This window comes from Parafrankia irregularis, assembly GCF_001536285.1.
GTDB lineage: Bacteria > Actinomycetota > Actinomycetes > Frankiales > Frankiaceae > Parafrankia > Parafrankia irregularis.
On the sequence record NZ_FAOZ01000011.1, the window covers coordinates 57,672 to 227,129 of the forward strand.

The 169,458-nt window shown below is 71.1% G+C and carries 131 protein-coding genes, 1 tRNA gene and 2 pseudogenes (1 of these 134 cut by a window edge); 77 read left to right on the top strand and 57 right to left on the bottom strand.

Features of this window, described 5'->3' with window-relative positions; genetic code table 11:
* Positions 1-396 carry the beginning of a cryptochrome/photolyase family protein gene (locus AWX74_RS18570; protein ID WP_207550367.1) on the bottom strand. The gene continues 1,035 nt to the left of window position 1, outside the view, so only the first 396 of its 1,431 coding nucleotides appear in the window; the start codon lies at positions 394-396; its stop codon lies off the left edge, out of view.
* 140 nt (positions 397-536) lie between these two features.
* On the opposite strand from AWX74_RS18570, the gene AWX74_RS18575 reads away from it, so the two are divergent.
* The 3 genes from AWX74_RS18575 to AWX74_RS18585 all read left to right on the top strand — a co-directional run bounded on the left by AWX74_RS18575 (position 537) and on the right by AWX74_RS18585 (position 3,779).
* A complete protein-coding gene (locus tag AWX74_RS18575; protein WP_242666306.1) occupies positions 537-1,682 on the top strand; it encodes a mechanosensitive ion channel family protein in 1,146 nt (381 codons plus the stop codon).
* A 230-nt stretch (positions 1,683-1,912) separates the two neighbouring features.
* Positions 1,913-2,569 (top strand): hypothetical protein, encoded by a 657-nt coding sequence (locus AWX74_RS18580; protein WP_242666307.1) that lies wholly within the window; start codon positions 1,913-1,915, stop codon positions 2,567-2,569.
* Positions 2,570-2,606: 37 nt separating this feature from the next.
* Complete coding sequence (locus tag AWX74_RS18585) at positions 2,607-3,779, top strand: CE1 family esterase (protein ID WP_091278327.1); 1,173 nt, start codon at positions 2,607-2,609, stop codon at positions 3,777-3,779.
* Positions 3,780-4,041: 262 nt separating this feature from the next.
* Here the strand turns inward: AWX74_RS18585 and AWX74_RS18590 are convergent, their stop codons facing one another.
* Complete coding sequence (locus AWX74_RS18590) at positions 4,042-5,433, bottom strand: hypothetical protein (RefSeq protein ID WP_091278329.1); 1,392 nt, start codon at positions 5,431-5,433, stop codon at positions 4,042-4,044.
* 1,375 nt (positions 5,434-6,808) lie between these two features.
* Here AWX74_RS18590 and AWX74_RS18600 point away from each other — a divergent pair.
* Both AWX74_RS18600 and AWX74_RS18605 read left to right on the top strand, forming a co-directional pair.
* Positions 6,809-8,548, top strand: coding sequence for a trypsin-like peptidase domain-containing protein (locus tag AWX74_RS18600; protein ID WP_226931154.1), 1,740 nt, complete (start codon positions 6,809-6,811; stop codon positions 8,546-8,548).
* 338 nt (positions 8,549-8,886) lie between these two features.
* The gene (locus tag AWX74_RS18605) at positions 8,887-10,341 is read left to right on the top strand and encodes an RNA polymerase sigma factor (RefSeq protein WP_091278606.1); all 1,455 of its coding nucleotides are present in this window, start codon (positions 8,887-8,889) and stop codon (positions 10,339-10,341) included.
* 460 nt (positions 10,342-10,801) lie between these two features.
* Here AWX74_RS18605 and AWX74_RS18610 read toward each other — a convergent pair whose 3' ends face one another.
* The 3 genes from AWX74_RS18610 to AWX74_RS18620 all read right to left on the bottom strand — a co-directional run bounded on the left by AWX74_RS18610 (position 10,802) and on the right by AWX74_RS18620 (position 14,688).
* Positions 10,802-12,883 (bottom strand): copper resistance CopC/CopD family protein, encoded by a 2,082-nt coding sequence (locus AWX74_RS18610; RefSeq protein WP_091278335.1) that lies wholly within the window; start codon positions 12,881-12,883, stop codon positions 10,802-10,804.
* An 85-nt stretch (positions 12,884-12,968) separates the two neighbouring features.
* A complete protein-coding gene (locus tag AWX74_RS18615) occupies positions 12,969-13,739 on the bottom strand; it encodes a YcnI family copper-binding membrane protein (RefSeq protein ID WP_091278337.1) in 771 nt (256 codons plus the stop codon).
* A gap of 181 nt (positions 13,740-13,920) precedes the next feature.
* The gene (locus tag AWX74_RS18620) at positions 13,921-14,688 is read right to left on the bottom strand and encodes a hypothetical protein (protein ID WP_091278339.1); all 768 of its coding nucleotides are present in this window, start codon (positions 14,686-14,688) and stop codon (positions 13,921-13,923) included.
* Between the two features lie 281 nt (positions 14,689-14,969).
* On the opposite strand from AWX74_RS18620, the gene AWX74_RS18625 reads away from it, so the two are divergent.
* From AWX74_RS18625 to AWX74_RS18640, 4 genes are all read left to right on the top strand, one after another.
* Positions 14,970-15,854 (top strand): MOSC domain-containing protein, encoded by an 885-nt coding sequence (locus tag AWX74_RS18625; protein WP_091278345.1) that lies wholly within the window; start codon positions 14,970-14,972, stop codon positions 15,852-15,854.
* Entirely contained in the window at positions 15,842-16,489 is a 648-nt protein-coding gene (locus AWX74_RS18630; protein WP_006541849.1) for a response regulator, read from the top strand. The genes AWX74_RS18625 and AWX74_RS18630 overlap by 13 nt, the downstream gene beginning before the upstream one ends.
* 25 nt (positions 16,490-16,514) lie before the next feature.
* Positions 16,515-18,680, top strand: a complete 2,166-nt coding sequence (locus tag AWX74_RS18635; protein WP_091278609.1) for a primary-amine oxidase — start codon at positions 16,515-16,517, stop codon at positions 18,678-18,680.
* Positions 18,681-18,778: 98 nt separating this feature from the next.
* Positions 18,779-19,135: a hypothetical protein gene (locus AWX74_RS18640; protein WP_091278347.1), complete on the top strand. Its 357-nt coding sequence runs from the start codon at positions 18,779-18,781 to the stop codon at positions 19,133-19,135.
* Positions 19,136-19,229: 94 nt separating this feature from the next.
* On the opposite strand, the gene AWX74_RS18645 is transcribed toward AWX74_RS18640, so the two are convergent.
* On the bottom strand, positions 19,230-19,556 hold the full coding sequence (locus AWX74_RS18645) for a type II toxin-antitoxin system VapB family antitoxin (protein WP_006541846.1): 327 nt from the start codon (positions 19,554-19,556) through the stop codon (positions 19,230-19,232).
* 222 nt (positions 19,557-19,778) lie between these two features.
* On the opposite strand from AWX74_RS18645, the gene AWX74_RS18650 reads away from it, so the two are divergent.
* From AWX74_RS18650 to AWX74_RS18695, 10 genes are all read left to right on the top strand, one after another.
* Positions 19,779-20,756, top strand: coding sequence for a DUF2470 domain-containing protein (locus AWX74_RS18650; RefSeq protein WP_091278349.1), 978 nt, complete (start codon positions 19,779-19,781; stop codon positions 20,754-20,756).
* A 456-nt stretch (positions 20,757-21,212) separates the two neighbouring features.
* On the top strand, positions 21,213-21,884 hold the full coding sequence (locus AWX74_RS18655) for a hypothetical protein (RefSeq protein ID WP_091278351.1): 672 nt from the start codon (positions 21,213-21,215) through the stop codon (positions 21,882-21,884).
* Positions 21,865-22,500, top strand: a complete 636-nt coding sequence (locus tag AWX74_RS18660) for an OmpA family protein (RefSeq protein ID WP_091278353.1) — start codon at positions 21,865-21,867, stop codon at positions 22,498-22,500. The genes AWX74_RS18655 and AWX74_RS18660 overlap by 20 nt, the downstream gene beginning before the upstream one ends.
* A 295-nt stretch (positions 22,501-22,795) precedes the next feature.
* Positions 22,796-23,830, top strand: coding sequence for a metal ABC transporter substrate-binding protein (locus AWX74_RS18665; RefSeq protein ID WP_091278355.1), 1,035 nt, complete (start codon positions 22,796-22,798; stop codon positions 23,828-23,830).
* On the top strand, positions 23,827-24,738 hold the full coding sequence (locus tag AWX74_RS18670) for a metal ABC transporter ATP-binding protein (RefSeq protein WP_091278357.1): 912 nt from the start codon (positions 23,827-23,829) through the stop codon (positions 24,736-24,738). The genes AWX74_RS18665 and AWX74_RS18670 overlap by 4 nt, the downstream gene beginning before the upstream one ends.
* Before the next feature lie 16 nt (positions 24,739-24,754).
* Positions 24,755-25,729 (top strand): metal ABC transporter permease, encoded by a 975-nt coding sequence (locus AWX74_RS18675; RefSeq protein WP_091278359.1) that lies wholly within the window; start codon positions 24,755-24,757, stop codon positions 25,727-25,729.
* Positions 25,729-26,712: a metal ABC transporter permease gene (locus AWX74_RS18680; protein ID WP_091278365.1), complete on the top strand. Its 984-nt coding sequence runs from the start codon at positions 25,729-25,731 to the stop codon at positions 26,710-26,712. Before AWX74_RS18675 ends, AWX74_RS18680 begins: the two co-directional genes overlap by 1 nt.
* Before the next feature lie 33 nt (positions 26,713-26,745).
* On the top strand, positions 26,746-27,960 hold the full coding sequence (locus tag AWX74_RS18685; RefSeq protein ID WP_091278367.1) for a pyridoxal phosphate-dependent aminotransferase: 1,215 nt from the start codon (positions 26,746-26,748) through the stop codon (positions 27,958-27,960).
* A 322-nt stretch (positions 27,961-28,282) separates the two neighbouring features.
* Positions 28,283-29,971 (top strand): glycosyltransferase family 39 protein, encoded by a 1,689-nt coding sequence (locus AWX74_RS18690; protein ID WP_242666308.1) that lies wholly within the window; start codon positions 28,283-28,285, stop codon positions 29,969-29,971.
* Positions 29,972-30,001: 30 nt separating this feature from the next.
* Positions 30,002-30,649 carry a dihydrofolate reductase family protein gene (locus tag AWX74_RS18695; protein ID WP_091278369.1) on the top strand — a complete coding sequence of 216 codons (648 nt, stop codon included), beginning with the start codon at positions 30,002-30,004 and terminating at the stop codon, positions 30,647-30,649.
* Here AWX74_RS18695 and AWX74_RS18700 read toward each other — a convergent pair.
* Both AWX74_RS18700 and AWX74_RS18705 read right to left on the bottom strand, forming a co-directional pair.
* Positions 30,646-31,278, bottom strand: a complete 633-nt coding sequence (locus tag AWX74_RS18700) for a hypothetical protein (RefSeq protein ID WP_091278371.1) — start codon at positions 31,276-31,278, stop codon at positions 30,646-30,648. The genes AWX74_RS18695 and AWX74_RS18700 overlap by 4 nt on opposite strands.
* Before the next feature lie 162 nt (positions 31,279-31,440).
* Positions 31,441-31,875, bottom strand: a complete 435-nt coding sequence (locus AWX74_RS18705) for an SCO5389 family protein (RefSeq protein WP_054568774.1) — start codon at positions 31,873-31,875, stop codon at positions 31,441-31,443.
* Between the two features lie 86 nt (positions 31,876-31,961).
* Between AWX74_RS18705 and AWX74_RS42075 the strand changes: the two genes are divergently transcribed.
* A complete protein-coding gene (locus tag AWX74_RS42075) occupies positions 31,962-32,675 on the top strand; it encodes a Fur family transcriptional regulator (RefSeq protein WP_226932568.1) in 714 nt (237 codons plus the stop codon).
* Positions 32,676-32,711: 36 nt separating this feature from the next.
* On the opposite strand, the gene AWX74_RS18715 is transcribed toward AWX74_RS42075, so the two are convergent.
* From AWX74_RS18715 to AWX74_RS18725, 3 genes are all read right to left on the bottom strand, one after another.
* Entirely contained in the window at positions 32,712-33,686 is a 975-nt protein-coding gene (locus AWX74_RS18715; protein ID WP_091278373.1) for a hypothetical protein, read from the bottom strand.
* Between the two features lie 232 nt (positions 33,687-33,918).
* Positions 33,919-35,079: a CapA family protein gene (locus tag AWX74_RS18720; protein WP_242666309.1), complete on the bottom strand. Its 1,161-nt coding sequence runs from the start codon at positions 35,077-35,079 to the stop codon at positions 33,919-33,921.
* A gap of 145 nt (positions 35,080-35,224) precedes the next feature.
* The gene (locus tag AWX74_RS18725; RefSeq protein ID WP_091278619.1) at positions 35,225-36,139 is read right to left on the bottom strand and encodes an LLM class F420-dependent oxidoreductase; all 915 of its coding nucleotides are present in this window, start codon (positions 36,137-36,139) and stop codon (positions 35,225-35,227) included.
* A 246-nt stretch (positions 36,140-36,385) separates the two neighbouring features.
* On the opposite strand from AWX74_RS18725, the gene AWX74_RS18730 reads away from it, so the two are divergent.
* The 5 genes from AWX74_RS18730 to AWX74_RS18750 all read left to right on the top strand — a co-directional run bounded on the left by AWX74_RS18730 (position 36,386) and on the right by AWX74_RS18750 (position 41,746).
* The gene (locus AWX74_RS18730) at positions 36,386-37,528 is read left to right on the top strand and encodes an RNA-guided endonuclease InsQ/TnpB family protein (RefSeq protein ID WP_091278377.1); all 1,143 of its coding nucleotides are present in this window, start codon (positions 36,386-36,388) and stop codon (positions 37,526-37,528) included.
* A gap of 91 nt (positions 37,529-37,619) precedes the next feature.
* On the top strand, positions 37,620-38,687 hold the full coding sequence (locus tag AWX74_RS18735; protein WP_193209933.1) for a thiamine pyrophosphate-dependent dehydrogenase E1 component subunit alpha: 1,068 nt from the start codon (positions 37,620-37,622) through the stop codon (positions 38,685-38,687).
* A gap of 14 nt (positions 38,688-38,701) precedes the next feature.
* Positions 38,702-39,790, top strand: a complete 1,089-nt coding sequence (locus AWX74_RS18740) for an alpha-ketoacid dehydrogenase subunit beta (RefSeq protein WP_479724498.1) — start codon at positions 38,702-38,704, stop codon at positions 39,788-39,790.
* Positions 39,791-39,802: 12 nt separating this feature from the next.
* On the top strand, positions 39,803-41,362 hold the full coding sequence (locus AWX74_RS18745) for a dihydrolipoamide acetyltransferase family protein (RefSeq protein ID WP_091278381.1): 1,560 nt from the start codon (positions 39,803-39,805) through the stop codon (positions 41,360-41,362).
* 147 nt (positions 41,363-41,509) lie between these two features.
* Positions 41,510-41,746 (top strand): hypothetical protein, encoded by a 237-nt coding sequence (locus AWX74_RS18750; protein WP_006541825.1) that lies wholly within the window; start codon positions 41,510-41,512, stop codon positions 41,744-41,746.
* A gap of 29 nt (positions 41,747-41,775) precedes the next feature.
* Here the strand turns inward: AWX74_RS18750 and AWX74_RS18755 are convergent, their stop codons facing one another.
* Together AWX74_RS18755 and AWX74_RS18760 are read right to left on the bottom strand one after the other, a co-directional pair.
* A complete protein-coding gene (locus AWX74_RS18755) occupies positions 41,776-42,135 on the bottom strand; it encodes a hypothetical protein (RefSeq protein ID WP_091278383.1) in 360 nt (119 codons plus the stop codon).
* Between the two features lie 299 nt (positions 42,136-42,434).
* Positions 42,435-44,264: an acyl-CoA dehydrogenase gene (locus tag AWX74_RS18760; RefSeq protein ID WP_091278385.1), complete on the bottom strand. Its 1,830-nt coding sequence runs from the start codon at positions 44,262-44,264 to the stop codon at positions 42,435-42,437.
* 204 nt (positions 44,265-44,468) lie between these two features.
* Between AWX74_RS18760 and AWX74_RS18765 the strand changes: the two genes are divergently transcribed.
* The gene (locus AWX74_RS18765; protein WP_091278387.1) at positions 44,469-47,636 is read left to right on the top strand and encodes a patatin-like protein; all 3,168 of its coding nucleotides are present in this window, start codon (positions 44,469-44,471) and stop codon (positions 47,634-47,636) included.
* Positions 47,637-47,663: 27 nt separating this feature from the next.
* On the opposite strand, the gene AWX74_RS18770 is transcribed toward AWX74_RS18765, so the two are convergent.
* Positions 47,664-48,287, bottom strand: a complete 624-nt coding sequence (locus AWX74_RS18770; RefSeq protein WP_091278389.1) for a hypothetical protein — start codon at positions 48,285-48,287, stop codon at positions 47,664-47,666.
* A 287-nt stretch (positions 48,288-48,574) separates the two neighbouring features.
* Positions 48,575-49,201 (bottom strand): nitroreductase family protein, encoded by a 627-nt coding sequence (locus AWX74_RS18775; RefSeq protein WP_091278391.1) that lies wholly within the window; start codon positions 49,199-49,201, stop codon positions 48,575-48,577.
* Positions 49,202-49,368: 167 nt separating this feature from the next.
* Between AWX74_RS18775 and AWX74_RS18780 the strand changes: the two genes are divergently transcribed.
* The 4 genes from AWX74_RS18780 (at position 49,369) to AWX74_RS18795 (ending at position 54,842) form a co-directional block, all read left to right on the top strand.
* The gene (locus AWX74_RS18780) at positions 49,369-49,824 is read left to right on the top strand and encodes a MarR family winged helix-turn-helix transcriptional regulator (RefSeq protein WP_091278392.1); all 456 of its coding nucleotides are present in this window, start codon (positions 49,369-49,371) and stop codon (positions 49,822-49,824) included.
* A 52-nt stretch (positions 49,825-49,876) separates the two neighbouring features.
* A complete protein-coding gene (locus tag AWX74_RS18785) occupies positions 49,877-50,812 on the top strand; it encodes an ABC transporter ATP-binding protein (RefSeq protein WP_091278394.1) in 936 nt (311 codons plus the stop codon).
* Complete coding sequence (locus AWX74_RS18790; protein ID WP_091278396.1) at positions 50,809-51,534, top strand: ABC transporter permease; 726 nt, start codon at positions 50,809-50,811, stop codon at positions 51,532-51,534. The genes AWX74_RS18785 and AWX74_RS18790 overlap by 4 nt, the downstream gene beginning before the upstream one ends.
* A gap of 104 nt (positions 51,535-51,638) precedes the next feature.
* Positions 51,639-54,842: an adenylate/guanylate cyclase domain-containing protein gene (locus AWX74_RS18795; protein ID WP_091278397.1), complete on the top strand. Its 3,204-nt coding sequence runs from the start codon at positions 51,639-51,641 to the stop codon at positions 54,840-54,842.
* A gap of 35 nt (positions 54,843-54,877) precedes the next feature.
* Here the strand turns inward: AWX74_RS18795 and AWX74_RS18800 are convergent, their stop codons facing one another.
* Together AWX74_RS18800 and AWX74_RS18805 are read right to left on the bottom strand one after the other, a co-directional pair.
* Complete coding sequence (locus AWX74_RS18800; RefSeq protein ID WP_091278399.1) at positions 54,878-55,822, bottom strand: polysaccharide lyase; 945 nt, start codon at positions 55,820-55,822, stop codon at positions 54,878-54,880.
* Complete coding sequence (locus tag AWX74_RS18805) at positions 55,819-57,231, bottom strand: UDP-glucose dehydrogenase family protein (RefSeq protein WP_091278402.1); 1,413 nt, start codon at positions 57,229-57,231, stop codon at positions 55,819-55,821. The genes AWX74_RS18800 and AWX74_RS18805 overlap by 4 nt, the downstream gene beginning before the upstream one ends.
* Before the next feature lie 382 nt (positions 57,232-57,613).
* Between AWX74_RS18805 and AWX74_RS18810 the strand changes: the two genes are divergently transcribed.
* From AWX74_RS18810 to AWX74_RS18820, 3 genes are read left to right on the top strand one after another with little or no spacing between them, the layout of a single operon-like run.
* Positions 57,614-58,888 carry a glycosyltransferase family 2 protein gene (locus AWX74_RS18810; protein ID WP_091278406.1) on the top strand — a complete coding sequence of 425 codons (1,275 nt, stop codon included), beginning with the start codon at positions 57,614-57,616 and terminating at the stop codon, positions 58,886-58,888.
* On the top strand, positions 58,885-60,735 hold the full coding sequence (locus tag AWX74_RS18815) for a right-handed parallel beta-helix repeat-containing protein (protein WP_091278409.1): 1,851 nt from the start codon (positions 58,885-58,887) through the stop codon (positions 60,733-60,735). The genes AWX74_RS18810 and AWX74_RS18815 overlap by 4 nt, the downstream gene beginning before the upstream one ends.
* A 47-nt stretch (positions 60,736-60,782) precedes the next feature.
* Positions 60,783-61,898 (top strand): right-handed parallel beta-helix repeat-containing protein, encoded by a 1,116-nt coding sequence (locus AWX74_RS18820; protein WP_226931157.1) that lies wholly within the window; start codon positions 60,783-60,785, stop codon positions 61,896-61,898.
* A 47-nt stretch (positions 61,899-61,945) separates the two neighbouring features.
* Here AWX74_RS18820 and AWX74_RS18825 read toward each other — a convergent pair whose 3' ends face one another.
* The 3 genes from AWX74_RS18825 to pgi form a co-directional block, all read right to left on the bottom strand.
* On the bottom strand, positions 61,946-62,188 hold the full coding sequence (locus AWX74_RS18825) for a hypothetical protein (RefSeq protein ID WP_091278416.1): 243 nt from the start codon (positions 62,186-62,188) through the stop codon (positions 61,946-61,948).
* A gap of 615 nt (positions 62,189-62,803) precedes the next feature.
* Positions 62,804-63,151, bottom strand: coding sequence for an STAS domain-containing protein (locus AWX74_RS18830; RefSeq protein WP_006542867.1), 348 nt, complete (start codon positions 63,149-63,151; stop codon positions 62,804-62,806).
* A gap of 162 nt (positions 63,152-63,313) precedes the next feature.
* Positions 63,314-64,966, bottom strand: a complete 1,653-nt coding sequence (pgi, locus tag AWX74_RS18835) for a glucose-6-phosphate isomerase (RefSeq protein ID WP_091278419.1) — start codon at positions 64,964-64,966, stop codon at positions 63,314-63,316.
* 384 nt (positions 64,967-65,350) lie between these two features.
* Here pgi and AWX74_RS18840 point away from each other — a divergent pair, with 384 nt between their 5' ends.
* The 4 genes from AWX74_RS18840 to AWX74_RS40070 all read left to right on the top strand — a co-directional run bounded on the left by AWX74_RS18840 (position 65,351) and on the right by AWX74_RS40070 (position 72,894).
* Positions 65,351-68,005 carry a serine/threonine-protein kinase gene (locus AWX74_RS18840; protein WP_091278423.1) on the top strand — a complete coding sequence of 885 codons (2,655 nt, stop codon included), beginning with the start codon at positions 65,351-65,353 and terminating at the stop codon, positions 68,003-68,005.
* A gap of 57 nt (positions 68,006-68,062) precedes the next feature.
* Positions 68,063-70,459 (top strand): serine/threonine-protein kinase, encoded by a 2,397-nt coding sequence (locus AWX74_RS18845; RefSeq protein ID WP_091278427.1) that lies wholly within the window; start codon positions 68,063-68,065, stop codon positions 70,457-70,459.
* Positions 70,460-70,490: 31 nt separating this feature from the next.
* Positions 70,491-72,248, top strand: a complete 1,758-nt coding sequence (locus tag AWX74_RS18850; protein WP_091278430.1) for an FAD-binding oxidoreductase — start codon at positions 70,491-70,493, stop codon at positions 72,246-72,248.
* A 487-nt stretch (positions 72,249-72,735) separates the two neighbouring features.
* Positions 72,736-72,894, top strand: a complete 159-nt coding sequence (locus tag AWX74_RS40070; RefSeq protein ID WP_165615683.1) for a hypothetical protein — start codon at positions 72,736-72,738, stop codon at positions 72,892-72,894.
* Positions 72,895-72,947: 53 nt separating this feature from the next.
* On the opposite strand, the gene AWX74_RS18855 is transcribed toward AWX74_RS40070, so the two are convergent.
* The 4 genes from AWX74_RS18855 to AWX74_RS40780 all read right to left on the bottom strand — a co-directional run bounded on the left by AWX74_RS18855 (position 72,948) and on the right by AWX74_RS40780 (position 75,476).
* Entirely contained in the window at positions 72,948-73,946 is a 999-nt protein-coding gene (locus tag AWX74_RS18855) for a C40 family peptidase (protein WP_091278434.1), read from the bottom strand.
* 32 nt (positions 73,947-73,978) lie between these two features.
* A complete protein-coding gene (locus tag AWX74_RS18860) occupies positions 73,979-74,422 on the bottom strand; it encodes a hypothetical protein (RefSeq protein WP_226931159.1) in 444 nt (147 codons plus the stop codon).
* Positions 74,423-74,685: 263 nt separating this feature from the next.
* A complete protein-coding gene (locus AWX74_RS18865; protein ID WP_006542858.1) occupies positions 74,686-74,880 on the bottom strand; it encodes a helix-turn-helix domain-containing protein in 195 nt (64 codons plus the stop codon).
* 434 nt (positions 74,881-75,314) lie between these two features.
* On the bottom strand, positions 75,315-75,476 hold the full coding sequence (locus AWX74_RS40780) for a hypothetical protein (RefSeq protein WP_193209785.1): 162 nt from the start codon (positions 75,474-75,476) through the stop codon (positions 75,315-75,317).
* Between the two features lie 72 nt (positions 75,477-75,548).
* Between AWX74_RS40780 and AWX74_RS40075 the strand changes: the two genes are divergently transcribed.
* The 6 genes from AWX74_RS40075 to AWX74_RS18900 all read left to right on the top strand — a co-directional run bounded on the left by AWX74_RS40075 (position 75,549) and on the right by AWX74_RS18900 (position 84,698).
* Positions 75,549-78,590, top strand: a complete 3,042-nt coding sequence (locus AWX74_RS40075; protein ID WP_193209786.1) for a hypothetical protein — start codon at positions 75,549-75,551, stop codon at positions 78,588-78,590.
* The gene (locus tag AWX74_RS18880; protein ID WP_091278450.1) at positions 78,587-79,024 is read left to right on the top strand and encodes a DUF6112 family protein; all 438 of its coding nucleotides are present in this window, start codon (positions 78,587-78,589) and stop codon (positions 79,022-79,024) included. Before AWX74_RS40075 ends, AWX74_RS18880 begins: the two co-directional genes overlap by 4 nt.
* A gap of 72 nt (positions 79,025-79,096) precedes the next feature.
* Positions 79,097-79,873 carry a DUF8175 domain-containg protein gene (locus AWX74_RS18885; RefSeq protein WP_242666310.1) on the top strand — a complete coding sequence of 259 codons (777 nt, stop codon included), beginning with the start codon at positions 79,097-79,099 and terminating at the stop codon, positions 79,871-79,873.
* A complete protein-coding gene (locus tag AWX74_RS18890; protein WP_242666311.1) occupies positions 79,870-81,288 on the top strand; it encodes a hypothetical protein in 1,419 nt (472 codons plus the stop codon). The genes AWX74_RS18885 and AWX74_RS18890 overlap by 4 nt, the downstream gene beginning before the upstream one ends.
* Before the next feature lie 3 nt (positions 81,289-81,291).
* Positions 81,292-82,794 (top strand): PrgI family protein, encoded by a 1,503-nt coding sequence (locus AWX74_RS18895; protein WP_091278460.1) that lies wholly within the window; start codon positions 81,292-81,294, stop codon positions 82,792-82,794.
* Positions 82,791-84,698 carry a conjugal transfer protein TraC gene (locus AWX74_RS18900; RefSeq protein ID WP_091278463.1) on the top strand — a complete coding sequence of 636 codons (1,908 nt, stop codon included), beginning with the start codon at positions 82,791-82,793 and terminating at the stop codon, positions 84,696-84,698. The genes AWX74_RS18895 and AWX74_RS18900 overlap by 4 nt, the downstream gene beginning before the upstream one ends.
* Positions 84,699-84,939: 241 nt before the next feature.
* On the opposite strand, the gene AWX74_RS18905 is transcribed toward AWX74_RS18900, so the two are convergent.
* Positions 84,940-85,728 carry a nuclease-related domain-containing protein gene (locus AWX74_RS18905; RefSeq protein ID WP_091278467.1) on the bottom strand — a complete coding sequence of 263 codons (789 nt, stop codon included), beginning with the start codon at positions 85,726-85,728 and terminating at the stop codon, positions 84,940-84,942.
* Between the two features lie 423 nt (positions 85,729-86,151).
* Between AWX74_RS18905 and egtA the strand changes: the two genes are divergently transcribed.
* Genes egtA through egtD form a run of 4 tightly spaced genes read left to right on the top strand, consistent with a single transcriptional unit; the run spans position 86,152 to position 91,287 of the window.
* A complete protein-coding gene (gene egtA, locus AWX74_RS18910; RefSeq protein WP_091278470.1) occupies positions 86,152-87,807 on the top strand; it encodes an ergothioneine biosynthesis glutamate--cysteine ligase EgtA in 1,656 nt (551 codons plus the stop codon).
* Positions 87,789-89,246, top strand: a complete 1,458-nt coding sequence (gene egtB / locus AWX74_RS18915) for an ergothioneine biosynthesis protein EgtB (protein WP_091278474.1) — start codon at positions 87,789-87,791, stop codon at positions 89,244-89,246. The genes egtA and egtB overlap by 19 nt, the downstream gene beginning before the upstream one ends.
* A 14-nt stretch (positions 89,247-89,260) precedes the next feature.
* Positions 89,261-90,088: an ergothioneine biosynthesis protein EgtC gene (gene egtC / locus AWX74_RS18920; RefSeq protein ID WP_091278477.1), complete on the top strand. Its 828-nt coding sequence runs from the start codon at positions 89,261-89,263 to the stop codon at positions 90,086-90,088.
* A 41-nt stretch (positions 90,089-90,129) separates the two neighbouring features.
* Positions 90,130-91,287 carry an L-histidine N(alpha)-methyltransferase gene (egtD, locus tag AWX74_RS18925; protein WP_091278480.1) on the top strand — a complete coding sequence of 386 codons (1,158 nt, stop codon included), beginning with the start codon at positions 90,130-90,132 and terminating at the stop codon, positions 91,285-91,287.
* Between the two features lie 43 nt (positions 91,288-91,330).
* Here egtD and ilvD read toward each other — a convergent pair whose 3' ends face one another.
* From ilvD to AWX74_RS18990, 13 genes are all read right to left on the bottom strand, one after another.
* Entirely contained in the window at positions 91,331-93,184 is a 1,854-nt protein-coding gene (ilvD, locus tag AWX74_RS18930) for a dihydroxy-acid dehydratase (protein WP_091278483.1), read from the bottom strand.
* Positions 93,185-93,422: 238 nt separating this feature from the next.
* Positions 93,423-94,661, bottom strand: coding sequence for a hypothetical protein (locus tag AWX74_RS40080; RefSeq protein WP_091278486.1), 1,239 nt, complete (start codon positions 94,659-94,661; stop codon positions 93,423-93,425).
* Positions 94,662-94,685: 24 nt separating this feature from the next.
* The gene (locus AWX74_RS18940; protein ID WP_054569145.1) at positions 94,686-95,045 is read right to left on the bottom strand and encodes an antibiotic biosynthesis monooxygenase family protein; all 360 of its coding nucleotides are present in this window, start codon (positions 95,043-95,045) and stop codon (positions 94,686-94,688) included.
* Positions 95,046-95,153: 108 nt separating this feature from the next.
* Positions 95,154-96,512, bottom strand: coding sequence for a replicative DNA helicase (gene dnaB, locus AWX74_RS18945; RefSeq protein WP_054568815.1), 1,359 nt, complete (start codon positions 96,510-96,512; stop codon positions 95,154-95,156).
* Between the two features lie 757 nt (positions 96,513-97,269).
* On the bottom strand, positions 97,270-97,716 hold the full coding sequence (gene rplI, locus AWX74_RS18950) for a 50S ribosomal protein L9 (RefSeq protein WP_006543270.1): 447 nt from the start codon (positions 97,714-97,716) through the stop codon (positions 97,270-97,272).
* A 10-nt stretch (positions 97,717-97,726) separates the two neighbouring features.
* Positions 97,727-97,963, bottom strand: a complete 237-nt coding sequence (gene rpsR / locus AWX74_RS40785; protein WP_006543269.1) for a 30S ribosomal protein S18 — start codon at positions 97,961-97,963, stop codon at positions 97,727-97,729.
* Positions 97,964-98,026: 63 nt separating this feature from the next.
* Positions 98,027-98,635 carry a single-stranded DNA-binding protein gene (locus AWX74_RS18960; protein ID WP_091278628.1) on the bottom strand — a complete coding sequence of 203 codons (609 nt, stop codon included), beginning with the start codon at positions 98,633-98,635 and terminating at the stop codon, positions 98,027-98,029.
* Positions 98,636-98,698: 63 nt separating this feature from the next.
* Positions 98,699-99,025 (bottom strand): 30S ribosomal protein S6, encoded by a 327-nt coding sequence (gene rpsF / locus AWX74_RS18965; RefSeq protein ID WP_255354775.1) that lies wholly within the window; start codon positions 99,023-99,025, stop codon positions 98,699-98,701.
* A gap of 129 nt (positions 99,026-99,154) precedes the next feature.
* Positions 99,155-99,427 (bottom strand): hypothetical protein, encoded by a 273-nt coding sequence (locus tag AWX74_RS18970; RefSeq protein WP_091278490.1) that lies wholly within the window; start codon positions 99,425-99,427, stop codon positions 99,155-99,157.
* A gap of 135 nt (positions 99,428-99,562) precedes the next feature.
* Positions 99,563-100,765, bottom strand: coding sequence for a hypothetical protein (locus tag AWX74_RS18975; protein WP_091278494.1), 1,203 nt, complete (start codon positions 100,763-100,765; stop codon positions 99,563-99,565).
* Positions 100,762-102,813 (bottom strand): glycosyltransferase family 87 protein, encoded by a 2,052-nt coding sequence (locus AWX74_RS18980; RefSeq protein ID WP_091278497.1) that lies wholly within the window; start codon positions 102,811-102,813, stop codon positions 100,762-100,764. The genes AWX74_RS18975 and AWX74_RS18980 overlap by 4 nt, the downstream gene beginning before the upstream one ends.
* A 137-nt stretch (positions 102,814-102,950) precedes the next feature.
* The gene (locus AWX74_RS18985; RefSeq protein WP_165615685.1) at positions 102,951-106,343 is read right to left on the bottom strand and encodes a transglycosylase domain-containing protein; all 3,393 of its coding nucleotides are present in this window, start codon (positions 106,341-106,343) and stop codon (positions 102,951-102,953) included.
* Positions 106,344-106,574: 231 nt separating this feature from the next.
* Positions 106,575-106,982 carry a DUF5318 family protein gene (locus tag AWX74_RS18990; RefSeq protein WP_054569146.1) on the bottom strand — a complete coding sequence of 136 codons (408 nt, stop codon included), beginning with the start codon at positions 106,980-106,982 and terminating at the stop codon, positions 106,575-106,577.
* Positions 106,983-107,415: 433 nt separating this feature from the next.
* On the opposite strand from AWX74_RS18990, the gene AWX74_RS18995 reads away from it, so the two are divergent.
* Positions 107,416-108,111 (top strand): PadR family transcriptional regulator, encoded by a 696-nt coding sequence (locus tag AWX74_RS18995; RefSeq protein ID WP_091278500.1) that lies wholly within the window; start codon positions 107,416-107,418, stop codon positions 108,109-108,111.
* Between the two features lie 201 nt (positions 108,112-108,312).
* Positions 108,313-109,386, top strand: a complete 1,074-nt coding sequence (locus AWX74_RS19000) for an inositol-3-phosphate synthase (protein WP_091278503.1) — start codon at positions 108,313-108,315, stop codon at positions 109,384-109,386.
* Positions 109,387-109,569: 183 nt separating this feature from the next.
* Here the strand turns inward: AWX74_RS19000 and AWX74_RS19005 are convergent, their stop codons facing one another.
* A complete protein-coding gene (locus tag AWX74_RS19005; protein ID WP_091278505.1) occupies positions 109,570-111,447 on the bottom strand; it encodes a substrate-binding and VWA domain-containing protein in 1,878 nt (625 codons plus the stop codon).
* Positions 111,448-111,694: 247 nt separating this feature from the next.
* On the opposite strand from AWX74_RS19005, the pseudogene AWX74_RS19010 reads away from it, so the two are divergent.
* Positions 111,695-113,195, top strand: a pseudogene (locus AWX74_RS19010) (MFS transporter).
* Between the two features lie 400 nt (positions 113,196-113,595).
* Here AWX74_RS19010 and AWX74_RS19015 read toward each other — a convergent pair.
* A complete protein-coding gene (locus AWX74_RS19015; RefSeq protein WP_091278508.1) occupies positions 113,596-115,077 on the bottom strand; it encodes a CCA tRNA nucleotidyltransferase in 1,482 nt (493 codons plus the stop codon).
* Positions 115,078-115,239: 162 nt separating this feature from the next.
* Here AWX74_RS19015 and AWX74_RS19020 point away from each other — a divergent pair, with 162 nt between their 5' ends.
* The 10 genes from AWX74_RS19020 (at position 115,240) to AWX74_RS19065 (ending at position 132,309) form a co-directional block, all read left to right on the top strand.
* Positions 115,240-115,713 carry an NUDIX hydrolase gene (locus tag AWX74_RS19020; RefSeq protein ID WP_006543049.1) on the top strand — a complete coding sequence of 158 codons (474 nt, stop codon included), beginning with the start codon at positions 115,240-115,242 and terminating at the stop codon, positions 115,711-115,713.
* A gap of 38 nt (positions 115,714-115,751) precedes the next feature.
* Positions 115,752-118,493 (top strand): DUF6049 family protein, encoded by a 2,742-nt coding sequence (locus AWX74_RS19025; RefSeq protein WP_226931160.1) that lies wholly within the window; start codon positions 115,752-115,754, stop codon positions 118,491-118,493.
* A complete protein-coding gene (murJ, locus tag AWX74_RS19030) occupies positions 118,493-122,092 on the top strand; it encodes a murein biosynthesis integral membrane protein MurJ (protein WP_091278635.1) in 3,600 nt (1,199 codons plus the stop codon). Before AWX74_RS19025 ends, murJ begins: the two co-directional genes overlap by 1 nt.
* Positions 122,093-122,945: 853 nt before the next feature.
* On the top strand, positions 122,946-125,162 hold the full coding sequence (locus AWX74_RS19035; protein ID WP_091278514.1) for a protein kinase family protein: 2,217 nt from the start codon (positions 122,946-122,948) through the stop codon (positions 125,160-125,162).
* Between the two features lie 147 nt (positions 125,163-125,309).
* Complete coding sequence (gene sigM / locus AWX74_RS19040) at positions 125,310-126,026, top strand: RNA polymerase sigma factor SigM (protein WP_242666312.1); 717 nt, start codon at positions 125,310-125,312, stop codon at positions 126,024-126,026.
* Positions 126,027-126,035: 9 nt separating this feature from the next.
* Positions 126,036-127,445, top strand: coding sequence for an anti-sigma factor (locus AWX74_RS19045; RefSeq protein WP_226931161.1), 1,410 nt, complete (start codon positions 126,036-126,038; stop codon positions 127,443-127,445).
* Between the two features lie 267 nt (positions 127,446-127,712).
* The gene (gene trxB / locus AWX74_RS19050; RefSeq protein WP_091278524.1) at positions 127,713-128,753 is read left to right on the top strand and encodes a thioredoxin-disulfide reductase; all 1,041 of its coding nucleotides are present in this window, start codon (positions 127,713-127,715) and stop codon (positions 128,751-128,753) included.
* A gap of 215 nt (positions 128,754-128,968) precedes the next feature.
* The gene (trxA, locus tag AWX74_RS19055) at positions 128,969-129,295 is read left to right on the top strand and encodes a thioredoxin (RefSeq protein ID WP_054568831.1); all 327 of its coding nucleotides are present in this window, start codon (positions 128,969-128,971) and stop codon (positions 129,293-129,295) included.
* A gap of 534 nt (positions 129,296-129,829) precedes the next feature.
* On the top strand, positions 129,830-131,098 hold the full coding sequence (locus AWX74_RS19060; protein ID WP_091278527.1) for an N-acetylmuramoyl-L-alanine amidase: 1,269 nt from the start codon (positions 129,830-129,832) through the stop codon (positions 131,096-131,098).
* A gap of 569 nt (positions 131,099-131,667) precedes the next feature.
* A complete protein-coding gene (locus AWX74_RS19065; protein WP_054568833.1) occupies positions 131,668-132,309 on the top strand; it encodes a GNAT family N-acetyltransferase in 642 nt (213 codons plus the stop codon).
* A 154-nt stretch (positions 132,310-132,463) separates the two neighbouring features.
* Here AWX74_RS19065 and tnpA read toward each other — a convergent pair whose 3' ends face one another.
* A complete protein-coding gene (gene tnpA / locus AWX74_RS19070) occupies positions 132,464-132,889 on the bottom strand; it encodes an IS200/IS605 family transposase (RefSeq protein ID WP_091278530.1) in 426 nt (141 codons plus the stop codon).
* Positions 132,890-132,905: 16 nt separating this feature from the next.
* Here tnpA and AWX74_RS42560 point away from each other — a divergent pair, with 16 nt between their 5' ends.
* Both AWX74_RS42560 and AWX74_RS41370 read left to right on the top strand, forming a co-directional pair.
* Positions 132,906-133,103, top strand: coding sequence for a helix-turn-helix domain-containing protein (locus AWX74_RS42560; protein WP_091278533.1), 198 nt, complete (start codon positions 132,906-132,908; stop codon positions 133,101-133,103).
* On the top strand, positions 133,030-133,254 hold the full coding sequence (locus AWX74_RS41370) for a transposase (protein WP_242666313.1): 225 nt from the start codon (positions 133,030-133,032) through the stop codon (positions 133,252-133,254). Before AWX74_RS42560 ends, AWX74_RS41370 begins: the two co-directional genes overlap by 74 nt.
* A gap of 67 nt (positions 133,255-133,321) precedes the next feature.
* Here the strand turns inward: AWX74_RS41370 and AWX74_RS19085 are convergent, their stop codons facing one another.
* The 9 genes from AWX74_RS19085 to rpmH all read right to left on the bottom strand — a co-directional run bounded on the left by AWX74_RS19085 (position 133,322) and on the right by rpmH (position 142,431).
* The gene (locus AWX74_RS19085) at positions 133,322-134,245 is read right to left on the bottom strand and encodes a ParB/RepB/Spo0J family partition protein (protein WP_091278536.1); all 924 of its coding nucleotides are present in this window, start codon (positions 134,243-134,245) and stop codon (positions 133,322-133,324) included.
* On the bottom strand, positions 134,242-135,363 hold the full coding sequence (locus AWX74_RS19090) for a ParA family protein (protein WP_091278539.1): 1,122 nt from the start codon (positions 135,361-135,363) through the stop codon (positions 134,242-134,244). Before AWX74_RS19090 ends, AWX74_RS19085 begins: the two co-directional genes overlap by 4 nt.
* A gap of 172 nt (positions 135,364-135,535) precedes the next feature.
* A complete protein-coding gene (rsmG, locus tag AWX74_RS19095) occupies positions 135,536-136,351 on the bottom strand; it encodes a 16S rRNA (guanine(527)-N(7))-methyltransferase RsmG (protein WP_242666316.1) in 816 nt (271 codons plus the stop codon).
* Positions 136,352-136,782: 431 nt separating this feature from the next.
* On the bottom strand, positions 136,783-138,663 hold the full coding sequence (locus AWX74_RS19100; protein WP_193209787.1) for a hypothetical protein: 1,881 nt from the start codon (positions 138,661-138,663) through the stop codon (positions 136,783-136,785).
* A 397-nt stretch (positions 138,664-139,060) separates the two neighbouring features.
* Positions 139,061-139,660: a Jag family protein gene (locus AWX74_RS19105; RefSeq protein ID WP_091278545.1), complete on the bottom strand. Its 600-nt coding sequence runs from the start codon at positions 139,658-139,660 to the stop codon at positions 139,061-139,063.
* 228 nt (positions 139,661-139,888) lie between these two features.
* Positions 139,889-141,337: a membrane protein insertase YidC gene (yidC, locus tag AWX74_RS19110; protein WP_091278548.1), complete on the bottom strand. Its 1,449-nt coding sequence runs from the start codon at positions 141,335-141,337 to the stop codon at positions 139,889-139,891.
* A 12-nt stretch (positions 141,338-141,349) separates the two neighbouring features.
* Entirely contained in the window at positions 141,350-141,898 is a 549-nt protein-coding gene (gene yidD, locus AWX74_RS19115) for a membrane protein insertion efficiency factor YidD (RefSeq protein WP_091278551.1), read from the bottom strand.
* Positions 141,895-142,260 (bottom strand): ribonuclease P protein component, encoded by a 366-nt coding sequence (gene rnpA, locus AWX74_RS19120; RefSeq protein WP_091278554.1) that lies wholly within the window; start codon positions 142,258-142,260, stop codon positions 141,895-141,897. The genes yidD and rnpA overlap by 4 nt, the downstream gene beginning before the upstream one ends.
* Positions 142,261-142,293: 33 nt before the next feature.
* Positions 142,294-142,431 (bottom strand): 50S ribosomal protein L34, encoded by a 138-nt coding sequence (gene rpmH, locus AWX74_RS19125; protein ID WP_006538619.1) that lies wholly within the window; start codon positions 142,429-142,431, stop codon positions 142,294-142,296.
* 910 nt (positions 142,432-143,341) lie between these two features.
* On the opposite strand from rpmH, the gene dnaA reads away from it, so the two are divergent.
* Positions 143,342-144,889: a chromosomal replication initiator protein DnaA gene (dnaA, locus tag AWX74_RS19130; protein WP_091278557.1), complete on the top strand. Its 1,548-nt coding sequence runs from the start codon at positions 143,342-143,344 to the stop codon at positions 144,887-144,889.
* Between the two features lie 616 nt (positions 144,890-145,505).
* On the opposite strand, the gene AWX74_RS40085 is transcribed toward dnaA, so the two are convergent.
* Positions 145,506-145,679: a hypothetical protein gene (locus tag AWX74_RS40085; RefSeq protein ID WP_165615686.1), complete on the bottom strand. Its 174-nt coding sequence runs from the start codon at positions 145,677-145,679 to the stop codon at positions 145,506-145,508.
* A gap of 1,114 nt (positions 145,680-146,793) precedes the next feature.
* On the opposite strand from AWX74_RS40085, the gene dnaN reads away from it, so the two are divergent.
* From dnaN to AWX74_RS19175, 9 genes are all read left to right on the top strand, one after another.
* Entirely contained in the window at positions 146,794-147,954 is a 1,161-nt protein-coding gene (gene dnaN, locus AWX74_RS19135) for a DNA polymerase III subunit beta (protein ID WP_091278559.1), read from the top strand.
* Between the two features lies 1 nt (position 147,955).
* Positions 147,956-149,257, top strand: a complete 1,302-nt coding sequence (gene recF / locus AWX74_RS19140; RefSeq protein WP_091278562.1) for a DNA replication/repair protein RecF — start codon at positions 147,956-147,958, stop codon at positions 149,255-149,257.
* A 376-nt stretch (positions 149,258-149,633) separates the two neighbouring features.
* Positions 149,634-149,981, top strand: coding sequence for a DciA family protein (locus AWX74_RS41375; RefSeq protein ID WP_006538615.1), 348 nt, complete (start codon positions 149,634-149,636; stop codon positions 149,979-149,981).
* Positions 149,982-150,305: 324 nt separating this feature from the next.
* Positions 150,306-152,384, top strand: coding sequence for a DNA topoisomerase (ATP-hydrolyzing) subunit B (gyrB, locus tag AWX74_RS19150; protein ID WP_091278564.1), 2,079 nt, complete (start codon positions 150,306-150,308; stop codon positions 152,382-152,384).
* Positions 152,385-152,629: 245 nt separating this feature from the next.
* A complete protein-coding gene (gene gyrA / locus AWX74_RS19155) occupies positions 152,630-155,143 on the top strand; it encodes a DNA gyrase subunit A (protein ID WP_091278566.1) in 2,514 nt (837 codons plus the stop codon).
* A gap of 106 nt (positions 155,144-155,249) precedes the next feature.
* Positions 155,250-156,941 (top strand): DUF3566 domain-containing protein, encoded by a 1,692-nt coding sequence (locus tag AWX74_RS42080; RefSeq protein WP_278184640.1) that lies wholly within the window; start codon positions 155,250-155,252, stop codon positions 156,939-156,941.
* A gap of 73 nt (positions 156,942-157,014) precedes the next feature.
* Positions 157,015-157,088, top strand: a tRNA-Ile gene (locus AWX74_RS19165).
* A 708-nt stretch (positions 157,089-157,796) separates the two neighbouring features.
* A complete protein-coding gene (locus AWX74_RS19170; RefSeq protein WP_242666314.1) occupies positions 157,797-158,285 on the top strand; it encodes an NUDIX hydrolase in 489 nt (162 codons plus the stop codon).
* A 333-nt stretch (positions 158,286-158,618) separates the two neighbouring features.
* Positions 158,619-159,236, top strand: coding sequence for a class I SAM-dependent methyltransferase (locus AWX74_RS19175; protein ID WP_006538609.1), 618 nt, complete (start codon positions 158,619-158,621; stop codon positions 159,234-159,236).
* 50 nt (positions 159,237-159,286) lie between these two features.
* On the opposite strand, the gene AWX74_RS19180 is transcribed toward AWX74_RS19175, so the two are convergent.
* The 3 genes from AWX74_RS19180 to AWX74_RS19190 are packed head-to-tail and all read right to left on the bottom strand — an operon-like array spanning position 159,287 to position 162,604.
* On the bottom strand, positions 159,287-160,474 hold the full coding sequence (locus AWX74_RS19180; protein WP_397312223.1) for a prenyltransferase/squalene oxidase repeat-containing protein: 1,188 nt from the start codon (positions 160,472-160,474) through the stop codon (positions 159,287-159,289).
* Positions 160,461-161,249 carry a class I SAM-dependent methyltransferase gene (locus AWX74_RS19185; RefSeq protein WP_091278569.1) on the bottom strand — a complete coding sequence of 263 codons (789 nt, stop codon included), beginning with the start codon at positions 161,247-161,249 and terminating at the stop codon, positions 160,461-160,463. Before AWX74_RS19185 ends, AWX74_RS19180 begins: the two co-directional genes overlap by 14 nt.
* Positions 161,243-162,604 carry a glycosyltransferase family 4 protein gene (locus tag AWX74_RS19190; protein ID WP_114476397.1) on the bottom strand — a complete coding sequence of 454 codons (1,362 nt, stop codon included), beginning with the start codon at positions 162,602-162,604 and terminating at the stop codon, positions 161,243-161,245. Before AWX74_RS19190 ends, AWX74_RS19185 begins: the two co-directional genes overlap by 7 nt.
* A gap of 345 nt (positions 162,605-162,949) precedes the next feature.
* On the opposite strand from AWX74_RS19190, the gene AWX74_RS19195 reads away from it, so the two are divergent.
* A complete protein-coding gene (locus AWX74_RS19195) occupies positions 162,950-163,729 on the top strand; it encodes a TetR/AcrR family transcriptional regulator (protein WP_091278572.1) in 780 nt (259 codons plus the stop codon).
* Between the two features lie 74 nt (positions 163,730-163,803).
* On the opposite strand, the gene AWX74_RS19200 is transcribed toward AWX74_RS19195, so the two are convergent.
* Positions 163,804-165,147 (bottom strand): lipase family protein, encoded by a 1,344-nt coding sequence (locus tag AWX74_RS19200; protein WP_091278576.1) that lies wholly within the window; start codon positions 165,145-165,147, stop codon positions 163,804-163,806.
* Positions 165,148-165,407: 260 nt separating this feature from the next.
* On the opposite strand from AWX74_RS19200, the gene AWX74_RS19205 reads away from it, so the two are divergent.
* Entirely contained in the window at positions 165,408-166,247 is an 840-nt protein-coding gene (locus tag AWX74_RS19205) for a DedA family protein (RefSeq protein ID WP_091278579.1), read from the top strand.
* Between the two features lie 344 nt (positions 166,248-166,591).
* Here the strand turns inward: AWX74_RS19205 and AWX74_RS19210 are convergent, their stop codons facing one another.
* Positions 166,592-166,930 carry a P-II family nitrogen regulator gene (locus AWX74_RS19210; RefSeq protein WP_091278583.1) on the bottom strand — a complete coding sequence of 113 codons (339 nt, stop codon included), beginning with the start codon at positions 166,928-166,930 and terminating at the stop codon, positions 166,592-166,594.
* A gap of 149 nt (positions 166,931-167,079) precedes the next feature.
* Between AWX74_RS19210 and AWX74_RS19215 the strand changes: the two genes are divergently transcribed.
* The 3 genes from AWX74_RS19215 to AWX74_RS19225 all read left to right on the top strand — a co-directional run bounded on the left by AWX74_RS19215 (position 167,080) and on the right by AWX74_RS19225 (position 168,933).
* Positions 167,080-167,622: a YbhB/YbcL family Raf kinase inhibitor-like protein gene (locus tag AWX74_RS19215; RefSeq protein ID WP_091278586.1), complete on the top strand. Its 543-nt coding sequence runs from the start codon at positions 167,080-167,082 to the stop codon at positions 167,620-167,622.
* 276 nt (positions 167,623-167,898) lie between these two features.
* Positions 167,899-168,027: a DLW-39 family protein gene (locus AWX74_RS19220; RefSeq protein ID WP_006538600.1), complete on the top strand. Its 129-nt coding sequence runs from the start codon at positions 167,899-167,901 to the stop codon at positions 168,025-168,027.
* Between the two features lie 99 nt (positions 168,028-168,126).
* On the top strand, positions 168,127-168,933 hold the full coding sequence (locus AWX74_RS19225; RefSeq protein ID WP_091278589.1) for a maleylpyruvate isomerase N-terminal domain-containing protein: 807 nt from the start codon (positions 168,127-168,129) through the stop codon (positions 168,931-168,933).
* A gap of 269 nt (positions 168,934-169,202) precedes the next feature.
* Here the strand turns inward: AWX74_RS19225 and AWX74_RS40090 are convergent.
* Positions 169,203-169,458 (bottom strand): annotated as a pseudogene (locus AWX74_RS40090) (IS110 family transposase); the annotation flags it as partial.

Sequence of the window (169,458 nt, forward strand, 5' to 3'; positions counted from 1 at the left end):
GCCGTCCGGCTTGACCAGCCGGCCGGGCTCGACAGCGTAGGCCGAGCCGGTGCGCCGCAGCTCCCGTCCGCCTGCGAGCAGTGCCCGGGCGACCTGTTCGTCGCGGCGACGCCCGTGCGGCCCGTGGTCGGCCGCGATGTGGACGACGTCGGCACCGATCTCGCCCGCCACGGCGGGGACGACCTGTTCGGGGTCGCCGGTGCGCACGCACAGCCGACCGGCGAGCCTGCGGTCGAGATCCCGCAGGCAGCGGTAGAGGAACGCGAGCCGCACCGGCCCGGCCGGGCGGCGGAGCGCCTCGTCGAGGACGAACAGTGCCAGCACCGGGCCCTGCCCGGCCGCGGCGAGCAGGGCCGGGTTGTCGTCGAGGCGCAGGTCCCGGCGCAGCCACCACACGGTCCGACTCGATGTGGACGATCTCATCCACAGAAGGTAACGACCCACACACCGAAACACCCCATGGACCACTTCAGTGCCACGCAGGTCCACGGCGTGGCATCACTTCATCCTCGGCCACGCACTGTTGTGCTGTCGGGGTGACGCAGGCCGTGCAATGGGATCAGGGCATCTCGGACGCCTGGTCGCGAATGGCGCAGACCGGCCCCAAAATGATCGTCTTCGCTCTGATCCTCACGATCGGCGCGGTCGTCGTACGGGCCCTGCTCCGCCTCGCGGACCGGGCCCTGGAGGACAACGGTTTCGACCGTCTGCTGGCCCGCAGCGGCATCGGCCGGCTGCTCCGCTGTCGGGACACCATGGTCCGCGACGGGCTGTTCCGGCTCGCCGCCGTGGCAGGTCTGCTGGCCGTCCTGCGCGTCGCGCTCGGCGTCTTCGGTCCCAGCCCGGCCGACCGGATGGCCGGCGCGGTCCTGGGAGTGCTGGTGCGGCTCCTGCTGGCGATCGCGATCGTGCTGGTCGGCCTGGCGCTGGCCGGCATCGCGCGCCAGTTCCTCACCGACTCCTTCAGCGGGCTGCCCCACGGGCGCGCCCTGAGCCGGGTCGTCGCCGCGGCGGCCTGCCTCCTCTTCGGAAAGGCCGCCCTGGACGAGCTTGGCATCGGAACCTCCGTCACGACCCCGCTGCTGTACGCGGTACTCACCGCCGGCACCGGCGTGCTCGTGGTCGGAGTGGGCGGCGGGCTGATCCGTCCGATGCAGAGCCGCTGGGAGGAGATTCTCGATCGCGCCGAGGACGCCGCCGAGGACGCTCGTGCGGCCTGGCGGACCAGCCACCCGCCGGCGGCGCCCACCACACCGCCACCCTCATCCACCGAACAGGCGTCCCCCGCCGGCCAGGCAGCCTCAGCCAGCCAGGGAGCCTCCGCCGGCCAGGCAGCCTCAGCCAGCCAGGCAGCCTCAGCCAGCCAGGGAGCCTCAGCCAGCCAGGCAGCCTCAGCCCGCGAGGGGTCCTCAGCCGAGCAGGTCCGCCGCGAGACCCGCCCGGCGCCTGGGCCGCGGCCCCCCGTCCCGCGGCGCCCGCCCATCCCACCGCCAGGCGAACGGCCGATGCCGGCACTGCCGCCGCGTCCGTCGACGGCTACCCGCCGGATGGCCGATCCCCGGGGACCGATACCGTCTGCGGACCGCACCGTCCCGCCCCCACCGACGGGCACCGCGCCACGGTCCGGGCAGCCTGTTCCACCGCCCACACCCCCTGTTCGGGGGGATCAGCCCGGCCTCTGACCACGCTTCTGACCGACCAGTAGGGGCGCGTTCGGCAAACTACGACGCGCCACGACGCCGGGTGGGGCACTCTGGGAAGACGAGAACTACTTCGGGTCGCGGCGCGGCGCCGACGCCGCTCCGCACGACGGGGGGAGCCCCCTACGCCAGGACGAACAGCGGACGATCAGCACCTCGCGGAGGGCGACGCCACAGTGGCGTCACGAGATTGCGAGCGAAGGGACTTCCAGGTGAACGAGCCATCGGACATGGAACGTTCACGGCTGCTCCTTGGCTGGCTGGCAGCCCGTCGGGCAGTGGATCACTGCCTGTCCGACCTGCTGGCCGCCGGCCCCGCCGGTGAACGCAGGGTCCGCGAGTCGCTCGCGAAGGTCGATGACCTGGAGACACGCGCCCAGGTGGCATTCGATCGCTATCGCAGCGCGGCCGAGTCGGCCGAAACGGCGATGCCAGGTACCGAGCCGCCCCAGATCTGGCTGGCCGGCGCCGCGCCAGCCGCCGGCGCGGACGGAGCCGAGGACGGCCAGAACAGCAGGAACAGCGAAACGGGTCGCGGCCCGCGCAGCACCGTGGACAGAATCGGCCCGGTCGAGCGCGGTGGCCCGGTCGACCGCGGGATCGGTGCGGCCCAGAGCAGCGCGGCCCAGACGGCCCAGAGCGGTGCGACGCAGAACGGCGAGGCCCGCGCGTTCGACGCCGAGACGAGAAACGTCATGCCACTACCGATGCACTCCCGCAGCATGACCCCAGCCGGTCGGGAGCAGCCCGGAGCCGACCCCGCGGCGGATCGTTGGGCGCCACGTGAGCGCCCGCGACTGAACGTCGTGCGCGAGGGCGATCTCGCGCGTAGCAGTTCAAATACAAAGAGTAATCAACGACACCGTTGATGCGCGGCCAGGTTGGCGGCGCGTCAGAATACCCGTCGTGTCGGCCGCCCACCGCCGCCGCGTCGTCGCGGTCCGGCTTCTTACCTCGCTGCTCGCGACGATGATGGTCGTCACCGGCTGTGGACTCATCGGTGCCAAGGGTTCCTCCCCGCAGGCCAGCGCCACGGATAGTCCGGTAACCGCGACAACCTCGCCATCACCGTCGCCCACATCGGGCCCGGATGCCTTCGAGCGGAGTGGACGCGGTAGTCAGATCCGGCTGACGCTCCCGGACAGCGGCACGGTCGAGCCGTATCCCCTGGTCGTGGCTTTGCACAGCCTCTACCACGACGGCAGCGAGCCGCAGCTCGGCTGGGGCCTGGACGAGTTGGCCCGCTCGTCGGGCTTCGCGGTCGTCTACCCCGACGGCCTGAACCTGTCCTGGAACGCGGGTACCTGCTGCGGCGCCTCCGGCGCGGCAGGCGTCGACGACGTCGGCTGGCTGCGTTCACTCATCGCGCATCTGGAGACCGAGTACCCCATCGACCCCCGGCGAGTCAGCATCATCGGACTGTCGAACGGCGGAATGCTCGCCTACCGCTACGCCTGCGAGCACGGCGACGAGCTCGCAGGCTTCGCCGCCGTCGCGGCCAGCCTGCAGACGCTCAGCTGCGCCCCACCGGCGCCGCTGACCACAGTGGAGATCCACGGCAGCCTGGACGGGCACGTCCCCTACGCCGGGACATTGTGGTCGGAACCGTTGCAGACCGGGATCACGCCAGTGGACGTCAGCCTCGCGCCGTTCCGCGCGGTCGACGGCTGCCCGGCGCCCACCCAGCCCGGCGACACGAGCTACACCGGCGCGGACGGCCGCCCCATCGGTGCCAGCACGAACCCCACGGCGGCGTCCTCCGGCTCCGCCGGCTCACCCACCGGCGACGGAGCCGCGTCCGCGATCATCTCGGCCGCGGGACCCGACGGCCAGCTGGCCGGCTCCGGGACGGCGGCGGGGGCAGCTGTCCCATCGCAGCAGGCCACGCCCACGACCACGCCGGTCGCGATCCGGCACGAGACGCTCTGCTCGACGTCCGCCCACCTCGTCCAGTACGTCCTGCCGACGCTGGGGCACGGGTGGCCGGCGCTGACCGGCCCGACCGCGTTCAACACCGCCGCGGTGCTGTGGGACCTGCTGAAGGATGCCCGGTCGGCCACCGCCGGGCCGCGCATGTAGATCCCTGGCTCGCGCGGCCACCCTTCGAGGATCCCGCAGCCCTACGCCGCACCAGCGATTACCGGCCATTACTCCCATGAGGGACAAAAGGGGCGCCGATTCGCCTGGCGACCCACAAGAAGTGAGGATTTTGGTCGTTGGAACGACCAAAATCGTTCACTCTTGCGACCCGCCAACCCGCGCCACCGCGCCACCGGGCCACCGGGCTCTTGGAGGTCCGGCCGTGTTCGTGGAGCCCGTGACCTCCCCGCCCGCCGGCCGGTCAGGTCACGGGCTGGAAGGACGCCCGGAGCGCGGCCATGAGGGTGTTGAGCGTCCCCGAGGCCTCGGCGGGCACCCGGGCGATGAGCACGTAGACCGCGCCGGAACCGTCGACCGTGCGCATGAGATAGGACACGCGCTGCCCATCCCGGTCGTAGGAGCCGGCGAGTTCCTGTGTCGGCGCGCCGGACGAGTCGGTGGCGGCGCCGGAACGATCCTGGCTCAGGCCGCTGACGCTGCCGAACTCACCGGCCTGCACCTTGCTGAGGGCGGTGGCGGCGTCCGCCCCGGCCACCCGGGCCACTCCGATCATCTGCGGGCCGTACTCGGCCGAGGTCCCGGCGGCGCCGGCACCCGGCTCACCGAAGAAGACACCGGTGTTGTCCTGGCGCTGCTTCCAGGACCCCGGATGGGAGAACGTGGCCTTCTGAACGGCGTCCGTGTAGGCCACCCAGTCGGCCGGCACCGTCACCTGGGGCTGGGCACTCGCGGCGGCGCTGGGAGCCGGGGTGGTCGCCCCCGCCGCCGTGGTGGGAGTCGCGGACGGTTCGGTGCCCGTCGCGCCCGTCGCGGACGTCGTGTCGTCGCCGCTGGGCCGCACCTTCTCCCAGACGACTCCCGCTCCCACCCCGACCCCGAGCGCCACGCCCAGCACGACCAGAGCGATCACCAGGCGGCGCAGGAAGGGCCCCAGCCCGGTGTCCTCGCCGCCGGGATAGTCGTCCTCGAAGTCGTCGTCTCCGACCTCGGCCGGGAAGTCCGGTTCGTCGCCCGGGTCCGCGTCGCCGAAACCGCGCCGACGGGCCGCCGGGCGACGGCGTGGCCCGGTGCCGGCACGCTCCGCTCCGCCCAGGGCATCCCGACCATCGAGATCCCTGCCATCGAGATCGCGGCCATCCGGGTCGGCGCCACGGCCCGCATCCGCGCCACGGCCGGACAGGCCGCGTTCCTGGCCTGCCCGGTCAGGGTCGCGATCCCGGCGGCCTGGGCCATCCGGATCCGCGTCCCGGTAGGAACGAGCGGCGCCGCCCACCGGTTCGACGCGCGGCGGTGCCGTCGCGGAACGCGCCGGTCCCTGTTGGTGAAGATCCCCACGGGGTCCGGTGCCATATCGCGGATCCGTCCCGGCGGTGTTCGCCGGGACGGGCCACTGCCCCGTACCCACGGCGCCCACAGCGCCCATCGCACCCGTCGCACCAGCGGCACCCGCCGCGCCGAGAGCCCCCTGAGCACCGGTGGCGCCCTGGGGGCGGGGTGACGTGCGCGCCGCGCCTGCCCGCGGCACAAGAGCGCGCCGCACGGACGTCCCGCCGGAGCGGGTGTCGGTCGGTTCGTCCCAGCCGTTGCCGGGCGGGTAACCACCGGCGGTGGGCCCGGTCGCGGGCTGGCCCATGGCGGGGAACCGGCCTCCCGCCGGATCCGCGGCAGCCGGGCCTGGTGACGGATGGCCACCGGCGGGCGCGCCAGGTGCGTAGCCGGCCGTCGCGGCATAACCGGGCCCCGCGGGCTGGGCAGACGCGAACTGTCCGGTCAGAGGGTCCAGGCCATCCGACGGATAGGCCTGCGGCGGCTGGCCCGGCTGTGGGTAGCCCGGCTGCGGCTGTCCCTGCTGCGGGTAGCCCGGCTGTGGGTAGCCCGGCTGCGGCTGAGCCGGCTGTCGATACCCCCCAGGCGGATAACCGCCCGGCGGGTAGCCGCCGTCCTGATATCCACCGCCCGCGGGATGCCCACCCGGATACGGCGCAGCGCCGCCATAGGGATCTCCAGGCTGCGAATCGTTCGGGTGCGGCTGCGGCTCACGTGAGCCGGGTTCGCCCCAGTACCCCTCGGGTTCCGCGCCGCCCTGCGGGTGCCCCCGATAGCCGGGGCGACCTGGATCTCCAGGGCCTCCCCTCCATGCACCGTCCGTCACCAGACAACCTCCGATTCCGGGACATGCAGGAAAAACCCGCGCGGTATACCGGTGTACCACGCCGTTGCGAGTGCGTTGCGCGAGCCCCCTTGACATTCGGGCCAGCCGGAGTCGAAATCCCGGCGAACAGCCGGGCCCCCTTCCCCGGATGCGACCTACGCCGAACGCGGCTCACCGTGCGCGGCACGCAACTCAGCCGTGCCGGCTCAACGCAGCGGGCGACGCAGTCATGACCGCCCAGCGACATCATGACCACATCCAACGGTCGACATGTCACGACATCATGCTCCGGCACTCACATCATGCCGCCTTCGCCCGAAAGCAGCACGAACTAGACGGGACCGTCACAGCCTGGCACAAACGTGCCGGGATGCCAGCCGATCACGCCGGCAGATCTTCCTCCGCCAGGGCCGTGGCCCCCCTTCGCGGCCGCCGGCCGAGGCATTTGTGAGTAGGCCTTCACAACCGCCGCATCAATGAGCGACCACCGTCCGGCGGGCCACATCGCGAGACGATGCAACGCACGCGGATCAGATCGGGCGACTGGGGGCGGGATCCCGGCGGGCGGCGAGCGATGTCCGGCCGCAGCCGACGGATCCGAGCGGCGGCAGACGACGACGCCGCGCCGGCACCACGGAGGCCACGCGCCCCAGACCTCACCCGGGCCGGCCCGTAACCTGCGGCGACGGCGTGCCGGGTGACCGCCACAGCGCGATCCGTCCTGGCGGGTTCATGCCGGCCTGACCCACGCATCGGGCAGTATGTCGTGGATCGGACACGCGCCGCGGTGCCTGGCTAAGCGGAACGTTGGTCGGAATTCAGGAATCGCTCAGGGTGCCGGGGGAAAGTGCCTACCATGACAGCCACGCACGACGCTCGGTCTCCCTGGGCACCGCCCGACAACCTGCCGGAGCGGACCAGGCCCGAGGCGGCCAGTTCGGAGGGGCCGATGGAGCCGCGGTCGCACGACAACCAGCAGCCTCCGGGCGGGCCGTCGTCCGGCGCGCCCGCCTCGACGCCCAGCCCCGCCGGGCCTGAGCAGACAGGCGCCTTCCCCGCCGTCCACACTCCGGCTCCGGTTCCAGCTCCGCCTCCGACCGGTGCGCGCCCCGGCCCGGGCGTCCCAGGTGGCTACTACCCGCCCGGCGACCAGCGGAGCAATCCCTACCCGCAGTCGGGGGAGCGGCCACCGGTGCACCCGGAGGCCTCCTACCGCCAGCCCTCGCCATGGGCCGCACAACAGGCCTCCACGAGCCAGGGCCAAGGCGAGCAGCGGCCGGGATACGGCTCCGGCGCCACACCTGGCGGTCCTGGCGGTCCGGGGCAGCAGAGTGCCTGGTGGAGCTCCTCCTGGGGATCGCCGGTCACCCCGCCCGCGCCCGGTGGGCAGGCGCCCGGATCTCCCGACGGACCTGACGGCTACGGTCGGTTCACACCCGCCACGCCGACGCCGGCGCCTATGCGGCGTCGCCGCCTGATAGCCGCAGCCGTGGCACTCGCGCTGGTGTCCGCCGGAATCGGTGGTGGTGTCGGCGCGCTGGTCGCGGGCGACGACTCGCCGGCCGCGGTCGTGTCGACCGATTCGGGCCTGCAGCAGGCGACCGGCGGCTCCAGCGGGGTCTCCGAGGCCGCCGACAACACGGTCTCCTCCGCCGCGCAGACCATCCTCCCGAGCGTCGTGACCATCGCGGAGGAATCCAGCCAGGAGGCCGGAACCGGGTCCGGCACGATCATCCGCTCGGACGGCTACATCCTCACGAACAACCACGTCGTCTCCGGAGCTGCGAACGGCGGCACCCTCACGGTCACCATGCAGGACGGCCGGACCTTCGACGCGACGATCAAGGCCACCGACCCAAGCGCGGACCTCGCCGTCATCAAGATCGACGCCACCAACCTGCCGGCCGCCACCTTCGGGCAGTCCGACGCGCTGCAGGTCGGCGAGCTGGTTGTCGCCGTGGGCAGCCCGCTGGGCCTCAACGGCACGGTCACCTCAGGAATCATCAGCGCCCTGCACCGCCCCGTGCGCACCGGCGACTCAACTGTTCAGGACCAGACGAACACCGTGCTGGACGCAATCCAGACCGACGCGCCCATCAACCCCGGCAACTCGGGTGGCCCGCTGGTAAACAGCAAGGGCCAGATCATCGGGGTGAACACCGCCATCGCGACGGTTGGCGGCAGTTCCTCGCCCTTCGGTGAGAGCCAGCAGTCCGGCAACATCGGGGTCGGTTTCGCGATTCCGGGCAGCTACGCACAGAAAGTTGCGGCGCAGCTCATCGACACCGGCACCGCCCGGCACCCCTATTTGGGAGTCAGCGCCAACACCGCGGGTGAGAACACCCGGTCCACGGCGGCAAGCGGCACCGGAGCAAAGATCCAGTCGCTGGTCGACGGCGGCCCGGCCGACAAAGCGGGCCTCCGTTCGGGCGATGTCATCACCAAGGTGGGCGATCGGACCATCACGGACATCGATTCACTGATCGCGGCGGTCAGGTCCCACGACATCGGAAACCAGGTCCAGGTGACGTACCTGCGCGACGGCCAGTCCAACACGGTGACCGTGACACTGCTGGAACAACCGCCCAATTCCTGAGCACCGGGCGGGCGACGGTTTTGGGAAACACCCGGCGGTTTCCGCACCAGCCACCAGGACCACGCCACGCCGGCGATGCCGGCGCGGATGTGTCGAAGATGCCTTCGTATAAGCTTGCTTCGGTGTCCGATGAAGGGGGATACGGCACCATGTTCAGCGTCAAGCTGACCATGGTGTCGAGGTGACGACAAAAAATCTTCACAACCTTCACCCCGGCCAGATCAGGCACCTCCTACTATTGAGCCTGCCTGACCGGTGACCAGGCCTGGCGCCACATTGGTCGCCAAACCTGGTCCCGGCGCCGAGACCAGGAACGTCGTCCCGGGGAGTTGCAGCTGATGAACGACGACGCGGACCTGGTGGCCCGTGTTCGGCGTGGTGATCGTCAGGCTTTCAACGATCTCTACAACCGCTACGCCGACGACGTCTTCTCGATGTGCCTGCTGATCCTCGGCGACCCGACGGTCGCCAGGGCGGCGGCCGGAACCGCGTTCGCCCTGGTGGCTCGAACGCGGTTGAATCCCCTCTCCGATCCGACCCGCCTGCGCCCCTGGCTCCTCGAGCTCGCGCGCGGCAGCGCGCTGGCCTGGTCCGGCTCGCCGCAGGCCCGCAGCGTCCCGGTTCCGCACGGCGTCTCGCCGGAGGAGCTGCTGGACGGTGCCATCGTGCCGGCGCCGACCAGCCTGCGAACCGGCCTGCAACGCACCTTCGACCGCGCGGCTGTCGCCGCCGCGGCCGCCGCGAACCGGCGGGCCGCGGAGCGCGCCGGCACCGCTGGTCCTGCTGGTTCCGCCCGAGGCGACGAAGCCACCGTCACCCCGCTCCCCGGCGCGGCAATCCCCGGAAACGCCCCGGCCTTCGGCGGCGCGCCGGCAGGTGCGCCCCCCGACCCTCGGGTCGCCTTCACCGCCTCTGGCGGCGGGAACGGCGTGGGCGTCCGCGCCGTCGGGCCCGAGGACGCCGTCACACTCGTCTCCCCCTCCACCGGGCTGCCGGCGGGGCAGCTCGACGAGCAGGCCACACCGCCAGGTGACCGTCCCGACGACGGGTCGGCGACCGGCCTGCCGCTGCTGGCCCTCGACCGGGCCCTGGCAGGCTCGAACGCCCGCGGCAACGGATTCTCCGACTTCCGGGCTCGGCCGACCATCGCGGTGGCGGCCGCGCTGGCAGTGGCCGTGGCCGGGCTCACCGCCGTCATCTCCTGGCCTACCGGGCGCGCCGAGCTGGTGGCCGACGCGGGCACCGGCATGGTGGCGATCACTCCGACGCTCCCCGCCGGCGCAGGCACACTGCCGACCGCGGCCCAACCGCCGGTCGTGCCGGTGGACGCGCCGCCCTCGCCGACGGTGGCAGGCGCCTACACGAGCCGCCCCGCCACCTCACGCCCGACGCAGATCGTCCGTGAGGTCGACGCGCCGAAGCCCTACACCCCGCCGCCGTCGAGGCCCGCACCGGCGCCCACGCCGCCGGCCACTGTTCAGCCACCGGCGCCCACCCCGGCGCCGCCCACCAGCCAGCCGACCGTGCCGGCCACCGTGGTGCCGACGACACCGCCGGCGCAGACACCCACCGGCCCGTCGTCGACCACGCCGCCTGACGGCAACGCGCCGACGCCCACGACGGTGCCACCGACGACGACGCACACCACGCCGACGGCCCCGCCGACCTCGGATCCGTCCACGCCGACGACCGGGGCACCGACGACTTCGACGCCGTCGTCGTCGCCCACGAGCAGCGATACGAACCGGTTCCCGTTCCCCCTGCCCTGGGCGACCAGTCCGGTTCCCGTCTGACCCATCCGGTCGAGGTCCGGCCCGGTCTCGTCGCGGGCGCCGGACCTCCGAGCGCCCGGTAGCCCGGTAGCCCGGTAGCCGGTTTGGCGAGTCGCAAGAGTGAAGGATGTTGGTCATTCCGACGACCAGAATCCTTCACTCTTGCGCGTCACCAGGCGACCCTTCGCCCCTTTTGCCCCTCTTGAGAGGGAATTGCTGGTGCCGCGCGGCGGTGCGGGATCCCTGGTAGCCGGCCGTACGGGTGGGGTTCGCATTCCGTCGGCACGGCTCCGCCAGGCCCATGCTGGTGGCCCGGATCCGCTGGTAGCCCGGATCCGCCGCGTCTCAGGATTCTGCTACGGGCTCCTCCGGCGACCACGATCCTGAGATCCTGTTCGGCAGCATTGGCAGCATTGGCAGCCCGGAGCTGTCGACCGCCGGCCCGCGCCCCGGCCTGCCTCAGCGCACCCTGTGGAAGGCTTCAGCGCACCCTGTAGAAGACCGTCGTCACGTACTGGTCGAAATCGTTGACGCGCAGGTAGAGGCGTAGCTGCCACTGGCCCGGCAGAGGCACTCCGACCCCTTCGGCGACGGCCTGGCCGTCCGCGACCCTCACCAGTGGAACGTCCAGGGGCCCGACGCCCGCCGCCGGCAGGCTCAGCTCGCCCTTGGCCTCGACCAGCCGCTGCGGCCGGCCCTGCGGGTCATAGGTATGGATGCGGATGGTTTCCAGGCCGGTCCTGGTGGGCGCGATCTCGACGTCGACGGTCATCGGGCCGGCGATCGCCGTCCTGGAGAACGGCGGCGCGTACGACTCCCGACCGGGAATGGTGTTCACGAGGATCGCGGTGACGGTGAGAACGGCGACGCCGACGATCATCTCGAAGATCACGCCTCGACGCAGCCCGGCGATGGCGAGCGAGGTGACAGCCTGATTCGGTGCCGTCTGATTCGGCGCCGCCTGACTCGAAGGCGGCTGTTCTGAAGCCGGCTGTTCCGAACCAGCCGGGAAGTGGCGGTGCACCCAGCGCTGGGCCAGCAGGCCCAGGCCCAGCGCACCGAGGACGAACCAGAGCTTGTACAGCAGAAGACGCCCGTACGTCGTGCCGAACAGTGCTCCGAAGGCACCGATCTCCCGCAGGGTCTGGAAGATCCCGGTCAGCACGATCACGGCGACCGCGACCATCGCGGTCCTGGACCATCGGGGCAACACCCGGGCCATCTCGTCGGCCCAGCCGGCCTCGACGGGCTCGCCATCGCCCAGCCCGTCGAGGCCGTAGAGCTTGTTGAGGCCCGGTAGCTCCATGGAACCGGCCGCCGAAACGGCTTCCGCACTCGCACTCGTGCCCGCGACGGCCCCCGTGCCCCGGCCGGACGAGACCGCGGCCGGATCCGCGGGGCTGGCGAACGAGCCGGGACCCCGGGGGGAGCCCTCGGCGCCGCCGGTGCCGGTGCCGGTGTGACGCGGCCTGGGCCGTCCGAGCAGTGACAGCCCGAGAACGCACAGGCCGCCGAGCCAGATCGCCATCGCCGTGGTGTGCAGCGTCATCGAGGCGGTCGCCAGCCAGACCAGCCCGCCCGCGCTCGCGTGACCGATCATCGCCATGGTGGTCGCGAGCACCAGCCCCAGCCCGGCAAGCTCGACCAGCCCTCGCCGGCCCGGCCCGGTCGGCTGGTGGCCAGCGCCGCCGCCCTCACCGCCGCCCTCGCCGGCAGGCTGCCGCACCCGGCGCAGCAGCGGGACGGCGAGCAGCAGCGCCAACATGCGGATCGCCAGGAGCTGGCCGTAACGATCCTCCAGGGTCACCGCGATCTGATCGGCGTCCAGGACGGAGGTGATTCCCTCACCCGACGAATACGGCCCCTGAAGCAGCAGCATGCCGATCGCACCGAACAGGCTGAGCAGCCAGCCGGCGGCGATCAGCCGGACCGGGCCGCGGCGGCGCGCACCGGCCGGCCAGAGCACCGTCAGGAAGAAGGTGGCACCGATCAGCAGGGCCGCGCCGGCGAAGGTCACCAGCCGGGCCGCGCCCAGCGCCACGCCGACCGCTCGTGATCCGCCGCCGCCCGAGGGCAGCGCCGCGGCCGCCCCGGCGTCGGGCGGCCCGCCGATGCCGAAGGCGAACGCGCCACCGACCGGATGACTGTCCGCGGAGACCACACGCCAGCTCACAACGTAGGTTCCCGTGCCGAGGCCCGAGCGCAGCGCGATCGTCACCTCCGACGCCGAGGAGCCGTTCTTCGCCTCACCATCGTCAGCCCGGGCGCCGGTGGCGTCGAGGACGCGAATCGCGTCGGACTTGACCGACACGGCTTCGCTGAAGGTCAACGTCACCCTGGCCGGGGCCTGATCGAGGGCCGCGCCGCCGACCGGGTCGCTGCGCTCCAGCACGGCATGGGCCGACGCCGGCAGCGCCGTGCCCAGCAGCGCGACGGCGACGATCCCCACGACCGTGAGCACCCGCCGAAGCACGCCGGACAACCCGCCCCCGCCCCCGCCCGGGCTGGGGCTACGGCGCGGGTGCGTGCGGTGGTCGCTGGCGCATCGATCGGGTCCGGTCATGAGGTTTCCGTTCTGAGTGATCTCCGGAGCGGGTGCCCCCGGAGCGGGTGCCCCTGGCGCCGGTGGCCGGGGGCACCCCAGGTGATCAGGCCCGCCGACGGGTGCTGATCAGCGCGAACGCGCCTGCGGCCAGACCGAGCGCTCCCAGCACGAGACCGGTGATCCCGAGCGCGCGTGCCGTGCCGTCCGATGTCGACGCCGACGCCGACGCCGATTCGTCGCCCGCCGCCGCGGAGTTCCCGGTGCCGGCATCCGCGTGCTCGTCGGCGGCACCGTCGTCATGGTCGCTGTCCGAAGCCGCGGCCGCGGTCAGGGTGACGGCCGGTGCCGGGTGGTCCGGCTCGTCCGTGCCAGGCTTGGCCACGTCGATCCAGCGGACGATCTCGCCGTCGGAGTAGGTCTGCAACGTCTTGAAGACCACCTGGTCGGCGTCGTCCGGCAGCGGGCCGGCTGAGACGTTGAAGGTGTCGAACTCGCCGGGCCTGATCCCGGCACCGTTCTCGGCTGTCCAGGTGATCTGCGTGACGACCTCGGTGATCTGCGTTCCGTGAGCGGTGAGCGGCTTCGCCGGCGCGCCCTTGGTCACCTTGTAGGTCCAGCCGGGCTTGGGCTGGACCGTCACCGAGGCGATCGGCGCGTCGGCTGGGAACTGCACGTCGAGCGCCGTGGTCGACGCGGTGTCGCTCTCGGTCGGAACCTTGAACGTCAGGGTGGTGTAGGCACCCTTGGCCGCCTCGGCCGGAGCGACGGTGACATGCGCGGACGCCGGAAGGGCCAGCGCGATGCTGCCTGCCGCGGCGGCGAGCGTGCACAGCGCGCCCCGACGGAGGCGAACTGCGCGGGTGGTGCGAGACATGGGACCTCCTCGAGGACCAGGCTGGTCCTCACGGGTGATCGGACTGGTTGACCCGAGCACCAGGGCCGTGGCACGGCGCGACAGACCGGCCCGTGCAGCGCGATCGAGCTGCTGATCATCGAGCTGCTGATCACGGGCGGACCGCCGCGGCGCCTCCGTCCAGGCGGACGCGCGGAACCCGCTACCGGGCTGTCGCCATCACTGCGGACACACCGGCGCGGGGACACGACCCCGGCCGGCGCGCCGGCGGGCCGCGCCAACCAGCGTCGGTTCCCAGCAGGAGAAGGTGCGCACACCAGCGCGCCCCCGCGCCACCACGACCACCACCACCACCAACGCCGTGGCGACCGCCACGATCGCTGCCGCCGACCCGGCCCAGCGCGGCGGCCATGCCGGCAGCGGCGTTGCGCAGCCGGGCCCACGTGCCCGCGCCCGATGCCATCAGCCGTGCGGCGGCCCGCAGGCGAGCCAGGACATCCATGAGCACGAACGCGACAACGGCGACGACCCGTTCGACGGCCACGCGCAGCGCCGCCGTCGCCCACAGCCGCCGCTCGCAGCGGCGCAGTGACACGGCCACGCAGCCGGCCGCGAGGGCATGAGCGGCGATCATGGGCCCGGCCGGGACCAGCTCGGCGAGCAGGTGGGCGCCGGCGCCCGGCCGCGGGCGAGCCGCCCCGGCCGCCTGGTGGTGATGCGCCTGGAGCGCGAACGCCGTGTGCAGGAGCACCTGGGCGGCCACGACGGCCGCGACCAGGGCGGGCAGTGCCCGCTCCCGGTCGGCGAACCCGAAGGCCACCCGGATCAGCAGCGCGGTGGCGACGGCGAGCAGCACGACCGGTGGTCGGGGGTCGCCGGCGGCGACGTGCGCCGCGAGTGCGAGGCACGTCGAGGACACGCCGAACACGGCCGCTCGCGCGAGCCTGCCTGTCCCCCGTGCACCGGTCATCGGTGCAAGCCTGCCACGTGCGGACGTCGCGGTCCGCAAAGACCACATCACGACATCAGCGGGTGGACGTAGCTGACACCGGCCGCACTCCGGAATCACGAAAGATTCCCGGCATTATGGACTTCACGCAGCCACGGAGCGCCGGATCTCCCAGCCCGTCGCTCTCGTCCGAGGCGCAGATAGGGTTCGTTCTCGTACCCCCTCGACCACGACCGGGGAGCCGGCGGTGACGACCAGCCGCACCCGGCCGCCGTTGTGTTGGTAACCGAAAGCGAGCGCTGATGGGTACAGCTGCGGGCCTGGGCGCGGGCGGTGAGGCGGGTGACGAGGCGGGCCGCGCCGGGAGCCCGCCCCCGGGGCGGGTCGTGCGCCTCTACCGATATCCGGTGAAGGGCTTCAGCCCGGAGGAACTGACCGAGGTGTCGCTCACCCCCGGCGACGGCGTGCCCGGCGACCGGATGTTCGCGCTGGCCCGCCCGGACACGGAGTTCATCGAGGACGAGCCCGTGTTCCTGCCGAAGACCCGCTTCGTCATGCTGCAGAAGGACGAGGCGATCGCCCGGATCCGCACCTGCTACGACCCCGCGGCCGGAACGCTCACCTTCGGCCTCGGCACCCCCGGCGGGCAGGTCCGCGCCGATCTGACCACCCCGGCCGGGCGCGCCGTGTTCGAGGAGTTCGTCCAGTCGCAGCTCGGGCCGGGCCTCGGGGGCCGACCGCGGCTGGTCGCCGCCCGCCGGCACCACCGCTTCACCGACGCCGGTGGTGCCGGGGAGGCCTTCATGCACGCCGTCTCGGTCATCAATCTGGCGTCGGTGCGCGACCTCGCGGAGCGGATCGGGCAGCCGGTCGACCCGCTTCGCTTCCGCGGCAACGTCTACGTGGACGGAATCCGGCCCTGGGCCGAGCTCGACTGGACCGGCCAGGAGTTCGCTCTGGGCGCGGCCCGGGTGCGGGTTCTGGCCCGTACGCCACGCTGTGCGGCGACCACGGTCAATCCGGACACAGGCGACCGTGACATCCGGATACTCAAGGAGCTGTCCAGTCACTACGGGCATACGGACTGCGGGATCTACGTCACCGTCCTGACCGGCGCGACACTGCGGCCCGGCACCTCCCTCACGCCGCCGGGCGGATACGAGGAGGCTCTGCCGTGCGAGTCGTGATCGCGGAGGACTCGGTGCTGCTGCGCGAAGGCCTGCGCCGGCTGCTCACCGAAGCGGGCTGTGAGGTGGTGGCGGCGGTGGGCGACGGCCCGGGCCTCGTCGACGCGGTCGCGGCGCACCGGCCCGACGTCTCGGTGGTGGACGTCCGGATGCCGCCGTCGCACCGGGACGAGGGGCTGCGCGCCGCGATCTCCGCACGGGAGAAGGTCCCCGGCTCCCCTGTTCTCGTCCTGAGCCAGTACGTGGAGAAGCAGTACGCCGGCGAGCTGCTGGCCGACGGCGTGGGGGCGGTCGGCTACCTGCTCAAGGACCGGGTGGCGGACGTCCGCGAGTTCGTCGAGGCGGTGCGGCGGGTGGCCGCCGGCGGGACGGTGATGGATCCCGAGGTGGTGGCGCAGCTGCTGGCGAGCAGCCGCCGCAACGACCCGCTGACCTCGCTGACGCCACGCGAGCGCGAGGTGCTCGGGCTGATGGCCGAGGGGCGTTCGAACACGGCGATCGCGGCGGCCCTCGTGGTCAGCGGCGGAGCGGTGGAGAAGCACATCTCGAACGTGTTCACCAAGCTCGGGCTGGAATCGTCGGGCAACGACCACCGCCGGGTCCTCGCCGTCCTCGCCTATCTGCGACGTTCCTGAGCCAGCCCCGCCGGTGGAGGTCGCCATGGCGCCGCATCCCCTCGACCCGCTCTCGGCCGCCGAGATCAGCCGGGCTTCGGCGCTGCTGCGTGCGGTTGCGCAACTGGGGCCGGAGTTTCGTTTCGTTTCCGTTGAGCTTCAGGAGCCACCAAAAGCCGCGCTGGTGGCCCGCGAGTCCGAGCGCGAGGTCGCCGACGCGCTCGCGCCGCCGGACCGGCAGGCGTTCTGCGTCCTGTACGAGCGCGGAACACGGCGGACGCACGAGGCGGTCGTCTCGCTCACCGCGGGCACCGTGGTCGACCTGCGCGTGGTGCCCGGGGTGCAGCCGTCGATCATGATGGACGAGGTCCTGGCCTGCGAGGACGCCGTCCGCGCCGACGGCGCCTGGCAGGCCGCCATGGCCAGGCGCGGGGTCACCGACCTTTCGCTCGCCATGATCGACATCTGGTCCGCCGGGTACACCGGAAGCGACGACGATCCCGCGCGGCGCCGGATCGCCCGCCCGCTCACGTTCGTCCGGGCGGCCCCTGGAGAGAACGGTTACGCCCGGCCCGTGGAAGGGCTCACCGTCGTCGTCGACCTCGACGCGATGGCCGTGGTCGAAGTCGTCGATCACGCGGCGGCGGGCGACGACGCAACGGGCGACAACGCCACGGGCGACGATGGACCGGCAGGCGACGCGACGACAGGCCACGCAACGACAGGCCACGGAATCGTGCCGTTGCCGCCCCGGCCCGGCAACTACATCCCGGGGCTGATGACCGCCGATCCGGGCAACGTGCCGGCGTTCGACCGGCTACGTGACGATCTGCGCCCGATCGAGGTCAGCCAGCCGCAGGGAGCGTCCTTCACCCTCGACGGGCAGGCCCTGCGCTGGCAGCGCTGGGAGCTCCGGGTCGGCTTCACGCCCCGCGAAGGGCTCGTCCTGCACCAGATCGCCTACGTGGACCGGGGACGGCGCCGGCCCCTCATCCAGCGGGCCTCGGTGTCGGAGATGTTCGTCCCGTACGGGGACCCGGCGCCGACGCACCGCGTCAAGAACGTCTTCGACATGGGCGAGTACGGGGTCGGCCGGCTCGCGAACTCGCTGCGGCTGGGCTGCGACTGCCTCGGCGAGATCACCTACCTGGACGCGGTCGTGAACGACTCCGCGGGTGAGCCGGTGACCATCCCGAACGCGGTGTGCATCCACGAGGAGGACACCGGCATCGCCTGGAAGCACACCGACTTCCGGACAGACCACGTCGAGGTCCGGCGGATGCGCCGGCTGGTGATCTCGATGATCAGTACGGTGGGTAACTACGAGTACGGGTTCTTCTGGTACCTCCACCTGGACGGCTCACTGGAGTTCGAGGTGAAGCTGACCGGCGTGATCTCCTCCGGCGCAGTCCGGCCGGGAGCGTCGCCGACCCACGGTGTGCTGGTCGCGCCCGGCCTCTACGGACCCAACCACCAGCACTTCTTCAACGTGCGCCTGGACATGGAGCTCGACGGCGGCCCGAACTCGGTCGTCGAGGTCGACTCGGAGCCCGAGCCCCCGGGCCCGGGCAACCCGACCGGCGTCGCCTGGCGCACGAAGGAGACGCCGCTGCTCACCGAGAGCGAGGCCCAGCGCGTGGTCGACCCGGCCGCCGCACGCTTCTGGCGGATCACCAATCCCCGCCGGCACGGGCCGCTGGGCCGCCCGGTCGCCTACCGGCTCGTCCCCGGCCACACGGCCCCGCTGCTGGCGCATCCGGCGTCCCATCAGGCGGCCCGGGGCAGGTTCGCCGCGCGCAATCTGTGGGTCACAGCCTTCGATGAGAGCGAGCGCTTCGCCGCCGGCGCCTACCCGAACCAGAGCGCGGGCGGTGAGGGGCTCCCGCGGTACGCCGCCGCCGACCGGCCGGTGGCCGACACCGACATCGTCGTCTGGTACAGCTTCGGCGCCCATCACGTCGTCCGGCCCGAGGACTGGCCCGTCATGCCGGTGAGCCGGATCGGCTTCGAGCTGCGCCCCGACGGCTTCTTCGACGGCAACCCCGCGCTGGACCTCCCTCCCACCGCACACGACGGCGCACGCCGAGGAACGGACCACGCAACGGACCACGGAACGGGCCACGGAACGAGCCGCGAAGCGCACCGGCCGGCCGCGGGCACCGGGCGATCCCACCTGGGTGGGGGCACCGCCGAGGGGGCATGCGGTTGCTGACGGGCGGGCCCCGCGACACGTGGCCCACGCGACACGCACGGCCCCGAAGGTCATGTCTTGCCCCAGAACGGGGGTACCTGCCCTAGGCTCCGGAAGATGTGAGCCCTGTTCTCGCCTCGAATCGGGCCGGGAACCTCGTCCGTGCTCTGATCATCATCGCCATCCTGGTCCTGATCATGCGCACGGCGTACCTGCTCTGGGTCTTCCACACGCCGGCCTGGACGTCCCGCCCGCACGACGTCCAGTACTGCGGCGGGTGGTACGAGCGAAGCGAGACCCCTGACCTCACCGGGGCCGAGGCCCGCAAGCGCGCCGGTGGCCGGCTCAAGCAGGTCATGCGGTCGCCGGTGCTGCGGCCCATCACGGCCTACAAGCCCGGATCGGCCTGCCCTCGGTACATCTTCGCGAAGGTCGCCTCCGACACGTACGTGCAGTACGAGATCACCGACGACTGACCGGCACCCACGCGACCGCGCCCCCGCACAGCCGCCCGCGCCGCCCGGTGGCAGGCCAGCGGAGCAGGTCAGCGGGGCAGGTCAGCGGGGCAGGTCAGCGGTGGCTGAGCTTGTTCGCGTGCCGCGCGGCGGCGTGCACGTGGACCCGGGCGTGGATGGAGGTCCGCTGCGCCAGGGCCGCCCGCACGGCGCGGTGCAGCCCGTCCTCCAGGTAGAGCGTCCCGTCCCATTCGACGACATGCGGGAACAGGTCGCCGTAGAAGGTCGAGTCGTCGTCCAGCAGGACGTCGAGCGCGAGCACCCGCTTCGTCGTCACGAGCTGGTCAAGCCGCACCTGCCGCGGCGGAATCGCGGCCCAGTCCCGCTGGCCCAGGCCATGGTCGGGATACGGGCGACCGTCACCGACCAACTTGAAGATCACCCGGCACCTCCTTACTCGGGGGCGTGAGACTGCCCGACCACAACAGCCTAGAATCCTCCGCCCGCGCGCCGGATCCCGGTGTCCTTCCAGCCGCGCGTTGCGCAGACCTTGGGAATTCTGGCCGAAGTTGATCTGAGATGCGGACCTGTAACCAGACGAATGACTTGACCAACTCCCCATCTGCCACTTAAGTAAGCCTTACCTGATGCCAGAGGAGGTCCGGTGACGAGTCCCAGCACGGACGTCGACATGCCGGTGCTGGCCGAACAGGCGAGGACGATCCTCGCCGGCGGCCGGCGCGCGCTGCTCACCCTGCCCTGCGCCAACGTGCGCGGCTGGGCCGGACTCATCGACGACGGCGGCGAGCCGCTGCTGATCGTCGGGGCGGACAGCCCTCCGGTCCACTGCGCCGGCGCGGGTCGCCGCGCTCGCGTCGACGTCTGCGGCCACAACGGCGAACGCCTGGTCCTCGCCGGCGTGTTGCGGCTGGCACCGGAGAGCACCGAAGATCTCGTCGATCGCCTGGCCGACCTGGGCCGCACCATCTCGGTGACCGCCGGTGATGTCAGTGATCTCCGTGTCCTGTCCCTTTCAGTGGACGACGTCCTGATCTGCCTGCCGGACCGCGCGGAACGCGCAGATCGCGGGCTCGGTGCGGGTCGGGCGGCCCAGAACACGGCCACGTCACGCTCCAGGCCGGCCGGTCCCGCGGCGGCCTCGTCCTCGTCGTCCCGCGGGTCCCGGATTGGTCGGTCAGGGCGCGGATCACGGCGTGCGAACACCGTTCGGCTGGACGGCCGCTGGTCGGCACTCGGCCCCGCGCGCCGGGTCGATCTCAGCTCGTACGCCCTCACCGAGCCCGACCTGATCGCCGCCTACGCCCCGGATCTGGTCCGGCACCTCAACGATGAGCACGCGGCCCAGGTGCGGCTGCTCGCGGCACACGGCGTCGTGCCCGCCGGGGCCCCGCAGGAGGTGACCGGTGCGTCTGTGCGGCCGCTCGAGGTCATCGGCGCGTCGGTGACCTCGCTGGACCGCCGTGGGCTCGACCTGTGGCGCATCGACCCCGACGGCGCACGCCAGGTCCGAGTGGCCTTCAGCGCACCGCTGGTCGAGCCGCGCTCGCTCGGGCGCGAGCTGCGCCTGCTGCTCGACGGGACAGCACACGGAGCCGACGGGACGACATGCGGAACCGACTAGCTGGCCTGAAGAGTTGAGATTCTGGTCGTCAGGGTTCAGGTCGCCCGTCGCGAAACCACGCCAGTCAAGATCGACAATCGGCGGCGCGGCCGAGATCGCCACCGTTCGAAGATCATGGAATTTTGGTCGTCCCGACGACCACAATCCTCAACTCTTGTCCAGCAGCAGGCCAGTCGCAGCGGCCTGCCGGGCCGCGGCCCCGCACCGATGACCGAGCGTGACCATGGGAGCAGCTTTGGCCAGCACCGACAGCGTGATCGACCAGCTGTTCCCGGTCGACGGCACGCCCGAGGGCGACCCCGCCCACCCGAAGATCACCAGCATCGGATGCGCTTTCGCCGTTCGACTCACGGGTCGCCGGCTGGGCACGGGCACTGTCCATACCGGGCCCCAGAGGGGCTGCGCCGGGCTCATAATCATCGGCGGACGCACCTGCCCCTCCCGTCCGGAGGTCCGATGCCGCACCCGCCGCTCCGCCGCACCCGGCCGAACCGGCCGAACCGGCCAGCCCAGCCGACTCCGCCAGCCCACCCGGCTCGGAGAACGTCCGTCGTTCTGAGCGGTCTGCTGCTCGCCGGCCTCGCTGTCACGGGCTGCTCGTCCGGCTCCGGCTCCGGATCGGGCGCCGGCACCGAAGGCGACAGGAAGACCACGCCTGCCCAGACCGGGGCGGTCGCCGACGATCGCTCACCGGCGGTGGCCTCCGCGCAGCCCGGCGGGGCACCGGGCAGTCCGGCGGCCGTGCGGACCACGCGCATCAAGGGTGCCGGTGGGAACGTCGATGTCGGATTCGTCGACCTGCGGGTGGACGGCAGGCTCCTGCAGCTGGATCTGCTCTTCACCCCCCGCTACGCCGACGATCCCGGCACCGAGATCTCGCTCTACGAGATGGCCGGCCGGCGCGATGCCAGCGTGACCCTGATCGACACCACGAACCTGCTCCGCTACACGGTGGTGGAGGATTCCGGCGGAGTGGCCCTGGCCCCGGCCGCAGGCACCACCCGGGCCCGCAACAACGAGGCCGTCTCCGGCACGTACACCTTCGCCGCGCCGCCGGCGAGCGTGACAGCTCTGGACGTCTATCTCAACGACCAGCTGATCGTCGACGATGCCCCGATCAGCCGCTGACCGGAGCGCCGGGCGGGCCGTCGGGCCGGCGCTCGCCGTCTGTGCCCTTGCCTGTGTTCTCGTCGGCCCGGGCAGCCCGCGCGCGCTGGGCGCCACGGCCGACCCGTCGGCCGCCGGTCCGACGCGATCCGCGGACGTGCCCGACGAACATCTCACCGCGTCGGTACGCGGCCTCGACACCGCCGGGTCGGTGCTGACGATCGATCTGGCCGACGCCGTCAGCCCACTGCACTTCGAGGAACGCCGGGATGACCAGTTGGTCGTCACGATCAGCGCGGATGTGCTGTTCGCCTTCGACTCCGCCGACCTGACGGACGTCGCCCGCTCCGAGATCACGAAACTCGCCCCACGGGTCAGGCCCGGCACCGAGACGGTCACCGTGCTGGGTCACACCGACAAGCTCGGCACCCCGGCCTACAACGTGATGCTCTCCCAACGTCGCGCCGACGCGGTCGCCCGTGTGCTCCGCAGCCTGCTGCCGGCCGGGACGAGAGTTTCGGCGACCGGCCGCGGCGGCGCCGACCCGGTCGCTCCGAACATCCATCCGGACGGATCGGACGACCCCGACGGCCGCGCGCTGAACAGGCGAGTGCAGATCAGCTTTCCCGCCAGCTGACCTCGCGCGCCGTTGGCCTTCTCCCCCCGGCTGCCTACCGGCCTGACCTGACCTGGCCTGGGCCGGGGCCAAGCGTGGCCAGCCGTTCCAACCGCGACACCGCGACACCGCGGTTCTGGGGCACCGCGGTTCCGCGGAACCGCGGCACTGCGGCACCGCGGTTCCGCGGAACCGGAGGCTGGTGCCGGTTCTGCTCGCGGGTCAGAGCCGGCCCGCGGCATTCGCGCGAGATTCCGGGTGATCCGGCAATCCACGCTGATTTGACATCCGGATCGACAACCGTTTTCATTTTGCCATGCGCCCCGCCTCACTCCGTGCCGCGGTCGGAAGACGATCAAAGCGTCACCCCGCGACCGCCCGGCGGGCGTGCCTCACCGCCTCCGTGGTCGCCACCGCACTCACTGCGGGCCTGGCGGCCTGCGGCGGTTCCGGTGCGGGGTCCTCCGCGGGCAGGGAGGAGTCGGCACCACGCGTCGTGGCGACCACGACCTATGCGGCCGATTTCGCGCGGGCCATCGGAGGCGACGGCATCCAGGTCACGCAGATCCTCCGGCCAGGGGTGGACCCGCACGACTACGAGCCCTCCCCAGCCGATCTCGCGGCGATCGCCGACGCGGATCTCCTGATCGAGAACGGGGTGGGGCTGGAGAGCTGGCTGGACGACGCGATCTCGGCGAGCGGTTTCGACGGTACCGAGGTCGTCATGGCCGACGGGGTCACGATCCGCCATCCGGACGACTCCGAAGAGGCCGCCGCGGCCGAGGCGCACGACGAGCATGAGGACCACGAAGAGGGCGATCCACATATCTGGCACGACCCCCGCAACGTGAAGATCATGGTTGGCAACATCGAGAAGGGCCTCGCCGCCGTTGATCCCGAGAGCTCGGCGGAGTACCAGGCCAATCTCGCGGCATACCGCGCCAAGCTCGACGAGCTGGACAGCGAGACCCAGCGCGAGATCGACAGCATTCCGGTGGCCCACCGCAAGCTCGTGACCAACCACGATTCCTTCGGCTACTACGTGCAGCGGTACGGCCTGGAGTTCGTCGGCTCGATCATTCCCAGCTTCGACACCTCCGCCGAGCTCTCCGGCCGGTCCATCGACGACATCGTCGGGAAGATCCGGGCCTCGGGCGCCGTCGCCGTCTTCTCCGAATCCTCGCTTCCGCCGCGAACCGCACAGACGATCGGTAGCGAGGCAGGCGTCCGCGTGATCTCGGGCGAGGACGCGCTGTACGCGGACACCCTCGGGCCAGCCGGTTCCGCCGGCGCCACCTATCTGGAAGCTCAGCGCCACAACACCGACACGATCGTCGACGCACTCCGGTGAGCGGCCCGACCAGCGCCCCCGCCGTCGCGGTACCTGAGCAGGCGAGCACGGATGTCCGGCCCTCGGCCAGCGAACAGACACCCGTCGGCGACCAGCTTCCCGTCGGCGACCAGCTTCCCGTCGGCGACCAGGCTGCCACCAGCGACCGGGCTGCCACCGGCACCGCGCTCGCCTTCGATGACGCGGCGATCGCCTACGGCCGCTCCACGGTGCTCCACAGCGTGCACGGCACCCTGCACCAGGGCCGGACGCTGGCGCTCATCGGGCCCAACGGCGCCGGCAAGTCGACCCTGATCAGGGCCGTGCTCGGGCTGCTCCCCGTGAGCTCCGGATCGATCACCGTGCTGGGCCGGGCACCGGCGGCGGCGCGCCGCGAGGTCGCCTACGTGCCCCAGGCCGACACCCTCGACCGGGACTTCCCGATCTCGGTCGGCCAGGTCGTCCTGATGGGCCGCTACCGCGGAATCGGTTGGATCCGCCGCCCGGGCCGAGCGGACCGCGCGGCGGCCCAGGCCGCGCTGGAGGCCGTCGGGCTGGCCGACCGCAGCCGGGACCGCTTCGGCCTGCTCTCCGGCGGGCAGCGCCAGCGCGTCCTGCTCGCCCGCGCCATCGCGGCCGAGCCACGCCTGCTGCTGCTCGACGAGCCCTTCAACGGGGTGGACGTCGTCTCCCAGGAAGCCCTGCTCACCGCGCTGGCGACCTTGGCCGGCACCGGCACGGCGACGGTCGTCTCGACCCATGACCTGGCACTCGCCCAGACCATCAGCGACCAGGTGTGCCTGTTGAACGGCCGCCAGATCGCGTTCGGCCCGGCCACCCGGGCGCTGGCCCCCGACCAGCTGCGCGAGGCCTACGGCGGTGCCGCAGTGGAGATCGGCGGGGCAGGCGTCATCGTGACCCGAACATGATCGGCGTGACCCGGACATGATCGGAACCGATCTGTTCATCGCGCCGTTCGAGCTGCCGTTCATGTTCCGCGCGCTGATCGAGATCCTGCTGCTCGGCGCCGTGAGCGCCGGGGTCGGGGTGCTGGTGATGCTGCGGAGGCTGGCCTTCCTCACCGATGTGCTGACCCACGCGGTCTTTCCCGGTGTCGTCGTCGGGTTCATGATCGGTGGCACCTCCGGAATCGTCCCGGGTGCGCTGGTGGTGGCGGCCGTGGCCGCGGCGGGCTTCACCGCGCTGGCCTCAACCCGGAGGATCAGCGAGGACGCGGCGATGGCGATGCTGCTCACCGGCTCCTTCGCGGTCGGTGTCGTTCTCGTCTCCCGCCGGGAGTCGTACACCTCGGACCTGACCGGCTTCCTCTTCGGCCGTCTGCTCACCGTCGACACCACGGACATCACCGTCACGGCGGTGACCGCCGCAGTGGCCGCCGCGGTGCTCGCGCTGGCTCGCAAGGAGCTGCTGCTGCGTGCGTTCGACCCCGAGGGCGCGCGCGCGGCGGGCTACCCGGTGTGGCTGCTCGACCTCCTCCTGAATCTCGTGATCGCGCTGGTGGTCGTCGCCGCGGTCCGCGCCGTCGGGACGGTGCTGGTCATCGCGCTGGTGGTGATCCCGGCGGCGGCGGCCCGGCTGATCACCGGGCGGCTCACCGCCATCCTGGTGATCTCCGTCCTGCTGGGCCCGCTGTGCGGCTGGCTCGGGCTGGTCGCCAGCTACGAGGCCTCGGTGAACCATGACGTGCGGCTCGCGGCGGGCGCGACGGTCGTCCTCGTGCTGGTCGCGGCCTATGCGCTCGCCTTCGCCGGGAGCGCGCTGCGCCAGTTCACGGGACGGGCCCGATCACCGCGGTCCCAGCGGTCCCGACCGTCCCGGCGATCGCAGTCGCCGCGGTCACCGTCGCCCCCTGACCGGCAGGCCTCGGCGACGTCGACTGTCGCGTCCGGAGGTGCCTGATGGCCCTGCTGGAGTCGTTGGGGGATGACTACATCCGACGGGCCCTCGCCGAGGTCGTGATCGTCGGAGTGCTCTGCGGTGCGGTCGGTGTTCATGTCGTGCTGCGCCGGCTCAGCTTCCTGACCATGGCGTTGACCCACGCGACGTTTCCCGGGGTGGTCCTCGCCTCGCTGATCGGGATGAATCTGGTGCTCGGCGCCGGCCTGTTCGGCGTGCTGGTCGTCCTCGCGGTGGTCATGGTCGTCGGGGCGGCGGGCGGCGCGGTCGGCACCGGCGCAACGGGCGGCGGCACCGGCACCGGGGGCGGCGCGGCGGCCGACCGGGGCGGCTCCGGGGGCGGCCGGGACATCAGCACCGTGACCGGGGTCGTTCTCTCCGCCGGGTTCGCGCTCGGCGTCGCGCTGATGTCGGCCGAGGACGGATCGAACCGCGACCTCAGCGCCTTCCTGGTCGGGTCCGTCCTCACCGTCCAGACCAGCGATCTCGCGGTCAGCGCGGTCACCGCGCTCGCTGTTCTCACCGTGCTGGTGGCGCTGCGCAAGGAACTTGTGCTCGCCGCCTTCGACCCGACCGCGCTGTCCGCCGCCGGCTACCCGCAGCGAACGCTGGGCCTGGTCCTCCTGCTGCTCGTCGAGGCGGCCGTCGTCACCTCACTGCCCGCGGTCGGCACGATCATGGCAGTAGCACTGATCGTCGGGCCGGCGTCCACAGCCCGCCTGTGGTGCTCGTCCACCTCGACGATGACGGTGGTCTCGATCGCGGTGGCCATCTTCTGCGGTGTGACCGGCCTCGCCGTCAGCGAGCAGTGGGACGTCGCCGCCGGCGGCGCCATCGTCCTGACCGTCGTGGCGGTGCTGGTCGCCTCCGTCCCGCTGAGCGCCGCCCTGACCGGACGGACCGGACGCTCCGGACGGACCGACCGAAGTGGTCGCCGCGGCCACCCGCGGGAGGTGAACGAGCTCGCCCGGGAGGTAGCCGTCTGAAAAACCTTCGACAGGGCATCTACGCTGGTCACTATGGAGTTCGCCCAGTCCGACAAGCTCGCTGACGTCTGCTATGACGTCCGAGGCCCCGTCCTCGAGGAAGCGATCCGGCTGGAGGCCGCAGGCCAGCGCATCCTGAAGCTGAACATCGGCAACCCCGGTCCGTTCGGCTTTTCCGCGCCGCCTTCGGTGCTCGCCGCGGTCGCCGACAACCTGGCAGCCGCACAGGGCTACAGCGACTCGAAGGGCCTTCTCCCCGCACGCGAGGCCGTCGTCCGGTATTCGGTCGGCAAGGGCCTGACCGGAATCGGACCTGACGACGTCTACCTCGGCAACGGCGTGTCCGAGCTGATCATGATGTCGCTGCAGGCGCTGTTGAACGACGGCGACGAGGTGCTCCTGCCTGCGCCCGACTACCCGCTGTGGACGGCGGTGGTCTGTCTCTCCGGTGGGCGCGCGGTCCACTACCGCTGCGACGAGTCCGCCGGGTGGAACCCGGACATCGACGATCTCACCAGCAAGATCACATCTCGCACCCGCGCCATCGTGATCATCAACCCGAACAACCCCACGGGCGCGGTGTACGACCGCCAGGTGCTCGAGGAGATCATCGAGGTCGCCCGCCGGCACAACCTGATGCTGTTCGCCGACGAGATCTACGACCGCATCCTCTACGACGACGCCGAGCACCACTCGCTCGCCGCGCTCGCCCCGGACCTGTTCTGCGTGACCTTCAACGGCCTGTCCAAGTCCTACCGGCTGGCCGGCTTCCGCTCCGGCTGGATGGTGCTCTCCGGGCCCCGCGAGCACGCCACCAGCTACATCGAGGGCCTGAACATCCTGGCGAACATGCGCCTGTGCGCGAACGTTCCCGGCCAGTTCGCACTGCAGGCCGCGCTCACCGAAGGCGGCGGGGCCGGCGATCTCGTGCTGCCGGGCGGCCGGCTGCACGAACAACGCGACACGGTCGTGAAGCTGCTCAACGACATTCCGGGTGTTTCCTGCGTTCCGCCGCGCGGAGCGCTCTACGCGTTCCCCCGCCTCGACCCGCAGATGTACCCGATCCGGGACGACGAGCGTTTCGTCCTGGATCTGTTGCGCACCGAGCGAATCCTGCTGGTGCAGGGCACCGGATTCAACTGGCCGGATCCAGATCATGTACGGATCGTGACGCTGCCCTGCGTTGACGACCTGACCGACGCCATCGGTCGGATCGAGCGATTCCTGGGCGCCTACGCTCGCATCTGAGCACCTCCGGCCCACCCGGGCTGGACGGGGCTGGACCGGACTGGACCAGGCCGGACCAGGCTGGACCAACCCGGGTCGGGCTGGCGAGGCGGCAGCGGATCGCGGCGGTGTCCACAAGGGACCACGCCCTGTGGATAGAACCTGTGGACAACCGGTGGAACAGACACAGGCGTCGGCCGGCCCGGCGCTGGAGCGCACGGACACACGTGAAACAACGGCACGATCGGACCATCGAGGCCCCGATCAACAACCTCCAGCAACAGAACGTGATCGACTGCTGGCTGTAGCCGGGGTCGCCGCGATCGCCGTCGCGGTGCAGGCGGTGCTTTGGCAGCGCTTCCGCCTGCCCCTCTGGTACGACGAGCTGTGGCGCCCGCACTTCGCCGGCGAGCCCGTCGGGAGCTTCTGGTCCGAGCTCGGGGTGGCGAACGCACCGTCCTCGCTCGGGTCGCTCGCACTGGTCCGGCTGTGCGGCGAGGTGTTCGGCTGGCACGCCTGGGCGCTGCGGCTGCCCTCGGCCGTCCCGCTGGTGGCGCTCGCCGTGGGCACCTGGCTACTGGCCCGCCGCCTCACCACCCGGCCCGCGGCCCTCGGGGCGACACTGGCGGTCACCCTCGCCGGCACCATGGTCGACCTCGCCTCCCAGATCAAGCCCTACACCCTGGACGCCGCCTGCGCCGTCGCCGTGGTCGGCCTGTGGATGGATTCCACGCTGCCCACCCGGCGGCTGATCCGGCGGCGGGTGCTCGCGGGCGTCCTCGCGGTGTTCTCGCTCCCCGCCCTGTTCCTGATCGTTCCGCTGTTCGTCCACGACACCGCCCGGCCGCTGTGGACCAACCGCGGGCAGCTCAGGTCACGCGGCCCACGCGCTCTTCTGGGGGAGACGGTGCGTGCGGCCGGCCGGGCCGCTCCGGCGGTGGCGATCGGCGGCGCCCACGCGTTGCTGTTCGTGACGCACCAGTCCGGCCAGCGGGCCAGCACCTTCTGGAACGACCATTTCCTCGCCGACCGGGGCCCGCTGGAGGCGGCGCGCTTCGTCATCGGCCAGCTCGCCGCGACAGCGGCAGGCGCGCCGCCCGGGAGCGATCGCTACGACCCGAACCTCGTTCACCCGCTGACCGACTCAACCGACGCGCTGGTCGTCGTTCTCGGCTGCGCCGTCGCGATCACCTTCGCGACCGGTGCGATCACGCTGGCCCGGCGCGCGGACGGCCGGGTACTGCTCGTCGCGGTCGGCGGCGCGGAGCTGATGGTCCTCGCGGCGAGTGCCTGGCGGTACTGGCCCTTCGGCGCCGTGCGGCCGAACACGTTCCTCGTGCCGCTGCTCACGATCGTCTCGGCGGTCGGCGCGGCCACTCTCGCCCGGTCGCTTCTCGCCCGGTCGCTTCTCGCCCGCTCGCTTCTCGCCCGGTCGCCGGCCCGTGCCCGGTGGACCCGGACGTCGGCCGTGGCGAAGCTGCTGATCCCGGCGAACCTGGTGATCCTGCTGGCCGCGCTCGCCGTCCCGGTGGCCGGGGCGACCGGGCTGAAGCCGATGTGGGTCGAGCGTGCCGACCGCCGCCCGATCGACCTGATGGTCGACGCCACTCTGACCGCCCGCAGCCTGTACCGGCCGGGCGATCTGGTGCTGGTCGGCGGCAGGCTGGCCCGCGCCGGCTGGCTCTACGGCATGGAGCTCAGCCAGGACGGCGCCGTCACCACCACGGGCACCGCCGGTTCCTCGGAACCGCGGATTCCGCTCTCCGCCACGGTGTTCCTGACCGCGATCGGGGACGGGGGCGTCGACCGCGCCCTGAGCCGCCAGGCTCCCGGACCGAACAGCCATGTCCTGATGTTCGTCCTCGCCTACGACCGGCGGGGCACCGAGCGTGCGTTGGACGAGGCCCGCCAGCGCGGGTGGTGCCCCACCCAGACCCAGGACTTCGAGCTGACCGGCACGCTACGGGTCCTGGCCCGCTGCCAGCCCGCCGCCAGCGATGAGTCCGCCGGCCGCCGCGGGTCTACCTCCTGACGGAGACATCGGATTCATCAGGAGCTGGGCATGGGCCTCATCCACATCGAGCTGTTCACCACCCTCGACCTCGTCGGGCAGGCACCCGGCGGCCCCGACGAGGACCCGGTGGGGTTCCCGTTCGGCGGCTGGCAGGCGCCCCTGCTGGACGAGGTCGCCGGGGCACAGGTCATGGCCGCGTACGAGGGCACCGACGCCCTCCTGCTCGGCCGGCGGACGTACGAGATCTTCGCCGCCTACTGGCCGCACCAGGAGAGCGGCGTGGACGGCGGGATCGCCACGCTCTTCAACAGCGTCCCGAAGTACGTGGCCTCCCGCGGCCGGCCCGACCTCTCGTGGGCCGGGTCCACGCGGCTCGGCCCGGATCTGGCCGGCGCGGTGCGGGAGATCCGGGACCGGCACGAGCACGTGAAGGTCGTCGGGAGCCTGAACCTGGTGCAGACACTCCTGCGCGAGAAGCTCTTCGACCGGCTTGACCTCTGGGTGCACCCGGTCATGCTCGGCGTCGGGAAGAAGGTGTTCGACGGTGGCGCGGTGCCCACGAACGTCACCCTCCTCGAACCGCCCGTGGCCAGCCCGACCGGCACTGTGTACCTGCGCTACGGCCTCGCCGACGGCACGCCCGGAACAGGCGACATGGCCGCACCCGATCGCGGCACCGGTCGCGACAGCCGTTAGCGCAACGTCGCCGGAGCGCCGCCCGCGGCCCTGGTGCCACCGCCCGAACCAGCGGATGTCACCGTCGAGCTTCCGGCCTGGGCCAGGGGCAGACCTGTGTGCAGCGACAGCGACTCCCAGGACGTGTCGCCGTCCGCCAACGCCGTCCTCAGCTGGGACTGCAGCTCCGGCAGGGGAACCTGGGTCCCGTCGAAGAGGTGGGCACAGGTCTGCGCCGCGGCCGCGTAGCGCTCGATCCCGCCGGTGAACATCCCGTTGGCCTGCGGGTCCGGGCCGGCAGGCAGCCTGTTCGCGGCCTTGGTCTCCGCTGCCAGCTGGGTGCACCGCGGCTGAAGCCCGGCGCCGTCCTGGGCCTCGAGGTAACCCCGGACCGCCGCGACGGTCGTGGCGATGCTTGCCCGCAGCCCCTGGGTGGACTGATACCAGTTGGTCAGCTCCGAGGTGTCGAACGCGGCCTCTGCCGGAGCCGCGGTCGCCATGACCTCGTGCTCCTCCGAGCCGCCGACGAGCACACATCCGACGACGAGCGTGAGAGCACCGACCAGTGCCGCGCCGGTCGCCGCCGGCGACAGCGGCGGTTCCGCGATCGGCCGGAACCCCGTCCGTAGCCAGACCGGACGTCCCGCCAACTTCCACCCCCGCCACCCGATGGCGTGCCGGAACCATGATCGGCACAGACTGAACGCAAACAATACGGAAAGACTACGGGAGCGTGGGCAGGGCCCCCGCGTCTGTCCTAACCTGCGCGTTCGGAGCCTGTCAGGGAAAGCTCGACACAGCGGGGGCCGGTCTCAGCAGTTGACGAATTCCGGGCGCTGGTTGAGCACCTGGGCGCGCGACGAGACAAACGCCTGGTGCTGGGGGCTACCGACCGCATTCGGCGGGAAGACGGCGACCCGGTGGCAGTTCTGGAACGCCAACGCCACGCCGAAGTGCCGCTCGAGCGCGGTGCGGATGGACGTACTTGCCATCGCCCGCAGCAGCTGCCCACTCGCGGCATCGTCCGGCGGCGGTACCTGGTTGTCGACGAACACGCGGGCGGGAGCCTGCGTCGGGACCTGTGCCGGCCCCTGCGCCGTGCCCTGTGCCGACAGCTCGGCGGCCAGTGTCTCGACCAGCTCGTACGCGAAGGGAAGGGAGGCCCGCACACAGGCGAGGAACTCCTCGTCCGTCAGCTGGTCCGCGTTCGCGGCCTCGACAAGTTCGGGCGTGACGGTCAACGACATCTGGGACCTCCGGTGAGACGCACGGTATGGCGACTGATCGCGCCGACAACGTGACCCACGGTCGCACAAAATGAAAACCGTTGTCAATGTCATGCCCCCGGATACGACTGGGCGGTTCGCGCGTACTCCAGCCGAGCCGGGTAGATGAGAGAGTGGATGTCGTGGCGAAGGTGGAAGGCGACCGGGTGGGCGCCACAGACGACACGAGCGGCGTAGACGGCACGAGCGGCTCGGGCGGCACGAGCGGCTCAGGCGGCACGAGCGGCTCAGGCGGCACGTCAGCAGCGTCCGACCAGGGCGCGGTAGAACCGCGCACCTCAGAGCAGCGCGCGAACGGACCCGGCTCCGGTGCGCCCGGGGGCTCCGCGGGCAGGCGCACCGCCCAGGGGCGCGCCTCCGTCCGGGCGACCCGGCAGGGTGACGCCGTGTCCTCCGCGCTCGCGGCGACGAACGCCTTCACCAGCGCGCAGGACCTGCATGCCCGCCTGCGCCTGTCGGGCCAGTCCGTCGGCCTGACAACGGTCTACCGGCATCTGCAGGTGCTCGCCGAGCGCGGCGAGGTGGACGTCCTGCGCCGGGACGACGGGGAGACGGTGTACCGGCGCTGCACCACCGAAGCGCACCACCATCACCTGGTCTGCCGGCACTGCGGTCACACCGTGGAGATCGCCGGCCCCGAGATCGAGGCCTGGACGTCGTCGGTGGCGAGCGCGGAGGGTTTCACCGAGGTCGTGCACACCGTCGAGATCTACGGAACCTGCGCGGAATGCACAGCGGCCGGGCCCACAGAGACGCTGTGAGCCCGGCCCGCGGTCAGGTCGGTCTGGTCAGTGAGGTCAGTGACAGACGGCGCCCGGGGCGCCGAACCCCGGCTGGGCAAGGTCGAGATCGAGGGTGTTGTTGCGCCCGCTGATTCCCTTGAGATCGATGACGCACTCACGGTTGGTCGCGGTGTCGGTAACCGTTATGCGCTGCGGGCCGGCGTACATGGCACCGCTGTCCCAGGTTGACGCGCCGGAGCTCGTGAAGACGGCGAACGACGAGATCGGATAGCCGTTCGAGGACTCGGCGTTACCTCCGAAGATAAGGAACTTGACCCGGTCCTTCGCCGGCGCACGGCCGCCGTCCGTAAGCCGCCCACCGACACGAGCCGTACCCGGATCGTTCAGGGTTGCCAGTTTGATGCGGCCAACCCAGGCCGAATACGTCCAGCCGTTTGCATGGTGATCGAAGACGTCGATGTAGAACCGCGAGTGGACGAATTCCGGGTCCCGGTCGAGCTGCGGGTAGAACTCGAAGGAAAGGCCGGCCGTGCGACTGCCCCAGCTGGTGTTGAGCGTGCCGCCGTGGACGAGGTCGGGCTGGCTGTCACCCATGAAGTAGCCGTGCGGGAACATGAGGCCCTTGCCGGTCGCGAAGCGCGTGTAGGTCGCGTAGCTGCCGCGCTCCTGACAGGCGTTGACGTAGGTGTCGCCGGTGCCGGTGGCCCGGTTGTAGTTCTGGCAGGGCAGGTAGGGCTGCTGGGTCGAGCCGAGAACCAGGTCGACGCCGACGGCGCCCGAGATCGGCACGGGGTTTCCGTTCTGGTCCGTGAGTCCCTCGAAGGGGACGGCGACGCCCAGGCCCCGGGTGGTGTCGCCGGCGTACTGGGTGGTGTCCGCCGCCCACGCGGGGGTGGATCCCCCCAGGGTCAGCAGGCCACTGCCGGCGAGAAGGACGAGTACGGCCAGGAATCTCCGGCGCGGGCCGGTCGCCCGGCGGCGGTGATGGTGACGGTGACGGTGCCTTTGCTGCTGCGCGGTTCGCGACACGACGCTCCCGTAGCTACCTGGACTGGGCGCGGGAAACCAGCGGCCGACAGCCGGCGGACATCGGCGAGGAAGTTCGCAGATATCCGTGGCGCGGACCTTCGGCGGAAACGGCGGAAACGGCGGAGAAACAAAATCCAGCACGTTTCATGGCTTCCCGCCGGCCAAGTTACCGGAGAGCGTGTGAAAGCCGGTCGTCCAGGAGCGGAGAATTACCCCAATGGGCGGTACGGGATCACCAGGGCGCGGTGCCCGTGAGCCCGGCGCAGCCGCGCAGGCTGTTCCACTTGTCGAGGGCCTGGGTACCGGCGGTTCCGGTCAGTGGGCTCGGCGCCCCGTCGACAATCCGACCGGGAACCCAGTTCGCCGCGGTCACCGCACGGCCCCGGAACGTCAGCTCGAGTACCCCGGTCTCGGTGTTCGGCCCGGTTCCCGACGCGTAGAAGACGAAGTTACCGAGGCCGTACGCGACATAGGCACCGTTGCTGCTCCACCCCGCGCCCTGCAGGACATGCGCGTGCCCGCCGATCAGCGCGTCCGCGCCGGCCGCGACGAGCGGGGCGACCAGGCTGCGCTGGGCCTGGTTGGGGCAGGTCTCCCGTTCCGTTCCCCAGTGCAGATAGACAATCAGGGTGTCGACGGTGGGCCGAACCGCACGGATGGCCGCGGCAAGGCGTTCGACGTTCTTCGCCGAGGCGAGGCCAGGCTTGCCGGGACCAGCCGTCCACGCCGTGGCGAGCTCGTCGTCCAGAACCTGGGTGGCGCCGAAGATCGCGATTCGCTGGCCGTTCACCGTGGTCAGGTACGGGGCGTAGGCCGACGTGTCGTCGGTCCCGATCCCGACGGTCGGAAAACGCGCCTCGCCGGCGCTGCGCAGCGTGTCCGCGAGGCCGTCCTGCCCGTAGTCCATGCCGTGGTTGTTGGCCATGTTCACGACGTCGATGCCGGCACCGCTCAATGCGGTGAACGCTGTGGGCGGCGCCCGGAAGACGTAGGTCTTGGTCGCCGGTGTGCCGCCCGTCGTCACCGCCGTCTCCAGATTGACCATGGCGAGATCGGCGCCGGCGAGATTCTGCGCCATCGGGCCGACCGCTGTTTCCGGATTCTGCGTGAGTCGCTGCCGCGAGGACCCCTCGAAATGCACATCGCCACCGAAGGCGATACGCACCGGATTTCCGGTGGGCTGCCGCGGGCCGTTTCCGACCGCGGCCGGTTCGGCCGGCTTGGATGATTCGGGGGCGGCGGGCAGGCTGGCCGGCGGGATCACCGCGCCGGCCCGCACCGAGCCATCACCGGCAACCGAGGATCTATTGCCGTCACCCGCGCCCAGCAGGCCAAAGGTGGCCAGGACCACGCAGGTGACGGCGGCAAGAACGGAGCCGCCCAGGAGGGGCACACCCCAGCTTTCCCTGAATCGTCGACCACGACCGGAGATCGGTCTGGGTCGGTCGCGCCCCCGACCACCGACCATCTTCGTGACTCCCGCCCCACGAGAATTCCCGAGCGGAAGCCACACTACCTTGGCAGCCGGCGGCCGCCGGCTAAAGCGACAGCAGCGCCGGGGCCAGCTCGCGCCACTGCCGCCGAGGCAGCCCGCGGCGGTCGAAGTCGAGCACCTGGACGGCCACCTGGTCGGCGCCGGCGTCCAGATGCTCCTTGACCCGCCCGAGCAGGACGTCGACGTCCCCCCAGGGAACGATCGTGTCCACCAGGCGGTCTGACCCGCCATCGGCGAAATCACCGTCGGTGAAGCCGTAGCGGCGCAGGTTGTTGGTGTAGTTCGGCAGGCGCAGGTAGGACCCGGTGTGGCGGCGGGCCAGCTCCCGCGCCTCGGTCGCGTCCGGGTGCAGGACGAACGCCTGCTCCGGCACCAGCAGCTTGCCGGGCCCGAGGACGGCCCGGGCCGCCGCCGTGTGCTCCGGCGGCACGAAGTAGGTGTGCGCGCCGTCCGCGCGGTCCCGGGCGAGCTCCAGCATCTTCGGGCCGAGCGCGGCCAGCACCCGCGGCTGGGTGCCCTCCGGCGGAACCGCCCGGTACTGCTCGGACGCCATCCGGTCCATCTCGTCGAGGTAGGCCCGCATCTGGCCGAGCGGCCTGGAGTAGGTCGCGCCGCGGATGCTCATCAGCTCCGCGTGCGAGACACCGAGCCCGAGCAGGAACCGCCCCGGGTGGGCCTCGGCGAGCGCGAGCTGCCCGGCGGTCATCGTCAGCGGGTTGCGGGCGAGGATCTGCGCGATGCCGGTCGCGATCGTCATCCGGCGCGTCGCGGCGAGCATGAGGCCGGCGGTCACCAGCACCTCGCGGCCCTTGACCTCACCCGTCCACAGTGTGGAGTAGCCCAGGTCGTCCAGCTCCGCGACGGCCTCGCGGACGGTGCCGGCCGGCGAGAAGTCGAACTGGCCGCTCCAGACACCGACCTTGCCGAGCCGCGCCTCGACCGGCGGCCGGGCGGACACAGGTGCGGAGGCGGAGGCATCACTCGCGTGGTCGCTCACGCGGTCACCGTATCGAACCGTCCATGGTCACTTGTAGAGACCGGCCAGTGCGCCCGCGTCGCCGCGCCGGGTTGCCACCTCCCGAATGAGGGCTATCGTTTGCCGTTGTGACCAGTAAAGGTAGCGCGCAGGCCCCGTCCTCCAGGGCAGGGTTAGTGCGTCAACTCCGCGGTCGGGGTGACAGACGCGGGGGGTATTCTGTCGGTTATGGCGAGTCGGGCGGCGAAGCGGGCATACAGGTACCGTTTCTACCCGAATCCGAAACAGGTAGAGAACCTCGCAAAAACCTTTGGCTGCGTGCGCTATGTATACAACCGTGCGCTAGCCGAACGGCACCGGGTCTGGGCCGGGGAGCAGCGCCGGATCAGTCATGCCGAAATCGACAAAATGCTCACAACGTGGAAACGCGAACCGGGCACGCTCTGGCTCGCCGAGCCGTCGAAGGGCCCACTGCAGGCGACGCTTCGGCACCTGCAGACCGCGTACGTGAACTTTTGGCAGAAACGGTCCGACTATCCTACGTTCAAGAAGAAAGGAAAGACCACCGACTCCGCGACCTACTTCCGGAACTGTTTCACCTTCCGGGATGGTCGGATCACGTTGGCGAAGCACGACCGGCCGTTGGACGTCGTGTGGTCTCGTCCGTTGCCTGCTGGTGCGGTGCCGTCCCAGGTCACGGTGTCCCGGAACAGCCGTGGCCAGTACCACGTCTCGATCCTGGTCGAGGAGTCGATCTCCGCGCTGCCGGCGTCGGTGGGACGGGTGGGGATCGACGCCGGGGTCACCTCACTGGTCACGCTGTCGACCGGGGAGAAGGTGCCGAACCCGAGGCACGAGCAGCGGGATCGGGAACGCCTCGCCCGGGAGCAGCGGGCGCTGTCCCGCAAGGCGAAGGGCTCGGCGAACCGGGCCAAAGCGCGGTTGAAAGTCGCCCGGGTTCATGGTCGGATCACCGACCGGCGCCGAGATCATCTCCACAAGCTGTCCACGAGGATCATCCGCGAGAACCAAACGGTGGTCATCGAGGACCTCGCGGTGCGGAACATGGTCCGGAATCGTTCACTTGCCCGGGCGATCTCGGACGCATCATGGTCGGAACTGCGGCGGATGCTGGAGTACAAGGCCGACTGGTACGGCCGGACGGTCATCGCCGTCGACCGCTGGTATCCGAGCTCGAAGACCTGCTCGTCCTGTGGGGCACAGGTCGAGGTTCTGCCGTTGAATGTTCGGGAGTGGGCCTGCCGTTGCGGTGTGGTGCACGACCGGGACGTGAACGCGGCGCGCAACATTCTGGCCGTGGGGCTCACGGTGTCAGCCTGTGGAGACGGAGTGAGACCACCCCGTTCCTAGAACAGGGAGGCGTCTGTCGATGAAGCAGGAGAACCCGCCCGCGAGGGCGGGAATCACCGGCCTTCAGGACGGGGAAGATGTCAAGGAGCTGGTGCAGCTGCTCACCCCGGATGGCCGGCGTACCACCTCGGGAACCGGTCCCGAGGCCGAGTACCAGGCGTTCGTCGCCGAGGTGACCGACGATGACCTGGTCGGCCTCCTGCGAGACATGACCGTGGTGCGTCGCCTCGACGACGAGGGAACGGCCCTGCAGCGCCAGGGCGAGCTCTCGCTGTGGGCGAGCCTGCGTGGCCAGGAGGCCGCCCAGGTCGGCTCCGGGCGAGCTCTGGAACCCGCCGACATGGCCTTCCCGTCCTATCGGGAACACGGCGTCGCCTGGTGCCGGGGCGTCGACCCGCTCAAGCTGTTCGGGCTGTTCCGGGGCACCTCGCTCGGCGCCTGGGATCCGGCCGAGCACGGCTTCGCGCTCTACGCGATCGTCGTCGGCTCGCAGACGCTGCATGCCACCGGGTACGCGATGGGCGTCGCCCGCGACGGCGGCGAGGGCGCGGTCATCTCCTACTTCGGCGACGGTGCGTCCAGCGAGGGCGACGTGAACGAGGCCTTCGGCTGGGCGAGCGTGTTCGGTGCGCCGTTGGTCTTCTTCTGCCAGAACAACCAGTGGGCGATCTCCGAGCCGTACCGGCGACAGAGCCGGGTGCCGATCTACCAGCGCGCCCGCGGTTTCGGCTTTCCGAGCGTGCGGGTGGACGGCAACGATGTGCTCGCCACCCTGGCCGTCACCCGGTGGGCCCTGCGCCAGGCCCGGTCGGGAGCCGGTCCGGTGCTGGTCGAGGCACTGACCTACCGGATCAATCCGCACACCACCGCCGACGACCCGTCCCGCTACCGGCCGGCGGACGAGCTCTCGACCTGGCGTCGACGCGACCCCATCGACCGGCTGCGGACGCATCTGCGTGCCAGGGGCGTCCTGACCGACGACCTGGAGGCGAGCATCACCGCGGAGGCGGACTCCACCGCCGCCGACCTGCGGGCACGCTGCCTCGCACTGCCCGACCCGCCCGGCGACGCAGTTTTCGATCACGTGCAGGTTGAGGAGAACAATCTGGTTGCCGCCGAGCGCGCCGCGTTCGTGAGTCTTCGGGGAGCGCTGCATTGACGACCGACCTGACCATGCGGACCTCGGACGACGGTCACGCCGACCGCGCTGACGACAGCCCCCAGGAGCCTCCCCCTGTGGCGCCCACGGCCAGTGCGAGCGTCCGCCGCACACTGACCCTGGCGAAGGCCCTGAACACCGGTCTGCTGGAGGCCATGAAGGCCGACCCGAAGACCGTGATCATGGGGGAGGATGTCGGCAAGCTGGGCGGCGTCTTCCGGATCACCGACGGGCTACAGGAGCTCTTCGGTGAGGAGCGGGTGATCGACACGCCGCTGGCCGAGTCGGCCATCGTCGGCACGGCGATCGGGCTGGCGATGCGCGGTTTCCGCCCCGTCTGCGAGATCCAGTTCGACGGGTTCGTCTACCCGGCCTTCGACCAGATCGTCAGCCAGCTCGCGAAGCTGCACTACCGCTCGGGCGGCCGGATCAGGCTGCCGGTCACGATCCGCATCCCCTACGGCGGCGGCATCGGCGCGGTCGAGCATCACAGCGAGTCACCTGAGGCGTACTTCTGCCACACCGCCGGGCTGCGGGTCGTCACCTGCTCCAGCCCGGCGGACGCCCATCTCATGATCCAACAGGCGGTGGCCTCGGACGATCCGGTGATCTTCCTGGAGCCCAAGCGCCGGTACTGGGAGAAGGGCGAGGTCGACACCACACCGCTGGCCGACCTCCCGGCAGATCTGCGCACCGATCTGGGTACCTCACGTGTGGTCCGTTCCGGCCAGGACGCCACCCTGGTCGCCTACGGGCCGATGGTCCGCACCTGCCTGGACGCCGCCGACGTCGCCGCCGAGGAGGACGGGCGCTCGCTGGAGGTCATCGATCTCCGTTCGCTGTCACCGCTCGACCTCGACCCGGTGATCGAGTCGACCCGCCGCACCGGGCGGCTGGTGGCGGTGCACGAGGCGCCGTCCAACGTGTCACTCTCGTCCGAGATCGCGGCCCGGGTCACCGAACAAGCCTTTTACCACCTGGAATCACCGGTGCTACGGGTGACCGGGTTCGACACCCCCTATCCTCCCGCCCGGCTGGAGGACCACTACCTGCCCGACGTCGACCGCATCCTCGATGCCGTGGACCGGACGTTCGGCTACTGAGGGAGATCGCCGGTGCCCCATCGACAGTTTCGTCTTCCTGACCTCGGCGAGGGCCTCACCGAGGCGGAGATCGTCCGCTGGCTGGTCGACGTCGGCGAGACCGTGACCGTCAACCAGCCCCTGGTCGAGGTCGAGACGGCGAAGGCCGTCGTCGAGATCCCCTCCCCGTTCGCCGGTGTGCTGGTCGAGCGGCACTGCGAGGCCGGCCGCGAGCTCGCCGTCGGCGCACCGCTGCTGACCATCGACGCCCCGGGCGACGAGCCGTCGGCCGGGGCGCTGGACGGGCCACCGGCGGCATCCCTGCCGGAGTCCCGCTCCGGGGAGGCCGGGGACGCCACCACCGCGCCGGCCAGCGCCGGGCCAGGCAGCGGCGGGCCAGGCAGCGCCGCAGGCCGACCGTCGATGGCCACGGGCCGCACCCCGATGTTGGTCGGCTATGGTCCGCGCAGCTCCGAGCCGGAGCGCCGCCGTCGGCGTCGCCAGCGCGACGAGTCCGCGAACGGCGGCGCGCCCGCAGCGTCAACGGCAGCCGCGCCTGCGACAGCCGCATCGCCGGCGCGCTTGGGCCGGGCGGCCGCGAAACCACCCGTGCGCAAGCTCGCTCGTGATCTGGGTGTGGACCTCTCCCTCATCGTCGGCACCGGCCCCGCGGGTTCGATCAGCCGGGCGGACGTCGAATCGGCAGCGGCGCGGGGCACAGCGGCTGCCGCGGTCGGCCTCGCCTCCGCGGCACCCTCGGCACCACCGGCACCCTCGGCACCCCTGGTACCCGCCGCACCCCCGGCGCCGAACGGACACAAAGAGCCCACACGACGCGTGCCGGGAGCAATCCCGGACGACGCCAGCTTCGACCCGGCCACCGGTGCCTGGCGGATCCCGGTCACCGGCATCCGACGCACCATGGCACGGGCAATGGCCGCCAGCGTGTTCACGGCGCCGCACGCCACCGAGTTCCTCAGCGTCGACGTCACGGAGGCCGTGGCGGCGAGGGAACGCATCACGGCGCTGCCCGACTTCGCCGGAGTTCGGGTCACACCGCTGCTGCTCGTGGCGAAGGCTCTGATCACGGCCGTCCGGCGCCACCCGCTCATCAACGCGACCTGGGTTGACGGGGCCGCCGGCGAGGACGCGGAGATCCGGGTGCGGCCGGAGATCAACCTCGGCATTGCGGTCGCCGGGCCGCGCGGTCTGGTGGTCCCGAACATCCCCGACGCCGGGTCGTTGGACCTCCCCGGGCTGGCCCGTGCCCTGCAGTCGCTCACCGAGGCCGCCCGGGCGGACAGGCTGCGCCCGGCCGACCTCTCGGGCGGCACCATCACCATCACCAACATCGGCGTCTTCGGTGTGGACACCGGCACGCCGGTACTCAACCCGGGTGAGGCCGCGATCCTCGCGCTCGGCGCGATCAGGCCCACGCCCTGGGTGCACCGCGGCGAACTGGCCGTACGCACGGTGGCGCAGCTCGCCCTCACCTTCGACCACCGGGTGGTGGACGGCGAGCTCGGGTCGGCCGTGCTGGCCGATGTCGGCGCGATGCTCGCCGATCCCGTGGTCGCCCTGGCCTGGAGCTGAGGGCCCTGAACTTCGCGCATCGCCTCATACACCCCCTCGGGAACAACGGACGCATAGGGGTGCACAACGGAGACAGGTATCCCTCCTGGTACGGTTGCGCCTCACACCCGGCATCCGGCTCGACTTCCGCCACGAAGAGGTGAACGCATGACGCGCGTGGAGGCTCTGCAGGCCGCCGACGAGTTCGTCGCGAAGGTACTGACCTCCGCCAGCACCAGCGGCCGGTTCAACGGGGCGCTCAACCTGGCCGAGCGGGTGGACCTGACGCTTCGAGTGGCCCGGTTCCTGCTGGAGGGGCAGTCGTCCTCCGAAGCTGACGACATTCTCAAGCGGGACATGCGCAACGAGCTCGACCAGGCCTTCCCGCCGCTGCGCACCACCTGAGCCCAGCCCGCCGCCTGGCGGCGGGGCCCTCAGCGCAGCGGCCGAAACCGGTCCCCGCGCGCGGCGGCGGCCTCGTGGCCGGTGGCGATCGTGGCGCCGGCCCCAGGGTGGATCGGGTCCTGGTGCGGCGGCGCCTCGACCTGCATGGTCGGATCCACCAGAATCGCGTCGTCGAGGCTGACCGGCGGCGGCGTCCCGTGGTCGATCGATTCCTCTACCAGGCGGCGGCGCCACTGGTCGCGGTAGAGCGTGACAGCCAGCCCCACACAGCTGACGATCATGAAGATCACGCCTACAGCGGTCAGGTCGAGACCGGACGGATCCGCGTTCACGGCGAACGCGAGCACGGCTCCGAAGGCAAAAAGAAGAAGACTCAGCGGGATGCCCATGGGGCCCGTCTACCCCGAAACGGCCGCCATAGCCGCACCTTGCGCGTATCTGCCCACATCGGCCGCCACCGCCGTCTGCAGCACCAAAAACGTGCGCAAATGACTACAAACAGCACAAAAGATCCCTGGTGATCCGCAAGAAGTGGGGGTTTCGGTTGCTGTCGCAGCCGTAATCTTCACTTCTTGCTCCGGAGCAGCGGCCCGGTAGCGGATGGCAGCGGCCGACGAAGAAGATCCGCCCGCAGTGGCACCAGGCCACCACGGGCGGATCGGCGATCAGACGAACCGGCGGAAGCGGATCAGAAGGCCTCTTCGGCCAGCTCCATCAGCCCGAGACCGGTCTTCTCCAGCGTCGTCCGGCGGGTGTGCAGCTCGGGCAGGACATCCGCCGCGAACCAGCGAGCGGCCGCGACCTTGCCCTCGTAGAAGGCACGGTCCCGCTCGGACGAGGAGCCCGCCAGGCCGACCAGAGCGGCCTCCGCGCCGCGCAGCAGCAGCCAGCCGATGATGAGGTCACCCAGGCTCATCAGCAGCCGGGTGGTGTTCAGACCGACCCGGTAGACCTGGGCCGGGTCCTCGGCGCCCTTGGTGAGGAAGCCGACCAGCTTCGTCACCATCGCCTGGACGTCCTCCAGCGCGGCTCCGAGCGCCTCCCGCTCGGAGCGCAGGGCGCCGTTGCCCGCGTCGCCCTTGACGAACTCCTGGATCTGGCCGAACAGCGAGGTCAGCGCCTGCCCCTGATCCCGGACGATCTTGCGGAAGAACAGGTCCTGGCCCTGGATGGAGGTCGTCCCCTCGTACAGGGTGTCGATCTTCGCATCCCGGATGTACTGCTCGATCGGGTAGTCCTGCAGGTAGCCGGAGCCGCCGAACACCTGCAGCGAGGTTGCCAGCAGTTCGTAGGAGCGCTCCGAGCCGACTCCCTTGACGATCGGGAGCAGCAGGTCGTTCATCCGCTCGGCGGCCTCGTTCGCCTCGCCGCGGGCCGCGGCGAGCGCCACCGCGTCCTGGTACGTCGCGGTGAACAGGACCAGGGACCGCATGCCCTCGGCGTAGGCCTTCTGCAGCATGAGCATCCGGCGGACGTCCGGGTGGTGGATGATCGTGACGCGCGGCGCGCTCTTGTCCGTCGACCGGGGCAGGTCCGCGCCCTGCACCCGCTCGCGGGCGAACTCCAGCGCGTTGAGGTAGCCGGTGGACAGGGTGGCGATGGCCTTCGTCCCGACCATCATCCGGGCGTACTCGATCACCCGGAACATCTGGGCGATGCCCTCGTGCACGTCGCCGACCAGCCAGCCGATCGCCGGCTCGCGCTCACCGAAGCGCAGCTCGCAGGTTGCGGAGACCTTCAGGCCCATCTTCTTCTCGAGGTTGGTGACGTAGGCGCCGTTGCGGGCGCCGAGCTCACCGGTCTCCGGGTCCGGCATGAACTTGGGGACCAGGAACATCGACAGGCCCTTGGTGCCGGGGCCGTGCCCCTCGGGACGGGCGAGCACCAGGTGGAAGATGTTCTCCGGGACGTCCCAGTCACCGCTGGTGATGAATCGCTTCACACCCTCGATGTGCCAGGTCCCGTCCGGCTGCGCGATGGCCTTCGCCCGCCCGGCACCGACGTCGGAGCCGGCGTCCGGCTCGGTCAGCACCATGGTCGCGCCCCAGTGCCGCTCGATCGCCCACCGCGCGAACTTCTTCTGCCACTCGGTGCCGATGCTCTCCAGGATCGCGGCGAAGGTCGGGCCTGCCATGTACATGAACACGGCCGGGTTCGCGCCGAGGATCAGCTCGGCGGACGCCCAGGCGATGGTGGGCGGGGCGCCCATGCCACCAAGGTGCGGCGGGAGGAACAGCCGGAACCACTCGCCGTCGAGGATCGCCTGATAGGACTTGCGGAACGACTCGGGCAGGGTGATCTCGCCGGTGGCGGCGTCCAGCACCGGCGGGTGCCGGTCGGCGTCCGCGAACGACTCCGCGATCGGGCCGGAGGCGACCCGCTCCATCTCGGCCAGGACCTCGTGGGCGGTGTCGCGGTCCATCTCCGCGAAGGGCCCGGTCCCGAGCGCCCGGTCCACGCCGAACACCTCGAACAGGTTGAACTCGATGTCCCGAAGGTTGCTCCGGTAGTGACCCATGGACGGTTCCTCCCCTCGACCTCACCGCCTGATCATGAGCGGCGCGGACGTAGTTACTCGCTGGTAGGTGATGCCCATGCTACCCGCGAGTAACCATCACGGGAAGAAGATCCCAGGACGAAACAGCCAGGGGGCACACAGTCGGCCGCAGATCTGCGAAAGCACACCGTGTCACCCATTTCCGGTACGTCTACTCTTGCGACCATGACGGGGGGCAACGCAGAGCACACGGACGAGTTCGACGAAGGGACCACGCAGGAGATCCGGCTCGCGGTCGTGATGACCGGCGGGGCGAGCCTGGCCGTGTGGATGGGCGGTGTCGCGCGCGAGATCAATCTCCTCACCGCCGCACGGGCTCACCAGGATGACCCCGCCGTCGCCGGTGCCCGTGACTGGTCCGTCACCGACACGGCGGTCGCCACCCGCTGGGCCGCCCTGCTGGCGGCCCTCGACCTCGAGGTCTCGGTGGACGTCCTGGCCGGCGCCTCGGCGGGTGGCATCAACGTGGCACTGCTGGGCTACGCGAACGTGCAGGACACCGACCTCGGACCGCTGCGCGACCTGTGGATCCAGCTCGGCTCGCTGCGTGAGCTGATGCGGCGGCCCGACGCGCACAGCTTCCCGTCCCTGCTGCGCGGTGACGAGGTCATGCTTCCGGCGCTGCGCAGCGCGCTGCAGAGCCTCGACCCGCGCCCGGGGACCGGCACGCCGGTCTCGAACCACGGACCACGGGCCCACTCGGCGCGAACGATCCGGCCGACCTCGGTGTTCATCACCACCACGATCCTTCGCGGCGAGACCAGCCGCTGGCCGGACGATCTCGGCGGTCTCGTCCGCGACCGCGACCACCGTGGTCTGTTCGTCTTCGGGGAGGACGACCTCGCCGATCCCGAGGGCGCGGCCCGCCTCGCGCTTGCGGCCCGGGCCAGCGCGGCCTTCCCCGGCGCCTTCGAACCGGCCTACATCCCGGTCCGGAACTCGCCGGACAGCGCTCATCCCGACATGGCCGACCATGTGAACGCGGCCGGCGACTTCCACGGCTCGGACGGCGGCATCCTCGTGAACCGTCCGCTCGGGCCGGCGCTGCAGGAGATCTTCGACCGGCCCACGCGGGGGCGGCAGGTCCGCCGTGTGCTCACGTATGTGGTGCCGGCACCGAACCCGCCGGCCGACGGGGCCGACGGGGCGAACGCCGCCGACGCCGCCGACGCGGCCGATGAACCAGCCGACAGATCCCCCCCGTCCGCCGTCGACACCCTGCTCGGTGCGCTGAGCGCGGCGCTGAACCAGTCCATCTCGACGGACCTGCGCCGCATCAGTGCGCACAACGAGGCGGTGCGGGGGCTGCGGACAAGCCGGCGCCGGCTCGCCCGTCTCGCCCCGGCCGGCGGGCCACGACTCGCCGACCAGGACGTCTACACCACCTACCGGGCGCAGATCGCCGACCGCGCGGCGGACCTCGTCATCGACACGTTCGACCGGATCGTCATCGACTCGCTCACCGCCCCGACCCCGCCGGACGCCGTACCCGCCGACGCGGCCCGGCGGCTCGCCGACGCTCGCGGACGCGCCGAGCTCCGGCTGGCGGCCGTCAACGCGGCGACGGCGGAGTTTCCCGACCGACTGCCGGGGGCGCGCGACCTCGGCGAGCTGTGGCGGCTGGGCCGTCCCGCGGTGGACGCCGTCAAGGGCACGCTGATCTCCATGATCAACGAGGGCTACGTCCTGACGACGGATCCGGACGAACGCCGGGCGCTGAGCGCCATCGCCCGGGGAGTGCACGGCGCCGTCGTCGCGCCGCGGGAACAGGCCGGAGCCCAGCTGCTCCCGCTTCCGTCGACGCCCGCGAACAGGGGCGCGTTCACGGTGGTCCGCCACACCCTGCGCGACCTCGCCGGGGCGTCGTCGGACGCGGTTGTCGCCGAGGCCGCCAGGCGCTGGCTGCGCGGCGCCGGCGACGCGCAGACCAGCAGAACCGATCTGACCCTCGCCTGGAGCACGCTGAGCTCGCTCGCCGAAAGCCTGCGCGGCCTGTTGGACCGGATCGTGGCCCGCTCCGGCAACAGCGACGGCAACGGCAACGGCGACGCTCCGGGCGACCGGCCGAGGACCGCGGTGGCCGACGGCCGGCTGGTGTCGGCCGCGCTGCTAGCGCCACCACCACCACGCGGCCGTCGGACCGGCCTGAGCCTGGCAGCCCGGCGTCAGCGAGCCGCCCAGGGGCTGCGGGACTTCATCAGGTACCTCCCGGCCGACCGGGAGCGGGCCGCGATCGCGCTGCTCGACCTCCACCTCGTCACCCGCACGCTGACCGGTACCGACGTCATCGACCAGCCGGTCGAGCTGGTCCAGGTCAGCTCGGACATCCGATGCGATCTCGATCCGGCCCGCTCCGACGCGCATCACAAGCTCACCGGTCTCGCGCTCGGCTCCTTCGGAGCGTTCGCGAAGTCGTCCTGGCGCGCGAACGACTGGATGTGGGGTCGCCTGGACGGCGCCGCCTGGCTGGTCCGCATCCTGCTCGACCCGCGGCGACTTGTCTGGTTACGCGACCTGGCGGTGGAGCGCGCGGGTGGTGACCCCGCCGCCGGCGAGAGCTGGCTCGCCGGGTTCGTCGCGGTGCTGTCGACGATCGCGTCGACACCGGTGACCGAGCCGGTGCTGGCCGAGCTGGCCTGGCTCGACGACCCGGCTGCCCCGGTACCGCCCGTCCTGCCGGAGACCGCGGCGTGGGTCGCCGCCGGCATTCAGCGCGAGATCGCCGCCGGTGAGCTGGTGAGCGTCGCCACCGCGGTCCGCGCGGACATCAGGGAGACGGGCGCGGCGGTGGGCCGGAACCGGGAGTTCCTCGACGCGGTGCCCACGAAAGCCGCCGGTTCCGCCGGTGCTGCCGGTGCCGGGGCTGCCGCTGACGGGGCTGCCACTGACGGGGCTGCCGGTTCCGCGGAACCGGCCGTCGACCGGGTGGATCCCGCCGACACCGACCGGGTGCTGCGGCTCTGCCACGTCGCGGACGAGCGGCTGACCGACCGGCCGAACAGCCGGATTCTCGTCTCCCTGGTCGCCCAGACCCTGGCCGTGCTGACCGCTTGGCTGGCGTCGTTGCACGCGCTGCCGTGGCCCTTCCGCCCGGCCGCCTTCGTGGTGCGCACCATCACCCGGCTGCTCTATGCCGCTGTCGACGACGCCGTCCGCCACCGCCACCGGGTGACCACCGGCCTGGGAGTGATCATGCTCGTCGGTGGTCTGGCGGTCGCCGTCACCCAGGGTGGCGTGGTCGGCGGGCTCGGAGTGCTGGCCACCGCGGCAGGGCTGGCGCTGGTCGGCCTGACGAGTTGGCGCACGGTCGTGGGCAGCCGGCGCCGGTCCTGAGCACCCACGCCCGTCAGGAGACGTCTCTCAGGAGACGTCCGCCCAGCGCATTCCGCCGTCGGACTCGCGCAGGCAGGACACCGGCCGCCCGCCCGCACCCTGGACGATCTTCCCGACGTCGTCGGGGTCGCACTCGCTGCCGGGCTGGGGCCCGGCCTGCGCCGACTGCGAGGGCGTCTCGGGGGACCAACGGCCGGAACTGCCCACCTGTGCCCCCGCGACCTTCGGCTCCGGTGCCGGAACGCAGTAGAGGAGCAGGCCGTTGACGGCCATCGCGGGCTCGACATCGAGATCCGGGATGCACGCCTCGCCCAGGAAGACCGGGGACGGCGCCACCGAAGGCAGACCGGAGACGGGCAGCCCCGTCGACGCTGCGGCCGGCCCGGTGGCGGCGGTTCCGGGCGTGGCCGCCGAGCCCGCCCCGGTCCCGCCGGTCGTGCCGGTCCCGCCGGTCGGAGCAGGCGTTGACGCCGGCGCCGGCACCGTCGGCGACGGGCCAGCGGCGGCGGCCGCGGCGGCCGCGGCGGCCGGCTGGGCGCCCGTGCTCGAGGTGTCGGCGCCCGACTGCGCGCACCCCACCAGCGCCCCCGCGAACAGCACGCCGACGATCACGACATGACAGGCCCTACCGGACGGGCGAGTGCTGGTCACCGCGCCACTCCCCTCGCAGGCCCTGGCTCTCGGCCTCAGATCCAGCTTAGGTAGCTCCAGGCGCCGGATGTCGCTACTTTCCGGGACCAGTACCCAAACGGACCGGCCCCGGCCGGTGCCGGGCTGTCGTCGTCGCTGCCTCCTCCGGCGCTGGTCGATGGCTCCGTGACAGCGCGAGAACGCCGTCCGCAGGTGTCTCTCTACCCCGCGACACGCCCATCGCCACCATCAGGCCCGATGCGGTCCGTGGACGTCCGGCGGGGGTACCGGCGGGGGCACCGGCGCGGTCAGTGGGTCTGCGCCGGCACCGCGACGGTGGTGCCCGCCAGCTCCAGCACGGCGAGCTCACCGGTCGCGGTGAGCTCGGAGGTGACTGCCGCCAGATCGGCCGGCTCACGGGGCGGGATCGGCACCGCGTCGGACAGCGTGCCGAGTTCGATCCAGCCCATCAGCTCCTCGGCGCCGGTCAGGCCGAAAACGGCGCGGACCTGGTCGCTTTCGGGTAGCGGCACGGACTTCCACGCGGACGCGACACCCTGGGCGTGGGCGGCGAGGCAGATGTTCTGCGCCGCGGCGGCGGCGGAGGCGTCCTGTTCGGCGCGGGGAACCCGGGCGCCCGGCACCCGTGAGGCGATCACGGCGATGAGGGCCGGCGAGCGGGTCGCCTTGCCGGCGGCCTTGCGGACCACCGGCTCGGCCAGTTCGCCGACGGCCTCGGCCGCCTGGCGGATCGCGTCGGCGAGCGCGGCGCGCGCCTCGCCGCGCACCACGACAAACCGCCACGGGCGCAGCGTCTTGTGATCGGGTGCGGTGGTCGCGGCCGCAAGCATGACCGCGAGCTGTTCGGTGGTCGGGCCCGGCTCCACCAGGCGGGTGGCGGTGCGGCGGGTCATCAGGCAGGTCAGGGCGTCCACGTTGCTCCGTTCGACTCGGGATCCGAGCACTGGCGAGGCTCGCGCTTCCCATTTCAATGAGGTTCCCTCATAATAGGGCAGGCTCCATGCTTCATGCCTCGCCAGAGTCCCTTGCTTCACAGATCGCAGCTACTTCACAGATCGCAGCGAAAGGCGGACCTCGGGCGATGCCCCCACCCGACACCGGCGACCCGGTCATCGACCTTGTCCTCGCCGTGGGCCATCAGGTCAGGCGCGCGGTCAACGAGGCCCTGCGCACGGGCGCCGGCCTCACGCTCGCCCGCCTGAAGGTGCTGCGCCTCGTCGCGGATCGGGGGCCCGTCCGACCTCGCGACCTGGCCCAGGCCGTCGCCGTCGCGCCGCGGACGATGACCGAGACCGTCGACGGGCTGGAGGCCGATGGCCTGGTGTGCCGCCGGGTGGATCCCACCGACCGGCGGGCGATCCTGCTGGAGCTGACGCCGCTGGGCCGCGCCACGCTCGACCGCGCGCAGACGCACGCCTCGGGTGCCGTCGCGCACTTCACCGGCGCGCTGTCCGCGGACGAACGGGCCACTCTGGGCCGTTTGCTCCGGCTCCTGCTCGACAACGCGTCCGCTGGTAACACACGACCGTTACCGTGAGACGATCACAGGGGCCGTTCCGACCGAGGAGGCCACCGTATCCAGCTCCGCCATGGTGGGTGAGCGCACCCGATCCGGCCGCGACACCGCTGCCGCGATCGTCGATGTGCGCGGCCTCACCAAGCGGTACGGGCGGGTGGCGGCCCTGCAGGACGTCTCGTTCACCGTCCCCGCGGGGGCGGTGACGGGTTTCCTCGGCGCGAACGGGTCGGGCAAGACCACGACTCTGCGCATCCTGCTCGGTCTGGTCGCGCCCACCAGCGGAAGCGCACTGATCCATGGCCGCCCCTACCGGGAAATGTCGGACCCGGCGAGGACAGTGGGCGCCGTGCTGGAACCGACCGCTCACCCTGCCCGCACCGGGCTGGATCATCTGCGCTGCCTGGCGCTCGCGCTCGGCCTGCCACGCCGGAGCCGCCGGCACGCCGTCGACGAGGTGCTCGGCACGGTCGAGCTCACCGCGGCGGCGGATCGGCCGGTGGGGGCCTACTCACTGGGCATGCGCGGGCGCCTCGCCATCGCGTGCGCCCTGCTCGGCGATCCCGAGCTGCTCGTCCTCGACGAGCCCGCGAACGGCCTCGACCCGGAGGGAATCCGCTGGCTGCGGCGCTTCCTGCGGGACTGGGCCGCGCAGGGGCGCAGTGCGCTGGTGTCCAGCCATGTGCTGGCGGAGGTCGCACAGACGGTCGACCACGTCGTGATCATCGACCGGGGCCGGGTGGTGCTGGCCGCGGAGGCCGCCGCGGTGGGCGCGGGCCGGGTCGAGGTCCGCACGCCGCAGGCGGACCAACTCGCCCAGCTGCTCGGCGGCGCGGGTGTCGTGCGCACCGGCCATGACTCGCTTCGGCTGCCGTACGGCTCGGCCGAGCGGGTGGGGCAGCTGTGCGCGCTGCACGGAATCCCCCTGGTCGAGCTGCACACCACCGGGCCGGACCTTGAGCGGGCCTTCTTCGAGCTGACCGGTCGGGCAGCCGGTGGCGCCGCATGAGAGCCGGCGGCACCACGAAAACGCGGCAGCATCTGGTGGCCACCGAGCTCCTCAAGATTCTTACTGGCCGGTGGCAGCTCGTCGGGCTCCTGGCGGTCCTCGCCGTCCACGCCCTGCCACTGTTGCTGTGGGGCGCCCAGGCGGAGCCGGCGCTCGAGTGGAACGGCCTGCGCTCCCGCTCGGGCTGGCTGCTCGCCTACGCGATGATGTTCTTCGGTGTGGTCCTGACCTCCAGCGAGTTCCGGTTCCGCACGGTCACCCACTCCTGGCTCATCACCCCCGGCCGGGTGCGAGTGCTGGTCGCCCAGGTCACGGTCGTGGCCCTGATCGGAGCCCTCCTCACCACCGCCGTCTTCACGGCCTGGTGGCTACGCGGCGCCAGCCGGCACGGTGCGGCCGCGATGCGCGCGGGCCGTCCGGCCGAGGTGCTGTCGGCGTATCTCATCGTGGTCGTCGTCGTGTGCGCGACAGGAGTCACCGGCGCGGCGCTGGGTGCCATCACCCGCAGCCTCGGCCTCGCCGCCGCGACCATCGCCCTGTGCGGCCTGGTCGAGGCCGTGTCCGACGGGGGCCGGTTCCACGGTCCGGTCACGGCACCATCGGGTGTTCTGCTCTGGCCCACCACCGAGACGAACGCCACCTCCCTGTCCGCCGCGATCGCGTGGGCCGTCATCCTGACCGCCGTCGCGAGCGCCTCACTGCGACGGGATCTGCCATCCTGAACAGCCCTCAGCCCGATTCCGTGATGTGGCATAGGTCACTGCCGGCACGGCGCGTCTCCGCATCCCTTTCCGCTCGGCACCACGATCGGCCTACGATCCCGCACATGGCGCTGTGCCCGACATGCGGGGAGCAGGGGAACCCCGATCGAGCGCGCTTCTGCTCCGAGTGCGGGAACCCGCTGCCCGTCGCCGGCAGCGGCGCACGCAAGATCGTCACAATCATGTTCGTCGACATCACCGGGTCGACAGACATGGGCGAGAAGATCGACTCCGAACAGCTGCAGCAGGTCATGTGGCGGTTCTTCACCACCGTCCGCGAGGTCATCTACGCCCACGGCGGATCCGTCGAGAAGTTCATCGGGGACGCGGTGTTCGCCGTCTTCGGCATCCCGGTGCTGCACGAGGACGACGCGCTGCGCGCCGTCCGGGCCGCGCTGGACATCCGCACCGCGATGGAGGAGCTCAACGCCGAATTCCACCGCGATCTGGGCCTTCGGCTGCGGGTGCGGATCGGCATCAACACCGGCGAGGTGACCGTCGCCGGCGGCGGCGCGACGGGTGACCCGGTCAACGTGGCCTCCCGGCTGGAGGAGGCCGCCCCGCCGGACGAGATCTTCATCGGCGACAGCACCTACCGGTTCGTCCGCCACAGTGTCACGGTCAACCCGGTCGGGCCGCTGGTGGTGCAGGGCAAGCGAGAGCCGGTGCGGGCGCACCGGCTGATCGGGCTGCGCAACCCGACGGCCGGCCCCGGCCTGCGGGAGCCCGTGCAGGGGTTCGCGGCGCCGGTGATCGGCCGCAACCGCGAGCGCCGTCGCATCCAGGACGCCTTCGAGGCGGTCGTGGAGGAACGGACCTGCCACCTGTTCACCGTGCTGGGGCCCGCCGGCATCGGCAAGTCCCGGATGGTCGGCGAGTTCTGCCAGTCCATCACCGGCCGCGCGACCGTGCTCTCCGGCCGTTGCCTGTCCTATGGCGAGGGCATCGCCTACTGGCCGCTGATGGAGATGGTGCGCCAGGCCACCGGCATGTCCGCCGACGAGAGCGCGCCGGACGGCCGCCTGCGCCTCAAGAGGCTGCTCGCCGGCGTCCCGCAGGCCGCCGAGGTGGTGGACGCACTCGCCCCGCTGGTCGGGCTGGGTGGCGCGGAGCTGGGAACCCAGGAGAGCTTCTGGGCGGTGCGCACCTTCTTCCAGGCGCTGGCCGAGCAGCGGCCGCTGGTGCTGTGGTTCGACGACGTCCACTGGGCCGAGCCGACCCTGCTGGATCTGATCGAGCACGTCGCCGACTGGTCCCGCGACGCTCCCATCCTGCTGCTGTGCCTGTCCCGGCCCGAACTGCTGGAGGATCGGCGCCAGTGGGGCGGCGGCAAGCTCAACGCCACCTCGATGCTGCTGGCACCGCTCACGGAGGACCGCTGCCACCGGCTGATCCGTACCCTGATGGGTTCGGACGACCTGGATCCAGCCCTGGTCTCCCGGATCACCACCTCGGCGGCGGGCAACCCGCTGTTCGTCGAGCAGATGGTCGCCGCGCTCGTCGACGACGGCCTGCTGCGCCGGGAGGGCAACCGGTGGATCGCCGCCGGCAACCTGCGCGGCGTCACCGTGCCGCCGACCATCTCGGCGCTGCTCGCGGCCCGTCTCGACCGCCTCGACCCGCCGGAGCGCCAGGTCCTGGAACGGGCCGCGGTCGTCGGCGAGCGCTTCTACCTGGACGCCGTGGTGGAGCTCTCCGAGCCGGCGGAGCGGCCCTACGTCCTGGATCACTGCCTGTCGCTCGTCCGCAAGGAGCTGGTGCATCCCGACCGCTCGGACCTGCCGGGAGTGGAGGCGTACCGGTTCCTGCACGTCCTGCTGCGTGACTGCGCCTACCAGACGACGTCCAAGCGCCAGCGCGCCGACCTGCACCAGCGGTTCGCCGGCTGGCTGCAGGCCCGGATGGTCGGCGGCCCGGGTGAGCACGACGAGCTGGTCGGCTACCACCTGGAGCAGGCGTACCGCTACCGGGTGGAGCTCGGCCAGCGCGACAGCGAGATGGTGGAGCTCGGCCGGTCCGCCGCCACCTGCCTGATCGAGGCGGCCGACCGGGTTCGCCAGGGTGACGAGACAGGCGCCGCGCAGCTGCTGAAGCGCGCGATCACGCTCCTTCCTGAGACCGACCCGCTGCGGCTTCGCGCGGAGATCGACCTCGGCTGGGCGCTGTACTCGTTCGGCCGGCTCTCCGATGCCGAGCGCATCCTGCGCCAGGTCAGTGAGCGGGCCCGGCGCGCCGGGGAGGACGGGCTGCGCGCCCACGCCCGCCTCGCGCACCTGCGGGTGCTGTTCGCCACCGATCCGGAGGGCCTGGTGGCGAGCACCCTCACCGAGGCCACGGCGGCACTCGCCTCCTTCGTCCGCGACGGCGACGACGTCGGGGCGGCGCTCGCCTGCCGCAGCCAGAGTGCCGCGTACGGCGCCGCCGGGCAGTTCGCCGCCGCCGAGAAGGCCCTGGAGAACGCGGTGCGGCACGCCGAGGAGTCCGGGGTGCCGAGGGCCGCGCACTCGTTGCGCCGCGAGCTCGTTCTCCTGCTGAGCCTCGTGCCGAGCCCGGTGCCCTTCTCGATCGTGAAGGCCACCGCGATGCTGGAGGCGGCCGGTGACGACCGTGGCCTGCGCCGGGCGGTTCTCGCCCAGCTCGCGCTGCTCAACGCCATGTCAGGCGACATGGAGGCCGCCCGCACCCACCTCAAGGACGCCGACGAGCTGATCGGGGACATCCGCGGCGCCCGGACGGACCCGTTCCACAGCGGTTTCGTCGTCGCCCGGGTCGCGCTGCTCGCCGACGAGCCGGAGATCGCCGAGCGCGAGCTTCGCCGCAGCTGCCGCCAGCTGTCGCGGATGGGCGAGCGCGCGCATCTGGCGACCCGGGCCGCCCTGCTCGCCGACGTCCTGGTCCGGCTGGGCAAGCTGGAGGAGGCGACCAAGTACGTGAACCGCTGCCGGGACGCCGCCGCGGGTGACCAGCTACCGGCGCAGGCCGGCTGGTGCTCGGTGCACGCCCGGCTGCTGGCGATCTCCGGCCGGGACGCCGAGGCCCTGCGGTTCGCCGACACGGCCTGCGATCTCGCCAGCCGCACCGACGACGTCGACGGGCAGGGCACCGCCCTGCTGGCCCGCGCCGAGGTGCTCTACCGGGCCGGGCGCAAGGAGGACGCCGCGGAAAGCCTGGAGGCCGCCGCGGCGCGCTTCCTCCGCAGGGGGAACCGCGCCGCCGCGACGATGGGCCGGCGGCTGTTCGAACGCCTCAACGCGGAGCATCTCGGCTGAACAGCACCTGCACCTCGGCTGGCCCAGCACCTCGGCTAGGTCTTCTCCGGCCGGGGCAGCGGGTTGAGCCGGGCGGTGCCGTAGGTGAAGCCGGCCAGATCGATCGTCTGAGGTTCGGTCGGCGCGAACGCCGACCCACCGTCGCCGAAGGCCGCCTGCAGGAGGAAACCACCGATCCGCAGATCGTTCGAGATCCGCGGGTTGAACTTCTCCTTGTGGGCCAGCGCACCGTCCAGCCAGATCAGGATCACCCCGTCGGCGAAGCCCTCGAAGTTGAGCTTCACCCCCTGTTCGACGCACACCCACCGGCCGGTCGGCCAGTACCAGGAGGCTTTCCCGATCACGTTCAACGGATGGTCCGGGCGAGCGGTGTTCGCGTAGACCAGGCCCGCGCCGCCCTCCCGCCAGGCGAATCTCGTCGCCAGCCCGCTGCGCAGGGTCTCGGTACGCTCACGGTTCTTCACGATGGTGCCGAAGAATCCGGGCAGCCGGCCGCCCTTGCCGAAGTCGAACGCCTCCGGAAACCGGAGGTAGTAGCGCAGGTACAGCTCGTACGGCGACCGCAGCGTGTGGTCGACGAACAGCTGCGTCCCGCCGTAGGTCGTCCCGTCGCGGTAGATCCGCCGGTCCTCCGGGTTCGCGGCGTCCACTGGGAGCGAGACACGCAGAAACGACGGAAAGCGGGGGTCGTCCGAGCGCATGATCTCGGCCCGGTCCAGCCCGAAGGTCATCCGGTTGGTGGGGACCAGCGCCTTGCCGAAGAACTCACGCGACGCCGCTGGATCGGCGAGGGTCCGCCCGCGTGCCGCCACGGGTGCCGCGGTCGCGGCCGGGCTCGCGGTGGCGTCGGGCGGAAGCACCTCACTCGCCGGGTCGAAGCGTCGATCGGCCGGGAGGATCCCGCATCCGGCGGCCGCCGCCAGGGCCAGTGAGCCGACGGTCGAGGCGAGCAGCGCCCGCCTCGACCCGCCGCTGCTCATACGTTCGGACGGCCGAGCGCGTGGTAGATCCAGCCCGCGTCACGCCACCGCTGCGGGTCGAGGGTGTTACGGCCATCGATGATCACCGGCCGGCGCACGAGCGAGGTGAGCAGTGACGGCTCGATCTCCCGGAAGTCCGCCCACTCGGTCAGGTGCAGGACGATGTCGGCGTCGGCGACGGCCTCCGAGACCCCGGCGGCGTAACGCAGGTCGGGGAACTTGCGGGCGGCGTTCACCATGGCGGCCGGGTCGTAGACCGTCACCCGGGCACCGGAGCGACGCAGCGTGTCGGCCACGTCGAGCGCGGGCGAGTCGCGGATGTCGTCGCTGTTGGGCTTGAACGCGGCGCCGAGCACGGCGACCCGCCGCCCGGCCGCGCCACCACCGAGCAGATGGATGGCGAGCTCCACCGTCCGCGTGCGGCGACGCAGGTTGACGGTGTCGACCTCGTCCAGGAAGCGCAGCGCGTCACCGGCGCCGATCTCCGCCGCCCGGGCCTGGAACGCGCGGATGTCCTTGGGCAGGCAGCCGCCACCGAAGCCGAGGCCGGCCCCGAGGAAACGCCCGCCGATCCGGGTGTCGTACGACAGGGCCGAGGCGAGGGTCTTCACATCGGCACCGGCGACCTCGCAGACCTCGGACATCGCGTTGATGAAGGAGATCTTCGTGGCGAGGAAGGCGTTCGCGGCGACCTTCACCAGCTCCGCCGTGGCGAAGTCGGCGACGACGGCAGGCGTGCCCGAGGCCAGCGCGGTGGCGTAGACCGCCCGCAGCGTGGCCTCCACCCGCTCCCGGCGCCCGGTCTGGACCCCGAGGTCGGTGCGGTCCGCGACGCCGTACCACTCGTCGTCGGCGGGCAGGCCGAAGACCAGGCGGTCCGGGCGCAGCGTGTCCTCGACCGCGAAACCCTCCCGCAGGAACTCCGGGTTCCACGCGAGATCGACCTCGGGGGCCTCACGGGCCAGCCAGCCGGCGAGGCGCACCGCCGTGCCGGCCGGGACCGTCGACTTGCCCACCAGCAGGGAGCCGGCCTTCGGCCCGGCGGCGAGCAGCGCCTCGACCGCACCGTCCACGTAGGTCATGTCGGCGGCGCCCGAGTCCGGCCGCTGCGGGGTGCCCACGCACAGGAAGTGCACGTCGGCGTCGGCCGCGTCGGCGAACGACGTGGTGAACGCCAGCCGGCCGGTCTCCAGGTTCTTGCGCAGCAGCGCTTCCAGGCCGGGCTCGAAGAAGGGCACCTCGCCTTCGGACAGCCGGCGTGCCTTGTCGGGGTCGACGTCGACCCCGACGACGTCGAAACCGAGCTCGCTCATGCAGATCGCGTGCGTGGCACCCAGATACCCGGTGCCAATGACGCTGATCCGAAGTGGTGCAGTCACCGGCTCGGTGCCCGCCGTATCGGTCCCCATGGTGTTCCCCCCACCTAGCTTCTGCCGTCAGGCCGCGGAGCGCATTGTGACTCGTCCACGTTTCGTTGGGGTGAGCGGGGTACCGGAGAGAAGGGCGCGCCCCGACCCGCGACTAGTCAACTACCAACAGTAGTAGTTGGGTACGTCCGGGTTACAAATGAGTGACACCCATTCAGGAAGGTTGTGGCTACTGCTACCGTCCTGCCTGCCGTCGCGTTGCTTCAGGTCAAGGTATTGACAACGCCACCCGCAAAGGGAAGCGGCGGGTTGCAGGGGGTAACCCAAGGGCTGGCGCGCCCGACGGTTCACGCACACTCTCCAGCTCCTCGCCGACGAACTCTGTGATCTCGGTTACCCACGCTCGGGGGGAGCGGAATTTCGCATGGAGTGGCTCGGCGATGCGGTGCAGTTCATCCGCGATCATCGCTCTCTGGTACCGCTCGGAATCGCCGGTGTCGTGTCCTGGGTGGTCTGGCTCACACGCCGGATACTCTCGACCAGATACCGACCTATACGAAATAATTTCCGGACGACGACGTCCGTTGTGGTTCCTTCCTTCCGGGAGGATCCGGACGTCCTGATGCGATGCCTGGAAACGTGGCTCGCCCAGGAGCCGAACGAGATCATCATCATCCCCGACATCGAGGACGCGGAGCTCATCGCCCGGCTCGCGATGCGCGCCGATCCGACCGTTCGGGTGATCCCCTTCGTCCACGAGGGCAAGCGGTCCGCGCTCGGCGTCGGCCTGTCCGCGGCGACGATGGACATCGTCGTCCTCTGCGACTCCGACACCGCGTGGGAGCCCGGGCTCCTCGCCGCGGTCCAGATGCCCTTCATCGATCCGCAGGTCGGCGGAGTGGGCACCCGGCAGAACGTCTACGAGCCACGCAGCAGCGTCTGGCGACGGGTCGCGAACTGGCTGGTCGACATCCGCTACCTGGACTACGTGCCCGCCCAGGGACGGGTCGGCGCCGTCGCCTGCCTTTCCGGGCGCACCGCGGCCTACCGGCGTTCCGCGATCCTGCCGGTGCTGCACAACCTGGAGCACGAGTTCTTCCTCGGCCGGCGGTGTATCGCCGGCGACGACGGCCGGCTCACCTGGCTGGTGCTCGCGTCCGGCTACAAGACGATGCACCAGCACACAGCCCATGCGATGTCGATGTTCCCCGACAACCTCCGGGCCTTCATCAAGCAGCGGGTGCGCTGGAGCCGGAACTCCTACCGCACCTACCTCACCGCCATCTACAAGGGATGGCTGTGGCGGCAGCCGCTGGTCACCCAGGTCAGTGTGCTGCAGATCGTCCTCACGCCCGTGACGATGGGCGTCGCGATGACCTACTTCGTGCTGTGGATGTTCCGGCCCGAGGCCAACGCACCCATCATCGCGATCTGCTGGCTGCTGCTCGGCCGTCTCATCCGCGGGCTCTCACACCTGCGGGAGCACCCGCGCGACATCTTCATCCTCCCGCTGACCGTGCTGATGATCATTGTGATCGCTCTGCCGATCAAGACCTGGGCCTTCGTGTCAATGAACAAGCAGGGCTGGCTTACTCGCAGATCCGACCTCATCGGCGGGGAGGGGCAGACCGACGCCTCGACCCGCACCGGAGCCGCGGCACGCCCGGCGGCCGCTCCGGCAGCGGGCGGTGCCCTGTGAGGGCCGCCGTCTCCCTCGTCTTCGCCGTCCTCGCCGTCGTCACCGGCGCGATCCTGCTGCCGGCGGCGCCCGCCCAGGCGTCACCCGTGGCGCCCCTGCCGCCGGTCAGCTCCGCGGACGCGAAGAAGCAGTCCGAGCTGGTCGACGCGGAGGACATCCGGCTGCGGTCCATGTTCGCGCGGTTCGGCGTGCTCACCGAGCCGACGCTGGTCGAGACCACCGGCAGCCTGCCCACGCTGCTGTTGCCTGCGCGCAAGGAGCCCTACAGCGCGGAGGACGTCATCGCGGCCGGCGGCGGGCGGCACGAGGTGGACGGAGCAGTGATGTTCACCACCCACGTGCTGGTCGGCCCGCAGGCCAGGCTCGTGATCGACGCCAGCGTGCGCACCCTGCGGCTGGCCAGCGGGGCGTCCGGATTCGCCTCCGTCGCGGCCTGGCGCGGGGGGCTGGAGTTCGCCGGCGCCTCACCGCAGGACCCGCTCACGATCATCGGCTGGGACGTCCAGAACCTTGAGCCGGACTCCCTCACCAACGATGGGCGGGCCTACGTGCGCACCATGGGCGGTGAGCTGATCGTGCGCAACACCAGTGCCAACCACCTGGGCTTCTGGAACGGCCGGACCGGTGGGATCGCCTGGACCGGAAGCAAGGGCGAGCCGAGCACCGGCGGCGCGGCCAACTCGACCTTCAGCGACAACATCTACGGTGCCTACATCTCGGGCAGCGAGGGCATCCAGATGGTCGGCGTGCGGCTGGTCGACAACGAGCGCTCCGGCCTGGCCGTCCACCGGGACGCCATCACCACCCTGGTGTCCGGGGTCACGTCGTCGCGCAACCACGGCGACGGCATGACCATCGACCGGGCGTCCTCCTCCCGGGTCATGCGCAGCACGGTGACCGACAACAGCGGTGACGGCATCTCCCTGGATGGCCGTGGCCTCGGCGTGGTCGCCACGGCGACCGGTGTGACGGTCAACCAGATCAAGGACACCCTCATCGAGGAGAACACCATCTCCGGCAACGGCCGGTACGGGATCCGGGTCGTCGGCGGTGAGAACACCATCGTCCGGAAGAACAAGATCAGCGGAGGGCAGCTCGGCATCCTGGTCAAGAGCGGCGCCAACGGAACCCAGGTCACCGCCAACTCGATCAACGGCGCCACGGAGGCCGGCATCCAGATCGGCCCGGACGCGCGCCGCACCGCGATCACCGAGAACTCGATGGCCGACGGCCGGCTGGGCGTCATCACCCAGGACGCCACGACGACCATCATCAGCCGCAACCTGGTACGCGGGGCCACCGACTTCGCGATCACCGTCCGCGGGTTGGCGGACGACTCGGTCATCCAGTGGAACAACCTGGGCGGTGAGGGCTGGCGTGCGGTCGACACCCGGCAGTCCACCGGGATAGATGGGCACGACGTCCACAACAACGACACGCAGGCCTGGGTGGAACGTGAGCCGCAGCACTGGTACACGCTGATCCGCCGGCACCCGGCGCTCCTGGTGTGGGGTGCCGTGGCGCTGTTCCCGATCGCCGGCGCCTGGACCCGCCACCGGGCCCGCCGCCGGCCGCCAAGCCATCCGTACCCGGAGTCGGAGCTGCTGGTCCGGCGGCTGACCGGCGGCACGATGCGCCCCGCCCCCGCCTTCTCCGGCATCCCCGGGCAGCGCGATGCCTCGTTCGACCTGTTCGGCACCGCCGAGCCGGCGGATGATGTCACCGGCCACGCCGGGCAGCCGGGAACCGGACAGCCGGAGACCAGACAACTGGAGACCGTCGGTCCGCCGAGCGACGACCCGCACAAGCTTCGCAGCCAACGGTCCGAGGGAGAGTCCAGCGCGTGATGAGCCGTCGCCCGGTCCGTTCGCACCGCCGTCGGCGGACCATGAGCATGGCCGCGACCAGCATTCTCGCCGGAGTCGCGGTCGCGGTGACCTCCTGCGGGTCGGAGAACGGGTCGAGCCCCGCCCCGGATAAAGAGGCACCGGGATCGACCGCTCGTCCGCGAGTCGACCCCTCAGACACCGCCACGGCGTGGGCCAGCCCCGGCCCGGACCCGTTCGCGACGGCCACCGCCTCGTCGGCCGCCGCCGGCGGCATCACCTGCCCGGCCGGTGGCACCACCGTCAGTGACGCGGGCGACCTGCGCAGTGCGCTGGCCACGGCGAAACCGGGCACCGTCATCCGGATCGCCGACGGCGTCTACAAGGGGAAGTTCAAGCTCACCGCGACAGGCACCGAAGCCGCGCCGATCTGGCTGTGCGGCTCGAAGGACGCGATCCTCGACGGCACCGAGGACGACGACCAGGTGAACTACGTCCTGCACCTGGACGGCGCATCCTGGGTCCGGGTGGTCGGCTTCACTGTGCGCAACGGGCAGAAGGGAGTGATCGGGGACCGTCTCCAGCATTCGATCATCGCCCAGCTCCGGGTCAACACCATCGGCGACGAGGCGATCCATCTGCGGACCGCAAGCTCCGACAACACGGTCGTCGGCAACGTCATCCGGGACACCGGAAACCGGCGGGAGAAGTTCGGCGAGGGCGTCTACATCGGCAGCGCCGAGAGCAACTGGTGCACCTATACGGACTGTGAGCCCGACCGCAGCGACCGCAACTCCGTCATCGGCAACGACATCGCCGGTACGACCTCCGAGAACATCGATATCAAGGAGGGCACGACCGGAGGTGTGGTCCGCGGGAACACCCTCTCCTCGGACGCTCTGGTCGAGGCCGACTCCTGGATCGACGTGAAGGGCAACGGCTGGCTCGTCGAGGACAACATCGGGACGGGTGGCGGAACCCTGGAGGACGGAATCCAGACCCACGTCATCAAAAAGGACTGGGGGCGGCAGAACACCATCCGCCGTAACACGCTGACTGTTAACGCAAAGGGCTTCGGCGTTTACATCCACGACGGCGACAAGACCCAGAACATCGTGGGATGTGACAACCAGGTCACCGGTGCGCAGTCCGGGCCGTCGAACATCGACTGCACGGACAGCTGACGCCGGCTCGGGTCAGGGCAGGTGTGCGCTTCAGGGGACCATGGCGCTCAGGGGACCATGGCGCGTAGCCGTACCTGCTCCTGCAGCCAGTACAGCTCCTGCGCCCACAGGCGCAGTCGGGCCACCGCCGCCAGCTGCGCCGCCAGCGCCCGGGCGACCTCGGGCCGGGTGAGATTCTGCAACGACTCGGGCGGCCATCGCCAGTCGGCGCCATCATGAGCCGCGCGCCGGTAGGCAGCCCCGAGCAGGGCGACCTCGGCCAGCGCGAAGTCGACCTGCTCGGTCACCATCGCGAGGCGGGCACGCAGGTCCTCGGTGCTGATGGGAAACCTCCCTACCGTCGACCGCCCTGGGAGATCAGGGGATCAGGAGTTCGGCGGGGCCTAAATCATCATGGGCCGCCGGACATCCTCTCCGGAATCGTACGAGCATTCGGGTGGCGCGCACAGCACGGGATTGCCCACACTTCGGCGAGCCGGCACCGGGTGGGTGATTACCCGACGGGGGTGAGCGAGGGGCCCGGGCCGGTGAGTATGTGAGGTGACCTCCAGGTCGGGTAAGCGGACCTGCGGGGGCCAAACCGGCACCCTTCCAGCCCGATCACCAGGGGGGGACCGGTGGATCTGACGTCACCAGCAATCCTGATCATGCTCAGCTTTCCGCTCATCGCGATGATCGGAATGCTGATGATGAGCAGGATCGAAAGGAGCCTTTCGGCGGTAGGACCACGCAAACGGTCGATCGCGGACGAACCGGTTCCAACCCGCTCGGCTTCGGCAGGTCCGGCGGACGGCACGCCCCACGAAGCCGGCAACGAACCAGGTCGGGCCCCGATGAGCCAGACCGGGCTCAGCCAGACCGGGCTCAGCCGGGCCGGGGTCGAGGTGATCGAGGTGGTCGAGGGCTCACCCGGCGGGCCGTCGAGCGGCCTCCTCGACCCGCAGGCGACCGGCGAGACCGGTCTCGCGGACAAGTTCGGCGAAGGCGGGCAGGGCCGCGCGGATGCGCAGCTCGGTGTGGACACGGCGCAGCAGAAGCTCCGCCCGGAGGAGGGCGGCAAGGCCCGCGATGTCCACCGACGCAAGATCGCCGACATCCACCGTCACCACTCCGCCGCCCCGGCCCAGCAGCTCGCCGATCTGCTCGCGGAAACGTAGCCTGCCGACGGTGTCGAACTCGCCACCGAGCTCGATGACGACCTCGTCGCCGGTCCGCCGCACCGTCATTCGCGTCGCTGTCGCGTCGACCCGCACCTGTGGCCCCCGGGATGTCCGTCCGTCGCAGCACGGGCAACCATCCCGTGGGCTGGTCACAGAGAGTAACATGGGCGCGGTAATCATTGAACTACTGTTACTGATTGTTGCCACCGCGGGGCCGCGCCGGCCCGAAGCGGGGCGGGCGGGACGGGATCAGCCTCAGGCGGAGCGGAGCAGACTGATCAGCGCGTTGGTGGAGCTGTCGTGCCGCAGCGGCACCGAGTGATCGGTCAGCTCGGGGATGATCCGCCCGGCGAGCACCTTGCCCAGCTCGACACCCCACTGGTCGAAGCTGTTCACCCCCCAGATCACGCCCTGGGTGAAGACCTTGTGTTCATAGAGGGCCACCAGCTGCCCCAGCGTGAACGGATCCAGCCTGGACGCCAGCAACGTGGTCGTCGGCCGGTTCCCGGCGAACGTGCGGTGCGCGACGAGCTCCGGCGCGACGCCCTCGGCCGCCACCTCCGCGGCCGTTTTGCCGAACGCGAGCGCTTCGGTCTGGGCCAGGAAGTTGGCCATCAGCAGGATGTGCTGGTCGACCTCGCCGACACCGGGGTGGTTCGGCCGCACAAAGCCGATGAAGTCGGCCGGGACCACGGTCGTTCCCTGGTGCAGGAGCTGGAAATAGGCATGCTGACCGTTGGTTCCGGGCGTGCCCCACACCACCGGGCCGGTGGGCACCTGTACGGGCCGGCCATCAAGATCAACTGACTTGCCGTTGCTCTCCATGTCGAGTTGCTGCAGATACGCCGGGAAGCGGGCCAGGTACTGGCTGTAGGGCAGCACCGCGTGCGTCTGGGTACCGAAGAAGTCGCGGTACCACAGGCCGAGCAGGCCGAGGAGAACCGGAATGTTCCGTTCGAACGGGGCGGTCCGAAAATGAACGTCCATCGCGTGGAAACCGGCGAGCATCTCCCGGAAGTGCGCCGGGCCGATCGCGACCATCAGCGACAGGCCGATCGCGGAGTCCATGGAGTAACGCCCGCCCACCCAGTCCCAGAACTCGAACATGTTGGCGGTGTCGATACCGAACTCGGCCACCTTCTCCGCGTTGGTCGAGACCGCGACGAAATGGGCCGAGACGGCCTTCTCCCCGAGCGCCTCGGTCAGCCAGGAGCGGGCGGCCCGGGCGTTCGCGAGGGTCTCCAGGGTCGTGAAGGTCTTGGACGCGACGATGAAGAGGGTCTTCGCCGGGTCCAGGTCGTGGGTCGCCTCCCAGACGTCGGTCGGATCGACGTTGGAGACGAACCGGACCGCGATCGAGCGGTCGGTGTAGTCCCGTAGTGCCTCGTAGGCCATGGCCGGGCCGAGGTCGGAACCACCGATGCCGATGTTCACGATGGTGGTGATGTGCTCGCCGGTAGCACCCGTCCACACTCCGGATCGGACCCGGTCCGCGAAGGCCGACATCCGGTCGAGCACCGCGTGCACCTCGGGCACGACGTCGACCCCGTCCACCCGGATGCTGACGCCCGCCGGGGCACGCAGCGCGACGTGCAGGACCGGCCGGTTCTCGGTCACGTTGATCCGCTCGCCGCCGAACATCGCCTCGATGCCCGACCGCAGCCCGGCCGCTTCGGCGAGCGCCACGAGCAGCTCGATCGTCCGAGATGTGACGATGTTCTTGGAATAATCCAGATAAAGGCCATCCGCCTGCACGGTGAATGACTCGGCCCGCTTCTGGTCATCGGCAAAAAGCTGGCGCAGCGTCACCCCGGAGATCTCCGTGTGGTGCGCGGCGAGCGCCGCCCACTGGGGGGTCCGTTCCACGGCCGTTCCCGCCGCGCGGGCGGTGGTCTCGGTGTTCGCCATGACGTGGGGCCCTTCCTCGATGGCAGTGCTCCCGTGCGGCCGCGTCCCCGCGCGCCCGCACGGCCGAACACCTGTCGACGATGACCAGCATGCTGCAGTCGTCCATCTGACGCGCCTGCCGGGTCGCTACCAGGGGCGGAATGGGGGGTATGAGGCCGTAGTATCGCCGGGAAAGCGCTGATGGCCCCGCATTGGCAGCAGGCGTCCCGCGATCGCGCGTGACGCGGGCGACCAAGGCGGAACCAGCACCATCCAACACGGCAACAGATGCGAACCAACCGCGGGGCTGCGCAGACACAATCCCGCACGATGTGGCCCTCGGGTGTCACCACCGCGTGGTGATCATGGTGACGACCCGGCAGCCGGTGACGGACGGAACCGACCTTGCTTATCGACAGATCTCTCGTAGAGGCGGCGCTCCCTGGCTACGCGGTCGAGGGGGACCTCGGCAAGGGAGGCTACGGCCTCGTGCTCGCCGGCCAGCACCGGCTCATCGGCCGCAAGGTCGCCATCAAGATCCTCCTAGACACGAGCGACGACCCCGATCTACGTGCGCGTTTCCTTTCCGAAGCCCGAGTCCTCGCCGAGCTCGACCATCCGCACATCGTGCGCATCCACGACTACGTCGAGCACCAGGGAACCTGCCTGCTGGTGATGGAGCTGCTCTCCGGCGGCACGCTGAAACAGCGGATGGCCACCGGGAAGCTCTCCCCGGAGACCATCTGCGCCATCGGCATCGCCGCGTCAGCCGCGCTCGCGACCGCGCACAGCCACGGCGTGCTCCACCGGGACGTCAAGCCCGACAACATGATGTTCGACGGCGCCGGCCTGCTCAAGGTCACCGACTTCGGCATCGCGAAGATCTTCGACGGCGCCGAGACGACCGCCAGTGCCATTCTCGGCACGCCGCGCTACATGGCCCCCGAGCAGATCATGGGCGGGCGACTGTTCCCCTCCACCGACCTGTACGCTCTGGCCGGCGTCCTCTACGAGATGCTCGCCGACAGGCCGCTGTTCGGCCGGCAGATGGCCGTGCAGCCACTGACACATCACCACCTGAGCGTGATGCCCGAACCGCTCACCATGGTGCCCGCGCCGATCTCCGCGGTCATCATGCGCACCCTCGCCAAGGAGCCCGGCGCCCGCTTCTCGGACGCGTCGGAGCTCGCCCAGGAGCTCGCCGCCGCGGGCACCCGCTCGTTCGGCCCGGGCTGGTTCGCCCGCTCCGAGGTGAAGGTGCGGGTGGATGACGACATCCGCGCCGCGCTGGGCGGCACCGGTACGGGCATGCAGTCGGGCGCCGCCCCGACGGTTCGCGCCAGTGGCGGCTTCCCGACCGGTGGCCCCGGCGGCATGGGCGGCCCGAGCTACCCGCCGGGATCGGGCCAGCAGGGACCCGGCCAGCCCGCGGGCGGCGGCTACCGCGGCCAGCCGCAGGGCGGGCCGCAGGGCCAGCCGCACCCGGGCTACCCGGGCACGGGCGCCCAGCTGCCCGGTATGAGCCGCCCCGGCCAGCCCGGCTACAACCAGGCCGGCTACAACCAGCCCGGTTACAGCCAGCCCGGTTACAGCCAGCCGGGCTACGGCCAGCCCGGCGGCAGCACTCCGCACCCACGACCACTGCAGGGCCCACCGAGCACGACGCCCGCGCCCGGCCCGCTCACGCCGCCAGGCTCGACACCACATCCGCGCCCGGTGGGGCCGCCACCAGGCTCGACACCGCAGCCGGCGCCACTGGGGCGTCCCGGGCCGACCCGTCCCTTTCCCGGCCAGCCGGGCCAGGGCGGGTCGAACTTCGGCGGCCAGGGCTGGGGCGGCGCGAACGCGGCGCCGACCCAGCGCCCGCCGGCGCAGAACGTTCCGCCGGGGAGCCAGCGGCCGCCCGGCCACCGCAACCAGGACAGCAACGACAACAGCCGCACCCTGATCATCGCGGCGGTCGTCTTCGTTCTGGTCGTCGCGCTGACGGTTGGCCTCGTCGTGGCCCTGTCCGGCGGAGGCGGCAAGGACGACGGCGGCGACGAGGTCCGCTCCAGCCCGGCGAACGCTGTCGCCTACAGCGGAGCGGCTGTCACCGTGCAGGGGCTGAGCCCTTACAGCCTCTCGATCGACGACCAGGGCGCGCTGCTGATCACCAGCCTCGCTACCGACCGGCTGCAGAAGATCTCCGCCACCGGTTCGGTGTCCGACCTCGCCGGCACCGGCTCGGGCGGGTTCAGCGGCGACGGCGGGCCCGCGACCGCCGCGAAGCTCGACGGTCCGGGTTCCGCGGTGACCGACGGGAAAGGCAACATCTACATTCCCGACGCGCGGAACTACCGCATCCGGAAGATCGCCTCGGACGGGACCATCAGCACGATCGCGGGCACCGGCGTCGCCGGGTATTCGGGTGACGGCGGCCCGGCGACCGCCGCGCAGCTCAAAAGCGCGGAAAAGCTGGCTGTCGCCCCGGACGGATCGATCTACATCGCGGACTACGAGAACCACCGCATCCGGAAGATCGGCACGGACGGAATCATCACCACGATCGCCGGCACCGGCGTCGACGGCTACTCCGGAGAGGGTGGCCCGGCCACGGCCGCCACGCTGAACGGCCCGAACGATGTCGAGGTGGCCAGCGACGGCACCCTCTACATCGCCAATCTCGGCAGCGACACCATCCAGAAGATCAACACGGACGGAACCATCCACACCGTGGCCGGAACCGGCGAGCAGGGCTATTCCGGCGACGGCGGCCCGGCAACCAAGGCCCAGCTCTCCATTCCGTCGGTCTCCGTCGGCAGCAACGGCACGCTCTACATCGCCGACTACGGCAACAACCGGATTCGCAAGGTGGACGCGAACGGCACGATCACCACCATCGCCGGCACGGGATCCGAGGGCAGCTCCGGTGACGGCGGCCCGGCGACGGAGGCCAAGTTCACCGATCCGAGCTCGGTGGTCGAGGACTCCACCGGGGCGCTCTACATCGCCGATTCGGGCAACAACCGGATCCGGCGCATAGCCCCCGACGGCACGATCACGACGATCGCCGAGTAAGCCGGAAAAAGACATGCCCCGAACGAATCGGAACAGCAGCGTGCGGAGAATGGCCCGGTGACTTCCATCGACCTGGGGCGAGTCGCCGGCGCGCTGACCGGCTACGAGCTCGGAGCGGAGCTCGGGCGCGGCGGTTTCGGCGCCGTGCTGGCCGGGCGGCATCGCCTGATTGACCGGGATGTCGCGGTCAAGGTCCTGCTGGAGCCGGCCGGCGCCCACGGCGGGGACGACAGCGACCTGCGGGACCGGTTCCTCTCCGAGGCCCGCGTCCTGGCCGGCCTGGACCACCCGCATGTCGTGCGCATCTACGACTACGTCGAGCAGGACGGCCTGTGCCTGCTGGTCATGGAGCAGCTCACCGGCGGCAGCCTGAAGACCCGCGGGCCGGGCCTGCGCGACCCGCGCGCCGCCTGCGCCGTCGGGCTGGCCGCCGCGGCGGCGCTGGCCGCCGCTCATGATCGCGGTGTCCTGCACCGGGACGTCAAGCCCGACAACCTGATGTTCGCCGGAGACGGCATGCCCAAGGTCACCGACTTCGGCATCGCCAAGATCCTTGAGACGACGGCGGCGACCACCACCGGCCTCGTCGGCACTCCGCGGTACATGGCCCCGGAGCAGATCACCGGCTCCCGGCTCGGGCCGGGCACCGACCTGTACTCCCTCGGTGTCGTCCTGTACGAGCTGCTCGCGGGGCGGACCCCGTTCCCCGCCGGCCTGACCGTCCCGGCGCTGCTGCACCACCACATGTCGGTGCCGCCGCTGCCGCTCAACGAGGCTCCGCCGCCGCTGGCGGCGGTGCTCCTCACCGCGCTCGCGAAGGAGCCGGCCTGGCGTCCGCCGACGGCGCACGACTTCGCCCTGTCCCTCGCCTCCGCGGCCACCTCCGTGTTCGGACCAGGCTGGCTCGCCGCCAGCGGCGTCCCGGTGCGGTTGGCTGACGACGTGCTCGCCGCCGCCGGCCACACCCAGGGCACCACGCCGAGGCCCGCCGAGATCGCCAGGCAGCTCGGGGGCGACGGATCCGCCGGCCGCCCGCCGTACGCGGATACCGCTCCGTACGCGGGTACCGCTCCGTACGCGGGCGCCGCTCCGTACGCGGGTACCGCGGGGTTAGCCCCGACCAGGGTCGAGGACTACGCGGATGAGGCCGTCGGCCCATCGACCGGGCACCGCGGGCCCAACGGGCCCAGCGGCCCCCACGGGCATCGCCAGTCGACCGGCCCGGGAGACCGTTCGCGGCGCGCGAAGATCATCACCGCGTCGGCGACGGCCGCGGCCGTGCTCGCGGTGGCACTCGGGCTGGGGATCTGGCTCACCGCCGGCGGCTCCGACCCCGAGGGACCAGCCTATGCGGGCAGTGAGGCTGTCGAGGTCAGCGGCCTCTACAGAGCGGACGGGATCGGCATCGGCCCCGACGGTTCGCTGTACCTCGCCGACAGCGGCTCGTCCGGACAATGGCAGGGCCAGGTCCTGCGACTGAGCCCCGACGGGACGCTCACCCACCTCGCCGGGGTCGGCCCGCCCGCGACCACGCCGAGTCCCACCGCCGAAAGCACAGACGCACCGACCTCTTCCCCATCGAGCTCACCGTCACCGACCCCGTCACCGACGCCGGTGCTCGGCGAGGGGGGGCCGGCCACACGCGCGGACCTGATCGCCCCGGTCGCGGTCGCCGTCGGCCCCGACGACGACGTCTACGTAGCGGACAGCGACGACGGCCGGATCCGCCGCGTCGCCGACGGAAAGATCACCACCGCCGCCGGCGCCGGGCCGGGTGAGGGGTTCAGCGGAACCTCCGGCAAGGCCGTCGGCGCCAAGCTTTCCGACCCCCGAGCACTGGCGGTCTCCGACGAGGGCGACCTCTACATCGCCTCCGGATACCGCGTCCGCAAGGTGACGTCGGACGGCATCATCAGGGTGATCGCCGGCACCAGCGACTCCGGCACCACCGGCGACAACGGCCCGGCGGCGGAGGCGACGCTCACCAGCCCGTCCGGGCTCGCTCTCGCCGACGACGGAACGCTCTATGTCGCGGACAGCAGCGCGCACACGGTTCGCAGGATCTCGACCGACGGGAAGATCACGCTGGTCGCCGGTACGCCCGGCGAGTACGGCTACTCCGGTGACGGCGGCGCCGCGACGTCGGCGAAGCTCTACAACCCGCACGGCCTCGCGGTCGGGCCGGAGGGCGAGCTCTACATCGCCGACACCTACAACGACGTGATTCGCGTGGTCACCACGGACGGTAAGATCAACACGTTCGCCGGCACGGATGACGCCAACGCGAACACCGCTGACGGTGCCATCGCGACCGAGACCGAGTTCAGTTATCCCTCCGGCCTCGCGATCGACGCCTCCGGCGCGGTGTACGTGAGTGAGCCCGACCGGGGTACCGTCCGACGGATTGGTCCGGACAAGTTCGTGACGACCGTCCTGCGAAAGGCGGCCGACTAGATCACACCGCGGGCACCGAGCGAGGAGCTGCATGTTCGATCGGCGGGACTCCTTCGACCGTCGCGAGGTGCTGCGCCTGGCCGGCAGGGGGCTGGCCGTTCTCGGTGCCGGCGGGCTCGCCGCCGGTGGTCTCACCGGCTGCGGTGGCGATGACGACGACGGCCCCGGCAGGCCGGGCGGCATCGACGAGGGAACGCCGAGCGAGCGCGACTGGCAGCGGCTGTCGGAGCAGCTCTCGGGTCGCCTGGTCCGGCCTGGATCCGGCGAGTACGGCACCGCGCTCCAGCTGTTCGACCCCGCCTTCGACAAGATCCAGCCGCAGGCGGTCGCCTACTGCGCGTCCGCCTCGGATGTGGCCCTCGCCGTGGGCTTCGCGCGTTCCGCGGGCATCGCCCTCGCCGCTCGCTCCGGCGGGCACAGCTATGGCGGCTATTCGACGACGACCGGCCTGGTCATCGACGTCTCGACGCTGAACGAGGTGCGTCCGGGCAACCGGTCGGGCCTCGGTGTGGCCGCGAGCGGCGGGGCCACCGCGGGATCGGGGGTCGCCACCGTCGGCGCCGGGGCCCCGCTCATCGATGTCTACGACCAGCTCATCCAGGCTGGCGCGATGATCGCGGCCGGCTCCTGCCCGACCGTCGGCATCGCCGGGCTGACCCTCGGCGGCGGCATCGGCGTCCTCGGCCGGCGCCACGGGCTGACCTGCGACCAGCTGCTGGCCGCCGAGGTCGTCCTGGCGTCGGGGGAGATCGTCCAGGTGGACGCCGAACGGGACGCCGACCTCTTCTGGGCGCTGCGTGGCGGCGGCGGCGGCAACTTCGGGGTCGTCACCTCCTTCACGTTCGCCACGCATCCGGCGACGCCCCTGACGGTGTTCAGCTATCGCTGGCCCTGGGACGTCGCCGCCGAAGTGGTGGCCGCCTGGCAGGACTGGAATCTCGGCGCTGACGCGCCTGACGAGCTGTGGTCCACGTGTGTCGTCACGACGACCACGGGCTCCGATGGGAAGGGCACACCCGCGATCCGGGTCAGCGGGGTGCTCAGCGAGCCGGGCGGTTCGACCACGGGCACCGGCACCAGCAGTGACACCACAGGCACCGGCGGCGGGGCAGGTTCGCGGACCGCGCTCGGCGGCAGCGCGGGCAGCACCGTGGCCGCGCCGGCGCGGGACCTGCTCGCCCACCTGGTCGACGCGGTGGGCAGCCGGCCCGCGTCCACCTTCGCGGCCCAGCGTGGGCCGCTGGAGGCCATGCTGATCGAAAGCGGCTGCTCGGGGCGAAGCGTGGCGCAGTGCCACCTCGCCGGGCGCCATCCAGACGGAACCCTGCAGCGGGCCGCCCAGCTGGCGGCCTCGAACTTCCTCACCGCGCGGCTGCCGGCCGCCGGGACCGAGGCCATGCTCGCCGCCGTCGAGGCCAGGCAACGCGAGACCGGGCTTCGGTCCGGCGGTGTCATTCTCGACAGCTGGGGCGGCGCCATCGGGCAGGTCGGCCCGCAGGACACCGCGTTCGTGCACCGCGACGTGCTGGCGAGCGCCCAGTACGTCGCCGGCTACGACATCGGGGACAGCGCGGAGCTCAAGGCCCGCAACGCCGAGTGGCTGCGGGCGACCACGGTCCAGATGAACCCGTACGTGGCGGAGTCGGCGTACCAGAACTACATCGACCCGGAGCTCAGAAGCTGGGAGAAGGCCTACTACGGCTCGAATCTGGCGCGCCTGCGCTCGGTGAAGCGCGCCTACGACCCGGACAACGTCTTCGCCTTCGCTCAGAGCATCCGCCCCGCATGACGAATCCGCACCCTTCCGCCAGCGAAGATCGAAACTACCGACAGTAGCGACAACTACAGGCTGTCGCCGCTCCGGACAGGGAGTCGACGTCACCTGCCCGGAGCGGTGTGGATCAGTACATCGGTTGATCCCCACCTCCGACTACTGGCTGCTTCTAGTCCAACCACTGTCCGTTCCATGTCCGCCGACACCTGGCGATGTCTCCGCGATAGCAGGCGTTCCCGGCCCGAGGGGCACTGATCGCCCGGCGAGGGCGACCACCTCGCCGCACCGGCCGGTCAAGGAGGCGACAGCGCGGCCGCGTGGTTCCCTGCGGCATCACGAGGACCACCGGAAGGCCGCGCGTGGACCCGGTTGTGGCACGGCGGTTCCCCTTGCGACCACTACTCAAAGTCAGTACACACATGCTGTCGGCAACCACCGACAGTCACCACCGGCGCCGGTCCCGGCAGGCACCGGCTCGCCAATCGCAGTTCAGGAGGTCCACATGAAGCAGTTGATCTGGCCGTGGGGAGTGACCATCTTCATCATCTTCTTCATGGTCACCTCGCCGGGAGACGCCGCCGATGTGGTCCACAGCGCCTTCGGTGCGCTGGGCACGGTGGCCGACGGGCTCAGCAGCTTCGTCTCCGACGTCGCCGTCTGACAGCGGCGCGACCGGCCGACACCGCCAACGACACCGCCAACGACAACCATCGATCAGAAGCTTCGAGCCAGCGGTCGGGTCACCGCGACGACAGTCGTCCAGTCGGAGAGCTCCGAGAGCACGACCCCCCAGCGGGCGCCCTTCGCGGCGATGACCTGACCGTTCCCGACGTACATGCCGACGTGGCCCGGCGCGATGGCCGTCCCGTCGGAGCCGGGGATGAACAGCAGGTCACCCGGCTGGGGCTCGACCCCGCTGACACGGGGACCGTAGGCCACCTGTTCGGTCGTGACCCGCGGGAGCGAGACGCCGATCTCCCGATAGGCGGCCTGCACCAGCGACGAGCAGTCCCAGGCACCCGGACCCGTCGCCCCCCAGACGTAGGGCTTTCCGATCTGCGACCACATGAAATCGATCACCGGCTGAAGTGTCTCGACCGACACCTCGACGCCGATGTCGAGCGAATCGCCGTACACCTGGGCCTGCGCCAGGATCGTACGGACATAGTTGCGCGTTTCCGGATAGGGCGGAACACCGGCAAAGGCCAGCACCGCACCCGGGCCGGCGTTGTAGGCCGCCAGCATCTTCTCCTGCCCTGAACCGGGCACTGAGGCGACGGCCGCCGCGACCGCGCAGTCGTAGCGCGCCGCCGCGGGAATGGCATCGACCGGGTTCCACACATCTCCGCTGCCGTGGGTGGCCCAGGTCCCCGGCATGAACTGGGCTATTCCCATCGCGCCGACCTGCGACTGGGCACGGGGATTGAATCCGGATTCCTGGCGCAGCTGGGCGGCGAGCAGTGAGGGCGTCACCTCGGGGCAGCCGGCGGCGTTCGCCGCATCCGTGATCAGCTGCACGTACTCCGTCGGAATCCCCTCGGAGTTCGTGATCGCCCGCCCGCCGACGTTCTGCTCGTCGAGAAAGGGCGCGGCGATCAGCAGAATCAGCACGGAGATCAGCAGAAAGATTCCGCCGATGGTCACGAAGCCGCCGACGCCGAGCCAGACCAGCAGGCGCCCTCCCCGGACCGTGCCGCGCGACGTCCTCGCCATCCCAGCCGCCGCCTCTGCTCGTCGCGTCCGTACTACCGGCCCGGCGCGTCGCCGGCGGCGTTCTCGAGATCGGCGCCGGCGATCCGCCAGGTGCCGTCCGTCCCGACCAGCATCGTGACCGCCGGTGTCGAAACCGTGATCTCGGCGGGCCCGGCACCGGAGATCGTCTCTCGACGCACGTTGAGCAGGAGCGCCACCTGCCCGGACGTGCTGGTGTCGACGCCCCCGACGGGTGTGACCGCGAGCACCGAGACCGTGGAGCGAGTGCCGGCGGCGCGCAGCTCGTCCCAGGCACGACCGGCCTGAGAGTCGTTGTCTCCCCCGGCGGTGCCGTCAGAGCCGCCGGTGCCGGCTCCGGCGAGCTTGGCGGCGAAGTCCGGGGTCAGGCAGTCACGGGCCCGTTCGACGCCGGCTGCCGGGCCGGCGTCGGTGCGGGCGTCGAACGACTGCCATTTCGTGAAGCAGTCACGAGCCACCGCAGCGGGATCTGTGGGATCAACCGTGGCCTGATTTTCAGCGGTGGCGGTGGCGAGCGGCGGACCCGGCGCCTGACTGGCTCCCGGCGGAGGCCCGGTCGTGGTCGGGGCAGCCGATGGCTGGTCAGAGGTGTCATCGAGCGCTGCACAGCCCGCCGCCGTAACAAGTAGCAGCGAGATCAATGTCACGAATCCAACAGCAACGCGGAACCGGGCGCGATCAAGGCGGTGGTGCGGTGTTCTTCTCGCGTGTCCGCGTGGTCTCACTCGTGGCCGTCCAGCCAGTCACGGACCCGGCCGCGACGAATGCGCCACTGATGACCGACCTTGCGCGCGGGGATCGCGCGCTCCGACAGGAGCTTCAGAACCGTGCTCTCCGACAGCCGCAACCAGGTCACCAGTTCGTCGACAGTGAGCACGTCGTCGTCGTCCGAATGGAGCGCCGGACGAGGCGACATCGCAGGTGACGCGCCTGCGGCCACCGGAGCGGCCGGCGGCTCCGCCGTCCTGGCCACGGGCCGGGCGGGCATTCGCGGCGGGCGTGACGAGGCCGTCGGAAAGCGATCCTGCACCACCCAGGGCCCCCTTCTCGGCCGACAACCGACAGCCGTTCTGCGTCGGCGAGGGAGGCTAACACCGCAATGCCGACCCTGGCGAGTCCCAACTATCGCTTGTCATACTTGAACGGCTCGTGTTACATCGATCCGACCGCAGCCGAGAGCAAGTAACAGTAAGTAACTGTAACTGGCACCAATTGGCCACCACCAACACCAGATCGAGGAACCAGTCAGACCTGCCAGGAGGGCGACGGCGCGTGAGCGATGTGCCACAGGCACCGTACGGCGAGGAGGGGGACGCGCGGCCCGTTTCGCTGATTGGCGCCCGAATCCCTTCATCCACGCCATACGCGGCCGAGCTCCCGGCTCGCGACGGCGAGAGCGACGACCGTTCCGCCACCCGGGCTGCCCGCCGCAGGCACCGCAGGCGCGGTGACACGGACGAGCCCGCCGCCACCGGCGCTGGTGACGGATCGTGGCAGGACCAGGCGTTCCATCTGGAGGATGCGGCACCCGGCGGCGCCAGGCCCACAGGCCGGTCCGGCATGTCGGGCTCAGGCCGAACCGGCATGCCGGAGCCAGGCCGGGCCGACCCGCCGCGCGCCGGCGGCCACAGCGGCCACAGCGGCCACAGCGGCCACAGCGGCCACAGCGGCCATGACAGTGGCGATGGCAGCCAGCAGGAACCGCGCGGCCAGGCCCAGCGGCGCGGCCGGCGCCTTCCACGCACACCCCCGAGCGCCGGCCGCGACACCTCGGCCACGGCCGGCGGTGAGGTGAGCGGCGGCGGGCGACGTGCCATCGCGCCACGCGCGGCCCGCCCGGAGCCGCCCGTCGCGGGCGAGCCGCCCCGGCGGGTCGAGGTGGCCCGGGTTCCCGCACCGGTGCCGCCCGGCCGGTTCGCGGCGACCCCGTCGCTGCCACGGGTCACAGCAGCCAACGACCAAAGCGCCACACCGGACGCGGCTGCCAACGACACCCTGAACCGCCGCCCCGTGCTCCGTCGGGCCGCCACGCCTCGCGCCGTCCCGCCGTCGGCGCCGATGGGCCGCAAGGACCCCAGCTTCCCGCCCGCCACCTCGGGCGCCCTGGCCAACACCGGCAGTTCCAGCACCGGCGTCGCTGCCGGTCCCGGTGCCACCGGCAGCCCCGGCGGCACAGCGGCACCAGGCCCCGCCGGAACGCCCCGCGGGCGCGCCGGGTCCGGTTCCGGCCGCGGTACCTCCGGGGCTTCCGGGGCCTCAGGTGCCAGAGGAACGATCAGCGGCTCCGGTGCCTCGACGACCTCGCCGGGCCAGCGGCCCGAGCCCGCGGAGCCGCCGGCGCGTCGCGGCGGATACCAGGGCGGCACCAGCGCGCCGCCGCCGGGCCGGCGGCCCACGACGGCCGGCCCGCGCCGGCCCGGCCGGCCGTCGGCGTTCGCACCCAGGACATCCTCGACCGACCCGGCGCCCGTAACCGGCCCGGCGCCCGTAACCGATCCAGCGCCCACAGGCGACCCAGCACCCGCGCCGCCGACGGCCTGGGAGCAGCCCGGCTGGCCAGCCCAGGCACCAGCGGGGGCGGACGAGGCAGCGGCCCGGTCGGTCGATTCGTACGCGCCGCCGGAAGTGCCCAGCTACACCGGTCAGAGCGAAGTCAGTGGCGCGGAGCCCACCTACCCGTCCGAGATCTACCCAGCCGAGGCCCATCCGGCCACACCGTCGGCTTCCGCCGGCCAGGCCTGGCCCGCGGTGGACCCGGCCTGGCCGGCCGCCGACCCCGCCTGGCCCGCGGTGGGTCAGGCGTGGCCGTCGGCCGATCAGGCCTGGCCAGCCGAAGGTCAGGCGTGGCCGTCGGTCGAGTCCACGCCGGGCGCCGCAGACACCGCAGACACCGCCGGTGGCACCCTCGGCGACACCGCCGCCGCCGCGGCCTCCGCCTGGGGCGACGTCAACGGGTGGTCCCAGGAGCCCGGTGTCACCGAGGCCGCCACGGCACTCCAGCCCGAGATCCCGACGCTGCCCGTCGAGTCGGGTGCTCGCCCCGTCTCCGTCGCACCGCACGGCGTCGCCGGGGCGGATCACGTCGACCAGGTCGACGGCGAGCTCGCGACCGAGGCGGCAGACCAGGTCTCCCTGCTTGGTCATGAGCCGGACGCGGAGGAGAGCACCGGCTACCCGCAGAGCGATGTCGACGTGTGGGGCGATGACGATGCCCCGCTGTCGTCGGTGTCCCCGGCGTCCCCGGTGTCGTCCGAGGACGGGCACCGGCGGCGTCCGTCGACGGCGCTCCTGCCATCGGGCCGGCATCGCAGGTCAGGCCTCGAACCCGACCACGCCCAGGAGCACCCGTCGGCGGTCGCGAACCGAGCCTCGTCCCGGAGCGCCTGGCCGGGGCAGGAGACCTGGGCCGATGCGGACGACGACGAGCCCTGGGAGGAGATCCCGCTGCGGATCACTCTCATGGACCGTGCCGCAGCCGTCCTGCCCGGCTCGTGGCGGATCGCGGTGACCTCGCTCTTCCCGTACTCGGGCACCACGACGCTGGCCGGCGTCGTCGGTCTGACCCTGGCCGGTGTCCGCGCGGAGCCGGTGCTCGGTGTCGATCTCCATCCGGGGACGACCACCCCCGGCTTCGTGCCCCCCACCGCCGACAGCATCGAGATCGACGAATCACGTGGTGACAACCTGGTGAGCCGCGTGGGCAGCCGGGGTGTCACCACCGTCTCGGACATCGCGCGGCAGCGCGGATCCGGCGCCGCGATGCCACCCGAGGAGGTTCAGGCCCTCATCGGCGCCCGTCGCTCGGGCGCCATGTTCGACCTCGACGTACTGCCCATCGAGCGCCCCGCGGGAAAGGACGCGGATGCGAACGCGGGCGCGGGCGCCCTGGTGCCGGTGGACGAGCCGGTAACGCCGGGAACGCTCCGAACCGTGCTCGGCGCGCTGGCCCACGCCTATCCGCTGATTCTCCTGGACGCACCGGCGGCGGCCCCCCTCACTCCGACGGCGATCCGCTCCGCCGACGCGGTGATTCTCGTGACGCTGGCGACCGCCTCTGATCTGGAGACCACCCTCGCCGACCTGCTCGACCCGCAGGGCGCGCTGGCCGGCGTCGGGGTGAACAGCCGGGAACGGCTTCGCCGCGAGGAAGCCGGAGCCCAGCCCGGCCCCGCTGTCATCGCCGCCGTGGTGTCACCGCGGCGAGGGCGGCCCTCACCCCGGACCAGGACCGCCACGGCCCAGCTGGCCCGCTATGTCGACGCAATCGTGCGGGTCCCCTACGACCCGCGCCTCGACCCCAGCCGCGGAACCCCCGTTCGGATTCCGAGGCTGCGCTGGGCGACCCGGCGGTCCTATCTGCGGCTGGCCGCCGAGACCGTGGACGCGCTGGCCGCAATGGCAGACGCCGAGGTCAGCGCGCCCGTGCCGGCGGACCGCCCACCCCTGAGCCCACCGTCGCCGCTAGCGATTCCCAACGGTTCGACGCGGCTACACACCGGCGATGCCGATCACCCCGAGGTGCCCGGCGTATCATTTGGCGACCTGCGGCCCGGAAGCAAACCCACGCGGGTGTCCGGGCCGGATCGTCCGGGCGGTCAACCGCCTGCGGGAGGGGAACCAAGATGAGCGTGGCTGCGGCAACCGCCTCGGTAACAGCCTTTCTCGCCGTGGAAGTCAAGCCCGACGAGGCCAAGGCGCCCGGCATCAATGCGCTGAAAGACCTGGTCAACGGGCTGGCAGCGTATGCGGTCGTCGCCGCCGTGGCCTCCGTGTTGTTGGGCGGAATCGCGTGGGCTCTCGGTGAGCGGATGGGGCTGGACCGCGCTTCGGCCGTCGGCAAGAGCGGTGTCCTCGCGGGCTTCGGCCTCGCCTTCCTGGTCGGTGCCGCCGCCACCTTCGTCAACTTCTTCATCGCCACCGGCAGCAGCGCGGATGACGCCACCGGCGACACCAACAGCATGCGTCCGCCCGCAGTGGTACTGACCATCACCCCAGGCCCCGCCGAAGACATCGTCGATGATCCCGACGTGGTCCATGCACCGCCGTCCGCAGACTTCTAGGCGGTTCCGGAGGTATCTGGCCTCCGACATTGCGATGATGACCCTGCCGGCAACGGAGGGGAGTAGGCGTTGGTGAGCCTCGCAGAGTGGGCATTCGGACGTCTGATCGTTGTCATCGTCGCAGCGTCAACGGTGACCGCGGTCGGAGTCGGCACCGTGACTTTCTTCATCGGACGGCATTCGGTGGACAGCAGCCCTGAGGCATCGGTCAGCGCCGGGACGGAACCCGCCGCGCCCTCGGCGCAGGCTTCGGCGGCGCCGACAGCCGTGGTCCCCACGCCCGACGATGTGCCCACGCCCACAGGCGAAGCCGGCCCGGTCGGCGCCCCCACGCGGGTCAACGAGTTCGGGGTCCCGGTCGGCTACCCCCACACAAAGTCCGGCGCCATAAGCGCCTGCGGAAACTACGTTGCAGTAACGAGCGTCGCGAAAAATCGCGAACCCACTCGATCTCACGACATAATTCTTTCGATCTCCGACGAAAACACCGCCGCAAGGCTTTCCAATCTCCTATCCCAGGTCGACACGGAGACTGCAAAGAATTTCAATATCCCGTCGGTCCTCTCCCCGCAGTTCACACTGAACCATCGAGTTATCGGCTACAAGATAACTAGCTACGGGGAGAACGTGAGTAAGGTTGAGGTCCTCTCAGCCATTGCCGCAGGAGTGACCGACGGGACCCCGAATCTGCAACCGTCCATGCACTGGGGAACAGATCTCTGCACGATCAACTGGGACGGTTCAGATTGGAAACTTCGTGATATTTCAGGAGGGAGCGAAGGGCACGCTATGACAGAGCGAAGCTCGGAGTCCTTCGAACGCTTCGCTCTCGCAGGGGTGACTTCATGACGACTGCACCAGCCAAAGAGGTTCTCGCCGTCCCGAACCCCCTTTCTGGTATCGGAGATGCAATCTCCGGGATTGCCGGCGGGGCTGCCGACGACTTCTTGGACTCGGTTGGAAAAGCGTTTTGCAACATGGCGGCGGACCTTTCGTCGTCCGTCTTCAGCTTTGCGGCACAGAAGACCGCTGTAGATCTCAACGCGCAGTATGTCGTCGACAACTACAACATCGTCTTCGGCGTATCGGTGCTCATCGTCACCGGGCTCTTCCTCTGTTCGTGCACCGTAGCGGCACTACGGGGCGATCCGCACGTGTTCGTCCGGGCCCTGGCCACCACCGGCACGGCGATCATCGGCTCGTTCATCGCCCTGACGCTGCTACAGATGGTCCTGGCCGCCTCGGATGGCATGGCCGAGGCCTTCGGCAATGACAAGGCCCTGGGAGCGGACCTCGTAGCACAGCTCCGAGAGCTACCCGAACAGGGAAATTTCGCGCTAGATCTAGTGCTGTCCCTCCTGGTGGCGATCTTCGCCTTCACGCTTTTCGTCGTGCTCTACATCCGCAAGGTCGCGATCATCGTGGTGGCGGTGTTCATCCCGTTGTATCTGGCGGGGCAGCCCACGATGACGACCAGCGCATGGATGAAGCGCGCCACCGAGACGCTGGTGGCGCTGATTTTCGCGAAGCCCGTCATCTACGCGATTTTCGCGCTCGGTGCCGGCATCGCCCAGGACACCGGCGGATCCACAGTTGACCAGACACTGAGCATTCTCAGTGGTGTCGTAGTGATGATCGCGGCCGTCCTCTCGCCGTTCATGCTGATGCACCTGCTCGGATTCGCCGACGTCCAGCTCATGCGCGCGGTCGGGTCTGCTGGGCAGCGCAGTGCGGCGTCGTTCGGGCACGGTGCCGGTGCGCTGCTCGGTTCGACGTCCCGGGAGACGTTCCGCGGAATCGGTTCACGGCTCCAGACCAGAAACCGGGGAATGCTCGGCGACGCGGGTGCCTTCGGCGGCTCGACCGTTCCCGCGGCCCGTCCGGCGGTGCGGCCCGGCCGCGGAGGGTCCGGATCCCCGGCGCCGGTCGGAACGCCTGCCCGTGCGGGTGCCGCCGGGACTGTACGCGCCAGGGTCAACCGCTCGGAGGGTTCGGGTGTCGGCGTCGGCGCGGCGCCGGCCGGGACGAGGTCCGGCCGGAACACCGTCGGCGCGACCGCCGCGACGCGAGCCGTCCCCGCCAGGGCGGGAGCTCCCAGCGGGGGCGGCGGCCGAGCGGCGGCCGCAGCACCGCCGCGCACCCCGGTGGCCCGGACCGCCGCCCCGGCCGCCCACGTCTCAGGCAGCACCGTGGCCAGGCCGCCGGTGACTCCGCAGGCCGCACCGCGAGTCACGCCGCCGGCACGCACAGGAGGTGGCGAGTAGCCCGTGGTATCCGAACGCAGCTATCGATTCGGGCCCCTGGAGCGCGGCGGGGTACTCCTCGGCATGCGCTGGCCCCAGCTGGCGCTCCTCATCGGCGTCATGCTGTCGGTGCTGGGCGCGCTGCGTTCACCGTTGATACTCGTTCCCCTGTGGGTGCTGCTGGCCGCGGGGTTCGCCTTCGTCGCGTTCGTCCGGGTGGAGGATCGTAACCTCGACCAGTGGGTGCCGATCATGTTCGGCTTCGCGATGCAGAAGGTGACGGGCGAGACAGTGTTCCGCGGAGGCTACTTCCGACTCGGTCCCACCGAGGACCGGATTTCCAGGACGGTCCTGCCGGGGCCGCTGTCGGGCCTGGTCATCCTGTCGTTCCCGGTGGGTGGCGGCCGGTACGTGGCCGTGGTCAAGGACGCGAAGAAGCAGACCTACACGGCGGTCCTGCAGGTGAAGGGCAGCCAGTTCGCCCTGCTCGAGTCCGGGGATCAGCAGTCCCGGGTCGACGCCTGGGGCGAACTGCTCGCCGGCCTGACCGGTGGTGGCGGCAAGCTCTCCCGCATCCAGTGGCTGGAACGGACCCTGCCGGACTCCGGTGACCAGCTTCAGCGGCACTGGCGGGTCCGCGGCCACCACGACGACTCCTGGGCCGCGCAGGCCTACGAACAGGTCATCGACGCGGCCGGCCCGGTCGCGCAACGGCATGAGACCTACCTGTCCTTCCAGCTCCGGGCGAAGGACGCGCGCCGTGCCATCCAGCGGGCCGGTGGCGGCGACGAAGCGGCCTGCGCGGTGCTGCTCAGCGAGCTGCGGACGATGGAGGCCGCACTGGCGCGGGCGTCGATCAACACCGTCGGCTGGCTCCCGCCCCGCGCGCTCGCCGCGGTCATCCGCACCACCTACGACCCCTACTCGATCGAGATGATCGACGCGCGGGGTGGCGCGAGCACCGATCTCGCCGGTGGTCTCAAGGGTCTGCCGTCGGGCATCAACCCGGCCATCGCCGGGCCCATCCGCACGGTGAACGCCTGGGATCACTACCGCACCGACTCGGGCTTCCACACCACCTACTGGATCAACGGCTGGCCGCGGGTCCCGTCCCCGGCTGCCTTCCTCGCGCCGCTGCTGATGGAGACCACCTGCCGGCGCACCGTCTCGCTCGTGGTGGAACCGCTGCCCGGTCGCAAGGCGGAGAAGGCGGTGAACCGGCGTCGCATGGCGCACATCGGCGAACAGCAGATGCGTGACAAGGTCGGCAAGGTGACGACACAGCGGGACGTCACCGAGGCCGACGAGGTCGAACGGCGCGAGCAGGAGCTGATCGCCGGTTTCGGCGCGTTCCGCTTCCACGGGTTCGTCACCGTCTCCGCGGACGACCTGGAATCCCTCGCCGACGCCTGCGGTGAGGCGGAGACCCTGGCGTCGCGCAGCCGGCTGGAGATGGTGCGGCTCGTCGGCGAGCAGGACCAGGGCTTCAGCATCGGGGCGCTGCCGCTCGCGGTGGGGGTGGCATGAGCTACGACCACGGCGCCGCCGGCTACGACGTCTACGGCGCCGGCGCCGGCGACGACTACGGCCACGACTACGACGGCACCGGCTACGACGGCACCGGCGAGGACCCCGGCTACCAGGCCAGCGGGTACGTCGATCTCGGTGGCAGCCAGCGCAGCCGCCGCCGGCAGGCGAAGGCACAGGCGGCCCACGAGCGGCGGTCCCGGCGGGCCGAGCGGGCCGCGGCCAACGCGGAACGGGCCTCCATGCGCCGGGCCCAGTCGTCGCTGCGCCGCGGCGCCCAGCCGCCGCGGCTGCTCGGCCCCTTCGCCGGCCGCGCCTTCCACAAACTGCGCCTGCCGGCACACATGGAGACCACGGCGCAGATCGCCGGGATCTACCCGTTCGTCGTCGATTCCGGGCTCGACGCCCCGGGCATGTACATCGGCCGGCACGTGTGGTCGGGCAACTCCTTCGACTTCGACGTCTTCGAGCTGTACCGGCAGCAGGTGATCGAGAACCCGAACTTCGCGGTGTTCGGCGCCGTCGGCTCGCGCAAGTCCGCGCTGCTCAAGACGCTGATCTCCCGCGGTTCCGCGTTCGGCTACCAGGCCGCCGTCCCCTGTGACCCGAAGGGTGAGTACACCCGGCTGGCGCGCCGCCTCGGCTGCGAGCCGACCTACATCGGGCCGGGCCTGTCGACCAGGCTCAACCCCCTGGACGCCCCACCGCGCCCCCGGGGCATCGCGGACGCGGACTGGGCCCGGGAGGTGAAGCGCGCCCGCTCGGCGCTGCTGTCCTCGCTGATCGAGACGGCCAAGGGCGTGCCGCTGACACCGGCCGAGCACACCGCCGTCGACCTCGCGCTCGACGTCGTCACCCGGCAGATCACCGGCGCCGACCCGGATCGCTGGGCCACCCCGCTGCTCCCCCACGTGCTGGAGGCGATGACCGACCCGTCCGAGGAGGACTGCTCGGCCCTGCCGATGACCGCCATGGAGCTGCGTGACGCGTCCCGGGACGCGACCCTGACGCTGCGGCGGCTCACGCACGGTGCACTCGGTGGTCTCTTCGACGGCCCGACGACCTCGCCGCTGGACTTCGACAAGCCGATCGCGGTGCTGAACCTGGAGCGGGTCCAGGGCAGCGACGAGATGATCGCGCTGATCATGACCTGTGCGCAGGCCTGGATGGAAGCGGCGCTGATGCGCCAGGACGGCGTGCAGCGCTACGTCGTCTACGACGAGTGCTGGCGGCTGATGCGGTTCGCGGGGCTGGTCCGCCGGCTGTCCGCCCAGCAGAAGCTGGCGCGGCAGTGGGGCTGCGCGAACGCCATCGTGGCGCACCGCATCTCGGACCTGCTCTCGGCCTCCCCCGACTCGGTGGAGATCGCCAAGGGCCTGCTCGCCGAGACGGCGATCCGGATTCTCTACAAGCAGGCGTCGGACCAGATCGCCGACACCAAGGAGGCACTCGGCCTCACGGACGTCGCCGCCGACCTGCTGCCCCGGCTGGACCCCGGCTACGCCCTCTGGCTGATCCAGCACCGTGCCTTCTACGTCGAGCACGTGGTCGGCGACCTGGAGATCCCGGTCGTGCTCAACGGCTCGAAGATGCACGGCGAGGTCGACGACACCAACCTCGTCCCCGACGATCTCGACCCCAGCGAGCTCGACCCACCCGAGCTCAACCCCCGGCTGACATCCGATCCGCCCGGTGTGGCCTTCAGCGTGCCCGCGCCGATGCCGGTGCCCGCGGCGGGTCAGCTGACCCACGCCTACCACGACGAGCGGGGCCACGACCCGGCCGAGGAGGACGAGGAGAACCTCGTCGCGCGGGCGCACTGGGCGGCACCACCCCTCGTGCGGGACGGCGTCCACCACATCCAGGTCGGCGACCCCCAGATCGTGGACGCGCCACCCAACTAGGGCCGTGGCAGCCGCCCCTGCCCCGGCTGCGCGCCCGAAGGGGAAGGCGCGAAGAGTGGAGGATTTTCGTCGTCTCCGCGACCACGATCCGCAGGCCTTACCCAGCAGCAACGCCAGCCGCAGCGCCAACTCGGAGCCGTGGTTCGAAGGGTGGAGGATATTTGGTCGTTTCAGCGACCAGAATCCTCCGGTCTTACTCAGAAGCAGCCGCAGATAGCGCTGCCCGTTGGCCCGGACAGCGCTATCTGCGCAGCATTCCCCGCAGCCGTGAGCGGGTCGGCCAGGACTGCGGCCCGGCGACCTCGTACCCCGGCAGGACCCGCTGCGCCACGTCGACGAGCAGCGCGACGTCGATCGGGCGCAGCACCACTCCAGCGGCCAGGATGTAGTCCGCGACCCCGGCCACGGGCAACAGCAGGACACCATCGACCAGCGCGAGGCCGTCCGGCACCTCCGCCCGCGCGAACGCGACGACCGACTGTGCCTCGAGCTGCCAGCCGGCGGGCAGCTCGGCGACGAGCTGGCTGGTGGCCTCCTCGCCCATCCACGCGACCAGACCGAGCATGGCGCGCAGCGGCACCTTGCCAGCCCACACACCCGCCGGGTTCTGCCTGATCGGACCGCCGTGGGTGTCGGTCTCGATCACCCAGGCTCCGGACGGGCCGATGACCAGGTGGTCGATGTTGCCCGCGGAGTCCGCGAGCTGCCTGTCGTGGAGCACGGTGTAGCCGGCGCGGCCGAGCCGGTCCAGGGAGCGGGCGGTGCGGCGCTCGGCCTCGGCATCCAATCGCCAGGCCTCGATCTCCGGTGGAACACGGTAGTAGCGGATGGCGAACGCACCGAGGACCACGAGCGCGCCGAGCACCGCGGCCTGCGCCACCCGTACGGCCGGTAACCCGCCCAGACCGCAGAGAAACCCGGCGAGCGCGCCCGCGCCGGCAGCGCCGACAGCCGCCACGACGGCCACACGTCGCGATCTGTCGCCGCGCTCCGCCGCGTACAGCTGCCGTCGACGCTGGTACTCGGCCATGGCCGACCGGCCAGCCGGCACGCGATCATGAGTGTCCGCGGTCACCACCTCCTGTCAGCTCGGTACCGCCGCCGCGCTTCGGGGGACCGCAGGTGGGTACCGCGAGTCTGCCGCGATCCGGTCACCGGGCGCTACCAGCAATCTTCATCGTGAGGATCACACTTCCATCGAAAACGCGACCGCAACAGCCCGGAAGCGTGGAATAACCGAAAGAACTACCGAAGATGTACACACCCCCGTCTGGGAAGTGGTGGCTGCCCCCACGCCTTGTGTCAGGTGGAGAGTGTCAGGTGGAGACAGCCCACAACCCACGGCGCTGCGCCCGCTGCCCGACGAGGGGTAGCCGAGCCGCCGCTGTGGGGAGAACGCCCTCACGATAGGCGCCTGTCGACGTCGCCGAGGCGCAGGGAGAGGAGCCACTCGATGCCACTTCGCGTGACACCTGAGGCTTCTGGACGCAGGCAAACGGGTCGGACCAGCCCAAACGGCCCGACCGGTCAGCCCGAGACGACCGACGAGGCGGCCCACATAAAGATCACATCCGCATCTGCTTCCTCCGATGAGTCCGCCGCGGCGGAGCTGCGGTCGTTCGACGACCTCGTCGAACTCGCCATCCACGACGTCACCAGCGCCGATGCCAGAGCCGAGGGCTCGGCCGGGTCCGGAGCAGGAGCGGGAGCCTCGGCCGGAGAAGGAGCCACCGGACGGGCGGACATGCGCCGGGTCGGCATCGAGCTCGAGTGGCTCGTCGTCGACGTCGCACGTCCCTCCCGCTCCGTCCCGCCGGACGAGACGGCTGCGGCCCTCATCGAGGCGCTCGGAACCACCGGGGCACCCGGAACCGCAGGGGCATCCGCCCGGTCGGGCCTGCCGGGGCCAGGACCAGGGCCGGAGGCCGGAGCGCCGGCCTCTCCAACCTCGCCAACCTCGCCGGCCTCGCCCTCACTGCCCTCGCTCCCCGGCGGCAGCCGGCTCACCTTCGAACCGGGCGGGCAGCTCGAGCTGTCCGGTCCGCCGCTCGCCCTGGCGGACGCCGTCGCCGCGATGCGCGGCGACCTCACGCTCGTTCGCGGCGCGCTCGCCCGCCACGGCCTCGGTCTGGCCGGCCTCGGGGTGGACCCGCTGCGGCCGCCGCGCCGCCACACGGCGGCCTCCCGGTACGTAGCGATGGAGGAGCATTTCCGCGCCGTCGGCGGTGAGGCCGGGCTGACGATGATGTGTTCCACCGCGTCCGTCCAGGTCAACCTGGACAGCGGTGCCGACGTCACGCAGACCGTCGAGCGTTTCCGGCTCGCCCACGCCCTGGAGCCGGTGCTGATCGCGATGTTCGCCGCGTCGCCGATGCCAGCCGGCCAGCCGCTCACCTGGCAGTCCGGCCGGCAGGAGGTCTGGGCCAGGATCGACCCGAGCCGCACCGGCCCCGTCCTGCCCGACCCGACGGTGCCGCCGACCGAATGGAACCCGCGCGGCGGAACCGACCATCTGGCCTGGCTGTGGGCGCGGTACCTGCACGACGCCCACCTCATGATGATCGCGGGGGACGACGGCGAGTATCAGGCCGTCGGGCACCGGGCGACCTTCGGCGACTGGCTGGCGGGCGGGCGGGCCGCGCCGAGCACCCGCCGGCCGACGCGCCAGGACCTCGGCTGGCACGCGACGACCCTCTTCCCACCGGTCCGTCCACGCGGCTGGCTGGAGCTGCGTTACCTGGACGCACAGCCGTCGGAGCTGTGGCCGGTCCCGGTGGCCGTCGCGTCGGTCCTGTTCGACGATCCGCTCGCCGCCCGCGAGGCCCTCGCGGCCAGTGTCGCGGTCGCCGGCCGGGCCCGGCTGGCGGCCCGGCTGGGGCTGCGGGACCCGGCGCTGCACCGCGCGGCGGTTCGGTGCGTCGACCTCGCCGTGGAGGCGCTCACTCGCGCCGGCGGTGATCCGGAGCTGCGCCTCGCCGTCGAGGCCTTCGCGGATCGCTACACCCGCCGGAGACGCTCGCCGGCCGATGACCTGAGCCTGCGCCTCGCCGCCCGCGGGCCGGCGGAGCTGCTACGCGAGGAGGCGTCCCAGTGCGTCCTGGTCCCCTGACCGCGGCGGCGGTGGCCGGCGAGCTCGACGCCGCCCGGCGCCGCTCCCTGGCCTACACCGACCTCACCGACGACGATCTGCTGCGCCAGCACTCCCCCCTGATGTCGCCGCTGGTGTGGGACCTCGCCCACGTCGGCAACTACGAGGAGATCTGGCTGCTGCGCGCGCTGACCGAGGCCAGGGAGCTGCACGCCGGGCTGGACGACATCTACGACGCGTTCCGGCACAAGCGGGCCACCCGGACGTCCCTGCCGCTGCTCGGCCCGGCCGAGGCCCGTGGCTACCTGCGGGACGTCCGCGCCCGGGTGCTGGACGTCCTCGCCGCGCTGGAGCCCGATCTGCTGCTGCCACGTCCCGGCGCCGAGGCGGGGGCGAGGACAGGGGCAGGGGCAGGGGCAGGGGCGGAGCCGGTTCCGCGGAACCGGCTGCTGGCCGACTCGTTCGTGTACGGCATGGTCATCCAGCACGAGCACCAGCACGACGAGACGATGCTCGCCACGCTGCAGCTACGCACGGGGCCGCCCGTCCTGGCGGACCCCGCGGACACAGACGGCCCGCACGCAGACGGCCCGGGCGGAGAGGGCCCGGACGGAGCAACCGCCGGCATCTCGGCACGGGCGGCGGGCGACGCGGGCGAGGTCCTCGTCCCGGCCGGCGAGTTCACGATGGGGACGTCGACCGAACCGTGGGCCTACGACAACGAACGGCCCGCGCACACCGTCCACCTGCCCGCCTTCCACATCGGCCGGTTCCCGGTCACGAACCGGGCGCAGATGGAGTTCATCGCCGACGGCGGCTATGACGACGAGCGTCTCTGGTCGGCCGACGGCTGGGCCTGGCGCTGCGCGGAGCATCTGAGCGCGCCGCTGTTCTGGTCCCGCGACGGCGATGTGTGGACGCGACAGCGCTTCGGGCGGGTCGAGCCCGTCCCGCCGGACGAGCCGGTGCAGCATGTGTGCTGGTATGAGGCCGAGGCGCACGCCCGCTGGGCCGGGCGGCGGCTGCCCACGGAGGCCGAGTGGGAGAAGGCCTGCGCGCACGACCCTGTCACCGGGCGTTCACGGCGGTATCCATGGGGCGACACCGACCCGACGTCCGAGCTTGCGAACCTGGGGCACGGGCGGGCCAGGCCCACACCGGTCGGTAGCCGGCCGGCCGGGGCCAGCCCGTGCGGAGCCGAACAGATGATCGGGGACGTATGGGAGTGGACCGCGAGCGGATTCACTCCGTATCCCGGATTCGCCTCGTTCCCGTATCGGGAGTACAGCGAGGTCTTCTATCCTCAGGGCGGCGAGTCCGCCCGTTATCGGGTGTTGCGTGGCGGTTCCTGGGCGACCCACTCCAGTGCGGTCCGGTCCACGTTCCGCAACTGGGACTTTCCGATCCGCAGGCAGATCTTCGCCGGGTTCCGGCTCGCGCGCGACGCCGGGCCATCCTGAGGAAGGGGGCACCTGTGTGCCGCCATCTGGCCTGGCTCGGGGCACCTCGCACGCTCGCGGCGCTCACCGTCGACCCGCCGTTCGGCCTGCTGCGCCAGTCCTGGGCGCCACGCCGGATGCGGCACGGAACCATCAACGCAGACGGTTTCGGAGTCGGCTGGTACACACCGGCGCTGCGCCCGGAACCGGCGCGTTACCGACGCGCCGTGCCCATGTGGACGGATGCCTCGTACGAATCGATCGCGGGAACGATCAGTTCGTCCTGTGTGCTCGCCGCCGTGCGCAGCGCGACTGTCGGCATGCCGGTGGAGGAGACCGCGACGGCGCCGTTCACCCACGGCACGCTGCTGATGAGCCACAACGGCCGGGTGAACGCCGAGGCCGCGATGAGTGAGCTGCTGGCCCGGCCCGGCGCACCGGTGCCGGACTCCCGCTGCGACTCGGCCATCGTGGCCGCCCTGCTCTGGGAGAGCACGTCCCGGCTGCCACTGCCGAAGGCCGTGGCGGATGTCGTACTGACCCTGAGTGAGCTCACCGAACCGGACGGGACCCCGGCCCGGCTCAACCTCCTGGTCACGGATGGCACCCAGATCGTGGCCACCACCTGGCGGGACACCCTCAGCTACCGGGCGGGGCCGGACGGCGTTCTCGTCGCGAGTGAGCCGGACGACGACGACAGCGATGACAGCGACAGCGCCAGCGATGACAGCGACGACAAAGGTGACAGCGACGACAGCGGCAACAGCAACAACGGCGACAGTTCGGGCTGGTTCGACGTACCCGACCTACATCTCCTGGTGGCCGACACACGCAAAGTCACTCTTAGTAGTTTGATCTCTTAGAACGGCTACTGTGAGTCGCACGAGTAGACGGAGGGCCCACGTTGACATCCAGGACACCCGCAACTGCCACGGGAGCGCGCGGGTCCGCCTTCGCCGGAGCCAGCGGCGGCGACCCGAGCGGCATCCGCGACGAGCCCACCCGACCGCAGGACGCAACAGCCAACGGATTGGGGTCGGGGTCGGTGCCGGTCACCGGTATCACTGTCACACGCCACCTCGCCGCCGCCGAACGGCACGCGTCCCTCACCGCCGACGTCCGCGCCGGGCTGACCGCGAATCCGCGCGAGCTGCCGCCCAAGTGGTTCTACGACGCCACCGGCAGCCTGCTGTTCGACCGGATCACCCGGCTGCCCGAGTACTACCCGACCCGGCGCGAACACGCGGTGCTCGCCGCCAACGCCGCGCGGATCGCCACGGCCTGCCCGGCGACGACGCTGATCGAACTGGGTTCGGGCACCTCGGAGAAGACCCGTCTGCTCCTGGACGCGCTGCGCAACGCCGGGGTGCTCCGTCGCTTCGTCCCGTTCGACGTCGACGAGGAGACCCTGTTGCGGGCGGGCCAGGAGATCCTCCGCTCCTACCCGGGCACGTCCGTGCACGCCGTGGTCGGCGACTTCGAACGCCACCTGGCCTTCCTCCCCGGCTCCGCGAGCGGCGACAGCGGGAGCGCGGGCGGCGTGGCGGCCGACCGGCGGCTCGTCGCCTTCCTCGGCGGCACGATCGGGAACCTGCGTCCCGAGACCCGCGGCACGTTCCTGCGCGCCCTGCGAGACCAGTTCCACGACGGCGACGCGCTGCTGCTCGGCACCGACCTCGTCAAGGACCCCGCCCGCCTGGTCGCGGCGTACGACGACAGCGCCGGTGTGACGGCAGCCTTCAACCGCAACGTGCTCTCCGTGATCAACCGGGAGCTCGACGCCGACTTCGACCTGCGCGGCTTCGCGCACGTCGCGGCCTGGGATCCGGAGAACTCCTGGATCGAGATGCGGCTGCGCAGCGTCCGCGAGCAGGAGGTCAGCGTGCGCGCCCTCGGCCTGGTCACCCGCTTCGGCGCGGACGAGCAGATGCGCACCGAGATCAGCGCCAAGTTCACGCTCGAAGGCATCCGGGCCGAACTCGCGGCGGCCGGCCTCGGCACCAGCGCGCAGTGGACCGACCCGGACGGCGACTTCGCGCTGACGCTGGCCGTCCCGGCCTGAGCCGGGACGGCCGCCAGGCCGGTCGTCAGGACCCAGCCGCTGATCAGCCGGTGATCAGCCGGACGTCGCGGGCGGCGCCGGTCGACGCCGAGGTCGCCATCGCCGCGTACGCGCGCAGCGCGGCCGACACCTGGCGCTCCCGGCCCACCGGGCGGTAGCCGGCACCGGCCTCGATCTCCGCCCGGCGCGCAGCGAGCTCCTCCTCCGGCACCAGCAGCTCCAGCCGCCGGGTCGGGATGTCGATCTCGACGATGTCGCCGTCACGCACCAGCGCGATCGGCCCGCCGTGCGCCGCCTCCGGCGAGACATGGCCGATCGACAGGCCCGAGCTGCCGCCGGAGAAACGGCCGTCGGTGATCAGAGCGCACTGCGGGCCGAGCCCACGGCCCTTGAGGAACGCGGTCGGGTAGAGCATCTCCTGCATGCCCGGGCCGCCGCGGGGGCCCTCGTAGCGGACGATGATCACATCGCCGGCCTTGACGACCTTGTTCAGGATCGCGTCGACCGCGGCCTCCTGGCTTTCCACCACCACAGCCGGACCGCGGAACGACCACTGGCTCTCGGGGACGCCGGCGGTCTTCACCACGGCGCCGTCGGGCGCCAGGTTGCCACGGAGCACAGCGAGACCACCGTCGGCCGAGTAGGCGTGCGCCACCGAGCGGATGCAGCCCTTCTCCGCATCGGTGTCGAGGGTGTCCCACCGGTTCGTCGAGCTGAACGGCTCGACGGTACGCACCCCGCCGGGCGCCGCGTGGAACAGCTCGACCGCGTCCGGGGACGGATCCGCGCCGCGCACGTCCCAGCGGTCGAGGAACTCGCGCAGGCTCGCCGCGTGCACACTGTGCACGTTCGGGTCGAGCAGCCCACCGCGGTCGAGCTCACCGAGGATCGCCGGGATCCCGCCGGCCCGGTGGACGTCCTCCATGTAGTAGTCGGTCGAGCTCGGCGCCACCTTGCACAGGCAGGCCACCGACCGGGAGATCTGGTCGATGTCGTCGAGCGTGACGTCGACACCGGCCTCGACGGCGGCGGCGAGCAGGTGCAGCACCGTGTTCGTGGAGCCGCCCATCGCGACGTCCACCGTGAAGGCGTTGCGGAACGCGGCCGCGGTCGCGATCGAGCGCGGAAGGACGGCCTCGTCGTCCTTCTCGTAGTAGCGCCGGGCCAGGTCGACGACCAGACGGCCGGCCTCGACGAACAGACCGCGGCGCGCCGCGGAGGTCGCCAGCGCCGACCCGTTGCCCGGCAGCGCCAGGCCCAGCGCCTCGGTCAGGCAGTTCATCGAGTTCGCGGTGAACATCCCGGAACAGGAACCGCAGGTCGGGCAGGCGGAACGCTCGATGGTGTCGAGCTGCTCGTCACTCACCGCCGGGTTCACCGCGGCGATCATCGCGTCGATCAGGTCCAGCCGGGAGCGGGCCACCCCGCCGGTGATGACGGCCTGCCCCGACTCCATCGCCCCGCCGGACACGAACACGGTGGGGATGTTCAGCCGCAGCGCGGCCAGCAGCATGCCCGGGGTGATCTTGTCACAGTTGGAGATGCAGACCAGCGCGTCGGCGCAGTGCGCGTTGACCATGTACTCGACGCTGTCCGCGATGATCTCCCGGGACGGCAGGGAGTACAGCATGCCGCCGTGGCCCATCGCGATCCCGTCGTCCACCGCGATGGTGTTGAACTCCTTGGCCACGGCACCGGCCTCGACCACCGCGTCCGCGACGATCGTCCCCAGGTCACGCAGGTGGACGTGACCCGGGACGAACTGCGTGAAGCTGTTCGCGATCGCGACGATCGGCTTGCCGAAGTCGTCATCCGTCATGCCGGTGGCCCGCCAGAGAGCGCGGGCACCGGCCATGTTGCGGCCGTGGGTGGTGGTGCGGGAACGCAGAGCGGGCATCTCGACCTCTGGGCTGGAATTACGGGGCACGAACGGACGGTGTGCTCGGGACGCCAGACCTGGGCTCGGGCGGGTGGGCACCGATCCGCATCGTCCGCATCGCCCGCACAGCGGGGCCGACACCGAGGTTCCCGAGCCGACCGCAGACACTCCAGGCGCGCCCCGGTCCGGAGGCTCGCCACCGCTCAGGCTACGCCTTGCATCCGTCGGGACGTCGTCGGGACGGCCACGGTGCCGGTCAGGGCGTCCAGCCTCGGCCCGGGCCGGAACCCGGGTCGTCGGTCCCGTCGGTGTCGTCGATGTCGTCGATGTCGTCGATGTCCGACGGACCCGTCGGTCCGTTCGGCGCCGAGGGCGGCCCGGACGTGCCTCGCCGACCGGTGCGGCCAGGTCGGTCAGGCCCACCCGGCCCCGGTGGCCTGTCGGGCCCGCTGGGCCGGCCGGGACCGGAACCCGAGGCGGAGTCGGGGCCAGGGCCGAAACCGGAACCGGGGCCGAGACCGGAGCCGCCGGACTCGGTGGCCAGGAACTCCAGCCAGGTCGGATCGATATCCGCTTGCGCGTTCGGATCCGGCCGGTCGGGATCCGGCACCGGCGTCTCCGGCACCGGCACGTCGGCTTCGGGGAACAGGCCTGGCGTTGACGGATTCCCATGGGCAGCGTCCCCGGGCGCCGGTTCCGCGGAACCGCGGGCCGGTTCCGCGGAACCGGGTGGGGGAGTCCCGGGCAGACCAGTGCCTGCTTCCGGCGGCGGTGCCGCGAGCGGGTAGCCGGCCCGACGGCCGGCGCCCGGCGGCGGCTGGGGGGCGGGCGTCCAGCCCGGCTCATCAGGCCGGCCGTGCGGCGGGACGAACGGCTCACCGGCCGGCGTCGCGGCTCCGGGGTAGCCCGGGTGGGCGACCTGACCCGCATTACCCGGGTACCCCGGGTAGTGGGGTGGATACCCCTGATACCCCGGGACGCCCGGACCGCTCCCCGGGTAGTGCGGGTACCCCGGCGGACCGTACGGCCCATATGGGCCAGCCACCCCCGGCGCTCCGGGCACCCCCGGCGTTCCGGGTGCTCCGGGCGCTCCCGGTGCTCCGGGAACGCCGGGCGCACCCCCCGGCTGGGCGGTGCCGTACCCGACTGGACCTCCGAGCAGTCGCGAACCCGGCTGTGGCCCCGTCGCCCGGTTGAAGCGCGCGACCGTTCTCGACCCGTGCCGGCCTCGCCACCACCGGTTGATCAGCACCACGAGGACCAACGAGGCGACGGTGCCCAGCAGCGGCGCGACGTCGTGGTTCTCGTACCCGATCAGCTGGTAGACGCTCAGCACACCGATGAAGGCGTAGCCGGTCACGAAGAAGACGATCGGGCGGAACCTCACCCGCTCGACCACCCTGCGCAGCACGATCGCGACGAACAGCCACAGAAGGAAACCGAAGAAGACGGCGGTGAGCGGAGCGAAGACGAGGTACTCGAAGAACGTGGCCATCGGTTCAGGCTGGCCCGGGGCGCGCTAGGCCGACGAGCCCGGCGCGGCCGGCTCCGGGCGGTCCGCGATCGCCACGACGTGTTCCACCGACGGGTCACCGGCGAAGAACGGCGACAGCGCCGCCCGCCACCGGGTGAACCGGTCGGAGCCGCGGAACGTCTCGGTGTGTGCCTCCAGGCTGTCCCAGTCGACGAGCAGCACGAACCGGGACGGCGACTCGACACCCCGCGTCATCCGGACGGACCGGCATCCAGGGGTGCTGACCAGCTCGTGGCGGACAAGCCGATAGGCGGCCGCGAAGTCGTCCTCGCTGCCAGGCCTGACTTCGAACCTCGCGACCTCGACCACCCCGGAGTCGCGCGGGGGAACACCGGAAACGCTCATGGCGTCCAGTCTGTCACCGAGGACCGGGGACTTCAGGCCGGCTGCCACGACCAGTGGCACGTTTGCCCGTGGTCCGACGCTGCGATGCGGTCGTGACGCGACCTGCGATCAGTTGGCCATGTCGACGAAGCGCGAGTAGTGGCCCTGGAACGCGACCGTCACCGTGCCGGTGGGGCCGTTACGGTGCTTGGCGATGATGAGGTCGGCCTCGCCGGCGCGGGCGGACTCCTTCTCCACCGCGTCCTCGCGGTACAGCAGGATGACCGCGTCGGCGTCCTGCTCGAGGCTTCCGGACTCACGCAGGTCGGACACCTGCGGGCGCTTGTCGGCCCGCTGCTCGGAGGCACGGTTGAGCTGCGAGATCGCCACGACCGGAACCTCCAGCTCCTTCGCCAGCAGCTTCAGTGACCGCGAGATCTCGCTGACCTCCTGCTGGCGGCTCTCCACCTTCTTCGGCGACGACATGAGCTGCAGGTAGTCGAGGATGACCAGGCGCAGGTCGTTGCGCTGCTTGAGGCGCCGGGCCTTGGCCCGGATCTCCATCATCGTGAGGTTCGGGCTGTCGTCGATGTACAGCGGCGCCTCCGCGACCTCGCCCATCCGCCGGGCGAGCCGGCCCCAGTCGTCGTCCGTGAGCCGACCGGTGCGGATGTTCTGCAGCGACACCCGCGCCTCCGCGGAGAGCAGCCGCATGGTGATCTCCATGCGGCTCATCTCCAGCGAGAAGATGACCGATGTCATCCCGTTCTTGATGGACGCGGCCCGGGCGAAGTCCAGGCCCAGGGTGGACTTTCCGACCGCGGGCCGGGCCGCGACGATCCAGAGCTGGCCGCCGTGCAGGCCGTTGGTGAGCTCGTCGAGGTCGGTGAAGCCGGTCGGGACGCCGGTGAGCGCCCCGTCATGGCCCTGGATGGCCTCGATCTCCTCCAGCGCCGGGTTGAGCAGCTCCCCGAGGGGGGTGTAGTCATCACTGGACCGCCGCTCCGTCACCTCGTACACGGCGGCCTGGGCCCGGTCGACGACCTCGCTCACGTCGGGTGCGGGGCCGAAGGCGAGCTGGACGATGCGGGTACCGGCTTCGGCGAGCCGGCGCAGGACGGCCTTCTCCGCGACGATCCGGGCGTAGTAGCCGGCGTTCGCCGCGGTCGGGACGCTGGAGATCAACGTGTGCATGTAGGCGGGCCCACCGACCCGCTCCAGCAGGTTCTGCCGGCCGAGCTCGGCGGCGACGCTGATGACGTCGGCCGGCTCACCCCGCCCGTAGAGATCACCGATCGTCTCGAACACGGTCGCGTGTGCCGGCCGGTAGAAGTCGTTCGCGGTGAGCACCTCGACGACGTCGGCGATCGCGTCCTTCGAGAGCAGCATCCCGCCGAGCACGCTCTGCTCGGCCGGGAGATCGTGCGGCGGGGTCCGGTCGAACTCGACCGGCGCTCCGGACCCGCGATTGATATCGGTGACGCTCACGCCCTACCCCCCCGCCCTGGGCCCACCCGAACCCGGCCCGTCGACGGCGGGCCCACCCGACGCAGGCCCGCCCCAGCCACCGAAATCGAACCTATGTTCGATTGGCCTGCGGGACCTGTCAACTCGCCCGTCCGCCCGACCACCTCAAGATCATTAATCCCCCGCCCGTACGGACTATCCCGATCCAGGGGATAGCTAGCCAGTGTGGAGGGTCCGACAGTAGGCGCAGACACAGGGAGGCTCCAAAAAGTTGTCCACAGCACCCTGTGGACAACCTGTTGGTAACTGCGGAAGATCTGGGGACCACCTCGGGATAGTGCCCCGCCCGGTTGTGGACAGGGCCCAGCGATCCTGACGCGAACCCGCAGCGCGCAACGGCCAGCGGCCCGATCCAACCTGTGGACGGAAAATAGTTCAGCCGACTTTCGGGCTACTGCGCCGGCTGGCCCATTCGGGCTATATCGCCCTAACGTCCGATCTCGCCCTCCGCAGCTGGCCCCCGCCACCACATCACCAGGTCACCAGGTCACCAGACGGACCGAACGCCCAGTGGACGCCGATCCCGTTCGCCTCAAGTGTCCCGCTGCCGCTTCCGCCTCCTGGGCGCACACGCCGACCGGACACCGATCCACAGTGATCTACACGTGGCAGCGGCAAAGAAACGCGGCGCCGACGACAAGGCGTGGCGCCGCGGATGGACCGTCACCGGTGCCGCGGCGCCCCCGGCGAGGGGGCAGCCGCGACACCGGTGGCGAAGTCAGGCCGAGACGACCTGAACGGTCAGCTTCGCGGTGATCTCCGGGTGCAGGTGGACCGAGACGGAGTGCGAGCCGAGCGCCTTGATCGGCGTGCTCAGCTCGACGCGGCGGCGGTCCAGCTCCGGGCCCCCGGCGTTGGTGACGGCGGCGACGACGTCAGCCGCGGTCACCGAGCCGAACAGCCGGCCCTCCTTGCCCGCGCGGCCGGTCAGCCGCACGGACAGACCGGCCAGCTGGCCGGCGATCTCCTTGGCGTGGTCGAGGTCACGCACAGCGCGCGCGTCCCGCGCCCGCTTGATCTGCGCGACCTGACGCTCGGCGCCGCGGGTCGCGAGGATCGCGTACTTGCGCGGCACCAGGTAGTTGCGCCCGTAGCCGTCGGCCACGTCGACGATGTCCCCCGGGCTACCGAGGCCGGGGACCTCCTGGGTGAGGACGAGCTTCATCTCATCCCCCTCAGCGAGCCGTCGAGGTGTACGGAAGCAGCGCCATCTCGCGGCTGTTCTTCACCGCGGTCGCCACGTCACGCTGGTGCTGGCTGCAGTTACCGGTCACCCGGCGGGCGCGGATCTTCCCGCGGTCCGAGATGAACTTGCGGAGCAGCGAGGTGTCCTTGTAATCGATGTAGTGAACCTTGTCCTTACAGAAGACGCAAACCTTCTTCTTGGGCTTGCGCACGGCCGCCTTGGCCATGGATGTGCTCCTACCTCTTTGGTTACGCGAGTTCCGATCGCGCGTTGAAGACATTCGACCGCCTTAGAACGGGGGTTCGTCGGAATAGCCGCCAGCTGGCTGTGACCACGGGTCGTCTGCGGGGCCGCCGCCGGCGTAACCGCCGCCGCCGCCACCGCCCTGACCACCGCCGTAGCCGCCGCCGGGGCCACCCTGGCCGCCGCCGTAGCCGCCGCCGCCCTGACCACTTGGACCGCCAGGACCACCCTGGCCACCACCGAAACCGCCGCCCTGGCCGCCGAAGCCACCGCCACCGCCACCGCCACCGCGGGAAGCCTTGGTGACCTTCGTGGTGGCGTAGCGCAGCGACGGGCCGATCTCGTCAACGTCAAGCTCGATGACAGTGCGCTTCTCGCCCTCGCGGGTCTCGAAGGAGCGCTGCTTGAGACGGCCCTGAACAATCACGCGCGAACCCTTGGTGAGGGATTCGGCGACATTCTCGGCCGCCTGGCGCCAGATCGAGCAACGCAGGAAGAGCGCCTCGCCGTCCTTCCACTCGTTCGTGTTGCGATCGAGTGTGCGCGGGGTCGCCGCGACCGTGAAGCTCGCGACCGCGGCGCCGTTCGGCGTGAAACGCAGTTCGGGATCGCTGGTCAGGTTGCCGACGACCGTGATCACCGTCTCACCGGCCATGATCACGCTCCCCTCGCTGGACGGCCCGTGCCGGCGCGCTGCGCGCCGAACGGGCGGCTCGCGTCACGCCGCTGCCCGGCGGGGGGCCCGCGGAGCCTTCGGCTCGGGCAGCCGGATCACCTTGGTGCGGATGACCGACTCGTTCAGCACGAGCTGGCGGTCCAGCTCGGCGACGATGGCCGGCTCGGTGTGCAGGTCGATGACCGCGTAGATGCCCTCGTAGCTCTTCGCGATCTCGTAGGAGAGCCTGCGCCGGCCCCAGACGTCGACCTTCTCGACGACCCCGCCGCCCTGGCGGACGACATTGAGGTACTGGTCGAGCGAGGGAGCGACCGTACGCTCCTCGAGCTCGGGGTCGAGGATCACCATCAGTTCATAGTGGCGTGGCAAGGTTGAACCCACCTCCTGTGGACTCTAACGGCCACGGAATCACCCGTGGCAGGAGGAAACCAGGCGCCGGTGAGCGGAGCGCCATCTACAGGCGCGCGCACCGTCGGCACACGGTATGTCTGGTCGAGATTACTCGACCCGCCCGGTGTGGTCGGCGAGGCTCAGCAGCCGGCTGACCCGGACCCACGCGACACCGACCCCGACGACCCCGACCAGGTCGACGACGACCAGCAGCCCGCGGGCGTGCCGGGACGGATCGGCCGCCACGATCGCCAGGATCAGGAAGAGCAGGGCCAGCACGCCGGCGGCGGCCGCCGGTACCACCAGCCGCTGCGGCACGTTCGCGCGCACGGGCGCCACGGTCGGCCCCGCGCTGCCACCCTGTCGGTCGTCGCCCGTCACGGCTCACATCCTCGCGTATGTCCGGCCGGCCGGGCACGCATCCGATCAGCTCGGCCGTGTCGCACCCAGACCCGCACCCCGGCCGGACGACACCACGGCACGACGAGACACGACGAGGCACGGCGAGGCACGGCGTCAGTCCACCCAGTAGCCCTGAGTGAAGGCCACGACGAAGATCACCATGAGCGGTCCGCACACCCAGACGTAGGCGCCCCGCACCCATGGCCAGCGTGCACCGGCCCGCGCGAGCAGCAGGTACAGCGGGAAGGCGACGAGAATGCCACGGATCCCGGACGCGTAGTAGTTCGTGAAGCTCATGATCACCGTCATGAGCCCGACGAACGTCGCCTCCCCCCACCGCCTGCCCCAGATCAGGGCACCGGTGAGCAGCACACCGATGACGACCGCGAGCAGCTCGCCGCGCCAGAACCAGACGAACGTCGACGCCCCGTCGCCGTCGAAGGCCGAGCCCCAGGTCCGCGACCAGCCGTTCCAGGGCCAGTCGACGGCACGATGCCAGCCGTCGTGCATGGCGTCGGTGTAGGAGTCCCACCGCCCGCTGCGGACCCTCAGGTAGACGAGATAGCCGGCGATCGGCAGCGGCGGGATGGCCAGTGCCAGCGCCGGCCTGGCGATCAGCGGACGTCCAGCGGCGCGCCGTACCAGCACGTACTGGACGATGAGCGCGGCGCAGAACGCGATGCCGGTCACCCGCGCGGAGGCCGCCGCCGCTCCCAGCAGGCCGGCGAGCAGCCATCGGTCACGGCGCGCGGCCAGCCAGGAGGCGGTCGCGAAGCCGAGGAAGAAGCCTTCGGAGTAAGCGGCGAAGAGGAACACCGCGTACGGGAAGCACACCAGCGCGAGGACCGCGAAGCGCGCGTCGCCGTCGTCCACCTCGTCGGCCGCCAGCCGCCACAGTGCGGCCACACCGATCGCGCCGACCACGAACGAGACCACCAGACCGGCACCGATCCAGTCGGGAACGACCACGTGCACAGCCCGGATGGCCAGCGGCAGTCCGGGGAAGTCGACCTCGGTGCGGTCCGAGTAGGACGGCGAGAGGTAGCCGTAGCGGGCCACCTTGGTGAACAGGCCGACATCCCAGCGGTCCCACAGCGTCGTCAGCCCGGGGACGTCCCGGGCCGGGCCGTTGGAGAGCAGGCGCGCCCCGGCGAGCGACGCGAGGGCCACCGCGACCCGGCTCGCCACCCACAGCGGCAGGGTCGCCTGCACGCACGCGGGCAGCCGGGCCCAGGCAGTGCGCACCGCGCCGAAGCCGCCCCAGCCGCGCCGCTTCCCCGGCTCCGCCGCGACGACCTCCCGGGTCTCCGAGGTCACCCTGCGTCCCCCCGCGGGCGAAGGATCGGTGAAAGGCGCGGCAAAGCAGGCCGGACGGACTGGACGGACGGAGCAGCCAGGCCGGACTGGACGGACTCGGTGGACAGGCTGGACTCAGCAGACAGGACCGACCGAGCGGACGGCGCGGCGTGCACAGCGTGGACGGCGTGGACGGCGTGGACGGACGTGATGGACCCGGCTGCGTGGGCCGCCTCGGCTGGCCGGGCCGCTCCGGCCGGCTCGGCCTGGGCCGTGCTGTCGGCCCAGGCCCCCCGGCGCAGCGGCAGCAGGGTCCGAGCCCCGAGGCGCCCACCGCGCACATCGGGTGCCCCGTCGAGCACGCCCCCGGCCGGGTCGTCCAGTCCGTCGGCGCGGACGACGTCGCGCTCGGGCCGCAGGATCTCCGACACGACGAACGCCGCGAGCACGCACAGGACGAGGTCGCGCAGCACGACCGCGCCGACGAACCAGCCCCGGTCGATTCCGTCGGCACCGGAGGTGTCGTTGAAGATGAAGTGCATAAACCTGGTGAACAGCACCCAGATCTCGCAGGCCTGCCAGAGCAGGAACAGCCGCCAGCGGGGCCTGGCCAGTGCGACCAGGGGCAGCAGCCAGATCGTGTACTGCGGCGAGAAGACCTTGTTGGTCAGCAGGAACGCGATGACGAGGAGCAGCACGACCTGCGGCACCCGCGGGCGGCGCGGTGCCAGCAGCGCCAGGGCGATCACGCCGGCGACGGCCAGGATCAGCGCCACCGCGGTCACCGCGTTCAGGGTTCCGACGGGAATGCCGTGCTTGTGCACCGCGGTGAGCAGCAGCGGCGTGGCGATGGCGACCAGCAGCCAGCACACCGCCGCCGCACCGATGATCCGCGGGGCCCGCCAGGGCCAGTTGCGCAGCGCCACCGCGGCGAGCGCCCCGACGGCGGCGAGGCCGAGGAGCATCACGACGAGGTGCGCCGGCGCGAACCAGCCGGTGTCGTACTTCCCGGCGGCCCAGGACAGGGCGAAGGCGAGCGAGTCCCAGTCGGCGCCGCGCTCGGAGTTGAGCTCGAAGAAGCGCTGCAGGCCGTTGTGCCCGCCCGCGTACTCGCCGTCAAGCAGCGCGGTCCAGTTCCCACCGCCCCAGAAGGTGGACCAGATGCCGTCGCTGACCTTGTCCGTCCCGTTGAAGTAGCCGGCGGTGAGCCACACCGGCAGCAACACCAGGACCACCGTGCCGGCCGCGTAGAGCACGCTGCGCACCAGCGGGCGCAGCCGCCCGGCGCGCAGGCACAGCACCGCCAGGCCGACAAGGAAGAACACCGGGTAGAGCTTCGTGACGATGCCGAGGCCGAACAGGATGCCCGCCAGCCGCGGCGCTTGGCGTGACCAGGCGAGCAGGCCGCCGGCGGCGAAGGCCACGGCGAGGATGTCCCAGTTGGTCAGCAGGTGCAGCGCGAGCATCGGCGCCAGCGCGAGCAGGGCCGCGTCCCACACCCGGCGCTGGCCGGCCGTCATCGCGGTGCAGGCGACGGCCACGCAGGCGGCGATCAGGAACAGCAGCGCGGTGAAGTCGTAGAACAGCGCCGAGCGGGTGTCCATCGAGTAGTGGTCGAAGACCTGGGCGCCGGGCGGCCCGCCCTCGGTGCGGAAGACGGCGACGGGCGCGGAGCCGAGGCCGGCGAACGAGGAGACGAGCTGCATCGCCGCGCCGATGAGCGGCGGGTACTCGGTGGGGTAGTCCAGATAGGGGATCTTGCCGTCTACCAGGCCCTCCTGGCTGTAGAGGGCGACCACGTCCGAATAGCACATCCGGGTGTACTGGTACTCGTCCGTCCAGTTACGGGTGTCGCGGCAGCCGGACTTCTGCGCGTAGCCGAGCACGCAGGTGATGACCACGAAGAGCATCAGCACCCTAAGCGGGCTCCACCATGTCCGCGTGGTACCAACGACGGCGTGCCGCCCCGGCGGCCCCCCGATCAGCTCGCTGGCGCCCGCGACCACGGGGTCGTTCTGCGCCGGGCTGGACCGGGTGGGCAACGCCGGGGTCGTGGCCATGCGGGTCATTCTGGTACACGGACCTGAGTGCCCGTTCGACGACACTGATCAGGCGCCCGTGGGCCCCGTACCACCGCCGGAAGATCTGAGGACCGCGGTCGTTGTCACGACCACGGTCCTCAAGATCCTGTCCGCAGGGGCGACGGCTAATGCCCGCCGAAGATGTCGCCGACGATGCCTGTCGGCGACCTCGTCGGCTGTGGGCGTGTCGTCTGTTGGCCGCTGGTGCCGGAGGTGGCCCGGCTGGTCTGCCGGGACTGGCTGGTGCGGTTCTCGTTGTCCCCGAAGATGTCCCAGTCGTCGGTGCCACCGACCGGCGTCTGGCTCGGCAGGTCGGACGGTGTCGGCTCCGGCGTCGGCGACGGGCTGCGCAGCGTGACGGAGCCGCCGTAGGCCGGCGGGTCGAACTGCTTGATCGGCTCGCCCTTCAGGGCCGCGTCCATGAACGCCTTCCAGATCCTCGCCGGATAGGTTCCGCCGTAGACGACGCCGTTCGTAACGCCGGGGATCCCCCTGAGCTGGTCCGATTCCCTACCCTGGCCGCGGAACATGTTCACGCAGGAGGCAATCTCCTTCGTGTACCCGCAGAACCAGGCGGAGCGGAAGTTGTCCGTGGTGCCGGTCTTTCCGGCCGCCGGCCGGTTGTCCGCGAGCTTCGCCTTCGTGCCGGTGCCGTGGTCGATCACGGCCTGCAGCGCGTAGGTCGCGTCCCGCGCGACACTCGGCGGGATCACCGGGTCCTTGGAGGTCTGCGCGCTGTCCCCGCCGCGCAGGATGACCTCGCCGGAGTTGTCCTCGACCGTGGCGACGATGTGCGGGGTCGCCTGGTAGCCCCCGCTGGCCAGGGTGCTGTACACGTCGGTCATCTCCAGCGCCGTGACGCCGTCCTTGCCGAGGGTGACACCGGCGACGTCCTCCAGCTTGGTGTCCGCGTCGATCCCCATGTCATGGGCGGTCTCGATGATGTTGTTGACACCGATGTCGTTACCCAGCGGGACATACACGGTGTTGATCGACTCGGCGGTCGACTCGATCAGATCCGGATAGCCGAGATCACCCGGTTCGCTCTCGTCATTACTGAACTCGTAGGTGCCGATGTTCATATGAGCGGGGGCGTGGTAGGTCGATTTGAGGCTGATGCCCGCCTTCAGGGCTGCCACCAACGTGATGGTCTTGAAGGTCGAGCCGGGCTGAACCTCGGCGGTCGAGACGTTGTCCTCGTACTGCTCCTGGCCGTTCTCGCCCTTGCCGTACAGGGAGCCGCCGTACCAGGCGAGCACCTCACCGGTCCCCGGTTTCACCGCCACCAGGCCGGTGCGTAGTTCGGGCACGGCCGCGTAGGCCGTCCCGATCTCCTTGCTGACCGCCTGGAAGGCGGCGGTCTGCTTGGCCTCGTCCAGCGTCGTGGTGATACGCAGGCCACCCCGGTTGATCTGGTCCTCGGTGATGCCCTTGGCGTCCAGCTCGTTCAGGACCTGATCGCGGATGTAGCCGACCTGGTCGGAGGACGTGTAGGAGGAGCCCTCGTTCTTGTCGATCACCGCCGGTGGTTTCTCGTTCGCCAGCGAGGCCGGCGCCCAGCCCTCGGCGACCATCGTGGCCACGACGTCCTTCCACCGCGCCTCGGCGTCTGCCGGGTTCTCCTTCGGGTCCAGGTAGTTCGGCGACCGGATGAGCCCGGCGATCACCGCACCCTCACCCGCGGTCAGCTGGGACGCCGGTTTGTTGAAGTACGCCTTGGACGCCGCCTCGATGCCGTACGCGCCCCGGCCGAAGTAGATCGTGTTCAGATAGAACTCCAGGATCTCGTCCTTGGAGTACTTCCTGGAGATCTTCACCGCCATCACGATCTCCCGCATCTTCCGGGTGAACGTGCGGTCCTGGGTGAGATACGCGTTCTTCACGTACTGCTGGGTGATGGTCGAGCCACCCTGGGCGATCTCACCGCCGGTGACGTTCACCCACATCGCTCGCGCGATGCCCTTCGGGGAGATCCCGGGCTCGCTGTAGAAGTCCTTGTTCTCGGCGGCCAGCACCGCGTGCTGGACGTCCTTCGACACCTGCGAGAGCGGGACGTCGGTGCGGTTCACCGTCCCGATCCGGGTGATCTCGCCACCGCCCGCCCAGGTGATGATCGAGGTCTGGTCGGTCTTGACCTCGTCGGGCAGCGGGATGCGGGTGGCCGCATAGATCACCGCGAGGCCGGCGACGAACAGCAGCGAGCCGGACAGGAAGCTGGCCAGCACCAGGCGGCGGAACCAGCGCGGGCGGTTACGCCACCATCTCGGGCCATGCCGGCCCACGTTGCGCCGGGTGTTCCCGCGGCCACCGACGGCGGCGCGTGCCCCGGTGGGATTCGTGGCGGAACGTGGTCCGGTCCGCCCACCCGGGCCCTGAGGGCCACCGGGCCGCCGCCCCTCGGCGCCGCCCATCCGGGCCGCCGACATGCCGGAGCGCCCGTCGCGGTCCAGGGAGTCCAGCGAGTCGATCCCGTCGACAGCGGCGCCGCCGGGTGTCACCTTGCGGTAGACAGTCGCGTCCGCGGTGCGCTCGTGCACGTCGACCCGCCGCAGCGCGGCCTGGTCGACGGTGTCGTAGAGGGCGTTCACCTGGCCGGGTGGCTGGTCGGACGGCGACTGACGCCCCCCGCCCGGGCGGTAGGCACGCAGCCGGGTGGTGGCGCCGGAGAGCCGTTCGCTCCGGCTTCCGCCAGCCCCCGCCGTGGCGCCCGCCGCTCCCGCGGCGCCGGCGGCGCCGGTGGCCCGGGCACGTGCGGCGGCGGCCCGGCCCGCCACTGGTCGTGACGGGCGATCCGCGGCCGGCCCCCCGTTGAGCAGGGCGGTGGAGTCAGCACCCGCGCCGCCGGGCTGCGGGCGGCCGGAGCCGCCGCGACCGCCAGGCCCGCCAGCCGGGCCGGGCCCGGCGACGTCGCCGCGGGCAGGTCCGCCCGTGGGCGGGGTGCGGCCGGCCGACGTGTTGCGAGGGCTGCTACTGCGCGGGTTGGTGCTGCGGGGGTTGAGGACCCGCCCGGAACCGGTGCGCTCCGCACCGGTCTGCCGGGAACCGGATCGGCTTCCCTCCGCACGGTCGGAGAAGCCCCGCCCGCCAGACGCCGGACCGGCGTCCGCACCCGCACCCGCGTTGCGCGGCCCCGTCGTGGGCCGCGCGGGCTGACCGGGTGCGGCCCGCTGGTCGCCCGGCCCGCTGGAGCCCTGCCCCCTGGTGTCGGGACCCCTGGAGTCCGGGCCCCTGGAATCCGGGCCGCTGGGGCCCGGCCCGCCGCGGCCGGCGGCTCGACGGCCGGAGGTGGAGTCGCCACCGTCACGGCCGGCAGCGGCCCGGCGGCGAGCCGCGGCACCGGGATCGGGCGCCCAGCCGGCGGGCTCGGGGTTGCTCACCGAGGTCGCGGCCGGGTCCCCGGCGGAGTCGAAGCGTCGGTCCGGTGGCCCACCGGCCGGGCGCGGGCCGTCAGGCGATGGCTGCCCGTCGCCGGCACGAGCGCCTGTCGGCCGTGCACCCTGGCTATAGGGAGTACTCACCAGCTACCCCGTCCGTTCGCCGTGTGCCCCCCGGTCACTGTGCTGAGGCCATGATCCGGCCAGCGCTCCCCGAACCCGCGCCACCGCGCCGAAGTCGGCCGCACCCACGTGGAAGCCCACATGGCAGACCAGAATCTCATGCCAGATTCGACCACCCACGAGAGGGCACCGAAGTGTAGGCGGCCTGGACCGACACAGGCCGATCAAGGCGACGGAGCTCGGCCGAGGCTCTCAGGTGTCGGCGGCCCGTCGGCGTGACTGCTTCCTGGCCGGTGGCTCACCGGTACCGATCACGTACGACGTGATCAGGTGGTTCCAGCCACAGGGCGGACAGACCTCGACCACGTAGACGTTCAGCTCGCTGTAGCGGGTGGCCAGGCCGGGCAGTTCCTTGGTGGCTCGCACCCGGCCCGAGCTGGGCCCCAGTTCGTCACCATAGGTATAGGTGACGTTGATGAGCGGGTCGGCACCGCGGCAGACCGGGCACCGCTTCTTCGTCGGCTCGCCGTGGTACCTGGCCGCCCGTACCAGGTAGGGATGTGCGTCGCACACGTCGGCCGAGGAGACCCGGCCCGCGAACAGGTCGCCCAGCGTCGCCCTGCGGGCGAGCGCATAGTCGATGACCGACCGTGGACGCATGCCTGCCACGGTACGCCGACGGCGGTCGCCGGGCAGACGGTAACGACAGAAGTTGACGCGCTCCACGCCTTTCGCCGGCGGCAGCTCCCGGGCGCCCGACCCGGCCTTGCGGGCCCGGACCGTGCCTGGCGCGGATGTCACCCGGCAGCGGCGTCGCACGAGCCGGCGCCGAACCCACGTGTCCATCCACCGCAGTGCTTCTGGCCTGCGGCGAAACCTCGATCTGTCATCGTCCGGTCGCCAGTACGCAATCCGGTGTTGCCGTGGGCGTACCGAGGCGTCTATCCTCGATGTATCGCATCGATATGTCGGTGCGACAGTACTAGTCGATACACAGCTCCGATACACACAGCCGATACACACGGAGCCGATACACAGGCCCGGACCACCGGGCCGGTGCGGGCCTGGTAGCTGCCGCGGGAGGTGAGCGCGCATGTTGGAGCTGGCGGTGCTCGCGCTCCTCTCGGAGTGCCCCATGCATGGCTACGAGCTGCGCAAGCGACTCGCCGCCGTGCTCGGGTCCTTCCACCGCTTCAGCTATGGTTCGCTGTATCCCTGCCTGCGCCGGCTACAGGCGTCCGGTTTCGTGACCGCGGACGACGCCGGCGCGGCCGCCCGGATCGGCGGGCGCAGCCGGGTCGTCTACACCCTCACCGCCGAGGGCAAGGAGAAGCTCTCCGATCTGCTGGGTGAAGGTGGGCCGTCCTCCTGGGAGGACGAGATGTTCGGCGTCCGCTTCGCCTTCTTCTCCAAGACGGACGCGGCGGTGCGGCTGCGGATCCTCGAGGGGCGGCGCGGCCGACTCGAGGAGCGTGGCGAGAAGGTTCGCTCGGCGCTGACCCGCACCCAGAAGCGGCTCGACTCCTACACCCTCGAGCTGCAGCGCCACGGCCTCGAATCGGTCGAGCGCGAGGTTCGGTGGCTCAACGAGCTGATCGAGACCGAGCGGGCCCAGGCGCCTGCGCCCAGGCCAGGGCCGCAGGTGTTGTCCACATCATCCACAGAGTTGTCCACAGGTTCGTCCACAGCTGACGCGGAGTCGGTGGAGCCAACGGCCCCGCCGGAAGACACGCGGATCCGTGGCGAAGGCCCCAGCGACGCGGCCCCGTCCCCAGCCCCCGGCACCTAGCGCAGCGCAACACCCGCAGTGCGGCCCCGGGCATCACGGCAGGGGTCTGGTTCGGGGCGTGGTCGGGCTCGCACGGTTGACGCAGGTAGTCACCGTCCAGCCAGGTCCCGCGCCTTGCCACCCAGCAACGCCAGGCCTTCAGCAGTTCCAGGCCGCCAGCAACGCCAGCATCCCATTCACCAACTAAGGAGCGCATCCGTCATGGGTTCGGTTCGTGTCGCCATCGTCGGTGTGGGCAACTGCGCCGCATCTCTCGTCCAAGGGGTCGAGTACTACCGCGACGCCGACCCGTCGGCCCAGGTCCCTGGTCTGATGCATGTGACGCTCGGCGACTACCACGTCTCCGACCTCACCTTCGTCGCCGCGTTCGACGTCGACGCGAAGAAGGTCGGCCGCGACCTCTCCGAGGCCATCGTGGCCAGCGAGAACAACACCATCAAGATCGCCGATGTGCCCCCGCTCGGTGTCACCGTCGCCCGTGGGCACACCCTCGACGGCCTCGGCCGCTACTACCGCGAGACGATCGAGGAGTCCGACGAGGCCCCGGTCGACGTCGTCGCCGCGCTGCGTGAGGCCCGCGCCGACGTCCTCGTCTGCTACCTCCCGGTCGGCTCCGACGACGCGGCGAAGTTCTACGCCCAGTGCGCCATCGACGCCGGCGTCGCCTTCATCAACTGCCTCCCGGTCTTCATCGCGGGTGTCCCCGAGTGGGCCGAGAAGTTCCGCGCCGCGGGTGTGCCGATCGTCGGCGACGACATCAAGTCGCAGGTCGGCGCCACCATCACGCACCGGGTGCTGGCGAAGCTGTTCGAGGACCGCGGTGTCATCCTCGACCGCACGATGCAGCTGAACGTCGGCGGCAACATGGACTTCAAGAACATGCTCGAGCGGGAGCGGCTGGAGTCCAAGAAGATCTCCAAGACCCAGGCTGTGACCTCCCAGGTCTCCCACGACCTGGGCAAGGACAACGTGCACATCGGCCCGTCCGACTACGTCGCCTGGCTCGATGACCGCAAGTGGGCCTACGTCCGCCTCGAGGGCCGCGCGTTCGGTGACGTCCCGCTGAACCTGGAGTACAAGCTCGAGGTCTGGGACTCCCCCAACAGCGCCGGCGTGGTCATCGACGCCGTCCGCTGCGCGAAGGTCGCGCTGGACCGCGGCATCGGTGGGCCGATCCTCTCTGCGTCCTCCTACTTCATGAAGTCCCCGCCGGAGCAGTACCGCGACAGCGAGGCCCGCGACAAGGTCGAGGCCTTCATCCGCGGCGAGAGCTGAGCGAGCGGCACCACCGCGCGTGATCGCACGACGCTGATCGCGCCGCACTGAAGATCACGGCGATGGCCCCGAGGACGTCTGTCCCGGGGCCATCGCCGCGTCCGGAGGAAAGCCGGCATCCCGGGGCAGGCTGGCTTCGGGAGGCAAGCTGGCTTCGGGAGGCGGACCGGCGTCCAAAGGCGGTCAGCCGGGAATCTCGGTGAACGCTCCGACGAGCACCACGAAGATGCTGTTCGGGTCGAGGGCCGGGTAGCTCTGGGCGCCGGTCGCGTCGGAGATCCGGGCCAGCGCCTCCAGGTCGGCGTCCTCGCCATAGCCGATCGTGATGATCCGTACCGGATGCAGCGGCGAGTACTCGCGGCGCAGTGTCCGGACCAGCTCGTCGAGCGACATGCTGCCCGGGTCGGAGTTGCGGCCGTCGGTCAGCAGCACCACCTGGTTGGGCCAGCCCTCCTCATAGTGCTGGTTAAGGTGCCGGAACGCGGCGAGCGTGGTCTCGTACAGCCCGGTGTCACCGCGAGGTTCGATCCGGCTCATCTCGTCGATGACGGCCTGCCGGCGGGGCACCCCGCCGGCCTCGTCTGCCCCGTCTGCCCCGCCGACCTGTTCCTCCACCGGGCCGAGCCCGACGAGTTCGTCCCAGTCGTCGGCGCCGTGCAGCCGGGAGGAGAACCGCCACAGCCCGAGGTTGCTGCCGTCCGCGAACATCGGCAGGGCGGCCTTCGCGGCGTCCAACGCCACCGCCAGCCGGCTGCGGTCTCCGCTGGCAGGCACCGGCTCGGCCATGGAGCCCGAACTGTCCAGGACCATCAGCGTGTTGGTCCGCTGATGCACGCCGACGAAGGTCGCCTGCAGCGCGGTCATGACCGTCGGCACCGTCACCGGCTTCCTGCCCAGCTCCTGCGGCCGGGCCGCGAGCCCGGTCTCGGGTCCGAGGGAGTCGGCGGCCCCGTCGACGGTTCGGAAACCGTGACCGGCCAGCGCCGCCACGCCCCGCCCCGACCTAAGCAGCGCCAGCAGGTCCGCGGCCACCCGGCTTTTCACCGGGTCGGACGAGACCCGGCTCAGCTGGACGTAGCGGATCTCGTCCAGCATGAGCCCGTCGGACGGGTAGGACGCGACGAGCTCGGGCCCGTCCCCGTCCGGCAGCCGCGCGCCGAGCCCGACCCCGGCGTTGTACTGGTAGACGAGGCTCTCGGAGAGCGGGATCGCGGACAGACGCGACGCGCCCGGATCGTCGAGGCCGGTGCCGCGCAGCGTCGCGAGCAGGCTCGCGTCGGAGCCCGGGAGCAGGCTCGCCGCACGTTCGAGCCGCAGGATGGCGCTGTCGGTCGTGAGATCGTCGGTGAGGTCGTCGGTGATGTCCTTCTCGATGAGCCGCGCGGCCGGCCGGTCCAGGGCCTGGGCGACGAGGACGGTCAGCGCGGACAGGCCGGACGTCGAGGTGCGCGGGTCGGGCAGGCCGATCGTGAAACCGCCCCAGGCCGCCTTCCCGTGCGCGGCCCAGTAGTCGTCATCGCCCGGCTCCGCCAGCTGCTTACCCAGGTCCGCCCAGGAGAGCTGATGTCCGGGCCACCCGAGCGCCACCGCCATCGGCCGCGGCATCGCGATGACGACGGGCGACGTGGCGATCAGCTGACCGGTGTCGGTCAGCAGCCGGTTGGCCGGTTCGGTGGTTCGCGCCAGGGCCAGCCAGTCGGCGGAGTCAGGCACCCAGACGTCGGGTATCTCCCCGGCGCCCGGGTCGCTCCAGCCGCCGCGCAGGTACGCCGCGGCCCGGCCACTGTCGACGGCGTCCACCTGGATGGACGCGCAGTACCCGAAGACGGCGGGATGCTCGTCGCGGTAGGCCGTCGCGAGCTCCTCCATCGGGTCGGCCAACGACGGGGCCACGGCGACCGTCAGCGTCACGGTGCCGGCGCAGGTGGCGACCGCCGGACTGCCACGGAGGAACACCCAGCCGCCGGTCAGGGCTCCGGCGAGCACCGGGATCGCGGCCAGCGCCGTGATCCGGCGGACGGACGGGCCGGTGCGGCGGTACCGGTGCCGGGCACCAGACATCAGACCGGGACCTCCGAAACGGTCGATCTACGCGAGGTGACCGTAGCGGACCCTTCTCGACCCGGCTCGACCACAGACGACCGCAGTGTCTGCATTGATGCACCCCCAAAGACCCACGCGAGCATGGTGATGCCATTGCGATGACACGGAAACGGAAGTCCCCCCGGAGGGATCACCCTTCATTTCGTGGGCGCTCCTGCGGTGGCCCGCCATTCCGATCGGGCCGTGCACTTCGTAGGCTGACGAGGTGGCCTCGACCGGCAACTCGCCCGGCAAGCAGTGGACCGGTGATCTGCGTACCCTGCTTCTCGGCCGCGGGTTCCGCCAGCTCTACGCCGCCCGGCTGTCATCACAGGCCGCGGACGGTGTCTTCCAGGCAAGCCTGGTCAGCTACGTCCTGTTCTCACCGGAGCGCGCGACGTCCGCCGGCGCGCTGGCGGCGTCCCTCGCCGTGGTGGTGCTGCCCTTCAGCGTGATCGGCCCGTTCGCCGGCATCGTGCTCGACCGCGTCTCCCGGCAGCGGGTCCTCGTGGTCTCCTCCGTGATCCGCGCACTGCTGATGGTCGTGCTCGTCGGGCTGATCCTCGGCGGGCGCACCGGCGCCGACTTCTACGCGACGGCGCTCGCCGCGGTCAGCGTGAACCGGTTCGTGCTGGCCGCCCTCTCCGCGGGCCTGCCGATGGTCGTGGACGTCGACCGCCTCGTCACCGCCAACGCGCTGTCCGTCACCTCGGGCACCGTCGCCACGCTGCTGGGCGCCGGCATCGGCAGCGGTCTGCGCGGGCTCACCGGCGGTGACGACAAGGAGGTCGCGCTGGTCGCGGGCCTCGCGGCGCTCGCCTATGTGGCCGCCGCCGTGACAGCGTCACGCCCGGCCCGGCTCGCCTTCGGCCCGGTCGAGGCGGCACCCTGGCAGGGTGCCTGGTCACAGGCCCGCAGCGTGGCCGTCGACCTGGCCGACGGCGTGCGCTACCTGTGGCATCACGGTCCGGCGCGGCGCGCCCTGGCGGCGCTGACGGCGTCCCGGGCCGCCTACGGGCTGGTGCTGGTGCTGACGGTGCTGCTCTACCGCAACCACTTCACCGGCGCCACGGGCGGCCTCGCCGGCCTCGCCCAGGTGGTCGCCGCCAGCGGGATCGGGACCGTGCTGGCCGCCGTGGTCACGCCCCGGGTGACACAGCGGATGCCGAAGGCGCGCTGGATCGCGATCGTCCTCGTCGGGGGGCGGTGTCGTCGAGATCGCGCTGGGGCTGCCGTTCCAGTCCCTGCTGTTCGTCGTCGCCGGCCTGCTGCTCGGCTTCTCCGCCCAGGCGAGCAAGATCTGCGTCGACACGATCGTGCAGGAGGAGACGGAGGACGCCTACCGCGGCCGGGCGTTCTCGCTCTACGACCTGCTGTTCAACCTGGCCTTCGTGGCGGCCGCCGCGGTCGCCGCCCTCATCGTGCCCGAGAACGGCCGCTCCGCGCCGACCATCATCGTCGCCGGGATCGGCTACTGCCTCGCGGGCCTCGTCTACTACCGGGCCGCGATGCGCCACCCCGAGGACCGGGTGATCCGCGGCGTCGGAGCGGCCCACAACCTGGCCGCCGACAGCCCGATCACCGACAACCCGCTCGCCGCCGGGCCGTCGATCGGCGGGCCGGTCGTCGACAACCCGGCGATCGACGGCCCGAGCGGCGCCGGCTCATCCACGATGACGAACGCGGCCAGCGCGTCACCGTCGACGAGAACGCCGCTCACAAGCTGACGTCGCCGCCCTGGCGGTGCGACTCAGCGCCCTGGCGGTGCGCTTCAGTGAGAAGTGGCGGATCTCGCCCCCGATATCGACCTGGCCGTCCGTGCCCACCCGCCCTCCGCACGGCGACCCACCGGGATCCCGCACCGCCGCGCAGCACCAGCAATTAGTGTCAATAGCGCAAAAGGGGCAAAAGTCGCCCGCCAGGGATGCCGGACGAACGTGGCCACTTCCGAGCAAGGGTGAAGGATTCTGGTCGCCGGAACGACCAGAATCCTTCACCCTGTCACGCCGCCGCTCCCGCCGCTCCCGCCGCCGTTGCGGCTGCTTTCAGGCAAGGGAAAGCACGATTGTGGCTGGCCCCGAGGGCCGCACTGGCCGCCGACGGCAAGGAACTACTGGAGGCGCTGCCCTAGACGTCGCCGCCCGGCTCGTCTCCGGGAACGGGGACGGGTATGCCGTTCTCCCGCGCCCACCGGAGCAGCTCCGCCTCGGCGGCCTCGCGGCCCAGCAGCCCGCGCTCGAACCGGACGTCGAGCATGTGCTCGCGTGCCTTCCCGACGAGCCGCGACGGCGGCAGCGCCAGCAGCGCCATGATGTCGTCGCCGGAGAGCTCCGGCCGGATGGAGGCGATCTCCTCGCTCGCGGCGAGGTCGGCGATCCGCTCCTCCAGCGAGTCGTAGGTCCGGGCCAGGCTCTCGGCCTTGCGGCGGTTGCGCGTCGTGCAGTCCGAGCGGACCAGCTTGTGGAGGCGGTTCAGCTGCGGGCCGGCGTCGTGGACGTACCGGCGCACCGCGGAGTCCGTCCACTCACCGGAGCCGTAACCGTGGAAGCGCAGGTGGAGGAAGACCAGGGAGCAGATCGCGTCGGTGACGTCCTTCGGGAAGCGCAGCGCGGTGAGGCGCCGGCGCGTCATGTCGCGCCCGACGACCTCGTGGTGGTGGAAGGACACCCGCCCGCCGGGGATGTGCCGGCGGGTACGCGGCTTGCCGATGTCGTGCAGCAGCGCGGCCCAGCGCAGGATCTCGTCCGGGCCGTCGTCCTCCAGCGCCATTGCCTGGCTCAGCACGGTCATCGTGTGCGCGTAGACGTCCTTGTGCTGGTGGTGCTCGTCGATCTCCATCCGCATCGCGCCGAGCTCGGGCAGCACGATGTCGGCGACACCGACCTCGACGAGGCGCTCCAGCCCGGCCATCGGGTTCGGGCTGGCGATCAGCTTGCGCAGCTCGTCGCGCACCCGTTCCGGGGAGACGATCTTGATGCGCTCGGCCCGCGACCGCATCGCCGCCACCAGCTCGGGCACCGGCGTGAGCCCGAGGGCCGCCTCGAACCGGGCCGCGCGCAGGATCCGCAGCGGGTCGTCGTCGAACGACGCCTCCGGCACGCCGGGGGTGCGCAGAACCCCGCGAGCCAGGTCCGCCATGCCGCCGAACAGGTCCACGAAGTCATGCCCCGGGACGGACACCGCCATCGCGTTGACGGTGAAGTCCCGCCGGACCAGGTCATCATGCAGCCCGTCACCGTAGGTCACAGTCGGGTTGCGGGACGTCCGGTCGTAGGTCTCGCTGCGGTAGGTGGTGACCTCGAACCGCACCCCGCGGCGGGCCAGGCCGACCGTGCCGAAGGCGATGCCCGCTTCCCAGGTCGCCTCAGCCCAGCCCCGGGTGATCTCCAGGACCCGCTCGGGGCGGGCGTCCGTGGTGAAGTCGAGGTCGGGGGCGCTCTTGGCCCGGCCCAGCAGCGAGTCCCGGACGGAGCCGCCGACCAGGTAGAGGGCATGCCCATGGTCGGCGAAGATCCGGCCCAGCTCATCCGCGGGCGCGGGCACCCGCAGCAGTTCGCTCACCACCTGCTCCGCCGAATCCCGGGGATTGTCAAGACTGATTACAGCCACACGTTCAGATTACGGGTGACCGGCCCCACCGGGACGTCCACAGCCGGTCCGTGGCCCGGCCCGTCACGCTCGGGACGTCCCGAACCAGGAACTGAGCCGATTCACGCGGACGAACCGGACACACAACGAGGCCGATTCGGCCGCTGCTCGTACGATCAGGGCATGCCCTCCCCGCCCAGGACGACGCCCGGCCGCCGGCCGCTGCGCCGGGTGGAGGAGACCTCGGCGGGTGGCCTGGTGCTCGACACGCCGTCGGCCGGGGCGAACGCGGCCCTGATCGCCCGTAGGGACAGGCGTGGGCGACTGTTGTGGTCACTGCCGAAGGGGCATGTGGAGGCCGACGAGACCACGGAGGAGGCAGCCGTCCGGGAGGTCGCCGAGGAGACCGGGGTGACCGGGGCGGTGCTGGCCCCGCTGGGCACCATCGACTTCTGGTTCGTCGCCGGGGAGGCCCGGGTACACAAGACCGTGCACCACTTCCTCCTGGTGCGCACCGGGGGCGCGCTCTCCGACGACGACATCGAGGTCGAGGAGGTCGCCTGGGTGCCGCTCGCCGAGGTCGCCGACCGCCTCGCCTACGCGGACGAACGGCGGCTGCTCGACGAGATCCCGACGATCCTCGCCGAAGCGTCGTGAGCGTGGCCTACCCGTCCCGGCGGCGCCGGAAGGGCCGCATGCGGTTCCCGACGCGGCTCGCCGCCGGTGTGGTGGCGGCTCTCAGCCTGGCCGTGGGGGTCACCGGCGGGCAACCGGCGAGCGCTACCACACGCTCGGTGGCGGGATCGTCACTGGACAACGCCGCGACCACAGCTTCATCCACAGTTTCCACAGGGCTGTCCACAGAGTTGTCCACAGGATCGGCCTCATCTGTGGGTATCGCGGCTGGAACGACCGCGGCAATCCAGCCGATCACCAGGACATCTCCGGACACAAGCGGCACTCCGGGCAGCTCTGGTGGCGCGTCCAGTTCCGCCGGCACGAACCAGGCCGTCCAGCTCACCGTCACCGAGGTCACTCCGCCCGGCAACGGCTCGACCGTGCTACGGATCTCCGGCTCGGTAGCTACCCAGGGCGGTGCTTCGATCACGGGGCTCGGCGTCCGGGTCGACCTCGGCGCCGCCCTGACCTCCCGCAGCCAGCTACAGAAGGTGGCCGCCGGCGGTGCGGGAGCCTCTCCCAGCTCCTCGTCGGCCGCCAGTGCGGCACTCGACGCGACCGGCGGGTTCACCGTCGATGTCCCGGTGGCCGAGCTGATTCCGGCCAGCGGCCTGGAGGTGCGCTCGGTTCAGGTCCGCGTCGTCGGCCGGGTCAACGGAGGCGCGCTGGACAGCAGGCTGGCGACGGTGACGACCTTCGTGGTCCTGTCCGCTCCCCGGGTGGCGCAGTCGCAGCGGACGCCGGTGCTGACCGTGGTACCGCTGGCGAGCAGGCCGCGGCTGCGCTCCGACGGCCTGCTCACCGACAACACGCTGGCCGGGGAGATCAAGGAGGGCGGCCGGCTCCGGGAGCTGCTGGAAGGGGTGATCCAGTCCCGCACAACGACCGTCGCACTCGGAGTCGACCCCACCTTGGTACAGGCCCTGACCCGGATGAGTACGCGGTACTCCTACGCGACACCGTCCGGGGAGACGGCCACTGAGGGCAACCTTGACGCGATCGCGTACCTGGAGAACATCAAGACCTACGCGCGCCAGGGCGGCACCGTCTTCGCGCTGCCCTACGGGGACACCGACCTGCCCGCGCTCGTCCGCGCCGACCAGCTCGACGCGCTGAAGTACTCGGTCAACACCGGCCAGCAGGTGATCGCCGAGCTCCTGGAGAAGCCGGTACTGGCCCAGGAGGGGAGCTGGACCGCCTTCCCCGCGGACGGGCTCGCCGACGCCGGGACCGTGAACGCGCTGAGCGCCAACGGCTACGGCACGGTGATCGTCGACGACCAGCTCCTCCCCGCTGCCCGGGGCCTGACGTACACGCCGTCGGCAGCCACCACGATGGCGACCGCGACCGGCCAGGTCCGCCTGCTGGCCGCCGACCACGTGCTGGCCGATCTCGTCGCCGACCCCGACGGCAGCGTCGACGGCAGCCAGAACGATCCCGCCCTCGCCCGCTTCCAGGCGGAGCTCGCGATGATCACGGATCAGGCACCGGACCGGCGGCGCCTCGTCGTGCTCGCGCTCCCCCGGTACGCGGCCGTCTCCGCCAGCTGGCTGCAGACCATCCTCAACACCGTCACGACGAGCACCTACTCGACCGGGATCGATCTGCGCGGCGCGACCACCGACGCCAAACTGGACGCCACCCGGCAGCGGACCGCGCTGACCTACGGCGAGGCGGCGCAGGCGAAGGAGCTGCCGACCGAGTACGTCGACCGGGTCGAGGAGATCCGGGGCAAGGCCTACGTCCTCGGGTCCGTCTTCTGCCAGCCGGACGCGACCCCGGCCCTGGCGACCGAGACCTGCCTGAGGACCAGGCGCGATCCCGTGATCAATACTTTGATCACGGGATTGTCGGCGGCCTGGCGCACGGACAGCGCGGGCGGAACCTCGCTCGTCCAGCAGGCCGACGGCGCCGTGCAGGAGAAGCAGTCCAGCATCCGGGTCGTCGGATCACAGATGGTCAACCTCACCAGCAGCCGCGGCCGGGTACCGGTCACCCTGGAGAACAGCTCCGACTGGGACGCGACCGTGGTCGTGAAGCTGTCGTCCAGCGACCGCGGCCGACTCATCTCCGCCACCAAGATCACCAGGGTGCTCAAGGCTGGCCAGAAGGACCAGATCGAGATCGAGGTCGACGCGGAGAGCGCCGGCACCTTCCCGGTCGACATCCGGCTGGAGACCGTCGACGGCCAGACCATCGGCCCGGAGGCGTCCGCGCGGGTGCTGGTCCATTCGACCGTCTACGGGGCCATCGCCATCGGCATCACGGTCGGGGCGGTCGGCGTGCTCTTCGCCGCCGTGCTGATTCGCCTCGTCCGCCGGCTCCGGGCCCGTTCGCGTTCCCAGGGCGCGCCCCCCGACGACCTCCCGGGCGGACCGGGACAGGCTGACGCCTCTGGCCTGCCCGCACCGGCACCCCAGGTGGCAGAACGGGCGACCCTCCCGCTCAGGAAGTACCCCTCCACCAGCGCGGGCGGGGCCCCTTATCCAGCTCCGCCCCCGCCGCCGGACTGGTTCCCGCATCACGCCGGGGGACCACACCACCCCAGTGATCCGCACCACGCCGGCGACCCGCGCCATGCCGGCGGCCTGGACCATGGTCGCGACCCGGGCCGCACCCGCGACCCGCACCATGCCGGCGACCCGCACCATGCCGGCGGCCCGGATCTCGGCCGCGCCGGGCCGTGGAGCTTCGGCCGCCCGGCGGCACCGGCAGGGTCGACGGCCCAGCCGCAGCCCCAGCGCCCGGATGGCCGGTGATGGGACCGTACGACGGTCGTGGCCGGCGTCCGTCCGACGATCATCATGATGATCGTCCCTACCGCCCCGCGGCCGACGATCCGTATGTGGTCGAGCGGTACACCGGCCACGGAGACGACCAGTACGTGAACGCACCCGAGCCGGGCACGGAAGCACCACCGTTTCCCGATGCCCGCGAGCGCCCGGACAGCTACCGTCCGAACGTGGCCCGACCCGCCGGAGACTCCGCAGCGCACTGGGACGACCCCGCCCAGCACCGGGGCCGGGCGACCCAGCCCCCGTATGAGCAGCAGCGCGACGGGTGGGGGCCAGCCGACGGTCACCTGCCGCCGGCTACCCGGTCACGATCTTCCCAGGACCACGATGGCACGTACGGGCAGGGCGGTTACGAATCGGCGGCCCGCTACGACCCGCCCCGGCACAGCGACCAGCACGGCTACGACGACCCGCAGGCCTACCGCGATCAGCAGGCCTACGACGACCCGCGTCGGCGCAGCAACCAGCACGGGCACGGCGCTGGCGACGGCTACGGCGATCAGCGCCGAATCAGCGACCAGCGTGGCTACGACGATCAGCGTGGCTACGGCGATCAGCGCCGGAACAGCGACCAGCGTGGCCACGGTGACCAGCGGCGGCTCAGCGACCAGCGCGGCTACGGCCCAGGCGCACCGGGTTACGACGACGGTGCCGGGTACGGCCAGCCGGTACCCGATCAGAACGCCGGCCACGCAGGCCGCGCGGGCTACATCAACCGCGCCGAATACGAAGAATACGAACGGAGCCGGCGCGGTGACCAGGCACGCCCGCCGACCGACCCCGGCCAGGCCCGGTATCCGGGCGGATCGTCGCCCACCAGTCGGGTGCCGTCCGGCTCCGCCTATCCGGGCGGTCCACCGACCCCACCGGCGCCGGCACGGCCACCATCACCGGTAGCCGGCCACCACAACACCGGAAGCCCGTACGACGGCGGAGCCGGCCGTATCACCCCGTACCCGGGCACGTCGCCTAAGTCTTACCAGGTGGACGACGAGCGGATCAGCGGGTACCCCGCCGACCCGCGGGGACCTGCCGAGCGGGGTGAGCAGACCCGCAGGCTCCCGAGCGCTCCGCCTGTCCCGCCCCCGTCCGAAGGGGGGCCCGCGACGCGGGCGGCGCATGCCCGCACACCGGCCCCAGGCACCGCCCCCCGCGGCCACCCGGTGCACCACGGCGAGCCGACACACCACGTCGGGCCCGCGCACGACAGCGGGCCGATGCACCACAGCGAGCCCTCACACCACAGCGGGCCGATGCGGCACGGCGAGCCCGTGTACCTCAGCGAGCCGACGCGGCACACCGGGCCGCCCCGGAACCGCCCGCCCGCGCAGCCGCCCGTCCAGCCGTTCGAGGACCTCGACGAGCCGCCCTACGAGCCGGTCCATGACGCGGCCTACGAGGAGCCCTTCGAGGACGTCCGCGAGGGGCCCTTCGAGGAGGCCTACGAGGACGCCTACGACGATCGCACCGCTCGGCTGCCACCGCCGAGCACGGCGCCACCCAAAGCCAGGACCCCGCGGCCGGCGGCACCGGCCCGGAAGGGCCCGCCGCGGCAGCCACCGGCCCCGGCCGGCCGGCGGACGACGTCCACGCAGACCGGCCGGGGCACCGGCACCGGTAGCCGCAAGAAGGCGCCGGCGAAGAGCGCCGGCCTGGGCCGGGCCAGCGGCATCATGGCGATCGGCACCATCGCCTCGCGGGCCACCGGCTTCCTGCGCACCGTCGCGATCTCGGCGGCGATCGGCGTCGGTGTGGTGAGCAACGCGTACACCACCGCGAACACGACCCCGAACGTCCTCTACGACCTGCTGCTCGGCGGCATCCTCACCAGCGCCGTCGTCCCGGTGCTGGTCCGTGCCTCGAAGGAGGATCCGGACGGCGGGGACGGCTTCGCGTCGTCCCTGGTCACCCTGACGGTGCTCGGCCTCGGCGCCGCCGTGGTCCTCGGGATGATCCTCGCCCCCGAGATCATCGGCATCTACATGCACGGCAACGATCCCGCCAAGAAGGCGCTGGCGACGGACCTGCTGCGCTGGTTCATGCCCCAGGTGCTCTTCTACGGGGTCGGCGCGGTGCTCGGGGCGATCCTCAACACCAGGCAGTCCTTCGCCGCGCCCATGTTCGCGCCGGTGCTGAACAACCTGGTGGTCATCGCGACCTGTGTGGCGTTCTTCCTCGTCCCGGGCGACCGCCCACCGACGGTGGACGGGATCACCGACGCCCAGACCTTCGTCCTGGCCGGCGGAACCACCCTCGGCGTGATCATCATGACCGTCGCGCTGCTCCCGACCGTGCGTGCCGTCGGCTTCCGCTACCGGCCCCGCCTCGATCTGCGCCACCCGGGGCTGCGGTCGGCCTACCAGCTGGCGGGCTGGACGCTGCTCTACGTCCTGGTCAGCCAGCTCGGCTTCGCGGTGATCACCAATCTGACGAACGACAAGCACAGCGAAGTCACCACGATCTACCAGAACGCCTACCAGCTCTTCCAGCTCCCCTACGCGATCATCGGCGTCTCGGTGGTCACCGCGCTGCTCCCCCGGATGAGCAACCACGCGGCCGCCGGCAAGACCGCGCTCGTCCGCGAGGACCTGTCGACCGCGACCCGGATGACGGTCACCGCGATCGTTCCGTCCGCCCTGTTCCTGCTGGCACTGGGCCGCCCGATCGCCGTGACGATCTTCAACCACGGCGCGGTCGACGTCGCCGGCGCGGTGCGGATCGGCGACTCCCTGAGCGCCTTCGCCATCGCGCTCGTGCCCTTCGCCCTGTTCCAGGTGCAGCTGCGAGCCTTCTACGCCTACCGGGACAGCCGCACCCCCGCGCTGGTCAACATCGGCGTGGTCGCGACGAACATCGTCGCCGCGCTCGTGCTTTCCCACCTGGCGGCGCCGGAGCACCGCGCGGTCGTGCTGCCGCTCGGCTTCGCGCTCGCATACATGATCGGCCTGGTCGCGACGACCGTCCTGCTGCGGCGCAAGCTCGGCGGCATCGACGGCAACCGCGTCGCCCGGGTGACGACCCGGGTGAGCGTGACAGCCGGCATCGGCGCCGTGCTGGCCAGCGTCATCGCGGACGTCGTCCGCGACCTGCTCGGGCACGGCTGGCTCGGGTCGGGGATCGCGGTCGTCATCGGGCTCGTCGCCGGCGGTCTCGCCTTCGTCGTGATCTCGGTGCGCAGCGGGCTCTACGAGATGACGGCGCTGATGCGGATGGTCGGCGGCAAGCTCGGCGCGGGCAAGGGCGGCGCGGGCAAGGGCGGGACGTCCTCGGGCGGACGTCCCGCGGCCAGCCGGTCGTCGGGGCCGCCCAGGGTCCCGGCGGATCAGGATCGCGCCCGTGAACCGCGGGAGCGGCGCGAACCACGCGAACAGCGCGGACGCGATGCCGGCGGGCGCGATCCCGGTGGGCGAGGTCCCGGCGGTAGCCGCAGCGGTGGCGGACGTGGCCGCAGCAGCGGCACTGACAACAGCGGACGCGGTGGACGTGGCAGCGGCGAACGCGGGTCGCGGGGGTCGTCCGGAGGCCGCGGCGGCCCCCCCGACCCGCGGCGTCGCCCCCGCTGAGCTCGAATCCCGCGCTGGTCGGGTGCTGGTCGGGTGCCCGCTGCCGCGGACCGGCCGGGCATGTCCCGCGCGAGTCGGCATCGGCAGCACGAGCGGGGCAGCGGAGGCGGAGACCCGAAGAGTGAACGATTCTGGCCGTCCCAGCGACCAGAATTGTTCGGTCTTGCTCAAAAGCAACGGAAGGTGGCCGGCTCCGCTCACCGGGCCGTGAACGACACACCGACAGGCCGCCCTGACCCCGACGGACGAATCACGACCAGCCAGACCGATACACCCGATACGCCCGATCCGTCTGGCCACTGTGAGCGCGGCGGCGACCTCGACCAGGTGGGTCCGCGAGAAGCAGCCACGTGGCCGCCGCCCCCTTCCGCGACCTCCGATGACGACAACCCCACCCTCGAAACAACTAAAGGTAGTTCTCGCGTGACGATCTGTCGAAAATATGCCGACCGTCAGCGAGGATCAGACACCAAGAGAAGCCAACCGGAAACGCCAGAAGCTTCGCCCGCTACGAGCGGAGGGCCTGTTCTCGACCCGGTCACACCAGTCCCGGTTTCCGTGGCCGTTACCTGGGCGGACGCAGTCACTCGGTGCGTCAACCTGGCTTGTCTGGAGACATCCGCAAGATGTCAGGGCTGGCCTCGTACACTGAACACGCTGTGCGCGGGCCCCGCCCAACGTCGCCGGTGAACCAGGCGCAGCACCCAGGCTTGGGGCATCTTGGGCGCCCTACGTCTGACAAGGCGACGGAGGGTGCCCGGGTGTTCGTTCGCAGCGGTGGAACGCTGGGCGGATCCTCTGCCCGGTTCGGGTGGGGCGACCCACCGGCGGGTATGCGGACGACGGAGGCACTGTGGTCGACGGAAGCAACCGACCGCAGGGCGCGGACGTCGATAACAACGTGACCAACGATGCGCCGGCGCACCTGCCCGCCAGCACCGCCGTCCTCGCCGAATCCGTTCTCGACCGGCGTTACCGGCTGCTCGCGCCGCTGAACACCCGCGGCCCGGTCACACTTTGGCGGGGCGACGACAACGTTCTCGCCCGGCCGGTGGCGGTGCGCATCGTCGAACACCCGGACAGCTCCGGCGATCCCGGGTCGGAGGCCGACCAGGCTGCCCTCGAGGAGGTCGCCGAGTCGCTGCTGAAGGCCGCGATCAGCTCGGGCCGGCTGGTTCATCCCGGTGCCGCGTCCACCTATGACGCGACGACGACGACCACCGGGTCGACCCGCATCTCCTACGTCGTCTCGGAATGGGTGGAAGGGCGCACGCTGCGCCAGCTCGCCGCCGAGGGCCCGCCGCGCCCCGAGCAGGCCGGCGCCATCGTGCTCGCCGCCGCCCGGGTCCTCGCCGCGGCGCACGAGCGCGGGATCCACCACGGCGGGCTCAACCCGGGCGATGTCATCGTCTCCGGCCACGGCACCGTGAAGGTCGTCGATCTTGAGATCGGCGGGATCCTGGCCGGGCTGGACGGTTCGGCCACCGGCGCCGAGCCGACCGTCGGCGCCGGCACGGACTCGGGCGCGGGTGCGGACGGCGACGCGGGCTCGGGCTCGGAGGCGAACGGCGACGACGGGGCAGGCATCGCCTCTGCCGGGGACCTGGCGGACGTCCGTGCCCTCGGCGCGCTGCTCTACGCGGGCCTGACCGGCGCGTGGCCGCTGCTCGGCGAGCACGCCCTGCCGGCGGCCCCGACGGCCAACGGGCGGCTGCGAACGCCCAGGCAGGTCAACGCCGCGGTCCCCCGCGACCTCGACGCGATCGCGCTGGCGACCCTCGGTGACGAGCGGGCCGGCGCACCCATCACCACAGCCGCCGAGCTGGTCGCCGAGCTGGAGGCCGTCAGCCCCGTCGACCAGGTGCTCGACACCGGCCTGATGAGCCTCGGCGACGAGGGCCCGGCCAGCACCGAGGCGATGCCGGTGGACGGCTACGGCCCGGCCACCGGCGACTTCCAGGACCGGGGCGGCTACGGCGGCTACGACAGCGGCCCGAACAGCTACGGCAACCGAGATGGCTACGGTGGCCGGGACGACTACGACAGCCGAGGCGGCTACGGCAACCACGGTGATTACAACAGTCGCGGTGACTACGACAACCGGGGCGGTTACGACAGCCGAGGCGGCTACGACGGCCGGAGTGACTACGGCAACCGGGGCGGCTACCCCGGGCCGGGCGGCGGCTACGGCGGCGCGGGCAGTCCTGCCGGTGCCACGGGCGGCGGCTACGACCGCCGGGGCTACGACCAGACCGCCCACATGGGCCGCGCCGGCTACGACCAGACCGCCTACGAGGAGCGCGGGTACGGCGCGGGCGGCGGCGGTTACGACCGCGGCGACGAGCGCGAGCGTGGCTACGACGGCTATCCGTCGCAGCGCGGTCCGTCCGAGCCGCGCCGGCACACGGATGATAGCGGCCGGATCCCGCCGTCTGACGGGGTCCGCGGCGGCTCGACCGCCCGGCGCGTCCTGCCGTGGCTGGCGCTCGCCGTGGTCGTCGTCCTCGTCGCCGTCGTCGCCGTGATCGCACTGCAGAACAAGGACGACAAAACTGCGGGGACAGATCCCGGCACCAGCCCGTCGTCGACGACGATGCTCTCGACGGGCCAGAAGATCGATATTGCGGGCGTCGCCGCCTTCGACCCGCAGGGAGGCGACGGCGAGAACGACGGTTCGGCCGCCAAGACGATCGACGGCAGCCCGGCGACCGAGTGGACCACCAGCGGCTACGAGCCGCAGAATCCGCCTGCGCAGTTCGGTGGGACCGGGAAGACCGGGGTCGGTCTCCGGTTCACCTTCAACGAGCCCGTCGCGCCCAGCGAAGTGGCGGTCACCGTAGGCTCGCTGGCTCCGGTCACCTTCGAGCTGCGGGCCGGCGACACCGAGGTCAACGACATCAGCGCCTATCCCATCGTCGGCCTGCCGCATCAGGGCAAGTCCGGCGAGGTTCCGATCACGATGCCGTCCGACCAGCAGAAGCACAAGTACTGGGTGGTTTGGCTGACCGAACTGCCCACGGTTGGTGGGAAGCTCAAGGGCTCGATCGCCGAGGTCGAGTTCAAGCACTGATCGGGTCGCGGCGGCAGGGCTGGGGAGACGGTGAACCCGTCTGCGGCGGGTCGGGCGGAGTCCCCGCCTGACGGCCGCCCCGGCGCGCGCGCAGTAGCTGCGTCAGGATCCGGGTCCGGGCCTGCGGCCGCGGCGGTGGCCGCAGGTGTGGCGGCGGATGCCGACGCGCTCCGGCGGCATGTGGCCGGCGATCCGGATGCGTTCGGGGAGCTGTTCCGCGCGCACGCGGACCGGCTGTGGGCGGTCGCGTTCAACCTGCTGAGCGACGCGGAGGAGGCGGCGGACGCCGTCCAGGAGGCGATGCTCTCCGCGCACCGCCGGGCCGCCGACTTCCGCGGCGAGGCGGCCGTCGGGACGTGGCTGCACCGCATCGTCACCAACGCGGCCCTCGACCGCCTGCGCCGCCGGGCGGCGCGCCCGACCGTGCCTCTTCCGTCGTCTCCCGACGGCCTTCCCCGCGAGCCGGTGGACGTCCGCGACGCGATCACCGACCACGACGTCCGGCTGGACATCCAGACCGCGCTCGGCATGCTTCCCGTCACACTGCGCGCCCCGGTCGTGCTGGTGGACGTCGAGGGCCGACCGGTCGCCGAGGTTGCCCAGCTGCTGGATATACCGGTCGGAACGGTTAAAAGCCGCTGCGCGCGGGCCCGGGCCCAACTCGCCGTTCATCTCGGACATCTCGCCCCCGAAAGGGCACCCCAGACCCCTGGCGGGAACCAGCCGGCGTCCCCTTCCGTCTCAGATGTGGGACGGCGTGACGCGCCGGACGGATCCAAAGGCCAGGCCGCAGGCTCAGGGGCGGGCGACAACACGAACCCGACCGCCCGCAGGGCCGGTCGACTGACTCGCCGGAGGAGGTGATCGACGGTGATGACGGACGAGCACGGCACCCAGGACTCTGATCCGGGCTGGCACCTCACGGGCCCCGGCGATTCCGATGATTCCGGTTGTTCCGAACTCGCTGACGGTACTGGCGGTATCGGTACCGGCGGGCCGGGCCAGGCCGGCCAGGGGCGAGCCTGGCGGCGGGACGCCCATCCCGACATCGAGGTGCTCGACGCCTACCTCGACACCCATCCCGATCCACCAGGCCCCGGCGCATCCCCGGGCGTGACCGCGAGCCGGGTTGACCGCCATCTCCGTTCCTGCGTCGCCTGCCAGGACACGCTGACCGCGCTGCGCCGGGTCCGGGCCGAACTCGCCCGCCTGGCCAGCATGACGATGCCGGACGACGTCGCCGAACGGATCCAGGCGGCCCTCGCCGCCCGCTCCGGCGCCGCGGCGTCCGCCGGCAGGCCCGCCGGCCGTCCGCTCGGCACCGACCTCGCTGACGGCCTCGACAACGCCGCTGACGTCCCGGCAGCCGACATCACGCCCGCGGGTATCCGGCGGATGAGCTTCGTGGACGGAGCCTCCGGATCCCGGTCCAGACCGGGATCCGGACCCCGGTCCGGATCCCGGCTGCACGGTGCCGGTGGGCGCCGCGGCCGGCCAGCGGGGAACCGCGGCAGCGGTGCTCGGGACTGGATCTCCATCGCGGCCGCGTGCGTCGCGCTGGTCGCCTTCGGCGCCGCCGTTCTCGCCGTGCGCGGGCTCACCTCCGGAACCAGCGCGGAGACCACGGCTGACGCCGCCGTCGCCGCTGCCAACCCGGCGGAGGCGGGCACCTTCGGCGCAGCCGCCCAACCGCAGCGCGAGGCACTGCCCACAGTCGCCTCGTCCGCGGCGAACGAGGCGGCTGCCGCCGGTGGAACGTCGGCTGCCGGCGCTGGCTGGGTGCTCGTCGCCGACACCGACAAGGTCCTGCGCCCGGCTGGCGTCGTCGCCCACGGCCAGCAGCTGCTCGCGGGCCAGCTCGCGATGACACGGCTTGCCTGGTCCGCCCTGGGCAGCCGCTCCGGCGCGACGGAGGCCGCGGCGCCCACGTCCGCCGCCACCGACGGGGCCGCGACCGCCGCTTCCCCTCCTCCATCCGCCGGCGCCGCCTCCGCCGACCAGGCCGCCGGTGCCGACCAGGTGTTGGCGACGACGCCTGAGTCGCTGGCCCGGGTTTACGACACTCCGCAGCTACGGATGTGCTACGAAACCCTCTCCGCGCAGACCGGCGGCTCCGTCATCGCGCTCGACCGGGTGCGTTTCGACGACCAGCAGGCGATCATGCTCGTGCTCTCGGTCGCCGGGCAGCCGACCACCGCCCACCTTGTCGTCATCGACGCGCACTGCGGATCCGTGCCGATTCCGGGTGCCGTCTGGTACAGCGTGAACGCGAGCCGTGGTTAGCGGGTCGAGCGCCACCGCACAGCCCGGGCGCCCGGCGGGCGGGTGAGCCGCCAGCCGGACCGGCGTGCCGACGTCACATGTATGTGGCGGGCCGCTGGGATCCACTGCTGGAATCAGCGACAGTCGCGCGCGGTTATGCGGGCAGACGTCAGTACCTGAAGGATCTGAAGAACCGCCAGTATCGAAGAACCGAAGAGAAGTCGAACCAAACCACGCGAGGCGAGGGACGTCGGCGGCAGACCGTCGGCGATCATGAAGGGAGCGGGTGTGGCAGCCCAGGGCAAGGACCAGGCGGTCCCGACCGCCGGGACCGAACGTTCCGGGGAGCGGGTCCTGGACGTCGTCATCATCGGATCCGGCCCGGCCGGGTACACGGCGGCGATCTACACCGCCCGAGCGAACCTGCGGCCGGTGGTGTTCGAGGGCGCAGTCACCTCCGGTGGCGCGCTGATGACCACGACCGAGGTCGAGAACTTCCCCGGTTTCCCCGAGGGCATCCAGGGGCCGGAGCTCATGGGCAACCTGCGCGCCCAGGCGGAGCGTTTCGGCGCCGAGCTCATCCCCGACGATGTCACCGAGGTCGACCTGACCGCCAACCCGAAGGTGGTCAGGGTCGGTGAGGAGACCTACCTCACCCGGTCCGTCATCGTCGCCACCGGCTCGGCCTACAAGAAGCTCGGGATCGAGCACGAGGACCGGCTGCTGGGCCGCGGTGTGTCCGCCTGTGCGACCTGTGACGGCTTCTTCTTCCGGGACCACGACATCGTGGTCGTCGGCGGCGGCGACTCCGCGATGGAGGAGGCGACGTTCCTCACCCGGTTCGCGAAGTCGGTGACGATCGTGCATCGGCGCGACAAGCTGCGCGCGAGCGTGATCATGCAGGAGCGCGCCTTCGCCGACCCGAAGATCAGGTTCCGGTGGAACTCGGAGGTCGCGGAGGTTCTCGGCGACGACAAGTTGACGGGCGTCCGGCTGCGCGACACGGTCACCGGCGAGACCGACGAGATTCCCGTGACGGGCCTGTTCGTGGCGATTGGCCACACGCCCCGGACAGAGCTGGTCGCCGACCAGCTCGAGCTCGACAAGGAGGGCTACGTCAAGGTGGCCCACCCGACCACGGCGACCAACATTCCCGGCGTGTTCGCCTGTGGCGACGTGGTCGACCACACCTACCGCCAGGCGATCACGGCCGCCGGCACCGGCTGCTCGGCGGCGCTGGACGCCGAGCGCTACATCGCCGGCAGTGAGGGCGTCGCCGACCCGACCGCCGTCGCGGCGCGGGTGCCGGATCCCGCGCTGGCCAGCTGAACCGGGCTGGCCACCAGGCCCGGGCTGGCCGCTCGGAAGGGCGGGCCATCCGGGCGGCGGAGTACCCCATCCGCCCGGTTTAGCCAGACAATTGGCTGGCCGACGGGGGAGGAGCGCCACCCCCGTCGAGCAGCAGGCAGGCCGCCAGCTACCGGCGGCCGCCACACCCAGGCAGCAAAGACAGCGAAGACCAGGAACGACCCGAGGAGAACCCCATGGCAGGTGCAACCGGTGTGGTGACGGACGACACGTTCGCCACCGAGGTACTGAAGAGCGACAAGCCGGTGCTGGTCGACTTCTGGGCCGAGTGGTGCGGCCCGTGCAAGATGGTCGCCCCGGTGCTCGAGGAGATCGCCAAGGAGCACGGCGAGAAGCTGCGGATCGTCAAGCTCAACATCGACGAGAACCCGCAGGTCGCCCGCGAGTACCAGATCATGTCGATTCCGACCATGGCGGTGTTCGTCAACGGCGAGGTCGACCGGACCATCGTCGGGGCGAAGCCGAAGGCGGCGCTGCTGCGCGATCTGGCGGCCTACGTCTGAGCAGTGCCTCGCCGCGCCGCTTCGCCGCGGGCATGACGGTTCCGCGGAGCCGTTGATCCCGCGTCAGCAGCAACACCGGCACGCACCGGCCGCACCAACAGCAACGGCCCGTTCCCTGTGGAGCGGGCCGTTGCTGTTGCGGCAGGTTCCGCGACCACAGGTGACATCCTCGGCACTCCTGGTGGACGCAGCCCGCCACCGGAGGCGGCCCGGACCAGCAAGCGCCCTCCACGGGGCTGTACGGGCCGTGGACATGATCGATTGACGGATGCAGCCCGGTACCTGGGCCCGGCCCGTTACCCTTGCTCACGGCCGGTAACAGGCAGCCGTCACACCGCGCGGACGGCGTCACGTGGGCCGGCGATTCCGTCGCGGGCCGGCGAAAGCCGTCGCGGAGCGGGAAAACCGGACGTTGGGGATCGCAGCCCTCGCGGACCAGCGGCGATGCCCTAATCTGATGGCGGGATTCGGCGGCCGAACCGGTTCGACGCTGGTTGACGGTTCGATGAACGCACATTCGAAAGGTGCTCATTCGTGAAGCTGCTGCGCCTTGGTGACCGTGATCCCTCCGTAGCCGAGGCACGGGCAGCTTTCATCCACCTCGGTTTCCTGCCGGTCGCACCACGCCAGGCCGCCGTGGCGGACAACGCGCCTGTCACCGCGACCGGGCCGGCCACCGCTACCACCGCCGGGGCCGTCACGCCTGCGGAGCCTGACGGGCAGACCTCGGCCACCGAGGCGGAGCGGTCAGCCGCAGAGACCGAGCCGGCTGTGACGGCTGATCTGTTCGACCGCGAGCTCGACAACGCGGTCCGGGCATTTCAGCAGAGCCGGGGGCTCTCCGTCGACGGCATCATCGGCCCCGACACGTTCCGGGCCATCGAGGAGGCTCGTCGCCGCCTGGGTGACCGGCTCCTCTACTTCAGCGTGACGCACCCCTTCGTCGGCGACGACGTCACCGCGTTGCAGGAGCGCCTGTCGAACATGGGCTTCGACGTCGGCCGCGCCGACGGAATCTTCGGCGCCCGCACCGACGTCGCCGTCCGCGACTTCCAGCGCAACCGCGGGCTCGACCCGGACGGCCTGTGCGGCCCGCGGACGCTTCGTGAGCTCAAGCGGCTGGAGCGCACCGTCACCGGCGGCCGCCAGGACGTCCTGCGCGAGTCGGTGCGTCTACTGGCCCGTGGGCCGTCCCTGCTCGGCATGGTCGTCGCGATCGACCCCGGCCATGGCGGCGACGACCCCGGTGTGACGAGCGGTCCGCTGTGCGAGCGCGATCTGATGGCGGATCTGGCGTCCCGGCTGGAGGCGCGCCTGCTCGCCTCCGGGCTCGAGGCGCATCTGGTCCATGGCCCACACGAGTCTCCGTCCGAGGCGGAGCGCGCCGCCCGCGCGAACGAGATCGGCGCCGACCTCCTCGTCTCGCTACACGTCGACGCGAGCGGCTCGATCCAGGCACAGGGCGTCTCGACCTACTACTACGGGCACGCGCGCGGGTCGTCGGCCGTCGGTGAGCGCTTCGCCCTGCTGGTCCAGCGAGAGATCATCTCTCGGACCGACATGGTCGACTGCCGGGCCCACCCCAAGACCTGGGAGCTGCTACGCCGTACCCGCATGCCCGCGGTGCAGATCGATCTCGGCTATCTCACCAACGCCCACGACGTGGCCGCCCTGGCGTCCACCGAGTTCCGGGCCGCGGTGGCGGAGGCACTGCTCGCCGCCACGCAGCGGCTGTTCCTCCCGCCGGAGCAGGACCCGCCGACGGGCCAGCTGCGGGTGCCACGCATCGCGGCCCGAACCTGACCGACGGGCCCCGGAACGCGCCGCAGCCGGGTGAGCGGCGGACCGAGGATCTGAGGATTGTCGTCGTCCTGCCGACCACGATCCTCAGATCCTTGTCCGGCGGCGGCGACACCCCGGCGGCGGCCCGTGGCGGGCCACCACACAGAACCCACCCGCTCCGCGGCGACTCCCCCTGCTCGGCTGCCCCGCCGACTTCGCCGTTCGACCACTTCGCCGTTCGTCCGCTTCGCCGCGCTGCCGATCGTGCCGCTCCGCCCCACCCGAACCGTCCCACCCGACACCGCTCTGCTGCCCGACACCCCTCGGCGGCCCCGCCGCCGCTCCGCTGCTCAGCGCCTATTTCCAGCGCTCGGCGCCACCCCCGAATCGCGCCGCCGCCGGGTATCGGACGCCGCTCCCCTGCAACGCACGCCGTGCCTCGGTCCGCAACGCCCACCCGGCAAAGTTTCACGTGGAACACCTCACGGCGTGCCCGTCGCCATCAATGCCGGCGGGCGTCCTAGGCTGTCGGAAGTAAGCGATAGTTCCGGCCGGACAAGGCTGTCCGAACCGCTGGGAGGCGTAGCTCGATGAGTCGACGGATCGCGAACATCACGCTCGACAACATCGACGACATACCGCTTCCATGTCGGCGATGCGTCTTCTGGGAACTCGATCCAGTCGCCCGCAGCCGCGCGGAAGAGGCCGGCGCGACGGACATCGAGAAGGAAGCCTGGGTCTCCGCCGCCCTCCTCGAATGGGGCAGCTGCGGAAAAATCGCTTATGTCGACGACGTCCCGGCCGGCTTTGTGATGTTCGCGCCGCCGGCGCACGTACCCCGCTCGGTGGCGTTTCCGACCAGTCCGGTCAGCCCGGACGCGGTGTTGCTGATGACGGCCCAGATCGTCGAGGAGTTCACCGGCCAGGGTCTGGGCCGGGTGCTCGTCCAGGCGGTCGCGAAGGAGATCACCCGACGCGGCTACCGGGCGATCGAGGCCTTCGGGGATCTGAAGGGTTCCGACACCCGCTGCGTGGTGCCAGCCGACTACCTGCTCGCCGTCGGGTTCAAGACCGTCCGGCCGCATCATCGCTGGCCCCGCCTGCGCCTGGAGGTCAAGAACGCGGTGAGCTGGCGGGAGGATGTCGAGGTGGCCCTGGAGCGCCTCCTGGGGTCCATGAGTCCCGAAGGCGTGCTACGCGGCCAGGTGAATCCCGTCCCCGGGGCGATCTGAGCCGACTGCCGCCGCCCGTCAGGGCCGGCGTCCCGCGTGGCCCAGCGTGGGCGGGCCGCTCGGAGTCTCGTGGCCGAATCCGGTCCAGCCGGGATCCGGGCCGAGGTGCTCACCGGAGGAACGTAGCGCGCAAGCCCCGTCCTTCAGGGCGGGGTCAGCGCATCGGGGCTGGTCTTCGCTGCCCTTCGATGTACTCGCGCGACAGCGCGATGCGGGCTCCACCGGTGGAGCCCGCGAAGTACGACAGTGACCTGAAACGCCCCCGCATCGAGGCGTGGTTCACCCGGCCGGTGAACTCGGCCCGTGGCATCCACCCGGGCACGCCCTTCAGGGAGTTCACGAGCGCGGACACGGCGACCTTCGGTGGGTGTTCGACCAGCAGGTGCGCGTGGTCGTCTTCGCCGTTGAACGCGACCAGGCGGGCGCCGAAGTCGGCGCACACGTCGCGCATCGTCCGTTCGCAGGCGTCGAGCATCGCCTCATCGAACACGCCACGCCGGTACTTCGTCACGAAGACCACGTGGACGTGAAGTACGGAAACCACATGCCTACCACGCCGATAGTCGTCGGAGATGTCCATAGGCCAAGCATGATCGGTGGTATGCCGATCGTGCGGTACCGCTACCGGGCCTATCCCGAACCGGGGCCAGGTTCAGGCGCTCGCGCGGGCGTTCGGCTGCGCCCGGGTCGTGTTCAACGAAGGTCTGCTCGGTCTGTGGGGTGAAGGACGGGCCGAAACCGCTGGCGGTCAGGGAGTGGACCTGCCCGGCCTGTGGTGCCAACCACGATCGTGATCTGAACGCGGCTCGGAGCATTCTGTTCGAGGGCCGTCGGATCGTCCCCGCCGGGCGGGCGGAGACGGGAAACGCCTGTGGAGCCGATGTAAGGCCCGGACCTGTCCGGGCGGTTGGCGTCGAAGCAGGAACCCAGCGAGGTGCCGCGTGAGCGGCACGGTAGGAATCCCCGTCCTTCAGGGCGGGGAGGACGTCAATCCGAGGGCCCCCGTCAACAGTCAGGAGATCGTCGAGTCGGGGGACATGGCCTCGACGATGCGTTCAAGGTCTTCCAGCGTGGCGAACTCAACGGTGATCCGGCCCTTGTTGCGGCCCATGTCCACCTTGACCCGGGTCTCCAGCCGGTCGGCGAGCCGATCGGCGATCTGGGTCAGCGCCGGGACAGGGGAGCGCGGCTTGCGCGGAGCACGCTTGCGCGGCCCTTCCTCGCCGAGAGCCACGATCTCCTCGACCGCCCGGACGGACAGGCCCTCCGCGACGATCCGGGTCGCCAGCCGATCCTGGGCATCGGCGTCGTCCAGGGAGAGCAGTGCGCGGGCGTGCCCGGCCGACAGCACCCCGGCCGCGACCCGCCGCTGGACCGCCGGCGGCAGGCCCAGCAGGCGGATGGTGTTCGTGACGTGCGAACGGGAACGCCCCAGCCGGCCGGCGAGCTCCTCGTGGGTCGCGCCGAAGTCCCGCAGCAGCTGCTCGTAGGCAGCCGCTTCCTCCAGCGGATTGAGCTGCTGGCGATGCAGGTTCTCCAGGAGCGCGTCGCGCAGCATGGCGTCGTCCGCGGTCTCCCGCACGATGGCGGGGACCTGGTCGAGCCCGGCCAGCCTCGACGCGCGCCAACGACGCTCGCCCATGACGAGCTCGTACCGGCCTGGAAGCAGCTCACGCACCACGATCGGCTGCAGCAGGCCTACTTCCTTGAGGCTCTCTGCCAGCTCCGCCAGCGCGTCCTCGTCGAAGTGGTTGCGAGGCTGGCGCGGGTTGGGTGTGACCGAGTCGAGCGGGATCTCGCGGAAGACCGCCCCCGCCACCGGAGCGGGGGCGTAGCCGCGGTCGGCGGACATCGACTGGTAGGCGTCCGCGCTGTCGGCGGCCGCGGGGATGAGCGCTCCGAGCCCACGGCCGAGGCCGCCTCGCCGCGCTGTCATCGACGGGCTCCGTTCGGGGCGCCGTAGCCGTCCGCCGCCTCATAGCCGTCAGGCGGGCCGTAACCGTCAGCCGGGCCGCCGCGATGGTCCGCGGGACCGTGGGGTGCGCCCGTCGCGTGCCGCTCAGCCGGCCCGTGCGCGACGAAACCGCCAGCACCGGGATGTCCGGTGGGGGAGTGGGCACTCGTCGCCCCAGCGGCGTTCGGGGCGGTCGCAGCGGGCACGCCGGCGCCGAACCCTGGCCCGGGATCGGCCGCGGACCGGGCATCACCCACCGGCGGAGCTCCACCGGCCAGCCCAGCGCCGCGCGGTCCGCGGTCGGCGCCGCGCTCGGCGAGCTCCCGCGCCGCCGCGAGGTAGGACAGCGACCCACGGGACGCCGGGTCGTAGGTGAGGGCGGACTGCCCGTAGCTCGGTGCTTCGGCCAGCCGGACGTTACGCGGGATCGTGGTGTTCAGGACCCGATCCCCGAAATGCTCTTTGACCTCGTGCACGACCTGGTCAGCGAGCCGGGTGCGCGAGTCGTACATGGTCAGCAGGATGGTCGACAGCCGGAGCTCCTGATTGAGATGTGCCTGGACCAGCTCGACGTTACGCAGTAGCTGACCGAGGCCCTCCAGCGCGTAGTACTCGCACTGGATCGGGATCAGGAGCTCACGGGCCGCGACCAGCGCGTTGACCGTGAGCAGGCCGAGTGATGGCGGACAGTCGATGAGGACATAGTCGACCTCGTTGCGCATGCCCTCGATGGCCCGCCGCAGCCGGGTCTCCCGCGCGACCAGGGAGACCAGCTCGATCTCCGCACCCGCGAGGTCGATGGTGGCCGGCGCGCAGAAGAGCCCTTCGGCCTCCCCGGACTGCACAACGATCTCGTCAAGCGGACGATCGCCGACCAGCACCTCGTAGATCGAGGGTGTCCCAGAGCGGTGGTCCACTCCCAGCGCGGTCGAGGCGTTGCCCTGGGGATCCAGGTCCACCACGAGCACCCGGATGCCGTGCATGGCCAGTGCGGCCGCGAGATTGACGGTGGTCGTCGTCTTGCCGACGCCACCTTTCTGGTTCGCGACGGTGATGATGCGCCGCCGGTTGGGTCGCGGGAAGGGTCGTCGTCGTTCCATCGTCAGTGCTTCCACCGCCGCTGCTGCCGCCGCTCCGATCGGGGTCGATGAATCGAGAGGGTCCAGCCCCGGAAATCCGGACCCACCGCCCGGTGACGTCCCATAGGTCAGGCCTCCTCGATCCGTCGACGCTGCTTCAGGTGCCATCGCCGTCTGGTAAGGAATCGCTGTTTCACGTGGAACGTGACCGCCCACGTGCCGGTCGATCAGGAGTTCCCTCCCGTACTCGCCGTGGCTGTGTCGCCCGTCTGGCCTGCCGGTCATCCGTGCCGCGCCGTCCCCTCCCACCGTCCCCACGGGCCGCCGCGACGGTGCGCGTCGCACGAAGCACGCGGGTGGGTTCCTCCACCAGGTCAGCTCCGCACGTCACGACGTCCACCTCGCGCCAACCCTGGGAATCGAGATCACTACGCGCCGCCTGCAATTCCTCAAGGATTCGCGAGCCGCGTAGTGCAAGCATGACACCGCCTGAACGGGTCATCGGCAGCAGTACCGCGCCAAGGCGGCCGAGTGGAGCCACCGCACGGGCCACGGATACGTCGAAATCACGGTGTGGCGGGCGCTGCGCGAGGTCCGGTGCCCGACCACGCACCACTTCAATCTGTTCTTCCAGGCCAAGTTGTGCCACAACTTCGCTGAGGAAGCGACACCTTCGTTCCATTGGTTCGAGCAGGGTGACCCGCAGGTCCGGCCGGGCCAGGGCGAGGGGAACACCGGGCAGCCCGGCGCCGCTGCCTACGTCCACGACCTCAGGCACCCGTCCGGATGGGCCGGGGAGCTCGGCCGCGGTGGGAACAGCCTCGGCAAGCACCGCGGAGTTCAGCAGATGCCGGGACCACAACCGGCCCGTCTCACGCGGGCCGATCAGACCTCGCTCCACGCCCGCCGTCGCCAGCAGCTCCGCGTACTGAACAGCCAGGTCCAGCCGATCACCGAAGACGCGGGTCGCGGCATCGGGGACGACTTCGATCTCCTGGCTCTCCTCGATCGCCTCGGACCGAACGTCGGCGGCGGTGCCGGAGTCCAGGAGGCCGTCGGCGGAGTCCGTCGGGGGAGTGCTCACCGCCCGACCTCCGTTGCGGCGCGGCGAGCCGCGCCCCCCGGGCGGGTGGTGTCGCGGAAGCCGGACTGGCCCAACACGTTCGGGAGACCGTTCCGGTGGACTACCTGGAAGCGCGCGAGGCGGGCCAGGTGGACCGGTTCGCCTCGAAAGAGGCCGGAACTGACCGCCCTCCCGGGAACGGCGGACGGACTCCGGCCGGCAGGGGAGTGGCATCCAGGCGAAGCCGGGCGCCCGGGATGACGGGGACTGGTCGGGCATGAAGGCACGGACCCAGCATCCCCGGTGAACCGGCGCACGCGCGTCAGGTACTGCTTCGGATTGTCGTTGTGTCGGGAATCAAGCCGGGGACGATCGCCCTACGGGAAATGTTTCCCGTGAATCATTTCGCGCTCTGCGCCGTTCGGGCGGCCGCACCGCTCGTAGACCGTCACCGAGCCAGTGAGCCGGAAGGACCATTGTTCGCCTGGGCACCAGCCGTCCTGCCGCAGCGCCGCGAGGTCGGCGGCAATCGCCTTCTCCTCGATGTCGAAGACGAAGACGATCAGCCGCTTCGATCGCTGGAGGTGAGCCACCGCGGCGGCATCAGCCGCGTTGTCCGAGCCGACGGAATCGGAGTCGGCGGTGGAGCCGGTGACGGCCGTGTCCGCCAAAGTGGCAGCCGCCTTGTCCACCGCGGTGCCGGAGTCAGCTGCCGCGGCCGAGTCAGCCGAGGTGGACGCCGCGAGCTCGGCGCGGCGCAGGAGGCCCGGGACGACGAACACCGTGTCGGCTCGCGCGACCCGTGGTGCCTCCGCCCCGGCGGCGGTCCCCGCCGGCACCGGGGGGAGCGCCCCCGGCTGACGTGGCAGGTCATCACTGACCTCCATGGCGTAGATCCAGCCCGGACGGGCAAGGCGCCCGCCGACCACGACGACATCGCCCGGACGGACCAGACGCCGGGTGGCCACCGTGGCATCGACCATCAGATCCAGTCCGCGCAGGCGGTCCCGCCGCTCCCACAGGAGCCGGTCCCCGGACAGGCCGCCCGCCAGCGCCACACCCGCGACGATCAGCAGCACCATCGCCCCGGATGTCGCCCCGAGCACCGAAAGCAGTCGGTCACGCGGCGCAGCATCAGCCCGGTCGCGGGTCACCCGTCGGACCACCTGACGGACCACGCGATCCACGCCGACAACCACGACAAGAAGCAGCAGCGGAACGACGAACTGGTTCGTCCTCGTCGGCCCGAACGGCCAGAAGCGCACCGCACTCGCGCCGAGCATCAGCACCTCGGCTCCGACGAGCGCGGCCAGGACCCGCCGCCCGTCCGCCCGGCGGGCCAGCGCGGCGATGCCGACCGCACCGAACACCCCGGTCAGCGGGGCGAGCAGCCACGGCAGATAGTGCGGCAGGTGCAGGTACCCCGGCACGAGGCTCGGATCGAACTGGTCGATTCCCGGCGGCGAGCCGGCGAGCATTCGCCAGAGCTGATCGCCGACGAAACACATGGCCTGCCACGGATCCCGTCCGGCGAGGAACTGCGTGTCCCAGTAGTCCCCCGCGCGCTGGGCGGACTGGTGGCCGAGGAAGACCAGGGTGTGCACCGTCACCAGCACGACGGCCGGCAACGTCTCACGCAGGCACCGACCCAGTTGGCTTCGGCGCAACTGGCCTCGGCGCAGCAGGCTTCGGCCTCCGCCGCCGCCTCCGCCGCCAACACCACCGCCCAGGACGTCCATCGCCGCGAGGGGCACGATCACGAACACCGCTGGAACGGAGCACAGGGCGACCACCCCGGCCGCCATCCTGCGGGCACCCCGGCCACGCGTGTCGCCGCCTCGCACCGGCCCCAGCCACAGCAGCACCACCGCGACGGTCGCGACGGTCTCGACCGTGTACGGCTTGAGCTGGGTCGCGAGGTCGAGAAAGGTGGCGTTCAGGCACAGCCAGCAGACCGCGAAGGCAGCCGCCACCGACCCGGCGAACCGGCGGACGAGAACCGCGACCGCCACGCCCAGCGCGGGAAGCGCAAGCAGGCCGGGCAGTCGCAGCGCCCAGGTATGCCAGCCGAACGCCTCCCCGGACAGCCGGACGAGTCCGAACCACCCGAGCGCGGACGGGGTGTTGGCAACCGCCAGCTCGGACCACACCGAGCTCAGAGGCTCACTGACGAAATGACCACGCCAGATCTCGTCGTACCAGAACGGTCGGCGCAGGTACGCGGCGAGGAGAACCACGGGCCCCGTCAGCAGGAGCACCACACACCCGATCAGCCAGGCTCGCGAGAACCGCGAGAACCGCGGGTGCTGAGAGGGGGCGTCGGCCGTGGTGCCGGCGGCGGGAGGTGCCGCGGCCGTTGCGGACGACGGCGACGCCGTGGGAGGAGCTGTTGCGGCAGCGGGAGGACTGGCCGGCGCCGACGGCTTCACCGCCTTGGGCGAGATGGCCGGTGCCTGTGCCCGTGGCGGAACCACCCGTGCGCCTCCCGATCGCCTCGCTGTGCAGCCGGGATCGGGAATCCGCTGACCTGCCGGCGTGTGCCGCAGGTTCCGCCGCTCCACGCCCGCGCACGAACCAGGTCCGCGCGCGGGCGTCACGTCACGCAGGGATCACGCGGCCGAGCCCGGGAAAGCCCAGCCGACGCTACACGCGAGGTCAGTCGGGCAGGACCACGACCCGACGGCTGGGCTCCTCGCCCTCGGACTCGCTGTGCACACCGTCGATCGTGGCGATCACGTCGTGCACGACCTTGCGCTCGAACGGGGTCATCGCGGCCAGCTTCCGAGGCTCGCCGGTGTCGAGGACCTTGCGTGCCGCCGAGGTCGCGACCTTGCGCAGCTCCACCCGCCGACGAGCGCGATGCCCGCCCACGTCGAGCATGAGCCGGCTGCGGACACCAGTCTTCTGCAGCACCGCGAGCCGGGTCAGCTCCTGGAGAGCCTCAAGGGTCTCGCCGCCGGTGCCGATCAGCTTGTCCAGGCCGTCCCCGACGACGGCGACGACCGCTCGCCCGCCTTCGACGTCGAGGTCGAGGTCGCCGTCCATGTCGACGATGTCGAGCAGACCCTCGATGTAGTCCGCGGCGATCTCGCCTTCCTGCTCCAGGTCGGCGATGCGGCGCTCACCGCCACCCGCGGACCCCGACCCGCCGGTCGCCGCGGCCGAGTCGGTCACGGCCTCGTCGGCCCCGGCCGCAGGGCTGTCCTCGTTGGCCTCGGGTTCTTCCACGGCGAGGTCAGGTGCCGAACCGGTCATCAGCGTTACTCCAGGGGAAAGTGGGCGGCGATGCCGACAGTACGGCACGTCCGACCGCCGCGGGGTCAACGCGACGTTGGCGGGGCGCTGCCTCTTCGGACGTTCCGTGTCGTCCCGGCCTGACTGCCCGGACGATGCTCAGGGATGGGCGCAGGACCGGTACCCGGCCAGGTCGCCCAGCGGCGGCCGCGACCGGATTCGCACGCACTAGCGGCGACCGCCGGCCCATCAGCGACGCCCGCCCGGCCGCTTGCCCTTTCCGCGACGCTTGGCGGGGCGAGATCCACCGGGAGCCCGCCGCGCGCCGGCGGGGACGGGGGCCTGGGACGACCGGGAAGCGGCAGCGGCATCCGAATCGGCGACACCGTTACGAGAGGTTCCCGCCGACGCCGACGCCGAACCAGACTTGCTGTCACCCACGCCGTCGACGATGCCGTTCTTCGCGCCCGACGTCTCGCCGGCCGCGGCCGCGGTCGGCGACGAGACGGCCCCACCGGTGCCCGCCGCACCGCCCTTCGTCAGGCGGCCCTTGCCACTGCCTCCACCGGCACCGGCACCGGCACCGGACGAATCAGCCTTCGTCTGGCCGCCCTTGGCGGCAGCGGGCTTCGCCGAGCCGTTGCCGGCCGCGGCACCGGACCTGGAGCGGGTTCCGGGGGGAGCCTTCGACGGGCGGCTGCCCGGCCGAGGCGCGTCGGTTCCAGCACCCGAGCCGCTTGCCGCCGCGTCCGCTGTGGACTGCGCTGCCCGGGCCCCGAGGCTCTTCGACTTCGCTCCCGCGCGGGCACCGGGGGCCGGCCGGGCGCCGGGCGCCGGGCGGGAAACCGTCGTGCCGTCCGTGGTGGCCGTGCGTGCCCCGGGAACCCGGCCGCCGGCGGCGAGCGGCTGGATCGGCGGCATCTTCCTGATGACGAAGAACTGCTGGCCGAGGCTCCACAGGTTGGTGGTCAGCCAGTACAGCAGGACGGCGATCGGGAACCGGAATCCGAAGATCGCCAGCATGAGCGGCGAACCGTACAGCAGGATCTTCTGGACCATCGCCTGCTGCGGGTCGACCGCGGTGCCGGCACGGTTCATGATCTGCCGCTGGGTCAGGAAGGTCGTCACGCCCATCGTGACGATCAGCACGACCGCGAGGATCTTCGTGTGCATCCCGTTGGCGCCGAGGAAGTCCAGGAAGTCCGGCGACGACGTGAACTTGCTCGACAGCGAAATGCCCCACAGCTTCGCCGTGGCGATCTGTTCGACCTGATCGGCGGACAGCCCGACCCGGGGCCGCCAGACCAGAGAGCCGCCCGGGCCCTCGTTCATCGGCGCCAGGTGCGTGAAGACGTGGAACAGCGAGATGAACAGCGGGATCTGCAGGAGGATGGGCAGACAGCCGAGCAGTGGATTTCCGTGCTCCTTCTGGAGCTTCATGATCTCCAGCTGCATCTGCTGCTTGTCGTGCCCGTACTTCTCCTTGATCTCCTTGATGCGCGGCTGCATCATCTGCATCGTCCGCTGGGACTTCACCTGCTTGACGAACAGCGGGAAGATCAGGATGCGGACGCAGATGACGAGCAGGATGACCGACAGCGCCCAGGCGAAGAAGCTGTCCCTGCCGAAGATCGGCCCGAAGCCCTTGTGGAAGAAGACGATCGCGTTTGCCGCGAGATGGTAAAGCGGATCCAACACCTGTCTGTCTCCTCACACCCGCGTTCCGCGACGGGAACCGACGATCTCGGAACGCGTCCCCCCTAGCGGGGACGCGGTGCGATGCCCGGGCCCGGCAGCGGCCCGGGCGACATCCGCCCGGGCGACATCCGCCCGGCCGACGTCCGTTGCCCGGTCGATGCCCGTCGGGCTCGGGGCCGCAGGACCCCTGCCAGGGCTGCCAGCGCCACCGGACCCAACACCTGGCACCGGGTCGTAGCCGCCAGCCGACAGCGGCTGGCAACGCAACAGCCGACGGAGGGCCAACAAACCACCGACGACGCCACCGTGCCGCCGCAGAGCGGTCAGGGCATAGGCGCTACAGGACGGCTCAAACCGGCAGCAGCCCGCGTTCCGCGCCGACCAGCCGGCGCGGTACAGCCGGACCAGCGCCGTGAGAGCCCACGCGAGAGGCCCACGGACCGCCTGGTCGGAGGTCCGGGCCAGGGTGGGAAATCTCCTGGCGGTGATCGGCGCGGCGAACACAAGGTCGACGAGTGCCATCAGGACCACCAGGATCCCCGCGTACCGGGCCACGCTCATCCGAAGCGCGCCGATCGTGGGGACCGGCCGGAACGAACCGTGCCGAAGGCCGAGTCGAGCGATCGACCCAGATCTGCCGACGTCGCGGTCGCCGCTTCAGGCAACGCTCGAACCAGAACCGCGGTTCCCGGCGGTAGCAGAGGCAGCCGGGACCGGGTCTGTTCGCGAAGACGCCGACGGACACGGTTACGAACCACCGCGTTACCGACACGCCGCCCTACGACAAAGCCCGCCCGGGGTGGACTGTCCACATCGGTGTGCATGCTGTGGACAACGATTGACCCCGCCCGAATACGCCGGCCGGACCGCCCGAGGATGGCGTGGTCCGTCTTCGTACGTACTCGCGAGCCCCGGGGGAGCATGGCTGGACGGCGGCAGGCGCGTTGGTTCCGCCGTCAGGCGGAGAGCTCGTTGCGGCCCTTACGGCGGCGACCGGACAGGATGGCGCGGCCGGCGCGGGTCCGCATCCGGAGCCGGAACCCGTGGGTGCGGGCCCGCCGGCGGTTGTTCGGCTGGAAGGTGCGCTTGCTCACGTGAGGACTCCGGAGACACAGACGGCGGGACACCGGCGTGGATTGCCGGCCATGACTGACGCCTCGGCTACGGGGCGCGGACCTGGGTCGCCGACCGGCCGGACCCCCTGTGCGGAGGGTGCCTTTCGCCAAAACCCAACATCCGGGAAGCCAGGCCCCATGGCACCGAGGTACGTGATGTCACCGAGGTACGTGGGAGCCGACCGTCGCCGTGGTTCTCCCTAGCCTACACACGATGCCACCATCGCCGGGTCCGTCCTGACCGTAGGCCACGGTCCCGTCGCCGCCGGGCAGTCGCGGGGGGATCGCAGGGAGGCCCGAATCCCGCTCCAAGGACCGGGCTGTTAACGTTTGGTGCTCTGTCCGTGCCGCCGTCACCTCCGTCCGCGAACCGCCTGCCCTCCACGAAGCGCACGGAGGCTGTAGGTGGCAGCACCGTCACCACCCGCTCGTCGGCGCAACGCACTCCGTGGCTTCCCGTCTGTCGTCCAGTTTGTGGCCCTGCCGGCGATGCCACGCCCGATGCGGTGTCATGTCCATGCACAGGTTGTGGACGACGATGTGGAGAACTCTTCTCGGAGGATGCTGTGTGCCGCCGGCAGTGGACGCCGCATCGCCGCCAGGGGCGACGCAGACCCGGGTACGGCCGACCCGGGTACGGCCGACCCGGGTACGGCCGACCCGGGCGCGGTCGGCCCGGGGAGCGAACCGACCGCGTCGCTGCCGGGATCCACGCCCGCCGATCACCTCGGCGGGGTCGTCCTGCCGACACTTCCGACGATTACCCACACAGGACGGCTACCAGAGACACCACGGGTCACACTGCCAGTCAGAGTCAGTCAGCGACTTCGGCTACCTACGGTCGTGTCATCCCTCCGAACAGCCACGAAGAACCACGAGGAGCCCCGCAGTGACCGACCTCAGCGCCGATTCCGTCGCAGGTCTGCCGTCCCGGGGAGCCACACCGCCGTCAGATCCCGACCTGTCGGCGGTGTGGGAGCAGGCTGTCGCGGGCGTTGCGGACGGTGCGCTGTCGGCACAGCAGCGGGCGTGGCTGAGACTGACCCGCCCACTCGGCCTGGTGCAGGACACGGCGCTGCTCGCCGCTCCGAACGAGTTCACCAAGGACCTGCTCGACTCGCGGCTGCGGCCGTTCCTGTCCACGGCCCTGTCCAGAGCCTATGGACGCGAGATCCGGGTCGCGGTCACCGTGGAGCACACACCGGACCCCGAGCCGATGACCGGACCACTCATCCGCCCCGCCACCACCGCGGACCTGACCCATCACCTGATGGGCGGGGGGTCCGGCACCGCGCTGGACGAGGGTGCCGACAGCGTCGACGGTGCCCGGGTCGACGGGCCCGCGCCCGGCAGGGTTTCGCCAGGTCTTGGCCGTGATCCGTCCCCGAGGCCGTCCGAGCCGGCCCGGCTCAATCCGCGCTATCTGTTCGAGACCTTCGTCATCGGTGACAGCAACCGGTTTCCTCACGCCGCCGCGGTCGCGGTCGCGGAGGCTCCCGCGAAGGCCTACAACCCGCTGTTCATCTACGGTGACTCCGGGCTCGGCAAGACTCACCTGCTGCATGCGATCGGTCACTACACGGTCAAGCTCTACCCGGAGAGCAGGATCAAATATGTGAGCATGGAGGAGTTCACCAACGACTTCATCGCCTCGATCCGCGACGACCGGCAGCTCGCCTTCCAGCGTCGTTACCGGGATATCGACGTCCTCCTGGTCGACGACATCCAGTTCCTGGAGAACAAGGAGCGGACGCAGGAGGAGTTCTTCCACACCTTCAACGTCCTGCACGACACCGAGAAGCAGATCGTCATCAGCTCCGACCGCTCGCCCAAGCAGCTGGCGGCGCTGGAGGACAGGCTGCGCAGCCGGTTCGAGTGGGGGCTGATCACCGACGTCACCCCGCCCGACCTGGAGACCCGCATCGCGATTCTCTCCAAGAAGGCGGCGACCGAGCGGCTGCCGGTGCCACCGGACGTCCTCGAGTACATCGCGACCCACATCGAGCGGAACATCCGCGAGCTCGAGGGCGCGCTCATCCGGGTCGCGGCGTTCGCCAGTCTGAACAAGTCGCACGTCGACCGCACGCTGGCCGAGATCGTCCTGCGCGATCTCATCCCCGACGCCGCGAACCCCGAGATCACCGCGGCAGCGATCATGAACGCCACCGCCGCGTACTTCGGGATCTCGATGGATGACCTCTGCGGTACTTCACGCAGCCGGGTGCTGGTCACGGCCCGGCAGATCGCGATGTACCTGTGCCGGGAGCTGACCGACCTGTCACTGCCCAAGATCGGCCAGCACTTCGGCGGGCGCGACCACACAACGGTCATGCACGCGGACCGAAAGATCCGCGGTCTGATGGCCGAACGACGCGCCATCTACAACCAGGTCACCGAGCTGACCAACCGGATCCGCGCGCAGGCTCGGCACGCCTGATCCGCTGTCCACCGGCCGCGGTGGAACCGTGTCCGCTCCTGCCCTCGTCGACAGGATCCTGAGGATCTCGATCGTTCCAGAGCCTGCCGACGAAGATCGCGCCGACCAAGATCCCCAGATCCTGATCGGCGCCACCGGCGCCTCGCGGCTCACGGCTCGCGGCTCGCGGCTCGAAGAGTGGAGGATTTTGGTCGTCCCAACGACCAAAATCCTCCGCTCTTGCCCGACAGCAACCGTAGCCCGAGGCTGGGGCTACGCCAGAGGCCCTTGAACGACCGAAATCCCGAATTTCTCACCCTCCGGCTTCTCAAGCTCCAACCGTTGGGGTGGTTCGGTCGGCGGGCGCCTCGCCACCCAGGCGAACCACTCAATGCGCCGGTACTTCGGACAAATCGCAATCGGGAAGCCCCGGGTCACCCTGGATGGATTCTCGGAACCGGTTCACCGGGCCCACGAGGGTCGATTCCTTGAAATGTGACGCCCCCGGTCGGTCGCCGGGTGAACGACTACGGCCAACCCACACGTTCCTTCGCGCATGTCCCTGCCGACATGTTTCTTTGCAGGGCATCCCTGTTCGACCTTCCCTCCGCCAAGGCCGCCCCGGCACGCGGCCAGCTCAGGCCATAGGTGCGGACGTCCCGGCCGGGTCGACCAGCCGGCCGATGTCCGGGTAGCTACCAGCTGTCGAGCGCTGCACGCCCCGGGCATGCGCTGCGACCGAGGCGTCCGGGCAGTGGGCCAGCCGGGTGCTCAGATGCCGCGGCTTGGGATGCGGACGTGGGCGCGCCATCTGCCCCGCCGCCATCTGCCCCGCCGCGCGTCCACCTCCTCGGGTGCCGTCGCCACCTGCCCGGGTGTCATCGTCCGCGCCCGAGGCATCCACTGGTTACCCAAGTGGAAACAACTCACCAATGAAGTGTTAATTCCCTATATCGGGTGAATCTGATCAGAGGCACCTGAACGGGTCCCTCTGCCGTGATGTCGGGTTCGACCCGCAGGCGCCGTGGTCTTCCCAGGCCGACTCCGCATCGATCGGCTCAAGGGACCACTGTGGCCTTTACCCACACCTTGTGGAGAAGGCTGTGGATAAGTAGCAATTCCCGCCTCTGTGCACAGGGCGGGAGCGGACGTCGGGATGTCCATGGGCGCCAGAAGCCTGGGGACAGTGGCCTCCAAACCTGTGGGTAGCCAGTGGATGAACATGTGTACAGACTGTGTGTAGCTGAGGGAAGGCTGTGGAGTCGATCGAGCCCTGGGGATAAGTACCTTGATCATCCACACCTCCACCCCCAGGATGCACACAGGGTCACAGGGGCTCTGAGCTGGGAAAACAGCGGTTTTCCACAGTTTCCACAGCCCCTACTACTACGACGAACCAAATTTCTTCCAGGAGAGATCAAAAGCTCGAAGCAGTAGGGCCTGGGGATGAACGCCCAGAAGCGATCTTGATGTGGTCCCCGACCTTCAGGGCACGCATGCGCACGTACGACGCGGACGAGGTCGTCACGGAAAGTGCCCGGGTCGAACCAGGTAGCGTGTCGGTGCCGAACCGCAGGTCGGATCTGCCCTGACCCTCGACCGCCGAAACCAGCCACCAGCGCCACCGGGCTGCTCGCACCGATCGAGTGCGTGGGTGGTGACGCGTGATGAGGGGATGCGTCCTGGCCGACACCCGTCTTCGGTGCTCGGCCAGGTGTGCCACCCTCGGAACACAGACCGCTCGTCATCCGCCGGTCCGGCTCTGGGATGCTGGATGGGCTCAGGCCCGACACCGTGGTCGTTCGGCACCCGTCTCCGGGTGCGGCGCGATCCGGGCGGCCGGCGCTGGGTGGCTCAACCGGTGATGTCAGGTTCCGCGGCTCGCCGTGGCTACGGCAGGCGTGGAACGACGGGAGGACGTGTCCATGAAGTTCCGCGTGGAACGGGACGAATTCACCGATGCGGTGGCCTGGACGGCGCGAACCCTGCCGAGCCGGGCAACCACCCAGCTGCAGGTGCTTGCCGGCCTGTTGCTCGACGCGACTGGTCCGGCGCTGAAGGTGGCCGCCTTCGACTACGAGGTCGCCGCACAGGGCGAGGTCGACGCCACCGTCACCGAAGAGGGCCGTGGCCTGGTCAACGGCAAGATGCTGGCGGACATCACCCGCTCACTGCCGGCAGCCCCGGTCGACGTCAGCGTGGATGGCACGAGGCTCGTCGTCGTCTGCGGCAACGCACGGTTCGCGCTGCCGATGCTGCCCGTCGACGACTACCCGACCCTGCCCCCGATGCCGGAGATCACCGGCCACATCGAGGGTGCCGCGTTCGGGAGCGCGGTCGCGCAGGTCGCGGTCGCCGCCGGGCGTGACGACACGCTGCCGGTCCTCACCGGCGTTCGGCTCGAGATCGACGGGGACACGCTCACCCTCGCCGCGACCGACCGGTACCGCCTCGCCGTTCGCACGCTCAAGTGGCGGCCCGCGACGCCGGACGCCTCCGGCGTCGCGCTGGTTCCGGCTCGTACCCTGCTCGACACCGCGAAGTCGCTGTCCGGCACCGGCGTCGAGGTGGCGATCGCGCTGGGAACCGGTCCGTCGGGGGAGACCCTGGCCGGCTTCGCGGGTAACACCCGCCAGACCACCACCCGGCTGCTCGAGGGCACGTTCCCGCCGTACCGCAAGCTGCTGCCCGACAGCTCACCGCTGATCGCACAGCTGGAGATCGCGCCGCTGACCGAGGCCGTGAAGCGGGTGGCCCTCGTGGCGCCCCGCACCGCTCCGGTGCAGCTCACGTTCACGCCCGATCACCTCGTCCTCGAGGCGGGCACGGGCGGCGAGGCCCAGGCGTCCGAGACGCTGCCGGTGACCTACGACGGCCCTGAGCTCACGGTCGCGTTCAACCCGACGTACCTGCTGGACGCACTCGGCGCGCTGGAGTCCGACATCGTCCGGATCGGTTTCGCCAGCGACGAGGACCCCGCGCTGGCGGCGAACAAGCCCGCGATCCTCACGGGCAAGGGCGGCGACGACCAGACCGAGATCCCCGACTATCGCTACCTGCTGATGCCCATTCGCCTCAACGGGTGACGTGCATCTAACTCACCTGTCCCTGACTGACTTCCGGTCCTACCCACGGCTCGATCTGGTTCTGGAGCCGGGAGTCACGACGTTCGTTGGTTCGAACGGCCAGGGAAAGACGAATCTGATCGAAGCGATCGGATTCGTCGCCACGCTGGGTAGTCATCGGGTGGCGACGGATGCTCCGCTTGTGCGAGAGGGAACCACGCAGGCGGTCGTCCGGTCACGCATCGTGCGCGGTGACCGAGCGGCGTTGGTGGAGATCCAGATCGTGCCGGGGAAGGCGAACCGGGTGCGGCTGAACCGGGCACCGGTGCCACGGGCTCGCGACGTCGCCGGGCTGCTGGCAACGGTGCTCTTCGCGCCGGAGGACCTGGCCCTGGTGAAGGGCGATCCAGCCGAACGGCGTCGGTTCCTCGACGAGCTGCTTGTCGCCCGCTCGCCGCGCATGGCCGCCGTCCAGGCGGACTACGAACGGGTGCTGAAGCAGCGGTCCGCGCTGCTGCGAACCGCCGGTGCGGCGCGTCGATCCGGCGGCCGGGGCGATCTGAGGACGCTTGACGTCTGGGACGGTCATCTCGCAGACCACGGCGCGGAGCTGCTTGCGGCCCGTCTCGCGCTGGTCGAGGAGCTCAGGCCACGGGTGCGCAGCGCCTACGCGGCGGTCGCCGGCGAGGACTCGCCCACCGACGTCGACTACCGCTCGACGGTCCCATACCGGGCGATACCCGACCGGACGGCAGCCACCGGCCACACCGACTCGGGCATCGAGCTCGCTCCGGGTGCTCCCGACGTGTCGTCCGCGCCGACGGATCAGGCGGTCGGGCCGGCTCCGAGCGCAGGGCAGGCCGAAGGCGCCGAAGGCTCGGACGAGACGCGGCCCGGCGGTCGGCCCAGCCGTTCGGATCTGCGGGCCGAGCTGGCCGAAGCCATCCTGACCGGGCTGGCCGCGGTCCGCTCCCAGGAGATCGAACGCGGGGTCACCCTGGTCGGGCCGCATCGCGACGACCTCCTGCTGTCGGTGAAGGGGCGGCCGGCCCGGGGCTACGCGAGCCATGGCGAGTCCTGGTCGCTGGCGCTGGCGCTGCGGCTGGCCTCCTATGACCTGCTCCGAGCCGACGACCGGGAGCCTGTGCTGCTGCTGGACGACGTGTTCGCCGAGCTGGACGTCCGACGACGGGCCCGGCTCGCCGCCCTCGTCGCGCCGGCCGAGCAGGTTCTGGTGACCGCGGCGGTTGAGGCGGACGTCCCCGCCGAGCTGGCCGGGGTGCGGTTCGAGGTGAGCTCCGGGGAGGTGCGTCGTGTCGGCTGACCAGTTCGGTGCGGCAGGGTCGTCATCGCCGCCGCCTTCACCGGCAGAGCCGCCCGCGGGGCCGGCGCCGGCATCGGGTCCGACCACGGCTTCGGGCGCGGACCCGTCCACCGCGCCGGCTTCGGTGGCGCGGGGCGCCGACCTCGCGCGCGAGATGCTGGCCCGGGCGAAGCGGGACGCCCGCGCGCGTGGCCAGGGTCGCCCGGGCACGTCGTCTGGTCGAGGCGCCGGTAACGGCGTTGGTGCCGATGCGGAGACCGGTGCGGGTGCCGGCGGGCACGACACCGGTCGGCGGGGGCGGGAAAGTTCTGGTGATCCGCCGCCGAGGCCGCGGCTGCCGGGTATCGCAGCACCTGGTCGCGACTGGCGGACGCCGATGGTGGTCGGTTCGTCGATCGCCCGCCTTGTCGCGGAACGTGGCTGGCAGAGCCGGGCCACGGACGCATCGGTGCTGGCCCGGTGGGATGTCCTCGTCGGCCCGGACATCGCCGCACACTGCTCGCCGGTCTCGCTGCGTGACGGCGAGCTGGAACTGGTCGCGGAGTCGACGGCCTGGGCCACCCAGCTGCGGATGCTTTCCAGGCAGATTCTCGGGATCCTTCGCAAGGAGCTGGGACCGCACGTCGTCCGCCGGATCACGGTGCGGGGCCCGGCCGCGCCCTCCTGGAATCACGGCGGTATGTCGACCAGCGGTGGGCGCGGCCCGCGGGATACATACGGATGACACCTCATACCCCGTCCGGTCTCTCTCTGTAATCCCGCGCTGTCTCTGTATCCCGCGCACCCCCGGATGTCCCGTCGATGCGGGCCTCGCCGGCCGCAGTGAGGAGACCTCCTGCCGGCGAACGGATCGCGAGTGACTGTCGCGGTGACCTCGGTGGCCGGTCGCAGATGGACGCAAGACCTCAGGGTGCGTGGAGCCGGTAGGGGGCCACAGCCGACCGGAGTTCGGGGCCCAGCGCACAGCTGAGACGGCACCTTGCGTCCGTTACGACGGGTTGCCGGGTAGACTGAGGAATACTTCCGTCAGAACGAGGGGACCTGCCGCGTGGCCTACGACGCTAGTTCGATCAAGGTTCTCGAGGGTCTCGACGCAGTACGCAAGCGCCCCGGCATGTACATCGGTTCCACCGGGGAGCGGGGCCTGCACCACCTTGTCTACGAGGTTGTGGACAACGCGGTGGATGAGGCCCTCGCCGGCTACTGCGACACGATCACCGTGACCCTGCTGGCCGACGGCGGCGTACGTGTCACCGACAACGGCCGAGGCATTCCGGTCGGCGAGCACCCCGTCAAGAAGATTCCCACCGTGGAACTCGTGCTGACCACCCTGCACGCCGGAGGAAAGTTCGACGGCCAGGCGTACGCCGTCTCCGGCGGCCTGCACGGTGTGGGTGTCAGCGTCGTGAACGCCCTCTCCACCCGGCTCGACGTCGCCGTCGAGACCGACGGCCACTCCTGGTTCCAGCCCTACGTGGCATCCCGCCCCGCGGCGCCGCTGGCGAAGACCGGAACCTCGAAGAAGACCGGCACGACGATCTCGTTCTGGGCCGACCCGACGATCTTCGAGACCACCACGTACAAGTACGAGACGCTTTACCGGCGCCTGCAGGAGATGGCCTTCCTGAACAAGGGCCTGTCCATCACCCTGCGCGACGAGCGGAGCGCGGCCGCCAAGAACCCGGCGCTGGCCGCGAAGGCCGCCGAGGCCGCCGAGGCGGCGGCCGCGGCGGGTGAGGCCGAGACATCCGCGGCCGAGACCGGCTCCGTGGAGGCGAGCAGCGCCCAGACCGCGGCGGTGGAGGAGGTGACCGAGCCGGTCGAGGTCACCTTCAAGTACGACAACGGCCTGGTCGACTTCGTCGGTCACCTCAACGCGACCAAGGACGCCGTCCACCGCAGCGTGATCTCGCTGGAATCCAAGGGCACGGGTATCGAGGCCGAGCTCGCGATGCAGTGGAACTCCGGCTACAACGAGTCGGTCTACACCTTCGCGAACACGATCAACACCCACGAGGGCGGAACCCACGAAGAGGGGTTCCGGGCGGCGCTCACCAGCGCGGTCAACGCCTACGCCAAGGATCAGAACCTCCTGAAGCCGGTCAAGGCCGGCTCCAAGAACACCGACGAGCGGCTCTCCGGCGACGACATCCGGGAGGGCCTCACCGCGATCATCTCGGTGAAGCTCGCGCAGCCCCAGTTCGAGGGCCAGACCAAGACGAAGCTCGGCAACACCGAGGCCAAGAAGTTCGTCCAGGAGATGTGCTACGCGGCGCTCAAGGACTGGTTCGAGGTCAACCGGACCGAGGCCCGCGCCATCGTCAGCAAGGCGCTGGACGCGCAGCGGGCTCGCATCGCCGCGCGGCAGGCCCGCGATCTGACCCGCCGCAAGGGCCTGCTCGGCGGGACCGGCCTGCCCGGCAAGCTCTCGGACTGCCAGTACACCGACCCGGAGCGGTGCGAGCTCTACATCGTCGAGGGTGACTCGGCCGGCGGCTCGGCCAAGGGTGGGCGGGACTCGAAGTTCCAGGCCATCCTGCCGCTGCGCGGCAAGATCCTGAACGTCGAGAAGGCCCGTATCGACCGGGTTCTGAAGAACACCGAGGTCCAGGCGCTCATCCAGGCGCTGGGTACCGGCATCCACGACGACTTCGACATCGCCAAGCTGCGCTACCACAAGATCGTGCTGATGGCGGACGCCGACGTCGACGGCCAGCACATCCGCACCCTGCTGCTCACCCTGCTGTTCCGGTTCATGCGCCCGCTGGTCGAAGCCGGGCACGTCTTCCTGGCACAGCCCCCGCTCTACAAGATCAAGTGGGGTCGTGAGGACTGGGAGTACGCCTACTCCGACCGCGAGCGTGACGGCCTGCTGGAGCGGGGTACCGAGGCTGGGCGCAAGCTGCCCAAGGACGCGATCCAGCGCTTCAAGGGTCTCGGCGAGATGAACGCCACCGAGCTCTGGGACACCACCATGGACCCGGACCGGCGGATCCTGCTCCAGGTGACCCTGGACGACGCCGCCGTCGCCGACGAGCTGTTCTCCGTCCTCATGGGCGAGGACGTCGACGCGCGCCGCAGCTTCATCCAGCGCAACGCGAAGGACGTGCGCTTCCTGGACATCTAGGCCAGTTCGCCGGTGGGGTCCGGGCGCTGGCCGGGCCCGCCGACCCCGTCCGGCGGCTGGTGGCACTGATCCGGCACTGAGCTGGACTCCCGCACCGAGCTGGACCGATCTGAAACCGATCTGATCCCGGCGGATCCGCGAGTGAGCGGCCCGCGGACGCCAGGGGACGGACCGGGCCACTCCCCACGGCCCGGTGCCCGGCCCGCACCCGCCGACTCATCGCTCCCACTGCCTGGAAGGACCCCGTGGTCGACGTCCTACCCCCGCCCCCCGGCGACCGCATCGAACCCATCGGCATCGAAGTCGAGATGCAGCGGTCGTACCTCGACTACGCCATGTCCGTCATCGTCGGCCGTGCCCTGCCGGAGGTGCGTGACGGGCTGAAGCCCGTCCACCGCAGGGTTCTGTACGCCATGTACGACGGTGGTTACCGGCCGGACCGGGGGTACTTCAAGTGCTCCCGCGTCGTCGGTGACGTCATGGGTAACTACCACCCGCACGGTGACTCGGCGATCTACGACACGCTCGTCCGGCTGGCCCAGTCCTGGTCGCTGCGTTACCCGCTGGTCGACGGCAACGGCAACTTCGGTTCGCCGGGCAACGACCCGCCGGCCGCCATGCGGTACACCGAGGCCCGGATGGCCCCGCTGGCCATGGAGATGCTGCGCGACATCGACCAGGAGACGGTCGACTTCGCGCCGAACTACGACGGTCGCTCGCAGGAGCCGCTGGTCCTGCCGAGCCGGTTCCCGAACCTGCTCGTCAACGGCGCCGGCGGCATCGCGGTGGGCATGGCGACGAACATCCCGCCGCACAACCTGGTGGAGGTCTCCAAGGGCGTGCAGTGGGCGCTCGACCACCCGGACGCCACCCCCGAGGAGCTGCTGGAAGCGCTCATCGGCATCATCAAGGGCCCGGACTTCCCGACCTACGGTCTGATCGTCGGCCGCAACGGCATCGAGGACGCCTACCGCACCGGTCGCGGCAGCATCCGGATGCGCGCGGTCGTCAACGTCGAGGAGAACAAGGGCCGTACCCAGCTCGTCGTCACCGAGCTGCCGTACCAGGTCAACCCGGACAACCTCGCCGAGAAGATCGCCGAGCTGGTCCGCGACAACAAGATCACCGGGATCTCGGACGTCCGCGACGAGACGTCCGCGCGCATCGGGCAGCGGCTCGTCATCGACCTCAAGCGCGACGCCGTCGCCAAGGTCGTGCTGAACAACCTCTACAAGCACACCCAGCTGCAGGACACCTTCGGTGTCAACATGCTGGCGATCGTCGATGGTGTGCCCCGCACCCTGCGGCTCGACCAGATCATCTCGTACTACGTCGAGCACCAGATCGAGGTCATCGTCCGGCGGACGCGCTACCAGCTGCGCAAGGCGCGTGAGCGGCTGCACGTCCTCGACGGCCTGCTCATCGCGCTCGACCACCTGGACGAGGTCATCGCCCTCATCCGTAACGCCGAGTCGGCGGACGTCGCCCGCGGCCAGCTCATGGAGCGGTTCTCCCTCTCCGAGATCCAGGCCACCGCGATCCTCGACATGCAGCTGCGCCGCCTCGCCGCCCTGGAGCGCCAGCGGATCATCGACGAGGCCGCGGAGCTGCGGGCGAAGGTCTCCGAGCTCGAGGCCATCCTGGCCTCACCGGCCCGGCAGCGCGAGATCATCGGCCAGGAGCTGGCGGAGATCGTCGAGAAGTACGGCGACGAGCGGCGCACCCGCCTTGTGCCGTTCGAGGGCGACATGTCCGTCGAGGACCTCATCGCCCGCGAGGACGTCGTCGTCACCGTCACCCGCGGCGGCTACGCCAAGCGCACCAAGACCGACCTCTACCGCTCGCAGAAGCGCGGCGGCAAGGGCGTGCAGGGCGCGGCGCTGCGCGAGGACGACATCGTCGAGCACTTCTTCGTCACCACGACCCACCACTGGCTGCTGTTCTTCACGAACAAGGGGCGGGTCTACCGGGCGAAGGCGCACGAGCTGCCCGAGCAGGCCCGCAGCGCCAAGGGGCAGCACGTCGCGAACATCCTCGCGTTCAGCCAGGACGAGCGGATCGCCGAGGTGATGGCGATCCAGGACTACGACGCCGCCCCCTACCTGGTGCTCGCGACCAAGCGGGGCCTGTGCAAGAAGACGGCGCTGACCGACTTCGACTCCAACCGCGCCGGCGGCCTGGTCGCCATCAACCTGCGCGACGACGACGAGCTGATCTCGGCGCGCCTCGTCGCGCCGGGCGACGATCTTCTGCTGGTCAGCCGCAACGCGCAGTCGATCCGGTTCCACGCCGACGACGAGCAGCTCCGCCCGATGGGGCGGGCCACGTCCGGCGTGATCGGCATGCGGTTCGACGACTCGGACGAACTGCTCTCGATGGACGTCGTCGTGCCGGAGACCACCGCGGACCTGCTGGTCGCCACCAGCGGCGGCTACGCGAAGCGGACACCGCTCGCGGAATACCCCGTCCAGGGGCGGGGCGGCAAGGGGGTTCTGACCGCCAAGATCGTATCAACTCGGGGTGGTCTGGTCGGAGCGCTCGTCGTCGCACCGGACGACCAGCTCTACGCCATCACATCCAACGGCGGTGTGTTGCGTACCGTGGCGAAGGATGTCCGTCGGGCACAGCGGCAGACCATGGGCGTACGGCTCATCGACCTGGAGGCCGGTGTGCAGGTCGTCGGTGTGGCGCGCAATGCTGATGCCAACGACAGTGACGGAAGCGGCGAGAATGCGGGGTCGGACGGGCCGGCCACCTGAGTTCGGCGATCCGGCGGCCTGACGGCCACGTCGCGCGTCGTCGGCGCCAGCCAGGACTGCCGACGGGCAGGTCCCACGTGCGACCAGGAGTGGACGGGGAGTATCCGTGAGCGACAGTCAGAGTGACCGGCCAGCCCGGTCGGCCGTCCACCGCGCATCCCCGGGCCGCCAGGAGTCACCCGTGGGCGCCGGCCGGTTGGACGATCCCGACCTGACGCGGCGGCCCGGGGATGCCGCGAGCGCTGCCGCCGCCGACGGCGGCAGCGACGCGCCGAGGCGCTCCTCCCTGCCGGGGACCGGCCGGGGCGAGAGCCGGGCCGACGACGGCCGCCCCGCGGGTGGTGGCCCCTCGGGATCATCGGCGGGCTCGGCAGGCTCGGGCTCGGCAGGCTCGGGCTCGGCCGCCGGCTCGGGAGGCGCGTCCAGTCCCTTCTTCCAGCGGAACGGGCGCGATTCCAGCTCGTCGAACGACCGGGGCAAGGCGCCGGGGGCTGCCCGGAGCGAGGCGCGTTCCGGCGCCGCCGCAGCGGGAGAGCCCACCAAGGAGGGCAACTCGTCCGCCGGTTCCGGCTCCGGTTCTTCGGGATCCGCGTCGGGTTCCGGTACCCCGGCCGTGAGGAAGCCCGGCGGCACCGACCGTGCCACTCCGGCTCCCCGCGGCAGCGACGCCGACCGCGGCGCCGGGGCGCGGACCACCACCGCCAAGACCACAGTCAAGAGCACAGACAAGACCACATCCAAGGCCACGGCCGGGGCCACCACCCGGGACAGCGACCCAGCTGACCCGGGCGCCGGCGACCCCCGCAAGCCCTCCGCGGCCAAGACCCGGACCGGCACCGACACCCGTACCCCCGCCACGGCGGCCGGGCCGAACACCGCCCGAACAGACGGGTCCAGATCCGACACCACCAGAAAGCACGATGCGCAGAGCACCGTCACGACCCCCGCGGCCCGACCCACATCGGCACTGGACGGTCCGCGGGACACCGACACGATCTCCCTGGTGCGCCCCAACCTGCCCAGGCGCGGAACCGGCAGCACGACCGACCGCGGCGGCGACAGCATGAAGAAGACCGACCGCGCCGCCGTCACCGAGCGGATGCCCGCGGAACGCCGACCCACCCCCGAGCCCGTACGGGCCGGTTCAGCGGCCGGCCGGCCCACCCCCGCCGCCGACCGCACCGCGCCCTACGACCGCCCTGGCACGCCGCCAGGCGTACAGCCGCCCCCCGGCCGCCTCGGCCCAGGTGCGCTGTCCACCGAGCCGCTGGGCACCCCTGACGGCCCGATGCCGTCCCGCCCGGGGCCGCTCGGCCCTCCCGGCCCCCAGGCCGGCCCCCGAGGTCCCCAGAGCCCTCCACAGGGCGGCCGCGACCACGGCGGCTACGAGCCGCTACGGAGCGACCGGGCGGAACCAGCCGAACGGCGCCCCCCCGCCAGCGGCCGGCGCGCCCGGCTACGCCTGTCCCGGGTCGAACCGCTGTCGGTGACCAAGCTCTCGTTCGCGTTCTCGCTGTGCGTCTTCCTGATCATGATGGTCGCCGTCGCGGTGCTGTGGTTCGTGCTCAACTCGATCGGCGTCTTCGACAGCGTCACCGACGCCGCCGACACGCTCACCAACGGCACCGACGCCGACGTGTCCAACTGGCTGTCCTTCGGCCGCGCCATGCAGATCAGCCTGCTCGTAGGCGCCATCAACGTGGTGCTGATGACAGCGCTCGCGACCCTCGGCGCCCTCCTCTACAACCTCTGCGCCGAGATGATCGGCGGCCTCGAAGTGACCTTGAGCGACCAGTAGAAGATCTCCCAGAATTCGGATGGCGGCAGCCGTCACGCAGCTGTCGCCATCCTGTACTCTCATCAACAGCCAAGGACCTATAGCTCAGTCGGTTAGAGCGCTTCCCTGATAAGGAAGAGGCCGGTGGTTCAAGTCCACCTAGGTCCACGCGATCGGCTTTGCGTGTTCGCCCCCTGGTTGGGGGCTCCCTGGCTCCCGCGGGATGTTGGTCGGGGGGCCGAGCCCCCCGGGACCCCCCGCGAGGACCCCTTGAAGGTCATGTGGTTCTGGGGCTTCGGGGGGTTTTTTCTGTTGTCGGGGTTGCCTGGTTGATTGGGGTTGCTCCGACCTGGCAGGGGCCGGCAGTGAAGATCGGGGTTGCGGGGAGTTGCGGCCCTTGCGTGGCCGAAGAACCTGGGTCGGCAGAGCCTGCCCGACCGGCGGAGGAAGCCAGCTCCGCCTGGCCCTTCCGGCAGGCCGCCAGGTGAGACGCGTCTGCCTGTCGGGGCCCCGGCGGCCCGCCGCGCGACGAACGCGGCCGGACCTCCCCGCGCCCGGCGGCCCGGTTTAGTGAGTCGCAAGAGTGAAGGATTCTGGTCGCTCGGACGACCGAGATCCTTCTTTCTTGCGGGTTGCCAGGCGTCGCCTGCCCCTTTTACCCCTTTTGAGGATGAGTCGCCGGTGCTGCGGGGCGGGGCGGGGCAGGATCCCCGAAGGGTGGCCGTTCGGGCGAGATCCGGCTGATGCGGGGCTGAGCACGCGGGCGTTCGCCGGGGCCGCCCACGGCGGCGGGGCGGCGGGGCGGTCGGGTGGTTGTGGGGTTTGGTGGTCATCGGGGGCCTGGCGGCACCAGAATCGGCCTGGGCGGACGAATCGGTGCTGGGAGGGCTTGTGCGGCTTGCTGGGGGTGGTGGGGGCGCCCGGAAGTACCAGCGGATCGCCGCCTACGTGGTCTGCGTCCAGGATGAGCGGTTGCTGCTGGTCCGGACGGGTCCGAGCGTGGCCGCGGACGCGGCGCGGTGGACGCTGCCAGGGGGTGGGCTGGAGCACGGTGAGCAGCCGGAAGCAGGCGCCGTTCGGGAGGTCGAGGAGGAGACCGGCTTCGACATCGAGATCACCGGCCTGCTGGGCGTCGATTCCATCCGCGAGTTCTGGGCCGACAGGAACACCGACTTCCACGGGCTGCGGATCGTGTACTCGGGCCAGGTCGTCGGCGGTGAGCTTCGGTCCGAGGTCGGCGGCACCACCGACCTGGCCGCCTGGATCCCGCTGACGGACGTCGTCGGCCTGTACCGGCTCAGTCTTGTGGATATCGCCCTCGGGTTCATCCATACGGGTACCGCCAGTGGGTTGCGGGAGGCTTAGCTCGGTCTGGTCCTTGTGGTCCTGTGGTTGTCCACGGGTCTGTGCACAGGGCTGTGGATAAAGCTGTGGATGATCCTGTGGATAGGCCGCTATGTGGGTGCCAATCGTGGTGAGTGGTGTCTGGAAGCCGACACGAACGCCACGGGTGGATGGGTGCGAGCCGCGAACCGGTGGGCGAAGTGCCGGCCCGCATCCCATGCATGCGCTTTGCCAGTTCTGGTAAGACGAGCAGGCGGCATCGGCTACGGGGCGGGGAGCCGAGCGGGTCATCCCGCTGGTCGCGGACCCCGGATCCCCACCCGGATCCCCCACCTGGGACGAGGAGACGACGACGTGGACGTGGCGTTGCGGCAGGCGGCCGAGGCTGCCAAGGGCTTCATGCCACCCGAGGAAGGACAGGCGCTGCATGCGGCCGCCGCCGAGCTTCCCGGCGGTGGGCTCATCTGCGAGATCGGCACCTACTGCGGCAAGTCCACCCTCTACCTCGCCGCGGCGGCCCGGCTCGTCGGCGCCGTGGTCGTCACCGTCGACCACCACCGTGGCTCGGAGGAGAACCAGGCGGGCTGGGAGTACCACGACACCACGCTCGTCGACGAGCGGAGCGGGCGGATGGACACGCTGCCGACCCTGCGCTCCACGCTGGAGGCCGCCGGCGTCGAGGACGTCGTCACACCCGTCATCGGGCGCTCGGAGATGGTCGGCCGCTGGTGGTCGACGCCGATCGACCTGCTTTTCCTGGACGGCGGGCACACCGAGAAGCAGGCCCAGGCCGACTACGAGGCCTGGGCCCGCCATGTGCGTCCCGGCGGCCGGCTGGTCATCCACGACGTGTTCCCCGACCCGGCGGACGGCGGCCAGGCGCCGTACCACGTGCTGCTCCGCGCAGTCCGGGACGGATTCACCGAAATGTCGCGGACGGGATCCCTGCGGGTACTCCGCCGGCTGTTCTGAGCCGCGTCGGCCCGCCCCTGTCGGCAGGCCCCCGGGTCAGCAGGCCTGGGTCAGGCCCGCGGCGACTCGTCCGCGGGCTGCTGGTGGGGGCTCTGGGAGCCGGGCTCCGGGGAATCGGGGGCCCGGCGGGGTCCGGGCAGGTCGGCGTGCGGTGCGGATGCCCCGTGCGCTGCCGATGCGGGCTGCAGGGCCTCGGGCAGGCCGTCGCCGCGGAAGGCGCGCTCGGTGGGCCCGCCGGCGAGCGTGTCGACGGCGAGGATGACCGCGGCCGCGGTCCAGGTCGACTGCTCCTCCGGCCAGTGGCACTGGGCCACGAACTGCCAGCCGGTCCAGTAGGCGCCGTCCGCGGTGCGCAGATGCTGCATGTTGCGCACCATCCGGGCGGCCTCGTCGGACTCGCCGGCGAGATGCAGCGCGATGGCCAGCTCGCAGGTCTCCGCCCCGGTGACCCACGGCTCGTCGTCGACACAGCGGATGCCGAGGTCGTCCACCACGAAATCGTCCCAGCGGCTGCGCAGCCGGGCTCGCGCCTCCGCGCCGTGCAGCGCGCCGCCGATCACCGGGTAGTACCAGTCCATCGACCAGCGATCCCGGGAGATGAAGTTCTCCGGGTGGTGGCGCAGGGCGTGCCACAGCCGGCCCGCCGCCAGCTCCCAGCCCGGTTGTGGATCGTCGACGAGCGCTGCCAGCCCGAGCCCACAGCGCAGGCTGTGCAGAGTGGACGAACATCCCGTCAGCAGCGCCTCGGGGTAGTCGTTCCCGGCGGCGTCGCGGGCCCACCAGATCTGGCCGGCGGGCGCCTGCATGTCCACGACGAAGTCGAGCGCGGCGCGGGCGACCGGCCACAGCCGGTCGACGAACGCCCGGTCGCCGGTGGCGAGCCAGCGGTGCCAGAGCGCGGTCGCCACGTAGGCGCACTGGTTGTTGTCGGCGAAGTCCTCCGTGATGACACCACCGACGGTCTTGGCCGGCCAGGAGCCGTCCGGGCGCTGCTTGCGGCACAGCCAGTCCCAGGCGGCGTCCGCGGCGTCGACGCGCCCGGCGATCAGCAGTGCCATCGCGCATTCCAGATGATCCCAGGCGTCGGTGTGCCCGCCCGGGAACCACGGGATGGCCCCGTCGGGCTCCTGGGCGGCCGCTATGGCGTCCGCGGTGGCACGTAGCTGGGCGGCGTCGAGGATCGATCCGGTCGGCGAGGCGTCAGAGGATGCGTCAGGCGAGGCGTCACTCGCCGGCACGCGGGCCCCCCACGGTGAGGTGATCACCTGCCGAGCGATCGGACGTCCGGGCCGGTGGTTGAAGTCGTGGTTTGCGCAGGTACAGCACCAGGCTCTTGCCCAGGACCGGGTTGAGCAGCTGTTCCGTCCGGCGGGTGATCGCCGGCTGGCGCATCATGTCCCAGACCAGCAGCCGGTGGTAGAGCTTTGTGGCCCGATGGTTGTCGTCGTGCACACCGACCAGGCACCGCAGCCACCAGTACGGGGCGTGCAGCGCGTGCGCGCGGTGCTGGCCGATCAGGTCCAGGCCACCCGCGCGCAGCTTCGCGACGAGGTCGTCCTGGCGGTAGATGCGGACGTGGCCGCCCTCGACGTTGTGGTAGTCGTCCGACAGGGCCCAGCAGATCCGCTCGGGAAAACGCGCGGGCACGGTGACCGCGGCGAGTCCGCCGGGGCGCAGCACGCGGGCCAGCTCGGCGATCGCGCCGGCGTCCGCGGGGAGGTGCTCCAGCACCTCGGCCGCGATGATCCGGTCGAAGGTGCCGTCCGCGAAGGGCAGCGACAGCGCGTCACCGCGCACCGCCCCCGCCTGCCCGCCCGGGGGCACCTGGTCCTCGGCGGCCATCGCGCCGAACATCGCGTTCACCCCGGCCACCTCGTCGGCCGAGTAGTCGAGGGCGATGACCCGGGCACCGCGGCGCAGCGCCTCGAACGAGTGCCGGCCGGCACCGCAGCCGAGGTCGAGGACGAGGGCCTTCCCCGGGACGGGAAAGCGGTCGAAATCGACGGTCAGCATGCGGCGGATACCTGGTTGTCGTGGCCGGCGGTCGGCCTGGCCTCGCGGAGCACCTTCTCGTACCAGGCGGCGGTGCCGGCCGCGGCGGCCTTCCAGGAGAACAGTTCCTCGACCCGGCGCCGGCCGGCGGCACCCATCCGCGCGCGCAGCTCGGGGTCGTCCTGCAATGTCCTGATCGCGCCCGCGAGCGCGTCGGCGTCGCCCGGGGGCACCAGCAGCGCGGCCTCCCCGCTCGGTCCGGCCACCTCGGGCAGCGCGCCGGCGGTCGTCGCGACCAGCGGCAGCCCGCAGGCCATCTCCTCCACCGCGGGCAGGCTGAAGCCCTCGTAGAGCGAGGGCACCACGGCGACCTCGGCGGTGCGCAGCAGCTCGACCATCTCGGGCTGGGGCACATTGGACCGGAAGGTGACCGCCTCGGTGAGCCCGAGCTCGACGACCCGGCGCTGCGCCGCCCCGCCCTCCCGGACCTTCCCGATGCACACCAGGTGCGCCGGGCGCTCGACCCGCAGCTTCGCCAGCGCCTCGAGCAGCACCATCAGGCCCTTGAGGGGGACGTCCGCGCTGGTGACCACCACGATCCGTCCCGGGACCTGGGTGCTGGCAGCAGCGGCCTGGCCGCCCTGGCCGCCCTGGTCGCCAATGGGTTCGGCCGGGCTCGGGGTGAACACGTCGGACTCGACGCCGAGCGGAACGGTGTGCATCAGATCAAGCGGCACGTTCATGTCGGCGACGATCTCGTGCCGCGAGCTCTCCGACGGCACCACCACACCGTCGAGACCACGGGCTACCCGTCCCTGCATGGGCAGGAACGAGTACCAGCGACGAACACCGAGCCGGGCCCGCCGACCGGTCGTCGCGGCCAGGTGCAGACGGCGGTCGACGGTGATCGGGTGGTGGATCGTGGAGACGACCGGGATCCCGTAGGGGCGCAGCGCCCGGCGCAGCGGAAGCAGGCCGTAGCCCAGCGTCTGGTTGTCGTGGACGATGTCGAAGTCCGGCCGGCCCTGCCCGCGCCGCGGGCGCAGCGCCTCGAACGCCCGGATCGAGAACGCCAGTGGCTCCGAGAACTGCCCGGTGCGCATCATGCCGAACTCGGCCACGTCCGCGAGGGACCTGAACTCCCGGAACCCCGGCCAGCGGAACGGATCGCCGTCGCGGTAGAGGTCGAGGCTCGGCAGTTCGGTGAGTTCCACGCCCGGGTCGAGCACCGGGTAGGGCGGCCCACTCACAACGTGGACCTGGTGACCTAGCGTAACCAGTTCACGCGAGAGGTGCCGTACGTACACTCCCTGGCCACCACAGGTAGGCAGACTTCGGTACGACAACAACGCAATCCGCAACGGTGCGCCCTCCATCGCTCGCGGCCTCCTACGGGTCCCGCGAGCCCGTGGACAGCGCCGTTGCTGGAACACTAGGACATTAGACGCCGATCTTCACGGAATCCGGATACTTTCGGCTGCTTTCGGGCAAATCCGACTACTTAGCGTAGTTGGTGCCACGGCCGGCCCGGACGTCGTTGTCCGTACATTGGGCAGCCGGTTCCTTCGGGCACGAACCATCCGCGACCTGCCAAGTCCCGTCCTGGAGCAGGTCCGGCAACCCAGGCCGCGCCCCCGGCCGGGACCCGGTCCACCTCCCACGTCCTGCGGCTACGCTGTGTGGTTTCCGTTGGGCTGCGGTCAGACGCCTACCCTGGACGGATGGCTCCCGATGATCCGGCCGAGGACTGTCCGCGGCCGCGTCGGGGCCGCCCCCGGGACGCCACGATCGACGATCGGGTCCTGCGGGCCGCCGTCGAGGAGCTGGCCGACCAGGGCGTCGGCGGCTTCAGCGTCAACAGCGTCGCGGCCCGCGCGGGAGTGGCGAAACGCGGCATCTACGCCCGCTGGCCCACCCGCGACGGACTGGTGCTCGCCGCCCTGGGCACGTTGGCCGCCGGTCTCGTGCCACCCCGGACCGGCTCGCTGCGCGCGGACCTGCTCAGACTGGCGCCGCAGGTCGACGCCGTCTTCACCGAGCCGCGGATGTCGATCCTCGCCCGCTGCCTGGCCGAGCTCTCGCGTTATCCCGACCTGTACGCGGCCTTCCGGCGGGAGTCGGTGGACCGGTGCGCGGCAGCCGTCCAGGACGCTTTCCACGACGCCCGGCTGCGCGGCGAGACCCGGCCGGACCTGGACACCGATCTGGCCGCCAGTGCCTTCCTGGGCGTGCTGCTGACCCGGCAGGCGTTCGGGCGGCAGGCTTTCGGCTACGGCAGCCCACCTCCACCCGGCGGCCCACCTCCACCCGGCGGCCCACCTCCACCCGGCGGCCCTGACCCCGGTGGGCCGGACTCCGACGGCCCGGACGCCGCAGGTGGGCCGGACGGCGCAGGTGGGCCGGATGCTGCTTGGTCGGTTACCGCCTTCCACCGCAGGCTCGTCGAGTACTCCCTCGCCGCGGCCCGGGATTCCGCCCCCACCCTGCCCGCGGGTGGGTGACGTGGACGTCCCGGCCAGTGGTCGCGGTCGCGGTCGCGCGGCTGTGGGGGCGCGGCTGTGTGTGTGGCGGGCGGTCAGAGCTGCGAACAGCTGTCCGGCGCGGCCGTGCCGTCGGTGGCGAAACGCGCGTTGATCCAGGCGGAGAGGTCCCGCATGGACGCGTTGACGACCGTGAGGTGGTCGGCCAGCTGGTAGCGGCGGTACTCCACCGGGCCGCCAGCCGCGCACAGCGCGCGGACCACGTTGTCCGTGGTGGGCTGGCGGATCACGGTGTCCAGGTCGCCCTGGAGCACGAGCTTCGGCGGCCCCGGCTTCTCCAACTGCTGCCACTGACGTTCCAGGGCGCCGGCGAACGGCTCCGTGCGCAGTGGATCGCTGGTGAACACGCTGGTGACGGACTCACCGGTGCTCGCCTGCAGAAGGTCGATCGCGCACCGGTTGTGCGCCACGGCGCTCAGCCTCCGGCCGGTGGTGGTGAGCAGGCCCGCCGGGTTGACAGCCGGATCGGCGGCGGTGACACCCAGCACCGCGAGCAGCAGGTAGCCGACGCCCCCCGGCGTCGCCAGCAGCTCACGCAGGGACGTCCGCACATCGGCCAGGGGCGCGGTCGCCGCTACCCCACGTACCCGCAGGTCAGGCGCGTAGGCGGTGGCGAGACCACTGGCGGCGAGCACCGCCTGGCCGCCCTGCGAATACCCCCAGAGGACGACATCACGGCCCACCTGGGCGGCCGTGAGGGAGCGCGCGGCCCGGGCGGCGTCCAGAACTGCCTTCCCCTCGACGTCGGCCACGTAGATCGGGTGCTCACCGGGCCCGCCGAGTCCGGTGTAGTCGGTGATGGCCAGGACGTTCCCATCCCTGGCGAGCTGGAGCGTCCCGCCGACGGTGGACAGCGGCGAGTCCGCTCTCGACGGAGCGCAGCTGTCGTTGATCCCGGTGGTCCCGTGGCCGAACGCGACCAGCTGGCGGCCGGCGGGCGGAACAGGCGTGCCTGCCGCCGGGGCCACCACGAGACCCGTGACGAGCCGGTCCTCCCCGCCCGGACCGGTGGAGTGGTACAGCATCCGCCAGGCCCGCAGGCCGTCCGGCGCGGTCACCGGGGCGGTCGACACCAGCTCACCGGGCTTCCCGGCGGGCAGGTCGGCGAGGTCCTCGGATCCGGTGCGGCCGTTGACGGTGAGGCCCTTCAGGCCGTAGCCGCTCAGCTGGTAGCTGGCGGTGGACGTCGCCGTTCCGGTTGCCGTGGGCTGATTCGTCGTTTTGGACGTCCTCGTCGGCGCGGTGGCCGACGCCACTGTCGGTGCTGTTGGACGCAGGGCCGTGGCGGAGGTCGAGCGCGCGGTGCAGGCCGCGAGTGGCGTGGCCAGAGTGGTGACGCCGAGGGTGAGGCAGAGGAGACGGATCCGGGGTCTCGTCACCCCGAAAGGTTATGGGCGCTTTGCCAGGGTCGGCACCATCTGAGTGTCAGCTGTGTTTCCGCTGTCCAGCGGGGTGGCCCGCTACCCGCCCGCTGCCCGCCCGCCGTGCACCTGCCGTGCACCTGCCGTCCGCCCGGTGTCCCGGTGGGTTTCGGGCCCGGCCCGAGGCCGGAGCGGAGCCGCCCTGTGGACGTGAGACCCTGGATTTACCTACGGCGCTGCCGCGCGCGGTCCGTTCGATCCCCAGGAGGCCCTCGACAGTGACCACGTTCGCGTCGAACACCCTGGCCCTCGGGCCGGACGCAATCAGCGCTGACAGCCTCGCCAAAGCTGGCCTCGTCATGGTCCTGCTGATCGTCTTCGCAGAATCCGGGCTGTTGGTGGGGTTCTTCCTCCCCGGCGACTCCATGCTGTTCACGCTGGGTCTGCTGATCTCGCGGGATGAGGTGTCCACGCCGCTGTGGCTGGCCTGTGCGCTGATCGCCGTCGCCGCCATCGCGGGTGACCAGGTCGGCTATCTCTTCGGCCGAAAGGTCGGGCCGGCACTGTTCCGGCGCCAGGACTCGCGGTTGTTCAAACAGGAGTACGTCGACCAGGCGCAGGAGTTCTTCGAGAAGCACGGCCCCCGGTCGATCGTGCTGGCCAGGTTCGTCCCGATCGTGCGGACGTTCACCCCGGTGATCGCCGGCGTGGGCCGCATGCACTACCGGACCTTCGTGACCTTCAATGTGATCGGCGGGCTGCTCTGGGGCTGTGGCGTCACCGTTCTCGGCTATTACCTCGGGAAGATCGCCTTCGTTCGGGACAACGTCGAGGCGATGCTCATCCTGCTTGTGCTGGTCTCGGTGCTGCCGATCGGCGTGGAGTATCTGCGGGCCCGTCGCAGAAAGGCCGCCGCCGCGGCCACCGGCAGTACCGGGGGCCAGTCCACGGGCGCGGGCGCGAGTGGTGCGCACGATCCGGCCGCGGGCGGTCGGACCTACGCCGACCAGCTTGCGGGCACACCGGCGGGGCCGGGCGAGAGTGAGCAGACGATGCGAATCGAGCGGAACCCGCGGCGTGGAGGTGGCGGCAGGCATTCGGCGCCCCGGAACCGCTGAGCGTCGTCGCGCGGGCTGGTCGCCGGCGAGCTTGCCTCGCTCGGGATCGGCCCACGCAACTGGCCGGGTGACTGTGCTGTACCGAGAGGCCACCCGAGCCGACAGCCGGGCGCGAAGGCCTGAAACGAAAAGGGTTCCGGCGGGCAACCCACTGATACGGGGGGATTCAGTGGGAGACACCCGCCGGAACACAGCTACCGTATCCGCCCGGTCGGCCCTACGTCGCGCCCACAGCCCAATTATCCCCGAAAAGATGATGAACTAGCGCAAGACGGGCATAGTGTGGTTACTTTCCGTATTTGAAAGTCCACATTCTGGTTGCCCTGGGTGACGTTGGGTGGCGATCAGAGGGCGTCCATGCCTCGCTCCCCGGTACGGATCCGGACAAGACCCTCCACCGGCAGGACCCAGATCTTGCCGGCCCCGCTGCTTGCCGACGCCGCCGCCCGCCGGATGACGTTCACCACATCAGGCGCGTCGACATCGGGCACGATCAGCTCAAGCCGGACGTTGCTCACGGATTCGTCATGGAAGACGTTGCCTCGATACGCCTGCGTACGCCAGAGCTCGAGGCCGAAGCCCGTAACCTGACTCAGGGTCATTCCTTGCACCCCGAACGTCGTCAGTGCGGCGCGGACATCATCCACGCGGTGCGGGCGCAGGATCGCCGTCACGAGCTTCAAGACCCGGCTCCACCTCTGGTGGCGTAATGATGTTTCATCGCGGAGAAGCGTAAAGCCCACAGATGACAACGCGGTCTCGCGATTGTCATCCAATCCGGCGGATGCCCGTCAATGCGGGCGTCATCCGATCTCGACGAGAGGACCGACCGATGTCCCTGCTGGACCGGAACACCGCACCGGACCCGCTCGACCTGCTGCCCGCCCTGCCCTCGTTCGCTCTGACCAGCAGCGACATAACGGATGGCAGCCCGCTCGGCCTGGACCAGGTGTACGGGGGTGCGGGCGGCGCCGACCTGTCGCCGCAGCTGTCCTGGAGCGGCTTCCCCGCAGAGACCAAGAGCTTCGCCGTCACCTGCTTCGACCCCGACGCGCCCACCGGCAGCGGTTTCTGGCACTGGGTGCTCGTCGACATCCCGGCGGACGTCACGGAACTGGCCACCGGTGCCGCCAGCGGTGACCTGTCCGGTCTTCCCGTGGGCTCGTACCACGTCCGCAGCGACTGGGGGACGCCGAACTACGGCGGTGCCGCTCCCCCCGAGGGCGACCGCCCGCACCGTTACGTCTTTGTGGTCCATGCCGTCGACGTGCCGAAGCTCGAGATCGACGCGAGCGTGGCTCCGGCCGTCGTCGGCTTCAACCTCACCTTCCACACCCTGGCCCGGGGCGTCCTGCGGGCGACCTACCAGCGCTGAACCTCAGCCGCCCCCACCCCAGGGCGCGACCCCGGCAGTCGCTGCCGGCCACCCCGAACGTGGTGGCCGGACGCCCGTCCTCGCGGGACGGGCTCCCGCGGATGTCACCCCGGTCGCCGGTTACCTGGTCGCCAACGGTCGGCGCCGACCCGTTCGTCGGCGCCGACTTTTCTGTGCCTGTGTCTGGACGGTGATCCGACAGCGTTCGGCGTCGGCGCAGCGGTTTCACGCGCGATACGGTGAGCGGGTAGTGGCAGTCGACCAAGGGGAGTCGGTATGCGCAAGTTCACTCTCATCGCCGTGGCGGCGAGCGCCGGGGCTCTCCTCACCGCCGTCCGCCGCCGCCGCAACAAGGACGAGATCGACCTTTGGCGCGAGGCGACGGCCGCGCAGGGCACCCGCTGACCCATCCGTAGCGGCGAGTGCCGCTTCCTCATCCCGCCGGACACCCTGCCGGGGTGGCGAAGTGGCGCTCGCGGCGAGCGAGGGGGGAGTCTGGTCCCCATGGCCACTCCCAGCGCGCCGCATTCGGACTCGCAGCCGGTGTCCTCGTCTGTTGTCCTCTCGGAGCCGCCACAGCCTCCCGAGTACACGCCGTCCGCGGTGCCGCTCGACCGGCTGCTGGGCTGCGCACGTGCCCATGCGCGGCTACTGGAGCTGCTGGCCCGGGTTGACGACGCCATCGCGCGTCGCCCCTCACTACTTCCCGGCTGGACCGTCGGGCATCTGATCACCCATCTCGCACGAAACGCCGACAGCCACGCCGACATGCTCGACGCGGCGCGCGACGGTTACGTCGAGGATCAGTACCCGGGTGGCCCGGAGCAGCGGAACACCGCGATCGAGGCCGGCGCCGGCCGCCCGGCGCAGCAGCTGGTCGCCGACGTCGCAGATTCGGTGCGGCGCCTCGAACGAGCCTGGGACGACACCCACGTCAACACCTGGCGCGGCGGCCTCGGCCGGACGAGCACCCAGGGCAGCACCAGCCTCGCGGATCTCGTGTTCCTGCGATGGCGTGAGATCGAGGTCCACCTGGTCGATCTGGGCCTCACCGATCTCGGCGGCCCGAGCTGGGGCGACCTGAGCCCGGCCTACATCGAGGCCGAATGGGCCTGGTCCACCCGCCGCCTGGCGGAACGGCTTCCGTCGGACGTCACGCTCCACCTCACACCAGGGGACCGCCCGTCGCTCACCGCCGGGAAGGGCGCCCGGATCGTCCGGGTCGATGTTCCCGCCGGGGCAGCGCTGCGCTGGATGGCCGGCCGGGCCGAAGGCGACCCCGCCTGGCCTACCTTGGCCACCTGGACCTGAGGAACCGGCGGCCAGCCTCGGTCAGGCCTGTTCCGCGGTCCGTCCGCGGCTTCGCCCACCGTGATCCGTCCGTGTCTCGTCGTTTCGTCCTCCCCTGCGCCGCCTGTCTGCCGCCGCGCCGTCACCTGCTCTCCGCACGCGAGGCGAAGATCTGAAGATCCTGGTCGTCCCGGCGACCGGGATCTTCAGATCTGACACGAAAAACTGACGTGAGCTGCGGGTCGGGGCTTGATCGGCTGGTTGTGGCGGGTTGGGTGGGCTGGGTCCGGTCAGGCGGGGTCGAAGCGGATGGTGAGGCCGAGGGCGTTCGCTTCGCGGATCATGCGTCGCATCGCGCGTTGCGGGTTCTTCCTCGTGTGGTAGTCGGCGCCGAGGTCCTTGTGTCCGGTCCTGTCGTGCAGGACATGCCAGATCGCGACGGTGAGCTTGTGCATGACAGCGACCAGGGCCCGCTGCTTCCCCCGGCGGGTGGCGATCCGCCGGTAGAACGCCCCGTAGTAGGAGTTCTTCTGCCTGATCGCGGCC

What these genes read in the sequence shown, in the direction of transcription:
- murJ (WP_091278635.1), top strand. Translation starts at nt 118,493, where the DNA reads ATGGGACCGTACGACGGTCGTGGCCGGCGTCCGTCCGACGATCATCAT.
- AWX74_RS18810 (WP_091278406.1), top strand. Translation starts at nt 57,614, where the DNA reads ATGGAGTGGCTCGGCGATGCGGTGCAGTTCATCCGCGATCATCGCTCT.
- dnaN (WP_091278559.1), top strand. Translation starts at nt 146,794, where the DNA reads ATGAAGTTCCGCGTGGAACGGGACGAATTCACCGATGCGGTGGCCTGG.
- AWX74_RS18995 (WP_091278500.1), top strand. Translation starts at nt 107,416, where the DNA reads ATGTTGGAGCTGGCGGTGCTCGCGCTCCTCTCGGAGTGCCCCATGCAT.
- AWX74_RS18765 (WP_091278387.1), top strand. Translation starts at nt 44,469, where the DNA reads ATGACGGGGGGCAACGCAGAGCACACGGACGAGTTCGACGAAGGGACC.
- AWX74_RS18980 (WP_091278497.1), bottom strand. Translation starts at nt 102,813, where the DNA reads ATGACCCGCATGGCCACGACCCCGGCGTTGCCCACCCGGTCCAGCCCG.
- AWX74_RS18705 (WP_054568774.1), bottom strand. Translation starts at nt 31,875, where the DNA reads ATGTCGTTGACCGTCACGCCCGAACTTGTCGAGGCCGCGAACGCGGAC.
- AWX74_RS18590 (WP_091278329.1), bottom strand. Translation starts at nt 5,433, where the DNA reads ATGGGCCAGCCCGCGACCGGGCCCACCGCCGGTGGTTACCCGCCCGGC.
- AWX74_RS19020 (WP_006543049.1), top strand. Translation starts at nt 115,240, where the DNA reads ATGCCCTCCCCGCCCAGGACGACGCCCGGCCGCCGGCCGCTGCGCCGG.
- AWX74_RS18865 (WP_006542858.1), bottom strand. Translation starts at nt 74,880, where the DNA reads ATGTCGCCTCGTCCGGCGCTCCATTCGGACGACGACGACGTGCTCACT.
- AWX74_RS18680 (WP_091278365.1), top strand. Translation starts at nt 25,729, where the DNA reads ATGGCCCTGCTGGAGTCGTTGGGGGATGACTACATCCGACGGGCCCTC.
- AWX74_RS18675 (WP_091278359.1), top strand. Translation starts at nt 24,755, where the DNA reads ATGATCGGAACCGATCTGTTCATCGCGCCGTTCGAGCTGCCGTTCATG.
- AWX74_RS40080 (WP_091278486.1), bottom strand. Translation starts at nt 94,661, where the DNA reads ATGGCCACGTTCTTCGAGTACCTCGTCTTCGCTCCGCTCACCGCCGTC.
- AWX74_RS19195 (WP_091278572.1), top strand. Translation starts at nt 162,950, where the DNA reads ATGGCTCCCGATGATCCGGCCGAGGACTGTCCGCGGCCGCGTCGGGGC.
- AWX74_RS18825 (WP_091278416.1), bottom strand. Translation starts at nt 62,188, where the DNA reads ATGGTGACCGAGCAGGTCGACTTCGCGCTGGCCGAGGTCGCCCTGCTC.
- AWX74_RS40070 (WP_165615683.1), top strand. Translation starts at nt 72,736, where the DNA reads ATGAAGCAGTTGATCTGGCCGTGGGGAGTGACCATCTTCATCATCTTC.
- rpsR (WP_006543269.1), bottom strand. Translation starts at nt 97,963, where the DNA reads ATGGCCAAGGCGGCCGTGCGCAAGCCCAAGAAGAAGGTTTGCGTCTTC.
- AWX74_RS18960 (WP_091278628.1), bottom strand. Translation starts at nt 98,635, where the DNA reads ATGGCCGGTGAGACGGTGATCACGGTCGTCGGCAACCTGACCAGCGAT.
- AWX74_RS19220 (WP_006538600.1), top strand. Translation starts at nt 167,899, where the DNA reads ATGCGCAAGTTCACTCTCATCGCCGTGGCGGCGAGCGCCGGGGCTCTC.
- AWX74_RS18620 (WP_091278339.1), bottom strand. Translation starts at nt 14,688, where the DNA reads ATGACCGGTGCACGGGGGACAGGCAGGCTCGCGCGAGCGGCCGTGTTC.
- AWX74_RS40085 (WP_165615686.1), bottom strand. Translation starts at nt 145,679, where the DNA reads ATGGCGCGCCCACGTCCGCATCCCAAGCCGCGGCATCTGAGCACCCGG.
- AWX74_RS18665 (WP_091278355.1), top strand. Translation starts at nt 22,796, where the DNA reads ATGCGCCCCGCCTCACTCCGTGCCGCGGTCGGAAGACGATCAAAGCGT.
- AWX74_RS18880 (WP_091278450.1), top strand. Translation starts at nt 78,587, where the DNA reads ATGAGCGTGGCTGCGGCAACCGCCTCGGTAACAGCCTTTCTCGCCGTG.
- AWX74_RS18615 (WP_091278337.1), bottom strand. Translation starts at nt 13,739, where the DNA reads ATGTCTCGCACCACCCGCGCAGTTCGCCTCCGTCGGGGCGCGCTGTGC.
- AWX74_RS18940 (WP_054569145.1), bottom strand. Translation starts at nt 95,045, where the DNA reads ATGAGCGTTTCCGGTGTTCCCCCGCGCGACTCCGGGGTGGTCGAGGTC.
- AWX74_RS19045 (WP_226931161.1), top strand. Translation starts at nt 126,036, where the DNA reads ATGACGGACGAGCACGGCACCCAGGACTCTGATCCGGGCTGGCACCTC.
- AWX74_RS18730 (WP_091278377.1), top strand. Translation starts at nt 36,386, where the DNA reads ATGGCGAGTCGGGCGGCGAAGCGGGCATACAGGTACCGTTTCTACCCG.
- AWX74_RS19085 (WP_091278536.1), bottom strand. Translation starts at nt 134,245, where the DNA reads ATGACAGCGCGGCGAGGCGGCCTCGGCCGTGGGCTCGGAGCGCTCATC.
- AWX74_RS18760 (WP_091278385.1), bottom strand. Translation starts at nt 44,264, where the DNA reads ATGGGTCACTACCGGAGCAACCTTCGGGACATCGAGTTCAACCTGTTC.
- AWX74_RS40780 (WP_193209785.1), bottom strand. Translation starts at nt 75,476, where the DNA reads ATGGAACGCCTGGTCCTGCCACGATCCGTCACCAGCGCCGGTGGCGGC.
- AWX74_RS19215 (WP_091278586.1), top strand. Translation starts at nt 167,080, where the DNA reads ATGTCCCTGCTGGACCGGAACACCGCACCGGACCCGCTCGACCTGCTG.
- AWX74_RS18600 (WP_226931154.1), top strand. Translation starts at nt 6,809, where the DNA reads ATGACAGCCACGCACGACGCTCGGTCTCCCTGGGCACCGCCCGACAAC.
- AWX74_RS18900 (WP_091278463.1), top strand. Translation starts at nt 82,791, where the DNA reads ATGAGCTACGACCACGGCGCCGCCGGCTACGACGTCTACGGCGCCGGC.
- AWX74_RS18625 (WP_091278345.1), top strand. Translation starts at nt 14,970, where the DNA reads ATGGGTACAGCTGCGGGCCTGGGCGCGGGCGGTGAGGCGGGTGACGAG.
- AWX74_RS18610 (WP_091278335.1), bottom strand. Translation starts at nt 12,883, where the DNA reads ATGACCGGACCCGATCGATGCGCCAGCGACCACCGCACGCACCCGCGC.
- AWX74_RS18750 (WP_006541825.1), top strand. Translation starts at nt 41,510, where the DNA reads ATGACGCGCGTGGAGGCTCTGCAGGCCGCCGACGAGTTCGTCGCGAAG.
- AWX74_RS18890 (WP_242666311.1), top strand. Translation starts at nt 79,870, where the DNA reads ATGACGACTGCACCAGCCAAAGAGGTTCTCGCCGTCCCGAACCCCCTT.
- AWX74_RS18800 (WP_091278399.1), bottom strand. Translation starts at nt 55,822, where the DNA reads ATGAGCAGCGGCGGGTCGAGGCGGGCGCTGCTCGCCTCGACCGTCGGC.
- AWX74_RS18805 (WP_091278402.1), bottom strand. Translation starts at nt 57,231, where the DNA reads ATGGGGACCGATACGGCGGGCACCGAGCCGGTGACTGCACCACTTCGG.
- AWX74_RS40075 (WP_193209786.1), top strand. Translation starts at nt 75,549, where the DNA reads ATGCCGGAGCCAGGCCGGGCCGACCCGCCGCGCGCCGGCGGCCACAGC.
- AWX74_RS19005 (WP_091278505.1), bottom strand. Translation starts at nt 111,447, where the DNA reads ATGTCTGGTGCCCGGCACCGGTACCGCCGCACCGGCCCGTCCGTCCGC.
- yidD (WP_091278551.1), bottom strand. Translation starts at nt 141,898, where the DNA reads ATGAGCGTGGCCCGGTACGCGGGGATCCTGGTGGTCCTGATGGCACTC.
- AWX74_RS18850 (WP_091278430.1), top strand. Translation starts at nt 70,491, where the DNA reads ATGTTCGATCGGCGGGACTCCTTCGACCGTCGCGAGGTGCTGCGCCTG.
- egtA (WP_091278470.1), top strand. Translation starts at nt 86,152, where the DNA reads ATGCCACTTCGCGTGACACCTGAGGCTTCTGGACGCAGGCAAACGGGT.
- AWX74_RS18795 (WP_091278397.1), top strand. Translation starts at nt 51,639, where the DNA reads ATGGCGCTGTGCCCGACATGCGGGGAGCAGGGGAACCCCGATCGAGCG.
- AWX74_RS18905 (WP_091278467.1), bottom strand. Translation starts at nt 85,728, where the DNA reads ATGGCCGAGTACCAGCGTCGACGGCAGCTGTACGCGGCGGAGCGCGGC.
- AWX74_RS18605 (WP_091278606.1), top strand. Translation starts at nt 8,887, where the DNA reads ATGAACGACGACGCGGACCTGGTGGCCCGTGTTCGGCGTGGTGATCGT.
- AWX74_RS18695 (WP_091278369.1), top strand. Translation starts at nt 30,002, where the DNA reads ATGGGCCTCATCCACATCGAGCTGTTCACCACCCTCGACCTCGTCGGG.
- AWX74_RS19105 (WP_091278545.1), bottom strand. Translation starts at nt 139,660, where the DNA reads ATGACCGGTTCGGCACCTGACCTCGCCGTGGAAGAACCCGAGGCCAAC.
- rnpA (WP_091278554.1), bottom strand. Translation starts at nt 142,260, where the DNA reads ATGCTCCCCCGGGGCTCGCGAGTACGTACGAAGACGGACCACGCCATC.
- AWX74_RS18780 (WP_091278392.1), top strand. Translation starts at nt 49,369, where the DNA reads ATGCCCCCACCCGACACCGGCGACCCGGTCATCGACCTTGTCCTCGCC.
- AWX74_RS19225 (WP_091278589.1), top strand. Translation starts at nt 168,127, where the DNA reads ATGGCCACTCCCAGCGCGCCGCATTCGGACTCGCAGCCGGTGTCCTCG.
- AWX74_RS18655 (WP_091278351.1), top strand. Translation starts at nt 21,213, where the DNA reads ATGCCGCACCCGCCGCTCCGCCGCACCCGGCCGAACCGGCCGAACCGG.
- pgi (WP_091278419.1), bottom strand. Translation starts at nt 64,966, where the DNA reads ATGGCGAACACCGAGACCACCGCCCGCGCGGCGGGAACGGCCGTGGAA.
- rplI (WP_006543270.1), bottom strand. Translation starts at nt 97,716, where the DNA reads ATGAAGCTCGTCCTCACCCAGGAGGTCCCCGGCCTCGGTAGCCCGGGG.
- AWX74_RS42075 (WP_226932568.1), top strand. Translation starts at nt 31,962, where the DNA reads ATGTCATGCCCCCGGATACGACTGGGCGGTTCGCGCGTACTCCAGCCG.
- AWX74_RS18855 (WP_091278434.1), bottom strand. Translation starts at nt 73,946, where the DNA reads ATGGCGAGGACGTCGCGCGGCACGGTCCGGGGAGGGCGCCTGCTGGTC.
- AWX74_RS19025 (WP_226931160.1), top strand. Translation starts at nt 115,752, where the DNA reads ATGCGGTTCCCGACGCGGCTCGCCGCCGGTGTGGTGGCGGCTCTCAGC.
- AWX74_RS18685 (WP_091278367.1), top strand. Translation starts at nt 26,746, where the DNA reads ATGGAGTTCGCCCAGTCCGACAAGCTCGCTGACGTCTGCTATGACGTC.
- AWX74_RS19000 (WP_091278503.1), top strand. Translation starts at nt 108,313, where the DNA reads ATGGGTTCGGTTCGTGTCGCCATCGTCGGTGTGGGCAACTGCGCCGCA.
- AWX74_RS18660 (WP_091278353.1), top strand. Translation starts at nt 21,865, where the DNA reads ATGCCCCGATCAGCCGCTGACCGGAGCGCCGGGCGGGCCGTCGGGCCG.
- AWX74_RS18990 (WP_054569146.1), bottom strand. Translation starts at nt 106,982, where the DNA reads ATGCGTCCACGGTCGGTCATCGACTATGCGCTCGCCCGCAGGGCGACG.
- tnpA (WP_091278530.1), bottom strand. Translation starts at nt 132,889, where the DNA reads ATGGACATCTCCGACGACTATCGGCGTGGTAGGCATGTGGTTTCCGTA.
- AWX74_RS19065 (WP_054568833.1), top strand. Translation starts at nt 131,668, where the DNA reads ATGAGTCGACGGATCGCGAACATCACGCTCGACAACATCGACGACATA.
- AWX74_RS41375 (WP_006538615.1), top strand. Translation starts at nt 149,634, where the DNA reads ATGGTGGTCGGTTCGTCGATCGCCCGCCTTGTCGCGGAACGTGGCTGG.
- AWX74_RS18740 (WP_479724498.1), top strand. Translation starts at nt 38,702, where the DNA reads ATGCGGACCTCGGACGACGGTCACGCCGACCGCGCTGACGACAGCCCC.
- AWX74_RS19185 (WP_091278569.1), bottom strand. Translation starts at nt 161,249, where the DNA reads ATGCTGACCGTCGATTTCGACCGCTTTCCCGTCCCGGGGAAGGCCCTC.
- AWX74_RS18635 (WP_091278609.1), top strand. Translation starts at nt 16,515, where the DNA reads ATGGCGCCGCATCCCCTCGACCCGCTCTCGGCCGCCGAGATCAGCCGG.
- AWX74_RS18755 (WP_091278383.1), bottom strand. Translation starts at nt 42,135, where the DNA reads ATGGGCATCCCGCTGAGTCTTCTTCTTTTTGCCTTCGGAGCCGTGCTC.
- AWX74_RS18785 (WP_091278394.1), top strand. Translation starts at nt 49,877, where the DNA reads ATGGTGGGTGAGCGCACCCGATCCGGCCGCGACACCGCTGCCGCGATC.
- trxA (WP_054568831.1), top strand. Translation starts at nt 128,969, where the DNA reads ATGGCAGGTGCAACCGGTGTGGTGACGGACGACACGTTCGCCACCGAG.
- AWX74_RS18790 (WP_091278396.1), top strand. Translation starts at nt 50,809, where the DNA reads ATGAGAGCCGGCGGCACCACGAAAACGCGGCAGCATCTGGTGGCCACC.
- ilvD (WP_091278483.1), bottom strand. Translation starts at nt 93,184, where the DNA reads ATGCCCGCTCTGCGTTCCCGCACCACCACCCACGGCCGCAACATGGCC.
- AWX74_RS19190 (WP_114476397.1), bottom strand. Translation starts at nt 162,604, where the DNA reads ATGGAGGGCGCACCGTTGCGGATTGCGTTGTTGTCGTACCGAAGTCTG.
- AWX74_RS19090 (WP_091278539.1), bottom strand. Translation starts at nt 135,363, where the DNA reads ATGGAACGACGACGACCCTTCCCGCGACCCAACCGGCGGCGCATCATC.
- AWX74_RS18820 (WP_226931157.1), top strand. Translation starts at nt 60,783, where the DNA reads ATGGCCGCGACCAGCATTCTCGCCGGAGTCGCGGTCGCGGTGACCTCC.